Here is a 224,216-nt window from a genome sequence, read left to right as displayed (position 1 = left end):
GCGCCGATGTTGTCGCCGGCCTCGCCGCGATCCAGCAGCTTGCGGAACATTTCGACGCCCGTCACCGTCGTCTTCTGCGTCGCGCGCAGGCCGACGATTTCGATTTCGTCACCGACGTTCACCACGCCACGCTCGACACGGCCGGTCACCACGGTGCCGCGGCCCGAGATCGAGAACACGTCTTCGATCGGCATCAGGAACGGACGGTCGACCGGACGCTCCGGCTGCGGGATGTAGGCATCGACCGCATCCATCAGGTCGCGCACGCGGTTCTCGCCGACTTCCGGGTCACCGTCTTCCAGCGTCACCAGGGCCGAACCCTTGATGATGGGGATATCGTCGCCCGGGAACTGGTACGCGGACAGCAGCTCGCGCACTTCCATCTCGACCAGCTCGAGCAGTTCCGGATCGTCGACCTGGTCGACCTTGTTCAGGAACACGACCAGGGCCGGGACGCCGACCTGGCGGGCCAGCAGGATGTGCTCGCGGGTCTGCGGCATCGGGCCGTCGGCGGCGGACACGACCAGGATCGCACCGTCCATCTGGGCGGCACCCGTGATCATGTTCTTCACGTAGTCGGCGTGACCGGGGCAGTCGACGTGCGCGTAGTGGCGCTTCGCGGTCTCGTACTCGACGTGGGCGGTCGAGATCGTGATGCCACGGGCGCGCTCTTCCGGCGCCGCGTCGATCTGGTCGTACGCCTTGAAGGTGGCGCCACCGGTCTTCGCCAGCGTCTTGGTGATCGCGGCGGTCAGCGACGTCTTGCCATGATCGACGTGACCGATCGTGCCGATATTGCAGTGCGGCTTCGTCCGCTCGAATTTAGCCTTTGCCATCGTCTATCTCCGTTACCTCGGCCACCTGGCCGGGAGTCGGGTTGAAATGTTCCTAACCGGAAGCGTGGCGGTCTTTAGACCGGACCTGCGCTACTTACCAGCGGTAATGACTGAACGCCTTGTTCGCCTCGGCCATGCGATGCGTGTCTTCGCGCTTCTTGACGGCGGACCCACGGTTGTTGACCGCGTCCAGAAGCTCGTTCGACAGGCGTTCCTGCATCGTGTTCTCGCCACGCTTGCGCGAGGCGTCGATCAGCCAGCGGATCGCCAGGGCCTGACGGCGCTCGGTCCGGACTTCGACGGGCACCTGGTAGGTGGCACCGCCGACGCGACGCGAGCGGACCTCGACGGCCGGCTTCACGTTGTCCAGCGCGCTGTGGAACATCACGACGGGATCGGCGGACGCACCACCACGGCGGCGCAGCACCTCGAGCGCACCGTAGACGATGCCTTCGGCGGTGGACTTCTTGCCGTCGTACATGAGCGCATTCATGAAGCGCGTGATGACGACATCACCAAATTTCGGATCGGGAAGAATCTCGCGCTTCACTGCGCGGTGACGGCGACTCATGCCTGGTTATTCCTTTTACTTCGGACGCTTCGCGCCATAGAGCGAGCGACGCTGACGACGCTTGGCGATACCCTGGGTATCCAGAACGCCACGCAGGATGTGATAGCGCACGCCCGGAAGATCCTTGACGCGACCGCCGCGGATCAGGACCACACTGTGCTCCTGCAGGTTGTGGCCTTCACCCGGGATGTAGCTGACGACCTCATAGCCGTTCGTCAGACGCACCTTGGCAACCTTACGCAGGGCCGAGTTCGGCTTCTTCGGTGTGGTTGTGTAGACGCGGGTGCAGACACCACGCTTCTGCGGGCAACCCTGAAGGGCAGGCACCTTATTGCGCTTGGCTGCGGGCTCGCGGCCTTTGGCGATCAGCTGGTTGATGGTCGGCATACGCCTTTCCCGATCCTTACAAATTTCGGCCGGCCAACCGCATATCGGGCTGCCGACTGTCGTTCACAACAAAATCCCACCGAATGAGAATCATTCGCCTGGGCATCATATTCACATCCGGCCTTGGCAACCCTCTGGGGGTTACGGCACCGCATGCCTGCATGCTGCATTCGACGGCCAACGACGTCCTGCGAGACGGGGCTAGCCGAGGGCGCGGAACCTACGAAGCAGAAGGCCGAGAGTCAAGTGTTACCTTGAGATTCGCGGCCAATCCCCGCCAGTTTGAGCGCGCCGATCCGCCGCATCTGTCATGCAGCCACGGCAGAACCCCCGTGCCGCTGCCCTATCCCACATCCTGCCGATTCGGACCAGCCGGATTCACGCCGGAAGCGGCCCGCAGCCATAAAAAAAGGGCCGGGTGTCGCCACCCGGCCCTGTTTCCATCGCAAGCCGCGCGATTCGCGGGCGAATCAGTCCGCCTTGCTGACCACCGGACGGGCCTGCGCCAGGCGCTGGCGGTCCTGGCCGGCGGCGATGGCGCGCAGCTTGTTCATCACACTGCCCGTGCCGGCCGGGATCAGGCGACCGACGATCACGTTCTCCTTCAGGCCGTTCAGCGTGTCCTTCTTGCCCGCCGTCGCGGCTTCGGTCAGGACGCGCGTCGTTTCCTGGAACGAGGCCGCCGAGATGAAGGACTGGGTCTGCAGCGACGCCTTGGTGATGCCCTGGAGCACGGGCATCGCCTGGGCGGGCCGTTCGCCCATGTTCAGGCGCTTCGTGTTCTCGGTCTCGAACTCGATCCGATCCACCGTCTCGCCGATCAGGTAGGTCGTGTCGCCGGGCTCCAGGATTTCCACCTTCTGGAGCATCTGGCGGACGATCACCTCGATATGCTTGTCGTTGATCTTCACGCCCTGCAGTCGATAGACGTCCTGGATTTCGTTCACCAGGTAGTCCGACAGGGCCTCGACGCCCAGGACCTTCAGGATGTCGTGCGGCACGCGCGGACCGTCGACCAGCGGATCGCCCACGCGGACGAAGTCGCCTTCCTGGACCGACACGTGCTTGCCCTTCGGGATCAGGTAGTCGGTCTCCTCGCCCGTCTCGTCGTTCTTCACGATGATGCGGCGCTTGGCCTTGTAGTCCTTGCCGAACTCGACGCGACCGTCGGTTTCCGAAATGATCGCGTGATCCTTCGGACGCCGGGCCTCGAACAGTTCCGCGACGCGGGGCAGACCACCCGTGATGTCACGGGTCTTCGAGCCTTCGCGCGGGATGCGGGCCAGCACGTCGCCCGCGCTGACCTGCGCCCCGTTTTCGACCGACAGCAGCGAGTCGGGCGACAGGAAGTAGCGCGCGTCATTGCCGTTCGACAGCTTGATGACGTGGCCGTTCGCGTCCTTGAGCTGCAGGCGCGGACGCAGGTCCACCCCCTTGGCCGCCTGCTTGTAGTCCACCACGACCTTCGAGGTCAGGCCCGTCACTTCGTCCATCCGCTCGACCAGCGTGATGGAGTCGATCAGGTCCAGATACTCGACCGTTCCCGAATGCTCGGTGATGATCGGCAGGGTGTACGGGTCCCACTCGGCCAGCTTCTGGTTACGCGTGACGGCGGCCCCTTCCTCCACCAGCAGGCGGGCGCCGTACGGCACGCGGTAGCGGGCGCGCTCGACCCCCTTGTCGTCCGTCAGCACGATTTCGCAGTTACGCGACATCACGATCGGAACGTTCTGGCTGTTATGGACGATGGTGCGGTTGTTGATCGTCACATGGCCGTCACGCGACGCCTCGACCATCGACTGCTCGGCACCACGCTGGGCCGCGCCGCCGATATGGAAGGTACGCATGGTCAGCTGGGTGCCCGGCTCGCCGATCGACTGCGCCGCGATCACGCCCACGGCCTCGCCGATATTGACCGGCGTGCCGCGCGCCAGGTCGCGGCCGTAGCACAGGCCGCAGACGCCGACCCGGCTTTCGCAGGTCAGGACCGAGCGGATCAGGACGCTTTCCACGCCCGCCTTCTCGATCTTCTCGGCCTGGGCCTCCTCGATCAGGGTATCGCGCTTGAACAGCACCTCGCCCGTCGCGGGGTCCAGGATATCGGCCGCGACCGTGCGGCCCAGGATCCGCTCGGACAGGGACGAGACGATCTCGCCGCCATCCATGACGGCGCGGACCGTCAGACCGCGCTCGGACCCGCAATCGTCCTCGACGATGATGCAGTCCTGCGCCACGTCGACCAGACGGCGCGTCAGGTAGCCCGAGTTCGCGGTCTTCAGCGCCGTGTCCGCCAGGCCCTTGCGGGCGCCGTGGGTGGAGGTGAAGTAGTCGAGAACCGACAGGCCTTCCTTGAAGTTGGCGATGATCGGCTGCTCGATGATCTCGCCCGACGGCTTGGCCATCAGGCCGCGCATGCCGGCAAGCTGCTTCATCTGGGCCGGCGACCCACGCGCGCCGGAGTGGCTCATCATCCACACCGAGTTCGTGACCTTGCCGACCTCCTGGCGCGAGATCTCCTTCATCATCGCGGCCTGCACTTCGTCCGTGCAGCGCGACCAGGCATCGACCACCTTGTTGTAGCGTTCGCCCGCCGTGATCAGGCCGTCCTGGTACTGCTGCTCGAACTCCTTCACCTCGGCGGCGGTGCGTTCGACCAGCACCTTCTTTTCGGCCGGGATGATCATGTCATCCTTGCCGAACGAGATGCCGGCCTTCGCCGCGTGACGGAAGCCCAGGCCCATCATCCGGTCGCAGAAGATGACGCATTCCTTCTGGCCGCAATGGCGATAGACCGCGTCGATGACGTCCGACACGTTCTTCTTCGTCAGCTGCTTGTTGATCAGCGAGAAGGGAATCGCCGGATGGCGGGGCAGGATCTGCGCGATCAGCATGCGGCCCGGCGTCGTGATGACGGTCTGGCGCACCGGCTTGCCCTCGGCATCGACCGTGTCGAAGCGCGCGACGATCTTGTCATGCAGCTTGATCGCGCCGGCCGACAGGGCGTACTCGACCTCGCCGATCGTGGCGAAGGACGAGGCACCCGTGACCGTCAGGCGACCTTCGGCGTCGTACTCGTTGCGGTCGGGCGTGGCCAGGAATTCCGGCGTTTCCAGGCTGAGATAGTACAGGCCCAGCACGATGTCCTGCGACGGCACGATGATCGGCTTGCCGTTCGCGGGGCTGAGGATGTTGTTGGTCGACATCATCAGCACGCGCGCTTCCAGCTGCGCCTCGAGGCTCAGCGGCACGTGCACGGCCATCTGGTCGCCGTCGAAATCCGCGTTGAAGGCGGTGCAGACCAGCGGGTGGAGCTGGATCGCCTTGCCTTCGATCAGCACCGGCTCGAACGCCTGGATGCCCAGGCGATGCAGCGTCGGCGCGCGGTTCAGCATGACCGGATGTTCGCGGATCACCTCTTCCAGGATGTCCCATACCTCGGGACGTTCCTTTTCCACCATCCGCTTCGCGGCCTTGATGGTGGTGGCGTGACCGTACTTTTCCAGCTTCGAGTAGATGAACGGCTTGAACAGCTCCAGCGCCATCTTCTTGGGCAGGCCGCACTGATGCAGCTTCAGTTCCGGGCCGACCACGATGACCGAACGGCCGGAGTAATCGACGCGCTTGCCCAGCAGGTTCTGGCGGAAGCGGCCCTGCTTGCCCTTCAGCATGTCAGACAGCGACTTCAGCGGGCGCTTGTTGGCGCCCGTGATCGCGCGGCCGCGACGGCCGTTATCGAACAGCGCATCGACCGATTCCTGCAGCATGCGCTTTTCGTTGCGCACGATGATGTCGGGCGCGCGCAGCTCGATCAGCCGCTTCAGGCGGTTGTTGCGGTTGATGACGCGGCGGTACAGGTCGTTCAGGTCGGACGTCGCGAAACGGCCGCCATCCAGCGGGACCAGCGGGCGCAGTTCCGGCGGGATGACCGGAATCAGGTCCATGATCATCCACTCGGGGCGCGATTCGCTGTCCGCGAACGCCTCGATCAGCTTCAGGCGCTTGACCAGCTTCTTGCGCTTGGCTTCGGATGTGGTGTCCTTCAGCTCCTGGCGCAGGCGCTCCTTGTCCGCCTTGCAGTCGATGCGTTCCAGCACCTTCTTGATCGCCTCGGCGCCGATTCCGACCTCGATCCCGTCATCACCATGTTCGTCCATGACGTCCAGGTACTGGTCTTCGGTCAGCAGGCTGAACTGCTTCAGCGGCGAGGTGCCCGGTTCCAGCACCACGTAGCTTTCGAAATACAGGATCTTTTCCAGATCCTTCAGCGTCATGTCGACCATCAGGCCGATGCGGCTGGGCAGCGACTTCAGGAACCAGATATGCGCGACCGGGCTGGCCAGTTCGATATGGCCCATGCGCTCGCGCCGGACCTTGGCCAGCGTGACCTCGACGCCGCACTTCTCGCAGATGATGCCGCGGAACTTCATGCGCTTGTACTTGCCGCACAGGCACTCGTAGTCCTTGATCGGGCCGAAGATGCGCGCACAGAACAGGCCGTCGCGTTCCGGCTTGAACGTGCGGTAGTTGATGGTCTCGGGCTTCTTGATCTCGCCATACGACCAGGACCGGATCTGCTCGGACGATGCGAGCTGGATCTTGATCTGGTCGAAAGTCATGGCCTGGCCGGTCTGGCCCAGGATCTTCATGAGTTCATTCATGCGCCGCAAACCCCCTGGGGGAAAAAGACAATAGACGGAGAAAGAGGGAGATGACCGACGGCGACGTCAGTCATTGCTCTGCTCCAGATCCACGTTCAGGCCGAGCGATTTCAGTTCCTTGATCAGGACGTTGAAGCTCTCGGGAATGCCGGCCTCGAAATCGTCCTGCTCGCGCACGATCGCTTCGTAGACCTTGGTGCGGCCGGACACGTCGTCCGACTTCACCGTCAGCATTTCCTGCAATGTATAGGCCGCGCCGTACGCCTCCAGCGCCCAGACCTCCATCTCGCCGAAGCGCTGGCCGCCGAACTGGGCCTTGCCGCCCAGGGGCTGCTGCGTCACCAGCGAGTACGGACCGATCGAACGGGCATGGATCTTGTCGTCGACCAGGTGATGCAGCTTCAGCATGTAGATGTAGCCGACCGTGGTCCGACGCTCGAACGGCTCGCCGGTGCGGCCGTCGATCAGCTGCGACTGGCCCGACTTGTTGACGCCGGCGCTTTCCAGCATCGCCTCGATATCCGGGATCGACGCGCCGTCGAACACCGGGGTCGCGATCGGCACGCCCTTGCGCAGGTTGTTGGCCAGTTCGACCAGCTGGTCGTTCGGCAGGTCGACGATGGCGTCGTCATAGACCTGGTCGCCATAGACCGTCTTCAGGCGGCCCAGCAGCTCCTGCTTCTTCTCGCCGGTGCGCTGGTAGTCGTCGACCAGTTCGCCGATGCCGCGGCCGATATTGGCGCAGGCCCAGCCCAGATGGGTTTCCAGGATCTGCCCGACATTCATGCGCGACGGCACGCCCAGCGGGTTCAGCACCAGGTCGACCGGCGTGCCGTCCTCGAGGAACGGCATGTCCTCGACCGGGACGACGCGCGAGACGACACCCTTGTTGCCGTGACGGCCGGCCATCTTGTCGCCCGGCTGCAGCTTGCGCTTCACCGCGACGAAGACCTTGACCATCTTCATCACGCCCGGCGGCAGCTCGTCACCGCGCTGCAGCTTCTCGACCTTGCTTTCGAAGCGGGCCTGGATGCGCGCCACCGCCGCGTCGAATTCGCGGCGCAGCACTTCCAGTTCCACCATCACCGGATCGGAGGCGACGGTGATGTTCCGCCACGCGCCGCGCGGATGCTCGGCCAGCACCTCCTCGGTGATCTCGGTGCCCGAACGCAGGCCCTTGAAGCCGGTGCCGGAGACCTGGCCCACCAGACGCTCGCGCAGCCGGTTGTAGAACGAGCGTTCCTGGATCGCGCGCTCGTCGTCGCGGTCCTTGGCCAGACGTTCGATCTCGGCGCGCTCGATCGCCATCGCGCGCTCGTCCTTGTCCACGCCGCGACGCGAGAAGACGCGCACATCGACGATGGTGCCGGTCGTGCCCGGGGGCAGCTTCAGCGACGTGTCGCGGACGTCGGACGCCTTTTCGCCGAAGATGGCGCGCAGCAGCTTCTCTTCCGGCGTCATCGGGCTTTCGCCCTTCGGCGTGACCTTGCCGACCAGGATGTCGCCCGGGTTCACCTCGGCGCCGACATAGACGATGCCCGCCTCGTCGAGGTTGCGCAGCGCTTCCTCGCCGACATTGGGGATGTCGCGGGTGATTTCTTCCTGGCCCAGCTTGGTGTCACGGGCCATGACCTCGAATTCCTCGATATGGATCGAGGTAAAGACGTCATCGCGGGCGATCCGCTCGGAAATCAGGATCGAATCTTCGAAATTGTACCCGTTCCACGGCATGAACGCGACCAGCACGTTCCGGCCCAGCGCCAGTTCGCCCAGTTCGGTCGACGGACCGTCGGCAATGATGTCGCCGCCGCGCACCCGGTCGCCCACGCGGACCAGCGGACGCTGGTTGATGCAGGTAGACTGGTTCGACCGCATGTATTTGCGCAGGCGGTAGATATCGACGCCCTGGGTCGCCCCGGCCTCGTCCGTCGCGCGAACCACGATGCGCGCGCCGTCGATCTGGTCGATGATGCCGCCGCGCTTGGCCACGATGGTCGCACCCGAATCATGGGCGACCGCCGCTTCCATGCCCGTGCCGACCAGCGGCGCGTCAGAGCGGACCAGCGGCACCGCCTGGCGCTGCATGTTCGAGCCCATCAGCGCGCGGTTGGCGTCGTCGTTTTCCAGGAACGGGATCAGCGCCGCGGCGACCGAGACGAGCTGCTTGGGCGAGACGTCGCAGGCCGTCACTTCCTCGGGCTTCACCAGGCGGAAGTCGCCGCCACGGCGGACCGAGACCAGTTCGTCCGTCAGCTTGCCGTGGCTGTCCTGCTTCGCGTCCGCCTGGGCGACGATCAGCTTTTCCTCTTCCATGGCGGAGAGGTATTTCCAGCCGTCCTGCAGCACGCCCTCGCGCACCAGGCGGTACGGCGTTTCGATGAAGCCGTACTTGTTCACCTTGGCGTAGGTCGCCAGCGAGTTGATCAGGCCGATATTCGGGCCTTCCGGCGTTTCGATCGGGCAGATGCGGCCGTAATGGGTCGGATGGACGTCACGCACCTCGAAGCCCGCGCGCTCGCGCGTCAGGCCGCCCGGCCCGAGGGCCGAGAGGCGACGCTTGTGCGTGACTTCGGACAGCGGGTTGGTCTGGTCCATGAACTGGCTGAGCTGCGACGAACCGAAGAATTCGCGCACCGCCGCCGCCGCCGGCTTGGCGTTGATCAGGTCGTGCGGCATCACGGTGTCGATATCGACCGAGCCCATGCGCTCGCGGATCGCGCGTTCCATGCGCAGCAGGCCGACGCGATACTGGTTTTCCATCAGCTCGCCGACCGAGCGGACGCGACGGTTGCCCAGGTTGTCGATGTCGTCGATCGCGCCGCGGCCGTCCTTCAGCTCGCACATGATCTTGACGGTGCGCAGGATGTCTTCCTTGCGCAGCACGCGGATCGTGTCCGGGGCGTCCAGGCCCAGGCGCATGTTCATCTTCACCCGGCCGACCGCCGACAGGTCATAGCGGTCCGCATCGAAGAACAGGCCGGAGAACATGGCTTCGGCGGTCTCGGGGGTCGGCGGCTCGCCAGGGCGCATGACGCGATAGATGTCGGTCAGCGCGTCCTCGCGCGACGTGTTCTTGTCCACCGTCAGCGTGTTGCGGATCCACGGACCGTTCGACGCATCGACGGCCAGCGTCGGCAACTGGTCCACACCCGCTTCTTCCAGCGCCTCCAGACGGACCTCGGTCAGTTCCTCGCCGGCTTCGGCATAGATCTCGCCGGTTTCCATGTTGACCAGGTCATGGGCGACGTAGCGGCCGATCAGGCCGGCGGGACCGACCAGGACTTCCTTGGTCGTCTCGGCGATCTTGCGCACCATGCGGGCCGTCAGCTTGGCGTCGGCCTCGGCCACCACCTCGCCGCTCTGGGCGTCCACCAGCGGTTCCAGCAGCTTCAGGCCACGGAACGACTCGGCGTCGAACGGACGCGCCCAGCCCTTCGGGCCCTTCGTGAAGACGACCTGATTGTAGAAATAGCCCAGGATTTCGTCGGCATCCATGCCGCGGATTTCCAGCGCGTCGACGTCCCCGCCCTCGGCCACCTTGGCGGCGCGGGCGGCGGCGGAGGAAGCACCCTCCAGCGCGTAGAGCAGCGTGGTGACCGGCAGCTTCCGCTTGCGGTCGATGCGGACGTAGATCAGGTCCTTGCTGTCGAATTCGAAGTCCAGCCACGACCCGCGATAGGGGATGACGCGCGCGGCGAACAGGAACTTGCCCGAGGAATGGGTCTTGCCCTTGTCGTGATCGAAGAAGACGCCGGGGCTACGGTGCATCTGGCTGACGATGACGCGCTCGGTCCCGTTGATGATGAACGTGCCGTTGTCGGTCATCAGCGGCATGTCGCCCATATAGACGGGCTGTTCCTTGATGTCGCGGATCGAGCGCGAGCCGGTATCCTCGTCCACGTCCCAGACGATCAGGCGCAGTACGACCTTCAGCGGCGCCGCGAAGGTCAGGCCGCGCTGGATGCATTCCTCGACGTCGTATTTCGGTTCCTCGAGTTCGTAATTGACGAATTCGAGACGGCCCCGGCCGGCGAAATCATTGATCGGGAAGACCGAACGGAACACCTCCTGCAGGCCGGTCTGCGTCCGGCTGTCGGGTGACACGTTCATCTGCAGGAACGCCTCGTAGCTGGCGCGCTGCACGTCGATCAGATTGGGCATCGGAGCGATTTCGGGTATCCGCCCGAAGCTCTTGCGGATGCGCTTGCGTCCCGTGAACGATTTGGTCATCGCGTTCATCGTCTATCCTGCCCCCATCCCCCACGACCCGGACCTTCCGCGCGCGCCATGCGACCTGGATCGCGGCACATGGAAGCGGGTCATCACAAACCATCTTGTCTCTGGCCACCGGACCTGCCGGCACCCACCCGTCCCGCAGGACGGGCCTTCTACCGCCAAAGGCGCCCGAGACCTTGCGGTCAGGGCGCCAGAACGGCCAAGGGGGCGGGAACCTTCAGGATTCCCGCCCTCGCCTGGTGTTAAGCAGGAGACGGCGGCCCGAAGGCCACCGGCAACCCGTAGATTACTTCACTTCGACGGACGCGCCGTTGTCTTCAAGAAGCTTCTTGATCTTCTCGGCCTCGTCCTTGTTGACGCCTTCCTTCACGGTCTTCGGCGCACCTTCGACCAGGTCCTTGGCTTCCTTCAGGCCCAGGCCGGTGATGCCGCGGATTTCCTTGATGACGTTGATCTTCTTGTCACCGGCCTTCGCGAGGACAACGGTGAATTCGGTCTGCTCTTCGGCCGGGGCAGCGGCGGCGCCAGCGGCCGGAGCGGCAGCAACGGCAACCGGAGCGGCGGCGGAAACGCCCCACTTCTCTTCGAGCAGCTTGGAGAGCTCGGCGGCCTCGAGAACGGTGAGGGCGGACAGCTCGTCAACGAGTTTGGTCAGATCGGCCATGATTTGGTCTTCCTAATTTATACACTGATTGGCGCAACACAATCCCGATTTCACGAGACTGTGCGAATTTTATCGCCCCGCGCATGCGGGGCGCATATGGCTCAGGCAGCCTCGTCCTTTTTGGCGTAGGCCCCGAAAACCCGCGCAAGCTGTCCTGCCGGCGCCTGGAGCACACCCGCGATGCGCGTGGCCGGCGTGGAGATGAGCCCCACCAGCTGCGCCCGGAGCGTATCCAGGGACGGAAGTTCGGCCAGCGCCTTGACCCCATCGACATTCAATGTCTGGGTGCCGAGCGCTCCACCGAGCAGAACGAGCTTTTCGTTGGTCTTGGCGAACTCGACAAGCACCTTGGCCACGGCCACAGGATCAGCCGACCACGACAATGCGGTCGGCCCCTTCAGCAGCGGCGAAATGCCTTCGAATCGGGTCCCTGCCAGGGCGAGGTTGGCCAGCCGGTTCTTCGCGACCTTGTAAGTCGCTCCAGCCGCACGCACGCGCTGCCGCAGGATCGTCGCATCGGCAACCGTCAGCCCGTCATTGCGGGTGACGACGACCATGGACGTCTCGGCGAACACGGCCGCGAGGGAGGCAACAAACTCCCGCTTCTCCGTACGGTCCAATTCCCGTCTCCGTCGTGACCTGCCGGGCATGGCCTGGCAGGCCGGGTTTACCCAAGGAGAGCCGCGCCCGATGGCCGCGCCCTCCGGTTCGCCTGTCCTGTGAACAACGGAACAACCAGTGCGGGCGGCATGGCCGCCCGAATCCGGCAATCCCCGTCTTCCGGGTGCGGACCCGAAGGTCCATCAAGGCTCGCGCCACATCCGGTCATGGACAGGTTCGGAAGATCATAGCGCGTGTCCCGGATGGGAAACGCGCCCTGCCTCCTGTCCGCAGCACCCGTGCGGATGCCGCGTCATCTGTGCGCGATCAGCCCGCCGAGAAGGCGGACACGTCGACGCGAATACCCGGGCCCATCGTCGAGGACAGGGCGGCCTTGCGCAGGTAGGTGCCCTTGGCACCCGTCGGCTTGGCCTTCTGCACCGCATCGACGAACGCGCGGATGTTCTCGGCCAGCTTGTCGCCCTCGAAGGACGCCTTGCCGATGCCGGCATGGATGATACCGGCCTTTTCGGCGCGGTACTCGACCTGACCGGACTTGGCCGCCGTGACGGCGCCCTTGACGTCCATAGTCACGGTGCCGAGCTTGGGGTTCGGCATCAGGCCGCGCGGGCCCAGGATCTTGCCCAGGCGGCCGACCAGGGCCATCATGTCCGGCGTCGCGATGCAGCGGTCGAACGCGATCTCGCCGGCCTGCACCTTCTCGGCCAGGTCCTCGGCGCCGACCACGTCGGCACCGGCGGCCAGGGCTTCCTCGGCCTTCGCGCCACGGGCGAACACACCCACGCGCAGGGTCTTGCCCGTGCCGTTCGGCAGCGAGAGCAGGCCACGGACCATCTGGTCGGCGTGACGCGGGTCGATGCCCAGGTTCAGCGAGATCTCGATCGTCTCATCGAACTTGGCGGTCGCCACCTGCTTCACCAGGGCGATCGCCTCGTCCAGGCCATAGGCCTTGTTACGATCCACAGTGGCCTGGGCGGCCGTCAGACGCTTGTTCTTCGCCATGGGATCAGCCCTCCACCACCGTAAGGCCCATCGAACGGGCGGAACCGATCAGCATGCGCACGGCCCCGTCCACGTCGTTGGCATTCATGTCCTGCTTCTTCTGCTCGGCGATCTCGCGGAGCTGCGCCATCGTCACGCTGCCGACCGCAGCGGCCTTGCCCACCGTCGAGCTGCCCTTCTTGATGTTGGCGGCCTTCATGAGGAAGTAGGTGTTCGGCGGGGTCTTCGTGATGAAGGTGAACGTGCGGTCGGCGAACGCGGTGATGACCACCGGGATCGGCATGCCGGGTTCGAGACCCTGCGTCTTGGCGTTGAACTCCTTGCAGAACTGCATGATGTTCAGGCCGCGCTGACCCAGCGCCGGGCCGACCGGCGGGGACGGATTCGCCTTGCCGGCGGGAATTTGCAACTTGATGTAGCCAACGATTTTCTTGGCCATATCCGGGGCTCCTGACTGTTTCACCCGGACCGCGGTTCGTGCGGCCGCCCGCCGCGCGAGGCGGCGTGCGGTCTCCCGCGTTCCGTAAGAGGCGGGTCCCTAACCCTATTTGAGCGGTTCTGTCAACCCGGCCCCTTGCAGGCCGGGACCACGCAGGTCGGGGCCCGTCAGGTTCAGCAGGTCCGGACTGGTCCCCACGGCGACGCCGCCGGCTTCCTTGGGCACATGCAGGCCTTCATATTGCAGCAAACCGAACGGCCGGATCGCCTTGGTATCGAGCAACTGGGCGCGCGACCAGCCGCCGCCTAGGGCGCGGATCAGCGCCACCGTGGCCTGATGGCGCCGCGTTTCCACCTGGACCTCGGCAATGCGGGCGGTCACGTGCCGCTCGTGGTAGACGACGCCGAAGCGTTCTTCGATCACGCGTTGCAGATCGACACGGCGCCATCGCACCACGCCATCGCGCTGCCGATCCGGACCTGCCTCGACCAACGCCTTCAATTCGACCTGCTGTGCGGCGTTCAGCCGGCAGGCCGGCTCGCGCAGCCATCTTCCTCCTGATTCAATGCTTGGGCGGGACAGGATTGCTTCCGAGGTCCGTCGCACCAGCCACCGGATCCACACTGATCCCTGCAAGCGGTTTCGACCTGTCCAACTCGTTATATTGCAGAGGCGAAAAAGGCATGATGGAACTGTCTGATGCAGGCAGTTCGCCTGTAGACCATCCGCCACCATATGCCCGGACCAACTGAACCTCGGCATCAGACTGTCGCGCCTGCACCTGCACGAGGATTATGCGCGCTTCCAATGCGGCCTGCTGTGCGACAACAACATCCAGGTAATTGGTCAGCCCGCCTGTATAAAGCGCCATGGACATCCGCTGCGTTCTCAGGGCTGCATTGACGGCTTCCGACGCCTGAGTGGTTTCTGTACGAAGACGGCTGGTCAGCGTCAGATTATCCTCGACCTCACGAAACGCGCCCAGCACCGTCGAACGATATTTATCTTCCGACTGGCGGTACTGCGACCAGGTGCGCTGCAATTCAGCCCGGCGAAGACCCGCCGTAAATATCGGCAAAACGGCTTGTGCACCAAACTGGTACATGGAATTCGACAGTGACGCGAGGTCGAACCCATGGTCCATAAAACCGGTCATGGCATTGAAGGTCACATGCGGATAGAATGCAGCCCTTGAAACGCCGATCGCCCGGTTTGCCTGCGCCATAGACCGTTCAGCAGATGCGATATCCGGGCGCCGCTGAAGAAGTTCCGATGGCAGTACAACCGGAAGTTGCACGGGGGCGAACGGGTAACTGTCGACCGGCGCGATGTGAAAAGAGGCCGGCGCCTTGTTAACCAGCACGGCGATCGCGTGTTCGAGCACATCCCGCGCAGCCCGCACATCGGTTTCCCGGGCCTGCGTGGCATAGAACTGGGTTTGGGCACGCGCAACGTCCATGCCAGGCGATATCGCGCCAGCAAGCCGGAGCTGGGTGATGGAGACTGCCTGCTGATAGTACGCAATCGAATCACGGTACACCGCGTCCTGCGCATCGAAGCCGCGAAGAGCGATATAATCGCTGGCAACCTCACTTTGAATGCTCAGGCGGGCCAGTGCGTAGTCCGCGGCGAGTTGCTGGGTCGCCTCCTTCGCCATTCTGGTCTTATTTCTGATCGACGACCAAAAATCCGGCTCCCATGTTGCCGACCCGTAATATTGTTCGGAAGACATATACAGAGGAGTGGTCGAACCTTCGGCGCGCCATAATCTATGCGCCGAACTTTTCTCTTTTTCTCCGCCAGCCCCGCCGCTGATCTGGGGAAACAGTTGCGAACGTGCCTGCATGGCGATATCGCGAGCCTGCATGAACGCTTCCGCTTCGGCCTGCAGATCCGGATTAAGCCGCGCGACCTGATCTTCCAAAGCGTTCAACTGCGGATCATTGAATACAGTCCACCAGTCTTTCCTCGGAGCCGCCTCGTCGGGACGACCGAAACGGAAGACTCCGCTGCCCTCCCAATTATCTGGATAGGCAAGCTTCACAGGATGATAGGTCGGTGCAAGATCGCAACCGCCCAGAAACACCACACCCGCCAACGCAGTCCAATTCGCAAATCTACGCCATGTACTCCGCAAAGCACACGAAGACACTGATACCCTGTTCATTTCCGATCCTCTGATGGAGCAGAACCCTCTTCGGGCATGGCACGTGCGTTGTCATTCGTGCCCTCGGCATGTGGTTGAGGCTGCACATTATACCCCAGCGTCGGGGGCACGATTCTAACCTTCTGCCCCTCCAGCAACCCTGCCGACGGATTGTCGATAATACGCTCGCCTTTATGCACGCCTGAAAGTAATTCAACCGCGTTCCCGAGATTATTCCCGACCGTCACCGAAACAAGATGGGCATAACCGCCGCTGTCCACGGTCGCAACCTGCGTTCCCTGCGCACGGAAAATCAGCGCGGATTCGGGAATAATCGCCAGGTCAGGATTCCCCGGTGCCTGCATGAACGCCGACGCGTACGAATTCGGCCACAGCAGCCGATCAGGATTATCAACCGTAAGCTCGGTCGTAACCGTGCGGGTCGACGCATTAAACGCCGCCGCCGTTGTCAGATATTTTGCCGTAAACTTCCTGCCCGGGAACTGCGGCACAGACAGACTAACCTTCAACTTCGGAGAAATCACACTAGCGTAATCTTGCGGCACGCTGACAAAAACACGCATGGCATGAACATCTGCCACACTGAACAGTTCAGCCGCCCCGCCCTGCGCCGTGACGTCGCCACGGCCCGCGTTGACATACGCACCAACGTTGACAAAGCGGTTCGTCACAATCCCGTCAAACGGGGCGACAATTTTCTTGAACCCTTCCAGCGCTTCGTATCGGTCGACGGCATGCCTGGCCGCATCTACCCGCGCTTCCTGAGCCGCCGCGTTGGCCACCTGAACACTGACCTCCTGCTGTGCGACAGCTTGCGTTCCTTGCAGGGCTTTCCAACGATCCGCCGTGATCACCGCGAGTTTGTATTTGGCCAACTCTACATTCAAGTTGGCCTGGGCCGCATGGTATTCCGCGTCGAGAGACGGCGTGTTGATCTCAGCCAGGACATCGCCCTGCTTCACCACCGCTCCAAAATCCGTATACCACATTTTGACGTAACCAGAGACCTGAGCGTAAATCGGCGCCTCATACCAGGCCTCGATATTCGCAGGGAGCGTGAGGTCACGCGTCGCCGGACCAGGCAAAACATCGGTCATCTGCACGTCGGGTATGGACGCCTCGGTCGTCTGGCCCTGAAGATGCACGTAATGCAGGCGACGCTGAACGATGCCGACAGCGGCAAGAACGACGGCCACACAGGCAACCAGCCAGAGCACCTTGCGCGACCCGCGTCCATCCGAACCCGAAGGGCTCAACCTCTTATCGGCACTCATTTTGCGTCTCCTTCAACGGGGGAATGGCTGCTGCCACCTTTGGAATGGATCAGAGCGAACACACACGGGACAAAAATCAGGGTTGCCAAAGTTGCAACCAGCAACCCACCCATGACGGCTCGGCCCAGCGGCGCATTCTGCGAATTACTTAGAGACATGGGCAACATACCAATAATCATTGCCGAAGCCGTCATCAAAACGGGACGAATGCGCTCATAACCCGCTTCTATTGCAGCGCGTATTGCATCCCCGTGCTCATCCATCCGTTCACGCGCGAATGACACAACAAGGATAGAGTTCGCCGTCGCTGTACCCATGCACATAATAGCCCCCGTCAACGCAGGAACCGACAACGCCGTGTGGGTAAGAAAGAGGCTCCATGCAATCCCGGCGAGAGCCCCAGGAAGTGCAGTAATGATGATGAATGGATCAACCCACGATTGAAAGTTGACCACAATCAACAGGTAAACAAGCGTAACGGACAGAAGAAGACCACCAATCAATTCGATATAGGCGCTTCCCATAGTAGTCGCCTGACCACGAATGACGACACTGGACCCCTTGGGAAGATCCTTCTTGGCGTCCTCGACAACACGAGCCACTTCTCGCGATACGGTCCCAAGATCCAGGCCTTCATTCATGCCGTAAATATCGAATACCGGCATGATATTGTAGTGCGACACTTCCCCCGGAGTACCCGTCTGCACGATCTGGCTTAAGGCACCCAGAAGCTGCGGGTTATCGCCATTGGGGTTTCCGTCCCCCTTGTCGATTGGCAGGGTTTCAAGGTCATTGAAGTGCTGCAGGAATGCTGCGGGCGCCTGGATATCGACAAGATGCGACACGCCTGACTGGACATCCAACCAGTAAACCTGACCAACCTGGGAACTGCCGGAAAGCGTCACGAGCGCATTGTTCGCAACATCAGATTCGGTCAACCCGGTACCAGATGCGAATGTTCTATGGGTATTCACCCGCAAGGTCGGCGTAGTCATCGGTTGCTGAACCATGACATCGGCCAGGCCCGGAATATGTCGCATACGTTGTGCCAGAATGTTGGCGAACCGGAAATTATCGGTCAGGTTTCTCCCGACGATCTGAACATCGATCGGTGCAGGCAGTCCGAAGTTGAGGATTTTAGCCGTCAGATCTCCAGGCATGAACGAGATGACCGTTCCGGGGAACTTCTTATTGAGTGCCTTGCGAATCTTCTGTCGGTATTCCGCCACAGGCGAATTTTCATTTTTCAGGCTGACAGTCAGGTCACAATCCTGAGGCCCGACTGTCGGCGTCGGAATGAAGGCCTGGTTCAGCGCGGAAAATGGCAGGCCACAGTTATCAACAACGTCTTCGACCTGACCAGGCAGTACGCGCTTGATTTCCTCATTCACCAACTGGGAAATTTTCCCCGCCTCTTCCAGACGGGTACCCAGAGGGGCCCTCATATGAAGAGCGATAGTGTCTGAATTGATTTCCGGAAAAAAATCCTCACCGACCGTGAAATAAAGCCCCGTGGAAATCACACACACAAAAACAAATCCGGGGACAAAAACTCGGCGGGAATCGATCAGTCCGACCAGCAGAATCTTATACCGCTCGCGAAATCGGGTGAACCCAGCTTCGAAGCCACGCTGAAACCGACCAAAGACATTTTTAGGCTCTACCGGTCCATGCGCGTGGGCCGCCACCTGAGCCGCCAGAATATATTTTGCCATCGTCGGCACGAGCGTGCGCGACAGGATGAACGAGGCCATCATGGCGAACACGATTGCTTCGGCCATCGGCATAAACAGCCAGCCCGCCACGCCCGTAAGCTGGAACAGGGGCATCCAGACGATACAGATACACAGGGTCGAAACGAAGGTCGGAATGACAATCTGATTCGCCGCGTCGATAATTGCGGTTTCCAGATCTTTTCCCATTTCAAGATGCGCATCGATATTCTCGATCATAACGGTCGCATCGTCGACGAGAATACCAACGGCCAGCGCAAGGCCACCCAGGGTCATCGCATTGATGGTCTGCCCAGCCCACCCCAGACCAATAATCGAACACAGCATCGACAGGGGAATGGACGTGGCGATAATGACCGTCGACCGCCACGACCCCAGGAAGAGAAGCACAACAAGACCGGTCAGACATGCCGCAGTGAACATTTCCTGCAACACATCCCGGATGGAGTCTTTAACAAATCCGGAAGCATCCGTCAGAACACTGACTTTAACGTCCGCCGGAACAGTCTTCATGATCGAGGGCAACAGCGCCTTGACGCCACTGACAACGGCAAGCGTCGACGCATCGCCACTTTTCATAATAACGATCAGAACGCCTTGATGTCCTTTGACCAGGACAAGGTTTGTCTGCGGAGGGCCGCCTCTGTGAACCCACGCGACGTCACGAAGCCTGACGACGGCATTCCCAACCTGCTTGATGGGAATGTCATTCAGGTCTTCCATGTCCCTTGGCGATGCATTCGTCTGCACCATCCAGTCAATGGCACCGATACGCTGATCACCGGCAGGCAGAACGATGTTCTGACGATTCAAGGCGACGGAAACGTCAACGGGCGACAGCTTGTGCGCAAGCAGCTTGGTCGGATCCAGATCCACCATCACATTGCTTGGCAAGCCGCCGTACGGATTGGGAATAGCCGTACCCGCGACCGAAACCAATGCAGGCCTGATGAGGTTGGATGCCATGTTATAGACGTCGGAAGGCGACATCTTGGTAGACGACACCTGAAGCGTCAAAACCGGGACCGACGATGCATTATATGTCAAAATCAATGGCGGCGTGGAGCCGGTAGGCATCTGTTTGATGACGGTCTGAGAGACAGATGTGATCTGGGTCTGCGCAACGGACGTGTCGGTACCGGGCTGGAAGAATACCTTCACAACACCACGACCGTAATATGATCCACTCTCGATGTGTTCAATATTATTAACCGTCGCCGTCAGCGATCGTTCATAATAATAAACAACACGTCCGGACATATCTTCCGGCATAAGCCCCGTATATGTCCACACGATGGCCACAACCGGGATTTTTATACTCGGGAAAATATCGGTCGGTGTATTAAGGATTCCCTTAACACCAAAAACGACAATCAAAATCGAAAGAACGACGAAGGTGTACGGCCGCTTAAGCGCGGTGACGACAATTGAATTCATACGACGCTCACCTTCTGCCCGTTCCTATACATAAGCATGCCTTTGTCCAGTCGATACGAACGAGCCAGCCACTCGGTTCGCGCACCCCTTCGAAAGCCATCACACCTGTCCTTTTTAATCCCGGACAGCGATACAGCTTGGCCGAAAGTTATTAAATGAAATTTCCGTTTAGCGGCTTAATCGAGCCCCATGCGAAGTAGAAGCCTGATGAAAAACAAGCTTAAAAACTGTTCCCGGATTTAATGAAACAGATGATGCTGCATGTATTGATAATTCAGCCCCATGAAGATGGGCAATTGCCGAGACAAGACTAAGCCCCAAACCGATTCCAGGAACATGGCGGCTCTTATCGGACCTATAAAATCTACCAAGAACAGATGAACGCTCCGTTTTCGCAATCCCAATTCCCGTGTCTTTTACTTTTATATTAACATAAGGCCACGATTCTTCCATAATGACAGTAATAATCCCACCATCAGGCGTAAATTTAATCGCATTATCCATAAGATTCGCAAGCAACTCGATCAACAGATGCCTGTCCCCATGGATCATAATGGCCTCGTCAGGCACCAATGCGGTTATCGCTATGGATTTTGTTTCCGCCATGGGCTCGTAGAGGTCCACGGCATCGGTGACCAATTCCCCGAGATTCACGGTCGTAAAGCCGGCCCGCCGCTGGCCATTCTCGATCTCGGCCAGACGCAACAGAGCCGTGATGACTAAAAACGACTGGTCCAGGTCATCGATCGCGCGCGCGATGACGTCCTTCAGGGCAAGCGCATCGACCTGCCCGCTCAAGGCACGGTCAAGGCGTGCCCGAACACGCGCCAGCGGCGTTCTCAGGTCATGGGCTATGTCATTGCCGACATCCCTGATTTCTACCATCAGGTGTTCCAGCCGATCCAGCATGCGGTTCACGCTGCCGGCCAGGCGCTGCATCTCGTCCCGCTCGCGTCCCGAGGGCAGGCGTTCATGCAGGTCGCCCTCCATGATCCGGTCGATCGCCTCGTGCATCTGGGTCACGCGGGCCAGGGCACGGTGACTGAGCACGATCCCCATCATCAGCGCGAACAGCACCGTCGGCACGATCGACACCAGCAGCGAATGCCGCATCGTCAGCCGCAGTTCGTCCAGCATGTGCAGCCCGCGCGCCAGAACCAGCACCCGGTCGCCCGCTACAGGAACGGCCAGGATGCGCAGGACATAGGGCGCATCCTCGGCCGGCTGGACGGTCAGTTCATGCACATGGCCGTCGGCCGCCAGCCCGGCGGGCCAGGTGCGCAGGTCGCCCGCGATGGAGTGATGATCGGCGTCGAACAGCGCGGCCTGGTTGATCACGACGCGCAGATCGTCGGTCGCCCGTTCGCGGATCTTGTGCTCCAGGTCCTGCGGCGTCTCGCGGCGCAGCAGGTCGGCCTCGCGGTGCAGCAGGGCGTCGGATCGGCGGAACTCGAAGGCCTTGGTCTGGCTGTATCCCAGCGAGAACTGCAGCGCCGCCGTGCCGATCATGGCCGCCACCACCGCCAGGGTCAGGCGGAAGGTGGCGGTCCGGAGTAATTCAGCAAACGACACCTGTACAAGCCTCCCCGAGCGTCACTCCGGGACACGTAGCATGAAACCGGTGCCCCGAATGCTCTGGATCAGCGGTTGCGCACCGGGATCGTCGATCTTGCGGCGCAGCTTGCCGATATGCACGTCCACCAGGTTGGTCTGCGGAATGAAGCGGTAATTCCAGACGTCTTCCAGCAGCATGGTGCGGGTCAGCACCTGGTTCGGGCGGCGCATCAGGTATTCCAGCAGGCGGAATTCGCGCGGCAGCAGGTCGATCGGCTCGCCGTCGCGGGTCACGGTGCGCTCGATCAGGTCCATGCTCAGCGGGCCCACATGCAGCATGGTCTCGCGCGTGTTGTTGGGGCGGCGCATCAGCGCCTCGATCCGGGCGGCCAGTTCCTCCATCGCGAAGGGCTTGGTCAGGTAATCGTCCCCCCCCGCCTTCAGGCCGCTGACCCGGTCATCGACCGCCGACAGCGCGGACAGCACCAGTACCGGGGTGGACACCTGCCGGCCGCGCAGGCTCTCGATCAGCGTCAACCCGTCCATTTCGGGCAGCATGCGGTCCACGATCATCACGTCGAACAGGCCGCTGATGCCCGCTGACAGCCCATCGGGGCCGGTTTCCGCACGGCTGACGCGAAAGCCGCGGCTTTCCAGTTCCTCGGCGACTTCCTGCGCGATCTTGCCGTCATCCTCGACCAGCAGGACCCGGGGGCCGGGATCCCGTCCGGGATCGGAATCCCTTCCAGCCGTGGACGGTTCAGGTTTCGACGTCGCATTCATGGCCCGGTCAGACATGATCGCACCCCGTTTCATGCACCATTAAATTCGGTTTCACCGGTCCCGGCCGCCGCGTCATCCCCCGCGCCTTCGGGAACCAGCGACTCGACGCCGTCCAGGCCGCGCAGCTGCCGCGCCACCACCCGCGTGCGCCGCCTGGCCTCGTCGATCGAGGATGACATGGCCGAGGCGTTGCGGGCCAGGCGTTCCAGCACCCCGTCCATCTTGAGCATTTCCTGCCGGGTGGCGCCCAGCAGGCGGGCGATGCCGTCGGTCCGCTCCTCCAGCGCCAGGGTGACGTAGCCCAGGTGAATCGTCCGCAGCATGGCCGGCAGCAGGCCGGGGCCCATGACGATCACCCGGCAGGTGCGCCCGATTTCGTCCAGCAGGCCGGGGAGGCGCGCGACCTCGGCATACAGCCCGTCGGTCGGCAGGTACAGCACCGCGAATTCCACCGTCACCGGCGGGACGATATATTTGGACGCGATCTTGCGCGCCTCGATCCGCAGGGTGGTTTCCAGCGCGCGGCGGGCGGCGCGCTCGGCCTCGGCGTCCACGCGGTTCACCGCGTCCAGCAGCCGTTCATAGGCCTCGGTCGGGAATTTGGAATCGATCGCCAGCACCGGCGGCGTCGTGGCGCGGACCGGCATGCGCACGGCGAATTCCACGACCTCCGCGCTGCCTTCGCGCAGGCGGCAATTGGCCTGGTAGGCGCCGGCCGGCAGCACGTCGTCCAGGATGGCGCGCAACTGCGCCTCGCCCCAGCCGCCCCGGGTCTTGACGTTGGAAAACAGGCGCTTCAGGTCCCCGATCTGCGCCGTCATGGCCGTGACCTCGCCCATCGCCTTCTGCATCGCGGCGAACTGTTCCAGCACGCGCTGGAACGAGGTCTGCATCTGCCGTTCCACGGCCTCGTGCAGCCGTTCGTTGACGGCGGTGCGGATCGTCTCCAGTTGCCGGGCGGAGGCTTCGGCCATCTCGCGCAGTGCCTCGCCCTGGCGGACGCGCGCATCGCCCAGGTCGCGGGTGATGGACTGCGCGATCGTGGCCAGCCGGTCGGCGGTCTCGGCCCGGGACTGGTCCAGCCGCGCGGCCAGTACGCGCTCGATTTCCGCCAGCCGGGCCCGCTGGGCCTCGCTGTCGGCCGTGCGCGCGGCGGTTTCGCGTTCCAGCATGACATACAGCCGCGCCAGCAGGTCGCCCTCGCCGGCCGCCCCCGCCCCCGTGCCGCGCCGCAGCAGCAGGACGGCGAGCACCACCACCGCCCCCAGCGCCACGATGGCCAGGATGCTGCCGGGACCCAGGGCGTCGGACATTGGCCTCTCCTACTATATCTACTGCACCAGCCGCCGCAGCACGCCCGGCAGGAAGATCGAGAACGGATTGACCTTCAGCGCCGGGGCATTCATCGCCCCGCTGACGACGAAGGTCGCGGCCAGCAGGCCGCCGCCCTTTTCCGGGCTCATCAGCCGGCCGACCCCGGGCATGTGGCCGGGAATGGTGTTCACCGCGAAGGCCGGCACGATCGTGCCGCGCAGGTCCATCCGTCCGTGATCCAGGTCCAGCGGCCCTTCCAGCGTCACGCCCAGCGAGGCATTGTTGAGCACCCCGTCATGGATGTGCAGCGTGCCGTCCCGAAAGGTCAGCGGCAGGGACACGCGCTGGATCAGGAAATCCGGCCCCTTTGGCGCCTGCATCCAGCCATAGATCGAGGCGTCGTTGGCCAGCCGCACCGCCCCCGGGGCCTTGTGCAGCGTCATCGGGTCGATCGTCAGCACCCCGGCGAAGGGCGCGCTGGGCTGGCGGTCGTCGAAGACGCCCTGCAGCACCGTCCGGCCGCCTTCGAACTGCGTCGTGACATCCAGCCCCCGCAGCATCAGGCCCAGATCCTGGACGCTGGCCCACAGATGCCGCCCGTCGGACTCGGGCGTCAGGATCGCGGAGGCGGGCGACGGGCCGGCCATGGCGAAGCGCATCCGCGTCAGGCGGACGCCGTTATCCTCCAGATGCGCGTGCACGCCGGTCAGGGCGGCCTGCTTGGCATATAACAGGGTGCGGACGCTGGCATCGATCAGCCAGCTTCGCCCCGGCGGCCCATGGACGCGGCCCGACGCGGCCACGGGCAGGTGATAGCCCGCCGCCGCCCGTCCCTGCGGGACGGGGTCGGTGCCGTGATCGGCTGCCGGATCGGGCGCCAGCAGCGGCGAGAGGTCCAGCACCGGGGCGTCGATCGCCACCCGCACCGCATCGCGCGGCCCCGCGGGCACGCCGATCGTGGCGTCGCCCCGCGATCGGCCGACCCGGAACCCGCGCAGGATCAGGTTGCGCGCCGTGCCGCCCGCCACGTTCGCCCGGCCGTCGATCAGCAGGTCGGGGCCGGCGGCGTGAATGGCCTCGACCGAGGCCAGGCGCCCGTCCGCCAGCCCGATCCGCGCCGATGCCCGCGCCGCCTGGCCGCGCGCCTTGCTCCAGACCGGGATGGTCAGCGCCGCGTCGTCCAGGTCCAGGTCCAGCCGGACCTGTCCGGTCCCGTCCGCATAGCGGTCATAGCCGACATCCAGGTCGGCGGCGCCGCTGAAGCGCTGGGCGACCGCGAATCCGGCGCGCTCCGCGACCTCGGGCGTCACATGGGCGCGGAGCTGCGCCGTCTCGCGCACCCGGATGCCGGGATCGCTGCGGAAATCCATGTCGTAGCGCAGTGTGGAGGGCACGCCGCCCAGCACGCCGGTCCCCCGCAGGCCCAGCCCGTCGGTGGTGGCGTCGATGGCCAGCCGCCCGCCTTCCAGCGCGCGGCCCAGCACCACGTTGCCCAGATGGACCTGGGCCAGGTCGGCATGGCCGTCCAGATGCAGTTCGTCCACCCGGACATGGGCGTTCAGCGGCAGGACCAGGTGCAACGCGAGGTCGGCCCGGCCCGACGGATGGCTGAACGACAGCGGATGGCGCGACAGCAGGTTCAGCCGGGGTTCGGCCAGCAGCGCCAGCACGTCCCGCACGTTGCCGTGCAGCGTGGTGGAGATGTCGCCCATCTGGTCCTTCACCATCAGGCCGGTGATGCGCATGTGCCCGTCGCCGACCGCGATCCGCCCGGTGCCGGTCGCGTCGACATTGCGCCCGGTGCGGTCCACCGTCTGGACCCCGTGGGTAAAGGCGATGGACAGCGCATCCGGCCCGTCGAAGGTCAGGGTGGCGTCCACGCCCCGGATCGGCGGGATCGGTCGCAGCCAGTGCAGGTCCAGGTCCGACCCCGCGACCCCGCCGCCCAGCGTCAGCAGGCGCATCGCCCCCCAGCCCGCCGTGCTGGCCAGCCCCGCCGTGACGTGCAGGTCGTGCGCCATGCCGGCCGTGATGTTTCGCGTGACCCAGGTCCTGGCCCCCCGGGCCGCCCCGGCCGGCCAGTAGGCGCCCAGGGTCGCGAAATCCAGCAGCGGAATATCGCCGGCCAGCGTCACGCCGATCCGGCCCGGCCGCGCCAGGCTGTCGATGTCCAGCGCGCCGCTGGCCCGCAGCACCGGGCCGCCGGGACCCAGGTTATCCGGGGGCGCATCCGGGTGATCCGAGGGCAGCAGGCTGGCCTGAAGCCCGTCCAGCCGCACATGGACCGCGCCCGGCACGTCCCCGCCATCGGCCGCGGGACCGAACCGGGCCGAGAGGTCCGCCTGCGCGCCGGCCAGCACCACCACGCCCCCGCGCCCGGTGGCGATGCGCCCCGCCCCGGCCTGCACCCGCAGGGCGACGGTATCGGGGCGCGCCAGCAGGCCCAACCGGTCGGCGACCAGGCGCACCGTGCCGTCCAGCCCGACCGGCAGGGCGACACGCGCCAGCGCCGGCGCGAAGGGCGACAGCGCCTGCATCGCCACCTTCGTGCCGGATACATGCCATGACACGGCAGCGTCCGCGCGCTGTCCCTCGGCCCGCAGCATGGCATGCACGCCGGGCCCGGACAGGGTCACGCCCGCCCGGCCGACCAGCCCCACGGTGCCGCCGAACGCGCCGCCCTGCCGCGCGGCCCGCAGGTCGGCCGCCAGGTCCTGCCCCTGCCACGTCCCGCCCGTGGGCACGTCGCGCAGGGTCACGGCCGCGTCCCCCACCACCAGCCGGTCAAGCTGCGCGGGATCGACCGGCAGCGGCGCGGCGCCGTTATCGACGACCGGGAACGGCCCGGTATCCAGCCCGACCGAACCGTTCGCCGCCCGGCGCAGCGCCAGCCGCACCGCCGAGATTTCCAGCACCCGGGGCGTCACGCGGCCATGCAGCAGCGGCGCGCCGGCCAGCACCATCCGCGCCGTGCCGATCCGGTCCGCCACCACGCCGTCGGGCCGCACCAGGCGCATATCGGCCGCCCGCACATCCAGCGGCGCCGTCAGCCCGCCACGCAGCACGTCCCAGCCGACGCGCACCTGCCCGATGTCCAGCCGCAGCGCCGCCGGGCGGCCATGGCCGCCCGACAGGACCGGAACCGGCAGGACCAGCCGGGCCGGCAGGGTGACGTCCATCGGCCCCAGCGAAAGCCGCACCGCCAGTCCGGCGACGGCGATGACCGGCAGGGCGGCACAGCCGGCCGCGAGCGACAGCAGGATGCGCCGGTATGGACGCCGAAGCCGGGGCCGATCGGGGGCAGACGGGTCTTGACCGGGCGTCATGGGGCCGTCCACGGTGCGCCGCGCGCGGCATCCGCCCCCGCCCGGCCGCGCCCGCCCAAGGACGGACCATGCCCAGACCCAAGCCCGCCGGGACCAGCCCCGCCCCCGCCGACACGCATGCCGGCGCGCACTGGACCGACCGCGCCTGGCCCGCGCCGGCCGACGCGCGCGGCGCCGGCCTGCTGTGCGAGGACATGGAGGCGATCTGGCACGACCATGCGCTGGACCCCGCCCTGCTGCGGGCTGGCAGCGTGACCGCGCTGCTGGAATCCCTGGGTGGCAACAGCCCGTACCTGGCGGGGCTGGTCCGCCGCGATCCCGAGCCCTTCGCCCTGCTGCTGGCCGAGGGACCGGACCGGGCCATGGCGGCGGTACTGGCGGGGCTGGCCGCCCTGACGCCGCGCGACGACCGCCCCCGGATCGCGGCGACGCTGCGCGCGGCCAAGCGGCACGCGGCACTGGCCATCGCCCTGGCCGATATCGGCGGCATGTGGACGCTGGAACAGGTCACGCTGGCCCTCAGCCGCCTGGCCGAGGCGGCGCTGGATGCCGCGGTCAGGCATCTGCTGCGCTCGGCGCACGATACCGGCCAGATCGTGCTGCGGGACCCCGGACACCCCACGCGGGGCAGCGGCTTCGTGGTCCTGGCCATGGGAAAGCTGGGGGCGCGGGAACTGAACTACTCCTCGGATATCGACCTGATCGTGCTGTACGACCCGGACTGCCACCCGGGGCGCGAGGATCTGCGCCGGATCTTTGTCCGCATGACTAGCGACCTTGTCGGCCTGATGGAAGCGCGGGATGCCGACGGCTACGTGTTTCGTACCGACCTGCGCCTGCGTCCCGACCCGTCCGCGACGCCGCCCGCCATCCCGTTTCCCGCCGGAATCACCTACTACGAAAGCATGGGCCAGACGTGGGAGCGCGCCGCGATGACCAAGGCCCGTCCCGTCGCCGGGGACATCGCCGCCGGCCGGCGCTTCCTGACCGCGATCCGGCCCTTCGTCTGGCGCCGTCACCTGGATTTCGCGGTCATCGACGACCTGCACGACATGAAGGCGCGAATCGACCGGCATCGCAATGCCGGCCATGTCGGCCTGTCGCGCCTGACCGACCTGGGCGTCCACGACCCGCGCCAGGCCCGCGACTGGCTGATGGGTCACGACCTGAAGCTGGGCCAGGGCGGCATCCGCGAGGTCGAATTCGTCGCCCAGGCGGGGCAACTGGTCTGGGGCGGCCGCAAGCCCGAACTGCGCGACCCGACCACGCTGGGCGCGCTGCGCCGGCTGGTGCGGGCGGGCGTGCTGCCCCGCGCCCAGGGCGAAAGCCTGTCGCGCACCTATCGCATGCTGCGCCGGGCCGAACACCGGCTGCAGATGCAGGCCGACCACCAGACCCACCGCCTGCCCGCGACGCGCGAGGCCTTCGATGCCTTCGCCACCTTCATGGAAGAGGAAAGCGGCCGCGCGATGGCCGCCATGATGCTGCCGATCATGCAGGAATCGCGCCGCATCTTCGAAGGACAGTTCGCCGAACCCAGCGGCGCCGGCGCCTCGGTCGATCCGCAGGCCGAGGACCTGGCCGAGGACCTGCGCCGGGCCGGCTTCGCCGGGACCGACATTCCCGACGCGCTGGCGCTGCTGCAGCGCTGGTCCGGCAACCGCCTGCGTGCCCTGCGGTCGGACCGCGCGCGCACCCTGCTGCGCCGGCTGCTGCCCGCGATCCTGGCCCGCTTCGGGCAGCGGCGCGACCCGCTGGCCTGCCTGCGGGGGTTCGACGCCATCCTGGCGCGGCAATGGGCCGGGGTGCAGTTCCTGTCGCTGCTGGAACGCAACCCCGCGCTGATCGACCGGATCGCCACCATCCTGGACGGATCGCCCTTCCTGGCGAACCACCTGGCCGAAACGCCGTCGGCGCTGGAAGGGCTGCTGGAAACCGGCGAGGAGGACGAGGACGCCGCCGCCATCCCGCCCGCGCGGCTGGTGCGCCAGCACGTGGCGGAGGCGCAATCGACCGAACGGGTGCTGCCGATCCTGCGCGCCCTGGTCCGCAGCGAGGAATTCCGCCTGTCCAGCGCCCGGCTGGAACACCGGATGGACGAGGATACCGCCAGCCGCGCGCGCACCGCCCTGGCCGACGCGGTGATTCGCGGCCTGCTGAAGACCGTGACCGACGAACATCACCGCCGCTACGGCCGCGTGCCCGGGGGCGCGATGGCGGTCATGGTGCTGGGCAAGGCCGGATCGCGCGAAATGATGCCGGGGTCGGACCTGGACCTGATGCTGGTCTTCGACCACCCCGACGACATCACCGACAGCGTGGTGTCCGCCCGCCCCCGCGGTGTGCCGGGCGACGACGACGGCCCGCCGCCGCGCGCGGTGCCCACCGGGCAGTATTTCGTGCGGCTGGCCCATGCCTTCATCGGCGCGCTGACCGCCCCGGGGCCGGAGGGGCCGTTATACGAGGTGGACATGCGGCTGCGTCCCTCCGGGTCCAAGGGGCCGGTCGCGCTGTCGCTGGGGGCCTTCCGCCGCTATCACGCCGAAAGCGCCTGGACGTGGGAACGGATGGCCCTGACCCGGGCCCGGGTCGTCGCCGGGCCGCCGGCCATGGTCCAGGCCCTGCGCACGGCCATCGACACCGCGCTGGACGGACGCCGCCACACCGCACGGGCGCGCAAGGCGACGCTGGAGGACACGCGGGCCATGCGCCAGCGGGTGGCGCGCGAACTGCCCGCCACCGGCCCGTGGGATATCCGCCGCCGTCCCGGCGGGCTGATGGATGTCGAATTCATCGCGCAGGCCCTGCAACTGGTGGCCGGCACGCGCGAGGCCCGCGACCCCTGCACGCGCCTGGCGCTGGGCCGGCTGGTGAAGCAGGGGGACCTGGACCCGGAACTGGGCCGCATGCTGGTGCGCGCGGACCGTTCCTGGCGATCGGTGCTGAGCATGCTGCGCATCCTGTTCGGCACCCGCCCGCCGGCGGACCCGTCGGCCACGATGACCCCCGCCATGCGCGACATCCTGCTGCACGAGATCGGGGCCGATTCGATCGAGGACGCGCTGGCCCGCATGGACGCGCAGGCCCGGGCGGTGCGCGCGGCCTTCGTAACCCTGATCGGGCCGGTCGAAGCGGACTTGCAGGGGCCGGCAAAGGCGGCGAAGTAGAAGGGACGAAAACGGAGGACGACGATGCCGGACAGCACCACCCCGACTTTCCCCGCCCCGGGCGCGCCCGTGCCGGATTTCGACATGCCGGCCAGCCGGGGGCGGCATGTCCGCCTGGCGGACATGCGCGGCCGACCCTTCATCCTGTATTTCTACCCCAAGGCCAGCACCCCGGGCTGCACCACCGAGGCCTGCGGCTTCCAGGAAGCCCTGGCGGCCCTGGGGGGCACCGGCATCCCGGTCATCGGCGTGTCGCGGGATTCGATGAAGGCCATCGACACCTTCGCCGACAAGCAGGGCCTGGATTTCCCGCTGGCCTCCGACGCCACCGGCACGGTGACGGAAGCGTACGGCGTCTGGGTCGAAAAATCCCAGTACGGACGGAAATACATGGGCATCGAACGCGCGACCTTCCTGGTCGACGCCGAAGGCCGGCTGGTACGGACCTGGCGCAACGTCAAGGTGCCGGGGCATGTCGCCGAGGTCATGACGGCGGCGGCCACCCTCTGACCGCCGCCGCCGGGCCTCACCGCCAGGCCTCAATAGCCCGGATAGCCGTATCCGTAGGGCTGGACGTACGCCACCGGCGGGGGTGGCGGAGGCGGAGGCGGCGCATAGGCCTGGGCCGCGATGGCGGTTCCGGCCGCGCCGATCAGCGCCCCGCCGATCAGTCCGCCGACAAAGGCCCCGCCGGGGCCGTAGCCGCGACGATAATAGCCGGGTCCGCCCCACCCGGGCCGACCCCAGCCGTGCCGGTCCCAGCCATGATCATGCCAGCCGCGACCGCCGCCCCATCCATGGTCGCGCCAGCCGGCATGCGCCGCGGGTGCCGCCGCGGCCAGGCCGCCGGCCAGTACGGGAACCGCCAGCAGAAGACGAGCCATCCTGCGCATGATCGCACTCCTTTCCATCGCGCGGAGGGTGGGGCCGAAGCCCGCCCCCCGCTTCACGATGCAGGAAAGACGACCCTGATGGCGATTTGCGGGCAGTCCTGCCGCATTCCCGTGACAAACTGTCACGGATGCGCGGCGGCGACCTCCTTCAGCCCGGCGGGAATGGCGAAGACGGAGTCGGGCTGGGCCGTCCGGGCCACGCTTTCGGCCCGCACCACGATGCGCGCGCCCTGCATGGCCTGCATCATCACGCCGTCGTCGCTGTAGCAGACCTCGCTGGCCTGGCCGTCCGTGTCATGCGTCTGCCATACGGTGCAGGGCTGGCCGGCAACCAGCATCGTCGCCCCGCGCGACCAGTTTCCCGCCGCCCGCTGGCCCGGCTGCGTCAGCGCCGGGCCCGGTGCCGGGATCACGGTGCGGGCCCCGTGGGCCAGGTCGATCACGTTCAGGCTGCGCGTCCCGTAATCGGTGATCATGTAGGTGGCCGATCCCTCGGGGTCGATCCGCTGCCGCCGCGCATGGTCGGACCAGCGCATGCGCTGGTGCACCGACGGGATGGTCGGGTCGGGCGAGGCGATGACATAGGTGACGTCCACATCCTGCTGCGGCGTGACGAACGGCGCATCATCTGCGGCCCGCGCGGGGGACGCGCCCGCCGCCAGCGCCATCAGCAGGGCCGGTACCACGGTCCCCACCACGGGCCGGATCATACGCCGGATCATGGGGTGGATCATGGGTTGGGCTGGGCCGCCCCGCCGGTCACGGGCTGGCCGCCGCCCACATCGTGCGAGGGGGCGACGCGATGCCGCATGACGAGCTGATAGCCCTGAGGCGGCTGGAACAGGCTGACGGGAAGGGGGCCGTAGGTCACCTTGGTGGCCTCCAGCCGCCCCTTCATGCCGTCGCCGTCCACCCCGTCCTCGCGCAGGATCACGCCGTCGTCGGTCACGCAGGCGGTGGCGGTTCCCCGGCCGGAGACGATATCCCATACGGTGCAGGCCAGGCCCGCGACCTGGCCCGTACCCTTACGGGTGAACTGCATCGACAGGTCCAGCAGGAACGGATTGCGGATGCCGTTCCGGGCATCGAGCTGCGTGTAGACCTTCTGCTTGTTCAGCACGATCGTCACCTGCCGCGCCGCGCGGTCCAGGATGGTCGAACCCAGGCCCTCGGGGCTGTCGATGCGCATCATGCCGCCATTGGCGGTGAACCAGGTCTGGATCGCCTTGGGGGCCGGCGCGCCATCGGGCTGCACGTTGTATTCGACCTGCACGTCGCGCGCCGGGGCCAGCGGCGGATGCGCGTCGTTCTGGGCATGGGCCGGCGCGGCCGCGCCGAACGCCACAGCCACCCCGGCCAGCATCGCCAGCGACATGGCGCGGCCTGTCGTCGGATGGGTCATGAACCTGCCTCCCTCGTGTGCTTCTGTCCTGCCGTCAGTTCTATCCCCTTCCGCCGCAACAGGGAAATCGTGCGCCGCCATTCAGGGACCGTCCGGCGGATGGCCGGTCGCCGCGGGACGCATGGCGGCGATTTCGCGGCGGATGGCCTCGCCCTCCCCCGGCCAGCGCGCCGGCAGGGCCAGCGCGCGCGCCAGGCGCCGCTTGTACCGCCAGGCGGGGATTTCGATGCCGCCGAACCGGGCCAGGTGCGCGGTGCCGAACTGGGTGTCGAGCAGCGCGAACCCGCCGATCCGCAGCCGCGCCACCAGCGACACCAGCGCGGCCTTCGAGGCGTCGGTCCTGCGGCTGAACATGCTTTCCCCGAAGAACGCGCCCCCGATCGCGACCCCATACAGGCCGCCGACCAGCACGCCGTCCTGCCAGCTTTCCACGCTGTGGGCATATCCCATGTCATGCAGGTCGCAGAACAGGCGCACGATCCGTTCGTTGATCCACGTCGTCTCCCGCCCCGGCGCGGGGGCGGCGCAGGCGCGGATCGTCGCTTCGAAATGCCGGTCGGCGACGATGTCGAAGCGATCGGACAGCACGGTGCGCAGCAGGCGGCGCGGCACGTGGAAGGCGTCCAGCGGCAGGATGCCGCGCATGTCCGGGTCGTACCAGTCCAGATGCGCCGATTCCGCGTCCGGCGCCATGGGAAACAGCCCGATCGAATAGGCACGGAGCATGATGTCGGGGGTAATCGCCATCCCCTCGCCGTCCGTCATCACGCCCCCTCTTCCCTGCCCCCGCCGCATCCGGTGTCTGGACACGGCCCGGTCATGCCCGGCAATGATTGCATCCTGATACAGCAGCGGGATCCACCGCACCTGTCAAAAAAGGTCCATCCATGTCGCGGACGCGCCCCCGCCTGATCCATTCCCAGCGCCTGCCGGACGCCGTCGCCGCGCGGATCGCGCGCGACTACGACACCCCGCCCGCGCCCGACCACAAGCTGACGGCGGACGAACTGGTCGCGCTGGCGCGCGATTTCCGCCCCGACGCGGTGCTGGTCACCAGCAGCACCCCGGTTTCGGCCGCCACGGTCGCCGCCCTGCCGGACAGCGTGCGCGTCATCGCCACCATCAGCGTGGGCACCGATCACCTGGACATTCCCGCCATCGTCGCGCGCGGGTGGGCGCTGACCTACACGCCCGACGTGCTGACGGACTGCAATGCCGACCTGACGATGATGCTGATCCTGGCCGCCGCCCGGCGCGGCGCGGAGTATCTGTCGGTCATGCGCGGGGGGTGGGGCCGGTCGCTGGGCATGGAGGAAATGCTGGGCACCCGCGTCACGGGCAAGACCCTGGGCATCATCGGCATGGGGCGGATCGGCCGCGCCGTCGCCCGGCGGGCGCGGGGCTTCGACATGAAGGTCCTGTATTCCAACCGGCGCCGCCTGGCGCCGGACCTGGAACAGGGCGCCACCTATTTCTCCGACATGCGCGACATGCTGCCGCACTGCGATATCCTGACCCTGCACATGCCCGGCAGCAAGGGCGCCCCCCCGGTCATTACCGCCGACCTGCTGGCGCGACTGCCCCGGGGCGCGATCTTCGTCAACGCGGCGCGCGGCAGCCTGGTGGACGAGGACGCGCTGATCGCCGCCCTGTCCGACGGGCACCTGGCGGCGGCCGGGCTGGACGTCTACCGCAACGAACCGCACCCCGACCCGCGCTTCCTGGCGCTGTCGAACGTGTTCCTGACCCCGCACATGGGCAGCGCCACGCTGGAAACCCGCACCGGCATGGGCATGCTGGCGCTGGACAATATCGACGCGGTGCTGGCCGGCGGCCCGGCCGTCACCCCCGTTCCCGTCTGACACGGAGGCCGCCATGCAGCCCCGCCTGACCTTCCTGTTCGCCTGCCTGACCGGCTGCCTGGCCGCCATCGCCCTGATGGTGGCGGCCCCCCATTACGCGGGCATGGCCCGCACCATGATCGGGTTCTATCTGGGGGTGGCCGTGATCGTGGCGGCCCGGAACGCCCTGCGGCGCGCCGGTCCGTAATTGCGCGCCGTCAGAAGGCCGCGCCGGTCATCCCGGCGCGCAGCGACTCCGCGGTGCGGCGGACTTCGGGGCCGTGTTCGCGTTCCAGCCGCCGGATGGTGAAATGCGCCCGCGCCAGCGCCCGGTAGTGCGCCAGGAACGCCGCATTCAGCGACGCGCCGCACAGGGCGCCGGCCACCGGCATCATCTGCACCGCCAGCTTGCGCGACAGGCCCAGCCCGTAATGGGACGCGACCTCGGACACCAGCATGACCACCGGCCGGCCGCGCAGCATCGCCCGGGCCGAAAAATAACCCAGTTCGCTTTCTTCGTCCGTCGCGCCGACCGGGAAGGCCCGCAGGGCGAAGACTTCCAGGCACGCACGGCGGGATTCCGGGGTGGACAGGTCCTCGCCCTCCTCACGCGCGATGCGGGCGATTTCCCGCATGATGGTCAGCGTGGTGAAGGTGACGTCGGGCACCAGCCCGGCCAGCCCGGCGAATCCGCCCACCGCGCCGGACACGGTCACCGCCGCCTGGACCGCCGGGGCCCGCCACGCGGGGGCCGAGTCGCGCGTCAGCGGTACGGCGTCGGGCGCATGCATGCCCACGATGGCGACTTCAAAGGCGCGTGAGATCGCGGTTTCGGCGATGCCCTTCAGCTTAGCCTGCAGGCCGGGCGCCATGCCGATCCCGCGCAGGCCCAGCCGCGCCGCCTGCCCCACCGCGCCGCCCATCAGGTCGGCCAGCCGCACCAGGACCCCGCGCCCCGATTCGACCTTCTCCAGCGCGCTCTGCAATTCGGCGATCGCAGGGGCGTCCAGCACCAGCGGAGCGATCTCGCTCCCGGTTTGAATGGTCATTCCCCAACCCTCCTGCCAGTGACGCGACCCCACCCGCCCGGACGGCAGGCGTGGCAGCAGATACACGATGCCCCGCCAATCGGGACGGTAGCCGCTTTTTCCACGATATTACCCCTCTCGCAAATCCGCCGTCACGCCGTATATGGTCAGGAACGCAGTGCCGCCATGCCGACGCCGCGGCTGACGGCGCGCCCCCGCCGTGACGAAATGCGCGTGCCCCCGGGAGACCTGACCACCCTTCCATATTGGCTGAACGCAAGGAGAGACCCGATGGACGTCCCGGTGGACACGCAGATGAACAGACTGAGCGCCGGACGGCGCACGGGCCGGACCGCCCTGGCCATCCTCGCCGTCGGCACGGCGCTGGCCGTGGTGGCGCCGCCGGTACAGGCCGCGCCGAAACACCATGCCGGGGCGCAGACGGCGCAGACGGGTGGGCTGAACGCACCTATCTCAACCAATCTTGGCACAACCAATCTTGGCAACAGTACGGCGGCGCGGCCCGCCGACCCGCGGGTCGATCCCGACAATCCGCCCGCGCCCCCGCCGCCCGACGGCTACCAGGTCGTGCAGGACGAGGATGTCAGCGTGCAGGCCTACAGCCCCCGCGTGACCGCCATCCAGGGACCGGGACTGCCGTCGATCGAGGCACGCCAGACCCCGCGCAGGCCCAACGACGTGCCGTCCCACTTCAGCGTGTTCGGCGTGCCGGTCAAGTTCGACGCCCCGGTACAGCCGCCCTACAACGCGTCGTTCATGTATTCGACCTATGCGGGGCAGCCGGGCCGGGGCATCGACGCGATCGGTGCCGAAGGCGCCGCCGGCGAACCCTGACGGGTAGGGGGCTCCGTCAGGAGCCGCCCCACCCGCCCATGCGGCATAAATGGCCCCATTGCGTGTCCGAGACCGGCACGACGGACAGGCGGGACTGGCGCACCAGCGCCAGGTCGGCCAGGTCCGGGTCGGCCTTGATCGCCGCCAGCGTGACGGGGTGGGGCATCGGCCCCACCGCGCGGACATCGACACAGACCCAGGCGCCGCTTTCCGCCGTCGGGTCCGGATAGGCTTCGCGGACGATCTCGACCACGCCCACGATCTCCTTGCCGATATTCGAGTGATAGAAGAAGGCGCGGTCGCCGCGCGCCATCGCCATCAGGTTGCGCTTCGCCTGATGGCTGCGCACGCCGGTCCAGGGCTCGACGCCGTTGGCCACCTGCTGGTCCCAGGAAAACGCGTCGGGCTCGGACTTCACCAGCCAGTATGCCATCGCGCCTATTCCACCAGCGCGCCGTCGCGGAAGACCGGCCGGAAGGCACGGATCACCACGCTTTCGAACACGTCGGCCTTGGCATAGGGGTCGCTGGCGGCGAAGCCCTCGGCCGCCGCGCGGTCCTCGACATCGACCAGCAGCATGCTGCCGGACGGCCGCCCGTCCGGGCCCAGCAGCGGGCCGGCCTCCCGGATCCGTTCCTGATAGGCCTGCAGATAGGCCAGATGCTGTGCCCGGGTGGCCATGCGCGTTTCCAGCGCGCCCGGCTTGTCGGTGCAGATGATCGCGAAAAGCATGGAAAGTCCCCTGTCCCAGGAATCGGCCGGCCTGCCCGGCGTGGGTGAACAATCTGCCATGATCGGCACAGGCCGTGCCTTTCTTCGCATGATAGTGTAGGACCGGAAAGCGAAACGCCCCCGCCGTCATACGACGGATGCATAGATTGTGACAGGAGCCCTCCGCCGGACGCGGGGGGAACGAAACCGTCTTGAACGCCACGCAGAGCCTCGCCGCACGCACCGGCGGTTTTTTCCATCGCTACGCCAACCCGGGACGGTTTCTCCGGCTGGGGGCGCGCCTGCAGCCCTGGCTGACCTGGCCGGCCCTTGCGCTCTCGATAACCGGGATCGTCTGGGGGCTGTTCTTCTCGCCCGCCGACTGGCAGCAGGGCGACAGCGTGCGGATCATGTATGTGCACGTGCCGGCGGCGTGGCTGGCCTCGTCGGGCTACATGGCGCTGGCGGTCTGCTCCCTGCTGTCTCTGGTCTGGCGGCACCCGCTGGCCGACCTGGCGGCCGTCGAGATCGGGCCGGTCGGCGCCGCCATCACCGCCGTCTGCCTGGCCACCGGTTCGCTGTGGGGCAAGCCGATGTGGGGCACGTGGTGGGTATGGGACGCGCGCCTGACGTCGGTGCTGGTCCTGTTCTTCCTCTATCTGGGCCATATCGCCCTGATCCGCGCGTTCGACGAACCGCAGCGCGGCTATCGCGCCGCCGCCATCCTGGGGCTGGCCGGCGCGGTGGACCTGCCGATCATCAAGTTCAGCGTGCAGTGGTGGAACACCCTGCACCAGCCCGACAGCATCACCCTGACCGGCGCGCCCACCATGTCCACCGCCATGCTGTGGCCGCTGCTGGTCTGCACAATTGGCTTCACGCTGGGCTTCGCCGCCATCGTGGTCGCGCGCCTGCGCGCCGCCATCATGGAAAGCCGGGTGCGCACCGCCCTGGCCGCCCGGCGCGGCCGCCCGGCGGCGCGCGAGGACGCCGGCGCGGGCCTGGACGGAGCCGTCGCATGACCCACCTGCCCTATATCGTCGCGTCCTATGGCATGACCATCGGGCTGGCCATCATCCTGGGCGGCGGTGCGGCGCTGCGCCTGCGTCGGGCGAAGGCCCGCCTGGCAACGGTCGAAGCGAAAGCCCGCCTGGCCACGGTCGAGGCGAAGGCCCGCCAGGCGACGGGGCGGCAGGCATGACCCGCAAGAGCCGCCGCCTGTGGCTGGTGGGCGCGTGCCTGCTGGGGCTGGGCACTGCCACCGCCCTGGTGCTGAACGCGTTTTCGTCCAACATCGTCTTCTTCATGGCGCCGTCGCAGGTCCGGGCCCATCCGCCGGCCGCCGACCGCACGATCCGGCTGGGCGGCATGGTGGTGGCGGGGTCGGTGCGGCGCCAGACACAGGGCGACACGCCGATCGCGCTGTTCGACGTGACCGACGGCCAGGCCGCCGTCACCGTGCGCTATGCCGGCATCCTGCCCGACCTGTTCCGCGAGGGACAGAGCGTGGTCGCCGTCGGCACCGTGGCGCCGGACGGCGCCTTCCGCGCCAGCGAGGTCCTGGCCAAGCATGACGAGACCTATATGCCCAAGGAAGTGGCCGAGGCGCTGCGCCGCAGCGGCAAGTGGGACCCGCGCTACGGCAAGGCCCCCGACGCCGCAAGCTGGAACACCATGACCGTGGGCGATGCGCGCCACGGCGAGGCCAACCGGTCATGACGCCGGAACTGGGCAATTTCGCGCTGGCGCTGGCCTGCTGCCTGGCCGGCGGGCAGGCGATCCTGCCGCTGGTGGGCGCGCGGCGGCGCGACCCGCGGCTGATGGCGCTGGCCCCCGCCCTGGCGGTGGGGCAGATGCTGGCGCTGGCCTTTTCCTTCGCATGCCTGATCGATGCGGCGGTGCGTGACGATTTCTCGGTCCAGAACGTCGCGGCCAACAGCGCCGCCGCCAAGCCGCTGCTGTACAAAATCACCGGCGTATGGGGCAATCACGAGGGATCGGTACTGCTGTGGGCGCTGATCCTGGGGATCTGCGGCGGGGCGGTGGCACTGTTCGGCCGCAACCTGCCCTCTGCCCTGCGGGCGCGGGTCATCGCGGTCCTGGGCGGCGTTTCGGCCGGCTTCCAGCTGTTCTGCCTGACGACGTCCAATCCGTTCGACCGCGTCTGGCCCGCGCCGATGGACGGCCAGGGCATGAACCCGCTGCTGCAGGACCCGGGCCTGGCCTTCCATCCGCCCATTCTCTACACCGGCTATGTCGGCTTCGCCGTGCCCTTCGCCTTCGCCGTCGCCGCCCTGATCGAGGGACGGGTGGACGCCGCCTGGGGCCGCTGGGTCCGCCCCTGGGCCGTCGCGGCCTGGTGCTTCCTGACCTGCGGCATCGCGCTGGGGTCGTGGTGGTCGTACTACGTGCTGGGCTGGGGCGGCTACTGGTTCTGGGACCCGGTGGAAAACGCGTCGCTGATCCCGTGGCTGACCGGCACCGCGCTGGTCCATTCCGCCATCGTGGTGGAAAAGCGCGAGGCGCTGAAGATCTGGACCGTGCTGCTGGCCATCGGCACATTCTCGTTCTCGCTGTCCGGCACGTTCCTGGTCCGCTCGGGCATTCTCAATTCCGTCCATGCCTTCGCCAACGACCCGGCGCGCGGCATCTTCATCCTGGGCCTGCTGGCGCTGGTCATCGGCGGGTCGCTGCTGCTGTTCGCGATCCGCGCGCCGGCGCTGGTGGCGGGCGGCCTGTTCGCGCCGGTCTCGCGCGAGGGGCTGCTGGTCGTGAACAATATCCTGCTGTGCTCGATCTGCGCGGTGGTGCTGACCGGGACCATGTATCCGCCCTTCATGTCGCTGCTGTTCGGCAAGACGATTTCGGTCGGCAAGCCGTTCTTCGACGCCACGGCGGCGCCGCTGGCGATTCCGCTTCTGGCCTTCATGGGGTTCGGCCCGATGATGCCGTGGAAGCGCGCCCAGTTCTGGCCCGTGCTGCGCCGGCTGTGGTGGGCCGGGATCGTCACCGCCCTCGCCTTCTGCCTGATGGCCTGGCGCATCCGCGACGTGCTGCCGCTGCTGGCCGCGACCGGCGCGGTCTGGGTGATCGCGGCCAGCGTCGCCGACATTGCCGAGCGCGTCCGCCTGTTCCGCATCCCGCCCGGCGCCAGCCTGCAGCGCGCGCGCATGCTGCCGCGCGCGGCGCTGGGCGCGGCCCTGGCCCATGCCGGCGTCGGCATCAGCGTGCTGGGGCTGGCCGCCATGTCGCAGGCCCAGCACCGCATCGTCGAGGTCCGGGTCGGCCAGACCGAGATGCTGGCCGGCGACGCCTGGACCCTGACCGCGATCCGCGCGGCCCCCGGCCCGAACTACACGTCCCTGATCGCGACGATCGAGGTCCGGCATGACGGCAGGCTGGTCACCGTGCTGCATCCGTCCAAGCGCACCTTCCCCAGCCAGAACCAGACGACGACCGAGGTCGCCATCCATACCAACCTGATGTCCGACCTGTACGGCGTGCTGGGCGACCGGCACGGCACCGACGCCGACCCGACCTACGTGCTGCGCCTGCACTACAATCCGCTGGCGCCGTGGATGTGGCTGGGCGGGCTGATCATGGCGCTGGGCGGGGCGCTGTCGCTGTCCGACCGGCGGACGCGCGTCGGCGCGCCGCGCCGCGCCGCCGCCCCCGGCATGGTGGCCGCGCAATGACCGGTACCGTGCCGCATCCCCCGAACCTGGCGCGGCGGCGCCTGCTGATGGCGGCGCCGCTGGCCGCCGCCGGGGTGGCGGGAGTGGCGTTCTGGCGCATGCTGTCGGGCATGAGCCAGGGATCGTTCGACCCGCACGACATCCACGCCCCGGTGCTGAACCGCCCGGTGCCCGATTTCAAGCTGCCGGACCAGACCCCCGGCCAGGGATTCGGCACCGCCGACCTGCGCGCGCTGCAGGCGCCGGTCCTGGTGAATTTCTTCGCGTCCTGGTGCATCCCGTGCGTCGCGGAGATGCCCGAACTGAACGCATTGAAGGACCGGCTGCCGATCTGGGGCATCGCCTACAAGGACAAGCCGGACGACGCCGCCGGCTTCGTGAAGCGCGCCGGCAACCCCTACGCGCGCATCGCCGGCGACCTGTCGGGCATGACCGCCATCGACTGGGGCGTGTCCGGCGTGCCGGAATCCTTCCTGGTCGGGCCGGGCGGCGTGATCCGCTGGCACAGCGCCGCCGCGCTGGACGCCGACACGGTTCGCGGCACGCTGCTGCCCCTGGCCGCGAGCCTGCATTCATGAGGACCACGGCGCGCACCCTGCTGGTCACGCTGGTCCTGGCCGCCGGGCTGTCGCCCCTGGCGGCGGCGGCGGTCGACGATCCGTCGGAAATGCTGCCCGACCCGCGCCAGGAAGCCCGGGCCGAGGCGATCGGCGCGCAATTGCGCTGCCTGGTCTGCCAGAACGAATCGATCGAGGACAGCAGTGCCGGCCTGGCCCGCGACCTGCGCCACGTGGTGCGCGATCACGTCGCCCGGGGTGAGTCCAACCGGCAGATCATGGACTGGATGGTCGGCCGCTACGGCAATTTCATCCGGCTGCGCCCGGCGCTGACCATCGGCACCCTCCTGTTGTGGGGCATGCCGGTGCTGGCCCTGCTGGCGGGGATCGGCGCGGCCGCCCTGGCCTTCCGCCGGTCGCGGGGCACCGCGCCCGCGCCGCTGAGCGACGCCGAACGCGCGCGCCTGACCGACCTGACCGGACCGCGCTGAGGGGCTTATGATCTGGATTGGCATTTTCCTGCTCAGCACGGTCGTGCTGCTGCCCGCGATCGTCGCGATTCGCCGCACGGACCGCCTGACGGATGAACGCGCATCCGCCCTGCTGCTGCATTACGCGCAACTGGCCGAACTGGACCGCGACCGGCAGGACGGGCTGATCGCGGACAGCGAACATCTGGGCGCCGTGCTGGAAGTCCAGCGGCGGCTGCTGGCCACCGACGCGGCGCCGGCACGGAGCCTGGGCCGCGCGGCGAGGGTGCCGGCCGTCGTGGTGGCGCTGCTGCTGATCCCGGCTTCGGCGGTGGGGCTGTACCTGCTCTGCGGCCATCCGGCGCTGCCGGCCCAGCCCCTGGCGCCGCGCCTGGCCGCCCTGCATGCCCAGGACCATCGCGACGACGCGCTGCTGGCGGAACTGCGCACCGGCCTGGCCCGCATGGCCCCCGACGACCCCAACCGCTTCCGGGGGTACCTGCTGCTGGGCCAGGCGGAAGCCGCCCGCATGCATTACGCCGACGCCGCCGAGGCCTGGCGGCAGGCGACCGCCATCCAGTTCATCCCCGAAATCGCGGCCCGCGCGGCCGAGGCCCAGACCCTGGCGGACGGACGGGTCTCGTCCGACAGCGCCGCGCTGTTCCGCCGCGCGCTGGACGGCGCCCCGGCCGACGCGCCGTGGCGCATGGCGGCGGAACAGCGGATCGCCCAGTCGGAGCACCAGTAACCCGCCATGATCGAACCCGTCCCCAGCAGCGTCGAGCAATGTCCGTTCTGCCACCGGACCATTCGCGGCACGACCGAGACCTGCCCCCATTGCGGGGCGGAACGGCAGTTCGGCCCGACCCGGCGCGAAAGCCTGGCCAGCATCGGCTTCGGCGTGGTGGTCGGACCGGCCGGGATGGCGCTGGCCGGGGCGGGTATCACGCTGGCCCTGATGGCGGCCGCGATCGGCGGCGTGCTGGGCTTCTTCGTCGCCCATTCCCGCCATGCCGGCGATCGCTGGATGCCGCCCCGGAAAGCGCGCTGAGAAAGGCACTGAGGCGGGCGATCACACTCCCGTTCCCGCTGCCGCTCCGTCCTTGCCCGCTGGCGGCGCCCGGGTAACAGTGCCCCCATGACCGACACCCAGACCCCGAAGCCCGAACCCTCCGTGACGCAGCCCCAGGGCAACGCGGAAAAACCGGCCGAGCCGCATGAATATGGCGGCCCGAAGGAACAGCGCCCCACGCGCTATGGCGACTGGACCGTCAAGGGACGCTGCATCGACTTCTGATCCGATCGGTTCGGTTCAGAGTCCCAGCAGGATTTTCTGTTCCTGGAGCCAGGTGCGGAACGCCTCGACCTGGGCGACCGGGGGCAGGTGCCCCGACCCGTCGGCCAGGGCACGATAGAGGTCCCATGCCGGCTTCACGGCGACGGCCAGCGCGGGCCGCTGTTCCAGGTGATGGCGCAGTGACGGCTGCGCCACGGCCGACAGGTCCGCGGGAAGGGTTTCGGGCGGGAAGGCGAACATCGACCATATCCGCGCCATGACGGCGTCGGGCGCGTCGAGAAGCCGGTCGAAGAACGCCGCGAAGACGGGCTTGTCCCGCAGGAACTCCAGGGCCGTCACCATATGGTCGGCCCAGAGGAACACCCCGATCCCGACCATGATCCGGTTGCGCCGCTGCAGGGACATCGCCACCTCGACCGGGTGGCGCGTGGTCAGGATGTAGCGCGGGACATAGCCCTCCGCGACCAGCGCCCGGTGCCATACCGGCATCAGCAGGCAGATTCGCGGGTCCTTGAGGACGATGGCGCGTGCGTCCGGGTATTGCGCGCGGATCGTTTCGCGGATGCGACCGACATGCGCATCCAGGCCGGCCCCGGCGTCCTTCAGGCGGACGCTGGAAAACAGCCGGTCCCATCCCGCGCCATATTCCTTCAGGATGCCGTCGTTCAACGCGGCGATGATCGGCGATTCCCAGAATCCGTCCCGGTTATCTTCGCCTGGCGGCATCAGGCTGGTCGGCAGGTCGAACCCGGCCCTGGCCAGCAGGTGGCTGACCAGCGAGGTTCCGGACCGATGCATGCCGACGACGACCATCGCGGTTTTCTCGTCGCGGTCCGATCGCCGGATGGCGGGCCGCGCGGCGATCGCATCGCATTCGGCCTGCCAGTCCCGCTGCGACCGGATATTCGGCACGTCGATGCCGTAAGCCTGCCGGATCGCCTTGCCAACCGCGTCGGGGTCGGGCGCGCTGGTGACCAGGAGATCATAGTTGCAGGCGTTGCCGATCGTCCGATAGGCCGTCTTCCTGTCGGCGCCGGCGGGATTGTCCATGTCCAGGAACAGGACCCGCACCCGACCCGGCAGGGGCGGACGGGGCGGGAAGCGTCTGGAATAGACGATCGACACAGCCGGCTCGCCGGCCGGTTCCGCCGCAGGCTTCGGCGGGGCCAGCCCGTGACGCCGCAGAAAGCCGGCAATATCGGGGGCGGACGGAGCGTCCCGGCCGGTGATGCAAACCGGTCCCCGGTCGGCGCAGGCGCGTACCAGGCCGGCGAGCGTGCGCCCGCCATCCTCGATCGCGCAATCCACGTGCAGCCTGGTCCGGACTGTCGAAGGCGTCTTTCGCGCCCTGTTCCACACGGCGCGAAAGGCACGGACGGGCACTACAGGCTGCCCTGTTCCTGCACGCGCCCGAATCGCGCCCGCTCCACCTGGCGATGGCCGGGCGGACGCAGTTCGCACGAGATCAGGTAGATCCCGGCGACGAAGATGATGTTGGCCAGCGAGTTGAACCACAGCGCGATCTCGAAATGCGGCGGCGCGGTGGCGCCCTGGTAGAGCGCGTAGACGGCAAACGGAATCGACAGCGGCCGCATGCCGGCCAGCATCACCCGCAGCGGGTTCATGTGGCCCGGCCGCACCATCGGCCGCACCCGGTTGATACCCATGTAGAAGGCCAGCCCCAGGCACCAGACCAACACGTTGAACATGGCATCGCTGATGGACATGTGGCCGACCAGGATCATGGCGACGATCGACGCGGCCGACAGCATGATGGCCCCGAACTGGAAGCTCATGCCCACGGCCATCGCCGGCAGCCGTTCGGGCAGACGGTCGGCGAAGGGCTGAAAGACCCGGTCCAGCAACCAAGCATCGAATTGGTTGACGCGATCACCAAAAGACATGTGGACCTTGTATCAAGCCCGTATCGGGACCGCATCCCCTTTCACGATCCGCCCGTCAGGCGGCGGCGACGCCCTCGTCCAGGATCGTGACGTCCAGGATCGCGGTATCGCGCAGCGTGGCCTGGGCCCGCGCCTGGATGGCACGGCGCAGCAGGCACATCATGCCCGGGACGCAGTTGCCGCATTTGGGGCGGCAGCCCCGGCGGGCATGGATCTCGCCCGGCCGCGTGGCGCCTTCCTCGGCGGCTTCCGCCACGTCACGATCCGTCAACATGTTGCAAGAACAGACAAACATGGCGTGTCCCAATATCCGTGCCCCACCCGTTTGAAGCACAGATGATAACTGTTCGCAATCTCATTCGCAAAAAAAGACGGGCGCCGAATGCAACTCCGACGCCCGCATGGTTCATGCCAGACTGGCTTCCCGCCGCCCGAAGGGCGTGTCAGCCCACGCCGTACACCGCATCGCGCACCGCGTCCGGATAGGCACCGGCCATGCCCGCCAGAGCCGTATTGCTCAGCATCACGATCGATACCCCCCGCGCGGGGTCGGCGATCCATTGATGGCCGTAGACCCCGCCCCAGGTGAAGGCGCCGCGTGACATCGGGGTGCGCGCCCGTGCCGGATCGTCCACCGTCGCCGCCCCGATGGCGAAGCGCATGCCGTCATTGGCCATTCCCATCGGCAGGTCGCCGATCGCGTTGCGCCCGAACAACGCGGCGCTGTCCGCCGACAGGATCGGCCCGCCACCCGCGCGCAGGGCGTCGACGAAGGTCAGGAATTCCTCCGCCGTGCCGACCATGCCCGCCCCGCCCGAGGGATAGGAACCGGAATCCAACACCCGGTCCGGGGCGAAGACGATTTCGCTGATCCGGCCGCCGGGCAGTTGCCGGGGCATCGCGTAGCGCGCGCCCATCGCGACCGGGACGGGCCGCGCATCGGCATAGGCGCCGCACAGGGCGGTCGGGTCGGGCACCGAAAACCCGCTGCGCGCCCAGCCCAGCGGCGCGCCGACATACTGCCGCACAAGCTCCGGCAGCGGCGCGTCGCCCGCGCGTTCCAGCACGCCGCCCATCACGTCCAGCGCCAGAGAATACTGCCACCCCTGCCCCGGCGCGAACGACAGCGGCACGCCGGACAGGCGCGCCAGGTTGTCGGCCAGCGCCAGTCCGGGCTCGGCAATGCCGTCGGAAACGCCGGCGCGGACATAGGGGTTGTCGTCGCGCGGGAAGGCAAAGCCGTAGGACAGGCCCGCCGTGTGCGTCAGCAGGTGGCGCAACGTGATCACCGGCACCGATCCATCGGCACAGGCCGGCCGGAAATCGGGCAGGAATCGCGTGACCGCGTCGTCCAGGCCCAGCATTCCGCGTTCGGCCAGCCGCAACGCCACGGCCGTCACCACCGGCTTGGTCAGCGACGCCAGGCGCATCAGCGTATCCGTCGCCATCGGCCTGTCGCCCTCGCGATTCGCCAGGCCGGCGGCACAGCGCACCACGACGGCGCCGTCCACCGCCACCAGCACCACCGCGCCCACCAGCCTGCCCCGCGCCACCGCGCCCCGCACCACCTGATCGACCCGTTCGGCCATTCCCCCAGTCGGCATGGCAATCGACATGGCGTCCATCATTACGTCTCCTTCATTCCAGGCCCCGACACGATCCCGCCGGTTTTCATGACGGCGGGCGGGGTCTACGCTGTCCGGGCCACCAGGAGTATCCAGCAGATCATGACAGCGCGTCTGGCCACCACCGCATTAAGCCTCTCCCTGGCTCTTCTGGCCATGCCTCCCTCGGCCATGGCCGCGCGGGTCGAAGCCCCGCCGCCAGCGCGGCCGGCGGCGACCGAACAGGCCGATGCCGCGGTGCGGGCCACCCTGCCGAACGGGCTGCGCGTGGTGGTGATCCGCGACCGGCTGGCCCCCGTCGTGACGACCGAGATCAATTACCTGGTCGGCGCCAGCGAGGCGCCGAAGGGCTTCCCCGGCACCGCCCACGCGCTGGAACACATGATGTTCCGGGGCAGCGCCGGGCTGGACAAGGACCAGTTGGCGGCCATCGGCGCACGGCTGGGCGGCAGCTACAATGCCGACACGACCGAGAACGTCACCCAGTATTTCTACACTGCCCCGGCCGAGGATCTGGGCGTGATGCTGCGGATCGAGGCGCTGCGCATGCGCGGCCTGGCCCTGAGCGAGGCCGACTGGGAAAAGGAACGCGGCGCGATCGAGCAGGAGGTGGCGCGCGACCTGTCCAGCCCCAGCTACCAGTACCTGTCGCGCCTGCAATCCATCCTGTTCGCCGGCACGCCGTACGAACATGACGCGCTGGGCACGCGCCCGTCCTTCGACAAGACCGACGCCGCCCTGCTGCGCGGGTTCTACGACCGCTGGTACGCCCCGAACAACGCCATCCTGGTCATTGCCGGCAATATCGACCCCGACCACGCGATCGATCAGGTCCGCGCGGCCTTCGGCGACATTCCGCGCCGTGACCTGCCGGCACGCACGCCGGTCACGCCCGGCCCGGTCAAGGCGCAGACCCTGCGTTTCCCCACCGATTATCCCGTCGGTCTGACGACCGTGGCCTGGCGCATGCCGGGCCTGACGTCGAAGGATTACGCGGCGGCGCAGATCCTGGCCGATGTCCTGTCCAGCCAGCGGGGCGCGCTGTACGCCCTGGTGCCGGCGGGCAAGGCGCTGTTCGCCGGGTTCGAATTCGCCCCCAAGCCCGACGCCGGAATCGGCATCGCGGTCGCCGCCTTCCCCAAGGGCCAGGACCCCGCCCCCCTGCTGGCCGAAATCAACGCGATCCTCGGCGCCATCCGCCGGAACGGCGTCCCCGCCGACCTGGTCGAGGCCGCGCGGCGCAAGGAACTGGCGCAACTGGGCTTTTCCGCCAACAGCATCAGCGGACTGGCGGAAAACTGGTCGCAGGCGCTGGCCGTCATGGGGCTGAACGCGCCCGACGAACTGGGCACCGCGCTGAAATCCGTCACCGTGGCCGACGTCGATCGGCTGGCACGGCAGATCCTGGACCCCGCCCAGGCCATCACCGCCCAGTTGACGCCCGAGGATTCGGGCAAGCCGGTGGCCGGCAAGGGCTTCGGCGGATCGGAATCCTTCGCCACGCCGCCCGACCATCCGGTCGCCCTGCCCGACTGGGCGCGCACGGCGCTGTCCACCCTGACCCTGCCGCCGCCGGTGGGCCTGCCCAGCGTCTTCACCTACCCCAACGGGCTGCAACTGATCGTCCAGCCGGCCCGTGTCAGCCACACCATCTCGGTGTACGGCCAGGTGCGGCAGAACGCGGACATGCAGGAACCGAAGGGGCAGGAAGGCATCGCCTCGATCACCGAGGACCTGTTCAGCTACGGCACCCGCTCGCTCGACCGGCTGGCGTTCCAGAAGGCGCTGGACGACATCGCGGCGACGGAAAGCGCCGGCCCCGGCTTCAGCCTGTCGGTCCTGACGCCGGATTTCGAACAGGGCATGCGCCTGCTGGCGGACAACGAACTGCATCCCGCCTTCCCGGACCAGGCGTTCCAGGTCGTGCGCATGCAGGCGGCACAATCCTATGCCGGCCTGCTGCAGACGCCGGACTACCTGTTCGGCCGCGCGATCAAGGCCGCGGTCTCGCCCCCCGGCGACCCGACCCTGCGCCAGCCCGATCCGCGCCGGATCATGGGGCTGAGCCTGTCGGACGTGCGCGCCTTCTACGCCAGCGCCTACCGGCCGGACCTGACCACCATCGTGGTGGCGGGCGACATCACGCCCGACCGGGCGCGCGACGTCGTGGGCCGTACCTTCGGCGCCTGGCCCCGGCCCGCCGGCCCCACCCCCGCGGTGGACCTGCCGCCGCGCCCCGACAGCCGCGCCGCGCGAACCGAGGTGCCGGATCATACCAGCGTGCAGGATTCGGCCATCCTGGCCGAAAGCCTGGGCCTGACCGCGTCCCATCCCGACCATTTCGCGCTGAGCGTGGGGAACGAGATCCTGGGCGACGGATTCTCCTCGCGCCTGTATCGCGACCTGCGGGTCAGGACCGGCTACGTCTATTCCGTCAGCAGCAATTTTTCATGGTCGCGCCATCGCGGCGGCTACAGCATCAGCTTCGGCGCCGACCCCGACAAGGTCGGCCGCGCCCGCGACGCCGCCATCCACGATGTCGCCGCCCTGCAGGCCCAGCCGGTGTCCGACGACGAACTGACACTGGCCAAGGCATCCCTGCTGCGCGGTCTGCCGCTGCAACGCGCCAGCCTGGATTCCATCGCGGCCGAGGATTTGCACCTGGTCAATCTGGGCCTGCCGCTGGACACCCCGGACACGGCCGCCCGCGCCTATTACACCATGACCGCCGCCGACGTGCAGAAAGCCTTCCGCACCTGGGTCCGCCCCGCCGACCTGGCCGAGATCGTCAAGGGCCCCGCCTCGATCCGCTAAGAGCGAAACACCAGGGAACACCGGCCGCCTGCCCCGAATACGAACCGGGGCAGGCGGTTTTCCTTACAGCACCGACAGGATCTGCTCGATCCGCGCCAGTTCGGCCTCGCTGAACGCGGTGTTGCGCACGGCATCCAGCGTTTCGTCCAGTTGCGGCACGGTGCGCGCGCCCACGATGGCCGACGTGACCCGCGCATCGCGCAGGGTCCACGCAATGGCCATCTGCGCCAGGCTCTGCCCGCGTGCACGCGCCAGCCCGTCCAGGCCACGTATGGCATCGAGCAGCGCGGGCGTCAGCACCTCCGGGTCCAGATACCGGCTTCTGGCGGCACGGGATTCCGCCGGAACGCCATCCAGGTATTTGTCGGTCAGCAGTCCCTGCGCCAGGGGCGAGAAGACGACACAGCCCGCGCCGACCTGTTCCAGCGCGGCAAACAGGTCCCGTTCGATCGCGCGGTTCAGCAGCGAATAGACAGGCTGATGCACCAGCAGCGGCACGCCCGCCTGGCGTAGCAGCGCCGCCGCCTGCAGCGTGCTGTCCGCGTCGTAGGACGAAATCCCGACATACAGCGCCTTGCCCTGGCGGTGCGCGTGGACCAGCGCGCCCACGGTTTCCTCCAGCGGGACATCGGGGGTCGGACGGTGGGAATAGAAGATATCCACGTAGTCGAGCCCCATGCGTCCGAGACTCTGGTCCAGCGAGGACAGCACATACTTGCGCGACCCGCCATTGCCGTACGGGCCGGGCCACATGTCCCACCCCGCCTTTGTGGAAATGACCAGCTCGTCGCGATGCGCGCGAAAATCCCTTTTCAGGATCTCGCCGAAATTCCGTTCGGCCGAACCGTAGGGCGTGCCGTAATTGTTCGCGAGGTCGAAATGCGTCACGCCCCGGTCGAACGCACGCCGGATCACCGCGCGCCCCGTCGCGAACACATCGGTGTCCCCGAAATTATGCCACAGCCCCAGCGATATGGGGGGCAGGTCCAGGCCGGAACGGCCGCACCGCCTGAAGGATGCCGTGTCGTACCGGGCAGGAGAAGGAAACCAGTCCATAAAAACACTATCCTGTCAAAACGATGAACACACATGACATCTGACGCCACACGGCGTCAGGCCACACACGGGGACCCCCCGGAAGACGATCCGGCAGGCGGCGCGGAAGCCGCGTTCAGGGATATCCCGGCGGGAATTTCAGGCCCCGCGCCAGGCGGTGCGGACCGGAAGGCGCGCTCCAGCCAACCCGGCCCCGCCCATGCGCGCAGAACGCCCCATGCCGCCAGATAGGACAGGCTGCAGGCCCCCAGGACAAACGGCATGGGCACGAAGCCGGTCAGCCACAGCAGGGCCGCGCCACCCAGGTTGCCGCAGAACGCGCCAATGCCCATCACGCGCCCCACCAGGGCGGAGGGCGCCCATTCGGTCACGATCCCGAACAGGTTGGTCGAAAAAACCTGATGCGCCATCAGGCCCAGTGCAAAAAGCCCGATTCCCGCCAGGGCCGTGTGGGTGGCATGGACGAACAGCATGGGCACGACGCACAGCGCCGCACCGCCCATGACCGTGCGCCGCGCCCGCTCGCGCGATCCCGCGCGCGCCGGCAGCAGCGCCGGCAGCACCCCGCCGAGGACGGACCCTAGCCCGGCCCCGACATACACCGCGCCCGACGCGACGCCCACGCCGCGCAGCCCCAGGCCGAACTGCGTGTGCAGGATATCGGGCAGCCAGTACAGCAGCAGCCACCATGTCGCGTCCGACAGCACCTTGCACAGGGAAAACACCGCGACGAAGCGCCGCACATCCCCATGTGCGAGGCTACCTGCCTCGCTTCGGGACCCGTCCGCCCGCGCGGGTTGCGCGGCCCCATCCTCGCGGGCGGGCCGTGCCTTCGGCAGGCCGGCGCACCACAGCGCCGCCAGTACCAGCCCGGTCGCGCCCAGCCCCGCCACAAGCGCCTTCCACCCGACCCAGGGCAGCAACAGCCCCGCCAGGACGGGGGTGAGCACCGCCGCCACGTTGGGCACGGCGTTGACCATACCGATCACCCGGCCCCGTTCGGCGCGCGGCACGGTGGTGGCCACGACCTTCATCACGCTGGGCATGCCCGCGCCCTCCAGCGCGCCCAGCGTCGCGCGCACCAGCACGAAGCCGCGCACCGACGTCACCACCGCATGCAGGACGGTCATCAGGCTCCAGCCCGCCAACGCGGTGCCCAGCACCCGGCGCGAGCCGAACCGGTCCACCAGCCAGCCCGAGACCAGCAGGCTGCCGGCGGAGGCGACCTGCGTCCAGAGCGAGATCCGGGCGTAATCGCGCGTGCTCCAGCCGAATGTCCGGTCCAGCACCGGCTTGATCAGGGCGATGATCTGCCGGTCCGCCGTGGACACCACGACGATCAGGCACAACACGATCAGCGTGGCAGGCGGAAATCCCGCCCGGAGCCTGAATGCACGGGCCATGATTCAGAATTCCTTGCGCAGGACGAAGCCGCCATACCGTCCGTAGTCGCGCGGCAGGAAATCCGCCGTGCCGCCCAGGACGCCATAGCTGATGTAGGACAGATAATGGGTGTTGATGGCATTGCGCATGACCAGCGAGAGCTGCAGCCTGAGCTTGCTGTCACGCAGGGTCGTGCTCATGTTCCAGATGCCGTAAGCCTTCTGCACCGTATCGGGCGTTTCGGTCAGCGCGAACTGCGTGCGGCTCTGCCAGGTGTAGTCGCTGTCCACCGAGACGGAGAAACGATCGTTCAGCGCGCGGGTGTAGTCGGCATTCAGCACGAATTTCCAGCGCGGGGCGAAGGGCAGCGGCTCGCCATTGACGTTGCACGATGCCGGCGCGCCGGCCGGGCAGTTGAACCGGTCCACCACGGCATAGTCGTAGGTGAAGTTTCCGCCCAGGGTCAGGTCGCGCAGGACATGCGCGGAAATATCGCCTTCCACACCCTTGGAGGAAACCGAGCCGGCATTGATCATGCGATAGACCGCGCCCCCGTTCACATTGTCGAGGAAATTGGCCTGGAAGTTTGAAAAATCCTCGATGAAGGCGGCAAAATTCGCGGTGATCCGACGGTGCCAGAACTGCGATTTCAACCCGATCTCGTACGTATTGTTCTGCTCGGGCCTGAGCACCTGCGCATCCGTGGCCTGCATGTTGAAAAACGTGTTGTACGCCGGACCCTTGTAGCCGTGGGAATAGGTGAAATACGCCTGCATGTCGGACAGGACGTCATATTGCAGTCCGATCCGGTCCACATAACCGTTCTGCGACGTGGAGCCGGTCGAGGCATAGGATGGGCGGATGCCCAGGACCGGATTGGCCGCCGTCGCGGTCGAGTTGCGCGCCATGTTGTACGCTAGGTCGTCACGCAGAAGGCGCAACCCCAGGATGCCGCGAAAGCGCTTCGTGAAGTTCAGGTTTCCTTCGGCGAAAACGGCATAGTTGTTGTTGGCTATGCCATAATGCGAAACGCCGTAGCCCGGGTTGGGCGTCGCGGGCGTGCCGACCAGCACGTCGCGGCTGTACACTTCCTGGTCCAGGCTGTGCAGGTAGTAGAACCCCGCGACATAGTCGAAGAAATGACCGCGCGGAGAGGCGACGCGCGCCTCTTCGGATGCCTGCCAGAAATTGAGCAGCCCATGATCATGGACATTGGTCACGCCCGCCGGCACGGAACCCAGACCGTCGTAATCCTGGTCCTGGACATTCTGCCAGCGGCGGTAGCCCGAAATGGATGTCAGCTTGTATCCGCCGGCGAATTCCCGGTCCAGGGTGATGGATGCCCCCCCTGAATGGTCCACGGAACGGCTCTGGATATTGTTGCTGACCTCGGTGTTGTTGCGCGAGGGCGTAATGCCTTCCGCCTTCAGGGCCGCCGCCAGCGTCGGATTGGACGTGGCCACGTTCGTGGGAAAGGCAATCTGCGAGGTCGAGGAATAGACCCCGCTCGGCACCAGGTCGTTCTGGTACATATAGTCCAGGCCCAACGTGACCTGCGTGCGATCATCCGGCGTCCATAGGAATTTCGAGCGCACGCCACGGTGTTCGTACCCGTTCACCATCGTGTTGCTGGCGATGTTGGTGACGTTGCCGTCAAACCCGCCGACCAGGAAATCAGCGTTCGCGATCAGCTTCGACGGCACCAGCGTGCCGGACACGCCGCCCGTCAGCCGATACTCGTTCCCCGAGAAATACGACCCTTCGGTATAGGCATGGAAATCCGCCGTCGGCCTGTCGGTCACGATATTGACCGCGCCGGCGGAGGCGTTTTTTCCGAACAGCGTGCCCTGCGGCCCGCGCATGACCTCCACCTGGCTCAAGCCCACGATATCGGTCGTGGCCATGCCCGGCCGCGCCAGCACCACCCCGTCGATCACGGTCGAGACCGATGGCTCCACCCCCGGCGACGTCGAAATGGTGCCGATCCCGCGTATGAAGATCGCCCTGTCCTTGGACGAGGCATTGGCGCGGAAGTTGGCCGAGGGAACGAATTCGAAAATTCCTTGCAAATCATGGACATTATCGCGCCGCGCCTGGCTTGCGGTATAGACCGAAGTCGCAACCGGGACCTTCTGCAGGGGTTCGCTGCGGCGGCGCACGCTGACCGTGACCTCCTCCGTCTTCACGGGCTGCGCGGTGCCGGAGCCGGAGCCGGCAGCAGCCTCCGGCCGGCCGTGAACCCCTACGGCACGCTTCTGCGGGGCGGTGCTTGCCGCGCCCGCATTCATGCTCAGGGCACAGCCCAGCGACGTCACGGACATACTCCAGACAATTCGGCGCAAACCAGGGGGCATGACTGACATCGATAATTTCACCATTAAAACGTGCATTTATGCAAATGCGATAACGAATCGTTTTATCCGGCACGGAAACACCACGTGTCAATGTTGTGAATCTGCGGTGATGCGATATATTAACGAATCAGTGGGGGGATTATAGCGCGAGCAGCCCTGGCGCCTCGCGGTATTTTTCCCTGTGGGTATCCCAGGATGCCATGCGCGACCGTTCGTTAAGTTATTCTTAAATATATAAATTACCGAATATGACGCATGCCGCCCTGGGCAACATTAATACATAATTTTTTCGTTGTTTATAGGAACCCGGTCCGATGTCTTTCCATCCGCAGCCCTCTCCAGCCCGCCCCACCCTGACCCGCCTGGGTGGAAATATCGGTGCCGAAATCCACGGGATCACGCTCTCGCCCGACCTGTCGGAGCAGGATGTCGCCTTTGTCTACAAGGCCATGCTCGAGTACAAGGTGATCTTCTTCCGCCAGCAGTCACTCGACAGCGCCGGTCAGGAACAGCTTGGCGCACGTTTCGGCACGCTGGTCGCTCATCCCACCGTGGCCAGCGCGAAGGGCACGAACCATATTTTCGAGCTCAAGGCGCAGAAGGGGCGGGCCGCCAACACCTGGCACGCCGACATGACGTTCATGGCCACCTACCCCAAGGCGTCCATCCTGCGCTCGGTCCATACCGCGCCCTATGGCGGGGCGACGCTGTGGGCCAATACCGCCACCGCGTACCAGGCCCTGCCCCAACCGTTGCAGGAACTGGCCGACAAGCTGTGGGCGATCCATACCAATGACGATTACGATCACACGGACCTTGTCGTGGAACGCGACTGGGACTTCATCCGCTGGTCGGCCAACGTGTTCGCCGCGCGCATCTTCGAAACCCGCCACCCTCTGGTGCGCGTCCATCCCGAGACAGGCGAAAAGAGCCTTATCCTGGGCAACTTCGTCAAACGGCTGGTGGACTTCAACCTGCCGGATTCCCGCGCGCTGCTGGACCTGTTCCTGTCCTACGTCACGCGGCCGGAAAACACGATCACATGGCACTGGCAGCCCGGCGACGTCGCGATGTGGGATAATCGCGCGGCCCTGCACCGTGCCATTGCCGATTTCGGCGATCATCCCCGCGAACTGCAACGGGTCACGCTGGTGGGCGATACGCCTGTCAGTGTCGATGGACGCAAAAGCGAGCAGATCATCGACGGCCAGCCCAATCCCCGCCTCCTGCTCGAAACGCCCTACCACTGGACGGCCCGCGCCGAGGCGTAACCCTCCGCTTCCTGCCAGGGTGCATGATCGAACCGTTCCGGACCGGGAGAACCGGCCGATTAGCCGTCCAAAAAGAAAAGGGGCGGTGCCGTCGCCGGCACCGCCCCCTTCTTTCGATCCCTGGCGGGAGCGATCAGCCCTCGGCGTTGCGGCGACGGATCGCGGCACCCAGGATGTCGCCCAGCGAGGCACCGCTGTCGGACGAGCCGTACTCGTTGATGGCCTGCTTGTCTTCCTCGACCTCGCGGCCGCGGATGGTCAGGGCCAGCTTGCGGGCCGCACGGTCCACCGAGACGATCTTCGCATCGACGCGCTCGCCCACGGCGAAACGCTCCGGACGCTGGTCGGCCTTGTCGCGGGCCAGTTCGGCGCGGCGGATGAAGCCGGTCAGCACGTCGTCGACCTTGACCTCGATGCCGTTCGACTGGACGGCGGTCACGATGCAGGTGACGACCGCACCCTTCTGCACCTTGCCCAGCGCGTCGGCGGCCGGATCTTCATGCAGCTGCTTGATGCCCAGCGAGATGCGTTCCTTCTCGACATCGACATCCAGCACCTTGGCCTGGACGACCTGACCCTTTTCGTAATGGGTCATGGCGACCTCGCCCGGCTCGTCCCACGACAGGTCGGACATGTGGACCATGCCGTCGATGTCCGCGGACAGGCCGATGAACAGGCCGAACTCGGTGATGTTGCGGATCTCGCCCTCGACCGTCGAGCCGATCTTGTGCTCTTCGGCGAACTGCTCCCACGGGTTGCGCTGCACCTGCTTCAGGCCCAGCGAGATACGGCGCTTGCCGCTGTCCACGTCCAGGACCATGACGTCGACTTCCTGCGAGGTCGCGACGATCTTGCCCGGATGGACGTTCTTCTTCGTCCAGGACATTTCGGAAACGTGCACCAGGCCCTCGACCCCCGGCTCCAGCTCGACGAACGCGCCGTAGTCGGTGATGTTGGTGACGCGACCGGAATAGCGGGCACCCGGCGGATACTTGATCGCCACGTTCTCCCACGGATCGGCCTCGAGCTGCTTCATGCCCAGCGAGATGCGCTGCGTGTCCGGGTTGAAGCGGATGACCTGCACGCGGACCGGCTGGCCGATCTGCAGGGCCTCGGACGGGTGGTTGATGCGCTTCCAGGCGATGTCGGTGACATGCAGCAGGCCGTCCACGCCGCCCAGATCGACGAACGCACCGTAGTCGGTGATGTTCTTGACCACGCCGTCCAGGATCATGCCTTCCTTCAGGCCCTGGATCAGTTCGCTGCGCTGCTCGGCACGCGTCTCTTCCAGCACCGCGCGGCGCGAGACGACGATGTTGCCGCGGGCGCGGTCCATCTTCAGGATCTGGAACGGCTGCGGCACGCCCATCAGCGGGGTGACGTCGCGCACGGGGCGGATATCGACCTGGCTGCCCGGCAGGAAGGCCATGGCGCCGCCCAGATCGACGGTGAAGCCACCCTTCACGCGGCCATAGATCGTGCCGTTGACGCGCTGGTTGCCCTCGAACGCCTTTTCCAGGTTCGTCCAGGCTTCCTCGCGCCGCGCCTTCTCGCGCGACAGGACGATGGAGCCGTCACGATCCTCGTACCGCTCGACGAACAGTTCGATCACGTCGCCCGGCTTGACGTCGGGGCTGGCGCCCGGCGGGCCGAATTCCTTGAGCGCCACGCGCCCTTCGCTCTTGAGGCCGACATCGACGATGGCGAATTCGTCGGTCAGGCGCACGACGCGGCCGGTGACGACCGAACCGTCGAATGCGGTGTCGCGGCCCAGGGTCTCGTCAAGAAGGGTCGCGAAATCCTCGCCGCCGAAATGATCGGTGGAGGACTGTAAGGTGGCTGAAGCCATGAGGTACCTGTAAATCCCGTATCCGGACCGCGAGGCAGGCCGGACGTTCTTGCGCACCGCCACGTTTCGCTGCGGAACGACTTGCCCGGCTGTATCCGCGACCCTTGTCGCGGCATGCCTGACGGCCGATGATATCGACGCCGCCCCCACGCGTGCGGGGCCTAGCGCGTGCAAAGCACAGACACCCTCGACCCCCGGCCTGTCAACACAAACAAGCGCCCGGCGGCCCCCGCCGTGGCAAAAGAGCCTCACACCGTCGTGAGACGCCCGGTCCGGGAGCGGACGATCCGCAGGGCTTCGGCCAGGACCTCGTCCGCCGTCATCGCGTCGGTATCGATCAGCACCGCGTCGGGCGCGGCCCGCAGGGGGGCCACGGCGCGGCCGGCATCGGCGGCGTCGCGGGCCGCCAGTTCCGCCGCGACCCGGGCGATCTGCGCCGCGCGGTCCGGCGCGTCCAGGTCGGCGGCCATCTGTTCCCACCGCCGGCGGGCCCGCGCGGTGGGCGAGGCCGTGATGAACAGCTTGACCGGCGCATCGGGGAAAATGACGGTGCCGATGTCGCGCCCGTCCAGCACCCCGCCGCCGGCCCGGGCGAAATTGCGCTGCGTGTCGACCAGGATGGTCCGCACCGCCTGCTGCGACGCGACCAGGCTGGCCGCGCGATCGACCGCCGGCACCCGCAGATCGTCGCGTTCCAGGTCCGCCAGGGTGATCCGCCGCGCCTGGTCCTCGGCCGCGTCGGTCGCCGGGTCCAGCCCGGCATCCAGCATCCGCCGCCCCACCGCGCGATAGAGCAACCCGGTATCCAGATACGGCAGGCCCAGGGACTCGGCCAGGCGACGCGCCAGCGTGCCCTTGCCCGCGGCGGCCGGGCCGTCGATGGCGATGATCAGCGGAAGGCGGCTCATGGCGTCAGCGCCGCGCCGATCCCGTTCATCAGGTCGATGAAGCCCGGGAAGCTGGTGTCGATGAACGCGGTGTCGTCCACCCCGACCGGGGTCCTGGCGGCCAGGCCCAGCACGGTGGCGCTCATGGCCAGGCGGTGGTCCATCCGCGTTTCGACCACTCCGCCGCCGGGTATCGCCCCGCCGGTGCCGGTGACGATCATGTCGTCGCCCACGACCTCCACCTCCACGCCGTTGCGCTGCAGCAGCGCCACCGTCGCGGCCAGGCGGTCGCTTTCCTTGACCCGCAGTTCCTCCAGGCCGCGAAAGCGCGACCGGCCCGTGGCGTGGGCGGCGGCGACGGCCAGCACCGGGTATTCGTCGATCATCGACGGCGCGCGGTCGGCGGGAACGTCCACGCCGTGCAGCGGGCCCGCGACGGCCGTCAGGTCGCCCACCGGCTCGCCGCCCTCCACGCGCTCGTTCGACAGGCGCAGGTCGCCCCCCATCTCGCGCAGGGTGGTGAACAGGCCGGTGCGCAGCGGATTCAGCCCTACGCCGCGCACGGTCACGGACGACCCGGGTACCAGCAGCGCCGCCACCAGCACGAACGCGGCCGAAGACGGGTCGCCCGGCACCACCACGTCACGCGCCACCAGGTCGGGCCGCCCGACCAGGGTGATGGTGCGGCCGCCGGCGCCCAGCGCCTCCACCGTCACCTCGGCGCCGAAATGGCGCAGCATGTTTTCGGTATGGTCGCGGGTGGCCACCGGTTCCTCGACCCGGGTGGTGCCGGCGGCGTTCAGCCCGGCCAGCAGCACGGCGGATTTCACCTGCGCCGAGGCGACCGGCAGGCGATAGGACAGCGGCGCGGGATCGGCGACACCGTTGATGGCCAGCGGCAGGCGCCCGCCCGCCCGCGACAGGAAGGTGGCCCCCGTGGCGGCCAGCGGGTCCGTCACCCGCTTCATCGGCCGGCCGCGCAGGCTGGCGTCCCCCGTCATCACCGAAAAAATGCCATGGCTGGCCAGGATGCCGGACAGCAGGCGCGCGGCGGTGCCCGAATTGCCCATGTCCAGCACGTCGGCCGGTTCCTGCAACGTGCCCAGCCCCCGGCCCGTCACGTGCCATGCGCCGGGACCGGTGCGCGTGACCACGGCGCCCAGCGCCCGCATGGCGTCGGCGGTGCGCAGCACGTCCTCGCCTTCCAGCAGGCCGGAAATCCGGGTTTCGCCGCGCGCCAGGGCCGCGAACATCAGCGCGCGATGGCTGATCGACTTGTCGCCCGGCACCGCGACGGAACCGGAAAGGGGGGCGGCGGCCGCACGGACGGTCAGCGGGCGCGGGGCAAGGGCGTGCACGGTATCCATGGGGTCATTCCCTTCCGGATTGTTGGCGATGAAGTCAATCGCCATCGCGCGCCAACGCGGCAAAAAAAGCGGCGGGACGATCCCGGGGGGCACGATCGCGGTTTGACAGCCGGCGCGCAAGCTGGCATGGGGCTGCGCCCTGTGCCGCTCTTTCGCCGCAGCTTTTGTCCAACACCATTCAGGATCGACAGGTTCAAGATGGCCCAGCCCACTCTCGGCACCAAGCGCGTCTGTGTCTCCTGCAGCGCCCGTTTCTATGATCTGAACAAGAGCCCGGTGATCTGCCCCAAGTGCGGCACCGAGCAGCCGGCGGACGTGCCCCGCCTGCGCCGCGCCCCCGACGTCGTGCCCGATACCCAGAAGCCTGCGAAGGGCGAAGACGACATCGACAATGCCGTCGAACTGGATGACGAGGATGCCGGCGACGACGACGTCATGGAAGACACGTCCGACCTGGACGACGACGATGACGAGATCAGCGCCGATATCGATGTCAGCACCGACTCGGACGAAAACGACCACTAGCCAGTCCATAAACGCGACCTGGCGGCGATCCATCGCGCGTTTCCTGTGCTCCGGTGCTCGCGGCCATCAAGGCCGCTCCGGTGCTCGGAAACACGCGACGGCCGTGCCGCTTCGCGGCACTCTCGCTCACCAGATCCCGTTCCTGAACTGGCTGACTCTTCTTTAATGGCTTACGCCGCCGGGCGGCGGCGTTCTATTTCCACGCCCACGGCGTCCAGGTCGTCGAAGATATCCAGTTTTTCGACCCGCACCCGCACGACGATCACGCGATCGTCGGTCAGGACGCCGATGGCGATCCGTTCGGCCAGGGTCTCGACCAGGCGCACGTGGCCCTCGGCGATGATCCGGCGCACCATCAGCACGATTCGCTCATAGGACACGGTGCGGCTCAGATCGTCCCGGCCGACGGTCAGGCCCGGTTCGTCCTCCACGCCGAACGAGATATTGACCCGTATGCGCTGGGTCACGCCCTGTTCGTGCGGATAGATGCCGATATTGGCATGCAGCACCATGTCCTTGAGGAACACGCGGCGCAGCGGCGGCTGTTCCGGCCAGGCGGCGAAAATGGACATCGGGTCGGCCTCTATTCTTCCAGGATCTGGCCGGCGGGCGGGGCCGGCGACCATTGCATGTGCTGCCCGCCATCGAGCGCCAGCATCTGCCCCGTCACCGACGGCAGGCACAGCAGCGACAGGGCGGCGCGGGCGACCTCCTCGGGATTCGTCCCATGGCCCAGCGGCACCGAGGCGCATTGCCGCGCGAACTGCGCCTGCGTCTGGCGCGGGCTGGGCAGCGCCGGGCCGGGGCCGATGGCGTTCACCCGGATGCGCCGCGGCGCCAGGGCCAGCGCCATGCTGCGCGTCAACGTCCATAACGCGGATTTCGACACGGTGTAGCTGACGAAATGCGGCGTCAGAGACCAGACGCGCTCGTCCAGCATGTTCAGCACCATGCCTTCGGCGCCCTGGGGCAGGTGGCGGGCGAAATCCTGCATCAGCACGAAGGGCGCGCGCAGGTTGGGCTCCAGATGCGCGTCCCACCCCGCGCGGGTCGCATCGTTCCATTCGTCACGCTCGAACGTGCTGGCATTGTTCACCAGCACGCCGACCGGCCCCAGTTCGTCGCGCACCCGCGCCAGAAGCGACATCACCTGGGATTCGTCCGCCAGGTCGGCCGCCAGCATGCAGGCGCGCTGCCGCCGGGCCGAAATCTCCTCCACGGTGCGGCGCGCCTCGTCCGGGCCGGAGCGGTAATGGATGGCGACCGAAAACCCGGCATCGGCCAGCGCCAGGGCCATGGCCCGCCCCAGACGAACCGCGCCCCCGGTGACGAAGGCAACGCGCGGAATCGCAGCGGGAATCGGCCACATCGTCATTCACCCCCAGATTTTTAAGCAGGTCGTCTCGCCATGAGGGCTGCGGCCAGCGTGCCGTCGTCCAGCACGTCCAGCGCGCCGCCCATCGGCACCCCCTGCCCGACCCGGCTGACCGGCACGTCGAAGGCGGCCAGCCGGTCCTGCAGCCAGTGCGCCGTGGTGGCGCCATCGACCGTGGCGCCCAGCGCCAGGATGATTTCGCGCACCCCGCCCTGTTCGATCCGCGCCAGCAGCGACGCCACGTTCAGATCATCCGGCCCCATGCCCGCCAGGGCCGAGAGCGTGCCGCCCAGCACCTGATAGACGCCGCGATGCACGCCGGCGCGTTCCAGCGCCCACAGATCCCCCACCGTCTCGACCACGCAGACCAGGCCGCGATCGCGGCCGGGATCGGCGCAGATGGTGCAGGGATCATGCGTATCCAGGTTGCCGCAGGACGAACAGGTGCGCACCGACCGCGCCGCCTGCTCCATCGCCTGGGCCAGCGGCAGCATCCGCGCCTGGGGCTGGCGCAGCAGCGCCAGCGCCGCACGGCGGGCCGAACGCGGACCCAGGCCCGGCAGGCGCGCCAGCAGCGCGATCAGCCGTTCGATGTCCGTGCCGCCCATCCGGTCAGCCTCCAGTTCGATTCAGAACGGGAATTTGAGACCCGCCGGCAGGTTCATGCCGCCCGTGACCTTCTTCATTTCCTCGGACGCGCGTTCGTCCAGCAGCTTGCGCGCGTCGGCGCACGCCGCGACGATCAGGTCCTGCAGCATTTCCATCTCGGCCGGATCGGCCAGCTTGGGGTCGATCTTCACGGCCTTCATGTCGCCCTTGCCGTTCAGGGTGACATGCACCATGCCAGCCCCGGCGCTGCCTTCGATCGTCATGCCTTCCAGCTTGGACTGCATTTCTTCCATGCGCGCCTGCATCTGGGTGGCCTGTTTCATCAGCCCGGCAAGATTCTTCATCGGTGTCGTCTCCTCACCTGTCGTCGTTCACGTCCAAATCGTCCTCATCCACCAGTTCGGCATCGAGGGGCGCGAATTCCAGATCCGGCGCCAGTACGACGGATGCCGCCTCTTCGGGCGGAAGACCGTAATCGTCAAGCGAATGATCGGTCACGGCCCCCAGAATCGCATCCGGAAAGCGCGCGAAAATCGCCCGCACCAGGGGATGGGCCTCGGCCGCCGCGCGATGGAACTGGATGATCTCGGCACCCTGTTCCGCCAGGGTCGGCTGCCCGGCCTCGGTCGAGGCGCGGACCTCCCACGCCTGGCCGGTCTCGCGCCGCAGCAGGGTTTCCAGCCGCCGCGTCAGGCCCGGCAGGCCGGCGCGGTCCACCCGGATCGCGATCCGCGGGGGGGCGAATTCCACCAGGTGGGTGGAATGGCGCAGATGGCCGTGCAGCATGGCATCGCGCCCGGACACGAAGGCCACGACCTCGCGCCACGTCGTCAGCGCCGCCGCGTCCGGCTCCGGTTCGGGCGCGGGTTCGACGGGCACCGGTTCAGGCGCCGGCTCGGCCACCGGGTCGGCGATCCGCACGCCGCCATTGGCGACCATCCGCAAGCCGCCATGGGCCATGACCTGCCCGCCGGAGACCGGGTTTCCGGATACCGGGCGGCCCGGAACGGAAAGGCCCGATGCCGAAGTGCCCTGCGACGTTCCCTGCGCGGGGCCACCGGACAGCGCGCCCGATCCGCTGCCCCCGGTTTCCCCGCCCTCCGTCAGGCGCCGCACCAGGTCGCCCGGCGGCGGCAGGTCGGCCACGTAGCACAGGCGGATCAGGATCATCTCGGCGGCCTCGCGCCGGTCGGGGGCCATTTCGACCTCCGACAGGCCCTTCAGCAGCATCTGCCACGTCCGCCCCAGCACCGGCACCGACAGCCGGTCGGCCAGGGCGCCGCCACGCTCGCGCTCGGCTTCCGGCAGGTCGGCCGACTGGCGCAGCGCCGGCACCGCCTTCAGCCGCGACACGGTATGGACCAGTTCCAGCACGTCCCCCAGCATGACGCCCAGGTCGGCGCCGCGCGCGTGGGCCTCGTCGGTGATGGCCAGCGCGCGGTCCGGCTGGCCGGCCAGCACGGCTTCCAGCAGGTCGAATACCCGCCCGCGGTCCGCCAGGCCCAGCATGTCGGCCACGCGTTCCGCGCCGATCGGCGCCGCGCCATCCCCCTCGACGCTGCCTTGGGCGATCGCCTGGTCCAGCAGCGACAGCCCGTCGCGCACCGATCCGTCCGCCGCCCGGGCGATCAGCGCCAGCGCGTCGGGCGTGCATTCCGCGCCCTCGGCCCGGGCGATGCGCCCGAAATGGGCGGCCAGGTCGGATTGCGGCACCCGGCGCAGGTCGAATCGCTGGCAGCGCGACAGCACCGTCACCGGCACCTTGCGCAGTTCCGTGGTGGCGAAGACGAACGTCACCTGGGCCGGCGGTTCCTCCAGCGTCTTGAGCAACGCGTTGAACGCGTTGCGCGACAGCATGTGGACCTCGTCGATGATGAAGACCTTCATGCGCCCCTGCATCGGGCGGAAGCGCGTGGCCTCGATGATTTCGCGCACGTCGTCCACGCCGGTGCGCGAGGCCGCGTCCATTTCCAGCACGTCCGGGTGGCGGTCTGCCAGGATCGCGACGCAGTTGGCGCACACCCCGCACGGGTCGGCGGTGGGGCCGCCGGTGCCGTCCGGCCCGACGCAGTTCAGCGCCCGGGCGATGATGCGCGCCGTCGTCGTCTTGCCCACCCCGCGCACGCCGGTCAGCATGAAGGCATGCGCCACCCGGCCCAGCGCGAAGGCGTTGCGCAGGATGCGGACGGTCGAATCCTGGCCGATCAGGTCGTCCAGGGTCGTCGGGCGGTATTTGCGCGCCAGCACGCGATACGGTTTCGCGGCCCCAGAAGCGCCCCCAGAAGCGGCCACCGGGGCTACGAGGGGGGCGGGCGGCGGCGCAGCGGGAGAAGGCGAGTCGCCGAACAGGCCGGGCCCGTCATCGGGCGGCACGGGCAGACCCGAATCCTCGGATTGGTCCTGGTCCGAAGACACGGTCATCACGGCTTCCGGGCTGGGAACGGCGCCATTCCCCCGATGGAGGGGCCCCTGGTGGAAGGTCCCCGGGCGGCGCGATCGAACAGGAAAGTCCCGGGGTGGGAGACCGGACAGATAACCCGGGCGAAACTCACTGCGGCTGCTTCCTTCCGGACCTGACCGGGTTGGCAAGGCGCTCGTCCATCGCCGATCTCCCGGCGCCTTCTTAACACGCAACCGGGTGTCGGGCACAAGAGGGTAGAAACGAGATTGGGAGTCCGGCGATGACGATGACCCCTTACAGGCCCGGCCGGAACGGTGGGAATTTCTATTCCGGCAGCCCGGTGGACCGCGCCGCGCAGGATCGCGCCGACGCCGCCCGCATCGCATCGTATCTGGCTTGCGGGGACACGCTGCTGGTCCCGTGCTGGCACGGCCGGCACCTGATCGTGCAGGATGGGGACGATTCGGCGCGGATCGAACTGCCGGCGCGGCGCTCGGCGCTGCTGACGCCGGAGATCCTGGACCGGTCGAACTGGGTCTTCCTCGGCTATCTGGACGGACGCCCGCTGTTCGTCGTGGATCTGAGCCTGCTGGACCAGCCGGAACTGGTGTTTCCCCACGCACGCGGCACGTTCCGCGAACTGCGCCCCCTCGCCGGCCTGCTGCCGCCGGACGAGGCCGCGATCCTGGCCCAGGCGCGCGGCATGGTGCACTGGCGCGCGCACAGCCGGTTCTGCGGCACCTGCGGCGCGCCGAACCGGCCGGACCAGGCCGGGCACCGGCTTGCCTGCACCGCCGAGCCCACGCACCTGCATTTTCCGCGCACCGACCCGGTGGTGATCATGCTGGTCCAGCGGCAGGACCGGGTGCTGCTGGCGCGCGGCACCCGCTTCGGCACCGAAAGCCGCACCCTGTCGGCGCTGGCGGGCTTCGTCGAACCGGGCGAGACGCCCGAGGAAGCCGTGGCCCGCGAGGTCATGGAGGAAGTCGGACTCCCGGTGGACACCATCCGCTATCATTCGGCCCAGCCCTGGCCGTATCCGGGAACCCTGATGCTGGCCTTCACCGCCATCGCCCACACCGATGCGCTGCGTCTGGACCCTGAGGAAATCGTGGAAGCCCGGTGGCTGACCCGCGACGATGTGCGCAACCATGCCGCACTGGGTTTCACCCTGCCCGGGCCGACGACCATCGCCCGGCGGATGATCGACGACTGGCTGGAATAGGGCCTACTCCCCGACGGCCGCACCCCCGGCATGGCGCCGGTCGAACCCGCCATAATAGCGCGCCCCGCCCGTCGCGGCCGCGCCCAGGCGCGGGCCGCCGACCAGGATGCCCTCGGCGACGCCCCAGGGGGCATGGGGCGCGATCTTGTAGCCTTCCTGCGTCAGGGTCGCGGCCACCGCGTCCGACAGCGCGCCCTTCTCGACCTCGACCGGTTCGGGCTGCCATTGTTCGTGGATGCGCGGCAGGTCGACCGCCTGCTGGATGTCCAGCCCGTAATCGACCACGCCCAGGATCACCGACAGCACGATGGTCGGAATCCGCGACCCACCGGGGCTGCCGATGACCATCACCGCCTTGCCGTCGCGCGACAGGATGGTGGGCGACATCGACGACAGCGGCGTCTTGCCCGGCGCGACGGCGTTGGCGGCGCTGCCGACGATGCCAAACATGTTGGGAACGCCCGGCCGGGACGAGAAATCGTCCATTTCGTCATTCATGAAGATGCCGGTGTTCCCGCCCATGACCTTGGCGCCGAACCAGCCGTTCAGCGTATAGGTGACGGACACCGCCAGCCCCTTGCCGTCGATGACCGAGAACTGGGTCGTCTCGTGCTTTTCCGGCTGGGCCTCGCCCGGGCGCAGGTCGGCCGAGGGCACGGCCCGGTCGGTCGGGATCGCGTCGCGCACCTGCCGCGCATAGGACGGATCGACCAGATGCTGCACCGGATTCCGCACGAAGGCCGGATCGCCCAGGTCCTGCCGGTCGGCATAGGCGTGGCGCATCGCCTCGACCTCGCGCTGGACCGCCGGGGCGGTGTGCAGCCCCAGCGCGTGCATGTCGTACCCGGACAGGATGTTCAGCATCTCGCACAGCGCCACGCCGCCGCCGCTGGGCGGCGGGGCGGTATCGATGCGATAGCCGCGATACGAACAGGTCAGCGGCGCCATGACGCGCGGCGCGTAGCGGCGCAGGTCGTCGGCCCGCAGGATACCGCCCCCCGCCTGGCTGGCCTGCGCGATCTGCGCGGCGATGGGGCCGCGATAGAACGCCGCGGCACCGTCACGCGCGATCAGGGCCAGGCTTTTTGCCAGGTCCGCCTGCACCAGCCGGTCCCCGACCTGGAGCGGCGTGCCGTCGGGACGCAGGAAGATTTTGCGGGCCTGGGGGTCGCGCGCGAAATCGGCGGTCGAGGTGTCCAGCAACTGCACGTCCCCCTCCGCCAGCACGAAGCCGTCCCGTGCCAGGGCGATCGCCGGGGCCATGACCTGCTGCCGCGTCAGGTGCCCCCAGCGCCGCAGGACCAGGTCCATGCCCGCCACGGTGCCGGGAACGCCCACGGCCTTCCATCCCACGATCGACAGGTTGGGAATGACCGCGCCCTTGGCATCCTGGAACATGGTGGCGGTCGCGGCCTGCGGCGCGTGTTCGCGGAAATCGATGAACACGGCATGTCCGTCGGGCGTCCGCAGCGTCATGAAGCCCCCGCCGCCGATATTGCCGGCCGCCGGATAGACGACGGCCAGCGCATAGGCCACCGCGACCGCCGCATCCGCCGCGTTGCCGCCCTGGGCCAGGATGCGGGCCCCGACTTCGGAGGCCAGGTGCTGCGCCGACACCACCATGCCGTGCGCGCCCGCCGCCGGCGGCAGCGGCGCCTGCATGGTCCCCTCGCCACCGAAGGTCAGCACATCCCCCTGCACCGCCGGCCCCTGCACCGCCGGCCCCTGCACCGCCGGTGCCGATCCGGCCGGCGCGGCCATGCCGGGCGTCGCCATGCCCGCCAGCATCGAACCCGCCAGCATCGAACCCGCCAGCATGATCGCCGCACAGCGCCGTCGCACAGGGAAATACCGCATTATCAATCCTTCAATGGGGGCTTTGGAGACCTATCTTCCGCAGCCCGCATCGGATTGGCAACGCCGGATCGCCTTCGGCGCGTTTTTACGGACGCTCCATGCCCGCGGGCGAGTGGGTGAAGACTTCGCACCCGTCCTCGGTCACGCCCAGCATGTGTTCGAACTGGGCCGAGAGCGAGCGGTCGCGCGTCACGGCTGTCCAGCCGTCATCCAGCACCTTCACGTCCGGCCGGCCGCCATTGAGCATCGGCTCGATGGTGAAGAACATGCCCGGGCGCAGCACCAGCCCCTGCCCGGGGCGGCCGTAATGCAGCACGTTCGGCGCGGCGTGGAAGGTGCGGCCGATGCCGTGGCCGCAGAAATCGCGAACCACCGAAAACCGGTGCGATTCGGCATAGGTCTGGATAGCGTGCCCGATATCGCCCAGCGTCTTGCCCGGCGCCACCTGGCCGATCCCCAGCATCAGCGCCTTGTAGGTCGCATCGATCAGCTTCTCGGCCTTCCGCGAGACCGGACCCACCGTATACATGCGGCTGGTATCGCCGAACCAGCCGTCCAGGATCACGGTCACGTCGATGTTCAGGATATCGCCGTCCTGCAACTGGCGCTCGCCCGGGATGCCGTGACAGACGACGTGGTTGAGCGAGATGCAGCTCGATTTCGGATAGCCGCGATAGCCCAGCGTGGCGGGCGTCGCCCCGTGATCGAGCATGAAATCGTGGATCAGCTTGTCCAGCGCCTCGGTCGTGACCCCGGCGCGGACATGCGGCGCGATCATGTCCAGGGTGCGCGCCGCCAACTGTCCTGCCGCACGCATCCCGGCGAAATCCTCGGCCGTATGCAGAATGACGCGCCGTGCGTCCGTGTCACCGTCCATGTCGATGCCCCCTCGCTCTCCCAGTCCAGCCGCAGAACGGCATCACCAGGGGGGATAAATGCGCGGCGCGCTCCGTCAAGGCAAGGGCGATGGTCCAATGATCCTGTCAACCGAGCCTGCCCGAGGCTGTTTCAAAGGCCCTGATGCCGGGCGAGAGCGGCCTTACGGGCCGTGAGCATCGGAGCACAGGAAACGCGCGTCGGATCGCCGGCAGCAGGGTTTTTGAAACAGCCTCAGCCCTGGTTGTGTCCACGGCGGCGGTGCGCGACATGACCGGCCGCGACCATATGGACATGCGCCGGAACACGGGCGTGCGCATGTCGCGCCACGCCATGGCGGCGGGGGGCCACGGGCGCTTCGGCCACCTGTTCGGGGCCCGCATTGGCCGCCCGCGCGGCCGCGGCCAGCATGATCGCCGCCCGGCCGCGATGCCCGCGCGCCAGCACCAGCGGACGGCGCACGTCCGCCACCCCTTCCTGGCGGAACCCGTCATCCAGGATGCTGGCCATGACGGCGCTGCGCTGCGGGTTGGTCCGCGCGCCCAGCACCACGCCGATCAGGCGCACGTTCTCGCGAATCGCGGACGTGACCAGGTTGCGGCCGGCATCGGTCGTGTATCCGGTCTTCAGCCCGTCCGCCCCCGGATAGATCCGCAGCATCGGGTCGTGGTTGGGCACCTGCCGCCCGTGGAAATAGAAGGCCGGGACCGAGAAATAATGATAATAATCCGGGAATTCGGTGATGATCTGCCGCGTCAGCAGCGCCAGGTCGCGCGCCGATGTCACCTGCTCGTCATTCGGCAGGCCGGACGCGTTGCGGAAGGTGGTCCTGGTCATCCCCAGCGCCCGGGCCTGACGGGTCATCAGGTCGGCGAACCGGCCCTCATCCCCGCCGCCCATCAGTTCGCCCAGGGCGCAGGCCGCGTCGTTGGCCGACTTGGTCACCAGCCCCAGCACCGCCTGTTCGACCGTCAGGTAGCTGCCCGGCATCAGGCCCAGCTTCGACGGTTCCATCGATGCGGAATGGGCCGACACGGGCACCGACTGGTCCAGCGTGATCTGGCCGGCATGCAGGGCCTTGAACGCCAGGTACAGCGTCATAAGTTTGGTCAGGCTGGCGGGAAACCGCTGCAGGTCGGGATTGGATTGCGACAGGATCGCCCCGGTGCGGGCGTCCATGACGATCGAGCTGATCTGGCCGACATACTGGGCATGGGCCCGGGGCACGAAGCCCGCCATGACGGCGGCGCACCCCACCGACAGGCCGAAGGACAGGCGCAGCACCTTCCCGCGCCCCGATGCCGCGACATGACGCAGTCGGGCGAACCATCCCCGCCCGGCGTCCATCCCCCGCCTGTCCGTCCATGAGCCGTCGGCCAACGCCCGTTCCCCCGTCACAGGATCCGCATCATATTCGGCGACTTTATGGTCATTTTCCGGAACCCGTCCAGAGCAAAGAACGATAACCGGAAGAAAATGCAGCTTTTTCGTGGCCATGTCATTCATCCATGCACCCCGGTGCGGTCATGGATGCGCACGCGACAGCCGATTTGATCATCGTTCCGCCGCAAAACATGCTTAATTTCCCTCTCCGCGCTCTTTCAACCCGCCACGCCCATCCAATATGGTAAGACCATGGCTGCTTCATTTCCTCCCGTCCGGCATTCGATGACCGCCCCCCGCGACGCATGGCCACGCGGGCACACGCGGGCCCATGGCGGCAATTCCCCGACGCGACGCGAGGGCGGCAACCAGGACGGACAATCCGACAATCCGGATTCGCCCACCATCGGCGTGGTCGTCAGAACCCGGCCGCAGACGCGCAAGCCCGCGATGTACAAGGTCCTGATGCTGAACGACGACTACACGCCGATGGAATTCGTCGTGCACGTGCTGGAACGCTTCTTCCAGAAGTCGCGGGACGAGGCGACCGACATCATGCTGCATGTCCACAAGCGGGGCGTGGGCGTCTGCGGCGTGTTCACCTACGAGGTCGCGGAGACGAAAGTGACCCAGGTCATGGACCTCGCACGGCAGAACCAGCACCCGCTGCAATGCACCATCGAAAAGGACTAGACGGGGACGGAACGACGCGGCGGCGGACGGTCCATGGGGCCACGCGTCTCCGCGCGCCCCTGCCGTGCCGCCTTCGCGAAACGCGCCCGGAATTTGTTGATCTGTCCGTCGATCTTTCCACTGGCATTCCGACGAAAACACACCAAATATAGTCCTGATTAGCCGACTACCGCCTCCGGGCCCTGGACCGACCCTGGAAAAGGCCCGACCCTGGAAAAGGAGCGTCATGGCATGTTGTCACGCAATCTCGAACAGACGCTTCACCGTGCCCTTACCCTGGCGGGCGAGCGTCGCCACGAATATGCGACACTGGAACACCTGCTGCTGGCCCTGGTCGACGACAGCGACGCCGTCACCGTTTTCCGCGCCTGCGGTGTCGATCTGGACAAGCTGCGGTCGGACCTGACCGAATTCCTCGACAAGGACCTGGCCGGCCTGGCGTCCGACCGGACCGTCGATCCCAAGCCCACGGCCGCGTTCCAGCGCGTGATCCAGCGTGCCGCGATCCATGTCCAGTCCACCGGGCGGGACGAGGTCACGGGATCGAACGTGCTGGTCGCCCTGTTCGCCGAGCGTGAGAGCCATGCCGTCTATTTCCTGCAGTTGCAGGACATGACCCGTCTGGACGCCGTCAATTTCATCTCGCACGGGATCGCCAAGGCCCCCGACCGGTCCACGCGCCGCCCGATCACCGGCAGCGCGCAGGACGGTTCCGAGTCCGAACGCGAGGAGCGCGGCGGCAAGGGCAGCCAGAAGAACCAGGACGCGCTGACCGCCTATTGCACCAACCTGAACCGCAAGGCCGAGGACGGGAAGATCGACCCGCTGATCGGTCGCGACCCGGAAATCGAGCGCACGATCCAGATCCTGTGCCGGCGCACGAAGAACAATCCGCTTTACGTGGGTGACCCGGGCGTGGGCAAGACCGCCATTGCCGAAGGCCTGGCCAAGCGCATCGTCGAGGGCGACGTGCCCGAGGTGCTGCTGAAATCCACGATCTATTCGCTGGACATGGGCGCCCTGCTGGCCGGAACCCGCTATCGCGGTGATTTCGAGGAACGGCTGAAGGCCGTCGTCACCGAACTGGACAACAATCCTGGCAGCATCCTGTTCATCGACGAGATCCATACCGTGATCGGCGCGGGCGCGACCTCGGGCGGGGCGATGGATGCGTCCAACCTGCTGAAGCCGGCGCTGGCGGCGGGAACGCTGCGCTGCATCGGGTCCACGACCTACAAGGAATACCGCCAGCATTTCGAGAAGGACCGCGCGCTGGTGCGCCGGTTCCAGAAGATCGACGTGGCCGAGCCGACGCTGGAGGACGCGGTCAAGATCCTGCGCGGCCTGAAGGGCAACTACGAAAAGCACCACAAGGTCCGCTACACCGAGGAAGCCATTCGCGGCGCGGTGGAACTGGCGGCGAAATACATCCATGACCGCAAGCTGCCGGACAAGGCGATCGACGTGATCGACGAGGTCGGCGCCTCGCGGATGCTGGTGCCCGAGAACCGCCGCCGCAAGACCGTGACCCTGAAGGATGTCGAGGATATCGTGGCGAAGATCGCCCGCATCCCGCCCAAGAGCGTGTCGTCCGACGACAAGGAGACACTGCGCACGCTGGAGCGCGACCTGAAGGGCATGGTCTATGGCCAGGATCGCGCGATCGAGGCCCTGACGGCGGCGATCAAGCTGTCGCGGGCCGGGCTGCGCGACCCGGAAAAGCCGATCGGCAACTACCTCTTCTCGGGCCCGACGGGCGTGGGCAAGACCGAGGTCGCCAAGCAACTGGCCAAGACGCTGGGCATCGAGCTGATCCGCTTCGACATGTCCGAATATATGGAGCGTCATTCGATCTCGCGCCTGATCGGCGCCCCGCCGGGCTATGTCGGCTTCGACCAGGGCGGATTGCTGACCGACGCGATCGACCAGCATCCGCACGCCGTGCTGCTGCTGGACGAGATCGAGAAGGCGCACCAGGACCTGTATAACGTCCTGCTGCAGGTCATGGATCATGGCCGCCTGACCGACCACAACGGCAAGACGGTGGATTTCCGCAATGTCGTCCTGATCATGACGACCAACGCGGGCGCCGCCGACCTCAGCAAGGAGGCCATCGGGTTTGCCCGCGACGTTCGCAGCGGCGAGGACGAGGAGGCGATCAAGCGCATCTTCACCCCGGAATTCCGCAACCGTCTGGACGCGGTCATCCCGTTCGCCAACCTGACGCCCGAGATCGTCGGCCGCGTGGTCGAAAAGTTCGTCTTCCAGCTGGAAGCGCAACTGGCCGACCGCAACGTCACGATCGAGATCTCGTCGGCGGCGAAGGAATGGCTGGCCGAACGCGGCTACGACCGCGTGTATGGCGCCCGCCCGCTGGGCCGCGTCATCCAGGAACACATCAAGAAGCCGCTGGCCGAGGAACTGCTGTTCGGCCGCCTGGTGAAGGGTGGCGCGGTCAAGATCACGCTGAAGGACGGGGCGCTGGATTTCGAATATATCGAAGCCAACGCCGAAACCCCGGCCGAAGGCGATGAAGGCAGCGAGCGGGAGTCCGAAGCCGCGAACTGAGTTCTTTCCGAAACAGAACGGGCCACGCGGCATATGTCGCGTGGCCTTTTTTATTGGCCGCCCCGTCATAGCGTCCCCGCTGTTCAAAGGGAGAACGGCGGCACGTCCGCATGACTGATTAAAGGAAACAATGAGTTTCCATTGTTTCTATTTTTACGATCCCGGTAGCGTCATAACGTGTGTGCAACGGCGGTGAACAGTGCTTCGGCCTCGCCGTCTCCGACCACCCACGAACGCACAAGGATCTCACATCATGAACCAGTTTCCGTCCCGCGACATTGCCCTGCTTGCCGCACGCTTTGCGCTCTCCCTGCTGTTCCTCGTCATGGGATGGGGCAAGCTCTCGGATTATGCCGGCACGGTCGCCTATATGACACAGACCGGCGCGCCGCTTCCGGGCGTGTCCGCCATTATCGCCATCCTCGCCGAACTGGGAATCGGGGTCGCGCTCGTGGCAGGCATCCTGGTGACGCCGCTGTCGATCGCGCTGGCGATCTACACTGTCGTGACGGCTTTCATCGGGCACCATTTCTGGACGATGGACGGAATGCTTCGCTACGACATGACCATCCATTTCTACAAGAATATCAGCATCGCCGGCGGTCTCCTGGCCCTTGCCGCTGCCGGCCCCGGGCGTTTCACCCTGCGCCTGTCCAGACGCGAAGCCGTGACCGCCGCGTGACCGTTCCCGCTTCCGTGGATTTACCAAGGATAATGATCATGTCGCATTTCACGACGACCGACGGTGCGGAAATCTACTTCAAGGACTGGGGCAAGGGGCAGCCCGTGCTGTTCAGCCACGGTTGGCCGCTCAGTGCCGATATGTGGGATACGCAGATGCTGTTCCTTGCGGAACGCGGCTATCGCGCCATCGCGTTCGATCGGCGGGGCTTCGGACGCTCCAGCCAACCCTGGGACGGTCATGATTATGACCGTTTCGCCGCCGACATCGCCGAATTGATGACGCATCTGGACCTGCGGGATGTCACGCTCGTCGGCTTCTCGATGGGTGGTGGAGACGTGACGCGCTATATCGCCCGATATGGAACCGATCGTGTCGCGAAACTGGCCTTGCTCGGCGCCGTGACGCCGATCTTCATCAAGACGGAAGACAATCCGTCCGGCCCCGATCGCGCGGTATTCGATGGTATTCGAGCGGGTCTCCTTTCCGACCGGGCGCAATTTATCAAGGACTTCGCAACGCCGTTCTATGGCGTGAACCATGGCGGGAAAATCTCCGATGGCGTCATGGCGCAGACGCTGCAAATCGCCTTGCAGGCATCGGTCAAGAGCACGATCGATTGCGTGACGGCGTTCTCGGAGACGGATTTTCGTCCGGACATGGCCACGATCGATGTGCCGACATTGGTGATCCATGGCGATGACGACCAGATCGTGCCGCTGGAGTCCACCGGACGGGTCGCCGCCGCCATGATCAAGGGGGCGACGCTCAGGATCTATGAAGGCGCTCCCCATGGTTTTGTCGTCACGCATGGGGATCGGCTCAATGCCGATCTGCTGGAATTCCTGAAACACTGAAGACTGAAACGGGGCGTATTCTGCGCCATTTCCGCCCGAAGGATGATGCCGGTCCCACACGTCCGCCGCGGCTGCCCGACCGCCGCGACGGATGCGTGGTTCCAGCCCTTATCGCTGCATCTCCTCTTCGATCCACGCGGTGACCGATCGATGCACGGGTGCCCAGCCCAGCTCGGCGCGCGCCTTGTCCGCCCGCACCCGGCTGTTGGAACTGAGCCCGAACACCGCCAGTTCCCGGCCCCACCGGGCGATCGCGTCCTGTGGCGACCAGTCCTGTGAGGCCCCGATATCGAGCGCCTTGCCGATGGCGTCCGTGATATCCTTGAACGACGCCTCGCCATTCTCGACGAAATAGAAGCTGCCCGCTGGCGCTTTTTCCAATGCGAGAGCATAGAGTTCCGCGACGTCGGCAATATGCACGTTGGACCAGCGGTTGAGACCGCGACCGATATGGCGGGCGATGCCGCTTTCCTTCGCCTGCGCGACCAGCGGCGGTATCTGCACACTTTGCGACACCGGGCCCAGATGATTGCCATAAATCATGGTGTTGCACAGCACGACGGTGCGCACGCCCGGTGCGGCGTCGCGGATCAGCGTGTCGATCGCAATACGGGCGATCTTGTCCGGTGCGGGATCGACCGGCGTCTCCTCGGTGAAGATCGCATCCGATGGCTCGCCGAGCGCCTCGTCACCGACGAGGCTGCTGCCGCTGGTATGCAGGAACGGCTTTTCCGACCCGGCCAACCCGAGCAACAGCGCTTCGACCGCGCCGCGATGATCGCTGCTCGCCGCATTGATGACGGCATCGGCATTACGCGCTTCCTCCATGAGAAGGACGCTGTCGTCCAGCGTGCCGACGACCGGCTCCATGCCGAAAGCGCGCAATTCATCGGCGCGCGCCGCGTTGCGGATCAGGCCGCGCAATGTATGCCCGCGCCGGGCCAGGGAAGCACCGACCGATCCGCCGATATAACCGCTTGCGCCGGTAACGAAGATTTTCATGACGTCCACTCCTTGCTCCGAACGAACATGATGATGTGGATCGGGATTGATAATCCGACGCCGGTGCACAAAACTCATGAAAAAATTTCACAGGCGAGGCGCCATGGACAACCGGACAGGCGAAATGCAGGTCTTCGTTCGCGTCGTGGAGTGCGGCAGCTTTTCCGAGGCCGCGCGGCAATTGTTCATGACGCCGTCCACCGTTTCCAAACTGATCGCACGACTTGAGTCCCGGCTGGGCGTTCGGCTTATCGAACGTTCGACCCGCCGCCTGTCGCTGAGCGCGGAGGGACAGCTCTATTACGAGCGCGGGCAGGCGCTGCTCGCCGAACTGGATGACATGGAACAGACCGTCTCGCAGGGGATGCGTCATACGAGCGGTATCGTCCGGGTCAGCGCGTCGGTCGCGTTCGGTACCCTGGGGCTGGAACCGCTGCTTCCGGCGTTCTGGTCGGCATGCCCCAACGTCATCGTCGATCTCTCATTGTCCGATGAGATCATCGATCTTTTTCTCGATCGCACCGACATCGCATTCCGCGTCGGCAAACTCGCGGATTCGACACTGACCACACAGCGGATCGGCAGCGCGCGTCGGAAGATCGTCGCATCTCCCGCCTATCTTGCGCGGCATGGCACGCCGGACACGGTCGATGACCTGGCGCGGCATAATTGTCTCGGATTCAATTTCCGTCGCGCGGCGCCCGTCTGGCCGCTCAGGGAAGGCGGCCGCATCGTCGATCGCATGGTGCATGGCACGCTGCTGGCCAATAACGGCGAAACCGTCCGGCGCCTCGCGGTCGCGGGGATGGGGCTGGCGCGACTGGGAAATTATCATGTCCGCGAGGATATCGCCGCCGGTCGGCTGGTGGAGGTGCTGGCCCAGGCCGGAATCCATGACGAGGAGGACATCCACGCCATTTATTCCGGCACGCAACGCATGCCGCAACGCATGCGGGTGTTCCTGGATTTCGTTATTCCGAAGCTACGGGCGTTTCTGAACCCGGCGTGAGGTGTCCCGGTAAAACGGATAATCGGTCTAGCCATGCGACACCATGCCGGGATCCATGCGTCGTCATAAATACCCGCCGCGCGTTCGAAACCGTAGCCGGTCAGGACGATCGGCGTTGCTTCGGTAATCAGCAGACCGCCGCGAATATAGAAAAGACATTATGCAGTATCGTCTACATCCGGGATAACAATATCCCCCCATTTGGCGCGCTGCTCCAAGGCATCTGCCAAGGCATGCTCGTGCCATCTGGCCGATATTCCGGGCTGAGCAAATATTTCAGCACCACTCTGGCCCGTTTCCACGCTCTCCATGTCAGCTATGTGAGAAATGTGGTACAGGCGCTTTGCCGAATGCTCCCCGACCGATGAAAATATCAGACCAAGGTGGACAAGCACAGGCTGGAAGTCCCGCGTAAATCCTTTTGAACCACACTCAACCAGGACGTCCATCGGTTTTTCGGTGAGGGCTTGTCCGACAAACCTGATTCTCAAGGAAAAGTTCAGTGTCCAGAATGGATAGAGTTTACGTTGGCCATTCGGACCCTGGAAACCTTGTTTTTCGGAACCGGTACAGCGCGCAAGAAGTGCGTCACGCAGGGTTTCCCCTGCTTCATGCCGCAGCCCGGTGGCAGGGAACCGATATCCAGATTTTTATACATGCTATCCGGGCATATTTCAGAGACCGGGGCCAAAGCGAATGGGTTTCCAAAGGGCAGTGCCCTTGCCTGACGTCACTGATACCGCACGCCATTGACCACGACATAGCCCGGCATGCCCCAGTTCCGGCCGGTGCCGTGGTGGGTCCAGTCGATGCCCTGGCTGCGGGGGTTGTCGTAGTAGTAGCGCCCGACCACGTCGGCGGTGTCGCCCTTGGCCACCCAGGGCCAGGGCGGGGCGGCCATGCGGTCAAGGTCCGAGACGATGCGGATCGACACCCCTGCCCCGACATCGAGGTAGAAATACCCATGCCAGCCGCTGCGCGTGTGCCGCTGGCGGGAGACCGCGATGACGCGGCCGCAGACATGCACCGGCTGGTCGCCGCGCAGCGACCCGCCCTCGAACGCCTGCTGCACCGCCAGGAAGTGCCGGTCGTCGCAGGATGGGCCGATGGCCTGCTGCGCGTGGGCCGTGCCCGCGGCCGATGCGGCCAGCAGGGTGGCCAGGGCGCATGCGGCCCGTATGGACGGTGTCATCGCCAGCCGGTTCCGTTTTCCGTTCATGTCTTCGGCGCCTCGGCTTCCAGTTCGCGGCGGACCGTCTCCATATCGGTCACCAGTTCGGGTGCCGGTTCGGGGATGGTCAATTTCAGCGATTCCAGCGCGTGGATGATCGTTTCCATGACCAGCAGCCGCGTCATCCATTTGCGGTCGGCCGGCACCACGATCCACGGCGCGCGGGGTTGCGCCGTATGGCGGATCGCCTCGCGATAGGCCGTCTGGTACGCGTCCCAGTGCGTACGCTCACGCGCGTCGGACGGCGAGAATTTCCAGTGCTTCCTGTCCTCGTCGATCCGCTTCAGGAAGCGCCTGCGCTGTTCCTCCTTCGACAGGTTCAGGAAGAATTTCAGGACCACCGTGCCCTGGTTCGCCAGGTACTGCTCGAAATGCCGGATGTCGCGGTACCGGTCCTCCCAGATCGCGTCGGTGCGCAGGGCGGGGGGAATCTTCTGGCCGACCAGGATCTCGGGGTGGACCCGCGTGACCAGGACCTCCTCGTAATGGCTGCGATTGAAGATGCCGATCCGGCCGCAGGTGGGTGCCGCCATATGCACGCGCCACAGATAGTCGTGCTCCAGCTCGACCGGCCCGGGCTGCTTGAAGGACGTGACGGTGACGCCCTGCGGGTTCACCCCGGACATCACATGCTTGATCACGCCGTCCTTGCCGCCGGCATCCAGCGCCTGGAACACCAGCAGCAGCGACCATGTCCCGTTGGCGTACAGCAGGGTCTGCAGTTCCGCCAGGCGCTGCACCCCCTTGCGCAGCATCTCCTCGCCTTCTTTCTTGCCGATGCCGTCGATCCGCCCGATCCGGGTCGGATGGGCGGCGAGGTCGAAATGCGCTCCGTCCTCGACCCGGCAGCGCGCCAGCAGGCGGGCCAGGTCCAGCGTCTGCCCCATATGCGTCAATCCTCCAGCCCCTTGACCACGGCCAGGCCCGCCGCGGCCTGGCAGGTCGGCATCAGCTCGATCTGGTTGATGTTCACATGCGCCGGCAGGCCCATCACCCAGGATACGGTTTCGGCGATGTCCTCGGGCAGGATGGGATGGGTGCCCTGGTACACGGCGGCGGCCTTGGCGTCGTCGCGCAGGCGCACGGTGCTGAATTCGCTGCCGCCGCACAGGCCGGGTTCCAGGTTGGTCACCCGTACCCGCGTCCCCAGCAGGTCGCAGCGCAGGTTGCGCATGAACTGCGACACGAACGCCTTGGACGCGCCGTACACATTGGCCCCCTGATACGGATAGGTCCCGGCCGTGCTGCCCAGCGAGATGACGTGCCCGCGATTGCGCGCGACCATCCCCGGCAGCAGGGCGCGGGTGATTTCGACCAGGCCCGTCACGTTGGTCGCGATCATCTGCTGCCAGTCCGCGATCGTGGCGTCCTGCGCCTTGTCCAGGCCCAGGGCCAGGCCGGCATTGTTGACCAGAATATCGATTTCCTGCCAGCCGGGGGGCAGGCTGCCCGGCAGGGCCGCCAGGGCGTCGGCATCGTTCATGTCCAGGCGGAAGGGCAGCAGCGATGGCCCCAGCGCCTTCGCCAGCGCGTCCAGGCGGTCCTGGCGTCGCCCGGTCGCGATCACGCGATAACCGTCACGCACCAATCGTTCCGCGATCGCGCGGCCGAATCCCGCCGTCGCCCCCGTCACCAGTACCGTCATCGCCATCGCCGGCCCCTCCTTTTCCATTCGCTGCGTATTAAGCGCCATTCGCCCAGGGGTCGCAAATGTGACGGCCGCGAATTCGGGCGGGCCGCAAATCGGCGCATCATGGTTGCAATGCCGGTCGGTTCTGTTTCTATGGACGGAATGTTCCCCGTTTCCCCCACATCGGCCGCGTCACTGACCGGGTCCCTGCTGGTGGCCAGCCCCGCCCTGGCCGATACCCCCTTCGCGCGCAGCGTCATCTTCCTGTGCGCCCATGTGCCCGGGCAGGGCGCGATGGGCCTGATCGTGAACCGGCGCCTGCCGCAGCCGGGACTGGACGACGTGCTGGGGCAACTGGGGATCGACCCCGTGCCGCCGCGCCGACGGATCGACCTGTGCGCCGGCGGGCCGGTGGACGGGGGCCGGGGCTTCGTCCTGCATTCGTCGGACTGGACGGGCGAGGGCAGCATGTCCATCGACGGCGAGACCACCCTGACCGCCAGCCTGGACGTGCTGCGCGACATCGCCGACGGCGCCGGCCCCCGCCGCGCGCTGCTGGCGCTGGGCCATGCAAGCTGGCAGGACGACCAGCTGGAAGACGAGATCATCCACCGCAATGCCTGGCTGCCCGCCCCGGCCAGCGACGATATCCTGTTCGGATCGGATCACCGGACGAAATGGCGGCAGGCCCTGGCCGCGATCAATATCGACCCGATCCGGCTGAGCGCCCTGGCCGGCCACGCCTGAGACGCTGCTTCCGGCAGAGGTCCCGACCCCATCGCGCGCGGCGTGGCACAAGGTTTGCGTGGTGAAACGGCATCATGTCAGCGCACAGCCACGGACCGCCATCCATCCTGGATCTTCTGGAACGGCCGGAGGCCGGGACGTTGCAGGCTGCCTTTCGGGCGGTGACGTTCCAGCGCGGCCAGCGCCTGTCGAACCTTGAGGATACCGATTCCATATTCATCGTCCGGACGGGGCGGCTGCGGGCCTTTCTGCTGGCCTTCGACCGGGAGCTAAGCCTGGCCTACCTGCATCGCGGCGACATGTTCAGCACCCATACGCGGGTGCAGATGGAAGCCAGCGAGGTCACGCACCTGCTGATGGCCCGCCGGTCCGCGATCGAGCGCATATCGGCCGATCATCCGGCGCTGCAGCATGCGCTGATCCATGGCCTGGCCCGAATCCTGGGCCAGACCATCACGTTGCTGGAGGATTTGGCCTTCCATCATGCCAGGGGCCGGATCGCCCGCTATATCCTGCGCAGCGCGGCCCATGCCGGCATCGGCATCGAAGGTGGCCAGGTCGTTCCGCTGTCGCTGGGCATGGAGGACATGGCCGCGCTGCTGGGAACGACCCGCCAGACGGTCTCGACCGAATTCAACGCGATGATCCGCGAGGGCGCGTTTTCGCGCGAACGGCGGGGGTACCTCCGCCTGGGCAACGTCGCGCTGCTGAAGAACTGGGCCAGCGGAGAAGAAACGCGGCTGGCGTAAGGCGGTAAACACCGGATCTGTCGCCTGGCTGACAGACGGCACGCGCGGATCGCTCCACACTCCGCCCCCGGTTCATGAAGGCAAGTGTGGAAAATGACCGAGCAGATCGACCGATATGTCAGCTTCCGGAACGTGGAATGGGAACGCAGGACGGCGGAAGTCTTCGCCCTGCTGCAACCCCATTTCGACGGAAGCACCAGCCCGTTCTGGGATTATTTCCTCCGACAGCGCGTCATCGCGCACGCGCAGGGGCTGGACGACCTGCGGGTGCTGCACAATTTCCTGCCCACCCTGAAGGATCTTCTGGAAGAGCTGGATGACGGGCGGACGCTGTCCAGGCTCGAGGAACTCGAAGTCCTGTGCATGTAGCGCGGATCATTCCGGCAGCCTGACCGGGCGGCGCGGCGGCAGGGGCGGCAGCGGGTCGCGGGCCGTATCGCGCACGCTTTCGTACACCAGCATCAGATGGCCGTCGCGGGCGAAGCTGCCGCATTCGGTCATGCCGATCCCCCCCAGGATGGTGCGCGAGGCGATGTTGGTGTCGCGCGTCACCGCGATCACGCGGCGGATCCCCGCATCATGGGCGAAGCTGAGCACCGCCGACGCGGCCTCGCGCGCCAGGCCGCGCCCGGCGGCCCACGGCCACAGGGCGAAGCGCAGGCCCAGGCCCCGCCCGTCGGGGCGTTCATGCAGGCCGGTCATGCCGATGAAGCGTCCGTCCTCGCGAATCGCGAAGATCCCGACGCCGCGCCGCGCCCAGCAGGCCAGGTCGTCGGCCATGTCGGATTCGGCCTGCTGCCGGCTGCGGATTCCGCCCAGCATCATGCCGAACGCGCCGGCATCGGCCTTCAGCCGGGCCATGTCGTCCATGTCCCGCCACGAAATCGGTTCCAGTACCAGCCGGGGGGTGCGGATCTGGCCGCCGGCAATCGGCATGCGTGCCTCCCACCCCGTCCGCCCGGCCGGCTGCCCCCAGGGGCCGCGGCGCGGATGATGCGCCAGGGCCGAAACCGGCGGCGCGTCAGACCCTGACGGCGGCCGCGCCATGTGGGCCACCCGGGGCGGCGCCGTCAGGGGCGCGCATGGCGGGCCGGACCGTTCAGCGTGCGAGCGGGCGGTATTTGATCCGTCCCGGCTCGGTCGCGTCAGGGCCCAGTCGGCGTCGCTTGTCCTCTTCATAGGCCTGGAAATTACCCTCGAACCATTCGACGTGGCTGTCGCCCTCGAAGGCCAGGATATGCGTCGCCAGGCGGTCGAGGAACCAGCGGTCATGGCTGATGATCACGGCGCAGCCGGCGAATTCCGCCAGCGCATCTTCCAGCGCGCGCAGCGTGTCCACGTCCAGGTCGTTGGTCGGTTCGTCCAGCAGGATGACGTTGCTTTCCTGGCGCAGCATCTTGGCCAGGTGCACGCGGTTGCGCTCGCCGCCCGACAGGATGCCGACCTTCTTCTGCTGGTCCGCGCCCTTGAAGTTGAACGCGCCGACATAGGCCCGCGACGGCACCGCGCGCTTGCCCAGATAGATGACGTCGGTGCCGCCGGAAATTTCCTCCCACACCGTCTTGTCGTCATCCAGGCTGTCGCGCGACTGGTCCACATAGCCCAGCTTGACGGTCTCCCCGACCTTCAGCGAGCCCGCGTCGGGCTCTTCCTGCCCCACGATCATGCGGAACAGGGTGGACTTGCCCGCGCCGTTGGGCCCGATGACCCCCACGATGCCGCCCGGCGGCAGCTTGAAGCTGAGGTCGTCGATCAGCAGCCGGTTGCCGAACGCCTTGCGCAGGTCCTCGGCTTCGATCACCGTGCCGCCCAGGCGGGGGCCCGGCGGGATGACGATGTCGGCGGTGCCGCCGGCACGCTCGGCGTTCAGGGCCAGCATTTCCTCGTAGCGCGCAATGCGCGACTTGCTCTTGGCCTGGCGCGCCTTGGGGCTGGACCCGATCCATTCCTGCTCGGCCGCCAGGGCCCGCTGGCGGGCGCTTTCTTCCTTTTCCTCCTGGGCCAGGCGCTTGCGCTTCTGTTCCAGCCACGAGGAATAATTGCCCTGGAACGGGAAGCCCCGGCCGCGCTCCAGCTCCAGGATCCAGTTGGTGACGTTGTCCAGGAAGTAGCGGTCATGGGTGATGACCATCACCGTGCCCTGGTAGTCGCGCAGCGTGCGTTCCAGCCACGCCACGCTTTCGGCGTCCAGATGGTTGGTCGGTTCGTCCAGCAGCAGCAGGTCGGGCTTTTCCAGCAGCAGGCGGCACAGCGCCACGCGCCGGCGCTCGCCGCCCGACAGGCGGGTCACGGCGCTTTCGGCCGGCGGGCAGCGCAGCGCGTCCAGCGCGATGTCGATCTTGCGGTCCAGTTCCCAGCCGTCGCCGGCATCGATCTTTTCCTGCAGTTCGGCCTGTTCGGCCAGCAGGGCGGTCATTTCGTCGTCCGACATCGGCTCGGCGAACAGCATCGAGATTTCGTTGAAGCGATCGACGGCGGTCTTCAGCGCGCCGAAGCCCAGCGCCACGTTCTCGCCGACCGTCAGCGATTCGTCCAGCTTGGGCTCCTGCTCCAGATAGCCGATCCGGGCGCCCTCGGCGGCCCAGGCCTCGCCGCCGAATTCCTTCTCGATCCCGGCCATGATCTTCAGCAGGGTGGATTTGCCGGCGCCGTTGACGCCCAGCACCCCGATCTTGACCCCCGGCAGGAAGGACAGGGTGATGCCCTTGAAGACCTCGCGCCCGCCCGGATACGCCTTGGTCAGGTCCTTCATCACATAGACATATTGCGTGGCGGCCATGACGAGGGCTCCCGGTATCCAGAGAAAGAGGTAGAAAAACGCCGGCCCGCATCCCCGGTCCAGGGGGGCGTGGGCCGGACCAAAGCCTGCGCCCGGCAGGACTTGAACCCGCAACCAAGCCGTTATGAGCGGCCCGCTCTAACCAATTGAGCTACGGGCGCGCAGGCCGGTCCTCACTTCGCCCATGTTCGGCCGTTTGGCAAGCCTTATAGGGATGCTTGGCAATGGGGACACGCCTCGATAGGTTCGACGGTCTCTTTTCTGTTCCGTAGAGTGTGGAGCGCCGCCATGGATGTGTCGAAAATCTCGCCCGGCAAGGACGTACCGTTCGATATCAACGTCGTCATCGAGATCCCGCAGGGATCGTCGGTGAAATACGAGATCGACAAGGACAGCGGCGCCATCGTCGTCGACCGCGTCCTGTTCACACCGATGGCCTATCCGGCCGCCTACGGCTTCATTCCCAACACGCTGGCCGCCGATGGCGACCCGGCCGACGCGCTGGTGCTGATCCCGGCCCCGGTGGTGCCCGGCGCCGTGATCCGTGCGCGCCCGATCGGTATGCTGCGCATGGAAGACGAAAGCGGCCAGGACGAGAAGATCGTCTGCGTGCCGCACGACAAGGTGCACCCGTACTATTCCAAGGTCGAGAAGATCGAGGACCTGCCCGAGATCGTCATCCAGGAGATCGAGCATTTCTTCACCCGCTACAAGGACCTGGAGAAGGGCAAGTGGGTCAAGGTGGCCGGCTGGGCCGGTCGCGAGGAAGCGGGCGAGGTGATCAAGGCCTCGCTGGCGGCGGCCCGGAAGTAAGCCGGTGGGCCGGGGCCCCGCCCCGGCCTTTCCGTTCCCTACCGTTCCGCTCCGCGCCCGGCGGACAGGATGATCGCGGCGCCCGCCAGGCAGATCGCGACCCCGGCCGCGTCGCGCGGCGTGACCGGGCGCCCTTCGACCAGCCGCAGCCAGACGATGGCGCCGACGATATAGATCCCTCCATAGGCCGCGAAGGTGCGGCCCGCCGTGTCGCTGTCCACCAGCGTCAGCAGCCAGCCGAACAGCGCCAGGCTGGCCATGCCCGGCAGCAGCACCCACGCCCCCGCCCCGGCCCGCCGCCAGCACCACCAGGCATAGCATCCGCCGATCTCGCACAGCGCGGCGGCGGCATAGACCGCGAACGACCCCAGCAGCATCCGCACCGTCAGGCCGACCGCGCCGCGATCCGCAGGGACGCGCGGCCCCGCCGCCCCTGGCGCACCATCCGGTCGATCAGGTCCCGATACCGTGCCATGTACTCCCCCATATCCAGTGTCCGTTCGGCCTGCCGGCGGGCGGCGCGGCGCAGGCGGGTGGCCAGCGCGCGGTCCTCCAGCACCTCCAGCACCCCGGCCGCGATGCCGTCCGGGTCCAGGAACGGCACCAGGCGGCCCGTCCGCCCGTCGGACAGGAATTCGCGCACCGGCGCCGTATCGCTGCCGACGATCGCGCATCCCATGGCCATGGCCTCGCGCAACGACCAGGACGCCACGAACGGATAGGTCAGGTAGACATGCGCGTCGGACCGGCGCAGCAGGGCGCGGAACACGTCGTACTCCACCTTGCCCGGGAAATGGACGCGGTCAAGGTCGATCCGCCCCGTCAGTTCGGCCAGCATCCGCGCCCGCCACGATCCGGCCGGCAGGCGCGCGCCGTAGCTGACCCCGTCGCCGCCCACCAGCACGACCCGCACGTCCGGCCGCGCCGCCAGGATGCGCGGCAGCGCGCGCATAAAGACATGGAAGCCGCGATAGGGTTCCAGGTCACGCGCGACATAGGTCACCAGCCGGTCGCGCGGCGCGATGGCGATCTCGCCGATCCGCAGCGTCCGCCGGAACGCTGCCGGATCGGGCGAGCAGGCGGCCAGGTCCACGCCCTCGGGCAGGATTTCGATCCCGCCGCGCGCCCAGGCGGGATAGGTCATCCATTGAAAGCGGGTGGGGGTCTGGCCCTGGACAGTCCCATCGCCGCCGCCCGCCAGCGCCTGCAGGTTGATGGCGTTCCTGGCGCGAATGACCGGCAGGCTGCCGCGGGGCGACGGGAATTCGGGGTCGAAGCCCACATCCAGCGCGTCGGCATGGTAGAAGAATTCGAAATAGCCCAGCACCGGCACCCCGGGGAACACGTCCCCCATATTCAGCAATTCGCCCCAGCCGTGGTGGCCGATCACGATGTCGGGGCGATAGCCCAGGTCGCGCAGGCTGGCCGCCGCCCGCGCGACCGATTCGGCCCGCAGCATCGCCAGGTCGAAATCCCGTACCGCCGGATGAACTCCGGGGGCCCCGCCGCGCGGCGGGCGATAGGCCACCCGCCGCACCCCGGGCAGGTGGTTGTCGTTCGGTTCGCTGATGAAGACGATCTCGTTGCCCGGGTCCTGCCGCAGGTGGCGCAGCAGGTGCAGGTACTGACCGGGAAAATGCTGGTGGACGAACAGATATCTCAAAACGCCATCCCGCGCCGCGCCGGTTACGACCCTCCGCGCGACGTCTTCCGGCGCGCGGCCCTCTGCCTGCGCGCCTTCAGCAGTTCCACCCGCGACCCCGGCGCCTTGCGGCCCCGGCCGGGGCGCACCGGATCGATCGGCGGGGCTTCCGCCAGGGGGGCTTCGGCCTTCGCGCGGCGGGCCCGCGTCCGCGCCGGTTTCGGCACGGCGGGGGCGGGATCGGGGGCGGAGACGATCGCCAGCAGGGCCTCTTCCTCCGCGTCCGGGGTTTCGGCGACGTCCAGCGGCGCGATATCGATGCGAAAGGCCTCCAGCGGGGCCAGGCTCTCGGCCTCGACCACCGCGCCGTCACCGGTCGGCCCCGCCCGCGTGCCGTCGGTGAAGCTGGCCGAGACACGGCAGGAAAACCGGCGCGCGGCCTCGGGCTTCAACCGCACGCGCAGGCCCAGGATCGGCAGGGCCATGCCCCGGCTGCCGCAATACTGGCCCCCCGCCGACCAGGGCGACAGCCAGCCGCGCCCCAGCACCGCCTGGTATTCGATGTCCTCGGCCGCGATCAGGCGGGTGGGCACGACGGCGAACCCCTCGATCCAGGCCTTGCTGCCCGGAACGCCCATCCACTCCTCCATGGCGGACACCACATCCCCCCGGCGCTGGATATGGGCCGTGATGCCCCCGCCGGGCTGTGCCGGCGCGGGTGCGGAGGGCGTCGGGACCAGGCCGGGCGTGGATTCCACTCCCTGCGGCACCGGCACCGGGGTCGGCCCCGGCATATCGGCCAGGCGCACGACCTTCAGGCGCGGGATCTCCGACGCCAGGATCGGGTCCTGGTAGAAGGTGACCAGCACCTGCGCCGCGTTGGCCGGCACGCGCACCAGCGCCGCATTGCGCGCGGCGCCCAGCCAGCCATCGGCGTCGAAGGTCACGATCGCCACCCCGGCGCCCGCCGCCCCCGGCGCGCGCGAAATCCGCACCCCCGGCAGGTCCTCCGCGCCGCCCTGATGGAACGTCCCCCGGTCGAATCCCGGGCCGGGATCGGGCTGCGGCGCGTGGAAGACGCAGTACAGCCCAGGGTCCAGGGTCATCAGGTGGCCCGCGACCTTCAGATCCACGATCCGGCCCTGGCTTTCGGTCATGCTGTCCGGCATCGGGTTCTCCCTTTTCCCCGTGGGCCCGTACGCCCCGTTTCAGGCATAGGAGAGCAAAAACGTATTCAATTCGTGAATCGGCATACCCAATGGCAGGACCCGGCCCCGGCCCGTGCGCCGCACCCGTTCGGCCATGGCCCCCAGGTCGAAGACCACGGCCCGCAGGCCGGCCCGCCACGCCAGCCCCAGCGCGAAACACCAGGTCTCCGGCCACACCGAGGGCAGCAGCGCCAGGTCCGCCCCCTGCGCCGCCAGCAGGGCGACGGAATCGGATTCGCGGTATGGGCCGGTGACGAACACCCGGCCGGTGCCGATCAGCGCGTCGTCGTCGGGCGTGTGGCCCACCACCACGAATTCCAGATTCAGGTCCCGCGCCGCCGCGTCCCGCGCGGCCTCCAGCAGGATGCCATAACCCTTCTCGACCCCGATCGCGCCGGGCACCGCCACGCGCACCCGGCCGGCGGGCCGCGCGCGTCCCGCCGGCGCCGCCCCGCCACAAGCCACCCCGCCATAGATCCGGACGAAGGATGCCAGGTCCATCCCGGGCCGGTCGTCCTCCAGCGGCGTCACCCGGACCGCGATTTCGGGAAAATGCCGCCCGATGCGCCGGGCCGCGTCATCCGACGGCGCCATGACGGCGCGCGCGCCCAGCAGGTCCGCGCGGGACCGCGCGAGGTGGCGCGCCAGCCGATCGGGGATCGTCCCCTCCCCGTCCTCCAGCAGGCTGCCGCCGGGGGCGAGGCAGGCGGCGCATCCCGCCGGTCCCGGTTCGCCGCAATAGCGGCCCGACGCCCCGACCAGCGCCACCCGGGGGCAGAACCACACATAGTCATGGACATGCACCTCGTACGGCACGCCCAGCGAGGCGGCCAGCGTGCGGACATCGATCCCGTGGCCCAGCGAATGATGCCATTCCACCGAATCGACCCCCGACGCGCGCAGCACGGCCAGCAGCATGTCCCCTTCCCCGGGCAGGCGGAATCGCGGGCTGGCGAACGCCGCGGCGGACGGCCCGGACGCCGTGTCCGGCACGTCCTCCAGCCGACAGCCGCCGGGGGCGGGGCGCAGCACCACCGGCCGCGCGCCCTGTGCGCGCCAGGCGGCGGCGCGGGCGCGCACCACGCGTTCCACCCCGCCGCCCTGGTCGTGCGTGACCAGCAGCACCGCCCCATCCCACCCGGCCCCGCCGCGCCGCCAGCACACCAGGTCCAGCCGCCGCCGTGCCGCGAACAGCGGGTCGGCGGCGACATGGGCGGCGACCCGCGCGTCATAGCCCGGGTGCAGGGCGTTCACGATGTCCAGGTTCCGCCGCAGCAGGTCCGGCCGCGCCGCACCGAACGAGGCCCCGCCCACATGGCCGACGAACGCCCCGGGCGCGGCGACATGCCGCCACCCCCCGGCGGCGGCGCGCAGGCAGAAATCGTTTTCCTCGCCATAGCCCTGGGCGAACAGGTCGGCCCGCAAGGGGCCCGAATCCGGCGCGCCGGGCTGCAGCCGCCAGAACGCATCCAGGCAGTCATGGCGGATGAACAGGCAGAATCCGTGCCCGGTCGGCACATCGACCGCCACCCCGCGATTGGCCGCCCGCGCCGCCGCCATCACGTGCCGCACCCGGGCCAGGTCGAACGCCGGGCAGAATTCCGCGTCCGGCGCCCGGTCCGGTCCGGGCCACGAGAAGATGCTGGCCTGGTTCGACAGCGGGGTCACGGTGCCGATATCCGCCGCGCCATAGGCCACGTCGGCCAGTTCCGCCAGCCAGCCGCCCGCCACCAGCGTATCGCTGTTCAGCAGCACGACGTCGTGCCCCGCCATCGCGCGCATCCCGTCATTGGCCGAGGCCGGGAAGCCCAGCGTGCGCGCGTGCCGGACCAGCCGGATCGTCCCCGCCGCCGCCAGCCGGTCCAGGTCGGCGGCCAGGGCCGCGACCGGCGTCGCGTCATCGACCACGACCACCGGCACGTCCGGCCCCACGCTGTCGCGCACCGATTCCAGGCAGGCCAGCGTGGCCGCGCGGTCGCCATGGACCGGAATCACGATCGCCGGGCGTCCACGGGCCGGCGGCGCATCCGGCGGGCGGCAGGGCGGCCGGCCGGTAGGCAGGCGTTTCGGGCAATCGGCTTCGCCCGGGCAGCCGCCCCCGCACGGTTCGCAGGCCGTGGCCAGCGGGCTGCCCAGCAGGTCGCGCCCGTCGGACCCCAGCACGCGCACCGGGCCGGCCGGCAGGCAGGCGGCCGGAATGGCAAAGCCGCGCGGCCGGGCCAGCGGCACCGCACTGCTGACCTCGGTCGCCGGTTCGGGCACCGCCTGGCGCAGCAGCAGGCGCCCGGTCCGCCCGTCCAGCAGGCGCAGTTCGGGCACATGGTCCGGGTCCGCCGGGTGCCAGAGCCAGCCCGACAGGCCCCGTGGCCCGGATTCGACGAATCCCTCGGTCCGCTGCACCGCCGCCGGGTCCAGCGGGCTGCCCAGCAGCGGCACGCCGCCCGCCAGCACCTCGACCTGCCGGGCCAGGCGCCAGCAGGGCGGCAGCACCGGCCCGTCCGCCCCGGCCCGCGATCGGACCGGCTGCCCATCGAAGAATATATCGGGGTCGCGGACACCACCGCCATGCAGCCGGCCCGATGCCGACAGGCCGCACCAGCCGGGCCGGCCCGCCCGGGCCGCCAGTCGCCCGAACAGCGCATCCATGCCGGCCGGCGGCGCGTGGCGGGACAGGGTGTGCTGCGCCGCCGCGATGGCGTCCGCGTCCTCGCCCGCCGCCAGCAGGGCGCCGGACAGGGCCGCCCAGCCCTCGGGGAAATCGAAACGCCGGGTCAGTTCACGCAGCAGACGCACGCTGCCGGCGGTGTCCCCGCCGCGCAGCCGCGCCACCGCCAGCGGGAACATCACGTTCGGGCTGTCGGGAGCCAGGCGGTTCGCCCGCTCGTACCATCGCCAGGCCCCGTCCGGGTCGCCCGCATCCTCCAGCAGGCGCGCACGGCGAAAGGCCGCCTGGGCACGCGCATCGGCCCACGCCTGCCACGCGGCCCGATCGGCACCCGTCACCCCCTGCGGCCGGAACCGCCCCACCACCGCTCAGCCCGCCCCATCCATGTGCGCCAGTTCGGCCGCCGCGTCCGCCACGCCCTGCGCCCGGGCGCGGTCCAGCCAGTGCCGGGCCTGCGCGCCGTCCATCGTGCCGGCCAGCCCGCGCAGCAGATAGCGCCCCAGCATCAACTGCCCCAGCGCGTTGCCGCGTTCGGCGGCCATGCGGAACCAGTGCTGGGCCTGGACACGGTCCATCGGGATGTCATGCCCCCCGCCCAGCAGCGCGCCCAGCGAGAACATGGCATCCACCTGCCCCTGCTCCGCCGCCCGGCGATACCAGTCCGCCGCCCCGACGTGATCGCGGGCGCCGCCGTTGCCGGTCAGCAGCAATTGCGCCAGCGCCACCTGCGCCTCGGCCATGCCGGCCTCGGCGGCCCGCGCGATCCAGGCACGGCCGGCCACCGGGTCGGGCGCGTGCCCCCGGCCCTCCAGCAGCATGCGGCCATACCAGTACCGGGCGTTCACCACTCCGTCGGCCGCCCGCTTCATCCACGACGCGGCGGCGTTTTCGTCGCGCTCCACCCCCAGCCCCTGCGCCAGGCAGATGCTGAAATTGAACGCCGCGACCGCATCCCCCTCCTGCGCCGCGCGGGCGAAGGAACGGCCTAACTCGCGCCGCTCGTCGTCCGACATCGCGGCGCTCAGCGTCGGGTCGGCCAGCAGCAGGTTGCACAGATCGGCACCCGCCCGGGCGTCGCCCAGCGCCATGGCCTGCCGGAAGCAGCGCGCGGCCTCGGCCGCGTCGCGCGGCAGGCCGCCCCCGGCCAGGTGCAGCAGCCCCAGCGCCCGGCATGCCGCCGCATGGCCCAGCGCCGCCGCGCGGTGGTACCACGACGCGGCTTCCACGTCGTTCGGCGGCAGGTCGCCGCCCCTTGCATACAGGTCGCCCAGCAGCGACGCGGCCTCGCGGTCGCCGGCCAGGGCCGCGCGGCGCAGCCAGCTTTCGCCCTGCACGGCGTCGCGCGCGCAGCCCCTGCCCTCCAGCAGCGCCAGGCCGTAGCGCGCCTGCGCCGCGCACACCCCGGCCCGGGCGGCGCTGGCATACAGCGCGGTGGCCGCCGCCACGTCGCGGGCGACGCCGCTGCCCTGCTCGGTCAGCGCCCCCAGCAGGAACTGCGCCGAGCCCAGCCCGGCCTCGGCGGCCACGCGCAGCGCGCCGGCGGCGCGCGCACGGTCGGCCTCGCCCGAGGACGCGGCCTCCGGCGAGTGCCGCAGCGCCGCGCGCATCCAGGTCAGGCCCAGCCCCAGATGACCCTGCGCGCAGCCGGCGGCGGCGGCGCGGGCGAACCAGCCCTCGGCCGCCACCCGGTCGCGCAGGCCGACGGGGCCATCGGCCAGGATGTAGCCGTACAGCGCCTGCGCGTCGGGGGAGCCCGCCTCGGCCGCCAGGTGCGTCCAGTACGCGGCCTCGTCCGGGTCGGGCACGCGATCGCCCGGCGCCTCGGCCGCCAGCCGCACGCCATGGTCCGATGCCGCGTCGCGCGGCAGGCCGAACAGATACAGCGTCCCCAGCACCAGCCGGGCCTCGACCCACCCGGCCTCGGCCGCGCGGCGCATCCAGCGCGCGCCCTCGACCAGGCTGCGCGGCACGCCGGTCCCCTCCAGATAGGCCCGCCCGACACGAAACTGGGCCTCCGCCACCCCGGCCTCGGCCACCATGCCCAGTTGGGCGACACCCCCCACCGCGTCGCCCGCCTCGATCAGCCGCACGCCATGCGCCAGCCGCCCCCGCAGGGACAACCGCGCCCCCAAAGCAGACAAGACCCGCATCAGGACCCACCAAAAGTTATAAAAAATCCAGTCATGAACACGGGTTTCCGTTCGGAAACGCGCGTCGGATCGCCACCAGGCCGCGTCTCCGGACGGGCACTATGGTTCGCGCATGCCATCGGTCAGCGTCGGCACCAGCCGATTCAGGAGGTACTGCATCATGGTGCGCCGGCCGACATGAATGTCGGCTTCGACCGGCATGCCGGGATGCGGGTGGAAGAAGGACGGCACGCCGTGCAGCGTGTAGCGGTCGACGCGCACCCGCACGCGATAATAGGCCTCCATCCCGCCCGCGTCGGGGCGCGGCACCTGCGCGCCGGTGCCGGGGGCGGCATGCCCGCCATCGCCGGGGGCGAAGGAATCGGCGCTGATGATTCGGACCGTGCCCTCGGCCCCGCCATACTGGGTGTAGGGGAAGGTGGCGAATTTCAGCAGCACCGGGTCCCCCGGCCGGATGAAGCCGACATCCGATCCCCGCACCGCCGTCTCGACCTCCAGCCCGCCATCGACCGGCACCAGGGTCATCAACTGGTTGCCCGACTGCATGACGGACCCCACCGACAGGCTGGCGATGTTCAGCACCACGGCATCGCGGTCGGCGCGCATGACGATCAGGCTGCGGCGCAGCCCCGCCTTGCGGTAATCGTCCCCGGCATCGGCCAGCCGGTGCTGCGCCGTGGCCAGGTCCTGGTACACCGTGGCCTTCCAGTTCTGGATGAAGCCGTCGCGCGCGGCCGTCACGCCCTCCAGCTTCGCGCGGGCGCTGCCGGCGGCCTGCTGCGCCGCGATCTGCGCGCGCTCGACCTCCATCAGGTCGTTCTGGGCCGAAAGGGTGGACAGGCGGCTGCCCACCTGGTCGCGCTGCAGGCGCAGGCGCATGGCATGTACGTTCGCCGCCACGCGGGCGCGGGCGCCATACATCGCGGCATCCGCCAGGCTGCCCTGCATGTCGCTGCGCGCGCCGGCGGCCTGCTTGTCGAAATTCTCGACCTTGGCGGTGAATTCCGCGCGGCGACGCTGGAAGGCCGCCGCCTCCTGCACCGATGCCGGGTCGGCAGGGTCGGGGATATAGTCCCGCCCCTCGGCCTCGGCGGTCAGGCGCGCGACCTGGGCGGCATAGGCCGCCTGCTGCTGGCGCATGTTCTCGACATCCGCGTCGGTCACGGTGGGGTCCAGGTGGGCCAGCACCTGGCCCCTGTGGACGACATCCCCTTCCTGCACGTCGATCGACCGGATGATCGCGGTTTCCAGCGGCTGGACCACCAGCGTGGTGTCGGTCGAAGTCAGCCGCCCCTGCGCGGACACGACCTGGTCCAGCGGACAGACCGACATCACGACGATGCCCGCGATCGCCAGGGTCGAGATCAGCCACGTGATATACAGCGCGGCGGGGTTGGGCGGCAGGTCGATCAGCGCCGCGCTGGGCGAATGGAATTCCAGCAGCGCGCGCGGCATGTCGCCCGTGGACGCCTCCGCCGCCGGCAGGATGTAGCCCTCGATCGCGCCGCCCTCGCCGGGCGGTAGCATTCCGGCGCTCATGCCTCCTGCCCCTCGGCCAGCATGGCGGCGGGATGGGCGGGCTCGCGGCCCCGGGCCTCGTGCCGGTTCTGCTGGAACCATAGCGTGCGATAGATCGCGCAGCGGTCCAGCAGCGCCGCGTGCGGCCCGATATCGGCCACCCGTCCCTGGTCCATGACGCAGATCTGGTCGCAGTCCACCAGCGAGGACAGGCGGTGCGAGACGATCACCATCGTCCGCCCGCGCGCGATGCGCTGCAGGTTGGCGTTGACCACGGCCTCGCTTTCCGGGTCCAGGGCCGATGTCGCCTCGTCCAGGATCAGCAGCCTGGGGTCGCAGATCAGCGCGCGCGCGATGGCCAGGCGCTGCCGCTGCCCGCCCGAGATGTTGGTCGATCCTTCCTCGATCCAGGTCTCGTAGCCGGCGGGCATGCGCTCGATGAATTCCTCGGCCCCCGCCAGCCGGGCGGCACGCACCACATCGTCCAGCGTCAGGCCCGGCCGGCCGGCGGTGATGTTGTCGCGCACGGTGCCGCGAAACAGGAAATTGTCCTGCAGCACCACGCCGAACGACCGGCGCAGATGCACCAGGTTGATCTCGCGCAGGTCCACTCCGTCCAGCTTCAGGTATCCGGTATAGGACCGGCTGACGCCCTGCAGCAGGCGGGTGATGGTGGATTTGCCCGATCCGCTGCGCCCCACCAGCCCCAGCATGCTGCCGGCCGGGACCTCGAAACTGACATCGGCCAGCGCCCGCGTCGTGGCGCCGGGATAGCTGAAGCTGACATCGGCGAAGGACAGGGCACCGCGAATGCGGGGCCGCAGGCCGGTGGTCATGGCCAGGCGCTCGGTCGGCTGGTTCAGCACCGTTCCGGCTTCGGCCAGGGCGGTGCGGACCTCGCCGGCATCGTCCAGCAGCCGCGCCAGCCCGACCAGCGGGGCCGCGACGCGGCCGCCCAGCATCATGAACGCCATCAGTGCGCCGCCGGCCATGTCCCCCCGGTTGGTCAGTACCAGGTACGCGCCGACCAGCAGGATGCCGCGATTGATGAACAGTTCGAAGGGCTGGGCGACCGTCGCGGCCACGTTGCCCATCCGCCCCGCCGCCAGCCCCCACAGCGCCGACTGGGCGGACCGGTCGTCCCACAATTCCCGCCGCGTGCGTTCCAGCGCCAGCGTCTTGATGGTGCGGATGCCGGCCACGGTTTCGTACAGCGCCGCCCCGCGCGCGGTGTCGGCCTGGACCTTGCGCGCGACCAGCCGCCCCACGGGCAGCATGAAGCCGGCGACCACAAGCCCGATCGCCCCCGCCGCCGCCAGCGTCATCCACGCCAGGGTGGCGCTGAAATAGAACAGGAACGGCAGCACCACGACCAGGGTGAACAGGTCCAGCACCGTGTTCATCAGCCGGCCGGTCATGAAGTCCCGCACCCGGTAGATGGCGGATACGCGGCCGATGACCTGCCCCGCCTGCTGGCGTTCGAAGAATTCCAGCGGCAGCGCCAGCAGGCGGTCGAACACCAGCAGCGAAATCCGCGTATCCAGCCGCGTCGTGACCACCAGCGCCAGTTCCCGCCGGGCATAGGTCAGCAGGATTTCATAGAAGCTCATGACGCCCAGGATCGCGGTGATCGAAACCAGGGTGGACATGGACCGGTAGTTCACCACCTTGTCGATCACCTGCATGACGATCAGCGGCGGGAAGATCGCCAGCACGCTCAGCACCATCGAGGCCAGCAGGATATCGCGCAGCGCGCGCCGTTCGCGCAGGACCATGCGGCCCAGCCATTCGGCATTGATGGGGGCGTCGGCCTCGGACTGGTCGCGGCGGCGCTTGACCAGCAGCACGTCGCCCGTCCAGACCTGCGACAGGCGCAGTTCGTCCAGCGGCACCGGGGGCGTGCCCTCGTCCCCCATCGGGTCGCGCAGCCACACGACGCCGCGCGCCGGATCGCCCGCCACCATCAGTCCCGCCGACCCGTCGCGGAACATCAGCACCACCGGCGGCGCACTCCGCACCCGCACCAGCGCCCGCCAGGACAGGCGCATGCCCCGCGCCACCGCCCCCTGGTCGTTCAGCCACCGCGCCAGCGCCGCCGGCGAAGGCGAGACCTCGCCCGGCTCGGCCACGAAATCGCGGACATCGACCGACAGCCCGTGATAGCGCGCCGCCGCCGCGGCCGCATGCAGGCAGATCGTCGTCGGGGTCGGCCGCGTGTCTTCCACAGGGTCTGGCTGCGCCACGGATCGTCCTTCACTAGGTCCCGCTGCAGCAACCCTAGGAAGGCAAAGACGAAAGGACGGTTAACGCCGCCAGACGGGGCGATAACGCGCCGCAACCACGTTATTGCCCTCCAGCGCCTGCCGCATCCCCGCATGCAGCGCGGCCGGCACCACCACCATCACCCGGTCGAACCAGGGACGCCGCCCGGTCACCCGCGCACGAAACAGGTCGGCCAGCACGGCGGCAATCGCACCATCCGGCGCACAGCAGACACAGCCCGCGCCATGGGCGAACGGCGTGATGGCCGGCACCCCGACCACGTCCAGCCACCCCCCATTGTCCCCAGCCCCCTCGGCGGCCCCCACGCGCACCACCAGCGTCCCCCCGTCGCCCGGCATCCGGGAAAACGCCGCATCCTCCACAAGGTCCAGCGCGATCCGCCCGTCATCCCGTTGCATGAAGTCCCCCGTTCCGACACATGGCATCACCGCAACGGAAGACCATCCTTCGCCGCCGCGTCGATCGCCTGCTCGGCTTACTGATTGCGGCCCGAAACACCAGATAGTCCACTCCAGACCATCTCGCCGGCCAATCAGTCACATCGGACTGGACACGTGACGGTGGCATGGGAATAACAGCTACCCTCCCGCTTTTGCACCAGCCATCAGGACCACGATGACCGCACGTCCCCATCTTCTCGACGCCCTTCGCGACCAGGTGCTGCTGTGTGACGGCGGCATGGGGTCGCGCGTGCAGGTGCTGGACCTGGATGTCGAGCGCGACTACTGGGGGCAGGAGAACTGCACCGAGATCCTGAACCTGTCGCGCCCCGAACTGGTGCGTGAGATCCATCGCGGCTATTTCGAGGCCGGGGCGGATATGGTCGAGACCAATTCGTTCGGCGGCACGCCCATCACGCTGGGCGAATTCGGGCTGGCCGACCGGGCGCGCGAGATCAACCGCACCGCCGCCCACCTGGCGCGCGAGGCCGCCGAGAGCTTCGCCGACGGCCGCCACCGCTACGTCATCGGATCGGTCGGGCCGGGGACCAAGCTGCCGTCGCTGGGCAATATCGACTACGACACGCTGGAAGCCGGGCTGGCCGAGCAGTGCCGCGGCCTGATCGACGGCGGCGTGGACGCGCTGCTGATCGAAACCTGCCAGGACACGCTGCAGATCAAGGCCGCCGTCAACGGTGCCAAGATCGCCCGCGCCGAGTTGGGCACCGATACCCCGATCTTCGTCCAGGTGACAGTGGAAACCACCGGCACCCTGCTGGTCGGCCCCGACATCGCCGCCGCCGCCACCGCGATCCACGCGCTGGATGTGCCGCTGATGGGCCTGAACTGCGCCACCGGCCCGCAGGAAATGGCCGAGCACGTGCGCTGGCTGGCCGGCAACTGGCCGGGCCTGATCTCGATCCAGCCCAATGCCGGCCTGCCGGAACTGGTGGACGGGCAGACCCACTACCCGCTCTCGCCCGCCGACATGGCCACCTGGGTGGACCGCTTCATCACCGAGGACGGGCTGAACCTGGTCGGCGGGTGCTGCGGCACCTCCACCCCGCATATCGCGGCGCTGGACGCCATGCTGCGCCGCCGGGCCGAGGGCACCGGCCGCCACCGCCCCGCCCCGGTCCCGCGCCGCCCGGTCTGGATTCCGTCGGTGTCCAGCTTGTACACTCAGGTGCCGCTGCGCCAGGAAAACAGCTATTTCTCGATCGGCGAGCGCTGCAACGCCAACGGGTCGAAGAAATGGCGCACCCTGCAGGAAGAGGGCGACTGGGACGGCTGCGTCTCCATCGGGCGCGAACAGGTGGCCGAGGGGTCGAACGCGCTGGACCTCTGCACCGCCTTCGTCGGCCGCGACGAAATGCGCGAGATGAACGAGGTCGTGACCCGCTTCACCTCTTCGGTCAACGCGCCGCTGGTCATCGATTCCACCGAAACCCCGGTGATCGAGGCCGCGCTGAAGCTGTACGGCGGCAAGGCGATCATCAACTCGATCAATTTCGAGGACGGCGAGGGCCACGCCACCGACCGCATGCTTCTGGCGCGCAAGTTCGGCGCCGCCGTCGTGGCGCTGACCATCGACGAAGTCGGCATGGCCAAGACCGCCGAGGACAAGCTGCGCATCGCCACCCGCCTGGTCGAATTCGCCTGCGACCGGCATGGACTGCCGCAATCCGACCTGATGATCGACCCGCTGACCTTCACCATCGGCACGGGGGTCGAGGACGACCGCAAGCTGGGGCTGTGGACGCTGGAGGGCATCCGCCAGATCCGCGACCGCTTCCCCGACATCCAGATCGTGCTGGGGCTGTCGAACATCTCGTTCGGCCTGAACCCGGCGGCGCGCGCGGTGCTGAATTCGGTGTTCCTGGACCATGCGGTGCGCGCGGGCATGACGGCGGCGATCGTCCATGTCTCCAAGATCCGCCCGCTGCACCTGATCCCCGAGGAAGAGGTGAAGGTCGCCGAAGACCTGATCTTCGACCGCCGCGAGGAAGGCTACGACCCGCTGCAGCGCCTGCTGGAACTGTTCGCGGACCGCAAGGCCAGCGACGCGGTGAAGAAGACCCGGTCGGACCGCGTGGACGAACGGCTGAAGGAGCGCATCGTCGACGGCGACCGCAAGGGGCTGGAAGCCGACCTGGACGAGGCGATGCGGACCATCCCGCCGCTGGACATCATCAACACCATCCTGCTGGACGGCATGAAGGTGGTGGGCGAACTGTTCGGCGCGGGCAAGATGCAACTGCCCTTCGTCCTGCAGTCGGCCGAAACGATGAAGGCCGCCGTGGCCCACCTGGAACCGCACATGGAACGGGCCGAGGGCCAGACGCGCGGCACCATCGTGCTGGCGACGGTCAAGGGCGACGTGCACGATATCGGCAAGAACCTGGTCGACATCATCCTGACCAACAACGGCTATCGCGTCGTCAACCTGGGCATCAAGGTGCCGGTGGCCGACATGATCGCCGCCACCCGCGAACACGCGGCCGACGCGGTGGGCATGTCCGGCCTGCTGGTGAAATCGACCGTGGTGATGCGCGAGAACCTGGAGGAAATGGCCCGCCAGGGGCTGGACGTCCCGGTGCTGCTGGGCGGTGCCGCGCTGACCCGCAATTATGTCGAGGAAGACTGTACCGCCGCCTACGGCACCGACGGCCGCGTCGCCTATGCCCGCGACGCGTTCGACGGGCTGTCGCTGATGGACCAGGTGGCGCAGGGCGAATTCGACAACTACCTGGCCGCCACCCGCGCCCGCCGCGCCGGCAAGGCCACCCGCGCCCGCCCCCGCGACATGGAACAGGCCGACACTCGCGGCTTCGCCCCCGTGGACGTGGCCGCCGCCCGCGCCCGCCGGGCGCGCCTGACGCAGGACGAACCGGCGGTGGAACCGCCCTTCTGGGGCGCGCGGGTCATCGAGGCCGCGCCGGACGCCGTGCTGCCGTTCCTGAACGAGCGGTCGCTGTATCAATTCCAGTGGGGCTTCCGCAAGCAGGGCCGCTCGCTGGACGATTTCATGGGCTGGGCCCGGCAGGAACTGCGCCCGGTGCTGCGCCGCATGCTGGCCCTGGCGGCGGAGCAGGACATCCTGCGCCCCCAGGCGGCCTACGGCTACTGGAAGGCCGCCGGCCAGGGCAACGACCTGATCCTGTTCGAAGCCGACGGCACCACCGAGGCCGCGCGCTTCACCCTGCCCCGCCAGCCGCGCGAGGACGGCGAGTGCATCGCCGATTTCGTCCGCGACGTGGATGACGCCCGGCGCGACGTGATCGGCCTGCAGGTCGTGACCGTGGGGCAGAAGGCGTCGGACATGGCGCGCGAATGGTTCGAGGCCAACCGCTACAAGGACTACCTGTACCTGCACGGCCTGTCGGTCGAAATGGCCGAGGCGATGGCCGAATACACCCACAAGCGCATCCGCGCCGAACTGGGCTTCGCCGCCGAGGACGACCGCGACATGAACAAGCTGTTGCAGCAGGGCTATCGCGGCTCGCGCTATTCCTTCGGCTACCCCGCCTGCCCCCGGCTGGAGGACCAGGACCCCATTCTGAAGCTGCTGGACGCCGAACGGATCGGCGTCTCGCTGACCGACGGCTACCAGTTGCACCCCGAGCAATCGACCTCGGCGCTGGTGGTTCTCAATCCGAAAGCGAAATATTTTTCGGTCTGAGCCCACTTGCGGGGCGGCGGCGCCTGCCGCGGCGTTGACCGCGTGAACCGCGCCCCGGCATCATGGCGGAATGTCCGAATCCGCCCCCCCGCCGCCAAGCGACGACGATGCACCGTCCGTGCCGGATGCGCGGACGGTGCTGGCGGCGCTGTGGGCCGGACTCGTCGCGTCTCCCACTACCATTGCCGCCGCCGGGTCGGCCCCCCTGCCGCCCGACCCGCGGGCCGAGCAGCATGTCCGCCGCATCGCGCGGGCGTTCGGGCTGCATGCCGAACATTGCGTCATGGAACTGATCGCCGATGACCGCGCGGCGCTGATCCGCGAAAGTGCCGAAACACTGACGCGCCTGATGCAGATCTGGGCCGCGCGGAACGTATCCGCCGACGCCGTGTGGACCGAACTGGACCGCCGCACGCAGGTGGGCGAACTGCTGCTGACCCTGAACAACACGCCCACGCGGCGGGCCGGACGCGCCATCGCCCGACCGTGGAAGATCCGCACCACCAAGCTGCCCTGACGCGGCGTCCCGGCGCCCCGCGCGATCTTTCCCCTGTCGCGGCGCCTCCGGTGATGGCATAACCGGCCCGAAATCACCCCATCGCTTGACCGGCCGCAGCACAAGGAACGCCCCGACCCCATGACCCGGGTCCCCTCCCAGCTTTCCATGGACAACCGGGCGGCCGCATGACCGGCGGAACCCAGATCGGCGCGGACTGGATCGACGTGACGGCGGGCCTGGTGGTGGTCGTCTCGGCCCTGTTCGGCTATGGACGGGGCCTGGTGCGCGAATTGCTGGGGCTGGGAAGCTGGATCGGGGCGGCGGTGCTGGCGACGCGCCTGACCGGGCCGGTGCTGCAGGCCATCGCGCCGTCGATCACCAACCCGCTGGTGGCCGGTGTCGTTGCCTTCGCGTTGCCCTTCATCGGGCTGCTGGTCGTCTTCACCCTGGTCACGCAGGCCATCGGCCGCGTGGTCCGGGACTCGGCCCTGGGCGGGCTGAACAGCATGCTGGGCTTGCTGTTCGGCGGGGTGCGGGGCTATGGCGTGCTGGTCGCGGCGTACCTGGTCGCGGGCCTGGTTGCCGCGCCCGCCGAATGGCCGCTGGCGGTGCAGACGGCACGCCTGCTGCCGCTTGTGTCGCAGGGGGCCTTCTTTCTGCAGCGCGTCCTGCCCATTTCCATGAAGCCCAGCCTTGCGCAACTGATGCAGACGCGCCATGACGCCCCGATCTGACCCCTTCGCGGGGCCGCCTTGTGCCTGCCCGGGAAGCACCACCCGGGCGCCCGTCGAGGAAAAGAGGTAGCTGACCATGTCGACCCGCCCCACCGCCCCGCAGGCCGTCACCCCGGACAGCGCCGCCTGCTCCTGCCCCCTGTGCGCCACCGGCCACGCGCGGGACGACATGCCGCTGCAATGGCATGACGACGACAAGCCGCACGAGGAATGCGGCGTCATCGGCGTCTGGAACGTCAAGGACGCGTCGGCGCTGACCGCGCTGGGCCTGCACGCGCTGCAGCATCGCGGGCAGGAGGCGACGGGCATCGTGTCCTATGACAGCACGCGCTTCCACACCCACAAGGGGCTGGGCCTGGTGGGCGACGTGTTCGGTGACGCCCGGGTCATGGCCACCCTGCCGGGCCACCGGGCGGTGGGCCACAACCGCTACGCCACCACCGGGGCGACGCTGATCCGCAACGTGCAGCCCCTGTTCGCGGATTTCGAATTCGGCGGTCTGGCGGTCGCGCACAACGGCAACCTGACGAACGCCGAGACGCTGAAGCGCGCGCTGGTGCGCCGGGGCTGCATCTTCCAGTCCACGACGGACAGCGAGGTGTTCATCCACCTGCTGGCGATCTCGCTCTACGCCACGGTGCTGGACCGGCTGATCGACGCGCTGAAGCAGGTGCTGGGGGCCTATTCGCTGGTCGTGCTGTCGCGCGACGCGCTGATGGGCGTGCGCGACCCGCTGGGCGTGCGGCCGCTGATCCTGGGCCGCATCCCCGGCGAGACCGACGGCGCCGCCCCCTCCTGGGTCCTGGCCAGCGAGACCTGCGCGCTGGACATCATGGGCGCGGAATTCGTCCGCGACGTGGAACCGGGCGAAATCGTCATCATCGACAATGACGGCGTCCGTTCGGTCAAGCCGTTCGGCGAGCGGAAATCCCGCTTCTGCGTGTTCGAATACATCTATTTCGCCCGCCCGGATTCGGTGATGGACGGCAAGCCGGTCTACGAGGCGCGCAAGCGCATCGGCGTGGAACTGGCGCGCGAAAGCGCGGTCGAGGCCGACGTGATCGTCCCGGTACCCGATTCCGGCGTGCCCTCGGCCATGGGCTATTCCATGGCCAGCGGCATTCCCTTCGAACTGGGCATCATCCGCAACCATTATGTCGGCCGCACCTTCATCGAACCGACCGACCAGATCCGCCATCTGGGCGTGAAGCTGAAACATTCGACCAACCGGCCGGTGCTGGACGGCAAGCGGGTGGTCCTGGTCGATGATTCGATCGTGCGCGGCACCACGTCGCGCAAGATCGTGGACATGGTCCGCGCCGCCGGCGCGCGCGAGGTGCACATGCGCATCTCCTCGCCGCCCACGACGCATTCCTGCTTCTACGGCATCGACACGCCCGAGCGCAGCAAGCTGCTGGCGGCCCAGCACGACCTGAAGGAAATGGCCGAACTGATCGGCGTGGACAGCCTGGCCTTCATCTCCTTCGACGGGCTGTACCGCGCGCTGGGCCACGCCGACCGCGCCGCCGCCGCCGGCCGGTACTGCGACGCCTGCTTCACCGGCGACTACCCGATCCCCCTGGTGGATTACGAAGCCGCAGGCGACGACGCGCGTCCCGGCACTCCATGACTCCAGCCACAGTGACCGGGGCCCCGGTGGCACTGGTCACCGGGGCCAGCCGGGGCATCGGCCGCGCCACCGCCCTGGCCCTGGCCGCGGGCGGGGCGCACTGCATCCTGACCGCCCGCACCCCCGGCGGATTGGAGGAAACCGACGACCTGATCGAACGCCGCACCGGCCGCCGCGCGACCCTGCTGCCGCTGGACCTGCGCGACGGGGACGCGATCGACACGCTGGGCCCGTCGATCGCCGCCCGCTTCGGCCGGCTGGACGTGCTGGTCCATTGCGCCGCCATGCTGGGGGTCCTGACCCCCGTCACCCATATGCGCGACGCCGACTGGACCGCCACGCTGGCGGTCAACGCCACGGCCGCCTGGCGGATGATCCGCACCACCGCGCCCCTGCTGGAACGCGCGCCCGCCGGCCGCGCCGTGTTCCTGACCGACGGGCACGCGACGCACCCCGCCAGCTTCTGGGGCATGATGGCCGCGTCCAAGGCCGCGATGGAGGCCGTCGTCCTGACCTGGGCCGACGAAATCGCCCCCGGCAGCCCCCTGCGGGTCAATCTGTACGACCCCGGCCCGGTGGCCACCCGCCTGCGCGTGCAGGCCATGCCGGCCGCCGACCTGTCCGCCCTGCCCCGCCCGGACGCGGCGGGCGCGGCCATCGCCGCCCTGTGCCGGCCGGACGAGACCCGGCACGGGCAGCGTATCCGCGCATCCTGACGCGACCGCCCCGCCCTGCTATAACACCGGCATGGCCAAGAAAAATTCCCATCCCCAGGCAACCGGCACCCAGGCCACCCAGGCCCTGACCCGTGCGGGAATCGCCTTCACCGCCGTCACCTACCATTATGATCCGGACGCCGACCGGCTGGGCGTGCAGGCCGCCGAGGCCATCGGCGAACCGCCCGCCCACGTCTACAAGACCCTGATGGCGGAGATCGACGGCCGCGCGGTCTGCGTGGTCGTCCCGTCGGACCACGAGGTCAGCATGAAGAAGCTGGCCGCCGCCTTCGGCGGCAAGAGCGCGAAGATGATGAAGCCCGCCGACGCCGAACGCGTCACCGGCTACCGCGTCGGCGGCATCAGTCCCTTCGGCCAGAAGAAGCGCGTCCCCACCGCCTTCGCCCGCCAGGCGGCGGACCTGCCCTACCTCTACACCAACGGCGGCCAGCGCGGCCTCCAGGTCCGCCTGGCCCCCGACGACGCGCTGCGCGCCTGCGATGCCACCCTGGCGGACCTGACGGCCGCATAAAGCATCGGCGGCCCCACGCCTTTGCGTCTCCCCCGGACCATCCGGTGGCGCGATGTCATGATTCCGAAAAGAAAATGGTACAAAACGGACACAAACCGCCGTTTCTGCTCTTTTTAAGTTTTATGACCATTCGGATTTGTCGGCTGACTTATTCAAACCCGCATAGACATTAATTAATTTTTGTATATTTTGGAAAATCAGCACCACGCTTCCGGCTGCTCCCCTTCCACCAGGCCTGCATCCATGAAAATTACGACAAAGAAACGATATCACGTCACTCTGGAAAATTCCGATCGTATTTCCAAATATACAAATAACAATTCAAGAGCCGCCGTGACAAATCAGGGATATTATTCACTATTAAAAAAAATACCGCCCTGCCATGGCCGGGATCTTTCGCCTGGTCCTGATCGCATCGCCATTCACGGCCGTGACCTCCGTATCGTTCGCCCAGACCTTGCCGACGGACTACCTGCTGGCCCTGACCGACGGGAGCGGGGCGAATACGACTGCGTACAGCACGACAGGTACTCTTCAGACCTATACAGTCAGCTTTACCGCGCAGACGACCGGCACGAATTATATCCTTTTCGCCTTCCGCAATGATCCGGATTACTGGACTTTCGGGGATGTCAGCCTGGCCGTCCAGGGCAGAACGACCAATCTCCTCACCGATCCGTATTTTCTCTCCGGCGGGACGGTCAGCGGCAGCACGAACGGAATCGAGGCGCCCGCCAGTTGGGGCGTCGTCTATCAGACCGGAACCCCGCCAAACACTGCCGGCACCTGGCAAGCCCCTTCCAGTTCGGCCGGGGCGTCCACACCCTCGCTGGCAGCCGGAACGGCGGGCACCTGGTTTGACGGCGCGGTAGGCAGCTTCGACGGCATCTACCAGGGGATCAACCTGGTCGCCGGCGATACCTACACGATCTCATTCACGACGTCTTCGGGTGTTGCATCGACAGCAACCGATGGCGGCGTCCAACTCGGTGTCTATACCGGCCCGTGTACCTCCCTGACTTCAGGCGCAAATTGCACGCCCGCGGGCGGTTCCGGATTTACGGCGGCCGCGACGCCGGAGCAGACCATCAACGCCGGTTCGTCCGCAACGCCCATTACCACCCTCCAGAACGCATCCGGCCTGGCCTCCAGCCCCGCGACCATCCTGCCGATCCTGGATGGCGGGACGCTGACGCTCGATGGCACGAACATCACGCCCTATAGCTTCTCCATTACCGGCAACAACGGCACGATCGACCTCGCCGGTCAGAGCGCCACGATCTCCAATCCCATATCCGACCAGTCCAGTGGCGTTCCGGGCGGCCTGACCATCGCGAACAGCGGCACCGGCGGCACGCTCATCCTGACCGGCGCCAACACCTATACCGGCGCCACCACCATCGACGCCGGCGCCGCACTCGACCTCCAGGGCGGTTCCGTCGCCGGCGCCCTCGCCAATGCCGGCAGCCTGACCCTCGACGGCGGCAGCGTCGGCGGCACCCTCACCGACAGCGGCGCCCTCGCCGTCACCGCCAGCGGCGGCACCGCCGCCTCGCTGGCCGGCACCGGGACCGGCACCCTCGCCGGCACCCTGACCCTGAGCAACGCCGCCGACAGCTTCGCCGGCACCCTCGGCGGCACCGGCGGCCTGACCATCGCCGGCGGCAGCGAGACCCTGACCGGCGCCAACACCTACACCGGCGCCACCACCATCGACGCCGGCGCCGGACTGAACCTTTCCGGCTCGGTCGCCGGCGCCCTCGCCAATGCCGGCACCCTGACCCTCGACGGCGGCACGGTCGGCGGCACCCTCACCGACGACGGCGCCCTCGCCGTCACCGCCAGCGGCGGCACCGCCGCCTCGCTGGCCGGCACCGGGACCGGCACCCTCGCCGGCACCCTGACCCTGAGCAACGCCGCCGACAGCTTCGCCGGCACCCTCGGCGGCACCGGCGGCCTGACCATCGCCGGCGGCAGCGAGACCCTGACCGGCGCCAACACCTATACCGGCGCCACCACCATCGACGCCGGCGCCGCACTCGACCTCCAGGGCGGTTCCGTCGCCGGTGCCCTCGCCAATGCCGGCACCCTGACCCTCGACGGCGGCACGGTCGGCGGCACCCTCACCGACAGCGGCGCCCTCGCCGTCACCGCCAGCGGCGGCACCGCCGCCTCGCTGGCCGGCACCGGCACCGGCACCCTCGCCGGCACCCTGACCCTGAGCAACGCCGCCGACAGCTTCGCCGGCACCCTCGGCGGCTCCGGCGGCCTGACCATCGCCGGCGGCAGCGAGACCCTGACCGGCGCCAACACCTACACCGGCGCCACCACCATCGACGCCGGCGCCGGACTGAACCTTTCCGGCTCGGTCGCCGGTGCCCTCGCCAATGCCGGCAGCCTGACCCTCGACGGCGGCACGGTCGGCGGCACCCTCACCGACAGCGGCGCCCTCGCCGTCACCGCCAGCGGCGGCACCGCCGCCTCGCTGGCCGGCACCGGGACCGGCACCCTCGCCGGCACCCTGACCCTGAGCAACGCCGCCGACAGCTTCGCCGGCACCCTCGGCGGCTCCGGCGGCCTGACCATCGCCGGTGGCAGCGAGACCCTGACCGGCGCCAACACCTATACCGGCGCCACCACCATCGACGCCGGCGCCGCACTCGACCTCCAGGGCGGTTCCGTCGCCGGCGCCCTCGCCAATGCCGGCAGCCTGACCCTCGACGGCGGCAGCGTCGGCGGCACCCTCACCGACAGCGGCGCCCTCGCCGTCACCGCCAGCGGCGGCACCGCCGCCTCGCTGGCCGGCACCGGGACCGGCACCCTCGCCGGCACCCTGACCCTGAGCAACGCCGCCGACAGCTTCGCCGGCACCCTCGGCGGCACCGGCGGCCTGACCATCGCCGGCGGCAGCGAGACCCTGACCGGCGCCAACACCTACACCGGCGCCACCACCATCGACGCCGGCGCCGGACTGAACCTTTCCGGCTCGGTCGCCGGTGCCCTCGCCAATGCCGGCAGCCTGACCCTCGACGGCGGCACGGTCGGCGGCACCCTCACCGACAGCGGCGCCCTCGCCGTCACCGCCAGCGGCGGCACCGCCGCCTCGCTGGCCGGCGCCGGGACCGGCACCCTCGCCGGCACCCTGACCCTGAGCAACGCCGCCGACAGCTTCGCCGGCACCCTCGGCGGCACCGGCGGCCTGACCATCGCCGGCGGCAGCGAGACCCTGACCGGCGCCAACACCTATACCGGCGCCACCACCATCGACGCCGGCGCCGCACTCGACCTCCAGGGCGGTTCCGTCGCCGGCGCCCTCGCCAATGCCGGCACCCTGACCCTCGACGGCGGCACGGTCGGCGGCACCCTCACCGACAGCGGCGCCCTCGCCGTCACCGCCAGCGGCGGCACCGCCGCCTCGCTGGCCGGCACCGGGACCGGCACCCTCGCCGGCACCCTGATCCTGAGCAATGCCGCCGACAGCTTCGCCGGCACCCTCGGCGGCTCCGGCGGCCTGACCATCGCCGGCGGCAGCGAGACCCTGACCGGCGCCAACACCTACACCGGCGCCACCACCATCGACGCCGGCGCCGGACTGAACCTTTCCGGCTCGGTCGCCGGTGCCCTCGCCAATGCCGGCAGCCTGACCCTCGACGGCGGCACGGTCGGCGGCACCCTCACCGACGACGGCGCCCTCGCCGTCACCGCCAGCGGCGGCACCGCCGCCTCGCTGGCCGGCGCCGGGACCGGCACCCTCGCCGGCACCCTGACCCTGAGCAATGCCGCCGACAGCTTCGCCGGCACCCTCGGCGGCTCCGGCGGCCTGACCATCGCCGGCGGCAGCGAGACCCTGACCGGCGCCAACACCTATACTGGAGGCACCACGATCCGCGCGGGTGCGCTGACCGGCACGACGACCAGCTTCGGCAGCGGTGCCATCGTGGATAACGGCATCTTCAACCTGGCGCAGAACAGCGACGGCGTACTGACCAATACCGTCAGCGGCTCGGGCATCCTGACGAAATCGGGTGCGGGCAACGTGACGCTGGCCGGGGTCAACAGCTATGCCGGCGGCACGCTGCTGCGGTCGGGCACGCTGACGCTGACCAACGCGTCGGCCCTGGGCACCGGCGCGCTGAACATGGCCGAGAACACGACGCTGGTCCTGGCTGGCAGCAACCTGGCCCTGGGCAACGCCATCGTCCTGAACGGCGACCCCACGGTCCAGGTCGACAGCGGCACCGACAGCCTGACCGGCACGCTTGTCGACGGTTCGACCGCCGGCATCCTGGTCAAGACGGGCGTGGGCACCCTGGTCCTGAACGGCAACAGCACCTACAGCGGCGGCACCGAAATATCGGGCGGCACGCTGCAGGTCGATGGCAGCCTGGCCAGTTCCGTGGTGGCCGATAGCGGCACCACCCTGTCGGGCAATGGTTCGGTGGGCACGACGACGATCAGGAGCGGCGCCACCCTGTCGCCGGCCGGCAGTGGAGCGGTCGGCACGCTGACCGTCAACGGCAACCTGACGATGGCAGCGGGATCGAACTACATCGTCAGCGTGAATACCGCCGGCGACCATGATTCCGTGCGGGTATCGGGTCACGTATCGCTGGGCAGCGGTGCCATCACCGTCCTGGCGGCCGATGGAACGTGGAACATTACCCACCCTAACACCATCATGACCGCGACCGGCGGGGTGTCCGGCACGTTCGGCACCGTGGTGTCGAACTTCGCCTTCCTGACGTCGAACATCACCGCCGGAGCGGACGGCATCGTCGTCAATCTGCAGCGCAACGAATTGAATTTCGCGGATGTCAGCACTACGCGTAACCAGACGGCCGTCGGCGTCGCACTGCAGAACGTGACCTCGGGACAATTGTATAACGAACTGGTGCAGACCGATGCCGCCACAGCCCGCCATGCCCTGGGCGCGCTGTCGGGCGAATTGCATGCCTCGGCGCGCACCGCGCTGATCCAGGACAGCTTCTATGTGCGCGACGCGGCGGTCGAGCGGCTGCGCGGCACGGAATGCGCGCCCGGCGCGGACAGCGGCATGAAGACCGCCGCGTCCGACGGCACACGCACCGACGGCACCTGCCGGCCCGACCACGCATCGCTGTGGATGCAGGGTTACGGCACCTTCGGGCACAACACGGCCAACGGCAACGCCTCGGCCATGAGCCATTCGGCAGGCGGCTTCGTGATGGGGGCGGATGCGCCGGTAGTGGGCTGGCATGTCGGCGGGCTGGTCGGCTACGGCCATAGCGCATTCGACAGCGGCGCCGCGGCATCGTACGGCCATGGCAACACGATCAGCCTGGGCGGCTATGCCGGCACCCACTGGGGGCGCCTCGCCCTGCGAACGGGCGTTTCCTATAGCTGGAACATGCTGTCCATGACGCGCAACGTCGCCTTCACCGGATATTCGGACCGGCTGAACAGCGGCTATGACGGCGGCACCGCCCAGGCATTCGGCGACCTGGGCTACCGCATGGACCTGGGGCCGCTGATGGTCGAGCCCTTTGCTGACGTGGCCTATGTCAACCTGCACACCGACCGCTTTACCGAACATGGCGGCGCGGCAGCACTGACCGGCCGTGCCATGGACACCGGCACGACCTATGCGACCTTCGGGGCACGACTGGCCGGCCGCCTGAAGGTCGGCGGCGTCACGCTGATACCGAACGCGACCCTGGGCTATCGCCACGCCTTCGGCCTGACGACCCCGACCACGCGCGAATCCTTCGTGCAGAACGGCGGCGCATTCGACGTGGCCGGCGTACCGCTGTCCACCGACGCCGCATTGCTCAAGGCCGGATTGCAGGCCAGGCTGACCGACCGGCTGGATGTCGGTCTCACCTATATCGGCCAGTATGGCGACCAATCCACGGACAGCGGCGTCACCGGCACCCTCAGCCTGAAGTTCTGATCCGGTCCCCGCCGGCTTTTACCGCCATGGCCGAAGCCGGCCATGGCGTCACGCCTGAAAGACAGAAATGAAAATCTCCACGATCAAACTCATGACCATCGGCGCGGGGTGCACGGCAGCGGCATTCGCCCTGGTCGAGGTATATGGCGGCAATCCGACTTTTCCGGCACCCGCCCATGCCACGCCCCATACCGCCGCAACGGCCCCAGCCGCACCGGCGGACACGACCTCCTCCCTGGCGCAGCTTTCCCAGTCGTCCGGACCGTGGGCCTATCGCTGCCTGTATGGCCGACCGCCAGCCGGCGGGCCGGTCCTGTGTTCGGCGGAGCAGCGCCTGACGACGCAGGACCCGCAGAAGAAAGCGGTACCGGTAGGAGTCGTGGCCTTCAGCCGCGAGCGGACTGCCACGGGCTTCCCCACGTCCTATCGCGTCGCTGTGCAGATGCCGCTCATGGTCTCGCTGGTCCGGCCCCCCACCATCGCCGTCGACGACGGCACCCCCGTGCCCCTGACCTGGCAGGTCTGCTCCACCAGGGGATGCATCGCCAGTGTGCCGGCCATTCCCGACGCCTGGTTGGTCGACGCCCGGCACGGCAAGATCGGCCATATACAGATCGGCACCATTCAGGGCGCATCGATCACGATCAATTTCGCCCTCGCCGACCTCGATACGGCCCTGAATACCCTCGACAATTGGGCGCATCGACAAAGTCCGTCATGATCGACGTCCCGCGCCCCTTGCGCGCGGGGCACCCGACGTTCGAATATGTCAAAACATTGCCGAACATCGGAGGAAGGGAAAGTCATGCCAACACGATACGGGACAGGATCTTTCGGCTGGGCCGCCCTGGCGTCGCTCACACTGCTGGCATCCTGCCAGAGCCCGACCGCGATCGCGCAGAAGGAGGACCACCTCGCGGCGGCGGGCTTCGCGTTCAAGCCGGCCGATACCCCGGCCCGGCAGAAGATGCTGAACCGGCTGCCGGCCCATCACTTCGTGCGGCGGGTCCAGGGCGGACAGGTGTTCTACGTCTATTCCGACCCGACCGTATGCGACTGCCTCTATGTCGGCGACCAGGCGGCCTATGCCCAGTACCAGCAATACCGGCAGGCCAAGGCCCTGGCGGACGAACAGCAGGAAACGGCCATGGACTACCAGGACGCCCAGTGGAACTGGGGCACCTGGGGGCCCGGTATGGGCGGCGGCTGGTATGGCTGGAATCCCGCCTGGGGGAACTGGGACCCGGGCATGGGGCCGATTGGATGGTAAGAGGCTGTTTCAAAAGCCTTTAAGCCGATCTAATCCAGTTCGTCATGGCCGACGGTCCCCACGGCCGTCACCCCCGGAATATCGGACAGGCTGGAAATCAGGTGGGAAATCGGCCGTTTTCCCTTGACCTGCATGGACAGCGTCACCCCGGCCGGAGCGCGCGGCGACAGGTCCGTACCCTCGTCGTCGGCCTGGTCCCGGATCGCCTCCGGCACCTCTTCATACTGTCCGTTATGCCCGATCCGGACATGGTCGATCGCAAAGCGCAGGCGCGAGCAATCCACCAGGATCGCCCGCAGGATGCCCTTTCCGTCGTCATAGGACACCCGAAGGGTCGCCACGGTCCGCCGCTCGCGCGGCAGGTAGCGAAGCAGTAGGGGAATGCCGAGCATGATGACGAAATGCCCGATCGTCGCCGCCACGGCCAGGGCCAGCAGGCCCGCCCCGCATGCCATCCCCACGGCGGCGGTCACCCACAGCGACGCCGCCGTCGTCAGCCCCCGGACGACATCGCGCCGCATGAAGATGACGCCGCCGCCGATGAACCCGATGCCCGAGACGATCTGGGCCGCGACCCGCGACGGATCGAGGACCACCCTCTCGTTCGCCAGCACGTCGGTAAACCCGTATTTGGACACCAGCATGAACAGGGCCGCCGCCACGCCGACCAGGCTGTAGGTCCGCAGCCCGGCACTCTTCTGGCGTATCTCCCGCTCCAGCCCGACCAGGCCGGACAGGACGAAAGCCAGCGTCAGTTCCCCGAACTGATACCACCCCTGTCCCGGCAGGTCAGATATCGCCATTGGAACCCTCCCTTCCCCAGGACCGCGGGGCTTTGAAACAGCCTCTGCCGTGCCGGCGGGCGGCACACAACGCAACATATCGGGAACGATGCCGTTGCCGACGTCATCCCGCTTTCTGATCTTTAACTTTACAGAAGAAATACCGGCAAATTACAGTCCTCACTCCAAGCGAGGAGTACAGACCGGTGCGCGACAGGTTCGGATGGGTCAAAGGCTGGGGTCTCTTTACCGGCTTCATTCTCCTCAGCCGCGTCGCCCTCGCGACGCCCTATGTGGTGCCGTCGGGCTCCATGCAGCCCACCCTGCTGATCGGCGATCGCCTGATGGCCCAGCCCCTCGCCTACGGCTTCAGCACCGCCAACCTGCCGTTCGGCGACCATCTGCCGCAGGGCGCCCGGCTGTTCGGCCGTATGCCGGCACGTGGCGACGTCATCGTCTTTCGCAGCCCGGCCGAACCGGGCACCACCTTCGTCAAGCGCGTGATCGGGCTGCCGGGTGACAGGATCGGCCTTTCCGGCGGGCGGGTCCGGCTGAACGGCGCCGAACTGCCGTGGACGGACGAGGGACCGGCGCGGGAAGAACTGTCCGACGGCAGCACCGCCCCGGCGGAGCGTTTTTCCGAAACGCTGCCCGGCGGCGTCCGGCACCTTCTGCTGAAGACGCCGGACGGCACGCCGCTGGACGACATGGCGGATATCACGATCCCCGCCGGGCATCTGTTCGTGATGGGCGACAATCGCGACAATTCGGCCGACAGCCGCGTGCCGCAGGCACAAGGCGGCGTGGGCCTGCTGCCGCTCTGGAACCTTCAGGGCAAGGTGGAGGTCATCACCGCCTCGCGCGACAGCGCGGCGCCGGTCGGTAGCGTCGGCCAGTATCTGGCTTCGGTCCGTCCGGACCGGTTCCTGAAATGGGTGCGCTGATCACGCGCCCGATGCCGGCAGCAGGTGCGACACCCATTCCGCCACCGTGTCGCCGCTGCTCATGGACGGCTGCACCAGTCCGTCAATCATGAAGGTCGGCGAGACGTGGATGCCGTTCTGCCGGGCATATTTGCAGTGCCACTTGATTTCCCGGTCCAGGTCGGGAATGGCGAAGGCCTCGGCCAGCGCGACGCCGCTACAGGCTTCGATCCGCGCGATGATCTGGTTGGGCGTGGCGTCCATGTTCGGGCCGGCGCAATGATGCGCGAATTCGAATTCCTCGCGATGAGCCACCACCGCCGCCATCACGGCCCGGGCGGTCTCCCGCCCCCCCGGCAGGGTGGACGCCGCCAGGATGCAGCGCACGATCACCCCGGAATACATGTGCCAGGGTTGCGATTGCAGGCGGAGCCTGACGGTAATCCGATCCATGCCCGCCTGCGCCAGCAGGTCGTCCAGCTTGCCGAAGGCGCGGACGGAAAACGGGCAGGTCGGCTCCAGGAACATCTCGAACACTCTCGGGCCATGGCCCCAGGTCAGAGGGTCGGCATGCCATGTCTTCGTCGTCATTCCCTTCGCTCCCGCTTCCCGTGGTCCCGGTTCCGTCCCGGGTTCGCGGTCCAATCTCCATCCTGACGCCGGAACAGGCAAGCCGCGCCCGGGCAGGCAAAACCGGATAATTTTCTTGTATTGACGCGGCAATGCGGGGACAGCCATGCTGAAACGTGATACGTGGTGCGCCTTTTCCTTTCGACTCAGCGGTCAGTTGCCCCCTCAATGCGGTTCCTCTCTGTCCGGCGCATCGACCGGTCCTTTCGTCGCGGACTGACGGCCTGCGCGCTCAGCACCCTTCTGCCGCATTGCATCCCCGCCGCACACGCGCAGGTGCTCGATAACGATATCGGCTCGGCCCCCAGCATCCGCGTCAGCACGCCGCTGCCCGCGGCGGCGTCGCTGACGACATCCGTTCCGCCCTTTTCCCAGCCCGAGGCGCTGTTTCCCAACCCGTTCGGGCTGACGAGATACCTGCGCGATCGCGGCATCAATTTCCTGTTCGACAACACCAACGAATTCGCGGGCGCGCTGACGCAGCCGACCCCCGGATTCCGGAATTATCGCCAGGGCGCCAGCAATGCCGGTCAGTACGCCAACGAACTGGACATCAACTGGGAGAAGCTGGCGGGCCTGGCCGGCTTTGCCACCCATGTCATCACGGTGGGGCGGTACGGCACCACCGCCAACCGCATGTTCGGCGACTGGCTGGACCACGCGTCGGAAGATTACGGCGGCGGCGGCAACGTCGCGGTGCATCTGGTGCTGGCCTATGGCGAGGAAACCCTGTTCGGCGGCCGCCTGGCCATCGCGGCGGGGCGTATTCCCCTGGCGTCGGATTTCGCGGCCAGCCCGCTGTTCTGCAATTTCATGAACGGCAGCATGTGCGGCCGCCCCAAGGGCATTACGGATTCGAACTACATGCCAGGCTATCCGGCCTCGACCTGGGGGTTCCGCGTCCGGGGCCGACCCACCCGCGCCACCTATATCCAGACCGGTGTCTATCCGATGGAAAACGGCGTCTATGCCGTGGCCCAGCACCGCACCGGGTTCAAGTTCAACGGGTCCAACATCCTGGGCTACACCATCCCCGTCGAAACGGGATGGGAACCCGTGTTCGGGCACGGCACGCTGCCCGGACATTACAAGGTCGGGGCGGCGGCGCTGGACGAACCGATGCCCGACAACCTGTTCGACAACGACGGGCGGCCCTACGCGCTGAGCGGCCGCGCGCCGCGCATGCACAGCGCGGGATGGGAAAGCTGGGCGATGTTCGACCAGCGGCTCTATCACCCGAAAGGTGGCGGCAAGGATGCCGGAATCACGATGCTGACCGGCATCACCTATAACGATCCGCATACGTCACTGCGGAACTACGTGGGCTATGTCGCCTTCCTGGACCGGGGTTTCTGGCCCTCGCGCCCCTTCGACACGATCGGCGCCGCGTTTACCTATACCAAAATCGACCGTGGGGTGTCGCTGACCGACGGGTACCTGATGAACGTGGGAAAGTCCCTGCCGAACCACGCGACCGGCATCCAGGGCCATGCCGAGGTGCTGGAAGTGAACTACGCCATCCATGTCTGCCGTGGCGTGGTGTTCCAGCCGGTGTTCGAATATTATTTCAACCCCAACGCCCAGTCCAACCTGCGCAACGCCACGCTGCTGGGCTTCAAGAGCCATATCGAAATCCTGTGACCGGGCGCGCCGGTTCGTCGTCGGCGCGCCTCCGCAGAGACAGGCTTTACCCCTGCTGGTTCGGGTCGGTCATCTGCACGGGCGCGGTGGGGAACTTGCCCGATTTCGCGATCACTTCCGGGTCCTCGTTCGCCGCGGGCAGGTAGACATGCGGCAGCACGGCGTTCAGCCGGCTGGCAACCTGCTCGCTGATATCGACCTGCGGCCCATGCAGGACCGTGCCGCTGGACTGCACCACGATCGTCAGTCCGCGCGACTTCGCCACCGTGGCCAGAACCTGGTCCACCTCGCGCTGGACCTGGTTCAGCGCGATCTGGGTGTCTTCCTGCAGGATACGGTTGCGGTTGCCGAATTTCTGCCGGTCGGCCGCCAGGCGCTGCTGCAGCGCGCGCTGCTGGGCCTCGGCCTGGTCGCGGGGGGCATTCAGCATGCGCTGGCGCAGGGCCTGGATCTGTTCCTCCTCGGCTCGGACATCGTGGATCAGCGCCTCGCGCCGGGTTCCCATTTCCTGCTCGACCTGCTGGACGGCGACGGACTGGCGCATGATCTCGTTGGTATCGAACACGCCGATCACCGGCTGCGGCGGGCGGGCGCCCGCGGGCAGCGGGCCGAAATCGGGCACCGGGGGGGCCGGCAGCACGGGCGGGGGCCCACCGCCGGCCACACCGTCCTGGCTGGCCGCGGCCGGGGCGGGGGCGGCCGGCGCAGCGGCGGGCGCCAGGCCCGCGCCCATCGCGGCCGCGACGCACAGGCCGGCCAGAATCCGCCGGCCAAGCGGGGTCATCCCGGTCCGATGGCCAGGAACACGGGGAAAATCGATCATGGTCGCGGTCCGTGACAGTTGCATGGGGCGCGGCAGGGCGCGAAGCAGAAAGGACATGTCTTGTTGCCTAGCGGATCGCCAGGGACCTGAACAGTCCTCGACCGCCGGAAAGCGGGGCGCGCGATGCCGAACGGGACACAAAACCATGCGCCACCGGGCCGCGTTCCGGCACCACCCATCACCACGCGAAAGACAGCCCCGATGACAACGCACTCCAGCCCTACCCGGACGCCACGGGCCGCCCTGCTGCGGACCGTCCTGCTGCCGGCCGCCCTGGCCATCCCCTGGGTCGCGCCCCTGGCTGCCCGGGCGGCCCCGCCGCCGGCCGCGCCCTCCCGGGCCGCACAGCCGCATTCCGCCTATCCCGACGGCACCGGCGATTCGCTCATCGACCGCCTGAACGCGGCGCAGACGGCCCCGAACTATCGCGGGCCGATCTATTATCCCGGCCAGGCGATTCCCCCGGCCCAGCCCACGGACGTCCAGGCGCTGCCGCCCACCGTGCCGCAGGTGGTGCCCCCGCCACCGGTGGGCGAACGCGCGCCCCTGCCGCCGATGGGGCCGCCCGTTCCCCCCTGCGCGGCGACATCATCGTGCTGAAGGCCCGAATGCCGGAACGCGGGTCATAATTTGGTTACAATTCAATCCTACACAGGCAGGTGTGACGCCGGTGCGTGATGCCAATGTTCCCGGCGTCACGCCCGCTGTTCCCTACAGCCGCCACACCAGCGGCGTATGCGACAGGAAGATCACCCCCAGCCCCGATACGAACAGCATCTTCAGCACCAGGGGGCTGCCCACCGACACCAGCGCGTTCAGGGTCAGGATCTGCATGCAGGGATCGACCGGCCCGCGCCGCCGGCCATGCGCGTCGAAATCGACCGTCGTGGCGGCGCGGACCCGCCATTCCTGCCGCTGCCGCGCCTGCTCGGCCATGGAAATCCGCGCCTCCGCATACAGCGTGGCCACATAGCGATCCAGGTCCTCGACCCGGTACATCGCATTCCTGCCATGGCGTGCCGCCGGACGCGGGCCCGCATTCAGCAGGCCCAGGATCCGCAGCCGCCGCGCGGGAATGCCCAGGTAAAGCGCAGCATCCTCCAGCGGCAACATGCGCCGCAGGGGGAAGTGATGGACGGTCGCCGCACCGTCATCGGCGCCATCCACAGGGGAATGGCCGGTCATGATGGAACGATGTTGCCCCGCCCCGCCGACTGTCAATCAGAACCTGCGCCGCACGGCCGTTTCCCGATAACGGTTGTGCGACCGGCCGGATTTCGCGCCTTCGGGCCTGCTCCGCGAATGCGGGCAGGACAGGCGGGAGCGGCCCGGAACAGGCGTCTACCGGCACACGTGCCGGTTTCCGTCGGCCCCGATATAGGTCCCGGTCAGCGGATCGAAACAGGCATTGGCGGTGCAGGCATTGCCCGAGGCCAGGGGCGCCGGGTTCACCCTGGCGGCCATGGCCAGCCCCTCGCGCGCCGCGGCGCCGCACAGCGGCGTGTCGGCGGGGGCGGAGGGGTCGTTGACCAGTTGCGCCTCGTTCGCCGGCGGGGGCGTTTCGACCACCGTGCCAGGCGCGAATTGCAGCGGCGGCCGGCGGGCCGGCGCCGTCCGGGCCGTGGGCGGCACCGGCTGCGCCGCGCACCCCATCAGGCACAGCACGGGCAGCAGCAGCACCGGCAGGAACAGGGCCGGCCGGGCACGCCCGGACGGCGAGAGGAGAAGCTGTTTCAAGATCCGCTGCCTTTCAGATATCCAGCCGCCCCTGGGCGGCCTCGCCGGACCTGTCGGCGCGCACCGCCGCCTCGCCATCCGCGAAGATCAGCACCAGCCGGCCGCCCGGACGGACGTCGGCGGCGCGGGTGACGGGCACCCCCGCCGGGTCGCGCACCAGGACATAGCCGCGTTCCAGCACCGCCATGGGCGACAACGACTCCAGCCGCCCGGCCAGCCCGGCCAGGTGGGCACGCCGCTCGCGCAGCATCGCCGCCAGCGGGGCCGGGCGCAGGCGCGTCCTGTCCGCCCGCGCGTGCCCGTCGCGCAGGGCCTGGCGCAGGCCGGATTGCAGGTGGCTGGCCGCCAGCGCCAGCCTGGCCCGGCGCGGGCCGGTCAGCAGGCTGGCGGACGGCATGGCCCGTTCCACCGCCAGCAGCGCCGCGCGCCGCCGCGCGACCAGCGCCGGCAGCGCCATGTCCAGCCGGTGGCCGCGATCGTCCAGCCGCATCCGCGCCGTGCCCAGCAGCGACGGCAGGTCGGGCAGACGGGCCGCCGCCCGGTCCAGCCGCAGCCGCAGCGTCTGCGTCAGGCGCGCCAGCCCGCTGGTCAGCCGGGCCGCGCGATGCCCCAGATCGGCCACCAGCTCGGCCCTGGCCGGGGCCGCCAGTTCGGCCGCCGCCGTGGGGGTGGGCGCGCGCCGGTCCGACACGAAATCGATCAGCGTGGTGTCGGTTTCGTGCCCCACGGCGGAAATCAGCGGAATGCGGCACGCCGCCGCCGCCCGCAGCACCACCTCGTCGTTGAAGGCCATCAGGTCTTCCAGCGACCCGCCGCCGCGCGCGACGATCAGCACGTCGGGGCGCGGGATCGGCCCCCTGCCGTCGATGGCGTCGAACCCCGCGATGGCGGCGGCGATCTGCGCGGCCGCCGCCTCGCCCTGCACCGCGACCGGCCAGACCAGCAGCCGGCGGGGAAAGCGCCGCGCGATGGTGGTGCGGATATCGTGCATCACCGCCCCCTGGGCGGACGTCACCACGCCGATCACGTCGGGCAGGAACGGCAGCGCCCGCTTGCCCGCCGCGTCGAACAGCCCCTCCGCCGCCAGCTTCAGCCGCAGCCGCTCGATCCGCGCCAGCAGCGCGCCCTCGCCCGCGTAGTCCAGCCGGTCGATGATCAACTGGTAGGACGAGCGTTCGCCATAGGACGAGATCTTGCCCGTCGCCACGACCTCGACCCCGTTTTCCGGCTTCAGCCCCAGCCGCGACACCGACCCGCGCCACACCACCGAGGAGATCTTCCCCCCCTCGTCCTTCAGCGAGAAATAGAGATGCCCGGACGGATAGCGCTTGAATTCCGTGATCTCGCCGCGCACGCGCACCCGGCCGAACGTGCCCTCCAGCGTGCGCCGGATCGCCCCCGAAATCTCGGAGACCGAATATTCGGGCACGTTGCCCGCCCCGGCCGTGCCGGAGTCGCGAAGAGGTTCGTCCATCGCCACAGGGTATGATAGAGACGGCGTCCCCGGAAGCCTGAGTATGAACCAGGCCGGGCGTGAACTGTTGGAGCGGATGGGATGCGGGTGCTGCTGGTCGGATCGGGCGGACGGGAACATGCGATGGCGGAAGCGATCGCGCGCTCGCCCAGGCTCGAGGCCCTGTTCATCGCCCCCGGCAACCCCGGCACGGCGGCGCTGGGCACCAACGTCGCCATCGCCGCCGACGACGTACCCGCCCTGGTCGCCCTGGCCCGGGCCGAGCGGATCGACCTGGTGGTGCCGGGCCCCGAGGCCCCGCTGGTCGCGGGCCTGGCCGACGCCTGCGCCCAGGCCGGCATCCCTTGCGCCGGCCCCAGCCGCGCGGCGGCGGAACTGGAAGGCAGCAAGAGCTTCACCAAGGAAATCTGCGACGCGGCGTCCATCCCCACCGCGCGGTGGGAACGGTTCGACGCCGCCGCCCCGGCGCTGGACTTCGTCCGCCGTCGCGGCGCGCCGATCGTGATCAAGGCCGACGGGCTGGCGGCCGGCAAGGGCGTCGTCGTGGCCCAGACCGTGGCCGAGGCCGAGAAGGCGATCCGCGCCATGATGGACGACGCCGCCCTGGGCGAGGCCGGCCGGTCGGTGGTGATCGAGGAATGCCTGACCGGCGACGAAATCTCGCTGTTCGCCTTCTGCGCCGACGATACCGCCGTGCTGATCGGCGCGGCGCAGGACCACAAGCGCATCGGCGAGGGCGATACCGGCCCGAACACCGGCGGCATGGGCGCGGTGTCACCCCCCGCCGGGTTCGACCGCGCGCGGCAGGAAGCGGCGCTGGACCTGCTGGTCCGCCCGATGCTGGCCGAGATGGTCCGTCGCGGCACGCAGTTCCGGGGCGTGATCTTCGCCGGGCTGATGCTGACCGAAGACGGCCCCAAGCTGATCGAATACAATGTCCGCTTCGGCGACCCCGAGGCCCAGGCCCTGCTGATCCGCCTGCAATCCGACCTGCTGCCCGCCCTGGCCTCGGTCGCGGACGGCACGCTGGACGCGGCGGACATCCGCTTTTCCGACGACCATTCCGTCAGCATCGTGCTGGCCGCGCGCGGCTATCCCGGCAGGCCCGCCGCCGGCGGCGTGATCGCGGGCCTGGAACAGGCCGGGGCGCTTCCGGGGGTGCACGTCTTCCATGCCGGCACCAGGCGCGACGACCAGGGCCGGATCGTGGCGGCGGGCGGGCGCGTGCTGACGGTCTGCGCCACCGGCCCCACCCTGGCCCAGGCCCGCGCCCGCGCCTATGACGGCGTGGCCGCCATCCGCTGGGACGACGCGGTCTGGCGCCGCGACATCGGCGAGCGGGCGCTGCGCGCCTCGTCCTGAGCCACGGCGGGAGAAATTCCCGCCGTCCGGAAACCATCCAGACCAAAACGCGTATTTTCGGATGTGGCTTTCCATTGGGGGAGTCATATCCGCGTATGCGCGTAACGATTCCGATCGCCAGGATATCCCGGATACGGGCCAACGCTCCCTGCGCGACAGGACGCCGCGCGGACCACCGATATCCCGCGGACGCAACGCCGCCCTCTCCAGCAGAACCTGCACGTGTAGAGGCTGATTTTCCGGGACGACGTTTGCCGACCCCGTGCGGGGCCATAAAATGGAAAGGCAATCATCATGGCAACCCAGGACAAGACTCTGTCCGACGCGTTCTACGAAACGCTCAAGGACATCTATTTCGCCGAAAAGCAGATCCTGAAGGCGCTCCGCAGGTCGGTGCGCGCCGCCCAGGCGCCGGATCTCAAGAAGGCGTTCGAAACCCACGCGACCGAGACCGCCACCCACGTCGAACGCCTGAACGACGTCTTCGGCATCATCGGCCGCGCCCCCCGGGCCAAGACCTGCGAGGCAACGCAGGGCATCCTGGCCGAAATGGAGGAAGACCTCGAGGAATTCGGCTCGACCAAGGCGGCGGACGCCGTGCTGATCGGGTCCGCCCAGGCCATCGAACATTACGAGATCGCGCGCTATGGCACGCTCAGGGCGTGGGCCGCCGATCTCGGCCTGGACGATGCGGAAAAACTGCTGGCCGAAACCCTGGAAGAGGAGAAGCGGACCGACGCCCTGCTCTCCGAGATCGCGGAACGGGAAAGCAATCCGCAGGCCCAACGCCAGACGGCCTGACCCACCCGACACCAGGGACGAAGGGGGGTCGCCCGACGGGCGGCTCCCCGCGTCGCGCTATCACCATCATGCGAAGGATCGCGCCGAACATGACGCTGAATACGGATATGCAGATCCCGGCCCACACATCGCCCACATGGCGCAACGCCGTCACGTCCCACCCGCCGGCCCCCTATCCGCCGGAGCAGCCGGCCCCGCCCCCGTCGCCCGACCAGCCGCCGCCGATGCCTAAGGACCCGGGAAACCCGCTGAACTGAGCGGAGCATCGGCTCGGGGCTTCATTCAGGGTTTCATGACGACCTTGATGCATCCATCCCGCTTGTCGCGAAACGTCTTGTAGAGTTCGGGACCTTCTTCCAGCGAGGCCCGATGCGTGATGACGAAGGACGGATCGATGTCGCCCTTCACGATCCGGTCCATCAGCATCGGCAGGTAGTGCTGCACGGGCGTCTGGGCCATGCGGAACGTCAGGCCCCGGTTGATGGCGGACCCCATCGGGATCTTGTCCAGAAGGCCGCCATAGACGCCGACGATCGAGACGGTCCCGAAATTCCGGCAGCACATGATGGCCTGCCGCAGCACATGGGGCCGGTCGGTACCCAGGAACGTCGCCGTCTTGATGCGGTCCACGACCGCGTCGATGCCGCTCCAGGTATCGGCCTCGGTGCCCACGGCATCGATGCAGGCATCGGCGCCACGGCCCGCCGTCAGGTCCTGGATGCGGGGATAGACGTCCTCGGTCCTGAAATTGATCATCTCGGCTCCCCCGGCCTCGGCCAGGGCCAGCCGCTCGGGAACGGTATCGATCGCAAGGACGCGTTCGGCGCCCAGCAGGAAGGCGCTGCGGATCGCCATCTGTCCCACCGGCCCGCAGCCCCAGATCGCGATCGTCTGTCCGGGCTGGATATTGCAGAACTCCGCCGCCATGTAGCCCGTCGGAAAGATATCGGACAGGAACAGCGCCTGTTCGTCCGTCAAATGGTCCGGAACCTTGATCGGCCCGACATCGGCATAGGGAACGCGCAGATATTCCGCCTGCCCGCCCGCATAGCCGCCCAGCAGGTGGGAATACCCGAACAGGCCGGCCGGCGAATGGCCCCACAGCTTCTCCGCCCTGGCATGATCGGGGTTGGTCCGCTCGCAGCCCGAGAAGAATCCCTTGCTGCAAAAGAAACATTCCCCGCATGCGATGGTGAACGGTACCACCACGCGGTCGCCGACCTTCAGGTTTCCGGCGTCCTTGCCCACCTCCACCACCTCGCCCATGGTTTCATGGCCCAGGACGTCGCCATGGTGTATTTCCGGGATCATCCCGTCGAAGATATGCAGGTCCGACCCGCAGATCGCACACGCGGTCACCCGTATGATCGCGTCGCGGCTGTTTTCCAGGATCGGGTCCCGCACGCTTTCGCAGCGGATATCGCTCTTGCCGTGCCATACCAGGGCTTTCATGGATCGTCTCCCTTTTCGCGGGCGGCGGCACGACGGCCGGCACGCATGGTCCGGCCGTCACAACATCGGCCGGCTGTCCGGCCGGGCGGCTCCTGCTGCTGCGCGGGAAAGCGCTCGTCGTTCCTTTCCGTCATCGGGCTTCTCCATCGGTATGACGATGCGTCCGGAAGAAGGTCGTCAGCCCCAGCACCATCAGGATCGTCACGACAGCCAGCACCTGCCTCTTCTCCCGGCTCCGCGGCTAGGTGCGCAGGCCGCCGTCGACATGGCCCTCGTCGGCGGCCGGGGCGAACAGGTTGCCGTCCGTCACCGGCGCGGCATCGGCGCGCGCGAAATATCGCGTCAAGACGCGGTTCATGATCCGCGCCGTCAGGGCCGGCGCCAGCATGTGGGCGAACCGCCCGCCCCAGGCCCCGGACCCGACCATGACGGTGTCCCTCGGGTGCGCCAGCAGGTTCGCGATCGCGGCGGCGACCCGCCGCGTCTCCAGAAGGGGCGGCGGCGCCGAGAGGCGGCGCCCGGTATAATTCGCGCCGTGCGAGATACCGGGCGTATCGACGAAGCCGGGACAGACATCGCAGACATGGATATGCGGGTGCGCCGACAATTCCCCGCGCAGGGCTTCGGAAAACCCCCGCAGGCCGAACTTGCTGGCGCTGTAGGCGGCGGCATAGGGGGCGGCGCAGAACCCGCCGACCGAGATCACGTTCACGAACGTGCCGAACCCCTGGGCGAGGAAGATCGGCAGGACGGCATGGGCATCGTGCATGTGGCCGATCAGGTTGATGCGGACCACCTGCTCGTGCGCCTGGATGGGAACGTCCTGGAACCTGCCGACGGCGCCGACCCCGGCATTGCTGACCCACATGTCGATGGTGCCGGCGAACAGGCGCGCCTGTTCGGCCAGCGTCCGCACGGCGGCGGCATCGGTCACATCGGTCGGGACCACCGTCACCCGAGCCCCCGCGTCGCGACATCGGGCCGCGACGGCATTCAGGGCGTCCGCATTGCGGGCGGCCAGGACCAGCGCGGCACCGGGCCGGGCCAGCATTTCCGCCACCGCCTGACCGATGCCGCTGGACGCCCCCATGACCACGACGTTCGCAGATGGAAACTCGGACATCTTCCCGGTCCTCCCCGCGGCTGTCGGCCCCGATCAGGTCGGATCAGCTCAATCCGGCGAAGACGGGGCGCTGGGCCGGGTCATGGCACCGGTGCCGGGATGGTGCATCTTCTTCTGTTTCCCGGTGTGGGGCGACGGCAGCATCGGGGACGCCGGCGTAGGCGAGACCTGCTCGCGCTGCATATTCCGCCCGGTGGGCAGTTTTTCCGATGGGGGCACCCCCGCCGGGGCGCCGGTCGGGCCGGTCTGGCCGGTCGACGGGGTACCGGGGTTCGAGGTCGTGGGCGGGATCGGACTCCGCGACGTCGTTCCCGGCTGTGACGACACGTCCGGCTGCGCCCCGGCCGGCCCCGCGCACCACGCGGATGCCACCAAGCCGACGAGCGCAATCCGCGCTAGGGAAGTGACACGGGACATGGAAGCCTCCTGATGGCCACTGTGGATGCCTCAACGGCAGGCCGCCCCCGCAGTTCCGGTCCCTGGGGCCATTCTTCCGATGCCGGCACTCCCTGCCTTATTTTTTCAGGACGGCCTCGCCAGGCTTGTTCTGCAGCGTGAAATCGCTGTCGTCGGGGCCGCCCGCCCTGGGGTCGGTGTACCAGCACCAGAAGGAAATGCCGCGCACGCCGTGACGGACCAGCACGGTCCGCCAATCTTCCAGCACGTCCCGCTGGATATTCAGGTCGACCGGCACCTTCAGTTCCTCGGGGCTCATCCACGGGCGCGACAGCACGCCCTGCCCCGAACGCAGGCCCAGTTCCGCCACCCAGACCGGCCGTTGCCACCGCTGGCCCAGCGCGCGCAGGTGTCCGGCGGTGTCGCGCATCACGCGCAGGCGCCCCGGCCGGTCGTCCGGCAGGGCGGTGTAGAGGCTGGTGGTGATGACGTCGAACAGGTCCCAGTGCTGAAAGGCTTCGGCCTGTTCGGGATTGTCCGCGTCATAGGCCAGGTGGCCGGGATAGGCCGCGCGAATGGTCTTCACGAAATCGGGCCAGCCTTCGGCCTTTTCCACGCCGCGCAGTTCCGTGGCGATGACGATGGTCGCGACCCCTTCCTCCCGCGCCACCGCGACCAGCGGCAGGATGGTCCGCGCGTAATTGCGGAACCACAGCGCGGGGTGCGCGGGGGCGACCTGCCCGGCCCAGTGCCACGGAATCCACAGATGGATCTTCAGGATCGGCTCCAGCCCCGCCGCCTTGATGTCCTTCAGTCCGGCCCGCACGACATCCGGCTGGCTGTCCGCCCCCAGGACGGGCGTGTCAGACTCCGGGGTCGGCTGCCAGGCGAAGGCCACCTGCATGGCCACGCTGGCTCCCGCATGGGCCAGTCGCGCCATGGATTCACGCGCCGCCGGACTGCCCCACGGCGCGTCGGCCGACATCTTGACGTTGGCACCCGTCCAGTACGATGCCGGGCGCAGCAGGAACAGGGCCACGACCAGAACCGGCACCAGCAGCAGCAGCAGCCACGCCCATTTTACCTTACGCGTTCCCATATGCGGTAAGCTCCCTGTTCCAGGGCCAGACTGTAATGTGGCAGGCCATCCGCCCAGAGGTCGGGGTGGGACTGGCTGATGCGGTCCACCTGTGCGTCCTGGGCGTCCGAACTGTCCGGCGGGGTGACCAGCAGGTGATCCGCCGCGGGCAGCCGCCCCTGGATCGCACCCGCGTCACCCGGGGGAAAGACCAGTTTGCCGACATGGCCGCAGAACGCAATCACGCGATAATGCGCCAGCGGGTCCAGCAGGGTGGTGCGGTCGCGCTGCGTGATCCATTGTCCCACCTTCATCTCGTCACGGTACAGGGCGACCGGCGTACCGCCCAGCGCCTCGGTCCAGCCATGGCCGCTGGACCAGCCGGGCAGCGCCAGCGCGCCCCACCCCACCCCGACCGACAGTATCTGCACCCCCAGCAGCGCGATGCGCCGCGACGGCGTGACACGCTGCGCCAGGACCAGCAGCGGGGCGGCCAGGTACGGCAGGTAATCCAGCGGATGATAGGGCAGGCCACAGACCAGCACCAGGAACGGCGCGGTGATCAGCGACAGCACGATGGCCAGGTACGGCATGTCCCGCGACGCGCGCGCCAGGCCGGAGAACATGACGACCGAGGGAAAGAACACCACCGCATACAGCAGGAAACGCAGCAATTCCGCCATCCGGTAGGACAGTCCGGCCGTCGGCAGCACCCTGTTCCACGGAAAATCCTGCCCCGGCCCACCATTCAGCGGCGTCACGAACGGCGCGACATACCCGAACACCGACCAGTTCAGATAGACCAGCGCGCACAGCGTCATCGCAACCGGCGTGCAGGTAATCAGATAGAAGGCCAGCGGCTGCGTGACCACGAACGCGGGCCGGGCGGCAAAGGGAATCCAGGGCAGCATGGCCAGGCAGACCGGCGTGGCGGTGGGGTCCGCCAGCAGGAAGCCCACGCCGCAGAACGCGAACTTCACATAGGCATTCAGGTCGTGCCGGTCATGGATGCGGCAGAGGAAGACGCACATGCCGTAAAACAGGAACAGGGCGATGCTCTTGCCGCCGCCCGCGGTGGCGAACCACAGCACGATGGGGTTCAGCGCCACGCAGACGACCATCAGCAGGGTGCCGGCCCGGCCGATCTGGCGCTGGATGGACGGCACGGGCGCCAGGACCAGCAGCGCCGTCCCCACCACGCCCAGCACATAGGGCAGGACGGGATGCAGCGGCCCCAGCAGCGGGGCCAGCGCGCCATATCCCAGCACCGGCAGGCTGATGGGCAGGAAGCCCAGGTCCCGCGCCGCCGTCGCATGCGTGGAAAACACCAGATAGGTGCTGATCTCCCTCAGGACGGAATCGCTGACATACCCCTCCTGCAGCAGCGTGAAGGCGGCGGCCCCGAACCAGAATGCGACCAGCAGGAACAGGACGGCGGCATAGGCGCGCGGCGTCATGATTTCAGTTCTTCCAGTTCCGCTGCGGTGTGCTTGCTCAGGCCATGCTGGGTCTTTTCCCAGTAGAAGGGCTTGTACAGAAGCTGGAACAGCCCCTTGTAGGCGGCGATCGACTGCAGCGCCCAGTAGACCGGCGTCGTCAGCGCATAGAGCGCCAGATGGCGGTAGTTCCGCTTGAACGAGCACAGCACATAGGTATAGACCAGAAATCCGTTTCCCAGCAGAAGGTTGAGAGCGTTGAGGGCCATGATGCGGCCGGAGAAGACGCCGCTTCCGGCCTTGAGGCCGAACAGCGTGAACAGGATGAAGAAGACCCAGAAGATGGGGGCCAGCAGCGCCGTCATGAAGGTACCGCCGATAAAGAACTGGAAGCCCCAGAAGCCCGTGCCCCCGGTCTTGCGGTAGAATGCCAGCGGGCTGCGCATATGCACCAGATAGGTCTGCATGTAGCCCTTCAGCCAGCGCGAGCGCTGGCGGATCCAGTTCGGGATGCTGACATTGGCTTCCTCGAAGGTCGTGGAATCCACCACCGCCACCTTCCAGCCCCGCTGGGTCAGGCGCACGCCCAGGTCGGCGTCTTCCGTCACGTTGTACGGGTCCCACGCATGGACGGCGCGCAGCGCGCTGATCTTGAAATGGTTCGAGGTACCGCCCAGCGGTATGGGAATGCGCATATATTCCAGCGCAGGCAGGTAGAAATCGAACCACGCCGTATATTCCAGCGTGAACATGCGCGTCAGCCAGTTCTCGGTGGCGTTGTAATAGTTCAGGCGCGCCTGGATGCAGACCACATTGTCCGGCAGCTTGCGGAACGCGACCAGGACCTTTTCAAGCTGCGTGGCCTCCGGCTTGTCCTCGGCGTCATAGATGGTCAGGTACTCGCCCCGCGCGAAGCGCAGCGCATAGTTGCAGGCCTTGGGCTTGGTGCGCGGTTCGGACGGCGGCACGCAGATGATCTCGAACGTCGCCTCCAGCGCCAGCTTCCGGGCGGCGGCGATGGTTTCGATGTCGTCCTCTTCCAGGACCAGCTTCACGTCCAGCTTGGACTGGGGGTATTCCAGGTTGCGGATGGCATTGACCAGGATGGGCAGCACGTCCGGTTCCTTGTACATCGGAACCAGGATGGTATAGACGGGGAAATCCCTGTCCTCCAGCGACCGGATCTCGCTGTCCCTGACCTTGACGTCCACCTCCTGCCGCACCGCCGCGCAGGACAGCATGAATTTGAGGAAGAAGCTGGCGAAGAAGACCAGTCCGGCCGCCAGGTTGGCCGCGAACAGCGTGCGTTCCGGCGCCAGGTACAGGAACAGCAGGAAAACCATCGCCGTGATATAGAAGAATGCGATCTGCCCCCGGGTGAACACCTGACGGGCGGAATGCTGCGGCGTCATGGTGGACAACGCATTCAGCGCGTCGTCGGACAGGGCGGCGTTGCCCATCTTCTGCAGCAGCCACACCGTATCGAACCGCCCGGTGCCGACGAAGCACGCGTTCTGCCCATACCGGGCGCGCAGCCAGTTGAAGGTGTCTTCCGACGGGTCGGCCAGCGCCAGGATGATGGCGCCGTCCGCGCTGCGCCGCCAGGGCAGGAACGAACGCCGCGCATACTCGTCGATCATCGCGCGGTCGAACAGGTCCGGGTCCGGCGGGTGGCCCATCAGGTCCACGAACTCCAGGTCGAAGAACGTGGCCAGAAGATGGTAGAAACGACGCGGCTTCAGCCACCCCTTGGCCAGGATGATGTCGCCAAGGCGGGATTTCCAGAGCTTCTGCGTCTGGATGGCTTCGTCGAGCTGCGCCTCGGTCAGGATGTTCCGGCTGACCAGGAACTGCCCGAAAAGACGCTTGTCCGGCTGCGTGACCATGGCCAATCCGTTCCCGCTCCTATGGCGCCCAGTGTTCCGGGCCGCCAAACGGTATCCACAACCCCACGAAGGGGCCGCCGCCCGCGCCGGTATTGCGCCCGGCCAGGTCACGCTCGTATCCGGCCTGGATGCTGACGGGGCCCAGGCGCTTGAGCAGCGACGCACGGAACTTCGTCAGGTCGTAATTCGTGCTGCCGATGGGGTTGCCGGAATTGTAGACCAGGCCGTTATTCAGCGACTGGATATGGCTGAATTCCTCCATGACCGTAAAACCATACCACAGGGTGGTGCCGTGGGTGGCGTCGAACCGCAGTTCGTGCGCGGCCTGGCCGGTCCGGAAGCGTATGCCGCCGCTCATGTCGATATAGGACCAGCGTCCCAGCAGCCTGTAGGGGCGGCCGATGGCGTGGCGGATTTCGACCGACTCCCCGCCCGGTCCCAGCCGCTGGGCGGCATTGACGTTATAGGTGGGCATGCCGACCAGAAGCTGGACCGCCCCCACCCACGGCGCCGGCAGGAAGCCCAGGGGCCGCACCTTGTACCTTACGCCGACCTCCTGGTCGCCGAATCCGAAATTGCTCTGGCTGCTGTAGATATTTTTGTACCCGACCTCGTTCAGCCAGAAATTGCCGATCACGGTCAGCCGGTCCGTGACGCCATATTCCGCATAGACATTGGTCTGGTTCACGTAGCTGTTGCCGCCATACGGAAACCGGAAAAGCTGGTGATCGTTGGCGAAGCCGCTGGTGCCGTCCCAGCGGTCATGCTGGACGATGACGATGCCATGCCCCTTGCGCTGCACCCAGGCCGTCGCGCGCGCGGCGTCCACGGCCCCGCACAACAGCAGGGCCGCACACGCCATCCCCCATGCCAGGGCACGGATCTTACGAATCATGCTTGGAGGAACGCCGGGCGTAGAGACGCCGCATGATGGACAGGAACACGACGGTGACCACCAGCCACGCCGCGCCGAACAGCCACAGCCGCACGCTGTTCAGCCGGTCCAGCCAGCTCTGGTAATCCGGATAGCTGACGGCGGCGCCGTCCGGCCCGGTGGCGGCGGCGTCGGCCGTCCGCGTATCCAGGGCGCTGACCTGCCCCTGCGCGTCCATGAAGGCCAGGTCGGCCGCCACGGCCGAGAAGCCCAGCGGCCGGAACGGCGCGTCGTCGCCGCCGGATTTCAGCCACAGCCCGCGCTGGTTGCCGCGCCTGACGATGGCGGCCAGTTCGATGCCGGGCAGCGGGGGGGCGTCCAGGATGACCCTGCCGTTGCTCTCGGCCACGCAGATACGCCCGCGATCGAACCGCACCGGGGACGAAAAGCCCGCGGGCACGTCGTCGCGCAGCCAGATGAAGGACTGCCCGTCCTCCGGCACGGCGGCACCGGTCCGCAGGCTGAGCAGATAGGGGTTCAGCCCCAGCCCGTTGGCCAGGCCCGCCAGCACGGACATCCACCGTGCCGGCATCCTGAACGCGTCGTCGGACAGGTACACGGCAGCCTGGTCGGGCAGCGTGCGGCCGAAACCATCCAGTGTCCCGGACGGCGTGGTGATGCCGCGCGCCTGGAGGAAGGAAGACGGCAGAAGCTGCACATAGGACGGGGCCAGCGGGGCGGCGCACTCGCCCAGGCTGGTCTGCCGCACGACCTGCACGCGCAGGGTTTCCGCCGTCGCGGCCTGCGATTCGACCAGCGGCACGTTTTCCGTCAGGGCGCCCCCGGCCTCCGGCAGGGCCTTGACGGCGCGCAGGCTGCCGTTCTGGAACACGTGCAGCAGCAGCGGATTGCCCGGCAGGCTGGGCGGCACGATCATGTTCAGGTGCAGGCTGCTGGAAACCTGCCGCCGCATGGCATCGACCGGCAGCGACAGCGTCCATTCCGCATTGCTGCTGATCGGCAACGGAGAGTCCGTGACCCCCAGCGACCCCAGCGGGATGATCGTCCGCGCCGTGCCGGGCAGCCCGGTGCTGGCGGCGTAGCTGTCCGCGGCCAGCAAATCCGTCCATGGGCGCAGCAGCAGCATGTTCCTGGCACTGGCGGACAGCAGCAGGCGGGGGGCCACGCCCGGGCCCCCCCGGAGCAGGCGCAGGGCGCCGCCCTTCAGGGGCGGCAGGTTCAGGGCGGTAAAATCCTCGTCCCGGCCGATATAGATGTCCGCCGCGCCGGCGCCGTCGACCCACGTGACGTCGCGGCCCTGCGCCTGCAGATAGGTCGCCACGGCCAGCATGGCCTGGAACTGCGCGGCATCGCGCCCGGGCGTGGGGGCCCAGACCCGGACCGTGCCGCCCAGCATGTCCAGGAAGCCGCGCGCGCTTTTCAGTCCGTCCAGCGCGGTGTCGAAGGACACGCCGCTGTCGGCCAGCACATGCACGTAGCCCCGGCCGACATTGGCGTTCTCGCAGGGGTTGGCGGAGGTCACGAACACCGGGCTGACGCGGACCGCCAGGTAATGCGCGGCCAGGTCCCGCGCCGAAAGCGGGATCGTGACGGTGCGCTCGGCGGCGCTTTCGTCCACGTCCCCGATCGAAAGCTGGTCGCGCGGCTGGCCGTTGACGAAGACCTGCAGCACGGACGGCTTCAGCAGCCCCGGGGAAATGGCCATATGCAGCCGCAGCCGCGCACCGGCGATCGGCGTATCGGCCGGCACGCGGATATAGAACGACGCGGCATCGGTCCCGTTCAGGACCGTCACCCCATCCGTCAGGCCCTGCTGGTAAAGGCTGCTCGTTAGTGACTGCGCATAAGAAGAACTACTGAAACCGTATGCAGAAGCGCAGAAAACAGCAAGAAAATTAACAAAAATAAATGATTTTCTCATAAAGCCGGCCCCAGGAAACAGCTTCGCTCCCTATAACTTAATGTTTTATTTAAAGTAAAGAAAAATGGACTTGCGCGGAAAATTTTTGTTCCGAAACCCCTGTGATTACGATTCAAACAGCGTGTAATCGTTACAACCATTACATGGCCATCCAATGGCCATGTAATGGCTAGCGCCCATCATGGCCCTGAGTTCCCAAAAAATTTCCGTCAATCCGCCAGGGGAAAATGACAGGCGGCGCTGCGGCCATCGGACAGCGGGCGCAACGCGGGGGCCTCGATGCGGCAACGGTCCCGCGCCACGGGGCAGCGGGTGTGGAACCGGCACCCCGGCGGGGGCGAGATCGGGCTGGGCACGTCGCCGCACAACGGCGGCGCCGGTTCGCCCCCCCGCACCACCGGTTCGGGCACCGCCGCGACCAGGGCGGCGGTATAGGGGTGGGCCGGGCGGTGCAGCACGGTGTCGGCCGCGCCCAGTTCGACGATCGCCCCCAGATACATCACCGCGACCCGGGTCGAGATCTGCCGCACCACCGCCAGGTCGTGGGCGACGAAGACATAGGTCAGGCCCAGCCGGTCGCGCAGATCCATGAACAGGTTGACGATCTGCGCCTGGATCGACACGTCCAGCGCCGACACCGGCTCGTCCGCCACCACCAACCGGGGCGACAGCGCCAGCGCCCGGGCGATGTTGATCCGCTGCCGCTGCCCGCCGGAAAATTCGTGCGGGTAGCGCGCCAGCGCCGCCTGCGGCAGGCCGACCAGGTCCATCAGCTCCGCCAGCCGCGCCGCGATGTCCGCGTCCGTGCGCCGCCGCCCGTCCGCCGCGCGATGCACGCGCAGCGGCTCGGCGATCAGCTCGCCGATCCGCCGCCTGGGGTTCAGCGCGGCATAGGAATCCTGGAACACCATCTGCATGCCCTGCCGCAGCGGGCGCAGCCGCCGCTCCGGCAGGGCGGTGATGTCGGTGCCGTCGAAGACCACCCGCCCCGCGCCGGGCCGGACCAGCCGCAGCAGGCAACGCCCCAGGGTCGATTTGCCGCAGCCGGATTCGCCCACCACGCCCAGCACCTCGCCCGGCCAGACCTCCAGCGACACGCCATCCAGCGCGCGCAGCACCTGCCCCCGTCCCACGCGGTAGTCCATGCGCAGGCCATGGGCGGACATCAGCGGACCGGTCATGCCCCGCCCCCCGCCACCGCGCAGGCGCCGCGCGGCGGCAGCGGGCGCCCCTCGGCGGGCAGCACGCACGCGACCTCTCCCGCCCCGCCCGCCATCAGCGCGGGCCGCACGGCGCAGGCCGGATGGGCATGGGCGCAGCGTGGCGCGAAGGCGCAGCCCGCCGGCCGGTCCGCCGGCGCGGGCGGGCTGCCGGGAATCGCGGGCAGCCGCGCCGGGCGGGGGCCATGCAGCGGCGGGATCGAATCCAGCAGGGCGGCGCTGTAGGGGTGGCCCGGTTGCACGAACAGCGCCGCCGTCGGCCCGTGTTCGGCCACCATGCCGGAATACAGCACCATCGTCCGGTCGCAGGTTTCCGCCACCACGCCCATGTCATGGGTGATCAGCAGCACCGACGATCCGAAATCCCGCCGCAGGCCGCGCAGCAGGTCCAGAATCTGCGCCTGCACCGTCACGTCCAGCGCGGTCGTCGGTTCGTCGGCGATCAGCAGCGACGGGTCGCACGACAGCGCCATCGCGATCATCGCCCGCTGGCGCAGCCCGCCCGAAAGCTGGTGCGGATACCGCCCGGCCACGCGCTCGGGGTCCGGCACGCCCATGTCGCCCAGCAGCCGCACGGTGCGGGCGCGGGCCTCGGCACGGCCGACACGCCGGTGGGTGCGGATCTGCTCGTCGATCTGCCAGCCGATCGTATAGACCGGGGTGAAGGCGGTCATCGGGTCCTGGAAGACCATCGCGATCTCGCGCCCGCGCAGGGCGCGGAACGCCCGCTGCGGCAATCCCGCCAGTTCGCGCCCCCGATAGCGCACCGACCCGGCGATGCGCGCGCCCGGCACGTCGATCAGCCCCATGATCGCCAGCGCCGTCAGGCTCTTGCCCGACCCGGATTCACCCACGATCCCCATGATCTCGCGCGCCCCCAGCGCGAAGGTGACGGATTCGATCAGGTTCACCATCCGGCCGCCGACCGGCAGCGCGATCGTCAGGTCCCGCACCGCCAGCAGGGGCGTGGCGTCAGCGCCCATCGCGCAGCCTCGGGTCCAGCAGCAGGTACAGCAGGTCCACCACCGCATTGGCGATGACGACGAACACCGCCGAATACATCACCGTCGCCATGATCAGCGGCAGGTCCAGGTTGGCCAGCGCCTGATAGGTCAGCCGCCCCACCCCCTGCAGGCCGAACACCACTTCGGTCAGCAGCGCGCCGCCCCCCACCAGTTGCGCGAAATCCAGCCCGAACAGCGACACGAAGGTGATCATCGAGGTCCGCAGCCCATGGACCACCAGCACCCGCGCGGGCGACAGGCCCTTGGCCCGGGCGGTACGCATGAAATCCTCGCCCTGCACGGCGACGAGGTCGGCCCGCAGCACGCGGCTGTAGATGCCGATGAACAGCACCGCCAGCGTGAACCACGGCAGGACCAGCGCGCGGAACCAGCCGGCCGGGTCCTGGGTCAGCGGCACATAGCCCAGCCCCGGCACCCAGCGGAACAGCCACAGGTCGTGATAGCGGCTCTGCGTCACCAGGTTGACCACCTGGCCCAGCCAGAAGACCGGGATGGAAATCCCGACCAGCCCCAGCATCATCAGCAGCCGGTCCACCCAGCCGCCGCGCAGCGCCGCCGCCAGCGTGCCCATGACCACCGACGCCACCACCCAGATCACCGCCGCGCCGGACACCAGCGACAGCGTCACGGGGGCGGCCTGCAGGATCTCGGGCACCACGCGCTCGCCCCGGTTGACGTAGGATGTCAGGTCGCGGGTGACGAACAGCTTGTCCATCATCCGCAGGTACTGCACCGGCAGCGGCCGGTCGAACCCGTATTCCACCCGCACCCGCGCCACCGTCTCGGGCGAGGCATTGCGTCCGGCGATGCGCGCCGTGGGGTCGCTGCCCGGGGTGGCGAAGAACACCAGGAACACCAGCACCGAAATGCCCGCCAGCACGAACAGCATCTGCCCCAGGCGCTGCCCCGCGCGCCGCAGCGCCCTCATGCCCGGCCCCCGGCATCACGTCCTTCGGCATCCCGCACGTCCAGCGCGTCGCGCAGCCCGTCGCCCAGGACGTTCAGCGCCAGCACCACGACCATGATCGCCAGCCCCGGGGCCACCGCCACCATCGGGCGGGTATAGATCAGGCCCTCACCATCCTGGATGATGGTACCCCACGACGCGGCGGGCGCCTGCACGCCGATCGACAGGAACGACAGCGCCGATTCTGCCATCAGCGACAGCGCCATCATCAGCGGTGCCAGCACCACCAGCGTATCCGTGACGTTGGGCAGGATGTCGCGCAGCACGATGCGGTATCCCGGCACCCCCAGCCCCCGCGCGGCGGTGACGAATTCCGACCGCCGCAGCGCCATCACCCGCCCGCGCACCGGCCGCGCCGCATAGGGCACGTAGACCAGCGCGATGATGCCGATCGGGATCAGCAGGTTGTCGCTGGCCAGGGTCACCGGCCCCAGCCGCAGCCCCTGGCTGACCGTGACGATGGAAAGCGAGATCGCGAACAGATAGACCGGCACCGCCCACATGATGTCCATGATCCGCGACAGCACGGCATCGACCACCCCGCCCATATAGCCCGAGACGATGCCGACGCCCCCCGCCAGCACGATGCACAGCAACGCGGCGCTGGCGCCGATCAGCAGCGAATTGCGCCCGCCGTACAGCAGCCGCGCCGCCACGTCGCGCCCCTGGCTGTCCGCCCCCAGCAGGTCGGCCGACGGGCGCCAGGTCGGGCCGATGGGCGACAGGCCCAGATGCAGCGGATTGTCGTCGGGCTGCATGATATCGACCGCCCGCCCGTCCACCATCAGCGTGCCGGCCACGTTCGACGTGAACGGGTCGGTATGGGCCACGTCGCGCGCATAGACCGGCGCCAGCAGGCACGCCGCGGTGACGGCCAGCAGCACCGCCAGCGCCCCCATCGCGCCGCGGTTGCGCGCCAGCCGCCGCCCCGCCCGCTGCCACGGGCCCGTCCCGCTTCCGGTCCCGGTCATTGCACCCACACCTGCGAGAAGATCATGTGATACAGGTTGGTGTAGAAATAATGGCCCAGCCGGCGTGACACGAAATCGATGTAATTGATGCGGACGGTCGGCACGGCGGGGGAATCCCGGTCGATGGTCCGCTCCGCCTCCGTCCACAGCATGGCCGCCCGCGCCGGATCGGTTTCCTGCTTCGCGGCGTCCATCGCCGCCTGGGCCGCCGCGTTGCAGTAGCCGGAGATGTTGATCGAATTGTCGGTGCCGGGGTGGAAATTCTCGCACCCGAACAGGTCGTCCAGGAAGTTCGAGGCCGACGGATAATCGGCGAACCAGTCGCGGACGCTGATCTGCACATGGTTGGCGGTGTTCTGGACGTACCCGAACTGCACCGATTCCGCCATCGGCTTGACGCTGGCGTCATAGCCCAGGGACTGCAGCATATTGCGCAGCCACACCCCCATGCTCAGATCGACCGCGGTGTTCAGGACCACCACCGTCACCTTCTGGCCGGCGGTGCCGCTCTGCGCCACCAGGCGCCGCGCGCGGTCCAGGTCCGGCGCCCGCCAGGACGGCAGCGGATGGTCGGAATTCCCCCCTGCGGTATAGGCGCAATCCGCCAGCGCGCCGGGCAGGCCCGGCGGCACCATGCGGCACAGCGGCGTGGCCACGGCGGTGCCCCCATACAGGATGGCCATCGCCCGCCGGTCCATGGCGAAATTCACCGCCTGCCGGGCCAGCGGGTTGTCGAAGGGCGGGATGTTGACGTTCATCGGCACGTAATACAGGCCATAGAGCGGCCGGATATGGACCTGCGCGGTATGGCGGCCGCCCAGCTCGCCCAGCCGGTCCAGCGGCTTCATGTCGAACATCCAGTCGTACTGGCCGTTTTCCACCGCCGTCACCTCGGCCTCGTCCGGCAGGCCGAAATCGTACTGGATGCGATCGGCATAGCCGTCGGGCTGCGCACCGGGGCTCCAGACATGGAAATACGGGTTGCGCACCAGCAGCATCCCCCGGTCGGGATCGTAGGACGCGAACATGTACGGCCCCGTCGTGGGCGCCGGCACGTTGCCCAGGTCGCGGACGGGGGTATCGGCCGGCAGGATCGCGGCGTGGGGAAAGGTCAGCTTCTGCGGGAATTCGGCATCCGGCCGGCTCAGGTGGAAGGTCACGGCCCGCGTCGCGGCATCGACCTCCAGCCCGCCCTGCAACGTGCAGCGCGCCGGGTCGCGCAGGCAGGCATCGGCGCCGATGATGGCGCCGTAGAACGACCCCGCCGTGGGACTGCCGACCTGGAACAGCCGCCGGAAGGACGCCGCCACGTCCGCGACCGTGACCTCCCGCCCGGTGGAAAACCGCACGCCGCGCCGCAGCACCATGCGCCAGGTGCGGCCCCCGTCCTCGGCCACCGGCACCGATTCGGCCAGGTCGGGCACCACGTCGTCGCTGCTGTCGTCATCCGCCTTGCGCGAGGCCAGCAGCCCGTCATACAGGACCGCGAACAGTTGTGCGTATTTCGAGGTATAGTTGATCTGCGGATCGACCGTCCCGCCCGACGACGCCGCCGTCAGCCGCAGCGTCCCGCCCCGATGCGGACTGCCCAGCGTGTCCCCGTCCCCGGCCAGCCCATCCCCGGCCCGGGCCGGCCCCGCCAGCAGCAACCCGATCGCCAGGCAAACGGATCGCGCCGGGAATGGCACTATTGCGCCTTCATCAGGCCGGTCAGGCGGTCGGCGATCTGCTCGGCCGAGGAATCCGACTGGATCGTGCCGGCATAGCGCCCCTCGGGCGACATGATGACGATGCGCGGCGAGGGTTCCATGGTGTAGTCGCCGTCCTTGCCCTCATGCCGCACATAGGGGGCGTGGTATTCGGCGGTGACGGCCTTGATCATGTTCGGCGCGCCGGTCATGGCGAAGATGTGCGGGCCGAAGCGCAGCGTATAGGCGCGCATCTCCTCCGCCGTGTCGCGCATCGGGTCCACCGAGATGAACAGCGGCGCCACCAGCCGCGCGCGCTGGCCCAGCCGGTCCATCGCCCCCGCCATCGCCTTCAGCGTCGCCGCGCACTGGCTTTCGGGACAATGGGTCGAACCGAAATAGACCAGCATCCACCGTCCCTGGAAATCGGTGTCCGACACCGTGCCCTCGGCCGCGCTGACCAGGCGGAACGACCCGCCGATCTCGTTGCCATGGGTCGAGAGGACCGGCCCGATCCGGTCCATGACCCGATAGCCGGCATACGTGCCCGCCAGTCCCAACGCCGCGACGACCAGCCCGATCTTCAGCCGGCGTTTATCCGTTTCCTGCATCAATGCGCGTCCGCCCAGTTTGCTCCGGTCCCGGTTTCCACCACCAGCGGCACCGACAGGCTGGCCGCGGATTCCATGACCTGTTTCACGAGGGCGGACAGCGCGTCCTGCTGGCCCGCCCGCACCTCGAACAGAAGTTCGTCATGGACCTGAAGCAGCAGCCGTCCGTCAAGCCCGGCCGACGCCAGCGCGTGGGGCAGGCGCACCATCGCGCGCTTGATGATGTCCGCCGCCCCGCCCTGCAGCGGCGCGTTGATCGCCTGCCGCTCGGCATAGGCGCGGCGGACGGCGCTGCGGTCGGCGATCCCGGGCACCCAGCAGCGCCGGCCGAACGGCGTGGTGACGTAGCCCTGGTCCTTCGCCTCCTGCTTCACCGTTTCCATATAGGCGCGGATGCCGGGATAGCGGGCGAAATAGGCGTCGATATAGGCCCGCGCCTCGCCCGGCGGAATGCCGAGCTGCCGCCCCAGGCCGAAGGCGCTGATGCCGTAGATGATGCCGAAATTGATCGCCTTCGCCCGCCGGCGGGTCAGCGGGTCCATGCCCTCGATCGGAATGCCGAAGACCTCGGACGCCGTGCGGGCATGGATGTCCTGCCCCAGCGCGAAGGCCTCGCGCAGGGCGGGAATGTCCGCGACATGCGCCAGCAGCCGCAGTTCGATCTGCGAATAATCGGCCGACAGCAGCACATGGCCGGGTGCTGCGACGAAGGCGCGGCGGATGCGCCCGCCCTCCTCGGTGCGGATGGGGATGTTCTGCAGGTTCGGCTCGTTGGACGACAGGCGGCCGGTCGAGGTGATCGCCATCTGGAACGAGGTATGGACCCGCGCGGTGTCCGGGTCCGCCTGCTTGACCAGCGCGTCGGCATAGGTCGATTTCAGCTTGGCCAGTTGCCGCCACGCCAGGATGCGCCCCGGCAGGTCGTGCCCCTGGTCGGCCAGGTCCTGCAGGACTGAGGAATCGGTCCCCCAGGCGCCGGATTTCATCCGCTTGCCGCCGGGCAGCCCCATCTCGTCGAACAGGATCTCGCCCAGTTGCTTGGGCGAGCCGACATTGAACGACCGGCCGGCCAGGGCCTGGATCTCGGCCTCCATCTGCGCCATGCGGGTCGCGAAATCGGCCGACATGCGGCGCAGTTCCACCACGTCGATGGCAATGCCCGCGCGCTCCATGTCCGCCAGCACGGCGACCAGCGGCCGTTCCAGTTCCTCGTACAGCGCCAGGGCATGATGGATGCGCAGGGTGGGGCGCAGCGACAGCCACAGCCGCAGCGTCACGTCGGCATCCTCGGCGGCATAGGCGGTGGCGCGTGCCACATCGACCCGCGCGAACGGCACGCGGTTGCGTCCCGTCCCCGTGACCTCGTCATAGGGGATCGGCGTATGACCCAGATACAGCCGCGACAGTTCGTCCATGCCCTGGCCATGCCGCCCCGCGAACTGGGCGTAGGAGATCAGCATGGTGTCGTCGACCGGCGCCGGCTGGGGCGCGCCCGCGCGCGTCAGCACCAGCAGGTCGAACTTCGCGTTCTGGAAGATCTTCAGCACCGACGCGTCGGCCAGCAGCGGCCCCAGGATCGCCAGCGCCAGGCCGGTTTCCAGTTGCGGCCCGACCGGGTCCGGAGCGTCGTCCTGCGGCGCCGGCTCAAGCAGCAGGTCGGGCAGCAATTGCGGCGGCGGGGGCTCGGCCGTGTGCGCCAGCGGGATATAGCAGGCCCGTCCCGGCGCCACGGCCAGCGAAATCCCGACCAGCCCGGCGCGCAGCGGGTCCAGCCCGTCGGTTTCGGTGTCGATGGCGCAGAACCCGGCCGTGCGGGCCTCGGCCACCCACGTCTCCAGCGCCCCGGCCGTCCTCACGGTCTCATAGGGGCCATAGGGCGCCCGGTCGGGCGAAGGCGTCGGCGCGGCGGCAACAGCGGCGGCAGGCGCCGGGGCGGAACTGGCCACCCCCACGGCGGCGGCCGACTCCTTCATCCCCATCCGGTGCAGCAGGGAGCGGAAGCCCATGGACTGCAGCCATTCGCCCAGCTTCACCTCGTCCGGATCGCGGCAGATCAGGTCTTCCAGCCCCAGGGGGCAGGGCGCGTCCTCGCGCAGCGTCACCAGCACCCGCGACAGGCGCGCGCGCTCGGCATGTTCGATCAGGCTGTCACGCCGCTTGGACGGCTTCATCGCCGGCGCCCCGTCCAGGATCGCGTCCAGCGAGCCATATTCCGCGATCAGCGCCGATGCGGTCTTGGGCCCGATTCCCGGCACGCCCGGCACGTTGTCGACCGAATCGCCGATCAGCGCCTGCACGTCGATCACCTTGTCCGGGGTCACGCCGAACTTCGCCTCGACCTCCTTCGGGCCGATCGGCTTCTGGCGGATCGGGTCCAGCATCTCCACGCCCGGGCGGATCAGCTGCATCAGGTCCTTGTCGGACGATACGACGGTGCAGCGCCCGCCCGCGTCGGTCACAAGGCGGGCATAGGCCGCGATCAGGTCGTCGGCCTCCCACCCCGCTTCCTCGATCCCCGGCACGCCGAAGGCCGCCGTGGCGTCGCGCACCAGGGCGAATTGCGGGCGCAGTTCCTCGGGCGGTTCGGGCCGGTGGGCCTTGTACTGGTCATAGATCCCGTTGCGGAAGGTCACCCGCCCGGCATCGAAGATGACCGCCAGATGCGTGCCCACATGGTCGCGCAGCAGGCGCGCCAGCATGTTCGTGAAGCCGAACACCGCGTTGACGGGCGTGCCGTCGGGCGCGGTCATCGGCGGCAGGGCATGGAAGGCACGGAAGATGAACCCCGATCCGTCGACCAGGATCAGGTGAATCGGGGCGTCGCCGGACATGGGATGGAATCAGTGCGCGCTGTCGTCCCCGGCATCCGGGTTCAGCACGAACAGGCGCGAGCAATAGGGGCAGAACGTCTGGTGATCGGCAATGCGCAGCCAGACGCGCGGATGGCCCAGTGCCCCCAGCCCCCCGTCGCAGGACAGGACGCGCGACTGGACGATGACCGTTTCGACATGGCCCAGGCGGGGGTGCGGCGTCGGGTATTGGGGATGGGGCTGCGTGGTCTGGGTCTGGGCCTGCATGATGTGCGCTCCGCCTCGTACTGTGGCCGTATCGGCCGGTGGCCAGGAATGACGCGCGATGATACGCAGGATTGCCGTGCTTTCAAACCGTCGCCTCTCACGCCTGCGCTGTCGCCTCCTCATGGCCCTGCTCCCCGCCGCCCTGGCGGGGGGATGCGCGCTGCACGATCCGCCGATCCCGCGCCCGCCGCCGGCCTGGGCGGCGGACGGCCGGCTGGTGCCCCCGGACCTGACCCTGACCCTGCCCGACGGCACGCGCGTGCCCACGCGCATGTGGCCGGCCGCGGGCGGGCACCCACGCGCCGTGGTGCTGGCGCTGCATGGATTCGACGACAGCCGCGACGCCTGGGAAATCCCGGCTCCGGCCCTGGCCGCGCGCGGCATCACGCTCTACGCCCCCGACCTGCGCGGCTTCGGCGGCATGCGCGATCGCGGCGGCTGGGCGGGGGCCGGGCAGATGGTGCGCGACGCGGGCGACGAAGCCCGGATCATCGCCCGGCGCCACCCGGGCGTGCCGCTCTACCTGATGGGCGAGAGCATGGGCGGCGCGGTGCTGACCTGCCTGATGGCCCGGCCCGATGCCCCGCCCGGAACGCCACCCATTGCCGGCACCATCCTGCTGGCCCCGGCGGTGTGGAAACTGGGCCCGGAGGCCGAGACCGTGCTGCGGCTGCTGGCCGCGACCGCCCCGGACTGGCGCATGACCGGGCACGAACTGCCCGTGCATGTCGTCGCGGGCGACGATCTGGCTGCGATGCGGCGGCTGTATTACGACCCGCTGACCCTGCGCGCGACCCGGATGCGCGCCCTGTCCGGCCTGGCGGCGCTGATGCGGCACGCGGCGGACGACGCCCCGCGCCTGCGCGGCCCGGCGCTGGTGGTCTATGGCGGCCACGACCAGCTGGTCCCGCCCCAGGCGATGGCCGACCTGTGGCGCCGCCTGCCCCCGGGCGTGCGGCGGGACTACGTGCCCGGCGGCTATCATCTGCTGATGCGCGGCCGCAGCCGCGACGCGGTGATCGGCGACGTGGCGGACTGGATCACCGCGCCCGACCAGCCCCTGCCCTCGGGCGGCGACCTGGCCGCCGCCACATGGTCCGCCCAGCCCCATGACGGCAGCGACGCCCCACCCCTGCTGCTCGCCCCACTGGACAGTCTGGCCAAATAATCCTGGCCAAATAAATCCCGCCACGGGGCTGGCGTCTTCTGGCCGTTCAGGGTATGGAGGCGTCACTGGACTCGTAGCTCAGCTGGATAGAGCGTCGCCCTCCGAAGGCTGATGTCAAGGGTGCCGTGTTTTGAGTATGATGAAGAAAGACGCGTAAAATCAGGTTGTTAGATTAGCCTCAGCGTACCACCCAAGGCCGGCATTTTTCCGCGTAAGCACTGCGTAAGCAGCTTCTGGAAAGGCACAGCGGACTCGGGCGTAGCAATCCAGCGAGGTTGCTGAGGTTTTGAGAATTGAATTGTCGAGTGCGTTGACCTGCAGCGGTCGGTCGGACTAGGCAATGCGAGATGCGCCCGTAGCTCAGCTGGATAGAGCGCCACCCTCCGAAGGTGGAGGCCACACGTTCGAATCGTGTCGGGCGCGCCACTCTCATTTAAGATCAGCCAGACGCGGCCTGCCGGGTGGGGGCCGCAACAAGCGGAGAAAGTGTGGGGTAAACGCCATCCGCTTGCGGTTATGTTGGTCTTGCGAGACTGAAGCTAACTAGTTCAGACTCCGCTGGTCCCGCGTCGCCCGCGATCACGTCGGGGGCTATGAGGCCATGACGAGAATCGGACTCGGATCATCCGTCCGCGGTAGCCCATTTCTGGACACTGACATCCGCTAGCGCCTCGAATATAGCCGGCGTGCGTTCCAAGCGGGCGATCGTTCGCGCGCCTTCGAGGGCTGCGACCAGTGCGGCGGCGGTAGCGGATGCGCGCGCGGGAGCAAGGCCGCACCCCCTGAAATGCTCGGCAATGATCTCTGTCGATTCGACGAATCCGCGCGCGACCCGCTTGGTGAGCTCGGCATCGAGCGCGGGCAGCTCATTCGCCAGATTTTGCATGAGACATCCATACTGGAAATCGGCAGCGACCATTTCGGCAGCGAATGCGCTGAAAAGCTGTCGAACAAAGTTCAGAGCATCCCCCGTCGTATCCGCGGAGATGCTCCGCAAAACCGCAATTCTACCCGCGATGTAGTGATCGATTGCTTCTTCTGCCAGCTGGGCTTTGCCGCGCGGAAAGTGGAAGTAGAACGATCCTTTGGGCGCGCCGCTTTCTTCCAGGATCTGGGTCAATCCGGTCGCAGTGTAGCCTTGGATGCGAAACAGCCGTTCGGCCGCGGCAATCGCACGAGCGCGCGCGTCAGTCTTACGTGTCATCCCGGCGATATAACACGCCTCGCTTGACGCATCTATGGTGATCACCATACTATGGCGATTGCCATATTTTGGAGCCTGGCGATGCCCCTCTACCAATCCAAGCCATCGCCGTCCCGACGCACCGTCCTGGCCATGGGGGCGGCCAGCCTGGTTGCGGCGTCGCTTCGGCCCGCCCGCGCAAACCCCATGGGAGGAACTGATTTGACGACGCAGCCATATGGCGGGGGAACGCTTCCCAAAGGAATCCGCTCGCGCATGATCCGTGGGGTCAACGGCCTCGATGTCCATATTCTCGAGGCCGGTTTCGAAAGCCCCGGCCGGCCGCTCGCGCTGCTTCTGCACGGCTTTCCAGATCTGGCTTATGGCTGGCGACATCTGATCCCGATCCTGGCCGACGCCGGGTACCATGTCGTGGCGCCCGACCAGCGGGGCTATGGCCGCACGACCGGCTGGGCCGACGGCTATGACGCCCCGCTGGAGCCCTTCAGCTTATTGAACATGACGCGTGATGCCCTCGGACTGGTCTCGGCGTTGGGGTATCGGCGCACGGCGATGCTGGTCGGGCACGACTTCGGCTCGCCCGTGGCGGCCTATTGTGCGCTCGCCCGACCCGACGTCTTTCCCTCGGTGGTGCTGATGAGCGCGCCGTTCCCCGGTCCGCCGGCGTTTCCGTTCGATACTGCAGAGCAGGTAGAACCTTCGGTCCCCCCGAATAATGACAATCAAAAACTGGCGGCCGCGCTGGCGGCGCTCGATCCGCCAAGAGAGTATTATCAGCAATACCTGAGCACGCGGCAGGCGAACGACGACATGTGGCACCCGCCTCGAGGTCTGCACGCGTTTCTTCGTGCGTTTTTCTACCTCAAGAGCGCCGACTGGCCGGGAAACAAGCCATATCCGTTGAAGGGCCGAACTGCTGCAGACCTTGCGCAGATGCCCACCTATTACGTCATGGAGCTCGGCAAGACGATGCCCGAGACGGTGGCTCCATTCGAACCCTCCGCCGCCGAGATCCAGGCCTGCAAATGGCTCACGGAGCCGGAACTGGGCGTCTACACAGACGAGTATGGCCGCACCGGGTTTCAGGGCGCCCTGCAGGCTTATCGCGTCGTCTCCGATCCTGGCCTGAATGCTGAGTTACGGCTGTTTTCGGGCAGGACGATCGATGTCCCGTCGCTCTTCATCGGCGGCAAGAGCGATTGGGGCACCTATTCGGCCCCTGGCGCGCTCGAGCTTATGAGAACGAAGGCGACGACGAAGATGGGTGAGATCGAGCTGATCGATGGCGCGGGTCACTGGATTCAACAGGAGCAGCCAGCTCGGCTCGGCATGCTCCTGCTCGCCTTCGCCAAGGAGGTTGGCACGGTGGATCGCGCCAGCCGTTAGGCGTTCGCCACGAGGGTCTCGTGTACAAGGAGGTCCACAATGGAGATGGACCGACGCGACTGAACTTCGCGGCCTACTTGCACCAAGCGAATGGCAATCCGACGTTGGCGCCCTTCCGGCTGTCCTCCGCCAGCGCTACCCAAACCTCTCGAACAGTAGCTAGGTGGCGAGATGTCCATCGGTATCAGCTTGATCGTCCTGCTAGCCGCGCTCTTGCATGCGAGCTGGAATGCATTGTTGCGCGCCGGTTCTGACCGTCTCTGGTCAATGACGATAATGTGTGTGGCGATCGCGATCGTTTGCGCGGGGTTGGCTCCCTTCGTTCCAGCTCCAGCAAAAGCCAGCTGGGAATATGCGCTCCTCTCAGCGCTGCTCCATGTCGGCTACAATCTCTTTTTGGTGCGAACTTACCGGAGCGGAGATCTCGGGCAAACCTACCCGATCTCGCGCGGCTCCTCGCCGGTTCTCGTATCGATCGGAGCGATGCTGTTCGCGGGCGAATTCCCCGATCCGATCGGCGCTTTCGGCGTCATGCTCGTTTCCGGAGGGATCGTATCGCTCGCTTTACAGGGGCGAACAATCGGATGGGGCAGCCTTCCCTACGCGTTTGGAACGGGATGCTTCATCGCCGCCTATAGCGTGACCGATGGCATCGGCGTCCGTCTGTCCGGCTCGCCGATCGGCTATACGGTCTGGATGTGCCTGCTGTGGGGCGTGATGGCGCCGCCCGTCTATGCGGTCTTGCGCGACTGGCGCAGCCTCGTGCGCGATCGACGAGAGACGGCGATCGCCGCCGGTGGCGGGATCGTATCGTTCGTTGCCTATGGTATTGTGATCTTTGCCATGTCGTGGGGGCCAATGGCATCGGTATCGGCGCTCCGTGAAACCAGCGTCGTATTCGCCGCGCTGATCGGCCGTATCTTTCTGAGCGAGCGGCTCACGACCTGGCGCATTGTTGCCTGCTGTGTGGTGGCGCTCGGCGCAGTTCTCATCAGCCATGACGGTAGCGCCGGGCCCGCCGCCCCGGTTGCTCACAGGTCTGATTTGCACTGGATGGGGACCGGCATGCAATCTGATCCCGTAGCGCAATAGATACTCGCGAACACGGCGGCTGCGCATCGCACTGTCCAGGCGCGCGCTCACGCGGACTAGCAGACCAATGGCGGGACTCGACCGACCATCGAAGGCCAAGAGTTTCTCGAAGCGGCCAAACGCATCATCGAAGAAGCCGATGCGATTGCTGTTCGGTTGCCCTTACCTCCGCACCAGCTAATAGGTTTGCGGCCTAGCTCTGGGCCTTTCTCCGGCAGCGGTACGGGCAGCCGGCAAGCGTCGCTGATTATCGAAGGATTGCCACTGCCGGAAGGTTGCGAAACCGGGCGTAGCGCTGCTTGATCACTAGGTGGACGAGCGAAGGCCACTGAGAAAGAGGTTGATGCCCGCAAGAAAATCCGCGCGGTCATCATGATCTTGCAACTGATCAGCAACATCACACGTAAACGGATAATCATTCCGATCAAGTTGAGACCATGTCGTCGCAAGCGACCCCAGGAAAGCAGACCTGTCGAGGTCGCGCGCGCGCGTGAACTGCGCATTAGCAGCATTCTGACGACCGACGCCGACGATGTAGTTGAGCAGCGCGCATGCCGTTGGCCACTCTTCTTCATCCGCAACGTGAAGAGCGCGAATCTGCTGGCCTATGCGTTCAAGGATGCGCACCATAGGCATTTGCCCCGGCGCGCGCGTGAGCGCCGATCCAACCCACGGATGGGCGTCGATTGTGTCGAACAGGCCCAGCGCGAGCGCGCGGATGACCGCTTCTGGGGGCATCCCGACCACGGGCACGTCAACCGCACGGGCGATGATAGAGTCACAGGCAGCGGTCAGCAGTTCACTCTTGTTGTCGATGTGCCAGTAAATTGCGCCCGGGCCAGTGGCCAGCCGGTCGGACAGGGCACGGAATGTCAGGCCCTCCTCCCCGTCGCTGTCCAGGATTTCAATAGACGCTTCGATGATCCGCTCCCGAGAGAGCGATCCCTGCCGTCGTTGAGCGGTGCGCGGTTTCTTGCCCATCACCTTTTGTGACACAAATGGAACGCCGTTCCAAGTTGACATTTATGGAATTTCGTTCCATCATGGAATGCCGTTCCACGCTCGTCGCCGGCGTTCGAGTGCGCCGGGTCATGAAGGATGAAAGCAATGGTTGCGAGGCGTTTCCGCGTTGGTGTTGTAGGCCTCCAGCCCGGCAGGAGTTGGGCCGCGCGCGCTCATGTGCCGGCGCTGCGCGCGCTATCTGACAGCTTCGAGATTGCGGGCGTCGCCAACACCAGCTTGGAGAGCGCCGAGCGTGCCGCTGCTGAAATCGGTCTGCCGAGAGCCTATGCGAATGTCGCCCAATTGGTGGCGGACGCAGAGGTGGACATCGTCGCCGTCACGGTGAAGGTGCCGCATCACCTCGAAATCTCCAGGGCGGCCATCGAAGCAGGCAAGCACGTCTACTGCGAATGGCCGCTCGGTAACGGGCTCGCCGAGGCCGAGGAGATCGCAGCGCTCGCCAAGGCGAAGGGCGTGCTGGGCGTGGTCGGCACGCAGGCCCGTGTCGCGCCCGAGATTCAGTATCTGAAGCAATTGATAGCCGAAAGCTTCATCGGCGAGGTGCTGTCGACGACGTTGATCGCGCGCGGCGGCGGCTGGGGGGGCATCGTTCCGGACAAGAAAAATGGCGCCTACCTTCTCGACAAGGCCAGCGGCGCGACCATGCTCACAATTCCGGTCGGGCATACCCTTGCCGGATTGACGGAGGTGCTGGGCCCAATCGCAGAGCTTTCTTCGGTATTGGCCACCCGCCGCACGACGGCGGTCGTCGCGGGAACCGATGAAACGTTACCTGTCACCGCGGCCGACCAAGTGCTGGTTAACGGCGTCCTTGCCAGCGGCGCGCCCATTTCGGTCCACTACGTCGGCGGCATGCCGCGAGACGGTGCGGGCCTGTTGTGGGAGATCAACGGCACGCAGGGGGATGTCCGGGTGAAGGGCCCCCTCGGGCACGCCCAGCTCGTGCCCCTCACGCTCGAGGCCGCACGCGGTGACGAGAAAGCGTTCCAGCGGCTGGAGGTTCCCGCTTCATATCTCGATGGCCTCCCGTCGGACCCCGCGCTTGGAAACGTCGCGCGCAACTATGCGCGCATGGCCCGTGATCTGCGCGACGGCGCCCACACAGCGCCAACATTCGACGATGCTGTCGTGCTCCACCGCGTCATCGCGGCGATCGAGACGGCCGCGACACACTCGATAAAGCCAGCCTGATTACAAGCGAATGAAAACGTCCTTTCGGCCTCGGCGAACTCCTCGGAAGAAAGGATAAATTCATGACTGAAGCTCTGCCTTGGCACGCGACATGGACCCAGGCCGTCACCGATTTCCGCGGCGAAGAAGACGAGCCGGGCTTTGCCAACGCCACTGTCCGCATGACCGTGCCGGCAAGCCTCGACGGCAGCCGCGTTCGCCTGGAATTGAGCAATCGCTTCGGCGACGCCGCCGTCCGGATCGGACGGGGCGCCATCGGAATCGGCGGCCAGTTCTTCGAGGTCGCCTTCGACGGCCTCGCCTCGACGGAGATCCCGCCCGGCGAGTCGCGGCGGACCGATCCCATCGCGTTGACCGTCCGGCACAGTGACGAGATCGTTGTCGATCTCTACCTCCCCGAGCCGACACCCTATGCCACGGCGGCCGGGTTCAGGTTCAGCCGGTCCGCGCCCGGGGATTTCGTGGGCGCATCCCCGTTCCCGCTTGACGGCGGGACGTCGGAAGCCATCGATGAATCCCGCGAATTTCCGGCCGCGAATACCGGTGCGGCGGGCGAGCCTGATGGAACGGGCTGGTCGCTTCCTGCGGGAGGTCCGTTTCTGCGCGCAATCGAGGTCGCCGGTGTTAAGCCTCGAGCGGTGATCGTGGCCCTCGGCGGTTCAAGCACCGCCATGGGATGGCCGCAATACACGGCCGCTCTCCTGCCGGCCGACGCGAAAATCGCCGTCGTCAATCGGGGTATTGCGGGGAATCGCATTCGTCTCGACGCGCCGCCGCTGACTCCTTCGTGGGGGCGGTCGGGGTTGTCCCGTTTCGATGAGGATGTGCTCGGAACCGCCGGCGCCACGCACTTGGTGATTGCCTACAACAGCAACGACTGGGGCCTTCCTGGCCGAATTGCGCCCATGGCCGAAATGCCTTCGGTCAACCAACTAATCGAAGCATACCAGGAACTCATCGACCGTGCCCAGGCAGCAGGGCTGCGGGTTATTCTCGCCACCGTCATGCCACTCGCGCCCGAACTGCTGGCCGAGCCCGAACGAGAAGACATGCGTCTGGTGTTGAACGCATGGATCCGCGGGTCGGGCCACGTCGTCGACTTCGATGCGGCGGTTCGCTCTGAAACAGATCCCTCTCGCCTGGCGGCCAAATATGCGGCTCCCGACGACACGCATCCCAGCGTGAACGGGTCGAAGCGTCTCGCCCAGGCGATGGTGGATATTCTTCAGCGATTGAAGCTCTGGCCGGCGGAGGACGTGTGAACACTCCAATCACGATTATAGGCGCCGGGCTCGGCGGCCTGATGCTCGCCCGCGTTCTCCACGTGCACGGTATCGCTTCGACGATCTATGAGGCGGAAGCTTCGCCCAACGTACGGACGCAGGGCGGCCAACTCGACATTCACGACTACAACGGGCAGCTCGCGCTCAAGGCCGCGGACCTCTTCGACGAATTCACCGCGATCATTCACGCTGGTGGCGAGGCGACGCGTGTGCTCGATAAGCACGGGACCGTCTTGCTGGATGAGCCCGATGACGGGACAGGTAACCGTCCAGAGGTCCAGCGAGGGGACCTGCGTCGGATTCTGCTCAACTCGCTTCCTGCCGACACAATTCGGTGGGGGCATAGACTCGCTTCCGTGTCTCCGCTCGGGAGCGGACGGCATCTGCTGACTTTCAGCGATGGTGGGACCATAACGAGCGACATTCTGGTCGGCGCCGATGGCGCCTGGTCGAAAGTCCGGTCGCTTCTTTCGACGGCGAGGCCGGCCTATGTCGGAACCTCATTCATCGAAACCTACCTGTTTGACGCCGACGTCCGTCACGAGGCAAGCGCCGATGCAGTCGGCGCCGGCGCCCTTTTCGCGCTCGCTCCGGAAAAGGGGATTCTGGCCCACCGGGAGGCCGATGGTGTTCTGCATACCTATGTGGCGCTGAACAAACCGGAAGACTGGCTGGACCGCATCGATTTCTCGGATGCGACCACCGCACGGGCGCAGGTCGCCAAGGAATTCGAGGGATGGGCTCCTGGGCTGACGGCGCTTATTACCGATGGTGAGACCGACCCCATACCACGCAAAATCTATGCTCTTCCGGTCAATCACACTTGGGATCGGGTCCCTGGCGTCACCCTCCTCGGCGATGCAGCGCATTTGATGTCGCCCTTCGCGGGAGAAGGGGCAAACCTCGCCATGTTCGATGGCGCTGAGCTCGGCAAATCCATCGCTGCAAATTCTGGAGATATGGAAGCCGCGCTGCGTGCTTATGAGGTGGAGTTGTTTCTTAGGAGTGCATCCGCTGCCGCGGAAGCGGAGCGAAACCTGAAGCTGTGCTTCGGCGAGAATGCCCCTCACAGTCTGCTGAACCTTTTTTCCCCACCCCCGATGCATCAATAAGCTGATGTCTGATCGCGAGCCAACGCTGAGGCAGGCCGCGCAGGCAGGGGTTGAGGGCAAGCCGTCCTCGCGGACCAACGATGTTCATGCGGAAGTCCAGACAAGAGCCTCGACAGACTTGGTCGAATTTCGAGATTTGAGATTGGCGGTCATTGCGTCTCAGCATCGCAGCTTGAGACAGGCGGCGGAAGTCATCAATATTCGTCAGTCCACTCTTAGCCGCCGCTTACGAGATCTAGAATATTGCCTCGGGTCGGTACTCTTCGAGCGAACCAACGGCGGGACACGCCCCACCATTGAAGGCCAGGAGTTTCTCGAAGCGGCGAAACGTATCATCGAAGAAGTCGAGGCGATCACGGTCCGGTTGAAGACCCGATCGCGCGGTGAGAGCGGCCGGCTGACGATTGGGGTTCATACGTCGCTGGCCGTCGGCAATTTACGGGCGACGCTGATCGAATACAGGCGTCGCTTCCCGGAAGTAGAAGCCCAGCTGGTTGACGGATCAAGCGATCATCTCATTTCTGATCTCGCCAATGCGACGATTGATGTCGCGTTCGTGGCCGAGGGCGAGCAAAGCTGGCAAGATAGGTCATTGTCGGTCTGGAGCGAGCGCGTGGTTGTGGCGGTGCCCGACACTCACCCATTCAATGATCGGGAGGTCGTGCATTGGCACGATCTGAGGCGTGAGCCGCTGCTGTTGCCGTTGCGCGGTCCGGGGCCGGAGTTCAACAAGCTTCTGCGCAGCAACGGAGGCATGTCCGACTCGTTGCGCGTCCTTCGACACGACGTAAGCCTCGACCGCCTGCTAGAGCGTGATGATTTTAGGTTGGTCCATATCCTGAGTTTATGAAATAATTGGCGCATTCGCTGGGAGCGTAGCTGCGCAGGAGTTCGCCGATGGTTGAACTGACTGCGTCGCGGCTTCGAGCCGCGGCCTTGCGGAGCAGGTGCTTGAGCTTGGCAAAGACCTGTTCAATGGGATTCAGGTCTGGGGAGTATTTTGGCAGGAGGATCAGGCGCGCGCCGACCTGTCGGATGGCTGCGCGTGCTGCCTTGTTTTTGTGGCTGCCGAGGTTGTCAGCGATCACGATGTCACCAGGCCTGAGCGTCGGCACGAGTTCATTCTCGACGTAGATGCGGAAGCTTTCGCCGTTGATCGGACCATCGAGCAGCCACGGCGCATCGATCCGATCGACCCGCAGGGCGGCAATAAAGGTCATGGTGTTCCAATGACCCCAAGGCACTTTGGCCCGGAGCCGTTCGCCACGCGGCGCCCAGCCGCGTAGCGGCGCCATATTGGTTTTGGTCCAGGTTTCATCGATGAACACCAGGCGGGCGGGATCTATGAGGTGTTGGTATTTTTGCCATCGCGCCCGGTGTCGGGCGACATCAGGACGGTCCTGTTCGGCTGCGACGAGTGTTTTTTTTGAAGCTGAGCCCCTCGTCGTGGACGAAGACCCACACAGAGCGATAATCGACCCTGAGCCCGCGCCCGGCAAGTTCTGCGACCAAGCCCCGCAGGGTAAAGCCCCCCGCCTTGCAACGCTCGATCAGCCATTCCCGATGCGCACCCGTCAGCCGTTTCGGCTTGTGGCCGCCCATCTGGCCAGGGGAAACGCTGCCGGTCCGCCGAAAGCTCTGCATCCACCGGATCGCGGTGCTGGGTGCTACACCGTAGCGCTTCGCGGCCTCGTGGCAGGAGAGGCCGTCTGTCTCCACGGCTGCCACAACCCGGTCGCGAAGATCCATCGAATAAGGACGCGCCATCCATGCTGGCCTCCAATCCAGACAGCATGTTGAATCAGATTTTCGGCAATCTGGGTACCCATATTCCGATTCAGACCGAAATCATCACGCTCTAACGTTGGTCAGCCTCGGCTGGGGCCTTCTGCTGGCGCTGGAAGGCGCGATCGGATCCGCCCAAAGCGGCGTGAGTTTTCGCGAGGTGCATGATTTGGACGGACCGATGCGCTTCACTTTCCGGTCCTATTGGCGGCAAGCAAACAGCAATCCGTCCCTGTCTCCGTTCTTGAAGATGCTACGCGAACGCTATCCTGATCTTTCCGCCGATCAGCCCCTGATCTGACTCTGGTCGCGCCGAGCCTTGGTGAACGCTCGATCGGTCGCCATGAATCGCGTGATCATCGGGACAATCAATTTCACCGGATCGGGCACAGCTTGACCTGTTGTCCTACCAAGCGTCTCAGCATAGGCGACGAGATCACGGTGGACTCCGGCGGGAAGTTCAACACTTACTTTGACGGGCTTGTCCTCTGTGAAGGGTCCAAGTTTCAATTTGCTCATGGCCTCCCTCCTTGGTCGTACGGCGCGAGCACCAGGTCGCGCGTGACGATCACGCGCACCGGGAAGCCCGGGCGGATCGTCAGCGTCGGCTGGATGTTGAGCTGGCGCTGCACGATCTGCTGGCCGGTCTGACTGATACTGTTCGACGCGCCGCTCCGGATCGCCTGCACCAGGTTGTTCTCGTCCTGGCTCGTGCCCGCCTCAGCGCCGACGCTGAGCAAAGTCGAGAGCACTGCCGCCTTAAAGAGCATGCCCCAATGGTTGTCGACTTCGTCCTCGAGGCCGGCATAGCCCTGCGTGTCAGCGCCAGGCTGGCGCTCCAGCACGATCGAATTGCCGTCCGGCATAATGATGCGTGTCCAGACAAGGAGGATGCGGCTCTGGCCGAAGGCGACCGAGCTGTCGTACTGGCCGATCAGCTTCGCCCCCTGCGGGATCAGCAGGTATTGGCCGGTCGGAGAATCATAGATGGGCTCGGTCACTTGGGCGGTGATTTGGCCGGGAAGGTCGGAACGGATGCCCGTGATGAGCGCCGCCGGGATCACCGTTCCTGCCTGCACGACATAGGGCGAAGCCTTGGCTTCGAGACGGTCGAGACTGACCGTCCGCTTGTCCGGCGTGGTGTTGAGGAACGCGGTCTTGCGGTCCTGCATGTTCTGCGCGGAGCCGGCGTCGACGGGCGGCGCGGGCGATGGCCCGCTCTGCGTCCCCGCCGCCGGAGGCGTGACGAGGCCGACTGGCTGGGGTTGCTCGTTGGTCTGCGCAAACAGGCGGCTGACACGCGCCGCCTCGGTCTCTTGGGCAAGGCGCTGCGCCGCCGGATCGGGCGTGGTCGCTGGGACCGTGGTGTTGGGCGCCGCGCCGGCGTTCAAGATCGGCTTGCCAAGATCGCCAGGCAGCGGCGGCCCGAGCGGGGGCGCCTGGCGCGGCAGGCCCGTGTAGTCCTTTGGCAGGCCAGCCAGCCCCTCGGCTGAGGGGCGGTTCTGGGTGCTGAGCAGCTCTTGGCCGGACTGTCCCTTGTTGTGGGTCTGAAGCGCGTAGCCAAGTGCGCCGGCCACGGTGAGCGCAGACACCCCTCCGAGCGTGATCAGCACCTTGCGAGAGAGACGCGTGACGCGCGGTCGTTCGCCCCTGAGCCGCAGGTCGGGCGGCACGACCGGCGTCGGCGCCGGCTGTTGTTCTTCCGGCTCGTCCGTCATGACCGCGGCCTTCCGTCGGTGCGGACGATGCGGACCCGCCGCTCGCTGTCCTTGTCTCCGAGGCGCAACTCGGCCGCGGCAAACAGGCGATCGACGATGTAGTAGTTCTGCCGGACCCGGTAATTCACCAGCTCGGAGCCGCCGGCGGGCCCGATGACGAAGAGCGGCGGCATTTCGCCCTGGCGGATGCCGGACGGGAACTCGATGTAGACCTTCTGACCATCGTCGAAGGCGCGCAGCGGTCGCCAGGCGGGGTTATCGCCCTCGATCGCATAGCGGAAGTTGATCGCGGCAAGGTCGACGCCGGTGGCTATCGGCGCGACCGTCTCGGCCGCGGCATTCTGCTGGCGCAGCGCGATGAGCTGGTCTTCCGGGTACTGCCAGGAGACCGAGGCCATGTAGGTTTTCTCGGTCGAGCGCAGCTCAAGTAGATAGGTCCGTCGATCGGTGTTGATGACGAGGTTCGTCACCAAGTCAGGCCGCGTCGGCTTGACGAGGATGTGGATCTTCTTGGTCGCGCCCGCGCCGCTCTCCGTGTCGCCGATGATCCAACGTACCGTGTCGCCGGCGGCGACCGGGCCGGTGCCGACGAGTTGCTCGCCCTCCTGCAGCGCGATGTCGGTGATCTCGCCCGGTGCGGTGTAGGCCTGATAGAGCGCACCCGCCGAATAGGGATAGACCTGCACGGCGTTGATGAAGCCATTGCGAACTGGCTGGATGCGGGCGGCCGCATTCGCCTGGTTGACGCGCACGGTGGGATCGGGCGCCTCCGGGACGGGCTTGCCCGTGTTGAGCGGCTTCAATTGACCCGGCAAGGGTAAGGGCTTGGGCAGCTCGACGATCTTGACCGGCGCGGGCGGATCGACGGTGAGATTCGCCAGCGTCGCGCTGTCATAGTTGATGTCCGGCGGGATGAACTTGTGTGCGCAGCCGCCGAGCGCTGACACGGAGAGCAGCAAAGCCGCAAGGCCGGCTTTACGGAAAGGCGTAATCCCTCCTTGCCGGTCCTGCTGAGAGACTGAAAGACGTGAAGCCGGACCGCCGGCTTCCATGGAAATCGGCGGGGTCATTGTCCCAGCTCCTTCGACCAGTTGATGGCGGTGACGTAGATGCCGAGCGGGTTCTTGCGGAGCGCGTCGGCGGTGGTCGGCGGCTGGATCGCCACGGTGAGAATGGCTGTCCAGCGCGAGGTGTCGGCGAGCGCGCCGTCCTGATAGCGGTGCTCGACCCATTCGACCCGGAAGCTCGACGGTGAGGCGCGGATCACGCTCGAGACGTCGATGGCGATCTGCTGATGGCCCAGCTTGGCGAACGGATCATTGGCGCGGGCATAGTCGTTGAGCGCCTGCGAACCCGAGGTGGTGGTGAAGTCGTAGGCCTGGAGCCAGTTCTGCCGCACGATGATCGGATCGGCCGGCAGCGAACGGACGATCTGGATGAAATGGGCGAGATACCAGGCGATTTCCGGATCGCTGGGCGCGTAGTCCGCGGTCGCGGGTGCGACGGCTTGGGCCTGGCCGAGCTTGTCGACTTGCACCACCCAGGGGACGATGCTGCCATTGGTCGATTGCCAGACGAGACCGCCAGCCAAGCCCAGGGAGAGCGCCAGCGAGCCGAAGGCCATCAGCCGCCAGTTCTTCGCCTGCACGCGGGCCGAGCCGATGCGATCGTCCCAAGCCTGGGCGGCGCGCTGGTATGGGGTTTCAGGCTCAGGTGTGCGGCCGTAGCGGACCGACGCGCGGCGGAAGATCGCCATGCTCATTCTCCTCCCGAGAGATCGACGGAATGGCCGCCGCCATGGCTATCGCCGGACTTGAGAACCTGGGCGGCGGTCTGCGCGCCGCGCGCCATCGACTGGTTCTGCTTCATGCGACGGGCCCAGGCGGGCGGCCCCGACGGGTTCGAGCCGGCATCGGTCGCGCCGCTGCCGCCCGCAGTCTGCGCGCCGCCGACCGTGCCTTGGGTGGATGAGCCGCCGGTTGCAGCGAAACTGGACCGGGCGCCGGCGGCGAAGCTTTCGCGCATCGAGCCGGCGGCGCGGCCCGCCGCACGGCGAATAGGCGCTACCGCTGAAGACGCGGCGGCCCGGCCGACCCCGCCAAGACCGGCGGCCACGCCCGAGACGCCGGAGCGGCCGGCCGAGGCCACGCTGTAGGCGGAGGAAGCGCCGCCAGCCATCGCCGCGCCGCCACGGGCGGCGGCGGCCGTGCCCGAGGCTGCCGCCATCGCTCCCCTTCCGGCCAGGCCGAGCGCTCCGGCGCCGGCCATCGCCGTGCCGGCGACGGCAAGGCCAGTCCCGACCGCGGCACCCGCACCGAGCTGCGGCGCGCCGGAGACCAGGCCCGTAGCGATGCCTGGGCCAAAGATGCCGAGGCCGAGCATGGCGAGCGCCGCGAGCACGACGGAGAGCGCCTGCTCGATCGTCGGCTGGCCGCCGGCATAGGTTTGGGTGAACTGCGAGAAGAGCCCGGTGCCGATGCCGACGATGACGGCCAGCACCATCACCTTCACGCCGGAGGCCACGATGTTGCCAAGCACCTTCTCGGCGAGAAACGCGGTCTTGTTGAAGAGCGCGAAGGGAATGAGGATGAAGCCGGCGAGGGTCGTCAGCTTGAACTCGATCAGCGTGACGAAGAGCTGCACCGCGAGGATGAAGAAGGCGATCAGCACCAGCAGCCAGGAGACCATCAGCACCGCGATCTGCACGAAGTTCGCGAAGAAGCTGGTGAAACCCATCATCTGGCTGGCGGCGTCGAGCAGCGGCTGACCGGCGTCGAGCCCGACCTGGGCGAGTTTGCCCGGCCGCAGGAAGTCGGCGGTCGAGATCGACGAACCGCCCGCCTTCAGACCGAGGCCGGCGAAGCTGTTGAAGACGATGGCCGAGAGATTATTGAAGTTGGTGATGATGAAGGCGAAGAAGCCGATGTAGAGTGTCTTCTTGACCAGGCGCTGGAGGATGTCCTCGTCGGCGCCCCAGGCCCAGAATAGACCGGCGAGCGTGATGTCGATGACGATCAGGGTGGAGGAAAGATAGCCGACCTCGCCCTTGATTAGCCCGAATCCGGAATCGATGTAGGTGGTGAAGGTGTTGAGAAAGGTATCGATGACGCCGACGTTGTTCATCGCGCGTCTCCTGACGAAGGAGTGGCCGGCGCGGCGCCGCCCGGGGGCGATGACGGCAACGGCCGCGCCGGCCTGCCGAAGAATCGCCGGCGGTTCTCCTCCCAGACCGCCACGCAATGCGGGTCTTCGGCGTCCTGTGGGCCAAGCGCGCTGCAACGGCGCAGCTCGGCCGAGAGGTCATCAGATGCCGGGGCGATGGTGGTCGGCGAGGTCTCGTCGGCAGCGGGCGCGGAGGGACGCCGATTGATCGTGACGAGCGCCGCGATGAAGCACGCGATCAGGGCGACGATCGCGGCGGCGCGGAAAATCTCCGACCGGCCCAGCATCACGCCACCTTAGTTGCCGCTGAACATGGTGACGTTGCCCGGCACATAGCCGGAGCGCGTCGAGAAGGTCTTGTAGTTCTGCTGGCCCTGCGCCTCGGCGGCGGCAACGCGCGCCTGCTCCAGAGCATCGGCGCGGCTCTTCGCCGACAGCACTGCAACGACATCGGAAAGCTGTTGGGATTGCAGCGCCAGAAGCTGGTTGCCGGCCTGGGCGGCCTGCAGCGCGCCCGTCGCGCTCTGGCTGGCCGTCACCAGCGAGGTCATGGCGCTGGAGTTGGTGGGGATGTTGCCGACGACGCCGGCCTGAACCTTCAGGCTGTCCTCGAAGGCGCCGACCGAATTCTGCCATCGCTGTTGGGCATTGGCGACCATTGTCGTGGTCGAGCCCGTGCCCGCCGCCGCGCCATAGCTGGTCGAGTAGGCGGTCTGAATGCGCTGCACATTGAACGAAATGTTCTGCGCCTGGCTGAGCAGCGACTGGGTCTGGGCGATCGACGACTGAAGCTGGGTCAGCGTCGACATCGGCAGGTTGGCGAGATTGCGGGCCTGATTGATCAGGCTCGTCGCCTGGTTGTTGATCATCGTGATCTGGTTGGTGATCTGCTGCAGCTCGCGCGCGGCCGTCAGCACGTTCTGGCTGAAGTTGGTCGGGTCGTAGACGATCCACTGCGCCGATGCCGGCGGCGCGGCAATGCCCAGCGACAATGCGACGGCGCTTGCCGCCGCCAGATGGCGCAGCTTGATCATGATGACGTCTCCAGATTGGTCAGGTCGGGAATGAGATCGGCTGCCCACAGAAGCTCGCGGTCGGCGAGCCAGGTGGGCGTGAAGGCCTCGCGGCCATTCTCGGCGGTGACGCGCTCGATCGCGGCGTGGTCGGCGTTCGACGAGGCCGCGCAGAAGGCAAGCGCGACGGGACCGAGCCCCAGCTCGAACAGGCGATTGCCGCGTCGCGACTGGCAGTAGTAGTCGCGCTTGGGCGTCGCCCGCGCGAGGATCTCGATCTGGCGATCGTTGAGGCCGAAGCGCCGATAGATCGCCGTGATCTGCGGCTCGATCGCGCGTTCGTTCGGCAGGAAGATGCGGGTCGGGCAGCTCTCGACGATGGCGGGCGCGATGTTGCTGCCGTCGATGTCGGAGAGCGACTGCGTGGCGAAGACGACGGAGGCGTTCTTCTTGCGCAGGGTCTTCAGCCACTCGCGGAGCTGCTGCGCGAATGCGGGGTCATCGAGGACCAGCCAGCCTTCGTCGATGATGAGCAGCGTCGGGCGACCGTCGAGACGGCCCTCGATGCGATGAAACAGATAGGTCAGCACGGCGGGCGCCGCGCCGGCGCCGATCAGCCCCTCGGTCTCGAAGGCCTGGACCGAGGCGGAACCGAGCTGTTCGACCTCGGCATCGAGCAACCGGCCGGAGGGACCGCCGACGCAATAAGGCTGGAGCGCCTGCTTCAGCGCCGTCGATTGCAGCAGCACCGCGAGGCCTGTGATGGTGCGCTCGCCCACGGGCGAGGACGCCAGAGACGTCAACGCCGACCAGACATGCTCCTTTGCAGTCGGATCGATGGTGACGCCTTCCTTGGCGAGGATCGCCGCCACCCACTCCGCCGCCCAGGCGCGCTCGGCCTGGGCGTCGATCCGCGCCAGCGGTTGGAGCGACACGGAATGCTCCGACCCCGCGGAGAGGCTGCCACCGAGATCGTGCCAGTCGCCGCCCATGGCGAGCGCGGCGGTGCGGATTGAGCCGCCGAAATCGAAGGCGAAGATCTGGTTGTTGCGATAGCGGCGGAACTGCATCGCCATCAGCGACAGCAGCACCGATTTGCCGGCGCCGGTCGGCCCGACGATCAGGGTGTGCCCGACATCGCCGACATGCAGGCTCAACCGAAACGGCGTCGAACCCTCAGTCTTGCCGAACAGCAGCGGCGGAGCCTGGAAATGCTCGTCCCTTGCCGGCCCCGCCCACACAGCCGACAGCGGAATCATATGGGCGAGGTTCAGCGTCGAGACCGGCGGCTGTCGGACGTTGGCATAGGCGTGCCCGGGGATGGACCCGAGCCACGCCTCCAGCGCGTTCACCCCTTCCGGCATGCAGGTGAAGTCGCGGCCCTGGATGACTTTCTCGATGAGGCGCAGCTTCTCGGCCGCGAGGCCGGGCTCTTCGTCCCAGACCGTGACGGTCGCGGTGATGTAGGCCTGCCCCACATCGTCGGTGCCGAGCTCCTGCAGCGCCAGGTCCGCGTCGGCCGCCTTGTTGGCCGCGTCGGAGTCGACCAGTGTCGACGCCTCGTTCGTCATCACTTCCTTGACGATGGCGGCGATCGACTTGCGCTTGGCAAACCACTGCCGCCGGATCTTGGTCAGCAGCTTCACCGCTTCGGTCTTGTCGAGCAGGATCGCGCGGGTGGACCAGCGATAGGGGAAGGCCAGGCGATTCAGCTCGTCGAGGATTCCGGGGTGGGTCGCGGTCGGGAAGCCGACGATGGTCAGCGTGCGGAGGTGGTGCGACCCAAGCCGCGGCTCGAGCCCGCCGGCGAGCGGCTCATCGGCCAGGAGCGCGTCGAGGTGCATCGGCGTCTCGGGGACGCGCACCCGCTGCTGGCGGGTCGAGATGGTCGAGTGCAGGTAGGTCAGCGTGTCGCCGTCGTCGAGCCAGGCGACCTCGGGCATGAAGCCCTCGACCAGTTGCAGGACGCGGTTGGTCCGATCGACGAAGCCGCGCAGCAGCTCCCATGGATCGACGCCGCTCTGCGAGCGGCCCTCGTAAAGGAAGCCTTCGATCCGGGACGCGTCCTCGGCCGGCGGCAACCACACGAAGGTGAGGAAGTAGCGGCTCTCGAAATGCGCGCCCGCTTCCTCGAAAGCGTCCTGCCGTTCGAGATCGACCAGGGCCGAGGCCGGATCGGGAAAGATCGAATGGGGATAGGTCTGGGCGGCGATCCGCTGCGCCTCGACGAAGATCGCCCAGCCGGAGCCAAGGCGGCGGAGCGCGTTGTTCAGCCGTGCGGTGACGCCGACCAGCTCGGCCGGTGTCGCGCTGTCGAGGTCCGGCCCGCGAAACCGCGCCGTGCGCTGAAACGAGCCGTCCTTGTTGATGACCACGCCCTCTCCAACGAGCGCCGCCCAGGGCAGGAAGTCAGCGAGGCCGGAGGGGCGATGGCGATATTCGGCAAGGTTCAGCATGGCCGCCTCAGACCCCCAGATGTGCGGGATAGCGAAGGTGACGGCGAACCACGTCGACGAACTGCGGGTCGCGCTTTGCGGCCCAGACCGCTGCGGCGTGCCCGACGGCCCAGATGAGCGCGCCGGGTATCCAGAGACGGAGGCCGAGCGCGATCGCCGCCGCGAGCGTGCCGTTGGCGATCGCGACGGTCCGCGGCGCGCCGCCCATCAGGATCGGGTCGGTGAGCGCGCGATGGACCGGCGCGAAGAAGCCGGGCACGTCGGGATCGACGATCGCGGCCATCAGATCAGCGCTCCGCCGGAGAAGCTGAAGAAGGACAGGAAGAAGCTCGACGCGGCGAAGGCGATCGAGAGGCCGAACACGATCTGGATCAGCCGGCGGAAGCCGCCGGAGGTGTCGCCGAAGGCGAGGGTCAGGCCGGTCACCGTGATGATGATCACCGAGATGATCTTCGCGACCGGGCCTTGCACCGACTCCAGGATGGAGTTGAGCGGCGTCTCCCACGGCATGGAGGAGCCAGAGGCATAGGCCGCCGGAGCGAAGGCCAGCGAGAGCGCAGCGAAGGTGATGACGTCGAGGGCGCGCCGGTGCATCCGGCGGGCGGTGGCGAGAACACGGATCATGAGGGGTCTCCGAGATCGCCGCCCGCCTCGGCGGGTTGGACGCGGTAATCGCCGGTGGCGGGATCGAGACCGGCGATGAGGGCGAGTTCGGAGAGGCGGCGTTCGCCGCCGCGGCCGCGCAGCACCGCGACGAGATCGATGGTCTCGGCGATCAGCGTCTTGGGGACGGTGACGACGGCTTCCTGGATGAGCTGTTCGAGGCGGCGAATCGCGCCGAGCGCGGTGCCGGCGTGGATCGTGCCGATCCCGCCGGGGTGTCCGGTCCCCCAGGCTTTGAGCAAATCCAACGCCTCGGCGCCGCGCACCTCACCGATGGGGATACGGTCGGGCCGCAGACGCAGGGACGAGCGGACCAGGTCGGAGAGCGAGGCGACCCCATCCTTGGTCCGCATCGCTACCAGGTTCGGCGCGCGGCATTGCAGCTCGCGCGTATCCTCGATCAGCACCACGCGATCGCTGGTCCCCGCGATCTCGGCCAGGAGCGCGTTGGTGAGCGTGGTCTTGCCGGTGCCGGTCCCGCCGGCGACCAGGATGTTCTTGCGGGAGGCAACGGCCTCGCGCAGCGACGCTGCCTGGCCCGCGGTCATGGTGCCGGCGGCGACGTAGTCGTCGAGCGTGAAGACGGCGACGGCGGGTTTGCGGATTGCAAAAGCCGGAGCCGTGACGACAGGTGGGAGAAGGCCCTCGAACCGCTCCCCCGTCTCGGGCAGCTCGGCCGAGACTCGCGGGCGCTCGGCATGGACCTCGGCGCCGACATGATGCGCGACCAGGCGCACGATCCGCTCGCCGTCGGCGGCCGACATGGTTCGCCCGGTATCCTCCAGGCCTCCCGACAGCCGATCGATCCAGAGCCGACCGTCGGGATTGAGCATCACCTCAACGATCGACGGGTCTTCAAGGAAAGCGGCGATCGCGGGCCCAAGCGCGGTGCGCAGCATGCGCGCGCCGCGTGAGAAGGCCTCGGAATGGAGTGGAGCAAGTGCCACGATCGTCCCCGTCGGAGGGCCAATCGCGACACGCGATTGGCAACGGGGATGATTAGAAAAGGAAGAAAATGGGGCGCTTCAACAAGTATTCAGATGGCGTAGCGCCACAGCGTAGAGCAGAGAAAAAATACTTGCCGGGTGCGGAGAGCCACGGTCGTCGATACCGACGAAGTGCCGTCTCCGAACGTCTAGGTGGGTGGCGACTCGGGCTGAGAGTTCCTCGCCCCTCCGCACGGCCAGATCCGTAGGTCGGCACCGGCATCATCGGAGACGATACCCGACACATAACACCCGGGTGTTATTGACATAGAATATCTACCCGGGTAATAAAAGCCATTCTCCGGCCTTGGTGTCCGCCCGTGTCTAATGCGCTGTCGAAACCCTGTACGGCCTTCTGCGACCAGCAGCGCCTGTCGTCCGGTCCGCTGATCGAAGTGGCTCTGACTGTAAAAGCGGCGACGGAAAGAGATTCCTCGACCATGGTCCTCGTCTTCGATGACACGACGGGCCGCGTCATCGATCTGGACCTCCGAGGCGGCAAGGCCGAGGTTATCGAGAGGCTGTCCCGCCCACCTCGACCCGTCGCCGGGCGCTATCGGCCCCAAGCGGACGAGATGCCGGAACCCGCATGCGATGGGGGTTCTGAACCGAGAGGTCGAGGACGGCCGAAATTAGGGGTCATCTCGCGTGAGGTGACGCTGTTGCCGAGGCACTGGGAATGGCTGGCCGATCAGCCGGGCGGTGCGTCCGCCGTCCTGAGAAGGCTGGTGGATGAGGCCGGGCGAGACGGCGGAACGCGGCGGCAGCGCCGCGCGGCCCAAGAGGCCGCGTACCAGTTCATGCAAGCGATCGCCGGTGATCTGCCTGGCTATGAGGAGGCGAACCGCGCTCTCTTTGCCGATGATCGCTCCGGTCTGGAGCGGTGGGTCGCCACATGGCCGCAAGACGTCCGGGAGTACGCCCTGCATCTGGCGTTCGGCTCCGAGCGGCAGTCCAGCGGGACAACGGATAATGAAAAGGAGAGGCTGTGAGCGTCCTCGCGAAGGTCAATTATCTCGAACCGACGCCGAGCACCGGCAAACTATTCGTCCAGCGCGGTTTCGAAGGCAGCATCATCATGCTGAACCTTCTGAGATTCCGCGCGATAGCCGATTACTCGGCTCATCCGGAGCTCGCGCCGCCGGAGCCGATCAGCGGTGCGGAAGCGTTCGACCGGTATATTCGGCATACCCTTCCGTTTTTGCACGACAGCGGTGGTGAACTCCTGCTGCTCTGCGCTGGCGGCCCATTCCTGATCGGGCCGGAAGACGAGACGTGGGACAGGGCGATGCTGGTTCGCCAAAGCAGCGTCGCATCCTTCCTGGCCTTCGCCAGTCACGACGCTTACCTCGCCGGCATCGGACACCGCACGGCGGCGGTCGAAGACTCGCGCCTTCTGCCCTTGAGTGAACTCCTGCCTCCGGCTTGACCCAGGACACGCCACGACCATGAATACCGTACAAGCCAGCGGCATTGAGCTGGCCTATGACAGCTTCGGCGACGAGACCGACGAAGTGATCCTGCTGATCGCCGGGCTCGGCACCCAAATGATTCGATGGACGGATCCATTCTGCGAAGACCTGGCGGTGCGGGGCTATCGTGTGATCCGCTTCGACAACCGCGACGCCGGGTGTTCGACGCATTTCAGCCACTGCGCTCCGCCGGATTTCGGGGCACTGGCAGCGGCGCTCATGACCGGACGACCGCCCGACGTTCCCTACACCCTCTACGACATGGCTGCGGACGCGATCGGCCTGCTTGATGCTCTCGACATCGATCGGGCGCACGTTGTCGGCAGATCGATGGGTGGAATGATCGCGCAGATCATGGCAAGCGAACATCCCGAGAGGGCGCTATCCCTGACCTCGATCATGTCGAGCACGGGCAACCCGCAGCTTCCGCAAGCCGCGCCGGATGTCATGGCGATGATGACGCGCTCGGCACCCGATCCTTTCTCCGACGAACAGGGATTTTTGGCGCACGCTTTGGCTTTCGCCCAGCGCATCGCCGGATCGCGGTACCCACTCGACGGCGAGGTTCACCGCCTCCTCGTTCTGGAAGAAATCAGACGCGCATATGACCCCGCCGGCGGCGCGCGACAGCTCGCGGCGATGGCCGTCGCCGGCGACCGCCGTTCACGGCTGACCACCATCATGGTTCCTGCGTTGGTTGTGCATGGGACGGACGATCCGCTCATTGCTCCGGCCTGCGGCAAGGACACCGCCGCCTCGATCCCGAATGCGGACTTCATGCTGATCGACGGCATGGGCCATGACATGCCGCCTGCGCTTTATCAGACGATCGCCGGGGAAATCGACCGAACGGCTCGACGGGCCAGAGGTTGAAACACTTTCCTCAGCCTGCCGAAGAGGGAAACTAGACCATGGCAGTCTCAATCACGCGACGTCTTGCATTGGCTGCGCCGCTCGTGGCGTGGCCTATATCCAATGCGTGGGCCCACGGCGACATTCAGGCGCGGTTGCAGGAACTGGAATCACGCAGCGGCGGACGACTGGGTGTGGCCATACTCGATACGGCGACCGGTCGGTTGATCGGCAACCGGGTCAACGAACGCTTCGCCATGTGCAGTACGTGCAAAGCGCTTGTCGTGGCTTTCGTTCTGTCGCGCATCGACCGGAATGAGGAATGGCTCAACCGGCGCGTCACCTTCACCGAGCACGATCTGGTCTCGCCCTTCAAGGCCACCAAGCCCCATGTCGGCCCTGGAGGCATGACGATCGCGGAACTCTGCGAAGCTGCAATCACGGTCAGCGATAGCACAGCCGCCAATCTGCTGTTCGCCAGCTTCGGCGGGCCAGAGGCGCTGACGACCTACTTGCGATCGTTGGGCGATCAAGTGACCAGGCTTGACCATGTGGAGTTGGCGCTGAACATCGTTAAGCCGGGCGAGATCCATGACACCACTTCACCAGCCGCCATGGCGGAGACGTTGCGCAAGCTGCTGCTCGGCAACGCCCTCTCGGACGCTTCGCGTGCCCTTCTGGCGGAATGGATGAGCGGCACGAAGGACGCCGCGACTCATCGACTTCGGGCCGGGCTGCCCGCAGGGTGGCGTATTGCCGACAAGCCCGGCACCTGGGAGAAGATCGCGACGAACGATATCGGCGTTGTCTGGCCGCCTGGCCGCGCTCCGATCGTGGTCACAGCCTATCTCGGCGAAGCGCCGGGCTTGGTGGCAAGTCGGGAAGCCATTCTTGCCGATGTGGCTCGAATCGTCGCTGCTGGTCTGTAGAACCCGTCCACCGGGTCCAGTCCCTCTGGCCCGGCGCGAATCCGTTCTGCGTCGACATTCCATCCTCTATTCATTCTTGGATTGAGATTGTTCGACGTCTTCTGGGATCTCCTGCCGCAGCTTTGGTCCTTCGTTGAGGCGCCGCCCCAGAGTCGCGACGAAATTATCGTACCGTGCGCCGGCCTGCGCTCGCGCCGCCTTGGCGGCTGGCTCGGGCAGCGGCGGCGTGGTGTTGAGCCAAAAGCGGATGAACAACGCCAGGGTCTCGACACCGATGCCGACATCACGTTCGAGACGCGCCAGTCGCCGATCCTGCTGGTCGAGCCGCTTGGCGATGGCGGCTTCTCGCCGCTCGTCGGCGTCGGGCGATAGGAACGAAGCGATGGCGGCCTCGGCGATCAACGACATCGACTGCTCGCGGCGCGCGGCGTAGGCCGCCAGCGACTGCATCACCTCAGGGTCGAGATAAACCGAGAGCTGGGCTTTCTTCTTCGGCATAGCCACGAGCGCCTCACATCCCGAGGTCGTCGCCCGGATCAAGCGAAGCCTGCTGGGCGAGGCCCTGCATGAGGTCGTTCATCCGGCCGATGCGGGGTGCGTCCTCCTCCATGTCGTCGACCGGGTCGAGCGCGAACTCATTCTCGATCGGTGCTTGCTTCTCGACGGTGCCTTGACTGAGTTCGGGCTGCTTCCGGCGGTCGGTGTTCTTCGGGTCCTCGTCGTCGGCGTCCTCGTCATCGACCCCAGCCGGCGCCGGTGGTCGAGGCGGCAACGGGCGCGAACTCCAATCGTCGGGGCGCACCTCTTTCGGACGCGCCAGCACCGGAGGCGCCATGATGCGCTCCTGAAGGCGTTCGTCCTCGTAGTAGCGCGCCTTCTTCGCGCGGATCGGATGGACCCCCGACACCATGACAATCTCGTCGGTCGGCGGGAGCTGCATCACCTCGCCAGGCGTCAGCAGCGGGCGCGCGGTCTCCGAGCGCGAGACCATGAGGTGCCCCAGCCACGGCGACAGCCGGCTACCGGCATAGTTCTTCATCGCCTTCATCTCGGTCGCCGTGCCGAGCGCGTCGCTGACTCGCTTCGCCGTCCGCTCGTCGTTGGTCGCGAAGCTGACCCGCACATGGCAGTTGTCGAGGATCGAGTTGTTTGGACCGTAGGCCTTCTCGATCTGGTTCAGCGACTGGGCGATCAGGAAGCTCTTGATGCCGTAGCCGGCCATGAAGGCTAGCGCGGACTCGAAGAAGTCGAGGCGGCCGAGCGCCGGGAACTCGTCGAGCATGAGGAGCAGTCGGCGTCGCCCAGCTTTGGCCTGCAGGTCCTCGGTCAGCCGCCGGCCGACCTGGTTGAGGATGAGGCGGATGAGCGGCTTGGTCCGGTTGATGTCAGACGGTGGCACGACGAGGTACAGCGTGGTCGGCCAGTCACCGGCCACGATGTCGCCGATCCGCCAGTCGCAGCGCCGCGTCACCTCGGCCACCACGGGATCGCGGTAGAGGCCGAGGAACGACATGGCCGTGCTCAGCACGCCGGACCGCTCGTTGCCGGACTTGTTCAGCAACTCGCGCGCTGCGGAGGCGACGACGGGATGGACGCCGGCCTCGCCGAGGTGCGGCGTCCGCATCATCGCCGACAGTGTCGACTCGATTGGCCGCTTCGGATCAGAGAGGAAGGACGCGACGCCAGCGAGGGTCTTGTCCTCCTCGGCGTAGAGGACATGAAGGATCGCGCCGACCAGCAGCGCGTGGCTGGTCTTCTCCCAATGGTTCCGCTTTTCGAGACTGCCTTCCGGGTCGACCAGGATGTCGGCGATGTTTTGGACGTCGCGGACCTCCCACTCGCCGCGGCGCACCTCGAGTAGCGGATTGTAGGCCGACGATTTTGCGTTGGTCGGATCGAACAGGAGGACGCGGCCGTGCTGCGCGCGAAAGCCCGCGGTGAGCTGCCAGTTCTCACCCTTGATGTCGTGGACGATCGCCGAGCCCGGCCAGGTCAGCAGCGATGGGATGACGAGGCCGACGCCCTTGCCGCTGCGGGTCGGGGCGAAGCACAGGACATGCTCGGGACCGTCATGGCGGAGATAGCTGCGCTGATGACGGCCCAGCACCACGCCGTCGGAACCGAGGAGGCCAGCTTCAGCGATCTCCTGCGGCTGCGCCCAACGCGCGGAGCCATAGGTCGCGATGTTCTCGGCCTCGCGGGCGCGCCAGACGGACATGCCGATGGCCACCGCCGCGGCGATGAGACCGCCGGATGAGGCGATGTATGCGCCCTCGATGAAGATCGATGGCGCATAAGCATCGTAGGCGTACCACCACCAGAAGAACGCCGGCGGCAGATAGAACGGGAAGTGCAGGACCTCGAACCAGGGCCGTCCCAGCTCGGGCTGGAAGCCGAGCCGCCAGGCAGTCCATTCGGTCGCGATCCAGGTCGCCAGCAAGACGATGGCGAAGACGGTGATGATCTGACCCCAGAGAATTTTGGTCGCAGGCACGACATTCCTCCTCGCTGGAAGAGGTCGGCGGCGACTTACGGCGATTGCAAGCTCGTTCAAGGCTCGATCGCGTCCCGTCGCGGCGGCGCGAAAAAATACTTGAACTAGCGTAGGTCGCTGGTCGGCCCCGCTGCGCGGCCGAAAGACGGATCTCTTTTCATCAGATAGACTGAACAGATCGTCTTTACAGATTACCTGTTGATATGGCAGAAGGAGATATGACTGCTGCCCTGGATCACCAGCGAGCCCTCCGCGCGTCGACCCTGGCGCAGAATCTTCGCGCGCTATTCGGTAAGCTGAAGCGGCGCTTGCGCGAGCAAGCGGATGCCGGAGACCTCAGCCCCTCTCAGGTATCTGTGCTGCTGCGCCTTGAAAAGGACGGCCCCGCTACGGCATCGGCCCTCGCTCGCGCCGAAGGGATGCGGCCCCAATCCATGGCGCCAGTCCTCGCCGCGCTGGAAGGCGCAGGCTTGGTGAGTGGCGCGCCGGACCCTGAGGACGGTCGGCAAACCCTTCTCTCGCTCACGCAAGCCTGCCGCAAATGGGTCGAGGACGGACGCGCCGCGCGCCAGGACTGGCTGACTAGGGCGCTTCAGGCGCGGCTCTCGCCGCAGGAGCAGGAGGAAGTCGCAAGGGCCGTCGAACTGCTCAGACGGCTCGTCGACGAGTGAAAGAGCCCTGAGCGTCAGTCCGGCCGAAAGATTGCGACCCAGGAAAGGATAATCCTATGCCCCTGACGACACTCGACCCGAATACGGCGCTGATCATCGTCGATCTGCAGAAGGGGATCGTCAGCCTTCCTGGCCTTCCCGCAATGGACAGCGTCATCGAACGGGCGAGCGTGCTTGCGAGGGCCTTCCGGGATCGCGCACTGACGGTGGCGCTCGTCAACGTCGCCGGGGGAGCGCCAGGCCGCGTCGAGCAACCGCGCCAGATAGGGTCGCTCCCGGAGGGATGGACGGACCTCATCCCGGAGCTGGACCAACAGCCCAGCGATCTCGTCGTCACCAAACGGACCTGGGGCGCCTTCGCCAGCACCGATCTCGAGGCGCAGTTGAAAGCGCGCGGCGTCACCCAGGTGGTGGTCGCGGGCGTGGCGACCGGAACCGGCGTCGAGGCGACGGCGCGTCAGGCCTATGAGGCGGGCTTCAACGTCACCTTCGCGCTCGACGCCATGACCGACATGCGTCCCGAGGCGCACGCCTACAGCACCAGGAACATCTTCCCGCGGCTCGGCGAGACCGGCACGAGCCAGGAGATCATCGATCTCCTGCCGTCGAGGAGCGCCTGAGATGCTCTGGCTTGACCTCCTGTCCTATTTCTTCGGCGGCGCCTTCCTGGCGAACGCGATCCCTCACTTCGTCAGCGGCACGATGGGCCGGCCGTTTCAGAGCCCCTTCGCCAAGCCGCCCGGACAAGGGCTCTCTTCGTCGACCGTGAACGTTCTCTGGGGGTTGTTCAACCTGGTCGTCGGCTATGTGCTGGTCTGTCGCGTGGGCGATTTCGGGTTGAAGAATACGGGCGATGTCGTCGCACTCGGCATCGGCGCCATCCTCATCGCGCTGTTTTCTGCCCGACACTTCGGCCGCTTCCACGGCGGGAATGGGTCGGAGCATTCATGAAGGCTCCCGTCTGGGGCGCCTTCCGGTCTCTACGAGGGTTCAACTATCGGCTCTGGTTCGCCGGCGCCTTCGTCTCCAATGTCGGCACCTGGGTCCAGCGTACGGCCCAGGACTGGCTGGTGCTGACCCAAATGACCCAGCACGACGCCTCGGCGGTGGGCTGGGTCATGGCGCTGCAATTCGGACCGCAGCTCATCCTCCTGCCATGGACAGGCTTCGCCGCCGATCATTTCAATCAGCGCAAGCTTCTCATCGCGACCCAAGCGGCCATGGGCGTCCTCGCTCTGGCACTGGGCACGCTCACCGTCGCCGGCATCGTCAAGCTCTGGCACGTCTACGTCTTCGCTTTCCTGTTCGGCAGCGCCGCTGCTTTCGACGCCCCCGTGCGCCAAACCTTCGTGGCGGAGCTGGTCGGGGACGAGGATCTGCACAATGCGGTGGCGCTCAACTCCACCTCGTTTAACGCCGCGCGGATGATTGGCCCGGCCGTCTCCGGTGTCGTGATCGCCGCGATCGGCACTGGCTGGGCCTTTCTGATCAATGGCGCCTCCTTCGCTGCGGTACTGATCTCGCTCGCCTTCCTGCGCAGGGCCGAGCTTCGTCCGAACGCCAGGGCCGCCCGTGGGCGGGGAAGCTTCATCGAAGGGCTTCGCTATGTGTGGGACCGGCCCGACCTCAAGGCGATCCTGATCATGCTGTTCCTGATCGGGACCTTCGGCCTGAACTTCCCGATCTTCGTCTCGACCATGGCGGTCAGCGTCTTCCACACGGATGCCCGTGGGTATGGATTGTTGTCGTCGATCATGGCGGTCGGCACGATGTCCGGCGCGCTTCTGGGGGCCGGTCGTGAAAGGCCCCAGTTTCGCTTGCTGCTGGTCGGTGCCGTGATCTTCGGTCTCGGCTGCACGCTCGCTGCCTTAGCGCCGGGCTATTGGTTCTTTGCCGGAGCGCTCGTCGTCATCGGCGCGGCGGCGCTCACCCTCACCAACACCACGAACAGCCTGATGCAGCTCTCGACCGAGCCCGCCATGCGCGGTCGGGTGATGGCGCTGCGCGTCGGCATCGCGCTGGGAGGCACGCCGATCGGCGCCCCGATCGTCGGATGGGTGGCCGGCCATTATGGGCCGCGCTGGGCGCTCGGCATCGGCGCTGCCTCGGGCTTCGCCGCCGCCATCGTGGCGCTGGTCGCCGTCCGCCGCCGCTAGGCTGGGAGCATCGCCCGGGCATATCGTATCGGCGGCATCCCGACATGACGGGCGAAGGCGGTGCTGAACGTGCTCGCAGAGGCGTAGCCGACTTGCGCGGCGACGTGCTCGATCGCCAGCTCCCGTGTGCGTAGCAACCGCTTGGCGAGCGCCATGCGCCAGGTCAGCAGATATTCGATCGGCGGCAACCCGACGACGCGGCTGAAGCGCGCAAAGAAGGCGGACCGCGACATCGCCGCCTCGGCGGCGAGATCGGCCACGGTCCAGCCGTGCGCGGGCCGCGCATGCATGGCCCGCAAGGCGAACACCAAGCGATCGTCCGATAGCCCCCGCGCGAGGCTTGGCACCGACAGGGTATCGGCCCCGCACCGCAGCGCCTCGATCAGCAGCACCTCGAGTAGACGCTCCAGCACCAGCTCCCGCGCCGGTCGGGCATGGCGCGTCTCATCGCCCACCAATTGAAGCAGCAGGGCAAGCCGCGGCTCGTCGCGGGCGACGATCATCGCCGGCAGCAGCGAGACGAGCAGGGCGGCATCGGGCGAGGCGAAGCTGCAGACCCCGACCTGCATTCTGAGATTGACCGGCTCGCCGGGCTCCCCGACCCGGAACCGCCCCTCACCGGTCTCCGTCGGCGTCATCGCGATCCCGTGCGGTGGCGCCTCGATGCTCTCGACGACATGGTCCTTGGTGACGGGCGACAGCACGAAATCGCCCTGGCGCGCGATGATCGGCGGGCGGCCGGACGATACCACCCGACACGCGCCCTCCAGCACCGCGAAGAACACTGGCTTGCCCTCGATGTCGCGGCGGAGGCGCCATCGGCCTGCATATTCGACCAGCTTGGAATAGCTCGCGGAGGGCTGAAGCAAGGTGACGATCTCAGCAAGCGGGTCGATGGTCATGACAGGACGATCGCAAATGTATCACGGACTTTCGACCATAGGAGGTCTCATCGCCCTTCGCCATATCCGGGTGACCACAATCACCTCGGAGTGCCTCCATGCCTACCATCCTGATCACCGGTTGTTCCTCGGGCTTCGGCCTCGAAACCGCGAAACTGTTTCTCGATAGGGGCTGGAAGGTCGTCGCCACGATGCGCCAGCCCAAGGCCGACATCCTACCTGCGTCCGCCGATCTCATCGTCCTGCCGCTGGACGTCACCGATCCAGGCAGTATCGCACAAGCGATCGAGCAGGCCGGCGAGATCGACGTGCTGGTCAACAATGCGGGATTCGGCGCCGCCGTGCCAATCGAGTTGATCGAGCCGGAAACGGCGCGGCAGCTGTTCGAGACCAATACCCTGGGCACGCTGGCGATGCTGCAGGCGATCCTGCCCGGCTTTCGCGAGCGCCGCGGCGGAGTGGTCATCAACGTCACCTCGACGGTGACGCTCAAGCCGCTGCCGCTGGTCAGCGTCTATCGCGCGAGCAAGGCGGCGGTGAACGCACTCACCGAGAGTCTCGCGGTCGAGATGGAGCCGTTCGGCGTGCGCGTGCATATCGTGCTCCCCGGCCGCTCCCCGGAAACGAACTTCGGCAACAATGCCATGCCGCATCTGCGCGGGCTCGATAACGCCGACTACAGGCCGCTGATCGAAGGCATGATCGCCCGTTTTCGCGATGATACCGGCCCGGTCACCCATGCCGCCGACGTGGCTATGGCGGTCTGGCGGGCCGCCACCGATCCGCACGCGCCGCTCAAGATCCCGGCCGGTGAGGATGCGGTGCAGTGGATGGCCGAGGCGGGATGAGCACGGTCAGGCAAAACGAACGCTGCTCTCGATGGAGAGCAGCCGTTGCCATAAGTCCTGCCGTTCATTCAGGTGGGAACAGGTATTGACACGGGCTGCGCAGCACATCCAGGAAAGCCCCGAACACCGGCCGCATCTGCAGTCGCGATGGATAATAGAGGTAGAAGCCCGGGAACGGCGCCGTCCACTCAGCCAGCAGATTGACCAGCCCACCCGACCCCACGTGCGGCGCCACGTCATTTTCGAGCAGATAGGCGATGCCGAGCCCGCTGAGCGCGGCATCGAGCATCAATTGCGGTTCGTTGAATGTCAGTGGTCCCGGCACGCGAACCTCGAAGGCGAGGCCGTTCTCTTCAAACTCCCAGGCGTAGATGGCGCCGCTGGCTACCATGCGGTAATTGATGCAGCGGTGGTTCACGAGATCCCGGGGGTGCCGGGGCGTCCCGTGACGCGCCAGATAGGATGGCGCAGCCACCACCGCCATCCGAAGGTCAGGGCCGACCTTCAGCGCGATCATGTCCTGCTCGATCTTCTCGCCAAGGCGAATGCCGGCATCGAACTGGTCGGCGATGACATCGCGAAAGGCATAGTCGATCAGGACTTCGACAGTCGCATCAGGATGCGCGGCCACGAAGGCGGGTAGCACCGGCCGGATGACCATCTCGTAGGCCTGACGCGTTGCGGTCAGGCGCACGGCGCCCGAGATGCTGCTCCGCTTGAGCTGGAGGCGGCCTACGGCGTTTTCGATGCGCTCCAGTTCCGGGCCAATCGATCTGAGCAATTCGTTGCCCGCCTCACTGACGGAGACGCTGCGGCTGTTGCGCTGAAGCAGACGGATCCCGAGCCTGCCTTCCAGCCGCTTGATGGTGTGGCTGAGGTTCGAGGTCGATGTGCCGAGTTCGGCCGCGGCGCGCGTGAAGCTTCGCACGCGGGCGACGCAAGCAAACGCCATCAGATCGTCCAAGCCGTCACGCATGATCATCCCATTTTGCTCAACGACCCTTCCAACAAATTCTATCTTATCGAACGATAGGGCGAGCGTCACCTAACACTGATCGTTCTTGAAACGGCAGAGAAAGGACGGATCGATGATCGAAAAGAACGCGGTGTGGCTCATCACCGGCTGTTCGACTGGCCTGGGCCGCGCAATCGCTCAGCAAGCGCTGACATCCGGCTATCGCGTGGTCGTAAGTGCGCGGGATCCATCCACGCTCGCTGACATTGTCGCGGAGCACGAAGGCACCGCCCTCGCGGTGGAGCTTGATGTGACCAAACCGGATCAGGTCAGAACAGCTATCGGCCAAGCGGAAGATCGCTTCGGCGCCGTCGACGTGCTGGTCAACAACGCGGGCTATGGCTATGTCGCGGCCATAGAGGAAGGTGAGGACGCCGACGTCCGGACCATGTTCGAGACGAATGTTTTCGGCACTTGGACCATGATCAAAGCCGTACTGCCCGGTATGCGGGCGCGCAGGCGGGGTCACATCGTCAATATCAGCTCTGTAGGCGGTATCGTGACCTTTCCCGCCGTCGGCTTCTATCACATGACCAAATTTGCCGTTGAAGCGCTGTCTGAGACGCTGGCGCAGGAGACGGCGCCACTTGGGATTGGCGTCACCGTTGTCGAGCCCGGTGCGTTCCGCACTGACTTCCGGGGGCGCTCGATGAAGAAGTCGGGGATCCGGCTGCCAGACTATGAGGAGACGGCTGGCAAGGGCCGTGACGGCGTCCTGGCCGGCCACGGCAAGCAGCAAGGTGATCCGGCGCGCGGCGCGCGAGCCATCATCGCGGCGGTAGAGGCAGAGAGGCCGCCCATACACCTCGTCATCGGCGGCGATGCCTTGGACCTGATCCGCGAGAAGATCGCGAGCCTCGAACTCGAATTAGATAGCTGGGAACCGGTTACGCGCAGCACGAATTTCCAGGCGGCTTCGAACACCTGATTCGGGCCGTGATGCTGGCAGGATATCCAATGATCGGCCCCCCATTGTCGTCGATCATGGCGAAGCCGCCGCGGCCTCTACGCCCCCACCTGCTGACCATTGCGGCCTCCGTGAGGCTCCTCTATAATTTCCGCGTCGGAAAAGGCAGGCTTGGTCTGGTCAGCCCAAGTCCTTTCGGTAACGAAAGCTCTGGTCTTTGGCCTCGTGCCGAGATCCCCACGACGAACATCGGACGCTCTCAAAGCGCCCGGCCGTTCGTCCGTGCGGTCTCCAACGCGAGGAACGCTCCGGTCGAACACCATCGACCTAGGAGCGTGACATGACCATTTCCCATACTATTCCCCACGACGTCATTATCGCCGGCGCCGGTCCCGTCGGGCTGTTTCTCGCTTGTGAGCTGAGGCTCGCAGGCGTGTCCGTCCTGATCCTCGAACAGGCTGACGATCCGTACTCGCCGCTGAAAGGCCTGCCCTTCGGGATGCGCGGTCTGTCGACGCCCACGCTCGAGGCCTTGGACCGGCGCGGCCTGCTCGACGATATCAAGCAGGCGAGCCAGGCGAACGTTGCGGCAGGCGCGACCAAGGCATCTGCCCATTGGCTTCAGCAGCGGCAGCCCCGCCGGCCCGCTGGCCACTTCGCCGGGATCCAGTTCTTCCGCGAGGACGTCGACGCCTCGCAGTGGCCCTACCGGCTGCCGAGTCTGACCGGGTTCAGTCTCGCGGTGGACATGCAGTCTCTTGAAAACGTTCTCACTGTCCGAGCGATCGCGACGGGGGCGGAGATCAGGCGCGGCGTCGCCGTCGAGGGTTTCGAGCAGGCCGACGAGAGCGTGATCGTTCGCACCGAAGGCCAGATCTTCCAGACGCGTTGGCTGATCGGCTGCGATGGCGGTCGCAGCACGGTGCGCAAGGCCGGCGGCTTTGAGTTCGTCGGCACCGATCCTGAATTCACCGGCTATTCGGTCGAGGTGGAGCTGGCCGACCCCGACGCGCTCAACGTCGGACGCACGTATACGCCGAGCGGCATGTACACCTACGCAAAGCCCGGCACGATCGCGATGGTCGACTTCGACGGCAGCGCCTTCCACCGGACAAGGCCGGTCACGCTCGATCACGTGCAGGCGGTGCTGCGTCGCGTGTCCGGCACAGGCGTCACCGTGATCGCGCTCCGGCTCGCGACCACTTGGACCGACCGCGCCCGTCAAGCGGCAGCCTACCGCAATGGCCGGGTGCTGCTCGCGGGCGACGCCGCTCACACCCATTCTCCGCTTGGCGGCCAGGGTCTCAATCTCGGCCTCGGCGACGCGATGAACCTGGGCTGGAAGCTGGCGGCCACGATCCGCGGCGATGCGCCAGCCGACCTGCTCGACAGCTATTTCGCGGAACGACACCCCGAGGGCGCGCGGATCCTCGACTGGTCGCGCGCCCAGGTCGCGCTCATGCGCCCCACCCCGAGCACGCGCGCTCTGGCGGGGATCATCCGCGATCTCATCGGGACGCGCGACGGCGCGACCTACTTCGCCGAAAAGCTATGGGGCGTATCGCTGCGCTATGATCTCGGCAGCCGGCATCCACTCGCGGGCCGCAGCATTCCCGACCTGGTGCTCGCGGACGGGCTCAGGATCGGCCACCTTCTGCGAGACGGGAGGGGACTGCTGCTGGATTTTGATGCCGGCGCGCCGCTGCGGGCGCTCGCGCAGCGATGGCAGGCCAGGATCAACACCGTTTCGACTGATGCCAAGGACCGGCTTGGATTGAGCGCAGCGCTCGTTCGCCCCGATGGCTTTGTCGCCTGGGCGACCGACAGCGCCGAAGATGATGAAGGCTTTCGCCAGGCAGCGATACGCTGGTTCGCTGAACCTAAGCCGCCAGTCTGAGAGACTGGTTAGAGCCGTGATCCCATGCTTCAGGCGTCGGGCGCTGCAGCGGCTGCGATCGCGCTCCGCGCGACCTTGATTGAGGCCGACGTCAGCGTACTCACCATCTGTTAGGTGAATGGCTGAACCGCATCGCAAGCAATCATAACTCTGACTGAAGACAGCCGTGCTTCCGTCGGTCTGTCCCCTAGGAATGTTCAGGCATTGCGAGATCGTTGGGTCTCTCGATGCGATCACAGACGCACCACAGTCAGGTTGAAGGCGCCAGCATGCGCCGAGGCATGATCGATCGCCTGCTGAATGTTCTCGATCGTGAATTCGGCTACCCTGAAGTGATCGAGTTGCAGGAGTCCGCTGCGGACGAGGGCAATGCAATCGGGGATGATCTCGCGCGGATACATCCACTGACCCGACACAGTGATCAAGTTTCGCATGATCCAGGGATAGGGCAATGCGAGTTCCTCACCGCCCAGCATACCAACGCCGCCCATCAGAACTACCCGGCCGTAAGGACGCACAGTCATGAGCGCGGTGCGTACTGCCGAGGCTGGAGCGGACGGCGGTAGGAAGTCGAGTATGGCGTCGATTTGCTGCGGACTCGCCTTATGTATGGCATCAGCATCCGTCTCGGCGTCTCCGGTCAGATGAACGGAGCGTAGACGCTTTCCGAAGCGGCGCTCGAGTTCGGCCAGAACTGCGCCATTGCGACCCACTGCTACGACGCATCCGGCGCCCATCGCGAGGGCCAGGGCGATCGTGGCGCTGCCGAAGTTCCCGGTCGAACCGCTGACGAGCAGGGTCTCGCCGGCTTGCAACTGCATCCGGCGAAGGCCGCCATAGGCGATCAGCAGCGTTACCAGTGCGCACCACCGGCCCGCTTCCTCCTCCTGGATTGTCCCGATCGGAACAGCGTTCTCTGTCGGCAGCCGCATCCGGCTCGCGTATGGGCCGTCACCAAAATAGTCCTGTAGCTTCAGACCGCCTTCGCCTCGCGCGCTCCAGCCCTGCAGCGTGATGTCTGGCATCCGTGCGTCGTCGCGGGATCGAACCGTCGGATCGCAGAAGACCCAGTCGCCCACCGAAAGCTTGGTCGCATCTGGGCCGAGCGCCGCGACGCGGCCGATGGCACCGCAGCCTGGGATCGTCGGCAGCTTGAGCGCATAGTGTCGCTCGCCGCTGAAAACCTCATCGGCATACGACAGGACCGGCGCGGCTACCACGTCGACAATGACCTCGCCCGTCCCGATCTCTGGATCGTCGACGTGGCACACCTCCAACGCCGTTCCGAACGCCTTCAATATCGCTGCCCTCAACGCCGCCTCCATAGCCGTGTGGAGGCAGAATGGAGGCTCTCGACAACCCGTGCCAGAGCCGACACAATACTAGGATGATACTATACCATGTTCATGCGGTGCGATGACGGCCGCCAACGTTGAGCTTGGCGATTTCCTGCGGGCGCGCCGCGAAAGGCTTGTCCCGGACAAAGCTGGAGCGGTGCGAGGCCGTCGGCGCACGCCGGGACTACGCCGCGAGGAGGTCGCCGAGGCGGCGGGGATCAGCACCGAGTGGTACGTCAAGCTGGAGCAAGGCCGAGCGGTCGCCCCTTCGCTCACCACCATTGACGCTCTCGCGAGAGCACTCAAGCTCAACGCGGTGGAGCGTGCCCATCTGCGCCGCCTGGCAGATGCGAAGAGCCAACCCGCCTTCTCTCCCGAAACGGTGCCGCCCATCATCAGCAGGTTCGTCGTCAGCCTGCCGCATCCCGCCTATGTGACCGGGCGACGCTGGGACATTCTCGCTTGGAATGATGCGGCAGCCGAGCTCTTTGATTTCGGCGCGATGCCGCTCGAAGACCGAAACCTGCTTCTCTACATCCTCACGGACCCGCGGGCCCGCCGGGTCTTTGGCGACAACTGGTCGACTGAGGCACAGAGGATCCTCGCGATATTCCGGCCGACCTACGACGTTTGGGCGGATGACCCTGCCTTCGTCGAGCTGCTGCATCGTGTGCAGGCGGGATGCGGGGAATTCGAAGGTTGGTGGAAAGACCATGCCATTCGATGGCCTTCATCGGGGACCAAGCGACTTCACCACCCGACACACGGTCGAACCGCTTTTGACTATACGACATTCCAAGCCAATGACGACGTCGGGCTGAAGGTGGCAGTGTATTTACCGATCGCTCACAGCTAGGGCGGCCCCGCTGCGGGCCTGGGCAGTACAGCCGCTCCGCTTGTGGAACTGGAACGGCCGCCTCTCTCCAAGGGGTTTCGCGATCGGTGGCGTTGCTCGCAGACCGGTTCGATCTACGGGCTGATTCGGTAAACCTGGGTCGTCAGTCGGCGGGAATAGCTAAAGGCCAATTCCTCTGTTGCGGCCGAAACCCCAGTCGACGCCGCCATCATCGCGAGCGACGCCGGAGACGTGGCGGCCGAGCTGCTTTTCGAGGGACGGAGTCCAGGGCACGAGCTGGAAGCCGAGGCCGTCGTCGATCATGGCGAAGCGGCCGGAGGCGAGCGCGAAGCGTTGGCGATAGGCGCCGGCGACATACTCGCCGGAGGCCGCTTGATTGAACGGCTGCCCCGTCTCAGCGGCGAGCTGCTCGCCGAGGGCTTCTACCTCACGGCGCCGGAGCGTGCCGATCAGGCCGTGGGAGAAGACGACGCCTCGGGCTTGGCGCTCGGCCAAGCCCTTCTCGATGAGCTGTCCGGCCCGCCGGTCCATCGCGTCGCGCACCTCGGCGCCGAAGCCCGACTGGCCAAGCGCCACGGGATCGCGCGCGACCGCTTGCCGGTCGAGCCACGTCGCGCCGCTGGCCGTCACCTGATCCTCGATGGCGAGGTCCGACCGCACCGCCAGCGCCACGCGACGGCGGCCCTGTGCGTCGTCGAACTTGCGCAGCTCGACTACGGAGCCCGGCGCGCTATCGCCGGTCGCGTCGAGGTCGGGGAATTTGATGTGGTGGGTGCGGCCGTCTACGCCGTCGATGACGGCATAGGCTGTGCCCTTCAATTCGTCATCCAGGCCACGATCCATCAGCCGGCCGATGACGGGCACGTCAAGGCTTTCGCCGGCCAGCACATAGCTCGCGGCCGCGCGTTCGATGCCGTGCTCTCGCAGGCCGCGATGGATGCGTTTGATGATGTCGCCGCGCTCGCCGAGTTCGCGCAGCGTCGTCTCGGCAGCTTCGTCCATCATCCACTGGCCGGGCCCGATGTGATGCGCGAGACCGAGACTCTCCAGATGCCGCAGGCGCCCGACCTTCAGCGGCTGGAACGGGTCTGGCTCCTGGCCTTGAGACGGCGCGACGTCGATGACACCCTGCCGGCTGGCGTCGCGCACAAGCTGCCGGTCGAGCTGCGTCCAGCGCTCCGCGTCCACCTGGCGTTCGAGCGCGTGGCGGATGTCGAGATCGCTGCGCAGCCCCAGCTCCTGGGTGACCAGATCCTGGGCGCGGGCGCGCATCCCCTCCTTGATGTAGTCGCGGGAGATGACGAGGTCCTGGCCGTCCTCGGCGACGCCCCGCACGATGATGTGGACGTGCGGGTGCTGGGTGTTCCAGTGATCGACGGCGACCCAATCGAGCTTGGTGCCGAGGTCCTTCTCCATCTGGCCGACCAGCTCGCGGGCGTAGCCCTTGAGGTCGGCCATCTCCGGCGCATCCTCGGGCGAGACGATGAAGCGGAAGTGGTGGCGGTCACCCTCACTCCGCTCGGCGAAGGCCTTGGGATCGGCGTCCTCGGTCTCTGGACCAAATAGCCGGGCCTTCTCCCCGTCCCGGGTGACGCCCTCGCGCCGGAGGTAGCCGAGATGGGCGCCGAGCGGCGCCGAACGCGCCGTGTGGCGCACGACGCGGGCCTTGACCGTCACCAGCCGCGAACGACCCGTCAGCAGATGGTTCGCCCGGATGGCGGCGACGCGGCCGCGGCCGAAGGTCGAGCGGTTGCCGCTCCGGAGCAGACCCTGCCGCGAGACGCCGCCGCCGGCGCGCTGGGCGGCGGCGAGCGCCTGGGCGATGAAGGGCTTCGCCCGCTGGCTGCGCGAGGAGCGGATGCGGCCTGGCCGGGGCTGAAAGTCGTTCTCCTCAGCCATGCCCGGCGCCGGCAATGTGCGGAAAACCCAGGATCGGCAGAGCGTTGAGGTCGCAGCGCACATTGCGCGCCGAGACCGCACATTGCCGGATCAGCCAAAAACACCAACAAAAACAACCGACCGACAGAGCCGCAAATTGCGGCCTTTTATCTAGCCCTCTTAATCGGGCGGGTTTTTTGGTCAAGTTTTTCATTCTTCGTTTTCCTTTAGCTTCCTTTCACGATCACAGTTCTGCTCCTGGACTGGCATCTCGGCCCTGACTGAGGGTTCGTGGCACGCCGTGCACTCTTCCGCGCTCAGCGACGACTGATATGCCGCCCCATCCGTGGATGGGCGGCCGGCCTTTCGTCGTGGCGCATTTTGCCATCGGATTCACGGGGCAGCATCACAGGCACTCGAGCGGAGTCCCACGAGGCGTTCACCTGCGCGTGCTCCAGGCAAGATATCGTGCTTCCCGTCGTCCTCGACTGCACCCTTCCCCATCCGCCTTGGCGGATCTCCCTGTTCAGAACGCCGCGGTCATCCCGACACGCGGCGGAACATTCCTTTGCAGCTGGACACTCACGCGAGCGCCCGCGGCAATTTGCGGTTCTTGCAAGCGATATGACGGGCCCGCTCTTCGGGATCGACGGCCGGACCGCCGTCATAGACCGTTCCGTCGAGCCACATGGCATGCATGATCACGGCCATCTTGCGCGCCACGGCGACCGCCGCCTTGCGATGGCAGGACCGTTTCGCCAGTTCCAGGCCCCAGGTCCGCAGCTTGTCGCGCCCCTTGAAACGCGTCAGCAGGACCGACGCCGCTTCATAGAGGGACCGCCGCACCTCCGGATCGCCGGCCTTGCTGATGCGTCCCTGCACATCGATGCTGGTACCCGACTGCCAGCGCCGCGACGTCAGGCCGAAATACGCCGCGACGTCGCGCGAGCGCCGGAAGCGCGACGGATCGTCGATCGCCGTCATCACGCCAAGCGCGGTCACCGGCCCCACCCCCGGAATGGCCATGAACCGCCGGCACACCTCGTCACCCGCGACGATCCGCACCACCAGCTTGTGCAGCCGGGTATATTCTTCCCAGAGCACGGCCTTCGCCCGCAGCATCGCCTCCATGAGATCGCGGGTCAGCGCGTCCTGCGCCACGGCCTCGCGAACGGCGGTGTCGAAGCGCGCCCGCGAGACCGTGCCCAGGCGGATACCGAACGCCTTGAGCGAATGGCGGATCGTATTCTCGAGATCCATGAATTTGCGCTTGAGCGTGCTGCGCTGGGTCAGGATCAGACGCAGCCGATAGCTTGCTTCGCTCTTGATATGGGCCGTCCGGAACCAGCCGGTGCGCACGATATGCGCGATCCCCAGCGCGTCCGCCTTGTCGGTCTTGTTGCGCTGCGCCGACATCGCCGCCCGCACGTGTTTCGTCTCCAGGCAGACCGCCGGCAGGCCCAGCGCCAGCATCTCCGGATGCAGCCAGGGCGACAGGGAACCTGCCTCGTGACCCATACGGCGCAGGCGCGGCAGGAACGGCTTCACGGCATCCCTGAGCGCAGCCGGGTCCGTGGCCACCGTCGTTTCCAGATGCACGGTGCCCTGCTCGTCCACCACACAGACCGCCGTTTCGTCGATCGACACATCGAGACCGCAAAAGAATTCCATCGCACGCCTCCCGCGCTGCTGTTTCACCGCGGCAACTCTACCTTCTTTCCGGCCCGGGAGACCGCCAATCGACGACGACCGCTCAGGCCCGATTACGGCTGGCACTCTGTCGGTCGGTTCCTGCATTACTCCGCTGATCGCCCTTCCTTCTTTCCGGGAATGCGCTACGCCGCGCCAGCCTGCGAAATCGCGCCAGGGAGCTTCGATGCAGCCCATGGAAGGGTCGGAGAACGCCGCGTCACCAAGGAAAAGGCACGCTGGCGGTAAATCCGTTGCGATCGGGTGATTTGCGAACAGCGCCGTCATCGCTGCGGCCCCGATGCGGATACTGGCACGAACAGACCGCCTGATTGCGGCGCGATGGCTGAGACATCGCGCACGGCGACGACGGTCGGTGTGTCGTTCGGCTGCGGTTTTAGCGTCGCGCGACCGGCCGGTTCAGCGCTCGCCGACCGCATGATGAAGAGCGGTGCTTGTGTCCAGGACGACGGATCGGAGGCCACCACCAGGGCAGGCCCATCAGTCACGCCGTCCCCGACAAAAGGGACGAGCGCCGCGACATAAGCGACCGTCTCGGCCGGCAACGGACGGCGGCGATCGCGGTAATCTTCGTAGCGACCGGGCCCGGCATTGTAGGCGGCGAGGAAGCCTGGCGATCCGTAACGGTCGTGCATTTCGCGCAGGAAGGCGGCGCCCGCCAGGAGGTTGTCGTGCGGATCGAAGGGATCGCGCCCGAGGCCATAACGAACGCGCAGCGCCGCCCAGGTCTCGGGCATGAGCTGCATCAGCCCCATCGCGCCTTTGGGCGAGACGGCATGCCGATCGCCGCGACTTTCCATGCGCATGATCGCACGTATCCACGCCGTCGGAATCGCGAAGCGCTGAGCGGCCTCCGCAATGAGCGCCGCATACGGATCGCTCGGCGCATGCAGATCGATGGGCGCCGTCTGGGCATGAACGGCGACGGCGGAAACGCCGAACGCCGTCACGCTGGCGAGCAGGAGAAGCGCGCGTCGCATGCGATCAGTCCCGCTCGCTGCGCTTGGGCGGGCGATTCCAGTTCAGCACCCAGGCCGACTTGTCGTCGCCCGACTGGAACAGATTGGCGCGGATCGGCTGTGCGAGCGCTGGATCGTCAATGACGAGCGAAACGTACTCGCCAGCCTTCTCGCCGGTGCGTTTCCAGCCCGCGCCGATCTCCGGACCTTCTGCATCGCCCATGTGGACGCGGTAGTCGGGCGCGTTCTCGGCATCGGAGGATTCGGCCGGAACGAGGGAAAGATCACGGTAGAAGGTGAGCGTCTGGATACGTCCGCTGAAGCCGGACTTATCGCGGGTGAAGTGACCGATCTGCGCCATGGGAAATCTCCTTTGTTGGCGGGTTGAGAAGCGGATCAATCGGCGGCGGCGCGCCACACGAAGCGGCCGTCACCGGCCTCGTCGGTCCACAGCGGGACCGCGCGCGCGACGATCGAAGTGACGGGGAGCGGGCCGAAATAGCGGCCGTCCAGGCTGTCCGGGACGGTTGGGTTCATGAGGAAGACTTCGCCCGGGATGAGCGTGCGGCAGCCGCTCCAGCGAGGCAGGGGACGGCCAAGATGATCGCGGTCTCGGGCCACGCCGGCTTCGACGTGATCGACGATGACGGCATCCCCTTCCCGGCACACGGTCTGCCCGGCGACCGCCATGACATGCTTCAGCAGCGGCACGCCTCTCGGCAGGAAACCGCCATCGGCAAGGTAGCTGGCGATCGGCTCAGGCGGGCGCACGGCGACTAGTTCGAGCGCGTGGAGCTTGCCCGCCGGGCGTAGTGCGTAGAGTCCCGTCGGCGTGCTGGCCGTGGCGTTCCAGATCAGCCGCGGCGCTGGATGGAAGAACACGAGCGCGCCGGCAGCGAGCATCGCGACATAGGTCGACATGATGGTGCCGAAGCGGCTCATGGCATGACCCTCCGCCGCTTCAGCCAAGCCGCATGCTGCGCGCGCGTGTAGGCGTGCGGCTCGTCGCCGACAGCCAGGCGGTTGTGCAGATGGCGCCAGTATTCCGGTGCGGCGTCGGCGGGATCGATGTCTAGGGCTTCGACCGCATCGATCGCCTGCAGCACACGCTCGACCTTCGGCCAGCCATCGACGCGCAACAGGATCTCGCCGCCGGGCTGCACGAAGGGCAGCGTCTGGTAGGGCGCGCCGGCTTCGACCGCTCGCACGATGTCCATGCGCGAGACGGTCGTGCCGAAGTCATTCGACGCCCAGCGGACGAAGGCGAAGATGCTGCCCGGTTTGAAGCTGGAGATGCTGCGGCGGCGATCCAGGATATTCTCCTCGGCGCGGCGGCCAAAGCGCAGCCAGCGCTCGATCTTCTTCTCGATCCAGGTCAGCTCGACATGCGTGAGCGCGACGACCGCGCGAATTGGCGGCGACGCGATATGCTGCGGCGACAGCGCGTTGTCGCTCATGATGGTTCTCCGGAATCGTCGGGGAATTCGCGCGCCAGGAGGCCGCGCAGCATGTCGGCGACGGTGATCCCGCGCCGGAAAGCCGCGACCTTGATGCGGCCGCGTAGCGCCGGCGTGACGTCGATGGTCAGGCGCGCGGTGAACGCCGCGGCGTCATCGGTGCGCCGCGCCGGGACTTCGGGCGCCTTGATCCAGCCCTCGGCATCGCCTGGTCGGGCTGCGAAGCCGCGCTTAGTGGATCGCTCGCTCATGGCGCGATCCTCGCGACTTCGACGGCGAGCGCGGCGATCTCACGGGCGGCGGCGCTCTGCTCGGCCAGCTCGAAGACCAGGCGGCCGGACTGTGCGGCGTCGGCGAAGGCGACGCGTTGGCCGACCGTGCTGGCGAGCACCGGCGGATCGTGATCCGCCAGCGTCTCGGCGGTCTCACGGGCGATCACCGTGCGGGCGCCGCAGCGGTTCAGCACGAAGCGGGCGGCGAGCTGCGGGCGATAGATGCGCGCCTCGCGCAGCAAGGCCAGCATCTCGGCCGAGGCCCAGCCGTCGAGCGGTGAAGGCTGCACGGGGATCAGCACCAGGTCGGCGGCAAGCAGCGCCGAGCGCATCAGCCCGGCGACGCGCGGCGGCCCGTCGATGACGACGTGGTCAGCGGTGCGGGCGATCTCGGGCGCTTCGCGATGGAGCGTGTCGCGGGCCAGGCCGACGACGCCGAAGAGCCGCGAGACATTCTCCCGTGCCCGCTGCTGCGACCAATCCAGCGCCGAGCCTTGCGGGTCGGCGTCGACCAACGTGACGCGCCTGCCGTGCAACGCCCATTCACCGGCGAGGTGCAGCGCGAGCGTCGTCTTGCCGACGCCGCCCTTCTGATTGAGCAGGGCGACGATCATCGCTCCCCTCCCGGCTTGCGGCTGAGGGGCAGCGACGGCTGTCGGCAGGAGAGTTTGGATCGCTGCTGAGCAGCGGTGGCTGGGTTATCCGCAGTTTGGGCGGCCCAACTACAAGAGTTAGATTCTTTGTTAGACTCTAAGTTAAGGCCCGGAATCGCTGTTTCAGGCCAAAGGGTTAGTTGCGGTTGGTGCGTGCGAAGTCCCGATAGGGCTGCGTGCGAAATCCCGATACCGTTTGCGTGCGAAGTCCCGACCCCGTCCACAGCGCCATCCACAGGCACTGTGGATAAGTGAGCGGGCACGATCCGCAGCAATTCGCGGCGGCCATTGCGTTCGATACGCAGGCGGTAACCGGGCAGCGGCTGGCGCGCCGCGATGCGCCGGAGCTGCAACGCGAAGTCAGTGACGCGCACCAAGCTGCCCGACTTCTCGTGGAGATGCGCGATCTCGAACAGCCATCCCTTGGGTTGGCGTCCGGCATGCTTGCGAGCGACGCGGTAGAGCCAGCGCTCGATGCCACCGGTGAGTTTGAAATAGGCCGGGTCGATGGCGAGCACGAGCGAGCGATCGATGACGCCGCGGTAGAACCAGTCGGGGAGGACGAACTCCATGCCCTCGACGCGGCCGTCGCGGGTCGTGCATTCCTCCCACTCGTTGATCCAGGAGAACTGATGGCGGCGCCAATGCTCGCCGTTGCGGATCGTCGTGCGGATGATGGTCGATTGCAGTCGGGCGAGTGCGCCCTTCAGGAGCTTGTAATCTCGTGCGCCGGTCTGTCGGCCGGTGGACGTCAGGAGCTGGTAAGGCGTGAAGCGCAGGAAGCGTGAGGTCTTGAAGCCGAGGTCCTCGGCCTCGACAATCTGGCTCGCCGCCCAAATCAGCACGTCGGCATCCCAGATGGTCGCCATGCCATGTTCGGGCACGGCATAGACTTCCACGCGCACGTCGCCGGCCTCGTAGAGGATCGGCGCGGTGCGCCTGGCCTTGGCGAGCGAAAAGAACGGCCGCTCCATCAGGTCGCGCTGGTCGCGCGGGCTGGCGTCGCCGGTGGCGACGACGAACGGATCGAGCTTGCTCCGTTCGCTGGCGGTGATGAGGCGGCGCGAGGACATCAAAAATCGCCTCAGCGCTGCGCGTGGCCGGCGGCGCGGGCCTCGACGTAACGGGGATCCGACGTCGAACTGCAGGCCGCCTGGTCGGCCCAGGCCTCGAGATCGCCGATGGCGTAGACGACGCGGCCGCCGAGTTTGCGGAAAGTCGGTCCGCTGCCGTGGCAGCGGTACTTTTCCAGGGTGCGCGGCGAGATGCCGAGGAGGCGCGCCGCCTCATGGGTGCGGACGTAGCGTGTCGCGAGCTGCGCGGACTTGTCGAGCATGGGGAGCCTCCGTGTCGGTCGAGGGCGCCGCGTCCAAAGCGCGGCATGTCGAGGTCACGGTGGCGAAGAAAACGAGCGTTGGGGGTGGACAAAGATTTTCGCGGGGGTGTGTCCACCCCCTGCCATGTTCAGGCGCGAGCCAGCGTATGGCGGCGTGTGATAGGCAAGCGCAACGTCCGGAACCGGCGCGGAAAGGCGAAGATCGGCGAACGTCAGCCGCCGCGTAGAATCTTCAAATATTCACGGCTGACCATCGCGACCGCTTCCTTGATCAGGCGGTCGGCGCGTTTTCGGGCAGCGGTGTCCTTGAACTCGATCGCCGGCAGAGCGGCTTGTTCGGAACGGAGCACGTGGGATGCGACATCGCGTGGTTCGCCGCCCTCTTCATAGAGATCTGCGGCATGCAGCAAGTGCATGTAATGCCGACGCTGGAGATCGGTGAGGCGCAGCTTTGGCGGCAACAGACCAACGGGATGGCCAAGCAGCCGGCGAATGAAGCGGGATGCGAGATCGAGGCGCAGGCGGTGTGCGCCATCGGGCGGCACAACGACCGCGGGGTGTTCAGCGGCTGTCTCGTCCGTCAACCAGATATGCACGTCACCCGATATGTCGCGGATGATCAGTTCGCGTCCGTCGGCATCTGCACGCTCCGCCAGGATCGGCCCGAGAGTCGCGAGGTCGAATGGAGGGCGGCGCTTCATGCCACCCCGCGCCGGCGCCAGGATCAGCGTGCCGGGGGAATGTTCCGGGAGCCAAAATACGGGTTGGTGGACGGCGGAGCGGTCAGGGTCGTAGGCAAAAGCGCAACCCCCATCGGCGGGCAAGGTTCGATCGCGCCTGGTCCGGATCGACGGCGCCCCGTTCGATCCGACGCAAGGTACGGGCATAGTCGCGGCGATAAGCGCTGTTTCGGCGGAGAAGTTCAGCGGCGAAGCCGGGGCGGTCGAGACGGTTCAGTTGTTCGATCGTCTCGGGCGACCGCCAGTCGGATATGGGCATAGGTGCCTCCCTGACTGGCCCCTCGATCGTAGAGGGGAAAGCACCACGATCGCGAGATTCCCGTTTGTGCCTAGACCTTAAGGTTGCATCGCGTGCGGCTACAATTCGCCTGGCGGGGTGGACCGTTCTGGTACACCGCTCGCGCTCCGAGCCCTACTGCATCCGTGGTTCCAGCAAGTGCCGATAGCCGGCTTCGGTCATCCAGCGGGCGCGGGCCAGGTGGCTGTCGTGGACAATTTTCGCCCGGTAGGGTTCGCGATCGGGATCAAGGCCAAAGATGACGGAGACGGCTTCGCGCCAATCGGCGCCTTCCGCATCGGCGTCGAGCAGGCGGATATAGGTGACGAGGTGTCGCTCGTCGTAAGCGTTCACCCGCTCGGTCACGGGCGGGCGATCTTCGAATGCCGGCACGCTCATCTCGCGCCTCCAGAAAGTTTAGCAGAAGCATTCATGCGCTATTTACTGCACCATAGCGCCAGTTCCACTTCGTAGGTGATGCATAGGTTGCATCACGCGGGTCGCAGGCGCCGGCGAGCGACCTCTGGCTTGACCCAAGACAGAGCCAGCGCCTGCGCTTTGTCGAGAATACTCCGTGGTGAAATACTCGACAATGCGGCGCTCTCGGCTATATGGATATCCGAGAGGTGCTCGCCCGTAATCTGCGCATTTACCGACAGCAACGCGGCCTGTCGCAGGAGGAGCTTGCGCATAAAGCCGAAATCGATCGCACCTATGTCAGCGCGCTGGAACGCTGCGTCTACGGCGTGAGCATCGACGTCCTGGACAGGATCGCCGTGGCGCTCAGCGTCGAAGCGACCGACCTGCTTCAGCGGACGCCGCCAAAGGCAGGTGACGCTTAACCGGCTTGCCTTCCAAGCGTCAGGCCGACTCCCGGGCGGATGGAACGGAGCCAGCGGCGAGCCTAGCGGGGAGGTTCTCCAGTATATCGACGTTGCCGCGATTGGTGGCCGCATAATCGGTCCATGCCTTCGACGGGGATTCCGTTTCTTCAAGACAGCGCTGCACATACCTTGCAAGCCCGATTACATACTATAGTTGATAAACTTAAAGTATGTAAATCACGATCCTGCGGCGCATGGATATGCGCAAACTGGTCGGAAGGAACTTCGCCCGCCTGCGTCGGGAGAAGGGCCTGACGCAGGAGGAAGTCGAAGCGCGCTCCGGTTTCAGCCAACAGTATCTCAGCAGCCTGGAGCGAGGCCGGAGAAACCCGACCGTCATCACGCTTTATGAGTTGGCCCAGGCGCTGGGCGTCAGCCATGTCGAACTGGTGTCGCCGGAGGACGGCAGTTGATTTGCGTCGCCGCGAGAACTCCGAACTTACGTGGGCGGCCGTTATGGAGCCAAGAGCATGCCCCGCCCGGACTAGCCGGACGGGGCATTGAGCGGTTCAGTCGCCGCGGCGACCGTTGGGTCGGGACCAGATCAGGCTGTAGCCCTCACCGTCCTCGTCGTCGAAGAGGTTGGCGAAGATCGGGGCGGTGAAGCTCGGATCGTCCAGCTTGAGGCCCAGATAGTCGCGGCCCTCGTTGGAGCGCTTGGCCCAGGCGGCGCCGATCTCGACGCGGCCGACATAGACCCGGTGGCTGGGGGCGTTCTCGCCCGAGCGGGTGGCTTCGGGGACGATGCGGACGTTCTTGGCCTGCACCGAGAGGGTGACGATTTCGCCGTTGAACTCGTTCGAGCTGGTCTTCTTGAAGGTGCCGATGGTCGCCATGGTAGTTCTCCTTGATCTCTGTTTCCGAGCCCGCGCCAATGCGGCCTCGATGGTGATCGACAGGCCGGAGGCGATCGACGGCGCACCCGCTTGCGGGCCGCAGCGCCAGCGGAGGATGGCAGCCAGGCGACTTTGTTGTTTCGCGAGGAATGACGGCGCAGCCGGCAGGGGAAGAAAGTCGATCGGCGCCATTGCGCCATAGGCGGTCGAGGCTTTAGCCGGCCTTCGGCCAGATCCATCCATCGAAGAGGCCGTTTGGTGCGCTCGGTCCGAACAGAGCTGACATCAAGGAGAACGTGGCGGCACTCGAGACGCCTTGAAAGACCTGCTCAGACGTTGCGGCGAACCGAGCCCGTCCTTGCGAACAAGACCAACCAAGCTTCGCCGTGCCCCGATGCTCGCGAGAACGTCCCGGCCGCCCCGGTATTGATCGAGCCGTGGCGTCGGGCTTCGCGGCTGGGCCTTTCATCGCCCCAACGAGAGCCGTGTTGCGATGGATTCGAGACGTGGTCGTCCGAGGTTCACCCCCATCGACACTGCATCTCCGATGACGAGGATCGCGTGGTTGCGGCGAGGCTTGGTCGCGCCCTCGGTCCGTTTCCCCGGTAGCGTCAGCCGCGTACCATGCCTTGTCCGGCTGGTCCGGGCGCGGTCATCCCTGCGAAGCGGACGAACGCCGTGACGCTGACCGCGATGGCGCCTATCACCGAAAAGATCATCTGCCACGTCGTTGACGGCATGGCCATCTGGGCAATGCCGTGGGTGGCGCTGTATCCGGCAACGGTGGCGGGCGCGACGAAGAGCAGGATGATCAGCAGCCTGAGCCAGGTCCAGGGGATAAAGCCCAGGGCGAATTGGCCGATGCCGAAGGTCGCGCCGCCAGCAACGATGCCGACAAGAATTCCCCCGAGCACGCCGGCGCCGGTGTGGAAGGCCCAGATGCCGACCGTGAGACCGACGAAGAATGGCAGCGCGAAGACAGCAAGGGTGAACAGCAGCCAGCAGAAGAAGCCGATGCCGACGAGGACAAGCAGAGGTCCAAAGATGATCATGGCGGTGTACTCCGTAAGATGAAGGTCTGACGGTCGCGCCTTCCACCACCACCACGGCGCACCGCAAAGTATAGCCGAAACGTGGCACGGCTGGGAGCGGAAATCCGAGGGAACTTTCGCTGCGCCGCCAGGGGCTTATGACGCGCCGTCACCATGAGAAGGGGTCGTATTCATGGACGATGGCTGCGGGATCACCGTCATACTCGGCCGAAGGCATCACTCCATATCCGCCCATGTCGGTCCGGAAGATGACGATGCAGACCATCAGGGTCTTGGCGAGGTTCCAGGCGTTGGCGAAAGCGAGGGACTGAGACATTGATCCGACTCCTGTGCTGAGGCGGGGGCCATCCCCGCGCGACAGGCGCCCGATGTGTTCGGCCGAGGGCTGCAATCACCGCGCAGGCGAAGACGCAGCGGCGGCACGCTTCGCGTAAGCCGACCCTTTACGGGTTGATGGCGTCAGGCCCTCGGCCGGACCAAGGATCAGCGCTGATAGACGCGGGGTGGCACTCGCCGCTGGGGCGGGAAGGTCACGTCTCCGGCCGGAGCAGGTCATGTCCGGCTAAGATTCCGTAATGAGCGATCTGCAAGAACTGACGGCGCGGTTACGGGTGGACCTGACAGCGGCCATGCGTGGCCGGTGTTTGGCAGAGGTCAAGGTGCTGCGTGGCCTGATCGCCGCGATCGACGATGCGCAGGCCGTGCCGGTGGGCAGTTTGCACGAGACTTATGTCGTCCGAGCCTTCGGCGATCCTTCGGTCGAGGTGCCACGGCGGGACCTGGGGGCCGAAGACCTGCGTCGATTGCTGGAAAGCGAGAGCACTGTTTGCTTAGCGGCTGCCGAGGAATATCGCGCGGCGGGCCACCATGACCGGGCGGAGGAATTGACTGCGGCCGCAAAGATTGTGGGCCGCTACCTCGATGGATTGGTTGCCGCCGGCGAGTGAGAAGCCAGATCTTGCGGCGGCGAACTCCAAGTGGTCGGGAGATTCGATCCCGCCGGATGCACCGATCGTCGCCAAGATCGCATGCTTGTCAGGCGGCCGATCTAATCTTCGGATAGCGTGCTGGCCTGAAGGAGTAAGGGCGGCGCTTACGCGCCGCCGAACTTCCAAACCGGGATGCCGAGCTTCTTGGCCTTGTCGGCGAGGTTGTCCTGGATGCCGGTGCCTGGGAAGTGCATCACCCCAATCGGCAGCGTCTCCACCATCGCATCGTTGCGCTTGAACGGCGCAGCCTTGGCGTGCTTCGTCCAGTCGGGCTTGAAAGCGATCTGTGGGACCTTGCGGTTGTCGGCCCATTTGGCGGCGATCAGCTCGGCGCCCTTGGGCGATCCGCCGTGGAGCAGCACCATGTCGGGGTGCTTGGTGTGGACCTGATCGAGCTTGGCCCAGATCAGCCGGTGATCGTTGAAGTCGAGACCGCCGGTCAGTGCCACCTTCGGGCCTGCGGGCAGGAGCACCTGGTTGGCGGCGCGTTTCTTCGCTGCCAGGAAATCCCGGCTGTCGATCATCGCCGAGGTCAGATTGCGATGGTTGACCTTCGATCCGTTGCGCGGCCGCCAGGCTGAGTGGGTGTGCCGCTCGAAGTGGTCGGCGGCCTGGTCGCGCATCAGTTCGAAGGCGTCGCGGCGCTCGATCAGTGTCTGGCCTTCCGCGGTCAGTCGCTCCAGCTCGACGGATTTGACCTCGCTGCCGTCCTGTTCCCGCTGCGAGCGCTGCTGGCCCAGCTCGTTGTCGTCGAGTTCGCGTTCGATCCGGTCGATGGCGCGGTGGAAGATGTTCACCGTCGACCAGAGCAGGTCTTCAAGGTCGGGCTCAAGTCGAGTGTCGGACAGCGCCACCACCAAGGCGTCGAAGATGTCGGAGATGCCGCCGGCGAGGATCTGCGCTTCGGGGAGTGGCCGGGGGTCGGGTTCATCTTGGAAGGGACGGTAGCCATAGAGCTGAAGTTCGTGGAGGACGTGATCGGTCGGGGATGAACTGTGGTGCGGCTCAAAAACGTCGTCGTGGTCGGGGGTCATCGCAGGCTTCCTTGTCGGATCGACCGCGCCCATCGCGGGCTTCATGGCGACGAAGGCGGCGGGCGGTCCGGACCTGCACCCGCAGCGCAGCGGAGGGCCGTAGCGGCAGCGGAGGATGGCGAAGGCCGGCGATTTTGCTTCGCGATGGAAAGCGGCCCCTTTGGGCCGCGCCGGAAAATCGTTGGCCGCAGCTATTGCCGGTCCGGGCCGCTTGCCGCCCGATCGCCCTCTCAGAAGGCAGTGGGGGCGGTCCTCTCCGGCATCAGGGGAAGCGTGACCGCCGGCTGTCCTGCGACGGCGCTGCCGCGCCGCCCATCACCCGTTCCGGCTATGCCGCCAGCTCCATGAAGCGGGCGACGTCCTGCGCCGCGATCTGCACCCGGCTTGCTGCCCGAAGCGCATCGATCCCAAGCAATCGGATGTCCTCGTTGAAGTCGCCAAGCCGTGGTGAGATCACAATCGCCTCGATCCCGGCCTCCTGCGCCCGGTCGATAAGGGTCGCCATTGCGCCATCACCGGCAGGATCGTCGTCGCGGGCGATATAGAGCCGCCGCAACGTGTCCGGGAATAGGATGGCCGAGAGATGCGCCGCCGAGAGCGCCGCGACCATCGGCATGGACGGCAAGACACAGCGGAGCGACAGCATCGTCTCGATGCCCTCGCCGGCCGCCATCACCTCGCCCGCTACGCCAAAACGAACGGCGTGACCGAGAAGGTCGCCCATCGCCCGTCTCGGCGTGTCGATCGGCGCCTTGCCGAGCGTTGCCTCGGTGAAGCCGCGGGGATCGAGCCAGGTGCGATGCGCGCCGGTCAGATGGCCGGAGAGGTCGGTCACGGAAGCGATCATCGCCGGCCAGGTTTCGGTCGGGCTATGCTCGTCGGGCCGGTAGTAACAGCGTGGGTGGAAGCGCAGGCTTCCGGTTCCGTGCAAAGCCGTAATGCCGCGATTACGCAAATACGTTTCTACGAGAGTGCGTTCGATCGGCTGCGCCATCGCGAAGAGACGGCGAGACGCCTCGGGCGATCCGGCCGGTGCGCTGGATCTCGGAGGTCGCGAACGGCTCTCCTCGGGCTCCGGCTCTGGATGCGGCATGCTGAGGAAGGATCGGGCCTCGTCGGCGACGTCTTTGAAGTCGATCAGTCCGCAGCTCTCCCGGATCACGTCGAGCAGATCGCCATGCTCGCCAGTGGCAGCGTCGGTCCATTTGCCGGCTGGTCCCTTCGCGGAGTCCTTGAGCCGCACGAACATCGAGCGGCCGGGCGTATTGCGGACATCGCCCACCAGCCAGTAGCGGCCTTCCCGTCGTCCGGCGGAAAGATAGTGGCGGCAGACCGTCTCGGCGTCGCGCGCGAGACGATCGGCCAGTTCGGAAACGTCGCGGCGTGCCATCACGCGGCCTCCCGCTCGCCGGTGCGCTCAACCGGATAGTGGTCGAGCAGCTTCGCCAGCACGGCCGCGCCGCTCGCGTCGATCGGCACGAACATGCGCAGCTTCCAGGAGATGATCTCCGAGAACAGGCCATAGGCGCGCAGCCGCTCGCGCATGGTGTCGGTGAAACCCGACAGTTCGATGCGGTGGGCGCCCATGACCCGGACACGGCGAAGCTGGAGCCCTTCGGCGAGGTCGAGGATGGTCCGCCCTTCCAGCAATGCCGCGAAGGCCGCCTCGGGGGGCAAGGTCGCGGTCCCCGACATGGACGCGTTCGCCGCCCAGGCCGGCGAGACCCGGCGACCGATGATGCGCTCGCCTCCGTCGGTCTGGAGCCGATAGACCCGGGTCGACTCGTTCGGTAGCCGCTTCCAGATCGGCAGCAGCAGGCCGGCGACGATGTGGAGCGTGCTGTCGGCGAATTCCGTCACGTCGGCGACCTCACCGTTCCAGGCCGCGGCAAAGGCATCGCGAGCGGCCGGCTGCCAATGGCTCTCGTCCATCATCTTCAGCGAGGCGTGATGGTGCTCCATCGGCCGGATCAGCCGCACGCGGCGTTCGATCTCGCCATCGTCGAGCATCAGGCTGGGCGCCGGAACCTGCACCGCAGCGCGGCCCGAGCGCTCGTTGACCAGCAGCACGGCGCGCGGATCGGCAAGATGATCCAGCGCCTGGTCGAGCGTGACCGGCCGATTGCGCCGGCGCTCGGTGATGGTCAGCAGCCGCGTCTCCGCGCCGGTGGCGGGATGGGTGTAGATCGTGCGCCGGTCGGTGACGACGAAGCTCTCGGCCTGAAGCGTCTCCAGCCCGATGTCGTAGACGCCGCTGGCGATCGCGCCCTCGACCTTGGCGGTCAGCAACTGCTCGAACGCCGTGAACAGTACGCCCTGCATGTCGATGGTCAGCGCCAGCAGCCGGTTCAGGAACGTCGTGATCGGCGGCAGCTCATCCTTGATGCCATTATCGTCGGTGAGCTTGAGGCCAGTGATGTCCTCGAACATCCGCAGCGAGCAGCCTTCGACCTTGCCGCGCACGAGCAGCAGATAGAGCTGGCGTAGCGCATCCCGGGCGTAGGGGCTTTCGAGATTGTCCTCCGGCCGGAAGAGGCCCTGGCCGCCGGTCTGGCGCTGACCGCGTGTGATGGCGCCCAGCGTGTCGAGGCGACGGGCAATCGTCGACAGGAACCGCTTCTCGGCCTTCACGTCGGTCGCGATCGGACGAAAGAGCGGCGGCTGCGCCTGGTTGGTGCGGTTCGTGCGCCCGAGGCCCTGGATGGCGGCATCGGCCTTCCAGCCGGGTTCGAGCAGGTAGTGGACGCGCAGCCGGCGATTCCGCGCGGACAGCTCCGCGTGGTAGCTGCGGCCCGTGCCACCCGCATCGGAGAAGACGAGCACGCGCTTCAGATCATCCATGAAGGCGGCCGTCTCGGCGAGATTGGCGGAGCCCGGACGGGTCGCGACGGCGAGCCGGTCGCCCTGGCGCACCACGCGCCGCGAGCGCCCCGTCACCTCGGCCACCATGTCCGTACCGAAGCGTTGGACGATCTGGTCGAGCGCGCCGGGGACCGGCGGTAACGAAGCGAGACGCTCGATCAGCTCGTCGCGGCGGGCGACGGCTTCGCGGCTTTCGACGGGTTGGCCATCCCGGAAGACAGGCCGGGACGAGAGATTGCCCTCGCTGTCGGTGAAGGGCTCATAGAGCTGCACCGGGAAGGAATGGGCGAGATAGTCCAGGACGTACTCGCGGGGCGTGATGTCGACGCGGACGTCGTTCCATTCCTCGGTCGGGATCTCTGCAAGCCGGCGCTCCATCAACGCCTCGCCAGTCGAGACGATCTGGATGACGGCGGCATGCCCATCGGCCAGGTCGCGCTCGATCGAGCGGACCAGGGTCGGGGTCTTCATGCTGGTGAGGAGATGGCCGAAGAAGCGCTGCTTCGCGCTTTCGAAGGCCGAGCGCGCGGCCGACTTCGCCTGCCGGTTCAGCGTGCCGGTCGCGCCGGTGATGTTGGCCGCCTCCATCGCCGCATCGAGATGATTGTGGATGATGGCGAACGCGCCGGCATAGGCGTCGTAGATGCGCCGCTGCTCGTCGGTCAGCGGGTGCTCGACCAGCTCGTATTCGACGCCGTCATAGGAGAGCGAGCGGGCCGTATAGAGCCCGAGCGCGCGGAGATCGCGGGCCAGCACCTCCATCGCCGCGACGCCACCATCCTCGATCGCTGCCACGAACTCGGTGCGGGTGACGAATGGAAAATCCTCGCCACCCCATAGGCCGAGCCGCTGGGCATAGGCGAGATTATGGACCGTGGTGGCCCCAGTCGCCGAGACATAGACGACACGCGCGTTCGGGAGCGCGTGCTGAAGACGCAAGCCCGCGCGGCCCTGTTGCGAAGGCGCGACAACGCCCCGTTCTCCCTTGCCGCCACCGGCGTTCTGCATGGCGTGGCTCTCGTCGAAAATGATCACTCCGTCGAAGTCGGAGCCCAACCATTCAACGATCTGCCGGACGCGCGAAAGCTTCTCGCCGCGGTCGTCGGACCGCAGCGTAGCGTAGGTTAAAAATAGGATGCCTTCGGTGAGGGTGATCGGCTTCCCTTGAGGGAATCGCGACAGCGGCGTGACCAGCAGGCGCTCCATGCCAAGCGCCGACCAGTCGCGCTGGGCGTCTTCCAGCAGCTTGTCGGATTTGGAGATCCAGACCGCCTTGCGCCGGCCCTGCAGCCAGTTGTCGAGGATGATGCCGGCGGACTGGCGGCCCTTGCCGGCGCCGGTCCCGTCGCCGAGCATGAAGCCTCGGCGGAAGCGGACGGCGTTCGGGGCATCGTCGCGGGCGGCGGTGACGAGATGGAAGGTCTCGTCCACGGTCCAGGCGCCCGCGAGATAGTCGCCGTGCGCCTCGCCAGCATAGATCACTGTCTCGAGCTGGGCGTCGGACAGGATGCCATCGCCGGCGATGTGCGCTGGCAGGCGCGGCCGATAGCTCGGCTTCGGCGGCGCGACCGACGCCATCGCGGCCGACTGCACCAGCTTTGTGGGATGCGCTTTCGCCGCCGGAAGCCAGATCGATTGGAGGCGGTACTCCTCATAGATGGCGTCACTCAGACGCGCGCCGTCGGGCGGCGTCCAGTCGATGGTCTCGTAGGCGAGATCGATGGCCTCCGGATCGGCAACCGACGGCTTGGCCGAATCTGCCCCAGCGCGGGCGAGATAGCCGCGCACGGTGCGAGGCGCTGGCGTCGCCGACACGGGCAGCGAGCCTGTTGAGGTGATGGTCTGACGGGCCGGGACACGCTCGCCGATCCAGCCGAGCAGCGTCGTCACATCCGGTGCGATCCCGGGCGATTCCGGAAACCGACCCGGATCATCGGCGGGCGCCTTGTCGATAACGGTCAGGCGGGTTTCGATAGTTGTGCCGTGCTTGGCATAGACCGAGCCCGCGATCGCCGCGGTGAACACCACGCGACCGCGCTTTTGTAGCCGAACGAAACAGTCCCGCCAGAGCGGCAGCTCGGGCGAGAAACTCGCACCCGTGATCGCCACCAGCCGCCCGCCATCGGCGAGGCGCGCGAGCGCGGACGCGATGTGACGATAGGCGGCGTCTGCCATGCGGCCCGACACGTTCGCCATCGCCGAGAACGGTGGGTTCATCAGCACTACGCTGGGGGCGACGGCCGGATCGAGATGATCGTCGATCTGGGCCGCGTCGAAGCGCGTGACGGCGATGGCCGGAAAGAGGGAGGAGAGCAACCCGGCGCGGGTCTCGGCCAGTTCGTTCAGCATAAGCGCGCCGCCCGCGATCTCGGCCAGGACGGCGAGCAGGCCGGTGCCGGCAGACGGTTCGAGCACGCGATCCGCCGGAGTGATGGCGGCGGCGGTGAGCGCGGCCAGGCCGAGCGGAATCGGCGTCGAGAATTGCTGGAAGGTCTCGCTCTCGATCGAGCGGCGCGTGTGGGTCGGCAGGAGCCCGGCGATCTTCGCCAATGCTGAAAGCCGTGAAGCCGGAGAGTCGGCTTTACGGAACAGCGGCTTTCCGTATTTGCGCAGGAAGAGGACGGTCGTGGCCTCGCAGGCGTCGTAGGCCGACTTCCAATCCCAGGCGCCAGAGGCGTCGGACCCGCCGAAAGCGGCCTCCATGGCGGTGCGCAGGACTGCGGCGTCCACACACTGGCCGCGTTCGAGATGCGGGAGCAGCCGCTGCGCCGCATTGATGATGGCGCTGACGCTGCAGGCAGGCGAGATCGGCGCGGCCTGACCGGCCGCGATCGGGGAAAGGTCGTTCATGAAGGGAACCTCGGGAGAGCGGGAACGGATGAGCCGACCGGCGCTCTCTCTTCGACCGCACCGGCTCAAACCCGTCCCGGCCGACCTCTCCCTCTCATCGCCATGGCCGTGGCCGACATGAAAAAAGGCGCCCCGCCGGAAGGCAGGGCGCCGAAATCAAGGCAAGCATCAGTATCCGAACTGCCAGGACGGCCATGCCTGGCCGTCATCGGCTGCGGCGACCGCTTCCGTCAGATAGCTCGCGTCACCTTCGACGACGGCCGGCTCGGCGACCGGCGTTTCGTCGATCACGGTCACGCGGCAGACCAGGCCATCCTCAACCTCGACATGGACGGGGACGAGGTACTGGAAGACGACGCGTCGGGAGGATGGCTGCTCGGTCATGGCGCGTCTCCATCCGTATGAGGATCCGGCGCACCGGCGATGATCGCCTCGGCCTTGACGATCGCGCCCTCCAAGCGTCGTCGCCAGAACGGCCCGTCGGTCGGCTCCCCGTCGGGCGCGTGGGCGAAGACCTTGAGTAAACCGAGCAGGACCTCGAAATGCGCGGCCTTGCGCTGGGTCTGCTCATCGAACTGAGAGGGAACATCCAGCGCGCGGCCACGATAGGCGGCGTCGCGGCCCTCCCAGGCGCCGGTGACATAGGTGTCGCCGGATGTCTCGACATCCGACTTTTCGTCGTCCCAGCCTTCATCGGCGATGGCGAGATCGCAGGCCTGGTCGAGCGTGTCGGCTTCGTAGGTCCGTTGCCGATAGACCGGCAGACGGTAGGTGGTCTCGATGGTGAAGAGGGGCATGCTGGCCTCCGGAATGCGAAAAGCCCGGCACGGGACCGGGCTGTGGGTTCGGTTGGATTGGAAAAGCGCGGGACGGCCGAAGCCGCCCCGCGTGTGGTGGTGCTATTCAGCCGCGACCATGTGCGGCTCGTCCGCTTCGTCGGCCACGGATTCCTCGTCATCCTCGGTGAGGAATTCCGGCAGCTCCTCGCCGTCGGCATCGGTCTGTGCGGCTTCGCCGGCCGCCACCTCCTGCTCGTCCGCCATCCTGAGCGGTTCGGGCAGCCAGCCCGTCTCGGCCAGTAGCCGTTCGGCCTCCTTGGCCATGTCGCCCTTCTTCAGATGGTCGATAAGCTGGGCGGCGCGGTCACCGGCGCCTTCGCGCACCGCCTCCAGGATGCGGCGCTTCGGCACGCGGCCGAGATAGTTATCGACGGTCGGACGCCAGCCAGCCTGCACCATGTCGAGATCGACGGCCCGGGCGATGCGATCGGCGTCGGCGATGCGCTGCTCGACCGTGTGAGGCGAAGTGCCGCCGCCGTAGCGGTCGCCCTTCTCGTAGAGCGCGTTGACGCCGAACGAAGCGCAATGCGCGAAGAGCGCCGCCTGCTCGTCGCCCGTGAGGCCGGTGAGCCAATCCCAAAGGTCGGCCTTGTCCTTCGGCATGCGCTCTTCCCAAGCCTTGCGGCGCGCATCGATCGCCTTGGCCGCCGGCGTGTCGTTCAGCCCTTGGGCCTGTGCCGGGAAGCTGGTGCTGCGCACCGACACCTCCATCGCCGTGCCGTAGGCGAAGTAGCGGGAGAAGACGTCGAGGCAGAACTTGTGCAGCACGGCCTGGAACGCCACCGACGGCATGTTGGCGAGCTTGTCCTGCAGCGCCAGCGTCCGTTCGGCCGTCAGCTCGGTCACCAGACGGTCCGGCAGAGGTTTCAGCTCTTCGTCATCCTCGTCGTCGGGTCCGGCGACCTGTCCGCCGATCGTGATGACGGCGCGTTGAACCGCGGGCGTCTCAGGATCGGCTGAGTTCGTGTGCGGCATCGCGGAACCGGCATCGCCATCCTGCTCCGGTTCACTCGCCGGCGCCTCGTCCTCCGGCCGGACATAGCCGCGATCGACCGACAACGCGCCCTCGGCGTCGATGCCGACGAACACGCCAGCGCGGGCGATGTCGGCCGGCTGGTAAATGACGGGCCGGTCGTCGAAGGCGGCCAGCGCGGTTTCGATTTCGCCGAGCCGCTGGTCCACCTCGTCGGGCAGCTCTTCGGCCCCGTCATACTCGGCTTCGATCTTGGCGTATTCGGCGTTGAGCGCCTCGATCGCCGCGTGTTCCTCGGGCGAGAGATCGGTGGCCACGCCCTCCAGTTCGCGCAGGCCGCGGGTGTGGCCGTAGGGGAAGTCGATCGCGACTTCGATCCACTTCCAGCCCGCCGCGGCGATCACCTCCGCTTGGGTCTTCAGCTTCTCGGCGACCAGGCCGTCGAGCAGCGCGACGTCTTCGAGCCAGCCGCCATCGTCGGACTGGAACAGGTCGCGCAGCACCACACCGCCGGCGGCTTCATAGGCGTCCAAGCCGACGAACACCGCCCGCCGGTCGGAGGCGCGCACCGTCTTCTCGGTCAGCATTCGCCGGATTTGATAGGGCTCCTTCTGCCAGGAGCCGGAGATCGCCTGCCAGACTTGCTCCTGGCGGGCGTGATCGCCGGTGACGGTGAAGGCCATGAGCTGCTCGAGCGACATGCCGTCTTCGGCATAGACGTCGAGCAAGGCCGGCGAGACCGAGGCGAGGCGCAGGCGCTGCTTCACGACGTTGACCGACGTGAAGAAGGAGGCGGCGATGTCCTCCTCGGAACGGCCCTTCTCGCGCAGGGCCTGGAAGGCGCGAAACTGATCCAGCGGATGCAGTGGGGCACGCTGGATGTTCTCGGCCAGAGAGTCGTCTTCGGCGAGGATGTCACTGCCCGCGTCGCGGACCACGCACGGGATCGGCGCGGTCTTGGCCAGGCGCTTCTGCTTCACCAGCAGCTCGAGCGCGCGATAGCGCCGGCCGCCGGCGGGGATCTCGAACATGCCGGTCTCGGCGCCCTCGGCGTCGAGGACCGGCCGGACGCTCAAGCCCTGAAGCAAGGTACGCCGGCCGATGTCCTCGGCCAGCTCCTCGATCGAGACGCCGGCCTTCACCCGCCGGACGTTGGACTGGGACAGAACCAGCTTGTTGAAGGGAATGTCGCGCGAGGACGACAGGATGATCTTCTGAACAGCACTAGCCATCGGGATATACTCCGCGACGGGCGCCGAGAGACTCTCTCTCGGACCGAAACCCGTCACGAAGCGAAGCGCCGCCCTCTTCCTCTAAAGGGGCAGCGTTTCGGATCTGAGGGCCAGGAGCACACGGAAGCGCAAAGCCGGAGACACGCAGAACCGCGTCTCCGGCTTCACGGATGTCAGGCGGCTCGGTCGAGAAGCTTCTTCGCCTTGGCCTCCATGTCGAGGCGGGCGTCCTGGTGCGGCTTGTCGCGCGCGACGGCCGTGATGCCTTGGACGAAATCGAAGATGGACTCGGGCGGACGGCCTTCCTCCGCGAGAACGGCGTCGATGATCTTGCCGCTCTCGGCCTTGGAGAAGCCGCGCCGGCGCAGGAAGTCGGTGCGGTCCTCGTCGTTGCGGGCCACGATCCGCTCGCGGGCCGCCTTGATCCCGTTGATGAAGGGCATCGGCGATGAGTTCGCGAAATTCAGCAACGCTGGAGCCGCCTCATGCGCGAAGCGCGACGCGGCATATTTGGAATGGCGGATCGAGATCTCCTCGAAATCCTCCACGCCCCACAGATTCCGATTCTGGCAGACCGCGCGCAGGTAGAAGCTGGCCATGCCCAGCGTGCGGGCGCCGACTTCCGAATTCCAGACATAGAAGCCGCGGAAGTAGAGGTCAGGCGATCCGTCCGGCAGCCTCCCGGCCTCGATCGGATTGAGATCGTCGACCAGGAAAAGGAATACGTCGCGGTCCGAGGCATAGAGCGTCGTCGTATCCTTGGTGATGTCGACGCGCGGATTGTAGATCCCGGTCGACCAGTCGAGCACGCCGGGCACCTTCCAGCGGGTGTCGCCGGTGCCGTTGCCGGCGATCCGTTGCACCGCCTCGACCAGCTCGTAGTCGTGGATGCGGCCGTAATCGGGGCCGGTGACGGCGCGCAGCTCGACGCGGCCGCCTTCGAGTTCGAGCGTCTTGACCTGCTCTGCGCGATGCGAGGTCAGGCCATACTGTAGATTGATGCCTGCGAGCGCTGCGGGAAGCTGGCGCAGATAGGCTGCCGGCGCGCCGACCAGGCTGGCGAGCTGACCGAAGCTCCAATGGGTCGGCGACACCGGCGTGTCAGCGCCCGGCAGGAGCAGTGAAAGCCGCTCGGGGTCGGAGCGATTTGCCTCGACATGGATGAGGGCGCTCTCCACGACGCGCGTCCGGCTTCGGTCGGAGCGCTCGCGGACCGTGCGCGCGAGATCGGATAGAGACAGATAGCGTTCGTCGTCGGGCCTCGAGAACCATTCCGACGAGACGCGTCCGACGCGCTCGCCGTGGCGCACATCGACCTTGTAGCCGCCGCTCACGTCGCGGCGGGCATCGAGAACCTGCATATTCATGGGACGAAACTCCATGACGGGCGCCGGAGGCCTCTCCTCCAGCCCTTAACCCGTCACAGCGAAGCCATCCGCCCTCTCACTCTACAGGGGGCGTTGCGGGGGCCTCCCCGCCAGAAGGGGGTGTGCCGGCGACCGAGGCGCCGGCCAGGGGGAAGGCTTTCCCCTCCTGGCCTTCCAGATCGCGGCCGAGAGACTTCCAATTAGCGGACCATTGACTCCCAATCAGCCGACAGCGATAGTTCCAATCTTCCGGATTCGGAGGGGTCATGTTCGAGCGGTTTGTGGAGCGACGGGCGGAGGAAGCCCTTTCCGATACCCCTGTGGTCCTGATCGTGGGCCCGCGCCGCGCAGGCAAGACCACGCTCGTCCGAAAAATGGGAGAAGCCGGGCGGACGTATATCACGCTCGACGATCAGACGGTTCTTGAGGCCGCCCAATCCGACCCCGCGGGTTTCATCCGCGGCCTCGACCGGGCCATCATCGATGAAATCCAACGCGTGCCCGACCTCCTACTCGCCATCAAGAAGACGGTCGACGAAGACTACCGACCGGGCCGCTTCCTGCTCACCGGCTCGGCAAACGTCCTGACCTTGCCGCGGATCGCAGACAGCCTGGCCGGGCGGATGGAAACCATCCAGATGCTGCCGTTGGCGAAGGCCGAAATCGAAGGCCGTCGCCCCACCTTTCTGGAGCGCCTCTTTGAAGGGAAGCTCCAGAGTCAGCGCGATGCGATCGTCGGCGACGATCTTGTCCGGCTCGCCCTGCTGGGCGGTTTCCCTGAAGCGATCAGTCGCGAGAGTGAGCGCCGGCGACAGGACTGGTTACGGTCCTACCTCACTTCGATTCTGACCCGCGATCTGCGCGACATCGCCGATGTGGAGAAACTGACCGAGCTTCCGAAATTTGTGCGGCTGTTGGCCGAACACTCCGGCCAGTTGGTCAACTATTCGCAGTTCGGCTCCGGCATCAACGTGACCCATAAGACGGGGCAGCGTTACGTCGCGCTCCTCGAGCAGGTTTTTCTGATCGCGACGGTGCAGCCGTGGTTCACGAACGCGCTCAAGCGCATCGTCAAGACGCCGAAGTTGCATTTCCTCGATTCCGGCCTGCTGGCGAGCGTGCGCGGCCTCACCTTCGACCGAGTGAAGGCGGATCGCGGGGCGTTCGGCGCACTGCTGGAGAGCTTCGTATTTTCCGAGGTGCTGAAGCTGATGACGGCCTCGGACTTACGGCTTACGCCGCACCATTTCCGGGACCGGGACATGCGTGAGGTCGATCTCGTGCTGGAGCGCGATGACGGGATGATCGCAGGCATCGAGGTCAAGGCGAGCGCCACGGTCAAGGCCGGCGATTTCGCAGGCCTGCGGGCACTGGCCGATGCTTGTGGCGATCGCTTCGCCTTCGGCGTCGTCCTTTACGATAGCTCGGACATTGTCCCGTTCGGCGACAAACTGGCCGCCGCGCCGCTATCCTGTTTGTGGGGCTAAGGCGTTATGGACTTCATTCAAATTGCAATCTCCGCGCGGCTCGCACATGGCGATTTGGTTGCTGCGGATAAGGCGCTGGAAGCCGGGCCGGACGATCACGCCATGCGTTTAGTGCTACTGAAGCAGTTGCTCGTTTCGTGCGCGAATGTCGCCGACCTGGAGGGCATAAGCCGGGGACTCTACAAGGATCACTCAGAGCTCAATGAGATCATCTCGACACATCGGCGCGGCTTCGAATTCGCGAAGTACATGCGAAACATTGCGGTCGGCCATGTCAATCCGGCGCTCTGCCGGAAAGCGATCGAATGGCGCCCTGAGCTGAACGCGGTGCTCGCTGCGCCCGACGCGGGCGCGGACGCGTTTCTGAGTTACGCTATTCTTGAAACCGCGATCAACACTTTCGTCGACGGTGAGCGCCACAAGATTTTTGAGAGCGACACAGACCTTGCTTACCCACCCGATCTAACGCGCTTTCTCAATTATCTCGGCGAAACGGTGCATGCCGGGATCGCCTATTGTTCGGCGCTCTCCGCCATTGCCGTAAGTCGAGCAGAGCTGCCGGACTACCGTGAGAAATGGTTCGAGTTGGCGGCCAAAGCCGGGCAAACAGAATTTAAGTTCATCACGCGAAAGGGCGAACAAGCTTAGGGCGCGCCTATCCTTCTGCTGCGGGGTAATAGCCTTTCGGCGCTCGAAGCTGGGTGACCGATGAAATCACCGAGTTCGCCCAAATCGTGCTGCATTCCACTTCGCCGCCGCGCTCGAACCAATGCGTCGCGCCGGGGATCAGATCGAATGGAATAGGATGGGAGGCGAGCGGGTTGTGAAAGACCTCGAGTTCCTGACACCAGGCCTCGCCCCATGGCCATAGTGCGTCATACTCCTGGCTTCCCACTTCCAGCTCGAAGTCGATCGGTTCCAACGCGCCCGGCGTCCGATCGAACAAGATGCCCCGACGGATCATCGACAGGCCGGGCGGACGCCATCCGGCCAAAAAGCCCATACGGTTGAATTTTGCCAAGGTGCCGGCGTTGCTGAAGAAAACGGCGGACAAGTGCGCGAAGTCCGGGTCTCGAAATAGTCCGGCCGGGATCGCGTTCTTGCCCGTGAGATTGGATATCGCCGTCCCGACAGCGCGTCGTTTCGTGCCGTCGTCTTCGACATCGGCGCGAACGCCGTAGAGATAGGTTGGCAGCGCCTCACGGCTCCACACCATGGAGCCCGAGCTGTGGAAATCGGCGATCGCGATGGCGAACGGATGCCCCTGCACGTGCGACAGGCAGTGATATTCCCGCTGCAACTTTCCTCGCAGCGTCTTGGCGAATCGTTCAGCCGGGGCGCCGGTCAGCCGCTCCGTTCGATCGGTAGGCGCATGAACCCAATCTCCGATGCCGCCAGCGCGCGGGGTTTCGGAGTTCGCGGTCACCGCCTCCACCCAGCAGGTGACGCCGTCCTTCTCGATTTGAAAATCGGGCGAAACGTGATCTTGGCGGACCTGCAGGCCTTGCTCGCGAAAGCAGGCAAGCAGGTAAAGCTCGAAGAGCCGCGACGCGAAGTTGTTGGTTTGCAAGTCGGGGATGAAATTCCGATCTGGCCGTGGCAAGGCGAGATAGCATTCTCCCACCGCCATCAGCGCCGGCAGATGACTCATGGACTTGATGAGCAAGTCAAACTCCGGGGAGCTTCCACGCGGCCCGACCTCGATCAACAAGGGCCTTCGGCGGACGCCAGGTGCAAGCGGTTCAGGCGGGTCACCGCCGCGCATGTCGACGCTGAGGGCGTCGAGGGCCTGTTCGGGCGCCGGGAACGAACCGCCTTTTGCGACGCAGATCCAACAATGATCGACCCGGCGTCGCATCGCGATCGTGCTGAAGGTCCCGGCCTCCTGGTCGAGGAGAATCGCGCCACAGGCGCCGCCGCGGCCGACTTGATAGGCGGCGAAAATACTGGCGGGGTCGAAGTTCGGGCCACGGTCGAGCGACAGGGCGTACAGCTCGAACTGCCGCACGCTGATGGGCTTGATCAGGAGAGATTCTGTTTCGGCCGGCATTCGCGATCACACCATCCTGCCCTGAGGGCCTACAAATAGGGTGCGCCCCGCGTGAGGAGGTCGCTCAGCACGTCTGCACGCGGCCGCGGCCCCTTGAGCGCCAGGTCGACCAGGCCGCGGGCTACGCCGCGCGCCAGGCTGCGCGCCATGACGCGCTGCTTGGTCGACACCTTCTGGAGCCCGGCGCGGCCGTGGACGAAGGTGCTGCGCAGGTCGAAGAGATCCTTATAGGCCTGCACGCTTACGGCGTCGTTCAAGATAGCCGCGACGCGTGCCGCGACGCGATCGGTGGCAGACGAAACCGCCTTGTGCGGGTCAGGCTTGGGCCGAAGCCATTTCTTGTGGTCCATCTCGAGGCCGACGGCCGCTTCGATGGCCGTCATGTGCGCCATCACCTCGTCCATGCCATCGGCGAGGAAGGCCCGGACGAGAAAATGCGCGATAGGCGTCTCGAACAGGTCCGTAGCCCGTGCCCCCTCGAGCTCTTTCCAAGCATCATTGGTGAAGAGCGCCAGACCCGACGCCGCGTCGTCATCGAGTGGCAAGACCGTTGGACGTTCGAGTTCGATGTCGTCTCCCCACTGGTCCTGAACGATCCATGGCTCAAGGGTGAGGCTATCGGCGCTCGGGGGTGGAGACGGGCGAATGAAAAGATCGTCGTCGGCCGTGTAGATCCAAGGCAGGCGAAAGCCTCGCCAGTCGACCTCCTGCATCGTGGACCACCGTTCCCACGGCGCCAGCAGGAGAAAGAACAGCACTCGTTCGACCGCCGGCGGAAAGCGACCGAGATGCGGATCGATCTCGCCGAAATCTCGATCGAGCGTCATGTACATGAACGGGGCGGCGCGCGCTTCAGGGCGCGGGTCGAGCGCGATTTCTTCCTCCACAACCAGCCATCGGAACTGCGCCAGGCGCTTAGGATCGAGCGTCTCATTGTGAAAGTTGCGGGCGAGCCGCGGGGCATTGAACAGCCGCGCTAGATCGTCCGCGGTGAAGTCCGCGACGCGGGCATTGCCGAAGCTCAAGTTTGGCATGTCGTCCGCCAGGTCGAGCGGGCATAGGTGGCGGCGCAGCGTCGTCCTGCGCCGATATGCTTCGTCTAGCGCATTCGCGGCGCTTTCAGGATCGAGGCTCAGTGCGGCCTTGTTGGCAGGGAGATGACATGGCAGCCCGAGCGATCGGAGAGCCGTGCTCAGAGCGAATACCGGTTTGCCACCGCCGTATTCCGCGAGGCACAGCTCGCTCAACGCGACGAAGGGCGGTGAGGCCAGAAGGTTGTCCGGGCCCGGCCGGGGAAGTCGCCAGACCGCGTCCACGGCGGCGATGAGCGACGCACTCGCCGTCATGAGGCTCGCCCTGTCGTTGTTGGATGGAGGCCAAGGCCCGCGGCCTCCGCGATGTAGTGGCGGTAGGCGAAATTGATGAGGTCGCGGGCCAGTTCAAGGAGACCGCCCGTTTGCAGTCCATCGAACGGATCGCCGTGGGCGAGAGCGTTTCGACGCTCGGCAAGGGTCGGACGTGTGTCGCCGGTCAACTGGCCTAATGCCGTCCCTCCACAGCGCACGACCATGGGGATCTGCGCGTCGGTGAGACCGTCGACCTCGACCATGTATTTGAGGAGCGCCGCAAAGCTTCGCTTGTTCTTCGAGAGGTGGCCGCCATAGCGATCCATCAGCGCCAGCTCTAATGCGATCAGGGCCGCGAGCTCGCCGGCCTTGATGATGCTGAAATCCACCCAGCCCAGTAGATAGAGCGTCTGCGCGCGGGCAAACTTGGCGCGCACGATCTCGGGGATACGCGGATCGATGCCGAGGCTCTCAACGAAGGCGCGCCAGTCCGCCGCCTTCTCGAACTGAATGAAGCCGCCGGCATTGCCTTGCGTCGGCCAGGCGAGCAGCACGGGCTCTTCGCGGTCGCTGAGCGCGATGTGCGAGTGATCGGGCATCGGCATCAGGCACGCCGCAACATCCGCTCGATGCGCATGCGCTGATAGCCGTGCGAATGCACATGCCGGCGAAGCTGCCGGATGTCGCGCACGCCAAACGCCACGGACGCCTTCAACGGGCTCGCGAAGGTCGCGTAGTACGCCCAGCGCGCGTCGGCGGGCAGCGGCGCGTTCTGGCGGCGATCCGTGATAACGACGTCTCGTGGGTCGCTGGTATTGCGAAACGCGTGAAACGTAATCCAGTCGGCCCGCCGATAGCGGGCCGCCTTGCTGAACGGCACGGACTGGACCTTCACATCCGTCTGGTCGAGGACCCAATCGCGCTGTTCGAGAATCTGGCGAACCATATGGCCCACCATCTGCTTGACGCGATCGGCCAGCACGTCCTCGCGAAACACCTCCAGGAGGTGCTCTTCAATCCCCTCAACGGCCGGCTTGCCGAGTTGCGAGGCCGTTTCCAGGCGGGCGATATTCGCCTCTTCGGTCAGAAACCCCCAGAGTCGCTGGCCCAGGTCGGTCTCATAGAGCGACGCGAACTTATCTGGATTATAGGCAATCATGACTGGGCCTCCTTTACCGGGCAAATATGGCCGGTTATAAGGGACTGTCAATGGCGATGACGACGACTCGCGCGTCGTCGCGAGGGGGAGGCCAACGTGGACTTCGATGACCTTGTGACGGCACTCGCGCCGCCGCCGAACCGCGTTGGGAAGGCGGTCGGCGAACATGAGCACCACCTCTACGAGGGCGCGGTGATGGTTGCCTATGCCATGCATCTGCTGCGCACAGAGGGCGCGCGTGATGTCCGCGTGCATCCCGACGGCGAGCACGGAAAGCAGTTCGACTTCGCCGGTTGGCTGTCGCGTCGGGGCTTCTCGATGGTGTCGACGCTTGGGACCACTTCCTATGGCGGCGTCTATCGAAACGCGGATGGTCAGACGATCACGATCAACCCCCGGTCGGGCCTTGGGGACGTCGTGGCGAACGCTGGTGGCCAGGTGATCTCGGCCGAGTGCAAGGGCGGCATCATCAACACGCGGCATTCGGGCCAGGTATCGCGGCTCTACAAAGGGCTGTGCGAGACGGTCGGCATGTTGATGGCGACGCCATCGCCGGGCCGGCAGGTCGCTGTCGTGCCAAAGACCGACGCCACGGTCCGGCTTGCCGAGCGCCTTGCCCCGCGCTGCGCCCTGGCTGGAATCGCGATTGCCCTGGTTGGCAGCCGTGGAGAGGTCGTTGATGTCGCGCCTGGGCTGGACGGCGCCGAACCTGAAGGACAAACCCACGACAAGAAGCAAGGGGCAGCGGGGAAATGTTGAACAGGGGTTCCGAGTGGCGGCGATGGGAGCCGCACATTCACGCGCCCGGCACCGCCATGAACAACCAGTTCAGCGGCCCGACGGCGTGGCACGATTATCTGACCGCTCTGGAGAAGGCGACGCCGGTGATCGAGGCGATCGCGGTGACCGACTATTATGTGACGGACACCTACGAGGAAGTGCTCCGCCAAAAGGCGCTGGGCCGCTTGCCCACGGCCGCGCTGGTCTTCCCGAATGTCGAGCTGCGGCTGGATGTGGCGACGGCCAAAGGCGGCTTCGTCAATCTCCACCTCTTCGTGAGCCCTGAAGACCCGAACCATGTTGAGGAGCTGCAGCGCCTGCTGTCGCGCTTGCAGTTCAACGTCATGCAGGATCGGTTCGACTGTACCCGTGCCGACCTGATCCGCCTCGGTAAGAAAGCCGATCCGGACATCACCGACGACCGCGCCGCGCTCGCCTACGGCGCAAACCAGTTCAAGGTGAATTTCCAGAAGCTGCGCGAAGTGTTTTCGGAGAGCGGTTGGGCGAAGAAGAATATCCTGATTGCGGTCGCCGGCGGCGCCACCGACGGCACATCGGGCGTTCGCGAAGCCGCCGACCAGACCATTCGGCGCGAGATCGAGGGCTTCGCCCACGTCATTTTCGCCAGCAGCGTTGCACAGCGCGAGTTCTGGCTCGGCGATCGCGATCTCAGTCCCACCGAGATCCGCACGCGCTATGGCGGCCTCAAGCCCTGCCTGCACGGCAGCGACGCGCACAAGCTGGACGACGTCGCCACGCCGTTCGGCGACCGCTTCTCGTGGATCAAGGGCGGCCTTGAGTTCGATGCCCTCCGCCAAGCCTGCATCGACCCGGGCGGCCGCGCTTATGTTGGCGCCGAGCCGCCGGCATCGGCCACACCGTCGCAGGTCATTTCGAAGATCGAGATTCTTGACTCACCGTGGGCGGCAACGCCGGTGATCCCGCTGAACCCCGGCCTTGTCGCTATCGTCGGCGCCCGTGGTTCGGGCAAGACCGCGCTGGCGGACGTCATCGCGGCGGGCTGCGACTCCATTACGGACGAGGCGTGGAATGCGGATGAATGGGCGAACCCGTCATTCCTCGTCCGGGCCCGACCGCTGATCGGCGAAGGCAAGGTCAAGGTTAGTTGGTCGGCGGGCGAGCCGAGCGTCCGCGCGCTGGATGGCTCCGACGCCAATGGCCCCTTCGCTTACGAGCGCGTCCGCTATCTGTCGCAGCAATTCGTGGAGGAGCTTTGCTCCTCCAACGGGCTGACCGACGGTCTGTTGCGCGAGATCGAGCGGGTGATCTTCGAGGCCCACCCCGACGACGAGCGCGATGGCGCACTGGATTTCGACGAGCTGCTCGAACAGCGCGCGACACGGCACCGCCTTGCGCGCGAGCGCGAAGCCGACGCGGTCGCCCAGATTTCCGATCGCATCAGTACGGAGATCGAGAAGGAAAAGATGGCCGCGACCTATGAGTCGCAGGCAGCGCAAAAGAAGAAGCTGGTCGACGCCTACACGGCTGATCGATCCAAATTGGTCTCTGCCGGGAGCGAGAAGCGCGCCGAACGGCATACCGAACTGGCTGGTGCGGCGAACACGGTGCGCGCTACGCTGCGTCGGTTTACGGGCCAGCGGCAGACTTTCCTTGCCCTCCAGGACGAGGTGAAGGATCAGCGGCGCAATCAAGCCCCCGAGGGCCTTCGACAGGCGCAGGCCCGCCACTCGAACAGCGGCATGTCGGCGGAGCAATGGTCCGCCTTCCTGTTGGATTACACCGGGCCGGTCGACAACGATCTCGACGGCTACGTGAAATGGGCAGATGGGAAGATTGCCGAGCTGAAAGGCACGCCTCCCGTACCGGGCGATCCAAACAAACCGTATTTCCCGGACGATGCCGATCTGAGCAAGCTGTCCCAGGCCATGCTCGACGCCGAGATGTCGCGGCTGGAAAAGCTCGTCAGCGCCGACAAGGAGACCCAGCGTCGCTACACGGCCCTATCCGGCAACATCGCGACCGAGACTGCGGCGCTGCAAACGCTGAACGAGAAGCTGAAGGATGCTCAGGGCGCCAAGGATCGCGCCAAGGAACTGCAGCGCGATCGCGAAGATGCCTACGGGCGGGCGTTCGACGCTCTTGTCGCCGAACAGTCGGTGTTGGAGGCGCTCTACGCGCCGCTGATGGAGCGCCTGTCGAAGGCCTCCGGGACGCTTCAGAAACTGTCGTTCTCGGTCGCCCGCGTGGCCAATGTCGAGCAGTGGGCGTCGGAAGCGGAAGACGGACTGATCGATCTCCGCAAGGCGGGCGCGTTCCGTGGCAAGGGCACCTTGCTGCAGAAGGCCAACGAAGTGATTAAGTCGGCGTGGGAAACCGGCGACGCGGCCGCGGTGCGAACCGCGATGGCCGAGTTTCGACGGCTCTACCAAAGGGCGCTGCTGGACCATTCGCCGGTAGCGCATACCGACCAGGTCGAATTCCGCGCCTGGTCGAAGCGGTTTGCGCAATGGTTGTTCAGCACCGACCATATCTCGATCCGCTACGGGATCGACTATGATGGGGTCGACATCAGGAAGCTGTCACCGGGCACGCGCGGCATCGTCCTGCTGCTCCTCTATCTGGCGCTGGATGACAGCGACAATCGCCCGCTCGTGATCGACCAACCAGAGGAGAATCTGGACCCGAAGTCGGTGTTCGACGAGTTGGTCCATCTCTTCGTTGAGGCAAAGGCCCACCGGCAGGTCATCATGGTCACGCACAACGCGAACCTGGTGATCAACACCGACGCCGACCAGATCATCATCGCCGAGTCGGGGCCGCATCCGCAGGGCGCGCTTCCGCCGATCACCTACAAGTCCGGAGGGCTTGAGAACGCAGAGATCAGGAAGGCGGTGTGCGACATTCTGGAGGGCGGCGAAGGCGCGTTTCAAGAGCGAGCACGCCGCCTGCGGGTAAGGCTCGAACGGTAGATGTGGTGTCTTAGGCGGGCGCCGTAGGGGGTTGTGTCGTGTCCGGTGGCCGCCCGTTTCAAGTGGAGACAAGATGCTGAAGGCCAGCGAAGAAGAGGTCGAGTCCATTCGAGAATACTTCGAGTGGCAAGCTCCCGACCTGGAGGTGACGTTCCTACAAAAGGTCTATTCCGAAGCGGTGTTGAACACGCGGCATGACGTGTGGGACATCCACACCAACAAGGATCGTTGGTGGGTTATCACTGGCGGCACCAACCTCTATTCGCAGCAACAGTTTCCGAACATGGACCTGGCGCTGACCTTCCACATCGGCCTGATGCTTCGCATCCCGCGCTCGGAGGAGCAGCAGCGGGACGACATGCGGCTCCTCCCGTTTGGGCCGGTCTTGGAGAAGATGGAAGAGGCCGGCGACGCTGTCACCCACGCCCATAATCTCGCGGACTACCAAGCAGTCGGGGTTCGTTGCCGAGAGACCTTGCTTGAATTGATCGGCGTCGCCCAGGACGCGGCGGTCTGGACGGAGACGCCACCGCAGCGCGCCAACTTTCGCGAGTGGTCAGAAATCATCTGTAACGCCGTCGTGCCTGGCGGCAGCAATCGAGAGCGGCGCGGCGCCTTGAAGGGCGCGCTGGATAGCGCTTGGACCTTCTCCAACTGGCTGACGCACGCAAAGTCGGCCACCTGGCTCGATGCCGACATGGCGCACACGTTGACCCAGCATGCTATCGGCATGGCCACGTCTCTCATTCTGCGTGAACTCCGCGGGGTGCCGGAGGCTTGCCCGGAATGTGGCTCGCCCGATCTTGCGCCCGAACAGGGTGAAAATACCGCGGCGCCGGGCGTGCTTTGGGAACGGCCGCGATGTGCCGACTGCGGATGGGCCGGCAGGCCTGTCCCAATCCTTGATACTGAGAACGGGCGGCCGCTCATAACCCGCGAGGGCGAGGAGACGCATGACCACAGCATCATGACCGTGCCGTTACGCGCAATCCGGAAGCCGGGCGATCCCGCGGTCGTGGCGTTGGAAGACGCCGAGACCGGACCGCCGGAGCCGACCGAATATTTCGCATACGGGTCGAACATGGCAACGGCGCGCCTGCGTCAACGAATCCCGAGCGCCACGCCGCTGGGCGTCGCCACGCTTGCTGGGCATGAGCTGCGGTTTCATAAGCGCAGCAAGGACGGCTCGGGGAAGTGCAACGCGCTCGCGACGGATGACAAAGAGAGCGCGGTGATCGGTGTCCTTTACAGGTTTGACCCATCAGAACGGCGAAAGCTCGATGCTGCTGAGGGTGCCGGTAAGGGTTATGACGCCGCCATGGTGACGGTAGTCAATGACAAGGGCCGCAGGCGGAAGGTCCTGACATATATTGCCTCAACCGACGCCATCGACGAAAGCCTCAGGCCTTATAGTTGGTACAAGGATCATGTCTTGGCTGGCGCCAAAGAGCACGGCCTCCCGCAGGACTACCTAGATGAACACATCGCGATGATTGAAACGGTTGAGGACCCCGACGTGACGAGGGCTTCGAAGGAGCGCGCGACCCATTCCGCGTAGCCCGAACCGCGTCACAGGCTATGCGACTAGACGTTGCGTCTCGTCACTCTGCCGGTCTTCCTCGCCGGCAGCCTTGAGGAGGAAACGAGCCAGCGCGGCCTTTCGGGAGCCGCGATCCAGAGCGTAAGCGGTCTGCTTGAATTCCTTCCCGTCCAGAAGTCCGTCGATATAACCGGCTATGGTATCCGCCGCCATGATGAGGGCCGTATCTAGCGCGTGGATGTACTTGCTGGTGACCGAGCCCTTCGAGTGCCCGACCAGCGCGGCGATCGTCACTTCGGTGAAGCCGAGATCGTTGCCGACGCTCGCGAAGCTGTGGCGCAGGACATGCGGCGTGACGTCGGAGAGCGGTGAGTCTTTGAAGATCTGCTCCCAGTGATTTGGGAAGCCGCCGAACGCATTGTCTTCACCGTATCCGGGGAAGACATAAGTCCCGGACGCCGCCTCCCGCTTCGCCTCGAGAAACTCGACGACGGGAAGTCCCACGGGGCGGACCGAAGTGCCTTCCTTGCTATCGATCAATCGCAGGCAGCTCCCCTCCGTATCGGCTTCGACCCACTTCAGACCGATCACCTCGCTTCGACGGCATCCGGTCAGCGCGATCTGGCGGATGATTTCCACCGTCGTCGCATACTTCTCGTCCTCCCCGGCCTTGGTCAGCATTAGGCCGAGCGTTCGATACTCAGCTTCCGTGAGCCGGCGGGTTCGCACATTGTCCTTCGGTTTGCGCAGGCCATGGGCCGGATTGGTCGTGATTATACCGGCTTCGACCGCGTAGGTGAGGATGCCGCCGAAGAGGCCGATTGTGCGGGTCGCCGTGCCAGCGCCACCGGTCACGATAGCCTTGCCGCGCAATTTGCTCGTCTTGATCGACACAGCCGTCTTCCCGGCCATGATGTCCTTGAGCGCCTTGTTTATGTCGGCCTTCGTGAGGTCCTTTACTCGGCGCGTGCCCAAGAGCGGAATGATGTGGCGGTTTATCCGTCCGATGTCGGTGACGATGGTGTGCGGCTTCTTTGGCCGGCCGCCCTTGCCAAGGATCAAACCCGCGTTCAGGTCCTTGAGATAGAGCGCGCATAGCTCTTTGACGGTGATCGCTTTGTGATCGAGTTGTCGCTCCTCCGCCGGGTTGTCGCCCTGGGCAACGCGGCCCAATTGGACCTTCGCCTCCTGACGGGCGCTTTCCGCTGTCCATACGCCGTGCAAGCCAATGGTGTAGCGGCGCGAGCGGCCGAGCGCTCGATACTGCAGGACATAGCTTCGCTTGCCGGATGCGAAGACGCGCAGGCCAAAACCTGGTAGCTCGTCATCCCAGATGACGTAGTCTTTCTCGCGAGACTCGGCCGCGTCGACGACGCGCTTCGTGAGCTTAGCCATGGGAATTCTCCCGTCGAAACACCCGACTTCGCGTAAGCACCACGTAAGCAGTGGGACGCGGATCGGAGCGTGCGCGAGAGTAGCGCAAGCGAGACGAAAATTCAATTTCTTCAATGATTACAGTGCTGTAGCGCATCGGAGCGAAACCCATCGAAAAGCGTCGAAGGGCAGGTTAAATTGCTCCGAAGGCGAAGGTCGAAGGTTCGAATCCTTTCGAGTCCGCCATTCTCCCATCATCATGGCGCCATCTTCAATTTCCGGTCGCGCGATCGATCGATCGTCCTGCCCGTTCACCCGGGCCCTTGGGCGGGTCGAGCGTATCCTGGACCTTCTGCCCGAACGTCCGGTGCTGCTCGCAGGCCGCAAGCGTGCCGGAGACCATCGCCAGCAGCACGGCGCCCAAAAGAATTCTCTTCATCTCGTTCTCCTGTTTTGAGGATAACGCGATGATTCCCTGCAAGTTCAATCGCTTCGACAAACTGCCGTCACGAAGGACCCGGTACCCCCGCCGGGCAAGGGCGTGGCGGGGGTCCGTCCTACCTGACGGCAGGCGTCCGCCACGTCCGCGAATCGGACTGCATCCAGTCCACGCATTTCGCGCTGTAATAGCCCGAGCGCTCCTGGATGACCCGGATCACCAGAAGCGTATCGCCGTTTTCGCTCTGCAGGTGGGGCTTCAACTCCATCGAGATATCCGCCTCGCTTTTCGTGACCGTGTCCACGAACCAGACCGCTTCGAAGGGACGGCACCAGTGCTCGTATCCTTTTATGGCGTCGTACAGGCCGGTGTAATTCCTCTTTTCGAACGCCTTCAGGTCGTACGTGATCATGTAGACGGCCATCCCGCTTTCTCCCCTCGCGCCGCGAACTGCAGGGCCATTATCCAGCCAAGCGGCGGGCAACCGCAACAGGGACGCGACAGGTCGCCGGACGTACGCGTATCATGCGTCATCTCTTCCGTAAGGACCCTCGCATGGATCGTGCCATCGCCCTCGTCACCGGCATCGCGCTGGGCCTGTTCGGCCTGATCGTCACCGCGATCGCGACGATCGAACATATGGCCCGCCAGATCCTGGCCAGCATGGGCATCGTCGGGGAATTGCAGACCGCCCTGCTGGTCATCCTGCTGGTCGGGATGATCGTCGCGGCCTTTCGGGTCTTCGGCGGCGCGTTTTCCGTCCTGATCAGCCTGGTGCTGATCCTGATCCTGCTTCACGCGCTTCTGGCGACGGCGGGCGTGCCGCTGCACTGAGCCGGCACATGCCGTTCCGGGGCTTCGTCACCGATGCCGTCGAAACACCACACGCCGCGACATATGGCGGACCGAGGCGACATAGCCCGGCCATGACGGCACCCGGCCGCCCAGCCGCACCGACCAGACGGGACGCAGGCCCAGGGCATCGGGTCCGCTCCCGCGCTGCCCCGCTTCCGCGCCATGGCCCCCCGCGCCGGGGTGCACCCTGCCGGTCATCCATTCATTGACCAGAATGTGGCCGATAATTCCAGCAGCATGAGTCATGGACCTGGCCCTCCATCGCAGGGATCCCACACGGAACCCGTGGACGTCAGCAAAGTTCCGACACACGGACGGGAGAACACTGGCCGGAGAATGCTAGCCGCGATGGTTGTCGTGGCCACCGCCATGCCCGCCTTCATGACCGCCACCTCCATGCCCCCCGCCGGGGGCCCCGCCACGGCCCCCTCCTCCGGGGGCATGCGGCGGCCCACCGCGCGGCGCACCCCCGCCCGGGGCGCCATGCTGCCCGCCGGGAATGCCGCCCCCGCGCATTTCGCCACCGCGCGGACCGCCCTGCCAGGAGCGGCCACCTCCGCCCCTATTTCCAGGCCCGCCCTCGGGCCTGCCGATTCCACCGCCTCCGGGGCCCCGGACAGGTCCGCCAAAGCCGGGCCGCCGCCCGCCGCCGCCCCAGCGATCCTGCGTCGCGAACCACGGACGGTTGCGATAATGCGCGCCCCAGTAATTGCCGAAGGCAAAGCCGACCAGCGGCAGCCCCACCATGGGGCCATACTGGCTCAACGGCCCCGCCACGCCGTTATACACGACCTGCACCTGACCGGCCGGCACCCAGCCGCGATAGGGCCCTTCGGCCACGTCGCACCATCCCCAGCCGGACTCGCAGCCGAAGATCTCGACCGGCGTGCCGGGCGGCAGCGACCCCACGACGGGATAGGCGGGCGACGGCCCGGCGAAGATGTCGGTGCCGCCCACCACCACCCCTGGCGCGGCCAGGGCCGGCACCGCCACGCCGATGGTCAGCGCCAGGGCCGCGGGGATCAGCAGCACCCGCGAGACCTTCCTGTCTTTCGTCATCCGGACCACCGATCCTACAGAAGCAGATGCACGTGAAACAGGATGGCGACGCACAGCGCATAAAGCGTGACCCACGCCACGGCGGCGGCGAACGCGACCATCCAGTAGAACAGGTCATAATCCCGGGGCGCACCGGTTGTGCGGCCGGACATGGCGGCCCTCCTGCCTGTTACCAGGCCTGTCCGAAGACCAGGATACCGGCGTACAGCGCGACGATGATGGTGATGCCGGCGACCATGACGGCCCAGTAGCCGATCGAATGGCCGGGCGGGGATGGTCTGGGTGCGGTCATGTGGTTCATGGATGCCCCCTTCTTCCGAAGCGGTTTTCACCCCCAGCACATAGGCACCCCCGACCCGGCGGCAAGGACCGCCGCGCGATCACATCCGCACGATCCGCCTTCCCTTGCCGCCCCCTCGCCGCCCCTTGTCCGGCACGGGCCGGGACTGGCATGCTGGACGTCCACCCCTGCAAAGGATTCGGTCCCGATGCGCGTCCGCCTGTTCCTGTCCGCCCTGTCCGTCGTCGTCCTGGCCGGCATGGCCACCCCCGCCTCGGCCGCGCCGTGCCGCGACGCCAAGGGCAAGTTCACGACCTGCCCCAAGCCGGCCCCCACGAAGTGCCGCGACGCCAAGGGTAAATTCACGAAATGCCCTGCCCCCTCGGCTGCCGCGGGCTGACCTCACCCTCCACGGCCGGATGCGGGGAGCCCGGTTACGGGCTCCCCGCGCTTCACGGCCAGCGGGGCGGGGCCCCCGTGCGGGTCGCACCGTTCACGATCCCGCCCGGCACCAGATAGAGGCGACGATAGGCATCGCTGACGTGCGGGTGCTCGGCTCGCCACACCCCCGCCATGTCGATCATCGCGCAGAACACACCGAAGACGGCCAGCCCCAGCAGGCGCAGCCGTCCGGACCGCCAATTCCCCGGTCGCCCTTCGGACGCCTTGCCGCGCCGGTCAGCCAATGAAGCGGCCCCCATGCATCCAGGCCTCGGCAAGGGTGGCATCCAGCCCGAGGCAGAGCAGGATCAGCCTGGGCCGCCAGGACGGCGGCGCCCGGCAGGCCAGCAGCACGATCAGCATGTTGGCGAACGGGTTGGCCAGGACGATACGGTGGATGGACATCACGCTCGTGCTGCAGGCCAGCAGGAACGTCACCAGCAGCAGGCTGCTCTCCATCCTCCAGCCGATCCTGAACCCCCAGGCGATCAACGCGATTTCCAGGAGCGCCGCAATGCTCAGATGCAGCGTCCGGGTGTGGGTGAAGCCCTTCCATATCCACAGGATCGGCAGGCGTGCCTGATGGCCCCAGGCCACCTGCGCATGCGCGAACGCCAGGCCGTCCCCCACCAAAGCGTCGAGGAAGAAGATGAACAGGGCCAGCCCCACGGCCCCCGCCAGAACGACAACCGCGCCCTCGACCAGCCGGGTGGGCCGGTCGGCCTTCCCGTCCGGGCACGGCGCCAGCGCGTGGCAGGCCCCGGCGATGATGACGCAGAACAGGCCCGTCGGCCGCGTCAGGCACAGGGCGCAGGCCAGCAGGGCCGCCCCCATCGTCCACCCCCGCGCCATCGCCATCACGCAGCCCAGCAGCAGGACCCCGTACAGGCATTCGGTATAAGGCAGGCGGTACCAGAAACCTGTCGGCAGGACCATGAAGGTTACGATACGAAACAGGCCGTCCGCCCCGCCGTCGCCGACCCGCCCGCGCATATAGGACGCCGCCAGCAGCACCAGTACGGGAAACAGCACCGCATTGATCGCGAATCCCGCCCCGTGCGCCCCCAGCCCGGTCGCACCCATCACCCCGCGCAGCATCAGCGGATAAAGCGGAAAGAACGCCCAGGCGGCCTGGCCGAAATCCGCCGGACCGACGCGCGGCGGCACATCGTATCCCTGCCGGGCGATCTGCTCGTACCAGGCACAGTCCCAGTGGCACATCGCATTCGCCACGCCACCCTGGGGCCAGGCCTGTACTGCAAGAATCAGAAGCAGCAGCACGTGCAGCGGAACAATCCACACCGCACCGTCCCGCCACAGGCCAGGCCACCACGCGCGTGCCCGGCCGATGACATCACCTGTCACGTATCATTCCCGTCGTCGCCCCGACACGCCGTCCCGACGGGGCGTCGCATCCTTATCCGTGCGGACAGATATCCCCGCCTTTCCCGATGGGGCAAGCCCATGCGTGTGAAAGACTGTTTCAAAACCTCTCCGGTCCATCGGGAACCGTTGGGTCGCGCATCAGAAACCTTCCCGGCGCCCGACGCGTTGACGACGGATGGCCGGCACGTCAGGCCGCTCCGCATTCCGCCTCCAGCATGGGAAAAGAGGAGAAATCATCCCCGACATGCAACATCTGTCACGCCTAGCCTTCGCCTTTGCCAGTATCATGCTGATGCTTCTGGCACTCCTCCTCATCGCGTTCGGTATGTTCGACCTGCTCGCGACCCTTGGACGATCGTGGCATGACGGGCGGGACGCGGTATTGCAAGCCATCAGCTACGTCGTCATTTCGGTCGCGGTCTTCGACGTCGCCAAGTATTTCGTCGAAGAGGAAGTGATCGAGGCCCGGGGAAAGCAGAGCCTCAGCCAGGCCCGCGCAAGCCTGACCAAGTTCATCACCACCATCGTGATCGCCGTCTTCATCGAGGGCCTGGTCGGCGTGTTCGAAGCCAGCAACAAGCACCCCGTGGATATCCTGTATCCGGCATCGCTGCTCGTCGTCGCGACGATCATCGTCCTCGCCCTGGCCGCCTTCCAGCGGATCAGCATCGGGGCCGAACGCGAGAAGAAGAAGGAGGGGATCGCCGAATAAGGTCCGCCGCGGCGGCCAGACCCCACGACCAGGACCGGGCAAAAGAGGGCGAGACCATGAACGACCCGCCGGCCACCCAGAGGCGCACGCTGTCGCACCACATCCTGCCGAGCGCGGGAACGATGATCGGCGTCTGCGTGACGCTGATCGGCCTGGTCAAGATCGTCGAGGCCCGCACCGGTCCCTCGCATGTCGACGAATACGCCGCCCTGACCTCGCTGCTGTTCCTCGCCAGCGCGCTGTGGTCCTATATCGCGATGCGCCACCCCAACCGCCCACGCCTGAGCCCCCTGTGCGAAGCCGCGGCCGACATATGCTTCCTGCTGGGCCTGATCGCGATCGCGCTGATCTCGACCTTCTTCGCCTACGAGGTCATCTGACGCGTCGAGGGCGGGACCTCATTCGGAATGCGAGACGCAGAATGGCGTACGCAGGCGGAAAACCAGCCGCGTGAGACGTCATGATACTGATTGATCGGGAGAATTGGTGGAGGGGGTTGGATTCGAACCAACGTAGGCGCACGCCAGCGGATTTACAGTCCGCCCCCTTTAGCCACTCGGGCACCCCTCCGTGTGGGAAGGGTGGTTAAGGCTATCCGCGGGGCATGTCAATGCCCTGTCTCCATATCGTGTCGCAACGGCGTGACGGGGGCGGTGGTTCGGCCTATATCGGGGCCATGCGCACCCGCCCCCCGCGTCGTCCCGACGCACGATCCACCCCGCGTTCGCCCGGTCGGGCGGACCAGAATGCCCCCCACGACGCGGGCTCGACCCCGGCCTCGGGTACATCCCCGGGCGCGGCCCCGGGCCGCCAGGGGCGGCGCGGCGGCGGCGCGGCGCGCGGCGGCCCCCCGCGTGGCACCTACTGGCTGTACGGGCTGCATCCCGCGCTGGCGGCGCTGGGCAACCCGGAACGCCGCATCCGCCAGATCCTGGCGACCGAGGACGGCGAGGCCGCGCTGCGCGAGCGCCTGAATGCTCCCCTGCCGATGCAGCCCCACCGCACCGATCGCGCCCGGCTGGAATCGCTGTGCGGGCGCGACGCCGTTCACCAGGGAATCGCGGTCCTGGCCGATGCGCTGCCGTCGCTGGCGATCGAGGACATGACCGGGCGGCCCGGCCCCCTTCTGCTGCTGGACCAGGTGACCGATCCGCGCAATGTCGGCGCCATCCTGCGCTCCGCCGCCGCCTTCGGCGCCGCCGCCGTGGTGGTGATGGAACGCAACGCGCCGGACGAGACCGGTGCCCTGGCCAAGGCCGCGTCGGGGGCGCTGGAAATCGTGCCGCTGGTGCGGGTGGTGAACCTGGCCCGCACGCTGGACGCGCTGAAGAGCCTGGATTTCTGGGTCGTGGGGCTGGATGCCGGCGGCGGAATCCTGGACGGCACCAGTTTCGGCCAGCGGCGGGTGGCGCTGGTACTGGGCGCCGAGGGCGACGGGCTGCGCCGCCTGACCCGCGAGCATTGCGACGAAATCGCCGGACTGGCGATGCCCGGCGACATGGAAAGCCTGAACGTCTCCAACGCCGCCGCCGTCGCCCTGTACGAACTGGTACGGCGCGGAAAGGCATAATCTTAAAATCGCGCTTACCCCGCTGACCTCGCCGCCGGTCCGTGGCACGGTCTGCCGATGCAGCAGAGATGGAGATCCGGAATGAAGCCTGCCCTGCCCATTCTCCTCGCAGGGGCCGTCCTGCTCGCCGGCTGCGCGGATACAGGTAGCGAACAGGACGGCGCCCGCTCTCATGGTCCGGCCAACAATGCCCACCATGTCCGCGACTTCACGGTCGCGGCCGGGCACCCCGGCCTGCTGGGCAACTGGTTCTCGCTGAATCCGGATTGTTCGCTCGCCGGCTATCCCACCGTGCGGCTGCTGTCGCCGCCCGCCCACGGCACCGTCAGCATTGCGCAGGGGTCGTTCTATTCCGACTATCCGGCCGGCAACCAGCGCCGGGCCTGCAACACCGAACCCCGACCGGGCGTCCAGGCCGTCTATACCCCCGCCCCCGGCGCCATCGGCCCGGACGAGGCCACGATCCAGGTCATCTTCCCGCGCGGCCGCGCCTGGACCACCACCTTCCACGTCACGATCCAGTAGGGAGCGACAAGGGGAACGGGCCTCATGACGAAAAACCCACCCACGCTGAACGGCAGTTGCCTGTGCGGCGCCGTGACCTATCGCATCGACGGGGCGCCGCTGGATTTCGTGCTGTGCCATTGCGGCCGCTGCCGCAAGACGACGGGGTCGTCCTTCGCCGCCAACCTGATCGCCCGGCCCGCCGACCTGACCTGGACCTCCGGGCATTCGACCACGGGCGGGCACGCGACCACGGGGCAGCCGGACGGCGTCGCGCGCTGGGACCTGCCGACGGCCGCCAGCTTCGCCACCGCGACCTGCCGCGTCTGCGGCACGCCGGTCCCGCATGCGACCCGCAACGGACGGCTGATGATCGTTCCGGCCGGCACGCTGGATTGCGACCCGGGCCTGACGCCGCGCCGGCAGATCTTCACCGCATCCAAGGCCGGCTGGTGCATCGATGTCGAGGACCTACCCGCCGAATCGTGACCGGACGGGCCGCCCGGATCACCGGTCGCCGGCCTGTGCCGTGGCCTGCACCGGGGCCGAGGCCTGTTCGAACCCGTAGCCCAGGGCCAGCAGCGTGGCCTCGGACCAGGCGGGACCGATGAAGGACAGTCCGACCGGCAGCCCCCGCACCTGCCCCATCGGCACGCTGAGGTGCGGATAGCCCGCGACCGCCGCCAGCGACCCGGCCCCCGTCCCGTCCCCGGGGCGGTCGCCCAGCACCGGGTCGGTCATCCAGGCCGGCCCGATCGTGGGCGCGACCAGCGCGTCCAGATGATCATGCGCCAGCATCGCATCGATCCCCTGCGCCCCCGCCAGCCGCCGCGCCGTGTCGCGCGCGGTCGTATAGGCGGGGTCGGACAATGCCGGCGCGTCCTGCGCCCGTTCGAACAGATCCTGCCCGAACCAGGGCATTTCCCGATCGGCATGCGCGCGGTTGAACGCGATCAGCGCCGGCAGGTCACGCACCGTCACCGCCGCCGGGGTATGGGCCAGATAGGCGTTCAGCCCGGCGCGAAATTCGGACAGCAGGACGGTCAGTTCCGGCCCGTCGATCGCGGAGGAATCGAAGGCGGGAATATCGACCAGGACCGCCCCCCCGTCGCGCAGCCGCGCCAGCGCCGCCTCGAACAGCACCCGCACGTCCGGATTGCCGCCCTGGGCGAAGCGCATCACCCCGATGCGCCGGCCCCGCAGCGCGTCGGGCCGCAGGCCGGCCAGATAGTCCGCATGATGCCGGTCG

General features: G+C 67.1%; 212 protein-coding genes, 3 tRNA genes, 1 other RNA gene and 1 pseudogene (2 of these 217 running past the window's edge). 79 read left to right on the top strand and 138 right to left on the bottom strand.

Annotated features, from left to right (window positions below):
• The 17 genes and pseudogenes from tuf to GDIA_RS14785 form a co-directional block, all read right to left on the bottom strand.
• Nucleotides 1-836: the 5' portion of an elongation factor Tu gene (tuf, locus tag GDIA_RS14865; protein ID WP_012227963.1), read on the bottom strand. 355 nt of this gene lie to the left of the window's left edge; only the first 836 of its 1,191 coding nucleotides appear in the window; it begins with the start codon at nucleotides 834-836; the stop codon falls past the left edge of the window.
• Nucleotides 837-930: 94 nt separating this feature from the next.
• On the bottom strand, nucleotides 931-1,407 hold the full coding sequence (rpsG, locus tag GDIA_RS14860) for a 30S ribosomal protein S7 (protein ID WP_012227965.1): 477 nt from the start codon (nucleotides 1,405-1,407) through the stop codon (nucleotides 931-933).
• Between the two features lie 15 nt (nucleotides 1,408-1,422).
• On the bottom strand, nucleotides 1,423-1,794 hold the full coding sequence (rpsL, locus tag GDIA_RS14855; RefSeq protein WP_003621118.1) for a 30S ribosomal protein S12: 372 nt from the start codon (nucleotides 1,792-1,794) through the stop codon (nucleotides 1,423-1,425).
• Between the two features lie 470 nt (nucleotides 1,795-2,264).
• The gene (rpoC, locus tag GDIA_RS14850; protein ID WP_012554687.1) at nucleotides 2,265-6,452 is read right to left on the bottom strand and encodes a DNA-directed RNA polymerase subunit beta'; all 4,188 of its coding nucleotides are present in this window, start codon (nucleotides 6,450-6,452) and stop codon (nucleotides 2,265-2,267) included.
• Nucleotides 6,453-6,518: 66 nt separating this feature from the next.
• A complete protein-coding gene (gene rpoB / locus GDIA_RS14845) occupies nucleotides 6,519-10,691 on the bottom strand; it encodes a DNA-directed RNA polymerase subunit beta (RefSeq protein WP_012554686.1) in 4,173 nt (1,390 codons plus the stop codon).
• A gap of 283 nt (nucleotides 10,692-10,974) precedes the next feature.
• Nucleotides 10,975-11,352, bottom strand: coding sequence for a 50S ribosomal protein L7/L12 (rplL, locus tag GDIA_RS14840; protein WP_012227979.1), 378 nt, complete (start codon nucleotides 11,350-11,352; stop codon nucleotides 10,975-10,977).
• Nucleotides 11,353-11,453: 101 nt separating this feature from the next.
• On the bottom strand, nucleotides 11,454-11,972 hold the full coding sequence (rplJ, locus tag GDIA_RS14835) for a 50S ribosomal protein L10 (RefSeq protein WP_012554685.1): 519 nt from the start codon (nucleotides 11,970-11,972) through the stop codon (nucleotides 11,454-11,456).
• Nucleotides 11,973-12,279: 307 nt separating this feature from the next.
• Complete coding sequence (rplA, locus tag GDIA_RS14830; protein WP_012227981.1) at nucleotides 12,280-12,975, bottom strand: 50S ribosomal protein L1; 696 nt, start codon at nucleotides 12,973-12,975, stop codon at nucleotides 12,280-12,282.
• Nucleotides 12,976-12,979: 4 nt separating this feature from the next.
• Nucleotides 12,980-13,414 carry a 50S ribosomal protein L11 gene (gene rplK, locus GDIA_RS14825; RefSeq protein WP_012227982.1) on the bottom strand — a complete coding sequence of 145 codons (435 nt, stop codon included), beginning with the start codon at nucleotides 13,412-13,414 and terminating at the stop codon, nucleotides 12,980-12,982.
• 375 nt (nucleotides 13,415-13,789) lie between these two features.
• Nucleotides 13,790-13,951: pseudogene (locus GDIA_RS19330) on the bottom strand (winged helix-turn-helix domain-containing protein); the annotation flags it as partial.
• A 25-nt stretch (nucleotides 13,952-13,976) separates the two neighbouring features.
• Nucleotides 13,977-15,581 carry an efflux transporter outer membrane subunit gene (locus GDIA_RS14815; RefSeq protein WP_012227984.1) on the bottom strand — a complete coding sequence of 535 codons (1,605 nt, stop codon included), beginning with the start codon at nucleotides 15,579-15,581 and terminating at the stop codon, nucleotides 13,977-13,979.
• Complete coding sequence (locus GDIA_RS14810) at nucleotides 15,578-16,855, bottom strand: efflux RND transporter periplasmic adaptor subunit (protein WP_012554684.1); 1,278 nt, start codon at nucleotides 16,853-16,855, stop codon at nucleotides 15,578-15,580. The genes GDIA_RS14815 and GDIA_RS14810 overlap by 4 nt, the downstream gene beginning before the upstream one ends.
• Nucleotides 16,852-20,025 (bottom strand): efflux RND transporter permease subunit, encoded by a 3,174-nt coding sequence (locus tag GDIA_RS14805; protein WP_012227992.1) that lies wholly within the window; start codon nucleotides 20,023-20,025, stop codon nucleotides 16,852-16,854. Before GDIA_RS14805 ends, GDIA_RS14810 begins: the two co-directional genes overlap by 4 nt.
• Before the next feature lie 168 nt (nucleotides 20,026-20,193).
• Nucleotides 20,194-21,597, bottom strand: coding sequence for a sensor histidine kinase (locus GDIA_RS14800; RefSeq protein ID WP_012227993.1), 1,404 nt, complete (start codon nucleotides 21,595-21,597; stop codon nucleotides 20,194-20,196).
• 21 nt (nucleotides 21,598-21,618) lie between these two features.
• On the bottom strand, nucleotides 21,619-22,362 hold the full coding sequence (locus tag GDIA_RS14795; RefSeq protein WP_041249537.1) for a response regulator transcription factor: 744 nt from the start codon (nucleotides 22,360-22,362) through the stop codon (nucleotides 21,619-21,621).
• Between the two features lie 29 nt (nucleotides 22,363-22,391).
• Nucleotides 22,392-23,675: a DNA recombination protein RmuC gene (locus tag GDIA_RS14790; protein ID WP_012554683.1), complete on the bottom strand. Its 1,284-nt coding sequence runs from the start codon at nucleotides 23,673-23,675 to the stop codon at nucleotides 22,392-22,394.
• An 18-nt stretch (nucleotides 23,676-23,693) separates the two neighbouring features.
• The gene (locus GDIA_RS14785; protein ID WP_012554682.1) at nucleotides 23,694-27,002 is read right to left on the bottom strand and encodes a DUF3971 domain-containing protein; all 3,309 of its coding nucleotides are present in this window, start codon (nucleotides 27,000-27,002) and stop codon (nucleotides 23,694-23,696) included.
• Between the two features lie 68 nt (nucleotides 27,003-27,070).
• Here GDIA_RS14785 and GDIA_RS14780 point away from each other — a divergent pair, with 68 nt between their 5' ends.
• Both GDIA_RS14780 and GDIA_RS14775 read left to right on the top strand, forming a co-directional pair.
• Complete coding sequence (locus tag GDIA_RS14780) at nucleotides 27,071-30,169, top strand: bifunctional [glutamine synthetase] adenylyltransferase/[glutamine synthetase]-adenylyl-L-tyrosine phosphorylase (RefSeq protein WP_012554681.1); 3,099 nt, start codon at nucleotides 27,071-27,073, stop codon at nucleotides 30,167-30,169.
• A 24-nt stretch (nucleotides 30,170-30,193) separates the two neighbouring features.
• Nucleotides 30,194-30,679 carry a peroxiredoxin gene (locus tag GDIA_RS14775; protein ID WP_012228001.1) on the top strand — a complete coding sequence of 162 codons (486 nt, stop codon included), beginning with the start codon at nucleotides 30,194-30,196 and terminating at the stop codon, nucleotides 30,677-30,679.
• Between the two features lie 29 nt (nucleotides 30,680-30,708).
• On the opposite strand, the gene GDIA_RS14770 is transcribed toward GDIA_RS14775, so the two are convergent.
• The 4 genes from GDIA_RS14770 to aat all read right to left on the bottom strand — a co-directional run bounded on the left by GDIA_RS14770 (nucleotide 30,709) and on the right by aat (nucleotide 33,211).
• A complete protein-coding gene (locus GDIA_RS14770) occupies nucleotides 30,709-31,062 on the bottom strand; it encodes a hypothetical protein (protein WP_012554680.1) in 354 nt (117 codons plus the stop codon).
• 122 nt (nucleotides 31,063-31,184) lie between these two features.
• A complete protein-coding gene (locus GDIA_RS14765) occupies nucleotides 31,185-31,784 on the bottom strand; it encodes a hypothetical protein (protein WP_049762945.1) in 600 nt (199 codons plus the stop codon).
• Between the two features lie 8 nt (nucleotides 31,785-31,792).
• Nucleotides 31,793-32,464 carry a DUF4412 domain-containing protein gene (locus tag GDIA_RS14760; RefSeq protein ID WP_012228008.1) on the bottom strand — a complete coding sequence of 224 codons (672 nt, stop codon included), beginning with the start codon at nucleotides 32,462-32,464 and terminating at the stop codon, nucleotides 31,793-31,795.
• Between the two features lie 81 nt (nucleotides 32,465-32,545).
• The gene (aat, locus tag GDIA_RS14755) at nucleotides 32,546-33,211 is read right to left on the bottom strand and encodes a leucyl/phenylalanyl-tRNA--protein transferase (protein ID WP_244410129.1); all 666 of its coding nucleotides are present in this window, start codon (nucleotides 33,209-33,211) and stop codon (nucleotides 32,546-32,548) included.
• Between the two features lie 140 nt (nucleotides 33,212-33,351).
• On the opposite strand from aat, the gene GDIA_RS14750 reads away from it, so the two are divergent.
• Entirely contained in the window at nucleotides 33,352-34,326 is a 975-nt protein-coding gene (locus tag GDIA_RS14750) for a 2-hydroxyacid dehydrogenase (protein WP_012228012.1), read from the top strand.
• A 13-nt stretch (nucleotides 34,327-34,339) separates the two neighbouring features.
• Nucleotides 34,340-34,513 (top strand): hypothetical protein, encoded by a 174-nt coding sequence (locus GDIA_RS19480; RefSeq protein ID WP_012228014.1) that lies wholly within the window; start codon nucleotides 34,340-34,342, stop codon nucleotides 34,511-34,513.
• 10 nt (nucleotides 34,514-34,523) lie between these two features.
• Here the strand turns inward: GDIA_RS19480 and GDIA_RS14745 are convergent, their stop codons facing one another.
• Entirely contained in the window at nucleotides 34,524-35,354 is an 831-nt protein-coding gene (locus GDIA_RS14745; protein ID WP_012554677.1) for an EcsC family protein, read from the bottom strand.
• Between the two features lie 165 nt (nucleotides 35,355-35,519).
• Between GDIA_RS14745 and GDIA_RS14740 the strand changes: the two genes are divergently transcribed.
• Entirely contained in the window at nucleotides 35,520-36,188 is a 669-nt protein-coding gene (locus tag GDIA_RS14740; protein WP_012228018.1) for a hypothetical protein, read from the top strand.
• A gap of 16 nt (nucleotides 36,189-36,204) precedes the next feature.
• Here GDIA_RS14740 and GDIA_RS14735 read toward each other — a convergent pair whose 3' ends face one another.
• Both GDIA_RS14735 and GDIA_RS14730 read right to left on the bottom strand, forming a co-directional pair.
• The gene (locus tag GDIA_RS14735; protein ID WP_012228020.1) at nucleotides 36,205-36,621 is read right to left on the bottom strand and encodes an EVE domain-containing protein; all 417 of its coding nucleotides are present in this window, start codon (nucleotides 36,619-36,621) and stop codon (nucleotides 36,205-36,207) included.
• A gap of 5 nt (nucleotides 36,622-36,626) precedes the next feature.
• A complete protein-coding gene (locus GDIA_RS14730) occupies nucleotides 36,627-36,920 on the bottom strand; it encodes a YciI family protein (RefSeq protein WP_012554675.1) in 294 nt (97 codons plus the stop codon).
• Between the two features lie 191 nt (nucleotides 36,921-37,111).
• Between GDIA_RS14730 and GDIA_RS14725 the strand changes: the two genes are divergently transcribed.
• The 9 genes from GDIA_RS14725 (at nucleotide 37,112) to GDIA_RS18835 (ending at nucleotide 42,918) form a co-directional block, all read left to right on the top strand.
• Nucleotides 37,112-37,921 (top strand): heme ABC transporter permease, encoded by an 810-nt coding sequence (locus tag GDIA_RS14725; RefSeq protein ID WP_012554674.1) that lies wholly within the window; start codon nucleotides 37,112-37,114, stop codon nucleotides 37,919-37,921.
• Nucleotides 37,918-38,100 (top strand): hypothetical protein, encoded by a 183-nt coding sequence (locus GDIA_RS14720; protein ID WP_012228033.1) that lies wholly within the window; start codon nucleotides 37,918-37,920, stop codon nucleotides 38,098-38,100. The genes GDIA_RS14725 and GDIA_RS14720 overlap by 4 nt, the downstream gene beginning before the upstream one ends.
• Entirely contained in the window at nucleotides 38,097-38,618 is a 522-nt protein-coding gene (gene ccmE, locus GDIA_RS14715; RefSeq protein WP_012228035.1) for a cytochrome c maturation protein CcmE, read from the top strand. Before GDIA_RS14720 ends, ccmE begins: the two co-directional genes overlap by 4 nt.
• Nucleotides 38,615-40,594 (top strand): heme lyase CcmF/NrfE family subunit, encoded by a 1,980-nt coding sequence (locus GDIA_RS14710; protein ID WP_012228037.1) that lies wholly within the window; start codon nucleotides 38,615-38,617, stop codon nucleotides 40,592-40,594. Before ccmE ends, GDIA_RS14710 begins: the two co-directional genes overlap by 4 nt.
• Nucleotides 40,591-41,172, top strand: a complete 582-nt coding sequence (locus GDIA_RS14705; RefSeq protein WP_012228039.1) for a redoxin domain-containing protein — start codon at nucleotides 40,591-40,593, stop codon at nucleotides 41,170-41,172. The genes GDIA_RS14710 and GDIA_RS14705 overlap by 4 nt, the downstream gene beginning before the upstream one ends.
• Complete coding sequence (locus GDIA_RS14700) at nucleotides 41,169-41,642, top strand: cytochrome c-type biogenesis protein (RefSeq protein ID WP_012554673.1); 474 nt, start codon at nucleotides 41,169-41,171, stop codon at nucleotides 41,640-41,642. Before GDIA_RS14705 ends, GDIA_RS14700 begins: the two co-directional genes overlap by 4 nt.
• A gap of 7 nt (nucleotides 41,643-41,649) precedes the next feature.
• A complete protein-coding gene (gene ccmI, locus GDIA_RS14695; protein ID WP_012228043.1) occupies nucleotides 41,650-42,369 on the top strand; it encodes a c-type cytochrome biogenesis protein CcmI in 720 nt (239 codons plus the stop codon).
• 6 nt (nucleotides 42,370-42,375) lie between these two features.
• Entirely contained in the window at nucleotides 42,376-42,672 is a 297-nt protein-coding gene (locus tag GDIA_RS14690; protein WP_012228045.1) for a hypothetical protein, read from the top strand.
• 87 nt (nucleotides 42,673-42,759) lie between these two features.
• The gene (locus GDIA_RS18835; RefSeq protein WP_012228047.1) at nucleotides 42,760-42,918 is read left to right on the top strand and encodes a DUF1674 domain-containing protein; all 159 of its coding nucleotides are present in this window, start codon (nucleotides 42,760-42,762) and stop codon (nucleotides 42,916-42,918) included.
• A 15-nt stretch (nucleotides 42,919-42,933) separates the two neighbouring features.
• Here GDIA_RS18835 and GDIA_RS14685 read toward each other — a convergent pair whose 3' ends face one another.
• The 4 genes from GDIA_RS14685 to GDIA_RS14670 form a co-directional block, all read right to left on the bottom strand.
• Complete coding sequence (locus tag GDIA_RS14685) at nucleotides 42,934-44,226, bottom strand: sulfotransferase family protein (RefSeq protein ID WP_012554672.1); 1,293 nt, start codon at nucleotides 44,224-44,226, stop codon at nucleotides 42,934-42,936.
• A 74-nt stretch (nucleotides 44,227-44,300) separates the two neighbouring features.
• Nucleotides 44,301-44,822: a hypothetical protein gene (locus GDIA_RS14680; RefSeq protein WP_012554671.1), complete on the bottom strand. Its 522-nt coding sequence runs from the start codon at nucleotides 44,820-44,822 to the stop codon at nucleotides 44,301-44,303.
• A gap of 55 nt (nucleotides 44,823-44,877) precedes the next feature.
• The gene (locus tag GDIA_RS14675) at nucleotides 44,878-45,078 is read right to left on the bottom strand and encodes a (2Fe-2S)-binding protein (RefSeq protein WP_407635496.1); all 201 of its coding nucleotides are present in this window, start codon (nucleotides 45,076-45,078) and stop codon (nucleotides 44,878-44,880) included.
• Between the two features lie 187 nt (nucleotides 45,079-45,265).
• Nucleotides 45,266-46,450: a serine hydrolase domain-containing protein gene (locus GDIA_RS14670; protein WP_012554670.1), complete on the bottom strand. Its 1,185-nt coding sequence runs from the start codon at nucleotides 46,448-46,450 to the stop codon at nucleotides 45,266-45,268.
• A gap of 99 nt (nucleotides 46,451-46,549) precedes the next feature.
• On the opposite strand from GDIA_RS14670, the gene GDIA_RS14665 reads away from it, so the two are divergent.
• Nucleotides 46,550-49,261 carry a M16 family metallopeptidase gene (locus GDIA_RS14665; RefSeq protein ID WP_012554669.1) on the top strand — a complete coding sequence of 904 codons (2,712 nt, stop codon included), beginning with the start codon at nucleotides 46,550-46,552 and terminating at the stop codon, nucleotides 49,259-49,261.
• Nucleotides 49,262-49,324: 63 nt separating this feature from the next.
• Here GDIA_RS14665 and GDIA_RS14660 read toward each other — a convergent pair whose 3' ends face one another.
• The 3 genes from GDIA_RS14660 to GDIA_RS14650 are packed head-to-tail and all read right to left on the bottom strand — an operon-like array spanning nucleotide 49,325 to nucleotide 54,021.
• Entirely contained in the window at nucleotides 49,325-50,317 is a 993-nt protein-coding gene (locus tag GDIA_RS14660) for an aldo/keto reductase (RefSeq protein WP_012554668.1), read from the bottom strand.
• 56 nt (nucleotides 50,318-50,373) lie between these two features.
• Nucleotides 50,374-51,720 (bottom strand): MFS transporter, encoded by a 1,347-nt coding sequence (locus tag GDIA_RS14655; protein WP_012554667.1) that lies wholly within the window; start codon nucleotides 51,718-51,720, stop codon nucleotides 50,374-50,376.
• A 3-nt stretch (nucleotides 51,721-51,723) separates the two neighbouring features.
• A complete protein-coding gene (locus tag GDIA_RS14650) occupies nucleotides 51,724-54,021 on the bottom strand; it encodes a TonB-dependent receptor (RefSeq protein WP_244410125.1) in 2,298 nt (765 codons plus the stop codon).
• Between the two features lie 347 nt (nucleotides 54,022-54,368).
• Here GDIA_RS14650 and GDIA_RS14645 point away from each other — a divergent pair, with 347 nt between their 5' ends.
• Complete coding sequence (locus GDIA_RS14645) at nucleotides 54,369-55,325, top strand: TauD/TfdA dioxygenase family protein (protein WP_012228066.1); 957 nt, start codon at nucleotides 54,369-54,371, stop codon at nucleotides 55,323-55,325.
• 133 nt (nucleotides 55,326-55,458) lie between these two features.
• Here the strand turns inward: GDIA_RS14645 and rpsA are convergent, their stop codons facing one another.
• The 3 genes from rpsA to aroA all read right to left on the bottom strand — a co-directional run bounded on the left by rpsA (nucleotide 55,459) and on the right by aroA (nucleotide 59,428).
• Nucleotides 55,459-57,174 carry a 30S ribosomal protein S1 gene (gene rpsA, locus GDIA_RS14640; protein WP_012228068.1) on the bottom strand — a complete coding sequence of 572 codons (1,716 nt, stop codon included), beginning with the start codon at nucleotides 57,172-57,174 and terminating at the stop codon, nucleotides 55,459-55,461.
• Nucleotides 57,175-57,422: 248 nt separating this feature from the next.
• Complete coding sequence (gene cmk, locus GDIA_RS14635; protein ID WP_012228070.1) at nucleotides 57,423-58,082, bottom strand: (d)CMP kinase; 660 nt, start codon at nucleotides 58,080-58,082, stop codon at nucleotides 57,423-57,425.
• Entirely contained in the window at nucleotides 58,079-59,428 is a 1,350-nt protein-coding gene (gene aroA / locus GDIA_RS14630) for a 3-phosphoshikimate 1-carboxyvinyltransferase (protein ID WP_012228072.1), read from the bottom strand. Before aroA ends, cmk begins: the two co-directional genes overlap by 4 nt.
• Nucleotides 59,429-59,626: 198 nt before the next feature.
• Between aroA and GDIA_RS14625 the strand changes: the two genes are divergently transcribed.
• The gene (locus GDIA_RS14625; RefSeq protein ID WP_012554665.1) at nucleotides 59,627-59,953 is read left to right on the top strand and encodes a TIGR02300 family protein; all 327 of its coding nucleotides are present in this window, start codon (nucleotides 59,627-59,629) and stop codon (nucleotides 59,951-59,953) included.
• Nucleotides 59,954-60,123: 170 nt separating this feature from the next.
• On the opposite strand, the gene folB is transcribed toward GDIA_RS14625, so the two are convergent.
• From folB to ffs, 6 genes are all read right to left on the bottom strand, one after another.
• Nucleotides 60,124-60,525, bottom strand: coding sequence for a dihydroneopterin aldolase (gene folB / locus GDIA_RS14620; RefSeq protein ID WP_012228076.1), 402 nt, complete (start codon nucleotides 60,523-60,525; stop codon nucleotides 60,124-60,126).
• 11 nt (nucleotides 60,526-60,536) lie between these two features.
• Nucleotides 60,537-61,328, bottom strand: a complete 792-nt coding sequence (locus GDIA_RS14615) for an SDR family oxidoreductase (protein WP_012228079.1) — start codon at nucleotides 61,326-61,328, stop codon at nucleotides 60,537-60,539.
• 14 nt (nucleotides 61,329-61,342) lie between these two features.
• Nucleotides 61,343-61,936 (bottom strand): recombination mediator RecR, encoded by a 594-nt coding sequence (recR, locus tag GDIA_RS14610; RefSeq protein ID WP_012228086.1) that lies wholly within the window; start codon nucleotides 61,934-61,936, stop codon nucleotides 61,343-61,345.
• 21 nt (nucleotides 61,937-61,957) lie between these two features.
• Nucleotides 61,958-62,281: a YbaB/EbfC family nucleoid-associated protein gene (locus GDIA_RS14605; RefSeq protein WP_012228088.1), complete on the bottom strand. Its 324-nt coding sequence runs from the start codon at nucleotides 62,279-62,281 to the stop codon at nucleotides 61,958-61,960.
• A 13-nt stretch (nucleotides 62,282-62,294) separates the two neighbouring features.
• Nucleotides 62,295-64,358 (bottom strand): DNA polymerase III subunit gamma/tau, encoded by a 2,064-nt coding sequence (locus tag GDIA_RS14600; protein ID WP_012554663.1) that lies wholly within the window; start codon nucleotides 64,356-64,358, stop codon nucleotides 62,295-62,297.
• A gap of 95 nt (nucleotides 64,359-64,453) precedes the next feature.
• An RNA gene (gene ffs / locus GDIA_RS18120) (signal recognition particle sRNA small type) lies at nucleotides 64,454-64,550 on the bottom strand.
• Nucleotides 64,551-64,618: 68 nt separating this feature from the next.
• On the opposite strand from ffs, the gene nudC reads away from it, so the two are divergent.
• Entirely contained in the window at nucleotides 64,619-65,563 is a 945-nt protein-coding gene (gene nudC, locus GDIA_RS14595; protein WP_012554662.1) for an NAD(+) diphosphatase, read from the top strand.
• Between the two features lie 3 nt (nucleotides 65,564-65,566).
• Here nudC and ggt read toward each other — a convergent pair whose 3' ends face one another.
• From ggt to GDIA_RS14580, 3 genes are all read right to left on the bottom strand, one after another.
• Complete coding sequence (ggt, locus tag GDIA_RS14590; RefSeq protein WP_390614204.1) at nucleotides 65,567-67,351, bottom strand: gamma-glutamyltransferase; 1,785 nt, start codon at nucleotides 67,349-67,351, stop codon at nucleotides 65,567-65,569.
• Nucleotides 67,352-67,505: 154 nt separating this feature from the next.
• Nucleotides 67,506-68,297: a type I methionyl aminopeptidase gene (map, locus tag GDIA_RS14585; RefSeq protein WP_012228097.1), complete on the bottom strand. Its 792-nt coding sequence runs from the start codon at nucleotides 68,295-68,297 to the stop codon at nucleotides 67,506-67,508.
• A 233-nt stretch (nucleotides 68,298-68,530) separates the two neighbouring features.
• Nucleotides 68,531-69,643 (bottom strand): D-alanyl-D-alanine carboxypeptidase family protein, encoded by a 1,113-nt coding sequence (locus tag GDIA_RS14580; protein WP_049762943.1) that lies wholly within the window; start codon nucleotides 69,641-69,643, stop codon nucleotides 68,531-68,533.
• 321 nt (nucleotides 69,644-69,964) lie between these two features.
• Here GDIA_RS14580 and clpS point away from each other — a divergent pair, with 321 nt between their 5' ends.
• From clpS to GDIA_RS14560, 4 genes are all read left to right on the top strand, one after another.
• Nucleotides 69,965-70,372 (top strand): ATP-dependent Clp protease adapter ClpS, encoded by a 408-nt coding sequence (clpS, locus tag GDIA_RS14575; protein ID WP_012554659.1) that lies wholly within the window; start codon nucleotides 69,965-69,967, stop codon nucleotides 70,370-70,372.
• A 231-nt stretch (nucleotides 70,373-70,603) separates the two neighbouring features.
• Nucleotides 70,604-72,940, top strand: coding sequence for an ATP-dependent Clp protease ATP-binding subunit ClpA (gene clpA, locus GDIA_RS14570; protein ID WP_012554658.1), 2,337 nt, complete (start codon nucleotides 70,604-70,606; stop codon nucleotides 72,938-72,940).
• A 253-nt stretch (nucleotides 72,941-73,193) separates the two neighbouring features.
• On the top strand, nucleotides 73,194-73,622 hold the full coding sequence (locus GDIA_RS14565; RefSeq protein WP_012554657.1) for a DoxX family protein: 429 nt from the start codon (nucleotides 73,194-73,196) through the stop codon (nucleotides 73,620-73,622).
• Complete coding sequence (locus tag GDIA_RS14560; RefSeq protein WP_244410124.1) at nucleotides 73,619-74,479, top strand: alpha/beta fold hydrolase; 861 nt, start codon at nucleotides 73,619-73,621, stop codon at nucleotides 74,477-74,479. The genes GDIA_RS14565 and GDIA_RS14560 overlap by 4 nt, the downstream gene beginning before the upstream one ends.
• A 108-nt stretch (nucleotides 74,480-74,587) precedes the next feature.
• On the opposite strand, the gene GDIA_RS14555 is transcribed toward GDIA_RS14560, so the two are convergent.
• Complete coding sequence (locus GDIA_RS14555; RefSeq protein WP_012554655.1) at nucleotides 74,588-75,481, bottom strand: NAD-dependent epimerase/dehydratase family protein; 894 nt, start codon at nucleotides 75,479-75,481, stop codon at nucleotides 74,588-74,590.
• Nucleotides 75,482-75,584: 103 nt separating this feature from the next.
• Between GDIA_RS14555 and GDIA_RS14550 the strand changes: the two genes are divergently transcribed.
• Entirely contained in the window at nucleotides 75,585-76,490 is a 906-nt protein-coding gene (locus tag GDIA_RS14550; RefSeq protein ID WP_012228108.1) for a LysR family transcriptional regulator, read from the top strand.
• A 158-nt stretch (nucleotides 76,491-76,648) separates the two neighbouring features.
• On the opposite strand, the gene GDIA_RS14545 is transcribed toward GDIA_RS14550, so the two are convergent.
• The 4 genes from GDIA_RS14545 to GDIA_RS14530 form a co-directional block, all read right to left on the bottom strand.
• Nucleotides 76,649-76,939: a hypothetical protein gene (locus tag GDIA_RS14545; RefSeq protein WP_041249541.1), complete on the bottom strand. Its 291-nt coding sequence runs from the start codon at nucleotides 76,937-76,939 to the stop codon at nucleotides 76,649-76,651.
• Between the two features lie 281 nt (nucleotides 76,940-77,220).
• Complete coding sequence (locus tag GDIA_RS14540) at nucleotides 77,221-77,709, bottom strand: DUF3465 domain-containing protein (RefSeq protein ID WP_012554654.1); 489 nt, start codon at nucleotides 77,707-77,709, stop codon at nucleotides 77,221-77,223.
• Nucleotides 77,706-78,608, bottom strand: a complete 903-nt coding sequence (locus tag GDIA_RS14535) for a polyphosphate kinase 2 family protein (RefSeq protein WP_012554653.1) — start codon at nucleotides 78,606-78,608, stop codon at nucleotides 77,706-77,708. Before GDIA_RS14535 ends, GDIA_RS14540 begins: the two co-directional genes overlap by 4 nt.
• 5 nt (nucleotides 78,609-78,613) lie before the next feature.
• Complete coding sequence (locus GDIA_RS14530; protein WP_012554652.1) at nucleotides 78,614-79,372, bottom strand: SDR family NAD(P)-dependent oxidoreductase; 759 nt, start codon at nucleotides 79,370-79,372, stop codon at nucleotides 78,614-78,616.
• Nucleotides 79,373-79,513: 141 nt separating this feature from the next.
• Between GDIA_RS14530 and GDIA_RS14525 the strand changes: the two genes are divergently transcribed.
• From GDIA_RS14525 to cowN, 3 genes are all read left to right on the top strand, one after another.
• Nucleotides 79,514-80,098 (top strand): YqgE/AlgH family protein, encoded by a 585-nt coding sequence (locus GDIA_RS14525; RefSeq protein WP_012554651.1) that lies wholly within the window; start codon nucleotides 79,514-79,516, stop codon nucleotides 80,096-80,098.
• A 74-nt stretch (nucleotides 80,099-80,172) separates the two neighbouring features.
• A complete protein-coding gene (locus GDIA_RS14520; RefSeq protein ID WP_012554650.1) occupies nucleotides 80,173-80,847 on the top strand; it encodes a Crp/Fnr family transcriptional regulator in 675 nt (224 codons plus the stop codon).
• A gap of 93 nt (nucleotides 80,848-80,940) precedes the next feature.
• Nucleotides 80,941-81,216 carry a N(2)-fixation sustaining protein CowN gene (gene cowN / locus GDIA_RS14515; RefSeq protein WP_012554649.1) on the top strand — a complete coding sequence of 92 codons (276 nt, stop codon included), beginning with the start codon at nucleotides 80,941-80,943 and terminating at the stop codon, nucleotides 81,214-81,216.
• 6 nt (nucleotides 81,217-81,222) lie between these two features.
• On the opposite strand, the gene GDIA_RS14510 is transcribed toward cowN, so the two are convergent.
• The 3 genes from GDIA_RS14510 to GDIA_RS14500 form a co-directional block, all read right to left on the bottom strand.
• Nucleotides 81,223-81,783, bottom strand: a complete 561-nt coding sequence (locus tag GDIA_RS14510) for a GNAT family N-acetyltransferase (protein ID WP_012554648.1) — start codon at nucleotides 81,781-81,783, stop codon at nucleotides 81,223-81,225.
• 163 nt (nucleotides 81,784-81,946) lie between these two features.
• Nucleotides 81,947-83,626 carry an energy-dependent translational throttle protein EttA gene (ettA, locus tag GDIA_RS14505; protein WP_012554647.1) on the bottom strand — a complete coding sequence of 560 codons (1,680 nt, stop codon included), beginning with the start codon at nucleotides 83,624-83,626 and terminating at the stop codon, nucleotides 81,947-81,949.
• An 87-nt stretch (nucleotides 83,627-83,713) separates the two neighbouring features.
• A tRNA-Ile gene (locus GDIA_RS14500) sits at nucleotides 83,714-83,787 on the bottom strand.
• A 127-nt stretch (nucleotides 83,788-83,914) separates the two neighbouring features.
• Between GDIA_RS14500 and ppa the strand changes: the two genes are divergently transcribed.
• Nucleotides 83,915-84,439 carry an inorganic diphosphatase gene (gene ppa / locus GDIA_RS14495; RefSeq protein WP_012554646.1) on the top strand — a complete coding sequence of 175 codons (525 nt, stop codon included), beginning with the start codon at nucleotides 83,915-83,917 and terminating at the stop codon, nucleotides 84,437-84,439.
• A 38-nt stretch (nucleotides 84,440-84,477) separates the two neighbouring features.
• Here the strand turns inward: ppa and GDIA_RS14490 are convergent, their stop codons facing one another.
• From GDIA_RS14490 to GDIA_RS14455, 8 genes are all read right to left on the bottom strand, one after another.
• The gene (locus GDIA_RS14490; RefSeq protein ID WP_012554645.1) at nucleotides 84,478-84,816 is read right to left on the bottom strand and encodes a YnfA family protein; all 339 of its coding nucleotides are present in this window, start codon (nucleotides 84,814-84,816) and stop codon (nucleotides 84,478-84,480) included.
• An 8-nt stretch (nucleotides 84,817-84,824) separates the two neighbouring features.
• Entirely contained in the window at nucleotides 84,825-86,102 is a 1,278-nt protein-coding gene (locus GDIA_RS14485; protein WP_012554644.1) for a glycosyltransferase family 4 protein, read from the bottom strand.
• 23 nt (nucleotides 86,103-86,125) lie between these two features.
• The gene (locus GDIA_RS14480) at nucleotides 86,126-87,250 is read right to left on the bottom strand and encodes a hypothetical protein (RefSeq protein WP_012554643.1); all 1,125 of its coding nucleotides are present in this window, start codon (nucleotides 87,248-87,250) and stop codon (nucleotides 86,126-86,128) included.
• A gap of 39 nt (nucleotides 87,251-87,289) precedes the next feature.
• Complete coding sequence (locus tag GDIA_RS14475; RefSeq protein ID WP_244410122.1) at nucleotides 87,290-90,319, bottom strand: glycosyltransferase; 3,030 nt, start codon at nucleotides 90,317-90,319, stop codon at nucleotides 87,290-87,292.
• A 3-nt stretch (nucleotides 90,320-90,322) separates the two neighbouring features.
• Entirely contained in the window at nucleotides 90,323-92,104 is a 1,782-nt protein-coding gene (locus GDIA_RS14470) for a tetratricopeptide repeat protein (protein ID WP_012554641.1), read from the bottom strand.
• 99 nt (nucleotides 92,105-92,203) lie between these two features.
• Complete coding sequence (locus GDIA_RS14465; RefSeq protein WP_012554640.1) at nucleotides 92,204-93,643, bottom strand: HlyD family type I secretion periplasmic adaptor subunit; 1,440 nt, start codon at nucleotides 93,641-93,643, stop codon at nucleotides 92,204-92,206.
• Nucleotides 93,640-95,865 (bottom strand): peptidase domain-containing ABC transporter, encoded by a 2,226-nt coding sequence (locus GDIA_RS14460; RefSeq protein WP_012554639.1) that lies wholly within the window; start codon nucleotides 95,863-95,865, stop codon nucleotides 93,640-93,642. Before GDIA_RS14460 ends, GDIA_RS14465 begins: the two co-directional genes overlap by 4 nt.
• Before the next feature lie 60 nt (nucleotides 95,866-95,925).
• Nucleotides 95,926-96,303: a hypothetical protein gene (locus tag GDIA_RS14455; RefSeq protein ID WP_012554638.1), complete on the bottom strand. Its 378-nt coding sequence runs from the start codon at nucleotides 96,301-96,303 to the stop codon at nucleotides 95,926-95,928.
• A gap of 217 nt (nucleotides 96,304-96,520) precedes the next feature.
• Between GDIA_RS14455 and metH the strand changes: the two genes are divergently transcribed.
• From metH to GDIA_RS14410, 9 genes are all read left to right on the top strand, one after another.
• Nucleotides 96,521-100,027: a methionine synthase gene (gene metH, locus GDIA_RS14450; RefSeq protein ID WP_012228136.1), complete on the top strand. Its 3,507-nt coding sequence runs from the start codon at nucleotides 96,521-96,523 to the stop codon at nucleotides 100,025-100,027.
• Nucleotides 100,028-100,097: 70 nt separating this feature from the next.
• Nucleotides 100,098-100,544, top strand: a complete 447-nt coding sequence (locus GDIA_RS14445; RefSeq protein ID WP_012228137.1) for a phosphoribosyl-ATP pyrophosphatase — start codon at nucleotides 100,098-100,100, stop codon at nucleotides 100,542-100,544.
• Between the two features lie 167 nt (nucleotides 100,545-100,711).
• Complete coding sequence (locus GDIA_RS14440) at nucleotides 100,712-101,260, top strand: CvpA family protein (RefSeq protein ID WP_012228138.1); 549 nt, start codon at nucleotides 100,712-100,714, stop codon at nucleotides 101,258-101,260.
• A gap of 169 nt (nucleotides 101,261-101,429) precedes the next feature.
• Nucleotides 101,430-102,890: an amidophosphoribosyltransferase gene (purF, locus tag GDIA_RS14435; protein WP_173363425.1), complete on the top strand. Its 1,461-nt coding sequence runs from the start codon at nucleotides 101,430-101,432 to the stop codon at nucleotides 102,888-102,890.
• Nucleotides 102,887-103,606 (top strand): SDR family NAD(P)-dependent oxidoreductase, encoded by a 720-nt coding sequence (locus tag GDIA_RS14430; protein WP_012228140.1) that lies wholly within the window; start codon nucleotides 102,887-102,889, stop codon nucleotides 103,604-103,606. Before purF ends, GDIA_RS14430 begins: the two co-directional genes overlap by 4 nt.
• Before the next feature lie 31 nt (nucleotides 103,607-103,637).
• Nucleotides 103,638-104,138 (top strand): Cys-tRNA(Pro) deacylase, encoded by a 501-nt coding sequence (gene ybaK, locus GDIA_RS14425; protein ID WP_012228141.1) that lies wholly within the window; start codon nucleotides 103,638-103,640, stop codon nucleotides 104,136-104,138.
• Nucleotides 104,139-104,520: 382 nt separating this feature from the next.
• Nucleotides 104,521-110,067, top strand: a complete 5,547-nt coding sequence (locus tag GDIA_RS14420; protein WP_012554637.1) for an autotransporter domain-containing protein — start codon at nucleotides 104,521-104,523, stop codon at nucleotides 110,065-110,067.
• Nucleotides 110,068-110,158: 91 nt separating this feature from the next.
• Nucleotides 110,159-110,788, top strand: a complete 630-nt coding sequence (locus GDIA_RS14415; RefSeq protein WP_244410119.1) for an invasion associated locus B family protein — start codon at nucleotides 110,159-110,161, stop codon at nucleotides 110,786-110,788.
• Between the two features lie 84 nt (nucleotides 110,789-110,872).
• On the top strand, nucleotides 110,873-111,337 hold the full coding sequence (locus GDIA_RS14410) for a hypothetical protein (RefSeq protein ID WP_012554635.1): 465 nt from the start codon (nucleotides 110,873-110,875) through the stop codon (nucleotides 111,335-111,337).
• 29 nt (nucleotides 111,338-111,366) lie between these two features.
• Here the strand turns inward: GDIA_RS14410 and GDIA_RS14405 are convergent, their stop codons facing one another.
• Nucleotides 111,367-112,140: an MgtC/SapB family protein gene (locus tag GDIA_RS14405; RefSeq protein WP_012554634.1), complete on the bottom strand. Its 774-nt coding sequence runs from the start codon at nucleotides 112,138-112,140 to the stop codon at nucleotides 111,367-111,369.
• Nucleotides 112,141-112,325: 185 nt separating this feature from the next.
• Here GDIA_RS14405 and lepB point away from each other — a divergent pair, with 185 nt between their 5' ends.
• A complete protein-coding gene (lepB, locus tag GDIA_RS14400; RefSeq protein ID WP_012228146.1) occupies nucleotides 112,326-113,063 on the top strand; it encodes a signal peptidase I in 738 nt (245 codons plus the stop codon).
• Here lepB and GDIA_RS14395 read toward each other — a convergent pair whose 3' ends face one another.
• Nucleotides 113,064-113,633, bottom strand: coding sequence for a DsbA family protein (locus GDIA_RS14395; protein WP_012228147.1), 570 nt, complete (start codon nucleotides 113,631-113,633; stop codon nucleotides 113,064-113,066).
• 207 nt (nucleotides 113,634-113,840) lie between these two features.
• Between GDIA_RS14395 and GDIA_RS14390 the strand changes: the two genes are divergently transcribed.
• A complete protein-coding gene (locus GDIA_RS14390) occupies nucleotides 113,841-115,313 on the top strand; it encodes a carbohydrate porin (protein WP_012554633.1) in 1,473 nt (490 codons plus the stop codon).
• A 46-nt stretch (nucleotides 115,314-115,359) separates the two neighbouring features.
• On the opposite strand, the gene GDIA_RS14385 is transcribed toward GDIA_RS14390, so the two are convergent.
• Nucleotides 115,360-116,193 (bottom strand): OmpH/Skp family outer membrane protein, encoded by an 834-nt coding sequence (locus GDIA_RS14385; protein ID WP_231854146.1) that lies wholly within the window; start codon nucleotides 116,191-116,193, stop codon nucleotides 115,360-115,362.
• Between the two features lie 144 nt (nucleotides 116,194-116,337).
• On the opposite strand from GDIA_RS14385, the gene GDIA_RS14380 reads away from it, so the two are divergent.
• Nucleotides 116,338-116,736 carry a hypothetical protein gene (locus tag GDIA_RS14380; protein ID WP_012554631.1) on the top strand — a complete coding sequence of 133 codons (399 nt, stop codon included), beginning with the start codon at nucleotides 116,338-116,340 and terminating at the stop codon, nucleotides 116,734-116,736.
• A gap of 111 nt (nucleotides 116,737-116,847) precedes the next feature.
• Here GDIA_RS14380 and GDIA_RS14375 read toward each other — a convergent pair whose 3' ends face one another.
• The 3 genes from GDIA_RS14375 to xseA all read right to left on the bottom strand — a co-directional run bounded on the left by GDIA_RS14375 (nucleotide 116,848) and on the right by xseA (nucleotide 119,347).
• Nucleotides 116,848-117,321, bottom strand: coding sequence for a helix-turn-helix domain-containing protein (locus tag GDIA_RS14375; protein ID WP_012554630.1), 474 nt, complete (start codon nucleotides 117,319-117,321; stop codon nucleotides 116,848-116,850).
• A 156-nt stretch (nucleotides 117,322-117,477) separates the two neighbouring features.
• Entirely contained in the window at nucleotides 117,478-117,873 is a 396-nt protein-coding gene (locus GDIA_RS14370) for a BA14K family protein (protein WP_012228152.1), read from the bottom strand.
• Nucleotides 117,874-117,886: 13 nt separating this feature from the next.
• On the bottom strand, nucleotides 117,887-119,347 hold the full coding sequence (gene xseA, locus GDIA_RS14365; protein ID WP_012554629.1) for an exodeoxyribonuclease VII large subunit: 1,461 nt from the start codon (nucleotides 119,345-119,347) through the stop codon (nucleotides 117,887-117,889).
• Between the two features lie 81 nt (nucleotides 119,348-119,428).
• Here xseA and purD point away from each other — a divergent pair, with 81 nt between their 5' ends.
• From purD to GDIA_RS14350, 3 genes are all read left to right on the top strand, one after another.
• Nucleotides 119,429-120,709 (top strand): phosphoribosylamine--glycine ligase, encoded by a 1,281-nt coding sequence (gene purD / locus GDIA_RS14360; RefSeq protein ID WP_012554628.1) that lies wholly within the window; start codon nucleotides 119,429-119,431, stop codon nucleotides 120,707-120,709.
• Nucleotides 120,710-121,003: 294 nt separating this feature from the next.
• Nucleotides 121,004-121,510 (top strand): YciE/YciF ferroxidase family protein, encoded by a 507-nt coding sequence (locus GDIA_RS14355; protein ID WP_012554627.1) that lies wholly within the window; start codon nucleotides 121,004-121,006, stop codon nucleotides 121,508-121,510.
• Between the two features lie 89 nt (nucleotides 121,511-121,599).
• Nucleotides 121,600-121,767 carry a hypothetical protein gene (locus GDIA_RS14350; RefSeq protein ID WP_012554626.1) on the top strand — a complete coding sequence of 56 codons (168 nt, stop codon included), beginning with the start codon at nucleotides 121,600-121,602 and terminating at the stop codon, nucleotides 121,765-121,767.
• A gap of 25 nt (nucleotides 121,768-121,792) precedes the next feature.
• Here GDIA_RS14350 and GDIA_RS14345 read toward each other — a convergent pair whose 3' ends face one another.
• Nucleotides 121,793-122,962: a zinc-dependent alcohol dehydrogenase gene (locus GDIA_RS14345; RefSeq protein ID WP_012554625.1), complete on the bottom strand. Its 1,170-nt coding sequence runs from the start codon at nucleotides 122,960-122,962 to the stop codon at nucleotides 121,793-121,795.
• 241 nt (nucleotides 122,963-123,203) lie between these two features.
• Complete coding sequence (locus GDIA_RS14340) at nucleotides 123,204-124,085, bottom strand: SDR family oxidoreductase (RefSeq protein WP_012554624.1); 882 nt, start codon at nucleotides 124,083-124,085, stop codon at nucleotides 123,204-123,206.
• Here GDIA_RS14340 and GDIA_RS14335 point away from each other — a divergent pair.
• The gene (locus GDIA_RS14335) at nucleotides 124,051-124,515 is read left to right on the top strand and encodes a hypothetical protein (protein WP_144880308.1); all 465 of its coding nucleotides are present in this window, start codon (nucleotides 124,051-124,053) and stop codon (nucleotides 124,513-124,515) included. The two genes, GDIA_RS14340 and GDIA_RS14335, sit on opposite strands and share 35 nt — an antisense overlap.
• Before the next feature lie 84 nt (nucleotides 124,516-124,599).
• Here GDIA_RS14335 and GDIA_RS14330 read toward each other — a convergent pair whose 3' ends face one another.
• The 13 genes from GDIA_RS14330 to GDIA_RS14270 form a co-directional block, all read right to left on the bottom strand.
• A complete protein-coding gene (locus tag GDIA_RS14330) occupies nucleotides 124,600-125,580 on the bottom strand; it encodes a glycoside hydrolase family 113 (protein ID WP_012554622.1) in 981 nt (326 codons plus the stop codon).
• A complete protein-coding gene (locus tag GDIA_RS14325) occupies nucleotides 125,562-127,016 on the bottom strand; it encodes a hypothetical protein (RefSeq protein ID WP_012554621.1) in 1,455 nt (484 codons plus the stop codon). Before GDIA_RS14325 ends, GDIA_RS14330 begins: the two co-directional genes overlap by 19 nt.
• Nucleotides 127,013-128,881, bottom strand: coding sequence for a glycosyltransferase family 2 protein (locus GDIA_RS14320; protein WP_049762941.1), 1,869 nt, complete (start codon nucleotides 128,879-128,881; stop codon nucleotides 127,013-127,015). Before GDIA_RS14320 ends, GDIA_RS14325 begins: the two co-directional genes overlap by 4 nt.
• A gap of 19 nt (nucleotides 128,882-128,900) precedes the next feature.
• The gene (locus tag GDIA_RS14315) at nucleotides 128,901-129,776 is read right to left on the bottom strand and encodes a hypothetical protein (protein WP_012554619.1); all 876 of its coding nucleotides are present in this window, start codon (nucleotides 129,774-129,776) and stop codon (nucleotides 128,901-128,903) included.
• A complete protein-coding gene (locus tag GDIA_RS14310; RefSeq protein WP_012554618.1) occupies nucleotides 129,766-131,571 on the bottom strand; it encodes a cellulose biosynthesis cyclic di-GMP-binding regulatory protein BcsB in 1,806 nt (601 codons plus the stop codon). Before GDIA_RS14310 ends, GDIA_RS14315 begins: the two co-directional genes overlap by 11 nt.
• Before the next feature lie 335 nt (nucleotides 131,572-131,906).
• Nucleotides 131,907-132,878, bottom strand: a complete 972-nt coding sequence (locus tag GDIA_RS14305; RefSeq protein WP_012554617.1) for an ABC transporter ATP-binding protein — start codon at nucleotides 132,876-132,878, stop codon at nucleotides 131,907-131,909.
• A complete protein-coding gene (locus GDIA_RS14300; RefSeq protein ID WP_012554616.1) occupies nucleotides 132,875-133,900 on the bottom strand; it encodes an ABC transporter ATP-binding protein in 1,026 nt (341 codons plus the stop codon). Before GDIA_RS14300 ends, GDIA_RS14305 begins: the two co-directional genes overlap by 4 nt.
• Nucleotides 133,890-134,870, bottom strand: coding sequence for an ABC transporter permease (locus GDIA_RS14295; RefSeq protein ID WP_012228167.1), 981 nt, complete (start codon nucleotides 134,868-134,870; stop codon nucleotides 133,890-133,892). The genes GDIA_RS14300 and GDIA_RS14295 overlap by 11 nt, the downstream gene beginning before the upstream one ends.
• Nucleotides 134,867-135,880, bottom strand: coding sequence for an ABC transporter permease (locus tag GDIA_RS14290; protein WP_012228168.1), 1,014 nt, complete (start codon nucleotides 135,878-135,880; stop codon nucleotides 134,867-134,869). The genes GDIA_RS14295 and GDIA_RS14290 overlap by 4 nt, the downstream gene beginning before the upstream one ends.
• Complete coding sequence (locus GDIA_RS14285) at nucleotides 135,877-137,568, bottom strand: ABC transporter substrate-binding protein (RefSeq protein WP_012554615.1); 1,692 nt, start codon at nucleotides 137,566-137,568, stop codon at nucleotides 135,877-135,879. Before GDIA_RS14285 ends, GDIA_RS14290 begins: the two co-directional genes overlap by 4 nt.
• A complete protein-coding gene (locus GDIA_RS14280; RefSeq protein ID WP_012554614.1) occupies nucleotides 137,568-138,179 on the bottom strand; it encodes an SCO family protein in 612 nt (203 codons plus the stop codon). The genes GDIA_RS14285 and GDIA_RS14280 overlap by 1 nt, the downstream gene beginning before the upstream one ends.
• A complete protein-coding gene (polA, locus tag GDIA_RS14275; protein WP_012228171.1) occupies nucleotides 138,179-141,010 on the bottom strand; it encodes a DNA polymerase I in 2,832 nt (943 codons plus the stop codon). The genes GDIA_RS14280 and polA overlap by 1 nt, the downstream gene beginning before the upstream one ends.
• Before the next feature lie 9 nt (nucleotides 141,011-141,019).
• Nucleotides 141,020-141,256 (bottom strand): zinc-finger domain-containing protein, encoded by a 237-nt coding sequence (locus GDIA_RS14270; protein ID WP_012228172.1) that lies wholly within the window; start codon nucleotides 141,254-141,256, stop codon nucleotides 141,020-141,022.
• Nucleotides 141,257-141,314: 58 nt separating this feature from the next.
• On the opposite strand from GDIA_RS14270, the gene GDIA_RS14265 reads away from it, so the two are divergent.
• Both GDIA_RS14265 and GDIA_RS14260 read left to right on the top strand, forming a co-directional pair.
• The gene (locus GDIA_RS14265; RefSeq protein WP_012554613.1) at nucleotides 141,315-142,424 is read left to right on the top strand and encodes an alpha/beta fold hydrolase; all 1,110 of its coding nucleotides are present in this window, start codon (nucleotides 141,315-141,317) and stop codon (nucleotides 142,422-142,424) included.
• A 349-nt stretch (nucleotides 142,425-142,773) separates the two neighbouring features.
• Nucleotides 142,774-142,850 (top strand) — tRNA-Arg (locus GDIA_RS14260).
• A gap of 196 nt (nucleotides 142,851-143,046) precedes the next feature.
• Here GDIA_RS14260 and GDIA_RS19800 read toward each other — a convergent pair.
• On the bottom strand, nucleotides 143,047-143,676 hold the full coding sequence (locus GDIA_RS19800; protein ID WP_012554612.1) for a TetR/AcrR family transcriptional regulator: 630 nt from the start codon (nucleotides 143,674-143,676) through the stop codon (nucleotides 143,047-143,049).
• Nucleotides 143,677-143,883: 207 nt separating this feature from the next.
• Between GDIA_RS19800 and GDIA_RS14250 the strand changes: the two genes are divergently transcribed.
• Nucleotides 143,884-145,014, top strand: a complete 1,131-nt coding sequence (locus GDIA_RS14250) for an alpha/beta fold hydrolase (RefSeq protein WP_043459011.1) — start codon at nucleotides 143,884-143,886, stop codon at nucleotides 145,012-145,014.
• A 171-nt stretch (nucleotides 145,015-145,185) separates the two neighbouring features.
• Nucleotides 145,186-146,106 (top strand): EamA family transporter, encoded by a 921-nt coding sequence (locus GDIA_RS14245; protein WP_012554610.1) that lies wholly within the window; start codon nucleotides 145,186-145,188, stop codon nucleotides 146,104-146,106.
• Nucleotides 146,107-146,412: 306 nt separating this feature from the next.
• On the opposite strand, the gene GDIA_RS14240 is transcribed toward GDIA_RS14245, so the two are convergent.
• Nucleotides 146,413-147,087: a TetR/AcrR family transcriptional regulator gene (locus GDIA_RS14240; RefSeq protein ID WP_043459009.1), complete on the bottom strand. Its 675-nt coding sequence runs from the start codon at nucleotides 147,085-147,087 to the stop codon at nucleotides 146,413-146,415.
• Nucleotides 147,088-147,285: 198 nt separating this feature from the next.
• Here GDIA_RS14240 and GDIA_RS14235 point away from each other — a divergent pair, with 198 nt between their 5' ends.
• The 4 genes from GDIA_RS14235 (at nucleotide 147,286) to GDIA_RS14220 (ending at nucleotide 151,565) form a co-directional block, all read left to right on the top strand.
• Complete coding sequence (locus GDIA_RS14235) at nucleotides 147,286-148,320, top strand: Gfo/Idh/MocA family protein (RefSeq protein ID WP_244410117.1); 1,035 nt, start codon at nucleotides 147,286-147,288, stop codon at nucleotides 148,318-148,320.
• Nucleotides 148,321-148,382: 62 nt separating this feature from the next.
• Nucleotides 148,383-149,582: a GDSL-type esterase/lipase family protein gene (locus tag GDIA_RS14230; protein ID WP_012554607.1), complete on the top strand. Its 1,200-nt coding sequence runs from the start codon at nucleotides 148,383-148,385 to the stop codon at nucleotides 149,580-149,582.
• Nucleotides 149,579-150,715: an FAD-dependent oxidoreductase gene (locus GDIA_RS14225; RefSeq protein ID WP_012554606.1), complete on the top strand. Its 1,137-nt coding sequence runs from the start codon at nucleotides 149,579-149,581 to the stop codon at nucleotides 150,713-150,715. Before GDIA_RS14230 ends, GDIA_RS14225 begins: the two co-directional genes overlap by 4 nt.
• 4 nt (nucleotides 150,716-150,719) lie before the next feature.
• Complete coding sequence (locus GDIA_RS14220; RefSeq protein ID WP_049762940.1) at nucleotides 150,720-151,565, top strand: LysR family transcriptional regulator; 846 nt, start codon at nucleotides 150,720-150,722, stop codon at nucleotides 151,563-151,565.
• Here the strand turns inward: GDIA_RS14220 and GDIA_RS18830 are convergent.
• Nucleotides 151,537-152,482 (bottom strand): IS630-like element ISGdi6 family transposase gene (locus GDIA_RS18830; RefSeq protein ID WP_076611189.1). Its coding sequence is split into 2 segments (ribosomal slippage): nucleotides 151,537-152,142 and nucleotides 152,144-152,482, totalling 945 coding nucleotides; the frame shifts between segments, so codons are not numbered across the junction. The two genes, GDIA_RS14220 and GDIA_RS18830, sit on opposite strands and share 29 nt — an antisense overlap.
• A 97-nt stretch (nucleotides 152,483-152,579) precedes the next feature.
• Between GDIA_RS18830 and GDIA_RS14205 the strand changes: the two genes are divergently transcribed.
• Nucleotides 152,580-152,801, top strand: coding sequence for a type 2 periplasmic-binding domain-containing protein (locus GDIA_RS14205; RefSeq protein ID WP_043459007.1), 222 nt, complete (start codon nucleotides 152,580-152,582; stop codon nucleotides 152,799-152,801).
• Here the strand turns inward: GDIA_RS14205 and GDIA_RS18825 are convergent.
• The 11 genes from GDIA_RS18825 to trbB are packed head-to-tail and all read right to left on the bottom strand — an operon-like array spanning nucleotide 152,786 to nucleotide 162,411.
• Nucleotides 152,786-153,019 carry a DUF2274 domain-containing protein gene (locus GDIA_RS18825; RefSeq protein WP_012554605.1) on the bottom strand — a complete coding sequence of 78 codons (234 nt, stop codon included), beginning with the start codon at nucleotides 153,017-153,019 and terminating at the stop codon, nucleotides 152,786-152,788. The two genes, GDIA_RS14205 and GDIA_RS18825, sit on opposite strands and share 16 nt — an antisense overlap.
• Nucleotides 153,016-154,218, bottom strand: coding sequence for a TraB/TrbI/VirB10 family type IV secretion system protein (locus tag GDIA_RS14200; protein WP_012554604.1), 1,203 nt, complete (start codon nucleotides 154,216-154,218; stop codon nucleotides 153,016-153,018). The genes GDIA_RS18825 and GDIA_RS14200 overlap by 4 nt, the downstream gene beginning before the upstream one ends.
• A complete protein-coding gene (trbG, locus tag GDIA_RS14195; protein WP_012554603.1) occupies nucleotides 154,215-155,288 on the bottom strand; it encodes a P-type conjugative transfer protein TrbG in 1,074 nt (357 codons plus the stop codon). The genes GDIA_RS14200 and trbG overlap by 4 nt, the downstream gene beginning before the upstream one ends.
• The gene (gene trbF, locus GDIA_RS14190; protein WP_211205857.1) at nucleotides 155,285-155,968 is read right to left on the bottom strand and encodes a conjugal transfer protein TrbF; all 684 of its coding nucleotides are present in this window, start codon (nucleotides 155,966-155,968) and stop codon (nucleotides 155,285-155,287) included. The genes trbG and trbF overlap by 4 nt, the downstream gene beginning before the upstream one ends.
• A gap of 8 nt (nucleotides 155,969-155,976) precedes the next feature.
• Nucleotides 155,977-157,341 (bottom strand): P-type conjugative transfer protein TrbL, encoded by a 1,365-nt coding sequence (gene trbL / locus GDIA_RS14185; RefSeq protein WP_012554601.1) that lies wholly within the window; start codon nucleotides 157,339-157,341, stop codon nucleotides 155,977-155,979.
• Nucleotides 157,338-157,667, bottom strand: coding sequence for a putative entry exclusion protein TrbK-alt (trbK-alt, locus tag GDIA_RS14180; protein WP_012554600.1), 330 nt, complete (start codon nucleotides 157,665-157,667; stop codon nucleotides 157,338-157,340). Before trbK-alt ends, trbL begins: the two co-directional genes overlap by 4 nt.
• A 9-nt stretch (nucleotides 157,668-157,676) precedes the next feature.
• The gene (trbJ, locus tag GDIA_RS14175; RefSeq protein WP_012554599.1) at nucleotides 157,677-158,414 is read right to left on the bottom strand and encodes a P-type conjugative transfer protein TrbJ; all 738 of its coding nucleotides are present in this window, start codon (nucleotides 158,412-158,414) and stop codon (nucleotides 157,677-157,679) included.
• On the bottom strand, nucleotides 158,411-160,849 hold the full coding sequence (gene trbE / locus GDIA_RS14170) for a conjugal transfer protein TrbE (protein ID WP_012554598.1): 2,439 nt from the start codon (nucleotides 160,847-160,849) through the stop codon (nucleotides 158,411-158,413). Before trbE ends, trbJ begins: the two co-directional genes overlap by 4 nt.
• A gap of 7 nt (nucleotides 160,850-160,856) precedes the next feature.
• Nucleotides 160,857-161,132 carry a VirB3 family type IV secretion system protein gene (locus GDIA_RS14165; RefSeq protein ID WP_012554597.1) on the bottom strand — a complete coding sequence of 92 codons (276 nt, stop codon included), beginning with the start codon at nucleotides 161,130-161,132 and terminating at the stop codon, nucleotides 160,857-160,859.
• Nucleotides 161,132-161,443, bottom strand: coding sequence for a TrbC/VirB2 family type IV secretion system protein (locus GDIA_RS14160; protein WP_157864218.1), 312 nt, complete (start codon nucleotides 161,441-161,443; stop codon nucleotides 161,132-161,134). The genes GDIA_RS14165 and GDIA_RS14160 overlap by 1 nt, the downstream gene beginning before the upstream one ends.
• A 26-nt stretch (nucleotides 161,444-161,469) precedes the next feature.
• Entirely contained in the window at nucleotides 161,470-162,411 is a 942-nt protein-coding gene (gene trbB / locus GDIA_RS14155; protein WP_169307525.1) for a P-type conjugative transfer ATPase TrbB, read from the bottom strand.
• 407 nt (nucleotides 162,412-162,818) lie between these two features.
• Between trbB and GDIA_RS14150 the strand changes: the two genes are divergently transcribed.
• Genes GDIA_RS14150 through bla form a run of 4 tightly spaced genes read left to right on the top strand, consistent with a single transcriptional unit; the run spans nucleotide 162,819 to nucleotide 165,751 of the window.
• Entirely contained in the window at nucleotides 162,819-163,490 is a 672-nt protein-coding gene (locus tag GDIA_RS14150) for a DUF2239 family protein (protein WP_012554594.1), read from the top strand.
• Entirely contained in the window at nucleotides 163,487-163,927 is a 441-nt protein-coding gene (locus tag GDIA_RS14145; protein WP_012554593.1) for a DUF1330 domain-containing protein, read from the top strand. Before GDIA_RS14150 ends, GDIA_RS14145 begins: the two co-directional genes overlap by 4 nt.
• A gap of 19 nt (nucleotides 163,928-163,946) precedes the next feature.
• Complete coding sequence (locus tag GDIA_RS14140; RefSeq protein WP_012554592.1) at nucleotides 163,947-164,843, top strand: alpha/beta fold hydrolase; 897 nt, start codon at nucleotides 163,947-163,949, stop codon at nucleotides 164,841-164,843.
• A gap of 38 nt (nucleotides 164,844-164,881) precedes the next feature.
• The gene (bla, locus tag GDIA_RS14135; protein ID WP_012554591.1) at nucleotides 164,882-165,751 is read left to right on the top strand and encodes a class A beta-lactamase; all 870 of its coding nucleotides are present in this window, start codon (nucleotides 164,882-164,884) and stop codon (nucleotides 165,749-165,751) included.
• Nucleotides 165,752-165,817: 66 nt separating this feature from the next.
• On the opposite strand, the gene GDIA_RS14130 is transcribed toward bla, so the two are convergent.
• Nucleotides 165,818-166,249 carry a hypothetical protein gene (locus GDIA_RS14130; protein ID WP_012554590.1) on the bottom strand — a complete coding sequence of 144 codons (432 nt, stop codon included), beginning with the start codon at nucleotides 166,247-166,249 and terminating at the stop codon, nucleotides 165,818-165,820.
• 13 nt (nucleotides 166,250-166,262) lie between these two features.
• Nucleotides 166,263-168,245, bottom strand: coding sequence for a conjugal transfer protein TraG (locus tag GDIA_RS14125; protein ID WP_012554589.1), 1,983 nt, complete (start codon nucleotides 168,243-168,245; stop codon nucleotides 166,263-166,265).
• A 218-nt stretch (nucleotides 168,246-168,463) separates the two neighbouring features.
• Here GDIA_RS14125 and GDIA_RS14120 point away from each other — a divergent pair, with 218 nt between their 5' ends.
• The 4 genes from GDIA_RS14120 to GDIA_RS14105 are packed head-to-tail and all read left to right on the top strand — an operon-like array spanning nucleotide 168,464 to nucleotide 171,072.
• Nucleotides 168,464-168,916, top strand: a complete 453-nt coding sequence (locus GDIA_RS14120) for a MarR family winged helix-turn-helix transcriptional regulator (RefSeq protein WP_012554588.1) — start codon at nucleotides 168,464-168,466, stop codon at nucleotides 168,914-168,916.
• A 56-nt stretch (nucleotides 168,917-168,972) separates the two neighbouring features.
• A complete protein-coding gene (locus tag GDIA_RS14115; RefSeq protein WP_012554587.1) occupies nucleotides 168,973-169,536 on the top strand; it encodes an isochorismatase family protein in 564 nt (187 codons plus the stop codon).
• Nucleotide 169,537: 1 nt separating this feature from the next.
• Complete coding sequence (locus tag GDIA_RS14110) at nucleotides 169,538-169,867, top strand: hypothetical protein (protein ID WP_012554586.1); 330 nt, start codon at nucleotides 169,538-169,540, stop codon at nucleotides 169,865-169,867.
• A complete protein-coding gene (locus GDIA_RS14105; RefSeq protein ID WP_012554585.1) occupies nucleotides 169,864-171,072 on the top strand; it encodes an MFS transporter in 1,209 nt (402 codons plus the stop codon). The genes GDIA_RS14110 and GDIA_RS14105 overlap by 4 nt, the downstream gene beginning before the upstream one ends.
• On the opposite strand, the gene GDIA_RS14100 is transcribed toward GDIA_RS14105, so the two are convergent.
• Nucleotides 171,069-171,974: a helix-turn-helix transcriptional regulator gene (locus GDIA_RS14100; RefSeq protein ID WP_012554584.1), complete on the bottom strand. Its 906-nt coding sequence runs from the start codon at nucleotides 171,972-171,974 to the stop codon at nucleotides 171,069-171,071. The two genes, GDIA_RS14105 and GDIA_RS14100, sit on opposite strands and share 4 nt — an antisense overlap.
• Before the next feature lie 98 nt (nucleotides 171,975-172,072).
• On the opposite strand from GDIA_RS14100, the gene GDIA_RS14095 reads away from it, so the two are divergent.
• Nucleotides 172,073-172,822, top strand: a complete 750-nt coding sequence (locus GDIA_RS14095; protein WP_012554583.1) for an SDR family oxidoreductase — start codon at nucleotides 172,073-172,075, stop codon at nucleotides 172,820-172,822.
• Nucleotides 172,823-172,886: 64 nt separating this feature from the next.
• Here GDIA_RS14095 and GDIA_RS14090 read toward each other — a convergent pair whose 3' ends face one another.
• Nucleotides 172,887-173,804 carry a LysR family transcriptional regulator gene (locus tag GDIA_RS14090; RefSeq protein ID WP_012554582.1) on the bottom strand — a complete coding sequence of 306 codons (918 nt, stop codon included), beginning with the start codon at nucleotides 173,802-173,804 and terminating at the stop codon, nucleotides 172,887-172,889.
• Nucleotides 173,805-173,910: 106 nt separating this feature from the next.
• On the opposite strand from GDIA_RS14090, the gene GDIA_RS14085 reads away from it, so the two are divergent.
• On the top strand, nucleotides 173,911-174,765 hold the full coding sequence (locus GDIA_RS14085) for an oxidoreductase (RefSeq protein ID WP_012554581.1): 855 nt from the start codon (nucleotides 173,911-173,913) through the stop codon (nucleotides 174,763-174,765).
• Nucleotides 174,766-175,084: 319 nt separating this feature from the next.
• Nucleotides 175,085-176,641, top strand: a complete 1,557-nt coding sequence (locus GDIA_RS14080; protein ID WP_012554580.1) for an FAD-dependent monooxygenase — start codon at nucleotides 175,085-175,087, stop codon at nucleotides 176,639-176,641.
• A 233-nt stretch (nucleotides 176,642-176,874) separates the two neighbouring features.
• Here GDIA_RS14080 and GDIA_RS14075 read toward each other — a convergent pair whose 3' ends face one another.
• Nucleotides 176,875-177,954, bottom strand: a complete 1,080-nt coding sequence (locus GDIA_RS14075) for an alcohol dehydrogenase catalytic domain-containing protein (protein ID WP_012554579.1) — start codon at nucleotides 177,952-177,954, stop codon at nucleotides 176,875-176,877.
• A 103-nt stretch (nucleotides 177,955-178,057) separates the two neighbouring features.
• Between GDIA_RS14075 and GDIA_RS14070 the strand changes: the two genes are divergently transcribed.
• Nucleotides 178,058-178,834, top strand: coding sequence for a helix-turn-helix transcriptional regulator (locus GDIA_RS14070; protein ID WP_012554578.1), 777 nt, complete (start codon nucleotides 178,058-178,060; stop codon nucleotides 178,832-178,834).
• 159 nt (nucleotides 178,835-178,993) lie between these two features.
• On the opposite strand, the gene GDIA_RS14065 is transcribed toward GDIA_RS14070, so the two are convergent.
• From GDIA_RS14065 to GDIA_RS14010, 14 genes are all read right to left on the bottom strand, one after another.
• A complete protein-coding gene (locus tag GDIA_RS14065; RefSeq protein WP_012554577.1) occupies nucleotides 178,994-180,733 on the bottom strand; it encodes a relaxase/mobilization nuclease domain-containing protein in 1,740 nt (579 codons plus the stop codon).
• Entirely contained in the window at nucleotides 180,726-180,926 is a 201-nt protein-coding gene (locus GDIA_RS19375) for a hypothetical protein (RefSeq protein WP_162013730.1), read from the bottom strand. Before GDIA_RS19375 ends, GDIA_RS14065 begins: the two co-directional genes overlap by 8 nt.
• A 368-nt stretch (nucleotides 180,927-181,294) precedes the next feature.
• Entirely contained in the window at nucleotides 181,295-182,383 is a 1,089-nt protein-coding gene (locus tag GDIA_RS14060) for an IS110-like element ISGdi15 family transposase (protein ID WP_012222184.1), read from the bottom strand.
• Between the two features lie 302 nt (nucleotides 182,384-182,685).
• A complete protein-coding gene (locus GDIA_RS14055) occupies nucleotides 182,686-183,402 on the bottom strand; it encodes a lytic transglycosylase domain-containing protein (protein ID WP_012554576.1) in 717 nt (238 codons plus the stop codon).
• Nucleotides 183,403-183,406: 4 nt separating this feature from the next.
• Entirely contained in the window at nucleotides 183,407-183,742 is a 336-nt protein-coding gene (locus GDIA_RS14050; protein WP_012554575.1) for a DUF736 domain-containing protein, read from the bottom strand.
• 35 nt (nucleotides 183,743-183,777) lie between these two features.
• Nucleotides 183,778-184,323, bottom strand: a complete 546-nt coding sequence (locus GDIA_RS14045) for a S26 family signal peptidase (protein WP_012554574.1) — start codon at nucleotides 184,321-184,323, stop codon at nucleotides 183,778-183,780.
• Nucleotides 184,320-184,838: a DUF2840 domain-containing protein gene (locus GDIA_RS14040; protein WP_012554573.1), complete on the bottom strand. Its 519-nt coding sequence runs from the start codon at nucleotides 184,836-184,838 to the stop codon at nucleotides 184,320-184,322. Before GDIA_RS14040 ends, GDIA_RS14045 begins: the two co-directional genes overlap by 4 nt.
• Nucleotides 184,835-185,089: a hypothetical protein gene (locus GDIA_RS14035; protein WP_012554572.1), complete on the bottom strand. Its 255-nt coding sequence runs from the start codon at nucleotides 185,087-185,089 to the stop codon at nucleotides 184,835-184,837. Before GDIA_RS14035 ends, GDIA_RS14040 begins: the two co-directional genes overlap by 4 nt.
• On the bottom strand, nucleotides 185,086-185,724 hold the full coding sequence (gene parA / locus GDIA_RS14030; protein ID WP_012554571.1) for a ParA family partition ATPase: 639 nt from the start codon (nucleotides 185,722-185,724) through the stop codon (nucleotides 185,086-185,088). Before parA ends, GDIA_RS14035 begins: the two co-directional genes overlap by 4 nt.
• A complete protein-coding gene (locus tag GDIA_RS14025; RefSeq protein WP_012554570.1) occupies nucleotides 185,721-186,836 on the bottom strand; it encodes a replication initiator protein A in 1,116 nt (371 codons plus the stop codon). Before GDIA_RS14025 ends, parA begins: the two co-directional genes overlap by 4 nt.
• 11 nt (nucleotides 186,837-186,847) lie before the next feature.
• Nucleotides 186,848-187,099: a helix-turn-helix transcriptional regulator gene (locus tag GDIA_RS14020; protein ID WP_012554569.1), complete on the bottom strand. Its 252-nt coding sequence runs from the start codon at nucleotides 187,097-187,099 to the stop codon at nucleotides 186,848-186,850.
• 212 nt (nucleotides 187,100-187,311) lie between these two features.
• Nucleotides 187,312-187,800 (bottom strand): DUF2285 domain-containing protein, encoded by a 489-nt coding sequence (locus tag GDIA_RS14015; protein ID WP_211205826.1) that lies wholly within the window; start codon nucleotides 187,798-187,800, stop codon nucleotides 187,312-187,314.
• A gap of 82 nt (nucleotides 187,801-187,882) precedes the next feature.
• A complete protein-coding gene (locus tag GDIA_RS19740) occupies nucleotides 187,883-188,098 on the bottom strand; it encodes a transcriptional regulator domain-containing protein (RefSeq protein ID WP_012554567.1) in 216 nt (71 codons plus the stop codon).
• 153 nt (nucleotides 188,099-188,251) lie between these two features.
• Nucleotides 188,252-188,515, bottom strand: a complete 264-nt coding sequence (locus GDIA_RS14010; RefSeq protein WP_012554566.1) for a DNA -binding domain-containing protein — start codon at nucleotides 188,513-188,515, stop codon at nucleotides 188,252-188,254.
• A 227-nt stretch (nucleotides 188,516-188,742) separates the two neighbouring features.
• On the opposite strand from GDIA_RS14010, the gene GDIA_RS14005 reads away from it, so the two are divergent.
• A complete protein-coding gene (locus tag GDIA_RS14005; protein ID WP_244410115.1) occupies nucleotides 188,743-188,958 on the top strand; it encodes a helix-turn-helix domain-containing protein in 216 nt (71 codons plus the stop codon).
• 236 nt (nucleotides 188,959-189,194) lie between these two features.
• Nucleotides 189,195-189,413: a helix-turn-helix domain-containing protein gene (locus GDIA_RS14000; RefSeq protein ID WP_012554564.1), complete on the top strand. Its 219-nt coding sequence runs from the start codon at nucleotides 189,195-189,197 to the stop codon at nucleotides 189,411-189,413.
• A gap of 96 nt (nucleotides 189,414-189,509) precedes the next feature.
• On the opposite strand, the gene GDIA_RS13995 is transcribed toward GDIA_RS14000, so the two are convergent.
• The 3 genes from GDIA_RS13995 to GDIA_RS19475 form a co-directional block, all read right to left on the bottom strand.
• On the bottom strand, nucleotides 189,510-189,836 hold the full coding sequence (locus tag GDIA_RS13995; protein ID WP_012554563.1) for a DUF736 domain-containing protein: 327 nt from the start codon (nucleotides 189,834-189,836) through the stop codon (nucleotides 189,510-189,512).
• A 611-nt stretch (nucleotides 189,837-190,447) separates the two neighbouring features.
• Nucleotides 190,448-190,888, bottom strand: a complete 441-nt coding sequence (locus GDIA_RS13990; RefSeq protein WP_012554562.1) for a hypothetical protein — start codon at nucleotides 190,886-190,888, stop codon at nucleotides 190,448-190,450.
• Nucleotides 190,889-191,036: 148 nt separating this feature from the next.
• Entirely contained in the window at nucleotides 191,037-191,204 is a 168-nt protein-coding gene (locus tag GDIA_RS19475; RefSeq protein ID WP_012554561.1) for a hypothetical protein, read from the bottom strand.
• A gap of 259 nt (nucleotides 191,205-191,463) precedes the next feature.
• Between GDIA_RS19475 and GDIA_RS13985 the strand changes: the two genes are divergently transcribed.
• Nucleotides 191,464-191,835 (top strand): hypothetical protein, encoded by a 372-nt coding sequence (locus GDIA_RS13985; protein WP_012554560.1) that lies wholly within the window; start codon nucleotides 191,464-191,466, stop codon nucleotides 191,833-191,835.
• A 146-nt stretch (nucleotides 191,836-191,981) separates the two neighbouring features.
• Here GDIA_RS13985 and GDIA_RS13980 read toward each other — a convergent pair whose 3' ends face one another.
• The 7 genes from GDIA_RS13980 to GDIA_RS13950 all read right to left on the bottom strand — a co-directional run bounded on the left by GDIA_RS13980 (nucleotide 191,982) and on the right by GDIA_RS13950 (nucleotide 203,034).
• A complete protein-coding gene (locus tag GDIA_RS13980) occupies nucleotides 191,982-192,911 on the bottom strand; it encodes a DUF2493 domain-containing protein (RefSeq protein WP_012554559.1) in 930 nt (309 codons plus the stop codon).
• Nucleotides 192,912-193,239: 328 nt separating this feature from the next.
• Nucleotides 193,240-194,301, bottom strand: coding sequence for a DUF7146 domain-containing protein (locus GDIA_RS13975; protein ID WP_012554558.1), 1,062 nt, complete (start codon nucleotides 194,299-194,301; stop codon nucleotides 193,240-193,242).
• A complete protein-coding gene (locus GDIA_RS13970) occupies nucleotides 194,301-198,623 on the bottom strand; it encodes a strawberry notch family protein (RefSeq protein WP_012554557.1) in 4,323 nt (1,440 codons plus the stop codon). Before GDIA_RS13970 ends, GDIA_RS13975 begins: the two co-directional genes overlap by 1 nt.
• A gap of 168 nt (nucleotides 198,624-198,791) precedes the next feature.
• Nucleotides 198,792-199,007, bottom strand: coding sequence for a hypothetical protein (locus GDIA_RS13965; protein WP_012554556.1), 216 nt, complete (start codon nucleotides 199,005-199,007; stop codon nucleotides 198,792-198,794).
• Nucleotides 199,004-199,420, bottom strand: coding sequence for a hypothetical protein (locus GDIA_RS13960; RefSeq protein ID WP_012554555.1), 417 nt, complete (start codon nucleotides 199,418-199,420; stop codon nucleotides 199,004-199,006). The genes GDIA_RS13965 and GDIA_RS13960 overlap by 4 nt, the downstream gene beginning before the upstream one ends.
• Nucleotides 199,421-199,522: 102 nt before the next feature.
• Complete coding sequence (locus GDIA_RS13955) at nucleotides 199,523-201,667, bottom strand: ParB/RepB/Spo0J family partition protein (protein ID WP_012554554.1); 2,145 nt, start codon at nucleotides 201,665-201,667, stop codon at nucleotides 199,523-199,525.
• Nucleotides 201,668-201,840: 173 nt separating this feature from the next.
• Nucleotides 201,841-203,034, bottom strand: coding sequence for a hypothetical protein (locus GDIA_RS13950; RefSeq protein WP_012554553.1), 1,194 nt, complete (start codon nucleotides 203,032-203,034; stop codon nucleotides 201,841-201,843).
• A 266-nt stretch (nucleotides 203,035-203,300) separates the two neighbouring features.
• Between GDIA_RS13950 and GDIA_RS13945 the strand changes: the two genes are divergently transcribed.
• Nucleotides 203,301-204,521, top strand: coding sequence for an ATP-binding protein (locus GDIA_RS13945; RefSeq protein ID WP_012554552.1), 1,221 nt, complete (start codon nucleotides 203,301-203,303; stop codon nucleotides 204,519-204,521).
• Nucleotides 204,522-204,527: 6 nt separating this feature from the next.
• Nucleotides 204,528-205,169, top strand: a complete 642-nt coding sequence (locus GDIA_RS13940; protein WP_012554551.1) for a hypothetical protein — start codon at nucleotides 204,528-204,530, stop codon at nucleotides 205,167-205,169.
• 7 nt (nucleotides 205,170-205,176) lie between these two features.
• Here the strand turns inward: GDIA_RS13940 and GDIA_RS13935 are convergent, their stop codons facing one another.
• Genes GDIA_RS13935 through GDIA_RS13920 form a run of 4 tightly spaced genes read right to left on the bottom strand, consistent with a single transcriptional unit; the run spans nucleotide 205,177 to nucleotide 209,076 of the window.
• Entirely contained in the window at nucleotides 205,177-206,571 is a 1,395-nt protein-coding gene (locus tag GDIA_RS13935) for a hypothetical protein (RefSeq protein WP_012554550.1), read from the bottom strand.
• A 29-nt stretch (nucleotides 206,572-206,600) separates the two neighbouring features.
• Complete coding sequence (locus GDIA_RS13930) at nucleotides 206,601-207,917, bottom strand: hypothetical protein (protein ID WP_012554549.1); 1,317 nt, start codon at nucleotides 207,915-207,917, stop codon at nucleotides 206,601-206,603.
• Nucleotides 207,914-208,522, bottom strand: coding sequence for a hypothetical protein (locus tag GDIA_RS13925; RefSeq protein ID WP_012554548.1), 609 nt, complete (start codon nucleotides 208,520-208,522; stop codon nucleotides 207,914-207,916). The genes GDIA_RS13930 and GDIA_RS13925 overlap by 4 nt, the downstream gene beginning before the upstream one ends.
• On the bottom strand, nucleotides 208,522-209,076 hold the full coding sequence (locus GDIA_RS13920) for a hypothetical protein (RefSeq protein ID WP_012554547.1): 555 nt from the start codon (nucleotides 209,074-209,076) through the stop codon (nucleotides 208,522-208,524). The genes GDIA_RS13925 and GDIA_RS13920 overlap by 1 nt, the downstream gene beginning before the upstream one ends.
• Before the next feature lie 96 nt (nucleotides 209,077-209,172).
• Between GDIA_RS13920 and GDIA_RS13915 the strand changes: the two genes are divergently transcribed.
• The 3 genes from GDIA_RS13915 to GDIA_RS13905 all read left to right on the top strand — a co-directional run bounded on the left by GDIA_RS13915 (nucleotide 209,173) and on the right by GDIA_RS13905 (nucleotide 214,365).
• Nucleotides 209,173-209,835, top strand: coding sequence for a hypothetical protein (locus GDIA_RS13915; protein ID WP_012554546.1), 663 nt, complete (start codon nucleotides 209,173-209,175; stop codon nucleotides 209,833-209,835).
• A gap of 56 nt (nucleotides 209,836-209,891) precedes the next feature.
• Nucleotides 209,892-212,807 carry a TrlF family AAA-like ATPase gene (locus GDIA_RS13910; RefSeq protein ID WP_211205825.1) on the top strand — a complete coding sequence of 972 codons (2,916 nt, stop codon included), beginning with the start codon at nucleotides 209,892-209,894 and terminating at the stop codon, nucleotides 212,805-212,807.
• A gap of 73 nt (nucleotides 212,808-212,880) precedes the next feature.
• Nucleotides 212,881-214,365 carry a gamma-glutamylcyclotransferase family protein gene (locus GDIA_RS13905; RefSeq protein WP_012554544.1) on the top strand — a complete coding sequence of 495 codons (1,485 nt, stop codon included), beginning with the start codon at nucleotides 212,881-212,883 and terminating at the stop codon, nucleotides 214,363-214,365.
• 18 nt (nucleotides 214,366-214,383) lie between these two features.
• On the opposite strand, the gene GDIA_RS13900 is transcribed toward GDIA_RS13905, so the two are convergent.
• The 3 genes from GDIA_RS13900 to GDIA_RS13895 all read right to left on the bottom strand — a co-directional run bounded on the left by GDIA_RS13900 (nucleotide 214,384) and on the right by GDIA_RS13895 (nucleotide 216,584).
• A complete protein-coding gene (locus GDIA_RS13900) occupies nucleotides 214,384-215,742 on the bottom strand; it encodes a tyrosine-type recombinase/integrase (protein ID WP_012554543.1) in 1,359 nt (452 codons plus the stop codon).
• A gap of 250 nt (nucleotides 215,743-215,992) precedes the next feature.
• Complete coding sequence (locus GDIA_RS19470) at nucleotides 215,993-216,160, bottom strand: hypothetical protein (RefSeq protein ID WP_012554542.1); 168 nt, start codon at nucleotides 216,158-216,160, stop codon at nucleotides 215,993-215,995.
• Nucleotides 216,161-216,278: 118 nt separating this feature from the next.
• Nucleotides 216,279-216,584 (bottom strand): hypothetical protein, encoded by a 306-nt coding sequence (locus GDIA_RS13895; RefSeq protein WP_012228183.1) that lies wholly within the window; start codon nucleotides 216,582-216,584, stop codon nucleotides 216,279-216,281.
• Between the two features lie 131 nt (nucleotides 216,585-216,715).
• Between GDIA_RS13895 and GDIA_RS13890 the strand changes: the two genes are divergently transcribed.
• Nucleotides 216,716-216,994 (top strand): hypothetical protein, encoded by a 279-nt coding sequence (locus tag GDIA_RS13890; RefSeq protein ID WP_012554541.1) that lies wholly within the window; start codon nucleotides 216,716-216,718, stop codon nucleotides 216,992-216,994.
• 27 nt (nucleotides 216,995-217,021) lie between these two features.
• Here the strand turns inward: GDIA_RS13890 and GDIA_RS13885 are convergent, their stop codons facing one another.
• The 4 genes from GDIA_RS13885 to GDIA_RS19790 all read right to left on the bottom strand — a co-directional run bounded on the left by GDIA_RS13885 (nucleotide 217,022) and on the right by GDIA_RS19790 (nucleotide 218,375).
• Nucleotides 217,022-217,261, bottom strand: coding sequence for a hypothetical protein (locus GDIA_RS13885; protein ID WP_012228188.1), 240 nt, complete (start codon nucleotides 217,259-217,261; stop codon nucleotides 217,022-217,024).
• A gap of 93 nt (nucleotides 217,262-217,354) precedes the next feature.
• Nucleotides 217,355-218,074 carry an SH3 domain-containing protein gene (locus GDIA_RS19795; protein ID WP_012554540.1) on the bottom strand — a complete coding sequence of 240 codons (720 nt, stop codon included), beginning with the start codon at nucleotides 218,072-218,074 and terminating at the stop codon, nucleotides 217,355-217,357.
• Nucleotides 218,075-218,088: 14 nt separating this feature from the next.
• Nucleotides 218,089-218,226: a hypothetical protein gene (locus tag GDIA_RS19465; protein WP_012554539.1), complete on the bottom strand. Its 138-nt coding sequence runs from the start codon at nucleotides 218,224-218,226 to the stop codon at nucleotides 218,089-218,091.
• A gap of 17 nt (nucleotides 218,227-218,243) precedes the next feature.
• A complete protein-coding gene (locus GDIA_RS19790; RefSeq protein ID WP_012554538.1) occupies nucleotides 218,244-218,375 on the bottom strand; it encodes a hypothetical protein in 132 nt (43 codons plus the stop codon).
• Nucleotides 218,376-218,562: 187 nt separating this feature from the next.
• On the opposite strand from GDIA_RS19790, the gene GDIA_RS13875 reads away from it, so the two are divergent.
• Nucleotides 218,563-218,754, top strand: a complete 192-nt coding sequence (locus GDIA_RS13875) for a hypothetical protein (protein WP_012228196.1) — start codon at nucleotides 218,563-218,565, stop codon at nucleotides 218,752-218,754.
• A 52-nt stretch (nucleotides 218,755-218,806) separates the two neighbouring features.
• Here GDIA_RS13875 and GDIA_RS13870 read toward each other — a convergent pair whose 3' ends face one another.
• On the bottom strand, nucleotides 218,807-219,040 hold the full coding sequence (locus tag GDIA_RS13870; protein ID WP_043459001.1) for a hypothetical protein: 234 nt from the start codon (nucleotides 219,038-219,040) through the stop codon (nucleotides 218,807-218,809).
• Entirely contained in the window at nucleotides 219,033-220,160 is a 1,128-nt protein-coding gene (locus GDIA_RS13865; RefSeq protein ID WP_081434746.1) for a putative hexosyltransferase, read from the bottom strand. The genes GDIA_RS13870 and GDIA_RS13865 overlap by 8 nt, the downstream gene beginning before the upstream one ends.
• A 265-nt stretch (nucleotides 220,161-220,425) precedes the next feature.
• On the opposite strand from GDIA_RS13865, the gene GDIA_RS13860 reads away from it, so the two are divergent.
• Nucleotides 220,426-220,893, top strand: coding sequence for a hypothetical protein (locus GDIA_RS13860; protein WP_012554535.1), 468 nt, complete (start codon nucleotides 220,426-220,428; stop codon nucleotides 220,891-220,893).
• A 56-nt stretch (nucleotides 220,894-220,949) separates the two neighbouring features.
• Nucleotides 220,950-221,273: a hypothetical protein gene (locus GDIA_RS13855; protein WP_012228205.1), complete on the top strand. Its 324-nt coding sequence runs from the start codon at nucleotides 220,950-220,952 to the stop codon at nucleotides 221,271-221,273.
• A gap of 104 nt (nucleotides 221,274-221,377) precedes the next feature.
• On the opposite strand, the gene GDIA_RS13850 is transcribed toward GDIA_RS13855, so the two are convergent.
• Nucleotides 221,378-221,463: transfer RNA gene (locus tag GDIA_RS13850), tRNA-Tyr, on the bottom strand.
• A 34-nt stretch (nucleotides 221,464-221,497) separates the two neighbouring features.
• Between GDIA_RS13850 and GDIA_RS13845 the strand changes: the two genes are divergently transcribed.
• From GDIA_RS13845 to GDIA_RS13835, 3 genes are all read left to right on the top strand, one after another.
• Entirely contained in the window at nucleotides 221,498-222,463 is a 966-nt protein-coding gene (locus GDIA_RS13845; protein ID WP_012554534.1) for a TrmH family RNA methyltransferase, read from the top strand.
• A gap of 81 nt (nucleotides 222,464-222,544) precedes the next feature.
• Complete coding sequence (locus GDIA_RS13840) at nucleotides 222,545-222,988, top strand: hypothetical protein (RefSeq protein WP_012554533.1); 444 nt, start codon at nucleotides 222,545-222,547, stop codon at nucleotides 222,986-222,988.
• Nucleotides 222,989-223,012: 24 nt separating this feature from the next.
• A complete protein-coding gene (locus GDIA_RS13835) occupies nucleotides 223,013-223,456 on the top strand; it encodes a GFA family protein (protein ID WP_012554532.1) in 444 nt (147 codons plus the stop codon).
• An 18-nt stretch (nucleotides 223,457-223,474) separates the two neighbouring features.
• Here GDIA_RS13835 and GDIA_RS13830 read toward each other — a convergent pair whose 3' ends face one another.
• Nucleotides 223,475-224,216, bottom strand: the end of a protein-coding gene (locus GDIA_RS13830; RefSeq protein ID WP_012554531.1) for an amidase. 860 nt of this gene lie beyond the right edge of the window; the window shows 742 of its 1,602 coding nt (coding positions 861-1,602); its start codon lies off the right edge, out of view; the stop codon is at nucleotides 223,475-223,477.

Origin of the sequence: Gluconacetobacter diazotrophicus PA1 5 (assembly GCF_000021325.1) — a bacterium.
In the GTDB taxonomy this organism is placed as follows: Bacteria; Pseudomonadota; Alphaproteobacteria; order Acetobacterales; family Acetobacteraceae; genus Gluconacetobacter; species Gluconacetobacter diazotrophicus.
The sequence above is the reverse complement of the archived record's forward strand: the minus strand, read 5'-3'. Positions and strand labels throughout refer to the sequence as shown.

Bases quoted from the DNA above. Each gene is read 5' to 3' on its own strand.
- rpsG (WP_012227965.1), bottom strand. From the start codon at position 1,407: ATGAGTCGCCGTCACCGCGCAGTGAAGCGCGAGATTCTTCCCGATCCG.
- rpsL (WP_003621118.1), bottom strand. From the start codon at position 1,794: ATGCCGACCATCAACCAGCTGATCGCCAAAGGCCGCGAGCCCGCAGCC.
- rpoC (WP_012554687.1), bottom strand. From the start codon at position 6,452: ATGAATGAACTCATGAAGATCCTGGGCCAGACCGGCCAGGCCATGACT.
- rpoB (WP_012554686.1), bottom strand. From the start codon at position 10,691: ATGAACGCGATGACCAAATCGTTCACGGGACGCAAGCGCATCCGCAAG.
- rplL (WP_012227979.1), bottom strand. From the start codon at position 11,352: ATGGCCGATCTGACCAAACTCGTTGACGAGCTGTCCGCCCTCACCGTT.
- rplA (WP_012227981.1), bottom strand. From the start codon at position 12,975: ATGGCGAAGAACAAGCGTCTGACGGCCGCCCAGGCCACTGTGGATCGT.
- rplK (WP_012227982.1), bottom strand. From the start codon at position 13,414: ATGGCCAAGAAAATCGTTGGCTACATCAAGTTGCAAATTCCCGCCGGC.
- GDIA_RS14815 (WP_012227984.1), bottom strand. From the start codon at position 15,581: ATGAACAGGGTATCAGTGTCTTCGTGTGCTTTGCGGAGTACATGGCGT.
- GDIA_RS14810 (WP_012554684.1), bottom strand. From the start codon at position 16,855: ATGAGTGCCGATAAGAGGTTGAGCCCTTCGGGTTCGGATGGACGCGGG.
- GDIA_RS14805 (WP_012227992.1), bottom strand. From the start codon at position 20,025: ATGAATTCAATTGTCGTCACCGCGCTTAAGCGGCCGTACACCTTCGTC.
- GDIA_RS14795 (WP_041249537.1), bottom strand. From the start codon at position 22,362: ATGAATGCGACGTCGAAACCTGAACCGTCCACGGCTGGAAGGGATTCC.
- GDIA_RS14790 (WP_012554683.1), bottom strand. From the start codon at position 23,675: ATGTCCGACGCCCTGGGTCCCGGCAGCATCCTGGCCATCGTGGCGCTG.
- GDIA_RS14785 (WP_012554682.1), bottom strand. From the start codon at position 27,002: ATGACGCCCGGTCAAGACCCGTCTGCCCCCGATCGGCCCCGGCTTCGG.
- GDIA_RS14780 (WP_012554681.1), top strand. From the start codon at position 27,071: ATGCCCAGACCCAAGCCCGCCGGGACCAGCCCCGCCCCCGCCGACACG.
- GDIA_RS14775 (WP_012228001.1), top strand. From the start codon at position 30,194: ATGCCGGACAGCACCACCCCGACTTTCCCCGCCCCGGGCGCGCCCGTG.
- GDIA_RS14770 (WP_012554680.1), bottom strand. From the start codon at position 31,062: ATGCGCAGGATGGCTCGTCTTCTGCTGGCGGTTCCCGTACTGGCCGGC.
- GDIA_RS14765 (WP_049762945.1), bottom strand. From the start codon at position 31,784: ATGATCCGGCGTATGATCCGGCCCGTGGTGGGGACCGTGGTACCGGCC.
- GDIA_RS14760 (WP_012228008.1), bottom strand. From the start codon at position 32,464: ATGACCCATCCGACGACAGGCCGCGCCATGTCGCTGGCGATGCTGGCC.
- aat (WP_244410129.1), bottom strand. From the start codon at position 33,211: ATGGCGATTACCCCCGACATCATGCTCCGTGCCTATTCGATCGGGCTG.
- GDIA_RS14750 (WP_012228012.1), top strand. From the start codon at position 33,352: ATGTCGCGGACGCGCCCCCGCCTGATCCATTCCCAGCGCCTGCCGGAC.
- GDIA_RS19480 (WP_012228014.1), top strand. From the start codon at position 34,340: ATGCAGCCCCGCCTGACCTTCCTGTTCGCCTGCCTGACCGGCTGCCTG.
- GDIA_RS14745 (WP_012554677.1), bottom strand. From the start codon at position 35,354: ATGACCATTCAAACCGGGAGCGAGATCGCTCCGCTGGTGCTGGACGCC.
- GDIA_RS14740 (WP_012228018.1), top strand. From the start codon at position 35,520: ATGCCGACGCCGCGGCTGACGGCGCGCCCCCGCCGTGACGAAATGCGC.
- GDIA_RS14735 (WP_012228020.1), bottom strand. From the start codon at position 36,621: ATGGCATACTGGCTGGTGAAGTCCGAGCCCGACGCGTTTTCCTGGGAC.
- GDIA_RS14730 (WP_012554675.1), bottom strand. From the start codon at position 36,920: ATGCTTTTCGCGATCATCTGCACCGACAAGCCGGGCGCGCTGGAAACG.
- GDIA_RS14720 (WP_012228033.1), top strand. From the start codon at position 37,918: ATGACCCACCTGCCCTATATCGTCGCGTCCTATGGCATGACCATCGGG.
- ccmE (WP_012228035.1), top strand. From the start codon at position 38,097: ATGACCCGCAAGAGCCGCCGCCTGTGGCTGGTGGGCGCGTGCCTGCTG.
- GDIA_RS14710 (WP_012228037.1), top strand. From the start codon at position 38,615: ATGACGCCGGAACTGGGCAATTTCGCGCTGGCGCTGGCCTGCTGCCTG.
- GDIA_RS14705 (WP_012228039.1), top strand. From the start codon at position 40,591: ATGACCGGTACCGTGCCGCATCCCCCGAACCTGGCGCGGCGGCGCCTG.
- GDIA_RS14700 (WP_012554673.1), top strand. From the start codon at position 41,169: ATGAGGACCACGGCGCGCACCCTGCTGGTCACGCTGGTCCTGGCCGCC.
- ccmI (WP_012228043.1), top strand. From the start codon at position 41,650: ATGATCTGGATTGGCATTTTCCTGCTCAGCACGGTCGTGCTGCTGCCC.
- GDIA_RS14690 (WP_012228045.1), top strand. From the start codon at position 42,376: ATGATCGAACCCGTCCCCAGCAGCGTCGAGCAATGTCCGTTCTGCCAC.
- GDIA_RS18835 (WP_012228047.1), top strand. From the start codon at position 42,760: ATGACCGACACCCAGACCCCGAAGCCCGAACCCTCCGTGACGCAGCCC.
- GDIA_RS14680 (WP_012554671.1), bottom strand. From the start codon at position 44,822: ATGTCTTTTGGTGATCGCGTCAACCAATTCGATGCTTGGTTGCTGGAC.
- GDIA_RS14670 (WP_012554670.1), bottom strand. From the start codon at position 46,450: ATGATGGACGCCATGTCGATTGCCATGCCGACTGGGGGAATGGCCGAA.
- GDIA_RS14665 (WP_012554669.1), top strand. From the start codon at position 46,550: ATGACAGCGCGTCTGGCCACCACCGCATTAAGCCTCTCCCTGGCTCTT.
- GDIA_RS14660 (WP_012554668.1), bottom strand. From the start codon at position 50,317: ATGGACTGGTTTCCTTCTCCTGCCCGGTACGACACGGCATCCTTCAGG.
- GDIA_RS14655 (WP_012554667.1), bottom strand. From the start codon at position 51,720: ATGGCCCGTGCATTCAGGCTCCGGGCGGGATTTCCGCCTGCCACGCTG.
- GDIA_RS14650 (WP_244410125.1), bottom strand. From the start codon at position 54,021: ATGTCCGTGACGTCGCTGGGCTGTGCCCTGAGCATGAATGCGGGCGCG.
- GDIA_RS14645 (WP_012228066.1), top strand. From the start codon at position 54,369: ATGTCTTTCCATCCGCAGCCCTCTCCAGCCCGCCCCACCCTGACCCGC.
- rpsA (WP_012228068.1), bottom strand. From the start codon at position 57,174: ATGGCTTCAGCCACCTTACAGTCCTCCACCGATCATTTCGGCGGCGAG.
- cmk (WP_012228070.1), bottom strand. From the start codon at position 58,082: ATGAGCCGCCTTCCGCTGATCATCGCCATCGACGGCCCGGCCGCCGCG.
- aroA (WP_012228072.1), bottom strand. From the start codon at position 59,428: ATGGATACCGTGCACGCCCTTGCCCCGCGCCCGCTGACCGTCCGTGCG.
- GDIA_RS14625 (WP_012554665.1), top strand. From the start codon at position 59,627: ATGGCCCAGCCCACTCTCGGCACCAAGCGCGTCTGTGTCTCCTGCAGC.
- folB (WP_012228076.1), bottom strand. From the start codon at position 60,525: ATGTCCATTTTCGCCGCCTGGCCGGAACAGCCGCCGCTGCGCCGCGTG.
- GDIA_RS14615 (WP_012228079.1), bottom strand. From the start codon at position 61,328: ATGACGATGTGGCCGATTCCCGCTGCGATTCCGCGCGTTGCCTTCGTC.
- recR (WP_012228086.1), bottom strand. From the start codon at position 61,936: ATGGGCGGCACGGACATCGAACGGCTGATCGCGCTGCTGGCGCGCCTG.
- GDIA_RS14605 (WP_012228088.1), bottom strand. From the start codon at position 62,281: ATGAAGAATCTTGCCGGGCTGATGAAACAGGCCACCCAGATGCAGGCG.
- GDIA_RS14600 (WP_012554663.1), bottom strand. From the start codon at position 64,358: ATGACCGTGTCTTCGGACCAGGACCAATCCGAGGATTCGGGTCTGCCC.
- nudC (WP_012554662.1), top strand. From the start codon at position 64,619: ATGACGATGACCCCTTACAGGCCCGGCCGGAACGGTGGGAATTTCTAT.
- ggt (WP_390614204.1), bottom strand. From the start codon at position 67,351: ATGCTGGCGGGCATGGCGACGCCCGGCATGGCCGCGCCGGCCGGATCG.
- map (WP_012228097.1), bottom strand. From the start codon at position 68,297: ATGGACGGTGACACGGACGCACGGCGCGTCATTCTGCATACGGCCGAG.
- GDIA_RS14580 (WP_049762943.1), bottom strand. From the start codon at position 69,643: ATGGACGCCGGGCGGGGATGGTTCGCCCGACTGCGTCATGTCGCGGCA.
- clpS (WP_012554659.1), top strand. From the start codon at position 69,965: ATGACCGCCCCCCGCGACGCATGGCCACGCGGGCACACGCGGGCCCAT.
- clpA (WP_012554658.1), top strand. From the start codon at position 70,604: ATGTTGTCACGCAATCTCGAACAGACGCTTCACCGTGCCCTTACCCTG.
- GDIA_RS14565 (WP_012554657.1), top strand. From the start codon at position 73,194: ATGAACCAGTTTCCGTCCCGCGACATTGCCCTGCTTGCCGCACGCTTT.
- GDIA_RS14555 (WP_012554655.1), bottom strand. From the start codon at position 75,481: ATGAAAATCTTCGTTACCGGCGCAAGCGGTTATATCGGCGGATCGGTC.
- GDIA_RS14550 (WP_012228108.1), top strand. From the start codon at position 75,585: ATGGACAACCGGACAGGCGAAATGCAGGTCTTCGTTCGCGTCGTGGAG.
- GDIA_RS14545 (WP_041249541.1), bottom strand. From the start codon at position 76,939: ATGGACGTCCTGGTTGAGTGTGGTTCAAAAGGATTTACGCGGGACTTC.
- GDIA_RS14540 (WP_012554654.1), bottom strand. From the start codon at position 77,709: ATGAACGGAAAACGGAACCGGCTGGCGATGACACCGTCCATACGGGCC.
- GDIA_RS14535 (WP_012554653.1), bottom strand. From the start codon at position 78,608: ATGGGGCAGACGCTGGACCTGGCCCGCCTGCTGGCGCGCTGCCGGGTC.
- GDIA_RS14530 (WP_012554652.1), bottom strand. From the start codon at position 79,372: ATGGCGATGACGGTACTGGTGACGGGGGCGACGGCGGGATTCGGCCGC.
- GDIA_RS14525 (WP_012554651.1), top strand. From the start codon at position 79,514: ATGTTCCCCGTTTCCCCCACATCGGCCGCGTCACTGACCGGGTCCCTG.
- GDIA_RS14520 (WP_012554650.1), top strand. From the start codon at position 80,173: ATGTCAGCGCACAGCCACGGACCGCCATCCATCCTGGATCTTCTGGAA.
- cowN (WP_012554649.1), top strand. From the start codon at position 80,941: ATGACCGAGCAGATCGACCGATATGTCAGCTTCCGGAACGTGGAATGG.
- GDIA_RS14510 (WP_012554648.1), bottom strand. From the start codon at position 81,783: ATGCCGATTGCCGGCGGCCAGATCCGCACCCCCCGGCTGGTACTGGAA.
- ettA (WP_012554647.1), bottom strand. From the start codon at position 83,626: ATGGCCGCCACGCAATATGTCTATGTGATGAAGGACCTGACCAAGGCG.
- ppa (WP_012554646.1), top strand. From the start codon at position 83,915: ATGGATGTGTCGAAAATCTCGCCCGGCAAGGACGTACCGTTCGATATC.
- GDIA_RS14490 (WP_012554645.1), bottom strand. From the start codon at position 84,816: ATGCTGCTGGGGTCGTTCGCGGTCTATGCCGCCGCCGCGCTGTGCGAG.
- GDIA_RS14480 (WP_012554643.1), bottom strand. From the start codon at position 87,250: ATGCCGGACAGCATGACCGAAAGCCAGGGCCGGATCGTGGATCTGAAG.
- GDIA_RS14470 (WP_012554641.1), bottom strand. From the start codon at position 92,104: ATGCGGGTCTTGTCTGCTTTGGGGGCGCGGTTGTCCCTGCGGGGGCGG.
- GDIA_RS14465 (WP_012554640.1), bottom strand. From the start codon at position 93,643: ATGAGCGCCGGAATGCTACCGCCCGGCGAGGGCGGCGCGATCGAGGGC.
- GDIA_RS14455 (WP_012554638.1), bottom strand. From the start codon at position 96,303: ATGCAACGGGATGACGGGCGGATCGCGCTGGACCTTGTGGAGGATGCG.
- metH (WP_012228136.1), top strand. From the start codon at position 96,521: ATGACCGCACGTCCCCATCTTCTCGACGCCCTTCGCGACCAGGTGCTG.
- GDIA_RS14445 (WP_012228137.1), top strand. From the start codon at position 100,098: ATGTCCGAATCCGCCCCCCCGCCGCCAAGCGACGACGATGCACCGTCC.
- GDIA_RS14440 (WP_012228138.1), top strand. From the start codon at position 100,712: ATGACCGGCGGAACCCAGATCGGCGCGGACTGGATCGACGTGACGGCG.
- purF (WP_173363425.1), top strand. From the start codon at position 101,430: ATGCCGCTGCAATGGCATGACGACGACAAGCCGCACGAGGAATGCGGC.
- GDIA_RS14430 (WP_012228140.1), top strand. From the start codon at position 102,887: ATGACTCCAGCCACAGTGACCGGGGCCCCGGTGGCACTGGTCACCGGG.
- ybaK (WP_012228141.1), top strand. From the start codon at position 103,638: ATGGCCAAGAAAAATTCCCATCCCCAGGCAACCGGCACCCAGGCCACC.
- GDIA_RS14420 (WP_012554637.1), top strand. From the start codon at position 104,521: ATGGCCGGGATCTTTCGCCTGGTCCTGATCGCATCGCCATTCACGGCC.
- GDIA_RS14415 (WP_244410119.1), top strand. From the start codon at position 110,159: ATGACCATCGGCGCGGGGTGCACGGCAGCGGCATTCGCCCTGGTCGAG.
- GDIA_RS14410 (WP_012554635.1), top strand. From the start codon at position 110,873: ATGCCAACACGATACGGGACAGGATCTTTCGGCTGGGCCGCCCTGGCG.
- GDIA_RS14405 (WP_012554634.1), bottom strand. From the start codon at position 112,140: ATGGCGATATCTGACCTGCCGGGACAGGGGTGGTATCAGTTCGGGGAA.
- GDIA_RS14395 (WP_012228147.1), bottom strand. From the start codon at position 113,633: ATGACGACGAAGACATGGCATGCCGACCCTCTGACCTGGGGCCATGGC.
- GDIA_RS14390 (WP_012554633.1), top strand. From the start codon at position 113,841: ATGCGGTTCCTCTCTGTCCGGCGCATCGACCGGTCCTTTCGTCGCGGA.
- GDIA_RS14385 (WP_231854146.1), bottom strand. From the start codon at position 116,193: ATGTCCTTTCTGCTTCGCGCCCTGCCGCGCCCCATGCAACTGTCACGG.
- GDIA_RS14380 (WP_012554631.1), top strand. From the start codon at position 116,338: ATGACAACGCACTCCAGCCCTACCCGGACGCCACGGGCCGCCCTGCTG.
- GDIA_RS14375 (WP_012554630.1), bottom strand. From the start codon at position 117,321: ATGACCGGCCATTCCCCTGTGGATGGCGCCGATGACGGTGCGGCGACC.
- xseA (WP_012554629.1), bottom strand. From the start codon at position 119,347: ATGGACGAACCTCTTCGCGACTCCGGCACGGCCGGGGCGGGCAACGTG.
- purD (WP_012554628.1), top strand. From the start codon at position 119,429: ATGCGGGTGCTGCTGGTCGGATCGGGCGGACGGGAACATGCGATGGCG.
- GDIA_RS14355 (WP_012554627.1), top strand. From the start codon at position 121,004: ATGGCAACCCAGGACAAGACTCTGTCCGACGCGTTCTACGAAACGCTC.
- GDIA_RS14350 (WP_012554626.1), top strand. From the start codon at position 121,600: ATGACGCTGAATACGGATATGCAGATCCCGGCCCACACATCGCCCACA.
- GDIA_RS14345 (WP_012554625.1), bottom strand. From the start codon at position 122,962: ATGAAAGCCCTGGTATGGCACGGCAAGAGCGATATCCGCTGCGAAAGC.
- GDIA_RS14335 (WP_144880308.1), top strand. From the start codon at position 124,051: ATGACCACGACGTTCGCAGATGGAAACTCGGACATCTTCCCGGTCCTC.
- GDIA_RS14340 (WP_012554624.1), bottom strand. From the start codon at position 124,085: ATGTCCGAGTTTCCATCTGCGAACGTCGTGGTCATGGGGGCGTCCAGC.
- GDIA_RS14330 (WP_012554622.1), bottom strand. From the start codon at position 125,580: ATGGGAACGCGTAAGGTAAAATGGGCGTGGCTGCTGCTGCTGCTGGTG.
- GDIA_RS14325 (WP_012554621.1), bottom strand. From the start codon at position 127,016: ATGACGCCGCGCGCCTATGCCGCCGTCCTGTTCCTGCTGGTCGCATTC.
- GDIA_RS14320 (WP_049762941.1), bottom strand. From the start codon at position 128,881: ATGGTCACGCAGCCGGACAAGCGTCTTTTCGGGCAGTTCCTGGTCAGC.
- GDIA_RS14315 (WP_012554619.1), bottom strand. From the start codon at position 129,776: ATGATTCGTAAGATCCGTGCCCTGGCATGGGGGATGGCGTGTGCGGCC.
- GDIA_RS14305 (WP_012554617.1), bottom strand. From the start codon at position 132,878: ATGACCGGTCCGCTGATGTCCGCCCATGGCCTGCGCATGGACTACCGC.
- GDIA_RS14300 (WP_012554616.1), bottom strand. From the start codon at position 133,900: ATGGGCGCTGACGCCACGCCCCTGCTGGCGGTGCGGGACCTGACGATC.
- GDIA_RS14295 (WP_012228167.1), bottom strand. From the start codon at position 134,870: ATGAGGGCGCTGCGGCGCGCGGGGCAGCGCCTGGGGCAGATGCTGTTC.
- GDIA_RS14290 (WP_012228168.1), bottom strand. From the start codon at position 135,880: ATGACCGGGACCGGAAGCGGGACGGGCCCGTGGCAGCGGGCGGGGCGG.
- GDIA_RS14280 (WP_012554614.1), bottom strand. From the start codon at position 138,179: ATGCAGGAAACGGATAAACGCCGGCTGAAGATCGGGCTGGTCGTCGCG.
- polA (WP_012228171.1), bottom strand. From the start codon at position 141,010: ATGTCCGGCGACGCCCCGATTCACCTGATCCTGGTCGACGGATCGGGG.
- GDIA_RS14270 (WP_012228172.1), bottom strand. From the start codon at position 141,256: ATGCAGGCCCAGACCCAGACCACGCAGCCCCATCCCCAATACCCGACG.
- GDIA_RS14265 (WP_012554613.1), top strand. From the start codon at position 141,315: ATGATACGCAGGATTGCCGTGCTTTCAAACCGTCGCCTCTCACGCCTG.
- GDIA_RS19800 (WP_012554612.1), bottom strand. From the start codon at position 143,676: ATGGTGATCACCATAGATGCGTCAAGCGAGGCGTGTTATATCGCCGGG.
- GDIA_RS14250 (WP_043459011.1), top strand. From the start codon at position 143,884: ATGATCCGTGGGGTCAACGGCCTCGATGTCCATATTCTCGAGGCCGGT.
- GDIA_RS14245 (WP_012554610.1), top strand. From the start codon at position 145,186: ATGTCCATCGGTATCAGCTTGATCGTCCTGCTAGCCGCGCTCTTGCAT.
- GDIA_RS14240 (WP_043459009.1), bottom strand. From the start codon at position 147,087: ATGGGCAAGAAACCGCGCACCGCTCAACGACGGCAGGGATCGCTCTCT.
- GDIA_RS14230 (WP_012554607.1), top strand. From the start codon at position 148,383: ATGACTGAAGCTCTGCCTTGGCACGCGACATGGACCCAGGCCGTCACC.
- GDIA_RS14220 (WP_049762940.1), top strand. From the start codon at position 150,720: ATGTCTGATCGCGAGCCAACGCTGAGGCAGGCCGCGCAGGCAGGGGTT.
- GDIA_RS18825 (WP_012554605.1), bottom strand. From the start codon at position 153,019: ATGAGCAAATTGAAACTTGGACCCTTCACAGAGGACAAGCCCGTCAAA.
- GDIA_RS14200 (WP_012554604.1), bottom strand. From the start codon at position 154,218: ATGACGGACGAGCCGGAAGAACAACAGCCGGCGCCGACGCCGGTCGTG.
- trbG (WP_012554603.1), bottom strand. From the start codon at position 155,288: ATGACCCCGCCGATTTCCATGGAAGCCGGCGGTCCGGCTTCACGTCTT.
- trbL (WP_012554601.1), bottom strand. From the start codon at position 157,341: ATGAACAACGTCGGCGTCATCGATACCTTTCTCAACACCTTCACCACC.
- trbK-alt (WP_012554600.1), bottom strand. From the start codon at position 157,667: ATGCTGGGCCGGTCGGAGATTTTCCGCGCCGCCGCGATCGTCGCCCTG.
- trbJ (WP_012554599.1), bottom strand. From the start codon at position 158,414: ATGATCAAGCTGCGCCATCTGGCGGCGGCAAGCGCCGTCGCATTGTCG.
- trbE (WP_012554598.1), bottom strand. From the start codon at position 160,849: ATGCTGAACCTTGCCGAATATCGCCATCGCCCCTCCGGCCTCGCTGAC.
- GDIA_RS14165 (WP_012554597.1), bottom strand. From the start codon at position 161,132: ATGGCCGCGATCGTCGATCCCGACGTGCCCGGCTTCTTCGCGCCGGTC.
- GDIA_RS14160 (WP_157864218.1), bottom strand. From the start codon at position 161,443: ATGCACCGGCGCGCCCTCGACGTCATCACCTTCGCTGCGCTCTCGCTG.
- trbB (WP_169307525.1), bottom strand. From the start codon at position 162,411: ATGCTGCGCACCGCGCTTGGGCCCGCGATCGCCGCTTTCCTTGAAGAC.
- GDIA_RS14140 (WP_012554592.1), top strand. From the start codon at position 163,947: ATGAATACCGTACAAGCCAGCGGCATTGAGCTGGCCTATGACAGCTTC.
- bla (WP_012554591.1), top strand. From the start codon at position 164,882: ATGGCAGTCTCAATCACGCGACGTCTTGCATTGGCTGCGCCGCTCGTG.
- GDIA_RS14130 (WP_012554590.1), bottom strand. From the start codon at position 166,249: ATGCCGAAGAAGAAAGCCCAGCTCTCGGTTTATCTCGACCCTGAGGTG.
- GDIA_RS14120 (WP_012554588.1), top strand. From the start codon at position 168,464: ATGACTGCTGCCCTGGATCACCAGCGAGCCCTCCGCGCGTCGACCCTG.
- GDIA_RS14115 (WP_012554587.1), top strand. From the start codon at position 168,973: ATGCCCCTGACGACACTCGACCCGAATACGGCGCTGATCATCGTCGAT.
- GDIA_RS14110 (WP_012554586.1), top strand. From the start codon at position 169,538: ATGCTCTGGCTTGACCTCCTGTCCTATTTCTTCGGCGGCGCCTTCCTG.
- GDIA_RS14105 (WP_012554585.1), top strand. From the start codon at position 169,864: ATGAAGGCTCCCGTCTGGGGCGCCTTCCGGTCTCTACGAGGGTTCAAC.
- GDIA_RS14100 (WP_012554584.1), bottom strand. From the start codon at position 171,974: ATGACCATCGACCCGCTTGCTGAGATCGTCACCTTGCTTCAGCCCTCC.
- GDIA_RS14095 (WP_012554583.1), top strand. From the start codon at position 172,073: ATGCCTACCATCCTGATCACCGGTTGTTCCTCGGGCTTCGGCCTCGAA.
- GDIA_RS14090 (WP_012554582.1), bottom strand. From the start codon at position 173,804: ATGATCATGCGTGACGGCTTGGACGATCTGATGGCGTTTGCTTGCGTC.
- GDIA_RS14085 (WP_012554581.1), top strand. From the start codon at position 173,911: ATGATCGAAAAGAACGCGGTGTGGCTCATCACCGGCTGTTCGACTGGC.
- GDIA_RS14080 (WP_012554580.1), top strand. From the start codon at position 175,085: ATGACCATTTCCCATACTATTCCCCACGACGTCATTATCGCCGGCGCC.
- GDIA_RS14070 (WP_012554578.1), top strand. From the start codon at position 178,058: ATGACGGCCGCCAACGTTGAGCTTGGCGATTTCCTGCGGGCGCGCCGC.
- GDIA_RS14065 (WP_012554577.1), bottom strand. From the start codon at position 180,733: ATGGCTGAGGAGAACGACTTTCAGCCCCGGCCAGGCCGCATCCGCTCC.
- GDIA_RS19375 (WP_162013730.1), bottom strand. From the start codon at position 180,926: ATGAAAAACTTGACCAAAAAACCCGCCCGATTAAGAGGGCTAGATAAA.
- GDIA_RS14060 (WP_012222184.1), bottom strand. From the start codon at position 182,383: ATGGAATTCTTTTGCGGTCTCGATGTGTCGATCGACGAAACGGCGGTC.
- GDIA_RS14055 (WP_012554576.1), bottom strand. From the start codon at position 183,402: ATGCGACGCGCGCTTCTCCTGCTCGCCAGCGTGACGGCGTTCGGCGTT.
- GDIA_RS14050 (WP_012554575.1), bottom strand. From the start codon at position 183,742: ATGGCGCAGATCGGTCACTTCACCCGCGATAAGTCCGGCTTCAGCGGA.
- GDIA_RS14045 (WP_012554574.1), bottom strand. From the start codon at position 184,323: ATGAGCCGCTTCGGCACCATCATGTCGACCTATGTCGCGATGCTCGCT.
- GDIA_RS14040 (WP_012554573.1), bottom strand. From the start codon at position 184,838: ATGAGCGACAACGCGCTGTCGCCGCAGCATATCGCGTCGCCGCCAATT.
- GDIA_RS14035 (WP_012554572.1), bottom strand. From the start codon at position 185,089: ATGAGCGAGCGATCCACTAAGCGCGGCTTCGCAGCCCGACCAGGCGAT.
- parA (WP_012554571.1), bottom strand. From the start codon at position 185,724: ATGATCGTCGCCCTGCTCAATCAGAAGGGCGGCGTCGGCAAGACGACG.
- GDIA_RS14025 (WP_012554570.1), bottom strand. From the start codon at position 186,836: ATGTCCTCGCGCCGCCTCATCACCGCCAGCGAACGGAGCAAGCTCGAT.
- GDIA_RS14020 (WP_012554569.1), bottom strand. From the start codon at position 187,099: ATGCTCGACAAGTCCGCGCAGCTCGCGACACGCTACGTCCGCACCCAT.
- GDIA_RS14015 (WP_211205826.1), bottom strand. From the start codon at position 187,800: ATGAAGCGCCGCCCTCCATTCGACCTCGCGACTCTCGGGCCGATCCTG.
- GDIA_RS19740 (WP_012554567.1), bottom strand. From the start codon at position 188,098: ATGCCCATATCCGACTGGCGGTCGCCCGAGACGATCGAACAACTGAAC.
- GDIA_RS14010 (WP_012554566.1), bottom strand. From the start codon at position 188,515: ATGAGCGTGCCGGCATTCGAAGATCGCCCGCCCGTGACCGAGCGGGTG.
- GDIA_RS14000 (WP_012554564.1), top strand. From the start codon at position 189,195: ATGGATATGCGCAAACTGGTCGGAAGGAACTTCGCCCGCCTGCGTCGG.
- GDIA_RS13995 (WP_012554563.1), bottom strand. From the start codon at position 189,836: ATGGCGACCATCGGCACCTTCAAGAAGACCAGCTCGAACGAGTTCAAC.
- GDIA_RS13990 (WP_012554562.1), bottom strand. From the start codon at position 190,888: ATGATCATCTTTGGACCTCTGCTTGTCCTCGTCGGCATCGGCTTCTTC.
- GDIA_RS19475 (WP_012554561.1), bottom strand. From the start codon at position 191,204: ATGTCTCAGTCCCTCGCTTTCGCCAACGCCTGGAACCTCGCCAAGACC.
- GDIA_RS13985 (WP_012554560.1), top strand. From the start codon at position 191,464: ATGAGCGATCTGCAAGAACTGACGGCGCGGTTACGGGTGGACCTGACA.
- GDIA_RS13980 (WP_012554559.1), bottom strand. From the start codon at position 192,911: ATGACCCCCGACCACGACGACGTTTTTGAGCCGCACCACAGTTCATCC.
- GDIA_RS13975 (WP_012554558.1), bottom strand. From the start codon at position 194,301: ATGGCACGCCGCGACGTTTCCGAACTGGCCGATCGTCTCGCGCGCGAC.
- GDIA_RS13970 (WP_012554557.1), bottom strand. From the start codon at position 198,623: ATGAACGACCTTTCCCCGATCGCGGCCGGTCAGGCCGCGCCGATCTCG.
- GDIA_RS13965 (WP_012554556.1), bottom strand. From the start codon at position 199,007: ATGACCGAGCAGCCATCCTCCCGACGCGTCGTCTTCCAGTACCTCGTC.
- GDIA_RS13960 (WP_012554555.1), bottom strand. From the start codon at position 199,420: ATGCCCCTCTTCACCATCGAGACCACCTACCGTCTGCCGGTCTATCGG.
- GDIA_RS13955 (WP_012554554.1), bottom strand. From the start codon at position 201,667: ATGGCTAGTGCTGTTCAGAAGATCATCCTGTCGTCCTCGCGCGACATT.
- GDIA_RS13950 (WP_012554553.1), bottom strand. From the start codon at position 203,034: ATGAATATGCAGGTTCTCGATGCCCGCCGCGACGTGAGCGGCGGCTAC.
- GDIA_RS13945 (WP_012554552.1), top strand. From the start codon at position 203,301: ATGTTCGAGCGGTTTGTGGAGCGACGGGCGGAGGAAGCCCTTTCCGAT.
- GDIA_RS13940 (WP_012554551.1), top strand. From the start codon at position 204,528: ATGGACTTCATTCAAATTGCAATCTCCGCGCGGCTCGCACATGGCGAT.
- GDIA_RS13935 (WP_012554550.1), bottom strand. From the start codon at position 206,571: ATGCCGGCCGAAACAGAATCTCTCCTGATCAAGCCCATCAGCGTGCGG.
- GDIA_RS13930 (WP_012554549.1), bottom strand. From the start codon at position 207,917: ATGACGGCGAGTGCGTCGCTCATCGCCGCCGTGGACGCGGTCTGGCGA.
- GDIA_RS13925 (WP_012554548.1), bottom strand. From the start codon at position 208,522: ATGCCGATGCCCGATCACTCGCACATCGCGCTCAGCGACCGCGAAGAG.
- GDIA_RS13920 (WP_012554547.1), bottom strand. From the start codon at position 209,076: ATGATTGCCTATAATCCAGATAAGTTCGCGTCGCTCTATGAGACCGAC.
- GDIA_RS13910 (WP_211205825.1), top strand. From the start codon at position 209,892: ATGAACAACCAGTTCAGCGGCCCGACGGCGTGGCACGATTATCTGACC.
- GDIA_RS13905 (WP_012554544.1), top strand. From the start codon at position 212,881: ATGCTGAAGGCCAGCGAAGAAGAGGTCGAGTCCATTCGAGAATACTTC.
- GDIA_RS13900 (WP_012554543.1), bottom strand. From the start codon at position 215,742: ATGGCTAAGCTCACGAAGCGCGTCGTCGACGCGGCCGAGTCTCGCGAG.
- GDIA_RS19470 (WP_012554542.1), bottom strand. From the start codon at position 216,160: ATGAAGAGAATTCTTTTGGGCGCCGTGCTGCTGGCGATGGTCTCCGGC.
- GDIA_RS13895 (WP_012228183.1), bottom strand. From the start codon at position 216,584: ATGGCCGTCTACATGATCACGTACGACCTGAAGGCGTTCGAAAAGAGG.
- GDIA_RS13890 (WP_012554541.1), top strand. From the start codon at position 216,716: ATGGATCGTGCCATCGCCCTCGTCACCGGCATCGCGCTGGGCCTGTTC.
- GDIA_RS13885 (WP_012228188.1), bottom strand. From the start codon at position 217,261: ATGACTCATGCTGCTGGAATTATCGGCCACATTCTGGTCAATGAATGG.
- GDIA_RS19795 (WP_012554540.1), bottom strand. From the start codon at position 218,074: ATGACGAAAGACAGGAAGGTCTCGCGGGTGCTGCTGATCCCCGCGGCC.
- GDIA_RS19465 (WP_012554539.1), bottom strand. From the start codon at position 218,226: ATGTCCGGCCGCACAACCGGTGCGCCCCGGGATTATGACCTGTTCTAC.
- GDIA_RS19790 (WP_012554538.1), bottom strand. From the start codon at position 218,375: ATGAACCACATGACCGCACCCAGACCATCCCCGCCCGGCCATTCGATC.
- GDIA_RS13875 (WP_012228196.1), top strand. From the start codon at position 218,563: ATGCGCGTCCGCCTGTTCCTGTCCGCCCTGTCCGTCGTCGTCCTGGCC.
- GDIA_RS13860 (WP_012554535.1), top strand. From the start codon at position 220,426: ATGCAACATCTGTCACGCCTAGCCTTCGCCTTTGCCAGTATCATGCTG.
- GDIA_RS13855 (WP_012228205.1), top strand. From the start codon at position 220,950: ATGAACGACCCGCCGGCCACCCAGAGGCGCACGCTGTCGCACCACATC.
- GDIA_RS13845 (WP_012554534.1), top strand. From the start codon at position 221,498: ATGTCAATGCCCTGTCTCCATATCGTGTCGCAACGGCGTGACGGGGGC.
- GDIA_RS13840 (WP_012554533.1), top strand. From the start codon at position 222,545: ATGAAGCCTGCCCTGCCCATTCTCCTCGCAGGGGCCGTCCTGCTCGCC.
- GDIA_RS13835 (WP_012554532.1), top strand. From the start codon at position 223,013: ATGACGAAAAACCCACCCACGCTGAACGGCAGTTGCCTGTGCGGCGCC.